General features: G+C 64.9%; 191 protein-coding genes, 2 pseudogenes and 3 riboswitches (1 of these 196 cut by a window edge). Of the genes and pseudogenes, 121 read left to right on the top strand and 72 right to left on the bottom strand.

Annotated elements, in window-relative coordinates; all coding sequences use genetic code 11:
• Positions 1-340: the beginning of a non-homologous end joining protein Ku gene (gene ku, locus ABIB90_RS21340; RefSeq protein ID WP_354164369.1), read on the bottom strand. Its footprint begins 644 nt before the window's first position; the window shows 340 of its 984 coding nt (coding positions 1-340); the start codon lies at positions 338-340; its stop codon lies beyond the left edge, outside the window.
• 234 nt (positions 341-574) lie between these two features.
• On the opposite strand from ku, the gene ABIB90_RS21335 reads away from it, so the two are divergent.
• The 13 genes from ABIB90_RS21335 to ABIB90_RS21275 all read left to right on the top strand — a co-directional run bounded on the left by ABIB90_RS21335 (position 575) and on the right by ABIB90_RS21275 (position 16,520).
• Positions 575-730, top strand: a complete 156-nt coding sequence (locus ABIB90_RS21335; protein ID WP_007593402.1) for a hypothetical protein — start codon at positions 575-577, stop codon at positions 728-730.
• Between the two features lie 230 nt (positions 731-960).
• Positions 961-1,632 (top strand): response regulator transcription factor, encoded by a 672-nt coding sequence (locus ABIB90_RS21330; protein WP_247349962.1) that lies wholly within the window; start codon positions 961-963, stop codon positions 1,630-1,632.
• A 121-nt stretch (positions 1,633-1,753) separates the two neighbouring features.
• Positions 1,754-3,130: an ATP-binding protein gene (locus tag ABIB90_RS21325; protein ID WP_354164372.1), complete on the top strand. Its 1,377-nt coding sequence runs from the start codon at positions 1,754-1,756 to the stop codon at positions 3,128-3,130.
• Positions 3,131-3,289: 159 nt separating this feature from the next.
• Positions 3,290-4,690 carry a hypothetical protein gene (locus ABIB90_RS21320; protein ID WP_354164375.1) on the top strand — a complete coding sequence of 467 codons (1,401 nt, stop codon included), beginning with the start codon at positions 3,290-3,292 and terminating at the stop codon, positions 4,688-4,690.
• 100 nt (positions 4,691-4,790) lie between these two features.
• The gene (locus ABIB90_RS21315) at positions 4,791-5,060 is read left to right on the top strand and encodes a hypothetical protein (protein ID WP_007593394.1); all 270 of its coding nucleotides are present in this window, start codon (positions 4,791-4,793) and stop codon (positions 5,058-5,060) included.
• A 131-nt stretch (positions 5,061-5,191) separates the two neighbouring features.
• Positions 5,192-6,307, top strand: a complete 1,116-nt coding sequence (gene ccmI, locus ABIB90_RS21310; protein ID WP_354164378.1) for a c-type cytochrome biogenesis protein CcmI — start codon at positions 5,192-5,194, stop codon at positions 6,305-6,307.
• A gap of 37 nt (positions 6,308-6,344) precedes the next feature.
• On the top strand, positions 6,345-6,854 hold the full coding sequence (ccmE, locus tag ABIB90_RS21305; protein WP_007593379.1) for a cytochrome c maturation protein CcmE: 510 nt from the start codon (positions 6,345-6,347) through the stop codon (positions 6,852-6,854).
• On the top strand, positions 6,851-8,833 hold the full coding sequence (locus ABIB90_RS21300; RefSeq protein WP_219680768.1) for a heme lyase CcmF/NrfE family subunit: 1,983 nt from the start codon (positions 6,851-6,853) through the stop codon (positions 8,831-8,833). The genes ccmE and ABIB90_RS21300 overlap by 4 nt, the downstream gene beginning before the upstream one ends.
• A gap of 4 nt (positions 8,834-8,837) precedes the next feature.
• Complete coding sequence (locus ABIB90_RS21295; protein ID WP_354164383.1) at positions 8,838-9,320, top strand: cytochrome c-type biogenesis protein; 483 nt, start codon at positions 8,838-8,840, stop codon at positions 9,318-9,320.
• A gap of 231 nt (positions 9,321-9,551) precedes the next feature.
• The gene (locus tag ABIB90_RS21290; protein ID WP_007593372.1) at positions 9,552-11,135 is read left to right on the top strand and encodes a Do family serine endopeptidase; all 1,584 of its coding nucleotides are present in this window, start codon (positions 9,552-9,554) and stop codon (positions 11,133-11,135) included.
• Positions 11,136-11,417: 282 nt separating this feature from the next.
• Positions 11,418-12,098 carry a response regulator transcription factor gene (locus ABIB90_RS21285; protein WP_035969420.1) on the top strand — a complete coding sequence of 227 codons (681 nt, stop codon included), beginning with the start codon at positions 11,418-11,420 and terminating at the stop codon, positions 12,096-12,098.
• Entirely contained in the window at positions 12,082-13,536 is a 1,455-nt protein-coding gene (locus tag ABIB90_RS21280) for a sensor histidine kinase (protein WP_007593370.1), read from the top strand. Before ABIB90_RS21285 ends, ABIB90_RS21280 begins: the two co-directional genes overlap by 17 nt.
• A complete protein-coding gene (locus ABIB90_RS21275) occupies positions 13,533-16,520 on the top strand; it encodes a bifunctional [glutamine synthetase] adenylyltransferase/[glutamine synthetase]-adenylyl-L-tyrosine phosphorylase (protein WP_354201304.1) in 2,988 nt (995 codons plus the stop codon). The genes ABIB90_RS21280 and ABIB90_RS21275 overlap by 4 nt, the downstream gene beginning before the upstream one ends.
• Here the strand turns inward: ABIB90_RS21275 and ABIB90_RS21270 are convergent.
• Genes ABIB90_RS21270 through ABIB90_RS21250 form a run of 5 tightly spaced genes read right to left on the bottom strand, consistent with a single transcriptional unit; the run spans position 16,477 to position 22,457 of the window.
• Positions 16,477-16,710 (bottom strand): formate dehydrogenase subunit delta, encoded by a 234-nt coding sequence (locus ABIB90_RS21270; protein WP_007593368.1) that lies wholly within the window; start codon positions 16,708-16,710, stop codon positions 16,477-16,479. The genes ABIB90_RS21275 and ABIB90_RS21270 overlap by 44 nt on opposite strands.
• The gene (gene fdhD, locus ABIB90_RS21265; protein WP_354164391.1) at positions 16,700-17,527 is read right to left on the bottom strand and encodes a formate dehydrogenase accessory sulfurtransferase FdhD; all 828 of its coding nucleotides are present in this window, start codon (positions 17,525-17,527) and stop codon (positions 16,700-16,702) included. The genes ABIB90_RS21270 and fdhD overlap by 11 nt, the downstream gene beginning before the upstream one ends.
• Before the next feature lie 4 nt (positions 17,528-17,531).
• Positions 17,532-20,417 carry a formate dehydrogenase subunit alpha gene (fdhF, locus tag ABIB90_RS21260; protein WP_354164394.1) on the bottom strand — a complete coding sequence of 962 codons (2,886 nt, stop codon included), beginning with the start codon at positions 20,415-20,417 and terminating at the stop codon, positions 17,532-17,534.
• A gap of 10 nt (positions 20,418-20,427) precedes the next feature.
• Positions 20,428-21,984 (bottom strand): formate dehydrogenase beta subunit, encoded by a 1,557-nt coding sequence (locus tag ABIB90_RS21255; RefSeq protein ID WP_354164397.1) that lies wholly within the window; start codon positions 21,982-21,984, stop codon positions 20,428-20,430.
• A complete protein-coding gene (locus tag ABIB90_RS21250; protein WP_219680869.1) occupies positions 21,981-22,457 on the bottom strand; it encodes a formate dehydrogenase subunit gamma in 477 nt (158 codons plus the stop codon). The genes ABIB90_RS21255 and ABIB90_RS21250 overlap by 4 nt, the downstream gene beginning before the upstream one ends.
• A 222-nt stretch (positions 22,458-22,679) precedes the next feature.
• On the opposite strand from ABIB90_RS21250, the gene ABIB90_RS21245 reads away from it, so the two are divergent.
• Complete coding sequence (locus ABIB90_RS21245; protein ID WP_007593359.1) at positions 22,680-23,573, top strand: LysR family transcriptional regulator; 894 nt, start codon at positions 22,680-22,682, stop codon at positions 23,571-23,573.
• 3 nt (positions 23,574-23,576) lie between these two features.
• On the opposite strand, the gene ABIB90_RS21240 is transcribed toward ABIB90_RS21245, so the two are convergent.
• From ABIB90_RS21240 to ABIB90_RS21175, 14 genes are all read right to left on the bottom strand, one after another.
• Entirely contained in the window at positions 23,577-25,907 is a 2,331-nt protein-coding gene (locus ABIB90_RS21240; protein WP_354164402.1) for a PAS domain-containing sensor histidine kinase, read from the bottom strand.
• A 227-nt stretch (positions 25,908-26,134) separates the two neighbouring features.
• Positions 26,135-27,508: a cation-efflux pump gene (locus ABIB90_RS21235; RefSeq protein WP_354164405.1), complete on the bottom strand. Its 1,374-nt coding sequence runs from the start codon at positions 27,506-27,508 to the stop codon at positions 26,135-26,137.
• A gap of 211 nt (positions 27,509-27,719) precedes the next feature.
• Entirely contained in the window at positions 27,720-28,691 is a 972-nt protein-coding gene (locus tag ABIB90_RS21230) for a quinone oxidoreductase family protein (RefSeq protein WP_354164408.1), read from the bottom strand.
• 25 nt (positions 28,692-28,716) lie between these two features.
• The gene (locus ABIB90_RS21225) at positions 28,717-29,712 is read right to left on the bottom strand and encodes an NAD(P)H-dependent flavin oxidoreductase (protein ID WP_354201303.1); all 996 of its coding nucleotides are present in this window, start codon (positions 29,710-29,712) and stop codon (positions 28,717-28,719) included.
• Between the two features lie 319 nt (positions 29,713-30,031).
• Positions 30,032-30,682, bottom strand: a complete 651-nt coding sequence (locus ABIB90_RS21220) for a hypothetical protein (protein WP_354164415.1) — start codon at positions 30,680-30,682, stop codon at positions 30,032-30,034.
• A 69-nt stretch (positions 30,683-30,751) separates the two neighbouring features.
• Positions 30,752-30,952, bottom strand: a complete 201-nt coding sequence (locus ABIB90_RS21215) for a hypothetical protein (RefSeq protein WP_007608336.1) — start codon at positions 30,950-30,952, stop codon at positions 30,752-30,754.
• Positions 30,953-31,124: 172 nt separating this feature from the next.
• Positions 31,125-31,841 (bottom strand): hypothetical protein, encoded by a 717-nt coding sequence (locus ABIB90_RS21210; RefSeq protein WP_354164715.1) that lies wholly within the window; start codon positions 31,839-31,841, stop codon positions 31,125-31,127.
• Positions 31,842-31,902: 61 nt separating this feature from the next.
• The gene (locus tag ABIB90_RS21205; RefSeq protein ID WP_354164418.1) at positions 31,903-33,309 is read right to left on the bottom strand and encodes a coiled-coil domain-containing protein; all 1,407 of its coding nucleotides are present in this window, start codon (positions 33,307-33,309) and stop codon (positions 31,903-31,905) included.
• Positions 33,310-33,612: 303 nt separating this feature from the next.
• The gene (locus tag ABIB90_RS21200; RefSeq protein WP_354164421.1) at positions 33,613-34,398 is read right to left on the bottom strand and encodes a fumarylacetoacetate hydrolase family protein; all 786 of its coding nucleotides are present in this window, start codon (positions 34,396-34,398) and stop codon (positions 33,613-33,615) included.
• The gene (locus tag ABIB90_RS21195; protein ID WP_354164424.1) at positions 34,398-35,417 is read right to left on the bottom strand and encodes a 2-dehydropantoate 2-reductase; all 1,020 of its coding nucleotides are present in this window, start codon (positions 35,415-35,417) and stop codon (positions 34,398-34,400) included. Before ABIB90_RS21195 ends, ABIB90_RS21200 begins: the two co-directional genes overlap by 1 nt.
• A gap of 104 nt (positions 35,418-35,521) precedes the next feature.
• Entirely contained in the window at positions 35,522-35,947 is a 426-nt protein-coding gene (locus ABIB90_RS21190) for a CBS domain-containing protein (protein ID WP_007593342.1), read from the bottom strand.
• Positions 35,948-36,123: 176 nt separating this feature from the next.
• On the bottom strand, positions 36,124-37,446 hold the full coding sequence (gene oxlT / locus ABIB90_RS21185) for an oxalate/formate MFS antiporter (protein WP_007593337.1): 1,323 nt from the start codon (positions 37,444-37,446) through the stop codon (positions 36,124-36,126).
• A 256-nt stretch (positions 37,447-37,702) separates the two neighbouring features.
• A complete protein-coding gene (gene oxlT, locus ABIB90_RS21180; RefSeq protein ID WP_007593335.1) occupies positions 37,703-38,989 on the bottom strand; it encodes an oxalate/formate MFS antiporter in 1,287 nt (428 codons plus the stop codon).
• A gap of 247 nt (positions 38,990-39,236) precedes the next feature.
• Entirely contained in the window at positions 39,237-39,374 is a 138-nt protein-coding gene (locus tag ABIB90_RS21175) for a hypothetical protein (RefSeq protein ID WP_007593333.1), read from the bottom strand.
• 280 nt (positions 39,375-39,654) lie between these two features.
• Between ABIB90_RS21175 and ABIB90_RS21170 the strand changes: the two genes are divergently transcribed.
• Positions 39,655-40,986: an Hsp70 family protein gene (locus ABIB90_RS21170; protein ID WP_035995042.1), complete on the top strand. Its 1,332-nt coding sequence runs from the start codon at positions 39,655-39,657 to the stop codon at positions 40,984-40,986.
• Positions 40,987-41,213: 227 nt separating this feature from the next.
• On the opposite strand, the gene ABIB90_RS21165 is transcribed toward ABIB90_RS21170, so the two are convergent.
• The 3 genes from ABIB90_RS21165 to pcaB form a co-directional block, all read right to left on the bottom strand.
• Positions 41,214-41,657 (bottom strand): SRPBCC family protein, encoded by a 444-nt coding sequence (locus tag ABIB90_RS21165; protein ID WP_007593330.1) that lies wholly within the window; start codon positions 41,655-41,657, stop codon positions 41,214-41,216.
• Positions 41,658-41,919: 262 nt separating this feature from the next.
• Positions 41,920-42,858 carry a tripartite tricarboxylate transporter substrate-binding protein gene (locus ABIB90_RS21160; RefSeq protein ID WP_354164432.1) on the bottom strand — a complete coding sequence of 313 codons (939 nt, stop codon included), beginning with the start codon at positions 42,856-42,858 and terminating at the stop codon, positions 41,920-41,922.
• 57 nt (positions 42,859-42,915) lie between these two features.
• Positions 42,916-44,319 (bottom strand): 3-carboxy-cis,cis-muconate cycloisomerase, encoded by a 1,404-nt coding sequence (pcaB, locus tag ABIB90_RS21155; RefSeq protein ID WP_354164435.1) that lies wholly within the window; start codon positions 44,317-44,319, stop codon positions 42,916-42,918.
• Positions 44,320-44,984: 665 nt separating this feature from the next.
• On the opposite strand from pcaB, the gene ABIB90_RS21150 reads away from it, so the two are divergent.
• The 3 genes from ABIB90_RS21150 (at position 44,985) to ABIB90_RS21140 (ending at position 45,814) form a co-directional block, all read left to right on the top strand.
• Positions 44,985-45,194 (top strand): cold-shock protein, encoded by a 210-nt coding sequence (locus ABIB90_RS21150; RefSeq protein ID WP_007593324.1) that lies wholly within the window; start codon positions 44,985-44,987, stop codon positions 45,192-45,194.
• A gap of 98 nt (positions 45,195-45,292) precedes the next feature.
• Entirely contained in the window at positions 45,293-45,535 is a 243-nt protein-coding gene (locus ABIB90_RS21145; protein WP_007593322.1) for a hypothetical protein, read from the top strand.
• Between the two features lie 54 nt (positions 45,536-45,589).
• On the top strand, positions 45,590-45,814 hold the full coding sequence (locus ABIB90_RS21140) for a hypothetical protein (protein ID WP_354164439.1): 225 nt from the start codon (positions 45,590-45,592) through the stop codon (positions 45,812-45,814).
• 64 nt (positions 45,815-45,878) lie between these two features.
• On the opposite strand, the gene ABIB90_RS21135 is transcribed toward ABIB90_RS21140, so the two are convergent.
• From ABIB90_RS21135 to ABIB90_RS21120, 4 genes are all read right to left on the bottom strand, one after another.
• Positions 45,879-46,061, bottom strand: coding sequence for a hypothetical protein (locus tag ABIB90_RS21135; protein ID WP_007608360.1), 183 nt, complete (start codon positions 46,059-46,061; stop codon positions 45,879-45,881).
• A gap of 375 nt (positions 46,062-46,436) precedes the next feature.
• On the bottom strand, positions 46,437-47,714 hold the full coding sequence (frc, locus tag ABIB90_RS21130; RefSeq protein ID WP_007593311.1) for a formyl-CoA transferase: 1,278 nt from the start codon (positions 47,712-47,714) through the stop codon (positions 46,437-46,439).
• Positions 47,715-47,868: 154 nt separating this feature from the next.
• Positions 47,869-49,602, bottom strand: a complete 1,734-nt coding sequence (gene oxc, locus ABIB90_RS21125; protein ID WP_219680904.1) for an oxalyl-CoA decarboxylase — start codon at positions 49,600-49,602, stop codon at positions 47,869-47,871.
• A gap of 78 nt (positions 49,603-49,680) precedes the next feature.
• Positions 49,681-50,373, bottom strand: a complete 693-nt coding sequence (locus ABIB90_RS21120; RefSeq protein WP_197031202.1) for a GntR family transcriptional regulator — start codon at positions 50,371-50,373, stop codon at positions 49,681-49,683.
• A gap of 348 nt (positions 50,374-50,721) precedes the next feature.
• Between ABIB90_RS21120 and ABIB90_RS21115 the strand changes: the two genes are divergently transcribed.
• The 8 genes from ABIB90_RS21115 to ABIB90_RS21080 all read left to right on the top strand — a co-directional run bounded on the left by ABIB90_RS21115 (position 50,722) and on the right by ABIB90_RS21080 (position 60,834).
• Positions 50,722-52,851 (top strand): acetate--CoA ligase family protein, encoded by a 2,130-nt coding sequence (locus tag ABIB90_RS21115; RefSeq protein WP_007593308.1) that lies wholly within the window; start codon positions 50,722-50,724, stop codon positions 52,849-52,851.
• Between the two features lie 196 nt (positions 52,852-53,047).
• Positions 53,048-53,896 carry an IclR family transcriptional regulator gene (locus tag ABIB90_RS21110; protein WP_007593306.1) on the top strand — a complete coding sequence of 283 codons (849 nt, stop codon included), beginning with the start codon at positions 53,048-53,050 and terminating at the stop codon, positions 53,894-53,896.
• A gap of 108 nt (positions 53,897-54,004) precedes the next feature.
• Complete coding sequence (locus ABIB90_RS21105; RefSeq protein ID WP_007593304.1) at positions 54,005-54,805, top strand: NYN domain-containing protein; 801 nt, start codon at positions 54,005-54,007, stop codon at positions 54,803-54,805.
• An 85-nt stretch (positions 54,806-54,890) separates the two neighbouring features.
• Complete coding sequence (locus ABIB90_RS21100) at positions 54,891-56,693, top strand: adenine deaminase (protein ID WP_354164446.1); 1,803 nt, start codon at positions 54,891-54,893, stop codon at positions 56,691-56,693.
• A gap of 153 nt (positions 56,694-56,846) precedes the next feature.
• Positions 56,847-58,637 (top strand): glyoxylate carboligase, encoded by a 1,791-nt coding sequence (gene gcl, locus ABIB90_RS21095; protein ID WP_354164449.1) that lies wholly within the window; start codon positions 56,847-56,849, stop codon positions 58,635-58,637.
• A gap of 11 nt (positions 58,638-58,648) precedes the next feature.
• Positions 58,649-59,434 carry a hydroxypyruvate isomerase gene (gene hyi, locus ABIB90_RS21090; RefSeq protein ID WP_354201302.1) on the top strand — a complete coding sequence of 262 codons (786 nt, stop codon included), beginning with the start codon at positions 58,649-58,651 and terminating at the stop codon, positions 59,432-59,434.
• 13 nt (positions 59,435-59,447) lie between these two features.
• Positions 59,448-60,335 carry a 2-hydroxy-3-oxopropionate reductase gene (locus ABIB90_RS21085; protein WP_354164454.1) on the top strand — a complete coding sequence of 296 codons (888 nt, stop codon included), beginning with the start codon at positions 59,448-59,450 and terminating at the stop codon, positions 60,333-60,335.
• Positions 60,336-60,450: 115 nt separating this feature from the next.
• The gene (locus tag ABIB90_RS21080) at positions 60,451-60,834 is read left to right on the top strand and encodes a DUF1236 domain-containing protein (RefSeq protein ID WP_007593296.1); all 384 of its coding nucleotides are present in this window, start codon (positions 60,451-60,453) and stop codon (positions 60,832-60,834) included.
• Positions 60,835-60,877: 43 nt separating this feature from the next.
• Here ABIB90_RS21080 and ABIB90_RS21075 read toward each other — a convergent pair whose 3' ends face one another.
• The 3 genes from ABIB90_RS21075 to ABIB90_RS21065 all read right to left on the bottom strand — a co-directional run bounded on the left by ABIB90_RS21075 (position 60,878) and on the right by ABIB90_RS21065 (position 62,511).
• On the bottom strand, positions 60,878-61,255 hold the full coding sequence (locus tag ABIB90_RS21075; protein WP_354127494.1) for a VanZ family protein: 378 nt from the start codon (positions 61,253-61,255) through the stop codon (positions 60,878-60,880).
• Positions 61,256-61,331: 76 nt separating this feature from the next.
• Positions 61,332-61,934 (bottom strand): thiamine pyrophosphate-dependent enzyme, encoded by a 603-nt coding sequence (locus tag ABIB90_RS21070; protein WP_354127495.1) that lies wholly within the window; start codon positions 61,932-61,934, stop codon positions 61,332-61,334.
• Between the two features lie 10 nt (positions 61,935-61,944).
• Positions 61,945-62,511 (bottom strand): decarboxylase, encoded by a 567-nt coding sequence (locus ABIB90_RS21065; protein ID WP_354201301.1) that lies wholly within the window; start codon positions 62,509-62,511, stop codon positions 61,945-61,947.
• Between the two features lie 267 nt (positions 62,512-62,778).
• Here ABIB90_RS21065 and ABIB90_RS21060 point away from each other — a divergent pair, with 267 nt between their 5' ends.
• Complete coding sequence (locus tag ABIB90_RS21060) at positions 62,779-63,828, top strand: hydroxyacid dehydrogenase (RefSeq protein WP_354164458.1); 1,050 nt, start codon at positions 62,779-62,781, stop codon at positions 63,826-63,828.
• A 34-nt stretch (positions 63,829-63,862) separates the two neighbouring features.
• On the opposite strand, the gene ABIB90_RS21055 is transcribed toward ABIB90_RS21060, so the two are convergent.
• Positions 63,863-64,096, bottom strand: coding sequence for a hypothetical protein (locus ABIB90_RS21055; RefSeq protein WP_354201310.1), 234 nt, complete (start codon positions 64,094-64,096; stop codon positions 63,863-63,865).
• Here ABIB90_RS21055 and ABIB90_RS21050 point away from each other — a divergent pair.
• Positions 63,996-64,394, top strand: coding sequence for a flagellar basal body rod protein FlgC (locus tag ABIB90_RS21050; protein ID WP_354201307.1), 399 nt, complete (start codon positions 63,996-63,998; stop codon positions 64,392-64,394). The genes ABIB90_RS21055 and ABIB90_RS21050 overlap by 101 nt on opposite strands.
• A gap of 193 nt (positions 64,395-64,587) precedes the next feature.
• Positions 64,588-64,800, top strand: a complete 213-nt coding sequence (locus ABIB90_RS21045; RefSeq protein ID WP_007593289.1) for a hypothetical protein — start codon at positions 64,588-64,590, stop codon at positions 64,798-64,800.
• 4 nt (positions 64,801-64,804) lie between these two features.
• Here the strand turns inward: ABIB90_RS21045 and ABIB90_RS21040 are convergent.
• From ABIB90_RS21040 to ABIB90_RS21015, 6 genes and pseudogenes are all read right to left on the bottom strand, one after another.
• Positions 64,805-65,381 (bottom strand): annotated as a pseudogene (locus ABIB90_RS21040) (GNAT family N-acetyltransferase).
• A gap of 6 nt (positions 65,382-65,387) precedes the next feature.
• Entirely contained in the window at positions 65,388-67,745 is a 2,358-nt protein-coding gene (locus ABIB90_RS21035) for an Orn/Lys/Arg family decarboxylase (protein ID WP_354164461.1), read from the bottom strand.
• 103 nt (positions 67,746-67,848) lie between these two features.
• Positions 67,849-70,053 (bottom strand): xanthine dehydrogenase family protein molybdopterin-binding subunit, encoded by a 2,205-nt coding sequence (locus tag ABIB90_RS21030; RefSeq protein ID WP_354164464.1) that lies wholly within the window; start codon positions 70,051-70,053, stop codon positions 67,849-67,851.
• A 7-nt stretch (positions 70,054-70,060) separates the two neighbouring features.
• Complete coding sequence (locus ABIB90_RS21025; protein ID WP_354164467.1) at positions 70,061-71,077, bottom strand: FAD binding domain-containing protein; 1,017 nt, start codon at positions 71,075-71,077, stop codon at positions 70,061-70,063.
• Entirely contained in the window at positions 71,074-71,565 is a 492-nt protein-coding gene (locus ABIB90_RS21020; RefSeq protein WP_354164470.1) for a (2Fe-2S)-binding protein, read from the bottom strand. Before ABIB90_RS21020 ends, ABIB90_RS21025 begins: the two co-directional genes overlap by 4 nt.
• 150 nt (positions 71,566-71,715) lie before the next feature.
• Entirely contained in the window at positions 71,716-72,195 is a 480-nt protein-coding gene (locus ABIB90_RS21015; RefSeq protein ID WP_007593271.1) for an Lrp/AsnC family transcriptional regulator, read from the bottom strand.
• A gap of 134 nt (positions 72,196-72,329) precedes the next feature.
• Here ABIB90_RS21015 and ald point away from each other — a divergent pair, with 134 nt between their 5' ends.
• The 3 genes from ald to ABIB90_RS21000 all read left to right on the top strand — a co-directional run bounded on the left by ald (position 72,330) and on the right by ABIB90_RS21000 (position 75,046).
• Positions 72,330-73,445 (top strand): alanine dehydrogenase, encoded by a 1,116-nt coding sequence (gene ald, locus ABIB90_RS21010; protein ID WP_354201300.1) that lies wholly within the window; start codon positions 72,330-72,332, stop codon positions 73,443-73,445.
• A gap of 175 nt (positions 73,446-73,620) precedes the next feature.
• Positions 73,621-73,839: a hypothetical protein gene (locus ABIB90_RS21005; RefSeq protein WP_007593267.1), complete on the top strand. Its 219-nt coding sequence runs from the start codon at positions 73,621-73,623 to the stop codon at positions 73,837-73,839.
• A 148-nt stretch (positions 73,840-73,987) separates the two neighbouring features.
• Complete coding sequence (locus ABIB90_RS21000; protein ID WP_354164478.1) at positions 73,988-75,046, top strand: YeiH family protein; 1,059 nt, start codon at positions 73,988-73,990, stop codon at positions 75,044-75,046.
• Positions 75,047-75,184: 138 nt separating this feature from the next.
• On the opposite strand, the gene ABIB90_RS20995 is transcribed toward ABIB90_RS21000, so the two are convergent.
• From ABIB90_RS20995 to ABIB90_RS20975, 5 genes are all read right to left on the bottom strand, one after another.
• A complete protein-coding gene (locus ABIB90_RS20995; RefSeq protein WP_007593264.1) occupies positions 75,185-76,057 on the bottom strand; it encodes an ABC transporter ATP-binding protein in 873 nt (290 codons plus the stop codon).
• Entirely contained in the window at positions 76,054-76,962 is a 909-nt protein-coding gene (locus ABIB90_RS20990) for an ABC transporter permease (RefSeq protein WP_088940900.1), read from the bottom strand. Before ABIB90_RS20990 ends, ABIB90_RS20995 begins: the two co-directional genes overlap by 4 nt.
• A complete protein-coding gene (locus ABIB90_RS20985; RefSeq protein WP_354164483.1) occupies positions 76,959-78,380 on the bottom strand; it encodes an ABC transporter substrate-binding protein in 1,422 nt (473 codons plus the stop codon). The genes ABIB90_RS20990 and ABIB90_RS20985 overlap by 4 nt, the downstream gene beginning before the upstream one ends.
• A 165-nt stretch (positions 78,381-78,545) precedes the next feature.
• Positions 78,546-79,322: a Crp/Fnr family transcriptional regulator gene (locus ABIB90_RS20980; protein WP_007593261.1), complete on the bottom strand. Its 777-nt coding sequence runs from the start codon at positions 79,320-79,322 to the stop codon at positions 78,546-78,548.
• Between the two features lie 196 nt (positions 79,323-79,518).
• Positions 79,519-79,815 carry a gamma-butyrobetaine hydroxylase-like domain-containing protein gene (locus ABIB90_RS20975; RefSeq protein ID WP_007593255.1) on the bottom strand — a complete coding sequence of 99 codons (297 nt, stop codon included), beginning with the start codon at positions 79,813-79,815 and terminating at the stop codon, positions 79,519-79,521.
• Between the two features lie 208 nt (positions 79,816-80,023).
• Between ABIB90_RS20975 and ABIB90_RS20970 the strand changes: the two genes are divergently transcribed.
• The 5 genes from ABIB90_RS20970 (at position 80,024) to ABIB90_RS20950 (ending at position 85,168) form a co-directional block, all read left to right on the top strand.
• Complete coding sequence (locus tag ABIB90_RS20970; RefSeq protein ID WP_007593254.1) at positions 80,024-80,797, top strand: ferredoxin--NADP reductase; 774 nt, start codon at positions 80,024-80,026, stop codon at positions 80,795-80,797.
• A gap of 104 nt (positions 80,798-80,901) precedes the next feature.
• The gene (locus ABIB90_RS20965) at positions 80,902-82,644 is read left to right on the top strand and encodes a fumarate reductase/succinate dehydrogenase flavoprotein subunit (RefSeq protein ID WP_354164487.1); all 1,743 of its coding nucleotides are present in this window, start codon (positions 80,902-80,904) and stop codon (positions 82,642-82,644) included.
• Positions 82,645-82,670: 26 nt separating this feature from the next.
• A complete protein-coding gene (locus ABIB90_RS20960; RefSeq protein ID WP_007593252.1) occupies positions 82,671-82,904 on the top strand; it encodes a 4Fe-4S dicluster domain-containing protein in 234 nt (77 codons plus the stop codon).
• A gap of 2 nt (positions 82,905-82,906) precedes the next feature.
• Complete coding sequence (locus ABIB90_RS20955; protein ID WP_007593251.1) at positions 82,907-83,884, top strand: HEAT repeat domain-containing protein; 978 nt, start codon at positions 82,907-82,909, stop codon at positions 83,882-83,884.
• Between the two features lie 111 nt (positions 83,885-83,995).
• Positions 83,996-85,168 carry a fumarylacetoacetate hydrolase family protein gene (locus tag ABIB90_RS20950; RefSeq protein ID WP_007593250.1) on the top strand — a complete coding sequence of 391 codons (1,173 nt, stop codon included), beginning with the start codon at positions 83,996-83,998 and terminating at the stop codon, positions 85,166-85,168.
• 46 nt (positions 85,169-85,214) lie between these two features.
• Here the strand turns inward: ABIB90_RS20950 and ABIB90_RS20945 are convergent, their stop codons facing one another.
• On the bottom strand, positions 85,215-85,388 hold the full coding sequence (locus ABIB90_RS20945; RefSeq protein WP_354164492.1) for a hypothetical protein: 174 nt from the start codon (positions 85,386-85,388) through the stop codon (positions 85,215-85,217).
• 162 nt (positions 85,389-85,550) lie between these two features.
• On the opposite strand from ABIB90_RS20945, the gene ytfQ reads away from it, so the two are divergent.
• The 11 genes from ytfQ to mmsB all read left to right on the top strand — a co-directional run bounded on the left by ytfQ (position 85,551) and on the right by mmsB (position 97,904).
• Positions 85,551-86,516, top strand: a complete 966-nt coding sequence (gene ytfQ / locus ABIB90_RS20940) for a galactofuranose ABC transporter, galactofuranose-binding protein YtfQ (RefSeq protein ID WP_354164495.1) — start codon at positions 85,551-85,553, stop codon at positions 86,514-86,516.
• Positions 86,517-86,637: 121 nt separating this feature from the next.
• Positions 86,638-88,182, top strand: coding sequence for a sugar ABC transporter ATP-binding protein (locus tag ABIB90_RS20935; RefSeq protein ID WP_354164498.1), 1,545 nt, complete (start codon positions 86,638-86,640; stop codon positions 88,180-88,182).
• Entirely contained in the window at positions 88,179-89,171 is a 993-nt protein-coding gene (locus ABIB90_RS20930) for an ABC transporter permease (RefSeq protein WP_007593247.1), read from the top strand. Before ABIB90_RS20935 ends, ABIB90_RS20930 begins: the two co-directional genes overlap by 4 nt.
• A complete protein-coding gene (gene yjfF / locus ABIB90_RS20925) occupies positions 89,168-90,148 on the top strand; it encodes a galactofuranose ABC transporter, permease protein YjfF (protein ID WP_007593246.1) in 981 nt (326 codons plus the stop codon). Before ABIB90_RS20930 ends, yjfF begins: the two co-directional genes overlap by 4 nt.
• Positions 90,145-90,924 carry a FadR/GntR family transcriptional regulator gene (locus ABIB90_RS20920; protein ID WP_219680947.1) on the top strand — a complete coding sequence of 260 codons (780 nt, stop codon included), beginning with the start codon at positions 90,145-90,147 and terminating at the stop codon, positions 90,922-90,924. The genes yjfF and ABIB90_RS20920 overlap by 4 nt, the downstream gene beginning before the upstream one ends.
• On the top strand, positions 90,921-91,847 hold the full coding sequence (locus ABIB90_RS20915) for a Gfo/Idh/MocA family protein (protein ID WP_219680948.1): 927 nt from the start codon (positions 90,921-90,923) through the stop codon (positions 91,845-91,847). Before ABIB90_RS20920 ends, ABIB90_RS20915 begins: the two co-directional genes overlap by 4 nt.
• Positions 91,848-91,849: 2 nt before the next feature.
• Positions 91,850-92,926, top strand: a complete 1,077-nt coding sequence (locus ABIB90_RS20910) for an aldose epimerase family protein (RefSeq protein WP_354164504.1) — start codon at positions 91,850-91,852, stop codon at positions 92,924-92,926.
• Positions 92,926-93,804 (top strand): SMP-30/gluconolactonase/LRE family protein, encoded by an 879-nt coding sequence (locus tag ABIB90_RS20905; RefSeq protein ID WP_354201299.1) that lies wholly within the window; start codon positions 92,926-92,928, stop codon positions 93,802-93,804. The genes ABIB90_RS20910 and ABIB90_RS20905 overlap by 1 nt, the downstream gene beginning before the upstream one ends.
• Before the next feature lie 73 nt (positions 93,805-93,877).
• On the top strand, positions 93,878-94,951 hold the full coding sequence (chvE, locus tag ABIB90_RS20900; protein ID WP_247370836.1) for a multiple monosaccharide ABC transporter substrate-binding protein: 1,074 nt from the start codon (positions 93,878-93,880) through the stop codon (positions 94,949-94,951).
• Positions 94,952-95,139: 188 nt separating this feature from the next.
• Positions 95,140-96,717 (top strand): multiple monosaccharide ABC transporter ATP-binding protein, encoded by a 1,578-nt coding sequence (gene mmsA, locus ABIB90_RS20895; RefSeq protein ID WP_354164508.1) that lies wholly within the window; start codon positions 95,140-95,142, stop codon positions 96,715-96,717.
• Positions 96,714-97,904 (top strand): multiple monosaccharide ABC transporter permease, encoded by a 1,191-nt coding sequence (gene mmsB / locus ABIB90_RS20890; protein WP_007608442.1) that lies wholly within the window; start codon positions 96,714-96,716, stop codon positions 97,902-97,904. Before mmsA ends, mmsB begins: the two co-directional genes overlap by 4 nt.
• Before the next feature lie 14 nt (positions 97,905-97,918).
• On the opposite strand, the gene ABIB90_RS20885 is transcribed toward mmsB, so the two are convergent.
• A complete protein-coding gene (locus ABIB90_RS20885) occupies positions 97,919-98,074 on the bottom strand; it encodes a hypothetical protein (RefSeq protein WP_211394234.1) in 156 nt (51 codons plus the stop codon).
• 172 nt (positions 98,075-98,246) lie between these two features.
• Between ABIB90_RS20885 and ABIB90_RS20880 the strand changes: the two genes are divergently transcribed.
• From ABIB90_RS20880 to ABIB90_RS20810, 15 genes are all read left to right on the top strand, one after another.
• On the top strand, positions 98,247-98,822 hold the full coding sequence (locus ABIB90_RS20880) for a cytochrome c oxidase subunit 3 family protein (RefSeq protein ID WP_007593229.1): 576 nt from the start codon (positions 98,247-98,249) through the stop codon (positions 98,820-98,822).
• Between the two features lie 2 nt (positions 98,823-98,824).
• Positions 98,825-99,085 (top strand): cytochrome C oxidase subunit IV family protein, encoded by a 261-nt coding sequence (locus ABIB90_RS20875; protein WP_007593227.1) that lies wholly within the window; start codon positions 98,825-98,827, stop codon positions 99,083-99,085.
• A 96-nt stretch (positions 99,086-99,181) separates the two neighbouring features.
• On the top strand, positions 99,182-99,634 hold the full coding sequence (locus tag ABIB90_RS20870; protein WP_354164514.1) for a c-type cytochrome: 453 nt from the start codon (positions 99,182-99,184) through the stop codon (positions 99,632-99,634).
• Positions 99,635-99,673: 39 nt separating this feature from the next.
• The gene (locus tag ABIB90_RS20865) at positions 99,674-101,020 is read left to right on the top strand and encodes a cbb3-type cytochrome c oxidase subunit I (RefSeq protein WP_007593223.1); all 1,347 of its coding nucleotides are present in this window, start codon (positions 99,674-99,676) and stop codon (positions 101,018-101,020) included.
• A 59-nt stretch (positions 101,021-101,079) separates the two neighbouring features.
• Positions 101,080-101,892 carry a CbbQ/NirQ/NorQ/GpvN family protein gene (locus ABIB90_RS20860; RefSeq protein WP_354164517.1) on the top strand — a complete coding sequence of 271 codons (813 nt, stop codon included), beginning with the start codon at positions 101,080-101,082 and terminating at the stop codon, positions 101,890-101,892.
• 10 nt (positions 101,893-101,902) lie between these two features.
• The gene (locus tag ABIB90_RS20855; RefSeq protein ID WP_354201298.1) at positions 101,903-103,819 is read left to right on the top strand and encodes a nitric oxide reductase activation protein NorD; all 1,917 of its coding nucleotides are present in this window, start codon (positions 101,903-101,905) and stop codon (positions 103,817-103,819) included.
• Between the two features lie 73 nt (positions 103,820-103,892).
• A complete protein-coding gene (locus tag ABIB90_RS20850) occupies positions 103,893-104,558 on the top strand; it encodes an HAD family hydrolase (RefSeq protein ID WP_354164524.1) in 666 nt (221 codons plus the stop codon).
• Between the two features lie 8 nt (positions 104,559-104,566).
• Positions 104,567-105,517 carry a sugar-binding transcriptional regulator gene (locus ABIB90_RS20845; protein WP_354164527.1) on the top strand — a complete coding sequence of 317 codons (951 nt, stop codon included), beginning with the start codon at positions 104,567-104,569 and terminating at the stop codon, positions 105,515-105,517.
• Positions 105,518-105,805: 288 nt separating this feature from the next.
• Positions 105,806-107,119, top strand: coding sequence for an ABC transporter substrate-binding protein (locus ABIB90_RS20840; protein WP_219680967.1), 1,314 nt, complete (start codon positions 105,806-105,808; stop codon positions 107,117-107,119).
• Between the two features lie 90 nt (positions 107,120-107,209).
• Complete coding sequence (locus ABIB90_RS20835; protein WP_219680968.1) at positions 107,210-108,082, top strand: carbohydrate ABC transporter permease; 873 nt, start codon at positions 107,210-107,212, stop codon at positions 108,080-108,082.
• Between the two features lie 3 nt (positions 108,083-108,085).
• Positions 108,086-108,916 carry a carbohydrate ABC transporter permease gene (locus ABIB90_RS20830; protein ID WP_354164532.1) on the top strand — a complete coding sequence of 277 codons (831 nt, stop codon included), beginning with the start codon at positions 108,086-108,088 and terminating at the stop codon, positions 108,914-108,916.
• A 16-nt stretch (positions 108,917-108,932) separates the two neighbouring features.
• Positions 108,933-109,940, top strand: a complete 1,008-nt coding sequence (locus ABIB90_RS20825) for an ABC transporter ATP-binding protein (protein WP_007593209.1) — start codon at positions 108,933-108,935, stop codon at positions 109,938-109,940.
• Positions 109,941-109,972: 32 nt separating this feature from the next.
• Complete coding sequence (locus tag ABIB90_RS20820) at positions 109,973-110,746, top strand: SDR family NAD(P)-dependent oxidoreductase (protein WP_354164535.1); 774 nt, start codon at positions 109,973-109,975, stop codon at positions 110,744-110,746.
• A 38-nt stretch (positions 110,747-110,784) separates the two neighbouring features.
• Positions 110,785-112,431, top strand: coding sequence for an FGGY-family carbohydrate kinase (locus tag ABIB90_RS20815; RefSeq protein WP_354164538.1), 1,647 nt, complete (start codon positions 110,785-110,787; stop codon positions 112,429-112,431).
• 5 nt (positions 112,432-112,436) lie between these two features.
• Complete coding sequence (locus ABIB90_RS20810) at positions 112,437-113,372, top strand: carbohydrate kinase family protein (RefSeq protein ID WP_354164541.1); 936 nt, start codon at positions 112,437-112,439, stop codon at positions 113,370-113,372.
• Between the two features lie 171 nt (positions 113,373-113,543).
• Here ABIB90_RS20810 and ABIB90_RS20805 read toward each other — a convergent pair whose 3' ends face one another.
• Positions 113,544-114,431, bottom strand: coding sequence for a LysR family transcriptional regulator (locus ABIB90_RS20805; RefSeq protein ID WP_354164544.1), 888 nt, complete (start codon positions 114,429-114,431; stop codon positions 113,544-113,546).
• 120 nt (positions 114,432-114,551) lie between these two features.
• Here ABIB90_RS20805 and ABIB90_RS20800 point away from each other — a divergent pair, with 120 nt between their 5' ends.
• The 7 genes from ABIB90_RS20800 to ABIB90_RS20770 all read left to right on the top strand — a co-directional run bounded on the left by ABIB90_RS20800 (position 114,552) and on the right by ABIB90_RS20770 (position 122,802).
• Complete coding sequence (locus ABIB90_RS20800; protein ID WP_354164547.1) at positions 114,552-115,973, top strand: amidase; 1,422 nt, start codon at positions 114,552-114,554, stop codon at positions 115,971-115,973.
• Between the two features lie 96 nt (positions 115,974-116,069).
• On the top strand, positions 116,070-117,020 hold the full coding sequence (locus tag ABIB90_RS20795) for an ABC transporter permease (RefSeq protein ID WP_354164550.1): 951 nt from the start codon (positions 116,070-116,072) through the stop codon (positions 117,018-117,020).
• Positions 117,017-117,910: an ABC transporter permease gene (locus ABIB90_RS20790; RefSeq protein WP_354164553.1), complete on the top strand. Its 894-nt coding sequence runs from the start codon at positions 117,017-117,019 to the stop codon at positions 117,908-117,910. Before ABIB90_RS20795 ends, ABIB90_RS20790 begins: the two co-directional genes overlap by 4 nt.
• A gap of 2 nt (positions 117,911-117,912) precedes the next feature.
• Entirely contained in the window at positions 117,913-118,926 is a 1,014-nt protein-coding gene (locus tag ABIB90_RS20785) for an ABC transporter ATP-binding protein (protein WP_354201297.1), read from the top strand.
• Entirely contained in the window at positions 118,923-119,927 is a 1,005-nt protein-coding gene (locus ABIB90_RS20780; protein ID WP_354201296.1) for an ABC transporter ATP-binding protein, read from the top strand. Before ABIB90_RS20785 ends, ABIB90_RS20780 begins: the two co-directional genes overlap by 4 nt.
• Before the next feature lie 54 nt (positions 119,928-119,981).
• Complete coding sequence (locus tag ABIB90_RS20775) at positions 119,982-121,475, top strand: ABC transporter substrate-binding protein (protein WP_354164562.1); 1,494 nt, start codon at positions 119,982-119,984, stop codon at positions 121,473-121,475.
• Positions 121,476-121,827: 352 nt separating this feature from the next.
• The gene (locus ABIB90_RS20770; protein WP_354164564.1) at positions 121,828-122,802 is read left to right on the top strand and encodes a magnesium transporter CorA family protein; all 975 of its coding nucleotides are present in this window, start codon (positions 121,828-121,830) and stop codon (positions 122,800-122,802) included.
• Positions 122,803-122,845: 43 nt separating this feature from the next.
• On the opposite strand, the gene ABIB90_RS20765 is transcribed toward ABIB90_RS20770, so the two are convergent.
• Together ABIB90_RS20765 and ABIB90_RS20760 are read right to left on the bottom strand one after the other, a co-directional pair.
• On the bottom strand, positions 122,846-123,472 hold the full coding sequence (locus ABIB90_RS20765) for an alpha/beta hydrolase (protein WP_354164567.1): 627 nt from the start codon (positions 123,470-123,472) through the stop codon (positions 122,846-122,848).
• Positions 123,469-124,407 (bottom strand): ring-cleaving dioxygenase, encoded by a 939-nt coding sequence (locus ABIB90_RS20760; protein WP_354164570.1) that lies wholly within the window; start codon positions 124,405-124,407, stop codon positions 123,469-123,471. The genes ABIB90_RS20765 and ABIB90_RS20760 overlap by 4 nt, the downstream gene beginning before the upstream one ends.
• A 129-nt stretch (positions 124,408-124,536) precedes the next feature.
• Here ABIB90_RS20760 and ABIB90_RS20755 point away from each other — a divergent pair.
• Positions 124,537-125,448, top strand: a pseudogene (locus ABIB90_RS20755) (LysR family transcriptional regulator).
• Positions 125,449-125,815: 367 nt separating this feature from the next.
• On the opposite strand, the gene ABIB90_RS20750 reads toward ABIB90_RS20755, so the two are convergent.
• A complete protein-coding gene (locus ABIB90_RS20750) occupies positions 125,816-128,509 on the bottom strand; it encodes a hybrid sensor histidine kinase/response regulator (RefSeq protein ID WP_354164574.1) in 2,694 nt (897 codons plus the stop codon).
• A complete protein-coding gene (locus tag ABIB90_RS20745; protein WP_354127529.1) occupies positions 128,506-129,537 on the bottom strand; it encodes an ABC transporter substrate-binding protein in 1,032 nt (343 codons plus the stop codon). The genes ABIB90_RS20750 and ABIB90_RS20745 overlap by 4 nt, the downstream gene beginning before the upstream one ends.
• Positions 129,538-129,831: 294 nt before the next feature.
• Here ABIB90_RS20745 and ABIB90_RS20740 point away from each other — a divergent pair, with 294 nt between their 5' ends.
• The 3 genes from ABIB90_RS20740 (at position 129,832) to ABIB90_RS20730 (ending at position 149,252) form a co-directional block, all read left to right on the top strand.
• Positions 129,832-130,602, top strand: coding sequence for a hypothetical protein (locus ABIB90_RS20740; protein ID WP_219681019.1), 771 nt, complete (start codon positions 129,832-129,834; stop codon positions 130,600-130,602).
• Positions 130,603-130,671: 69 nt separating this feature from the next.
• On the top strand, positions 130,672-147,546 hold the full coding sequence (locus ABIB90_RS20735) for a leukotoxin LktA family filamentous adhesin (RefSeq protein WP_354201295.1): 16,875 nt from the start codon (positions 130,672-130,674) through the stop codon (positions 147,544-147,546).
• An 11-nt stretch (positions 147,547-147,557) separates the two neighbouring features.
• The gene (locus ABIB90_RS20730; RefSeq protein WP_354164587.1) at positions 147,558-149,252 is read left to right on the top strand and encodes a ShlB/FhaC/HecB family hemolysin secretion/activation protein; all 1,695 of its coding nucleotides are present in this window, start codon (positions 147,558-147,560) and stop codon (positions 149,250-149,252) included.
• Between the two features lie 18 nt (positions 149,253-149,270).
• Here ABIB90_RS20730 and bluB read toward each other — a convergent pair whose 3' ends face one another.
• Genes bluB through cobU form a run of 3 tightly spaced genes read right to left on the bottom strand, consistent with a single transcriptional unit; the run spans position 149,271 to position 151,190 of the window.
• Positions 149,271-149,903 carry a 5,6-dimethylbenzimidazole synthase gene (gene bluB / locus ABIB90_RS20725; RefSeq protein ID WP_354164590.1) on the bottom strand — a complete coding sequence of 211 codons (633 nt, stop codon included), beginning with the start codon at positions 149,901-149,903 and terminating at the stop codon, positions 149,271-149,273.
• Between the two features lie 4 nt (positions 149,904-149,907).
• Entirely contained in the window at positions 149,908-150,690 is a 783-nt protein-coding gene (cobS, locus tag ABIB90_RS20720; RefSeq protein ID WP_354164592.1) for an adenosylcobinamide-GDP ribazoletransferase, read from the bottom strand.
• Positions 150,687-151,190, bottom strand: a complete 504-nt coding sequence (cobU, locus tag ABIB90_RS20715) for a bifunctional adenosylcobinamide kinase/adenosylcobinamide-phosphate guanylyltransferase (RefSeq protein ID WP_354164594.1) — start codon at positions 151,188-151,190, stop codon at positions 150,687-150,689. The genes cobS and cobU overlap by 4 nt, the downstream gene beginning before the upstream one ends.
• A 121-nt stretch (positions 151,191-151,311) precedes the next feature.
• Between cobU and cbiB the strand changes: the two genes are divergently transcribed.
• Together cbiB and cobD are read left to right on the top strand one after the other, a co-directional pair.
• Positions 151,312-152,250 carry an adenosylcobinamide-phosphate synthase CbiB gene (cbiB, locus tag ABIB90_RS20710; protein WP_354164597.1) on the top strand — a complete coding sequence of 313 codons (939 nt, stop codon included), beginning with the start codon at positions 151,312-151,314 and terminating at the stop codon, positions 152,248-152,250.
• Positions 152,251-152,261: 11 nt separating this feature from the next.
• Positions 152,262-153,224, top strand: a complete 963-nt coding sequence (gene cobD / locus ABIB90_RS20705; protein ID WP_354164600.1) for a threonine-phosphate decarboxylase CobD — start codon at positions 152,262-152,264, stop codon at positions 153,222-153,224.
• Here cobD and ABIB90_RS20700 read toward each other — a convergent pair.
• Positions 153,213-154,661 (bottom strand): cobyric acid synthase, encoded by a 1,449-nt coding sequence (locus ABIB90_RS20700; protein ID WP_354164603.1) that lies wholly within the window; start codon positions 154,659-154,661, stop codon positions 153,213-153,215. The genes cobD and ABIB90_RS20700 overlap by 12 nt on opposite strands.
• A gap of 10 nt (positions 154,662-154,671) precedes the next feature.
• Positions 154,672-155,307 carry a cob(I)yrinic acid a,c-diamide adenosyltransferase gene (cobO, locus tag ABIB90_RS20695; RefSeq protein ID WP_007593167.1) on the bottom strand — a complete coding sequence of 212 codons (636 nt, stop codon included), beginning with the start codon at positions 155,305-155,307 and terminating at the stop codon, positions 154,672-154,674.
• Between the two features lie 40 nt (positions 155,308-155,347).
• Positions 155,348-155,565: riboswitch (cobalamin riboswitch) on the top strand.
• 95 nt (positions 155,566-155,660) lie between these two features.
• On the opposite strand from cobO, the gene ABIB90_RS20690 reads away from it, so the two are divergent.
• Genes ABIB90_RS20690 through cobJ form a run of 7 tightly spaced genes read left to right on the top strand, consistent with a single transcriptional unit; the run spans position 155,661 to position 163,592 of the window.
• Positions 155,661-156,044, top strand: a complete 384-nt coding sequence (locus tag ABIB90_RS20690; RefSeq protein WP_354127539.1) for a DUF1636 family protein — start codon at positions 155,661-155,663, stop codon at positions 156,042-156,044.
• Positions 156,041-157,090, top strand: a complete 1,050-nt coding sequence (gene cobW, locus ABIB90_RS20685; protein WP_354164607.1) for a cobalamin biosynthesis protein CobW — start codon at positions 156,041-156,043, stop codon at positions 157,088-157,090. The genes ABIB90_RS20690 and cobW overlap by 4 nt, the downstream gene beginning before the upstream one ends.
• A complete protein-coding gene (gene cobN / locus ABIB90_RS20680; RefSeq protein ID WP_354164610.1) occupies positions 157,090-160,338 on the top strand; it encodes a cobaltochelatase subunit CobN in 3,249 nt (1,082 codons plus the stop codon). The genes cobW and cobN overlap by 1 nt, the downstream gene beginning before the upstream one ends.
• A complete protein-coding gene (gene cobG / locus ABIB90_RS20675; RefSeq protein WP_354164613.1) occupies positions 160,335-161,498 on the top strand; it encodes a precorrin-3B synthase in 1,164 nt (387 codons plus the stop codon). The genes cobN and cobG overlap by 4 nt, the downstream gene beginning before the upstream one ends.
• Complete coding sequence (locus ABIB90_RS20670; RefSeq protein WP_007593162.1) at positions 161,498-162,127, top strand: precorrin-8X methylmutase; 630 nt, start codon at positions 161,498-161,500, stop codon at positions 162,125-162,127. Before cobG ends, ABIB90_RS20670 begins: the two co-directional genes overlap by 1 nt.
• 2 nt (positions 162,128-162,129) lie before the next feature.
• Positions 162,130-162,861 (top strand): precorrin-2 C(20)-methyltransferase, encoded by a 732-nt coding sequence (locus ABIB90_RS20665; protein WP_354164616.1) that lies wholly within the window; start codon positions 162,130-162,132, stop codon positions 162,859-162,861.
• On the top strand, positions 162,858-163,592 hold the full coding sequence (cobJ, locus tag ABIB90_RS20660) for a precorrin-3B C(17)-methyltransferase (RefSeq protein WP_354164619.1): 735 nt from the start codon (positions 162,858-162,860) through the stop codon (positions 163,590-163,592). The genes ABIB90_RS20665 and cobJ overlap by 4 nt, the downstream gene beginning before the upstream one ends.
• Here the strand turns inward: cobJ and ABIB90_RS20655 are convergent.
• Positions 163,568-164,314 (bottom strand): cobalt-precorrin-6A reductase, encoded by a 747-nt coding sequence (locus ABIB90_RS20655; protein WP_354201294.1) that lies wholly within the window; start codon positions 164,312-164,314, stop codon positions 163,568-163,570. The genes cobJ and ABIB90_RS20655 overlap by 25 nt on opposite strands.
• Between ABIB90_RS20655 and ABIB90_RS20650 the strand changes: the two genes are divergently transcribed.
• From ABIB90_RS20650 to cobT, 8 genes are all read left to right on the top strand, one after another.
• Positions 164,313-165,494 carry a bifunctional cobalt-precorrin-7 (C(5))-methyltransferase/cobalt-precorrin-6B (C(15))-methyltransferase gene (locus tag ABIB90_RS20650; protein ID WP_007593154.1) on the top strand — a complete coding sequence of 394 codons (1,182 nt, stop codon included), beginning with the start codon at positions 164,313-164,315 and terminating at the stop codon, positions 165,492-165,494. The genes ABIB90_RS20655 and ABIB90_RS20650 overlap by 2 nt on opposite strands.
• Positions 165,491-165,859 (top strand): cobalamin biosynthesis protein, encoded by a 369-nt coding sequence (locus ABIB90_RS20645; RefSeq protein ID WP_007593152.1) that lies wholly within the window; start codon positions 165,491-165,493, stop codon positions 165,857-165,859. Before ABIB90_RS20650 ends, ABIB90_RS20645 begins: the two co-directional genes overlap by 4 nt.
• A complete protein-coding gene (gene cobM / locus ABIB90_RS20640) occupies positions 165,856-166,638 on the top strand; it encodes a precorrin-4 C(11)-methyltransferase (protein ID WP_007593150.1) in 783 nt (260 codons plus the stop codon). The genes ABIB90_RS20645 and cobM overlap by 4 nt, the downstream gene beginning before the upstream one ends.
• The gene (locus ABIB90_RS20635; RefSeq protein WP_007593148.1) at positions 166,638-167,948 is read left to right on the top strand and encodes a cobyrinic acid a,c-diamide synthase CobB; all 1,311 of its coding nucleotides are present in this window, start codon (positions 166,638-166,640) and stop codon (positions 167,946-167,948) included. The genes cobM and ABIB90_RS20635 overlap by 1 nt, the downstream gene beginning before the upstream one ends.
• Positions 167,945-168,676 carry a uroporphyrinogen-III C-methyltransferase gene (gene cobA, locus ABIB90_RS20630; RefSeq protein WP_007593145.1) on the top strand — a complete coding sequence of 244 codons (732 nt, stop codon included), beginning with the start codon at positions 167,945-167,947 and terminating at the stop codon, positions 168,674-168,676. The genes ABIB90_RS20635 and cobA overlap by 4 nt, the downstream gene beginning before the upstream one ends.
• A gap of 45 nt (positions 168,677-168,721) precedes the next feature.
• Positions 168,722-168,941, top strand: a riboswitch (cobalamin riboswitch).
• Positions 168,942-168,978: 37 nt separating this feature from the next.
• The gene (locus ABIB90_RS20625) at positions 168,979-169,656 is read left to right on the top strand and encodes an energy-coupling factor ABC transporter permease (protein ID WP_007593143.1); all 678 of its coding nucleotides are present in this window, start codon (positions 168,979-168,981) and stop codon (positions 169,654-169,656) included.
• 46 nt (positions 169,657-169,702) lie between these two features.
• Positions 169,703-170,452 carry a precorrin-6A synthase (deacetylating) gene (gene cobF / locus ABIB90_RS20620; protein ID WP_007593141.1) on the top strand — a complete coding sequence of 250 codons (750 nt, stop codon included), beginning with the start codon at positions 169,703-169,705 and terminating at the stop codon, positions 170,450-170,452.
• A 15-nt stretch (positions 170,453-170,467) separates the two neighbouring features.
• Positions 170,468-171,520: a nicotinate-nucleotide--dimethylbenzimidazole phosphoribosyltransferase gene (cobT, locus tag ABIB90_RS20615; RefSeq protein ID WP_007593139.1), complete on the top strand. Its 1,053-nt coding sequence runs from the start codon at positions 170,468-170,470 to the stop codon at positions 171,518-171,520.
• Here the strand turns inward: cobT and ABIB90_RS20610 are convergent, their stop codons facing one another.
• Positions 171,521-172,093 (bottom strand): histidine phosphatase family protein, encoded by a 573-nt coding sequence (locus ABIB90_RS20610; RefSeq protein WP_007593134.1) that lies wholly within the window; start codon positions 172,091-172,093, stop codon positions 171,521-171,523.
• A 71-nt stretch (positions 172,094-172,164) separates the two neighbouring features.
• Positions 172,165-172,366, top strand: a riboswitch (cobalamin riboswitch).
• A 117-nt stretch (positions 172,367-172,483) separates the two neighbouring features.
• Here ABIB90_RS20610 and ABIB90_RS20605 point away from each other — a divergent pair.
• The 7 genes from ABIB90_RS20605 to ABIB90_RS20575 all read left to right on the top strand — a co-directional run bounded on the left by ABIB90_RS20605 (position 172,484) and on the right by ABIB90_RS20575 (position 183,375).
• Positions 172,484-174,841, top strand: coding sequence for a TonB-dependent receptor (locus ABIB90_RS20605; protein WP_354164631.1), 2,358 nt, complete (start codon positions 172,484-172,486; stop codon positions 174,839-174,841).
• A gap of 11 nt (positions 174,842-174,852) precedes the next feature.
• The gene (locus tag ABIB90_RS20600; protein WP_354164634.1) at positions 174,853-176,280 is read left to right on the top strand and encodes a PepSY domain-containing protein; all 1,428 of its coding nucleotides are present in this window, start codon (positions 174,853-174,855) and stop codon (positions 176,278-176,280) included.
• Positions 176,281-176,741: 461 nt separating this feature from the next.
• Complete coding sequence (locus ABIB90_RS20595; RefSeq protein ID WP_354201293.1) at positions 176,742-178,751, top strand: hydantoinase/oxoprolinase family protein; 2,010 nt, start codon at positions 176,742-176,744, stop codon at positions 178,749-178,751.
• Entirely contained in the window at positions 178,748-180,328 is a 1,581-nt protein-coding gene (locus ABIB90_RS20590; protein ID WP_354127553.1) for a hydantoinase B/oxoprolinase family protein, read from the top strand. The genes ABIB90_RS20595 and ABIB90_RS20590 overlap by 4 nt, the downstream gene beginning before the upstream one ends.
• Before the next feature lie 10 nt (positions 180,329-180,338).
• On the top strand, positions 180,339-181,634 hold the full coding sequence (locus ABIB90_RS20585; RefSeq protein ID WP_354164641.1) for a class-III pyridoxal-phosphate-dependent aminotransferase: 1,296 nt from the start codon (positions 180,339-180,341) through the stop codon (positions 181,632-181,634).
• Between the two features lie 134 nt (positions 181,635-181,768).
• Positions 181,769-182,701 (top strand): N-carbamoyl-D-amino-acid hydrolase, encoded by a 933-nt coding sequence (locus tag ABIB90_RS20580; RefSeq protein WP_354164644.1) that lies wholly within the window; start codon positions 181,769-181,771, stop codon positions 182,699-182,701.
• A 5-nt stretch (positions 182,702-182,706) separates the two neighbouring features.
• Entirely contained in the window at positions 182,707-183,375 is a 669-nt protein-coding gene (locus ABIB90_RS20575) for a flavin reductase family protein (RefSeq protein WP_354164647.1), read from the top strand.
• On the opposite strand, the gene ABIB90_RS20570 is transcribed toward ABIB90_RS20575, so the two are convergent.
• Positions 183,372-184,034 (bottom strand): aspartate/glutamate racemase family protein, encoded by a 663-nt coding sequence (locus tag ABIB90_RS20570; protein WP_354164650.1) that lies wholly within the window; start codon positions 184,032-184,034, stop codon positions 183,372-183,374. The genes ABIB90_RS20575 and ABIB90_RS20570 overlap by 4 nt on opposite strands.
• A gap of 56 nt (positions 184,035-184,090) precedes the next feature.
• Here ABIB90_RS20570 and hydA point away from each other — a divergent pair, with 56 nt between their 5' ends.
• From hydA to ABIB90_RS20505, 13 genes are all read left to right on the top strand, one after another.
• Positions 184,091-185,560, top strand: a complete 1,470-nt coding sequence (gene hydA / locus ABIB90_RS20565; protein WP_354164653.1) for a dihydropyrimidinase — start codon at positions 184,091-184,093, stop codon at positions 185,558-185,560.
• Positions 185,561-185,576: 16 nt separating this feature from the next.
• A complete protein-coding gene (locus ABIB90_RS20560; protein ID WP_354164656.1) occupies positions 185,577-186,551 on the top strand; it encodes an NAD-dependent epimerase/dehydratase family protein in 975 nt (324 codons plus the stop codon).
• A complete protein-coding gene (locus tag ABIB90_RS20555) occupies positions 186,551-187,300 on the top strand; it encodes an SDR family oxidoreductase (RefSeq protein ID WP_007593107.1) in 750 nt (249 codons plus the stop codon). The genes ABIB90_RS20560 and ABIB90_RS20555 overlap by 1 nt, the downstream gene beginning before the upstream one ends.
• Positions 187,297-188,733: an NAD(P)-binding domain-containing protein gene (locus ABIB90_RS20550; RefSeq protein WP_354164659.1), complete on the top strand. Its 1,437-nt coding sequence runs from the start codon at positions 187,297-187,299 to the stop codon at positions 188,731-188,733. Before ABIB90_RS20555 ends, ABIB90_RS20550 begins: the two co-directional genes overlap by 4 nt.
• 119 nt (positions 188,734-188,852) lie before the next feature.
• Positions 188,853-190,472 carry an ABC transporter substrate-binding protein gene (locus ABIB90_RS20545; protein ID WP_007593103.1) on the top strand — a complete coding sequence of 540 codons (1,620 nt, stop codon included), beginning with the start codon at positions 188,853-188,855 and terminating at the stop codon, positions 190,470-190,472.
• Between the two features lie 29 nt (positions 190,473-190,501).
• Positions 190,502-191,536, top strand: a complete 1,035-nt coding sequence (locus tag ABIB90_RS20540) for an ABC transporter permease (protein ID WP_007593101.1) — start codon at positions 190,502-190,504, stop codon at positions 191,534-191,536.
• Positions 191,533-192,381, top strand: a complete 849-nt coding sequence (locus ABIB90_RS20535; RefSeq protein WP_007608569.1) for an ABC transporter permease — start codon at positions 191,533-191,535, stop codon at positions 192,379-192,381. Before ABIB90_RS20540 ends, ABIB90_RS20535 begins: the two co-directional genes overlap by 4 nt.
• Positions 192,378-194,048 (top strand): nickel ABC transporter ATP-binding protein NikE, encoded by a 1,671-nt coding sequence (gene nikE, locus ABIB90_RS20530; RefSeq protein WP_354164664.1) that lies wholly within the window; start codon positions 192,378-192,380, stop codon positions 194,046-194,048. The genes ABIB90_RS20535 and nikE overlap by 4 nt, the downstream gene beginning before the upstream one ends.
• Positions 194,049-194,189: 141 nt before the next feature.
• On the top strand, positions 194,190-195,791 hold the full coding sequence (locus ABIB90_RS20525) for an ABC transporter substrate-binding protein (RefSeq protein ID WP_219681063.1): 1,602 nt from the start codon (positions 194,190-194,192) through the stop codon (positions 195,789-195,791).
• Between the two features lie 17 nt (positions 195,792-195,808).
• Entirely contained in the window at positions 195,809-196,750 is a 942-nt protein-coding gene (locus tag ABIB90_RS20520) for an ABC transporter permease (RefSeq protein WP_007593093.1), read from the top strand.
• Complete coding sequence (locus ABIB90_RS20515) at positions 196,747-197,670, top strand: ABC transporter permease (protein ID WP_007593091.1); 924 nt, start codon at positions 196,747-196,749, stop codon at positions 197,668-197,670. The genes ABIB90_RS20520 and ABIB90_RS20515 overlap by 4 nt, the downstream gene beginning before the upstream one ends.
• Before the next feature lie 19 nt (positions 197,671-197,689).
• On the top strand, positions 197,690-198,679 hold the full coding sequence (locus tag ABIB90_RS20510; protein WP_007593086.1) for an ABC transporter ATP-binding protein: 990 nt from the start codon (positions 197,690-197,692) through the stop codon (positions 198,677-198,679).
• Positions 198,676-199,668 carry an ABC transporter ATP-binding protein gene (locus tag ABIB90_RS20505; RefSeq protein ID WP_007593084.1) on the top strand — a complete coding sequence of 331 codons (993 nt, stop codon included), beginning with the start codon at positions 198,676-198,678 and terminating at the stop codon, positions 199,666-199,668. The genes ABIB90_RS20510 and ABIB90_RS20505 overlap by 4 nt, the downstream gene beginning before the upstream one ends.
• Before the next feature lie 179 nt (positions 199,669-199,847).
• Here ABIB90_RS20505 and ABIB90_RS20500 read toward each other — a convergent pair whose 3' ends face one another.
• From ABIB90_RS20500 to ABIB90_RS20450, 11 genes are all read right to left on the bottom strand, one after another.
• Complete coding sequence (locus ABIB90_RS20500) at positions 199,848-200,135, bottom strand: YciI family protein (RefSeq protein ID WP_007593082.1); 288 nt, start codon at positions 200,133-200,135, stop codon at positions 199,848-199,850.
• Between the two features lie 80 nt (positions 200,136-200,215).
• A complete protein-coding gene (locus ABIB90_RS20495; RefSeq protein ID WP_354164671.1) occupies positions 200,216-201,190 on the bottom strand; it encodes a sugar ABC transporter substrate-binding protein in 975 nt (324 codons plus the stop codon).
• 42 nt (positions 201,191-201,232) lie between these two features.
• Complete coding sequence (locus ABIB90_RS20490) at positions 201,233-202,210, bottom strand: ABC transporter permease (protein ID WP_007593078.1); 978 nt, start codon at positions 202,208-202,210, stop codon at positions 201,233-201,235.
• The gene (locus tag ABIB90_RS20485; protein ID WP_007593077.1) at positions 202,207-203,157 is read right to left on the bottom strand and encodes an ABC transporter permease; all 951 of its coding nucleotides are present in this window, start codon (positions 203,155-203,157) and stop codon (positions 202,207-202,209) included. The genes ABIB90_RS20490 and ABIB90_RS20485 overlap by 4 nt, the downstream gene beginning before the upstream one ends.
• Positions 203,150-204,676 carry a sugar ABC transporter ATP-binding protein gene (locus tag ABIB90_RS20480; RefSeq protein ID WP_007593075.1) on the bottom strand — a complete coding sequence of 509 codons (1,527 nt, stop codon included), beginning with the start codon at positions 204,674-204,676 and terminating at the stop codon, positions 203,150-203,152. The genes ABIB90_RS20485 and ABIB90_RS20480 overlap by 8 nt, the downstream gene beginning before the upstream one ends.
• Entirely contained in the window at positions 204,673-206,067 is a 1,395-nt protein-coding gene (locus ABIB90_RS20475; protein ID WP_007593073.1) for an FAD-linked oxidase C-terminal domain-containing protein, read from the bottom strand. Before ABIB90_RS20475 ends, ABIB90_RS20480 begins: the two co-directional genes overlap by 4 nt.
• A 53-nt stretch (positions 206,068-206,120) precedes the next feature.
• On the bottom strand, positions 206,121-207,005 hold the full coding sequence (locus tag ABIB90_RS20470) for an intradiol ring-cleavage dioxygenase (protein ID WP_007593071.1): 885 nt from the start codon (positions 207,003-207,005) through the stop codon (positions 206,121-206,123).
• Positions 207,006-207,020: 15 nt separating this feature from the next.
• Positions 207,021-207,923: an NAD(P)-dependent oxidoreductase gene (locus ABIB90_RS20465; RefSeq protein ID WP_007593070.1), complete on the bottom strand. Its 903-nt coding sequence runs from the start codon at positions 207,921-207,923 to the stop codon at positions 207,021-207,023.
• Between the two features lie 20 nt (positions 207,924-207,943).
• A complete protein-coding gene (locus ABIB90_RS20460) occupies positions 207,944-209,317 on the bottom strand; it encodes an amidohydrolase family protein (protein WP_354164681.1) in 1,374 nt (457 codons plus the stop codon).
• Positions 209,318-209,321: 4 nt separating this feature from the next.
• Entirely contained in the window at positions 209,322-210,401 is a 1,080-nt protein-coding gene (locus ABIB90_RS20455; RefSeq protein WP_354201291.1) for a maleylacetate reductase, read from the bottom strand.
• On the bottom strand, positions 210,398-210,721 hold the full coding sequence (locus ABIB90_RS20450; protein ID WP_007593067.1) for a Dabb family protein: 324 nt from the start codon (positions 210,719-210,721) through the stop codon (positions 210,398-210,400). The genes ABIB90_RS20455 and ABIB90_RS20450 overlap by 4 nt, the downstream gene beginning before the upstream one ends.
• Before the next feature lie 108 nt (positions 210,722-210,829).
• Between ABIB90_RS20450 and ABIB90_RS20445 the strand changes: the two genes are divergently transcribed.
• The 6 genes from ABIB90_RS20445 to mdlC all read left to right on the top strand — a co-directional run bounded on the left by ABIB90_RS20445 (position 210,830) and on the right by mdlC (position 218,553).
• Entirely contained in the window at positions 210,830-211,753 is a 924-nt protein-coding gene (locus ABIB90_RS20445; protein WP_007593066.1) for a LysR family transcriptional regulator, read from the top strand.
• Between the two features lie 43 nt (positions 211,754-211,796).
• Positions 211,797-212,264, top strand: a complete 468-nt coding sequence (locus ABIB90_RS20440) for a MarR family winged helix-turn-helix transcriptional regulator (protein WP_219681073.1) — start codon at positions 211,797-211,799, stop codon at positions 212,262-212,264.
• 46 nt (positions 212,265-212,310) lie between these two features.
• Positions 212,311-214,020: an FAD-dependent oxidoreductase gene (locus ABIB90_RS20435; protein WP_354164689.1), complete on the top strand. Its 1,710-nt coding sequence runs from the start codon at positions 212,311-212,313 to the stop codon at positions 214,018-214,020.
• Between the two features lie 88 nt (positions 214,021-214,108).
• Positions 214,109-215,428, top strand: a complete 1,320-nt coding sequence (locus ABIB90_RS20430) for an MFS transporter (protein WP_354164692.1) — start codon at positions 214,109-214,111, stop codon at positions 215,426-215,428.
• Positions 215,429-215,461: 33 nt separating this feature from the next.
• Positions 215,462-216,910 (top strand): aldehyde dehydrogenase, encoded by a 1,449-nt coding sequence (locus tag ABIB90_RS20425; protein ID WP_007593060.1) that lies wholly within the window; start codon positions 215,462-215,464, stop codon positions 216,908-216,910.
• A gap of 35 nt (positions 216,911-216,945) precedes the next feature.
• On the top strand, positions 216,946-218,553 hold the full coding sequence (gene mdlC, locus ABIB90_RS20420; protein WP_007593059.1) for a benzoylformate decarboxylase: 1,608 nt from the start codon (positions 216,946-216,948) through the stop codon (positions 218,551-218,553).
• Here mdlC and ABIB90_RS20415 read toward each other — a convergent pair.
• Together ABIB90_RS20415 and ABIB90_RS20410 are read right to left on the bottom strand one after the other, a co-directional pair.
• Positions 218,550-220,082, bottom strand: a complete 1,533-nt coding sequence (locus ABIB90_RS20415; protein WP_007593058.1) for a glucosamine inositolphosphorylceramide transferase family protein — start codon at positions 220,080-220,082, stop codon at positions 218,550-218,552. The two genes, mdlC and ABIB90_RS20415, sit on opposite strands and share 4 nt — an antisense overlap.
• A 46-nt stretch (positions 220,083-220,128) precedes the next feature.
• Positions 220,129-221,304 (bottom strand): glycosyltransferase family 4 protein, encoded by a 1,176-nt coding sequence (locus tag ABIB90_RS20410; RefSeq protein WP_007593057.1) that lies wholly within the window; start codon positions 221,302-221,304, stop codon positions 220,129-220,131.
• 282 nt (positions 221,305-221,586) lie between these two features.
• On the opposite strand from ABIB90_RS20410, the gene ABIB90_RS20405 reads away from it, so the two are divergent.
• Positions 221,587-223,680 carry a GumC family protein gene (locus ABIB90_RS20405; RefSeq protein WP_007593056.1) on the top strand — a complete coding sequence of 698 codons (2,094 nt, stop codon included), beginning with the start codon at positions 221,587-221,589 and terminating at the stop codon, positions 223,678-223,680.
• A 58-nt stretch (positions 223,681-223,738) separates the two neighbouring features.
• On the opposite strand, the gene ABIB90_RS20400 is transcribed toward ABIB90_RS20405, so the two are convergent.
• Complete coding sequence (locus ABIB90_RS20400; protein ID WP_007593055.1) at positions 223,739-225,085, bottom strand: lipopolysaccharide biosynthesis protein; 1,347 nt, start codon at positions 225,083-225,085, stop codon at positions 223,739-223,741.
• A 431-nt stretch (positions 225,086-225,516) separates the two neighbouring features.
• On the opposite strand from ABIB90_RS20400, the gene ABIB90_RS20395 reads away from it, so the two are divergent.
• Entirely contained in the window at positions 225,517-226,740 is a 1,224-nt protein-coding gene (locus tag ABIB90_RS20395; RefSeq protein WP_007593054.1) for an FAD-dependent oxidoreductase, read from the top strand.
• Positions 226,741-226,769: 29 nt separating this feature from the next.
• Here ABIB90_RS20395 and ABIB90_RS20390 read toward each other — a convergent pair whose 3' ends face one another.
• Complete coding sequence (locus ABIB90_RS20390; protein ID WP_007593053.1) at positions 226,770-227,906, bottom strand: GNAT family N-acetyltransferase; 1,137 nt, start codon at positions 227,904-227,906, stop codon at positions 226,770-226,772.
• Positions 227,907-228,132: 226 nt separating this feature from the next.
• On the opposite strand from ABIB90_RS20390, the gene ABIB90_RS20385 reads away from it, so the two are divergent.
• Positions 228,133-229,443: an O-antigen ligase family protein gene (locus ABIB90_RS20385; RefSeq protein WP_354164700.1), complete on the top strand. Its 1,311-nt coding sequence runs from the start codon at positions 228,133-228,135 to the stop codon at positions 229,441-229,443.
• Positions 229,440-230,465 (top strand): glycoside hydrolase family 5 protein, encoded by a 1,026-nt coding sequence (locus ABIB90_RS20380; protein WP_354164703.1) that lies wholly within the window; start codon positions 229,440-229,442, stop codon positions 230,463-230,465. Before ABIB90_RS20385 ends, ABIB90_RS20380 begins: the two co-directional genes overlap by 4 nt.
• Positions 230,466-230,686: the final 221 nt, after the last annotated feature.

Below are 230,686 nucleotides of genomic sequence, written 5' to 3'. Positions count from 1 at the left end.
AATAGGGACGGATCAGATAGCGGCTGTCGATGTCGGTCTTCGGTACGAACTCGTCGATCTCGATCGTGTGGGTGGAGTCCAGCGCGATGTCGTCGAGCTCGTCCTTGGTGACCTCGATATAGGTGTCGGTGTCGACCTTGTAGCCCTTGACGATGTCCTCCGAAGTCACCTCGTCACCGGTCTCGGCGTCGACCTTGAGGTACTTGATCCGGTGGCCGGTCTTGCGGTTGATCTGGTTGAACGAGACCTTCTCGGTATCCGAAGTGGCCGGATAGAGAGCGACCGGGCAGGTCACGAGCGACAAACGCAGAAAACCCTTCCAATTGGCGCGGGGGGCCATGGGCTACTCCAAACGCAACGGGGACAGAAGACGAAGATACCATCGGGGAACACCGAATCATAGCAAGGCGGATCGCTGAATCTTGCATCTGCGTTAACCGGCCGCCCGGCGCGCGGTTGCAGCCTGATCCGGCTGCAAAGGCCGGAACATCATATCCGATCATGCGTTGCCACGGGACATTCCGCCGCGAGGAGTCGCAGCCATCCGACGCGACGGCCAGAAATTGAGGTCACCATGGCAACCACGCGAGACCAACGTCAGATCGTGGAAACTCCGACCGAGGCGCGCCAGGGCGAGCCCGGGCCGTCGGTGGCGGCGCTGCTCGCCATATCCACCGGGCTCGCGATCCTGATCCTCGCGGTCATCTGGTTCGTTTTCTTCCGGACCTGATCGGCAGATCGACCGGACGGTTCGCACCTTCCGACTCGCCGCGTAACGCGGCACATTGCGCCCGCCAGGCCGCCGGTTCGTCCGGTGGCCTGGCGGGCGCAGTGCGTTGATCGCGAACAGGTCGGATATGACCAAAAAGTAACGCGGCCGGTTCCCCGTGTTCATATTCAGTTCACGCCGGAATTGCTCATCTGTGCGGGTGTTCATGCGGCCTAATTCTGGAGAGAAGCGTGCGCCTGCTCGTCGTTGAGGACGACCCCGATCTCAATCGTCAGCTTACCAAGGCGCTGACCGACGCCGGCTATGTCGTCGATCGCGCCTTCGACGGGGAGGAGGGGCATTATCTCGGTGACAACGAGCCCTACGACGCCGTGGTGCTCGACATCGGCCTGCCGAAGAAGGACGGCATCTCGGTGCTGGAAGCCTGGCGGCGCAACGGCCGTACCATGCCGGTCCTGATCCTCACCGCGCGTGACCGCTGGAGCGACAAGGTCCAGGGCTTCGATGCCGGTGCCGACGACTATGTCGCAAAGCCGTTCCACCTGGAGGAGGTGCTGGCGCGCATCCGCGCGCTGCTGCGCCGCTCCACCGGCCACGCCCAGAGCGAGCTGAGCTGCGGCCCCGTCACGCTCGACACCAGGACCGGACGGGTCAGCGTGTCGGGTAATCCCATCAAGATGACGTCGCACGAATATCGGCTTCTGGCCTACCTGATGCATCATTCGGGGCGCGTCGTGTCCCGCACCGAGCTGGTCGAGCATCTCTACGACCAGGACTTCGACCGCGACTCCAACACCATCGAGGTCTTCGTCGGCCGCATCCGCAAGAAGCTCGACGTCGACATCATCCAGACTGTCCGTGGCCTCGGCTATCTCCTGACCCCGCCTGCCCCCGGCGCTTGAAGCGCGGTGTCTCGAAGTATCTTGTTTAGACGTATCTTGGCTTGACGGGCGGCCCGGCAGAGGCCTTGTTCGGGTCATGAGTTCCGACGCCATGCCACCCCGCGCCTCCGGGATCATTTCGATGCCCGCCAGCTCGCTCGCGAACCGCCTGTTCTTGTCGGCGACCGCCTGGCTCGTGGTGATCCTGGCCATCACCGGCGTGGTGCTGTCGTCGGTCTACAAGAATGCCACCGAGCGCGCCTTCGACCGCCGGCTCAATCTCTATCTCCGCACGCTGATCGCCGAGGTCGCCACCCCCGACGAGCCTCCGGACCGCCAGTTCCAGTCGCTCGGCGAGCCTCTGTTCGAGCTGCCGTTGTCCGGCTGGTACTGGCAGATCACGCGGACCGACACCGAAAAGCCGGAGGTGCGCTCCTCGCGCTCGCTCTGGGACAAGAAGCTGCCGAAGCTGGAAGAGCAGGGCACCGAGCTTACCGCCGCCGGCATCCGGATCGCTTATGTCGACGGTCCCGAGGGACAGAACCTGCGCATGGTGGAGCGGCCGGTCGATCTCGGCGCGGACGGCAAATTTCTCGTCAGTGTCGCCGGCGACGACACCGAGATTTTCGACGAGACGCGCAGTTTCGATTACTACCTCGGCGGCACGTTCACCGCGCTCGGCATTGTGTTGCTGCTGACCACCGTGTTTCAGGTCCGCTTCGGTCTCGCGCCGCTCAAGCGCATCTCCGAATCCATCGCCGACATTCGGTCCGGGCGGGCGGAGCGGCTCGAGGGCGAGTTCCCGGTCGAGATCGCACCGCTGGCGCGCGAGACCAACGCGCTGATCGATGCCAATCGCGAGATCGTCGAGCGCGCACGCACCCATGTCGGCAATCTCGCCCACGCCATCAAGACGCCGCTCTCGGTCATCGTGAACGAGGCCGGCGCGCATGCCACCGATCCGTTCGCGGCAAAGGTGATGGAGCAGGCCGACGTGATGCGTGACCAGGTCGCCCATCATCTCGAGCGCGCGCGTATCGCGGCGCGGGTCTCGGTCGTCGCGACGGTGACGGAGGTTGCACCGGCCATCGAGGCATTGCGGCGGACCATGGAGAAGATCCACCGCGGCCGCGGCATCGTGGTCGAGGCCGAGGCCGATCCGTCGGCGAAATTTCGTGGCGAGCGGCAGGATCTGGAGGAGATGGTCGGCAATCTCGTCGACAACGCCTGCAAATGGGCGGCCTCGCGGGTCTTCATCGAAGTTCTGGTGGAAGCGCCGCATCAGGCGAGCAGCGGTCCGCGGCTGCATATCATCGTCGACGACGACGGCCGCGGCCTGTCGGAGGCCGAGCGCACCCAGGTCTCACGGCGCGGCCAGCGGCTCGACGAATCCAAGCCCGGATCGGGGCTGGGGCTGTCGATCGTGACCGAGCTCGCTGCGCTCTATGGCGGCAGCCTCTGCCTCGGCCGCGCACCGACTGGGGGCCTGCGGGCGGAGCTGGTCCTCCCCGGAATATAATCCCTTGTTCCGACGCGACTATTCGGCCTGCGGCACACCGATCCGGACGAAACCAGGGGTATTCGGAGCGACTTCCTAAACGGCTTCTTAAGTGGCCCCACCTATGATCGAGCAGGACGGACCCCACGTCCGCCATTTTACCGTTCATTACCCGGGCGCATGAGCCAGACATCGATCGAGCGGCTGAGGGACTATCTCGCGCAGCTCCCGCCGCAGGCGCAGGCGCTGCTGATGCGGGAGTTCGAGCGTGCGCTCGAGCGCGGCCAGGACACGGCCGTGGCAACCCTCGTGCTCGACCAGCTGCGCAAGATTGTCCGCAAGACGGAAGCCGACGAGGCCCCACCGCCGCGTACGGACGATCTGTCGCGGCTGCTGTTCCAGGTGCTGGAACCATTCCTCGTCGAAGCAGGCGCCCCGATCCGGGCCGGGCAGATCCGCCGCTCTTCGCTGGCTCCGATCTGGCAATGGCTCGGCCGCGACGGTGCTCCGGCCAAGCTGAATGAATTCGAGGCGGCGCTGGCGCGCATGCCGGCCGACAGCGCAGGCCAGGTCGAAGCGCTGGCCTCGAAGCTCCAGGCGTTCGCTGCGGATGCCATCTTCGAGCTGACGGGGCCGGGTGGGGGTGACAAATCGCGTGCGCTCGCGCGCGTTGGTCCGCCCAACGTGATCGAGGACCTCTATTCGACCGGGGCGGTGCTTGCGGTCCGCGACGCCATCGCCACCTTGAACGAGAAGCTGCCGCGCTCTTTGCGCGCCTTCGGCGATGCCCAGATCGCCTCGGTGACTGCGGCGCTCAACATTCCCGTCCTCCAGACGCCGCAGATGCTGCCCTTCGCGCTCTCCATCGTCGTGCAGCGGATGACCGCGCCGTGGCAGATCATCCGCCTCGCCATCAAGATTGCCGCGTCCGACGACGAGATCCGTGTCGCGGCAACGCCCTATGGCGTCGCGGTCACGATGGCGCTGCATGACTTGTCCTGCGTGGCCGCCATCCTGCGCATGGACATCAAGCGCGGTCATTTCGACAATGTCGCCGGCAATCTCAAGACGCTGCACGACGGCGTCCGAGGCCTGCGTACCGAGCTCGACCTGCGCAACGACTCCGCCTGGGGCAAGCAGTTGACCTCGATCCGGGCCGACATCTCCAACGCGCTGCAATCCGAGATCGACAGTGTTCCCGGCCGCGTCCGCCGCATCCTGCGCCAGCGCGCCGAGAAGGACATTCCGCCGGGCGCGCGGATCGACAGCACCGAGGTCGAGGAAACCGTGGCGCTGATCGATTTCGTCGCGACCTGTCGCAATTATGCGAGCGAGCTTGCGATCAACGAGGTGACACTGCGCACCTATTCCGACCTGCAGCAATATGTCGAGCGTTCGACCGAGCAGCTGGTGCAGTCGCTGCGCGGCGCCGATCACAAGGTCCGCACCTATCGGCAGCAGCAGGTGCAGGCCGCGATCCGCTTCTGCCAGGTGCTGTTCGGGGATGATTATGCCTCGCTGATGAGCCGCGCCGCGGAGAACGCGGCCACGGGCGAGCGCAAATCGTCGCGCGCGAGCTGATCCAGGCGCATATTTCAGCAGTCACAATTTCAGGTTGACGGGGTCGGTGGCTGGCCCTACGGTCGCCGTGCAACTTTCTGATATTTCTATCTGTGGGCGCATGAAATCCGTTATCAGTTCCATCGAAATCGAAAATCGCGTCGTCGTTGCCAAATATCAAAGGCTGATGGTAGGCGCGAAGGTGGTGCTGGTCGAGAAGGCAAGCGGTCGGCAGCTTCCTGAGACCGTCACCAGGGTTGCATCGCCCGTTCCCGTCGGGGCGTTGCGCATCAGATTGCCCGACGCTATCGAGCCGGGAACATACTTCCTGAAGGCCTTCAACGGGCATGGCGAGGACGCCGCTCAAAGCGCGGACTTCGAGATCGGCTAAGCCGTTGGATTTTCACCGTTTCGGGACTGTGCGCGGTCGCGCCGAATTGACAATTGTCAATTGCCGCATCGTCCGGCCGTGGTGTAAAGCGACCTGTGGGCGCGGCTTGCGCGCTGCCGGAAGCTTGCCAGATGACGCTATGGTTCGTGTTCGCGCTGATGACGGTCGCGGCGATCTTCGCCGTGCTTTTGCCGCTCGGCCGTAGCGGACGCGCGCAAAATCAGGGCAGCGAAGTCGCGGTCTACAAGGACCAACTCGCCGAGATCGAGCGTGATCTTGCCGCAGGGCTGATCGCAGCGCCCGAAGCCGACGCCGCGCGCGTCGAGGTCAGCCGCAGGCTGCTCGCCGCGGCCGGAAGCGAGCCCGCAACGGCACCGAAATCCAGCCTCAAATGGCGCCGCGCGGCGGCCGTGTTGGCGCTTGCCGGCCTGCCGCTGGTTGCGATTGGCGTCTATGTGCCGCTCGGCTCGCCCAGGCTTCAGGACTTTCCGCTGGCGCAGCGGGAGCGCGGATCCGGGTCCGGCATGGCGCAGTCGCTCGAGAATCTGGTCGTACAGGTCGAGCAACATCTGGAAAAGAATCCAACCGACGGGCGCGGCTGGAACGTAATCGCGCCCGTGCTGGAGCGGCTCGGCCGCTTCGACGACGCCGTGCGCGCCTATCGCAACTCGCTCACCTACAATGGCGAGAGTGCGGAGCGCCGGTCCGACCTCGGCGAAGCGATCTCGGCCGCCGCCGGTGGCGTCGTGACCGCCGAAGCCAAGACCGAGTTCGAGCGCGCGCGCGCGCTCAGCGCCGACGATCCGAAGGCGAACTATTTCCTCGGCCTCGCCGCCGAGCAGGACGGCCGCAAGGACGATGCCGCCAATATCTGGCGCGCGCTCCTGGCGAAAGCGCCGGCGGATGCGCCGTGGCGGCCTCTGGTGCAGACCTCGCTCGCGCGGGTCGGCGGCGGTGGCGCTACGATGCCGGCGCTGTCGGATGGGACCCTCGCGGCTTCCAAGGACATGAAAGAGGACGATCGCAACGCCATGGTTCGCGGCATGGTCGAACGGCTCGCCACGCGCCTCAAGCAGAATGGCGACGACGTCGAGGGTTGGCTGCGCCTGGTGCGCGCCTATCTCGTCATGGGTGATCGCGACAAGGCGGTGGGGGCATCGACCGATGCCCGCCAGGCGGTTGCCAACGATGCAGCGCGGTTGCGCCAGCTCGATGAAGGCCTCAAGACACTCGGGCTCGACGGATGACGATGTCAGGACGAGACGGGCAGGGAATGGATACGCCATGACGCGCAAGCAGCGACGTATGACCATCATCGGCGGCTCGCTTGCCGTGCTCGCGCTCGCGGCCGCGCTGGTGCTCAACGCACTGCGCGACTCCATCGTGTTCTTCTCGACGCCGACCATGGTCGCCGAGAAGCACGTCGCCCCCGGCAAGCGGTTTCGCCTCGGCGGCCTGGTGCAGCCCGGCTCGCTCCAGCGCGGCGACAATCTCGCGGTGACCTTCGAGGTCGCCGACGGTGGCGCAAAGCTTCCGGTCGCCTTCAAGGGCATTTTGCCTGATCTGTTCCGCGAAGGGCAGGGCGTCGTCGCCGAAGGCGCGCTCGACGCCGATGGCGTGTTCAAGGCCGACACCGTGCTCGCCAAGCACGACGAAACCTACATGCCCAAGGACGTCGCCGATGCCCTGAAGAAGCAGGGGCACTGGAAGGATGATTACGGCGCCAAAGCTTCCGATGGCGTCAAGCCCGGGGCCACGACCGCACAGGGCAATCCGCAGGGAGCAATTCGGTGATCGCGGAGTCAGGACATTATGCGCTGGTGCTGGCGCTCGGACTGGCACTGATCCAGTCCATCGTGCCCCTGATCGGCGCGCGACTGCGTGATGACGCGCTGATGAATGTGGCGCGGTCCACCGCGCTGGTGCAGCTCCTGTTCGTCGGTGCGTCGTTCATAGCGCTGGTGACGCTGCACGTGGAATCTGATTTCTCGGTCGCCAACGTCTACGAGAATTCCCATTCCATGAAGCCGCTGCTCTACAAGATCACCGGCGTGTGGGGAAACCATGAAGGCTCGATGCTCTTGTGGGTGTCGATCCTTGCGCTGTTCGGCGGATTGGTGGCCGCCTTCGGCAACAATCTGCCGCTGTCGCTGCGCGCGCATGTGCTGGCCGTACAGGCGTGGATCGCCAGCGCATTCTATCTCTTCATCCTGGTGACCTCCAACCCATTCCTGCGCATCGCCAACCCGCCGATCGAGGGACGCGATCTCAATCCGGTGCTTCAGGACATCGGTCTCGCCGTGCATCCGCCAATGCTCTATCTCGGCTATGTCGGCTTCTCGATCTCGTTCTCCTTCGCGATCGCGGCGCTGCTGGAGGGTCGGATCGACGCAGCCTGGGCGCGCTGGGTGCGGCCGTGGACGCTGGTCGCCTGGATCTTCCTGACGCTCGGTATCGCCATGGGTTCGTACTGGGCCTATTACGAACTGGGTTGGGGCGGCTGGTGGTTCTGGGACCCGGTCGAGAACGCCTCGCTAATGCCGTGGCTTGCCGGCACCGCGCTGCTGCATTCGGCGCTGGTGATGGAGAAGCGCAACGCGCTGAAGGTCTGGACCATCCTCTTGTCAATCCTGACCTTCTCGCTATCGCTGCTCGGGACCTTCCTGGTGCGCTCGGGGGTCATCACCTCGGTGCATGCCTTCGCGACCGATCCAACCCGCGGGGTGTTCATTCTCCTGATTCTCTGCCTGTTCATCGGGGGCAGCCTGTCGCTGTTCGCCGGGCGCGCGACGTCGTTGAAGCAGGGCGGCCTGTTTGCGCCGATCTCGCGCGAGGGCGCGCTGGTGCTGAACAATTTGCTGCTCACGGTCGCCTGCGCGGTGGTGCTGTTCGGCACACTCTATCCGTTAGCGATGGAGATGCTCGCCGATTTCAAGATGTCGGTCGGCGCGCCGTTCTACAATCTCACCTTCGCGCCACTGTTCGCGCTGTTGCTGCTCGCCGTGCCGTTCGGGCCGATGCTGGCGTGGAAACGCGGCGATCTGCTCGGCGTCACCCAGCGTCTGCTCGCGGCAGGCGTAGCCGGGCTCGTCGCCGTCGCCATGGTCTGGGGCTGGGCGCGCGGCGGCAGCGCGCTCGCGCCATTGGCAATCGGACTTGGCGTCTTCGTCATTGCCGGCGCAGCGACGGATCTGGCCGAACGAACTGGTTTGTTTCGCCTGCCGTTCGCGACGACGCTGCATCGTGCCCGCGGTCTGCCGCGCTCGGCCTGGGGCTCGGTATTTGCGCATGCCGGCCTCGGCGTCGCCTTGATCGGGATCGTTTGTGAGACCACCTGGAATAGCGAATATATCGCGACCATGAAACAAAACGACGTCGCCCATGTCGCCGGCTATGACGTCAAGCTGGATGGCCTGTTTCAGCGTCAAGGGCCGAACTTCCACGAGATGATCGCCGAGTTCAACGTCAGCAGTGACGGCGAGAAGCTCAGCGTGATGACGCCGTCGAAGCGCAGCTTCACCACCCGCGGCTCCTCGACCACCGAGGCCGCGCTGCTGACGCGCGGCGCCAGCCAGCTCTACATCTCGCTCGGCGACGCCACTGCCGAGGGCGCCATTGCCGTGCGCATCTATCACAAGCCGCTGGTGCTGCTGATCTGGTGGGGGCCAGTGCTGATGGCATTCGGCGGCGTGCTGTCGCTGTCGGACCGGCGCCTGCGGGTGGGTGCGCCAAAACCGGCGCGGGCCAAGCAGCGCCTGCAGCCGGCGGAGTGATCCGATGCGCCGAATGATGGTCGCGTTCGTCGCGCTGATGCTGCTGGCCTTGCCTGCGGCGCATGCCGTGCAGCCCGACGAGATCATGTCGGACCCTGCGAAGGAGTCGCGTGCACGCGACTTGTCGCGCGAGCTGCGTTGCATGGTCTGCCAGAACCAGTCGATCGACGACTCCGATGCGCCGCTGGCGCGCGATTTGCGGCTCCTGGTGCGCGAGCGCATCGCGGCGGGCGACAGCAATTCGCAAGTGCTCGATTTCCTGGTCGCGCGCTACGGCGAGTTCGTGCTGCTCAAGCCGCGCTTCGAGCGCCAGAACATGCTGCTGTGGCTGCTCGCGCCGCTGCTGCTGATTGGCGGCGGCCTGGCGTTATGGCTGCAAATCCGCCGGCGCTCGCGAAATGGTGCAGACGTCCCGGCTCCGCCGCTCACGCCCGATGAAGAAGCGCGGCTCGCCGCATTGATGGCGGATGAAGCCAAGTCTCACTAGCTACGTTGCTGCGCGCAGAAGCCGGCACTGCGCGGGCGTTCCCGGAACTTCGTTAAGTTCCTATAGGTTCACTACTTTCGGCCGCGATAAACTGCCGCATCCGCATTCTCCGTTCATTACAAAAGTTTAACCCCGCCGCCAGCGCACGGTAAGGCGGCAGCCCCCATCTTCAGGTTCGTAAGGTGCCGCCGTCAGGTACCAAATGGATTTCAAGGCCCTGGAGATCTCTGCATGACCGACCGTTCCGACCTCTCGAACCTTCCGTCCTACCGGCAGCCCCGCCGGTCCGTTTTCTCGGCCCGCAAGTTCGCGCTGATGGCCTCGGTCGTCGCCGGCCTCGGTGCCGCCGTCTACGGCTTCGGCCCGTCGACCTCGCCGGCCGACCTGTTCTCAAGCCCGGCGCATGCGCAGGTCAACAACGAGGTGCGCAAGGTCGAGCGTCCGATCGGCTTCGCCGACATCGTCGAGCGCGTGAAGCCGTCAGTGATCTCGGTGAAGGTCAATATCAAGGAAAAGACCGCGAGCAATGATGACGGCGATGACGCGCAGTCGCCGTTCCAGCCGGGCTCTCCGATGGAGCGATTCTTCCGCCGCTTCGGCGGTCCGGACGGCATCCCGGGCCTGAAGGGTGGTGGCGGTCGCGGCCGCGTCGTGCAGGGCCAGGGCTCGGGCTTCTTCATCTCGGCTGATGGCTTTGCCGTGACCAACAACCACGTGGTCGACGGCGCCGACAAGGTCGAAGTCACCACCGACGACGGCAAGACCTACACAGCCAAGGTGATCGGCACCGACCAGCGCACCGACCTCGCCCTGATCAAGGTCGAGGGCAGCTCGAACTTCCCGTTCGCGAAGCTTGCCGACGGCAAGCCGCGGATCGGTGACTGGGTGCTCGCAGTCGGCAACCCGTTCGGCCTCGGCGGCACCGTGACTGCCGGCATCGTTTCGGCCAGCGGCCGCGACATCGGCAACGGCCCCTACGACGATTTCATCCAGATCGACGCGCCCGTGAACAAGGGCAATTCCGGTGGTCCGGCTTTCGACACCAATGGTGAGGTGATGGGCGTCAACACCGCGATCTACTCGCCCTCCGGCGGCAGCGTCGGCATCGCGTTCTCGATTCCCGCGAGCACCGTGAAGAGCGTGGTGGCGCAGCTCAAGGATAAGGGCTCGGTCAGCCGCGGCTGGATCGGCGTGCAGATTCAGCCTGTCACCTCCGACATCGCCGACAGCCTCGGCATGAAGAAGGCCGAAGGTGCGCTGGTGGCCGAGCCGCAGGCGAATGGTCCGGCGGCCAAGGCCGGCATCGAGTCCGGCGACGTGATCACGTCGGTCAACGGTGAAACCGTCAAGGATGCCCGCGAGCTCGCCCGTACAATTGGCGGCCTGGCGCCCGGCGCGACCGTGAAGCTCAACGTGCTGCACAAGGGCCAGGACAAGGTCGTGAACCTCACCCTCGGCCAGCTGCCGAACACGATCGAGGCCAAGGCCGACATCGACAAGGACAGCGGCAAGGGCGCGAGCCGTGGCACTGATGTGCCCAAGCTCGGGATGACCGTCGCGCCCGCCGATTCCGTGGCCGGCGCCGGCAAGGAAGGCGTCGTGATCACCGAAGTCGATCCGAAGAGCGCGGCTGCTGAACGCGGCTTCAAGGAAGGCGACGTGATTCTCGAAGTCGGCGGCAAGAGCGTGAGCACCGCCGGCGAAGTCCGCGACGCCATCAACACGGCGCGGACCGACAACAAGAACAGCGTCCTGATGCGGGTGAAGAGCGGCGGCCAGTCGCGCTTCGTCGCCGTGCCCATCGCCAAGGGGTAACCAAGGGCCAGGCCTCAGGAGGCCTCCGAGATGAAGGGTGTCGCCGGCATCAGTCGCCCCCGCCGACGGCGCCCTTCGGGGGAGCAGCGCAACGTTTGCTTCCCCTGTCTACCTTCCGGTGGAATACGCCCCCCTCCGTCGGAAGGCCTAGGGCGGTGAAGTCCCCCAGCTTCACCGCCCGCCTTTTTCTCGATGCCAGAGTCGTTCACTCGGCTTGCATGCGATTGCCGCTCGCGCCATGTTTAGAGAAGGTTCACTCCCTTGACCGTTGCCGAACGCACGATGCGCCTCCTCATCATCGAAGACGACCGCGAATCCGCCGACTACCTCGTGAAGGCGTTTCGCGAGGTCGGGCACATTGCCGACCACGCCGCCGACGGCGAGGAAGGCCTCGCCATGGCCGAGAACGGCGATTACGACGTGCTGGTGGTCGACCGCATGCTGCCCAAGCGTGACGGCCTGTCGGTGATCGGCGCGCTCCGCGACAAGGACGATTCGACGCCGGTGCTGATTCTCTCCGCGCTCGGCCAGGTCGACGACCGCATCAAGGGCTTGCGCGCCGGCGGCGACGACTACCTGCCGAAACCCTATTCCTTCGCCGAGCTGTTGGCCCGGGTCGAGGTGCTGTCGCGCCGCCGTGGCGGTCCGGCCGAGGACACGCTGTACCGCGTCGGCGATCTCGAGCTCGACCGGCTCTCCCATCGCGTCGCGCGCGGCAAGGACGAACTGACGCTCCAGCCGCGCGAATTCCGCCTGCTCGAATATCTCATGAAGCATGCGGGCCAGGTGGTGACCCGCACCATGCTACTGGAGAACGTCTGGGACTATCATTTCGATCCGCAGACCAACGTGATCGACGTGCACATTTCGCGGCTACGTTCCAAGATCGACAAGGGTTTTGAGCGGCCGCTGCTGCACACGATCCGCGGCGCGGGATACATGATCCGTGACGGCATTCGGTAAACTCGTCCGCACCACGGCATTCCGGCTGACGCTGGTCTATTTGCTGCTGTTCGCGATGTTCGCGGCCTCGCTGCTCGCCTATTTCGCCTGGAATACGCGGCGGCTGATCACCGAGGAAATCACGCAGACGGTCAATGCCGAGACCTCGGAGATCAACGAGATCTACGGCCGGCGCGGCTTGCGCGGTCTCGTGCTTGCGATCGAGTACCGGGCGCTGCGCCCGGGCGCCAATCTCTACCTCGTGACCACGCCGACCGGGCAGGCGATCGCCGGCAATGTCGGCTCGCTGGCGCCCGGTGTGATGGCGACGCGCGGCTGGTCGGAGACGGCATATCGGCGCATCGAGGATGCGGACGAGCGCGACCATCGCGCCCTGGTGCGCGTCACCGAGCTCGAGAATGGCTTCCGGCTTCTGATCGGCCGCGACCTCGCCGAGCGGCGGCGCCTGTTCGGCATCGTCGCCAAGGCCGCGCAATGGTCGGTGCTGATCGTCGTGGTGCTTGGCCTGGGCGGCGGGATCTTCGTCGCGCGCAGGGTGCTCAGGCGCATCGACGCCATGTCCGGGACGGCCCATCGCATCATGACCGGCGATCTCAGCGAGCGCCTGCCGGTGGGACGCAGCGGTGACGAGCTCGACCGCCTCGCCGAAAACCTCAATGCCATGCTGGAGCGCATCGAGGCGCTGATGGCGGGGCTGAAGGAGGTCTCCGACAACATCGCCCACGATCTCAAGACGCCGCTGACACGCTTGCGCAACCGCGCCGAGGAGGCGCTGGCGAAATCAGGCAGCGAGGCCGATTACCGCGCCGCGTTGGAGCGGACCATCGAGGAATCCGACGGCCTGATCCGTACCTTCAACGCGCTGCTGATGATCGCGCGCGCCGAGTCCGGTCAGGCGCGCGGCAACATGGACGATTTCGACGCTGCCGATGTCGCACACGGCATCCACGAGCTCTACGAGCCGCTGGCTGAAGATGACGGCATGACGCTGAAGGTCGAGGCCGATCCGACGCCGGTGCACGCCAACCGCGAACTGATCAGCCAGGCGCTCGCCAATCTGGTCGAGAATGCGATCAAATACGGCAAGCCGGTCGCGCTAACAGGTGGAACCGTGGTCAGCCTGGATTCAAGGCAGATCACGATCGAGGCGAAACGCGAGGGCGACCAAGTGCTGCTCAGCGTCACCGATCGCGGCCCCGGTATCCCCGAGGCCGACCGCAAGCATGCCGTCGAGCGATTCGTGCGGCTTGAAGCCAGCCGCACGCTGCCGGGCTCCGGCCTCGGCCTCAGTCTTGCGTCTGCGGTTGCAACGCTGCATGGCGGCGAATTGCGGCTGGGCGATGCCCATCCGGGCCTCGTCGCCACGCTGGTGCTGCCGGCGCTCGCGGGCGACAGGGTTGCTCCTCCAATACCGGATGTGCCACAGAAGGTGGCATGAACCACTCCGCGCCGGGAAACGCGGACAAGCATGGTGAGAGACTTGCCGCACGCTTCGCGGAGGCTCCCCATATTGCCGCTTCCGTCACCGACCAAGGACGTTTTGAAAGCTGGCTGGCCGAGCTCGAGCCCGCGCAATCCGCCCGTCTTGAAGCGCTGCTGACTCATCCCTTCGCGCGGAACGCCCTGGCCGGCATCGCGGAATTCTCGCCTTATCTGTTCGAACTGGTGCGCGCTGATTCGCAGCGCCTGATCCGGCTGCTGGAATGCGATCCGGATGCGCATCTCGCCACGCTAATCGCGGAGGCGAACGGCGCCGTGCTCGCGGCATCCGATGAAGCCGAGGTGATGCGGCTGCTTCGCCGCATGAAGGCGGAGGCCGCGCTCCTGATCGCACTGTGCGACATCGGCGGGGTCTGGCCGGTGACGCGGGTGACCGCAGCGCTCACCGATGTCGCGGTGTCCTCGGTGCGGGCGGCGCTTCAATACCTGCTGCGGCAGGAAGCCGCACGCGGCAAGCTCTCGTCGCCCAATCCCGAGGCGCCGGAGGAGGGCTGCGGGCTGATCGTGCTTGCGATGGGCAAGATGGGCGCAGGCGAGCTGAACTATTCCAGCGACATCGATCTCATCGTGTTTTTCGATCCCGACAATACGAGGCTCGCCGCCGATATCGAACCCCAGCCATTCTTCGTGAGGGTGACGCAGGGGATGGCACGCATTCTCCAGCAGCGCACCTATGACGGCTACGTCTTCCGCGTCGATCTGCGCCTGCGTCCCGATCCATCCTCGACGCAGGTGGCGATTTCGCGCGACGCCGCGCTGAACTATTACGAGCGTGAAGGGCGCACCTGGGAGCGCGCCGCGATGATCAAGGCGCGAGCCTGCGCCGGCGATCCCAGGGCGGGCGAGGCGCTGCTCGCGGAGATCGCGCCCTTCGTCTGGCGCAAGCATCTCGACTTCGCCGCGCTTGCCGACGTTCACGATATGAAGCGGCAGATGCAGACCTATCGCGGCCAGAGCGAGGTTGCGGTCGAAGGGCATAACGTGAAGGTCGGGCGCGGCGGAATCCGCGAGATCGAGTTCTTCGCCCAGACCCAGCAATTGATCGCCGGGGGGCGACATCCCGAACTGCGCGTACGGCCGACGCTCGCCGCGCTCGGCGTGCTTGCTTCCAGCAACTGGATCACGGTTGCGGCGCGCGACGAGCTGACCACGGCTTACCAATTCCTGCGTCGGGTCGAGCATCGCCTCCAGATGATCGCAGACGAGCAGACCCATACGCTGCCCGAGGACAAGGAGGTGGTCGAGCGTTTCGCCTGGTTCTTCGGCTATCCGGATCGCGAGGCCTTTGCCCGCGACCTCTTGCGCCAGCTCGAGATCGTCCAGGGCCACTACGAAAAACTGTTCGAGGGCGACGATCCGACCGGCACGGCCAAGCTGCCGGCGCTCGACTACAGTGCGGGTCCCGACGATCCGCGGCTGCTTCAGTACCTGGCGACACTCGGCTTCAAGAAGCCTGCCGCCGTCGCGCAGACCGTGCGCGACTGGATCACCGGCGACTACCGCGTGTTCCGCAATGAGGCGACGCGAAACGCATTCGTCGAATTCGTGCCGGCCCTGATCGACGGTCTCGCTCATGCCGAGGAGCCGGATCGGGCCGTCGTGGCGTTCGACCATTTCCTTGGAGCGCTTCAGCGCGGCGGCCGGCTGATCACGCTGCTCGGGCAGAACCGCGATCTCGTCGCGCTCGTGGCCCTGGTGCTGGGCGCGGCGCCTCGGCTCGGCGAGATGCTTGCGCGGCAGCCGCAACTGATGGACGGCCTGATTGATCCGCGCTTCTTCGGCGCCATGCCCGACAGGCAGGAATTGTCGGGGCGACTTGCGACGACGGTGCAGGATGCGGGCTCTTACGAAGAGTTCCTCGACCGCCTGCGTCTGTTCGGGCAGGAGAGCCTGTTCCTGATCGGCACGCGCATTCTCTCAGGCACGGTCTCGGCACAGCAGGCGAGCACGGCCTTTGCCGACGTCGCCGAGGGCATCGTCCATACCGTGCATGGCCTCGTCGCCGACCGTTTCGCCGCCCAGCATGGCCGGATCAAGGGGCAGGAGACCGCCATCATCGCGATGGGCCGGCTCGGCAGTCGCGAGATGACCGCGTCGTCCGATCTCGACCTGATCCTGCTTTACGATTTCGACAGCGACAATCCGGACTCCGACGGTGCGAAGTCACTGCAAGGTGCACATTACTTCGCCCGCTTCACCCAGCGCCTGATCAGCGCGTTCACGACGCGCACCAATTACGGGGTGCTTTACGAGATCGACATGCGGTTGCGCCCCTCGGGGCGCGCCGGCCCCGTGGCTTCGAGCCTCGTTTCGTTCGCGGACTACCAGGCCAACGAGGCCTGGACCTGGGAGCACATGGCGCTGACCCGTGCGCGCGTCGTGTCGGCTTCGCCCGAATTCCGGGAACGGATTGAACGCGTCATCCGCGCTGTCCTGACTCGTCGCCGCGATCCCGGAATCACCGCCAACGATGTTGCCGACATGCGGCGTGCGATCGCCCAGGAGAAGGGCGAGGCTGATTGCTGGGATCTCAAATATGCCGCCGGCGGCATGGTCGACATCGACTTCATCGCGCAATATCTCCAGCTCGTGCATGCGCACGAGAAGCCGGAGATTCTCGACGTTGGCACCACGCAGGTGCTGGAAAATGCATGCAGGCTGGGCGTGCTGTCGCAATCGGAGACCGAGATATTGCGGGCCGCAGCGCGGCTCTATCACGACCTGACGCAGATCCTGCGGCTCTGCGTCAGCGATCGGTTCAAGCCGGAGACTGCCGGCACCGACCTCTTGCGCGTGATGGCACGCGCCGGCGATGCGCCGCATTTCTCCTCGCTGGAGGCGCGCGTGAAGGAAACGCAGAGCGAGGTGCGCCGCGTGTTCAGGGCGCTGCTGGAAGGGACGTCGCCTGCTGCAGCGAGGTGAGCGCCTCCCGCACGTTCGGCTCCAGGCCCACGCCGCCGGCATCGAGATGGGCGAAGATCGCGCGCTTCATCCGCGGATCCCAGAACTTCTTGATGTGGTCGGCGATCCCCGGCACGGCCTTGTCGTGGCCCTGGCTCCGGAAGAACGTGCCGATCTGGTTGGCCATGTAGATCAGGCGGTCAGGCGACATCGGCAACCTCCGTGGCATGACGGGCGACAACCCGGCGGCCATGCGAAAACACTTCGAACCCGTCCTGGCGGGCAATGGCAATCAGCGTGATGCCGGCGGCCTCCGCGGTGCGCACCGCAAGGGCAGTCGGCGCAGAGACGGCGACCATCACCGGCGCGCCGATGGCGGCGGTCTTCTGCACCATCTCGACCGAGACGCGGCTCGTCAGCAGCACGATGCCGCCGCTTGCAGGCGTGCGGCTGCGCGCCAGCGAACCGGCGAGCTTGTCGAGCGCGTTGTGGCGGCCGACATCCTCGCGCAGCGCGACGATACCACCGGCAGGCGACCAGAACGCGGCGGCGTGAACGGCGCGGGTTTGCAGATTGATCGATTGCAGCGGTGCGATGGTCTGCATCGCCGCCATCACCTGTTCGGGCGCAAACGTCTGTCCCTGCGACACGACGGCCGCAGGCCGCACAGCTTCGGCAATCGAGTCGATGCCGCAGATGCCGCAGCCGGTCGGGCCGGCGATGTGGCGGCGGCGCTCGCTGATGCGCGCGACGTCTTCAGACGCCAGCCACATGCGGAGCTCGATGCCGTCGTCGAGGCGGACGATTTCGAGCGACTTGATGTCATCGACGGATTTGATCATGCCTTCGTCCAGGCTGAACCCGACCGCAAAATCTTCGAGGTTCTGCGGCGTTCCCATCATGACGGCGTAGGTGCCGCCATTGTAGGTCAACGCCAGCGGCGTCTCCTCCGGGATCAGCCGCGCTCCTTCGGTCGCGACACCGTCGCGCCAGATCTCGCGGTCGATGGCCTGGACCGGCACGTGCATGCCGCTACTCCGCAGCCTCGGCCGGCGCGATGCGGCGGGAATGCCGCGCCTGCGCGTCGTAGGCCTTCTGCCAGTCGGACGGGCCGTTCGAGGGCGAAATCTGCACCGCCGTGACCTTGTATTCGGGGCAGTTGGTCGCCCAATCCGAATAATCGGTCGTGATGACGTTGGCCTGCGTGTCCGGATGGTGGAACGTGGTGTAGACGACGCCCGGCGCGACGCGATCGGTGATCTCCGCACGCAGCGTGGTCTCGCCGGCGCGGCTCTTCAGCCGCACCCAGTCGCCGTCGCGCACGCCGCGCTGTTCGGCATCGTGTGGATGGATTTCCAGCCGATCCTCGGCATGCCAGACCACGTTCTCGGTGCGCCGGGTCTGCGCGCCGACATTGTACTGGCTGAGGATGCGGCCCGTCGTGAGCAGCAGCGGATAGCGCGGGCCGGTACGTTCGTCGGTCGCGACATATTCGGTGACGACGAACTTGCCCTTGCCGCGGACGAAGCCGTCGATATGCATCACCGGCGTGCCCTCGGGCGCCTTGTCGTTGCAGGGCCATTGCACTGAGCCGAGCTCGTCGAGCTTGGCATAGGAGACGCCGGCGAAGGTCGGGGTGAGCGCCGCGATCTCGTCCATGATCTCGGAAGGATGGCTGTAGCTCATCTCGAAGCCCATGGCCTTGGCGAGGCCGATGGTGACCTCCCAGTCGGCGAGGCCGTTCTTCGGCGTCATCACCTTGCGCACGCGCTGGACGCGGCGCTCGGCGTTAGTGAAAGTGCCGTCCTTCTCGAGGAAGCTGGAGCCAGGCAGGAACACATGGGCGTAGTTCGCGGTCTCGTTCAGGAAGAGGTCGTGGACGATGACGCATTCCATCGCCGATAGTGCCGCCACCACATGCTTGGTGTTGGGATCGGATTGCAGGATGTCTTCGCCCTGCACGTAGATCCCCATGAACGTGCCTTCGACCGCGGCGTCGAACATGTTGGGAATGCGCAGGCCCGGCTCGGGGTTGAGCTTGACGTTCCACAATGCCTCGAACTGGTCCCGCACGGCGTCGCCCGAGATGTGGCGGTAGCCGGGAAGCTCGTGCGGGAACGAGCCCATGTCACAGGAGCCCTGCACGTTGTTCTGGCCGCGCAGCGGGTTCACGCCGACACCGGGACGACCGATATTGCCCGTGGCCATCGCGAGGTTGGCGATCGCGATCACGGTGGTCGAGCCCTGGCTGTGCTCGGTGACGCCGAGACCGTAATAGATCGCGCCGTTGCCGCCGGTGGCGTAGAGGCGCGCTGCTTCGCGCACATCCTTCGGATCGACGCCGGTGAGGATGGCGGTGGCTTCCGGGCTGTTGTTCGCCTGGGCGACGAACGCCGCCCATTCCTCGAACTCGTTCCAGTCGCAGCGCTCGCGCACGAAGGCTTCGTTGGCGAGGCCTTGGGTGACGATCACATGCGCCAGTGCCGTCATCACCGCGACATTGGTGCCGGGCATCAGCGGCAGGTGCAGCGCCTTCACATGCGGCGATTCAACCATCTCGGTGCGGCGCGGATCGATCACGATCAGCTTGGCGCCCTGGCGCAGCCGCTTCTTCAGGCGGGAGGCGAACACCGGGTGGGCCGAAGCGGGATTGGCACCGATGACGACGACGACGTCGGTGTCCTCGACCGAATCGAAATCCTGCGTGCCGGCGGAGGTACCGAACGTGGTCGAGAGGCCATAGCCGGTCGGGGAGTGGCAGACCCGGGCGCAGGTGTCGACATTGTTGTTGCCGAAGCCGGCGCGGATCAGCTTCTGCACCAGATAGGTTTCTTCATTGGTGCAGCGGGACGACGTGATGCCGCCGATAGCGTCGCGGCCGTATTTCTTCTGGATGCCGCGCATCCTGTCGGCTGCAAACGAGAATGCCTCGTCCCACGACACTTCGCGCCAGGGATCCTCGATCCGCTCGCGGATCATCGGGTTGAGGATGCGTTCCCGGTGGTTGGTGTAACCCCAGGCGAAGCGGCCCTTGACGCAGGAATGACCGCGATTGGCCTTGCCGTCCTTGTACGGCACCATGCGGACGACTTCCTCGCCGCGCATCTCGGCCTTGAAGGCGCAGCCGACGCCGCAATAGGCGCAGGTGGTGACGACCGAGTGTTCGGGCTGGCCGATCTCGATCACGGATTTCTCGGTCAGCGTCGCGGTCGGGCAGGCCTGCACGCAGGCACCGCAGGAGACGCATTCGGAGCCGAGGAAGCTCTCGCTCATGCCCGGCGAGACGCGGCTGTCGAATCCGCGGCCGGAGATCGTCAGCGCGAAGGTGCCTTGCACCTCCTCGCAGGCGCGGACGCAGCGCGAGCAGACGATGCACTTGGAGGGATCGTAGGTGAAGTACGGGTTGGACTCGTCCTTCGGCATCCAGGCGGCGTTGATCTCGCCATTGGACTTGCCAGGCGTCTTGGCGAAAACATGATTCTCGCCTTCATAGCCGTAACGGACGTCGCGCAGGCCCACGGCGCCGGCCATGTCCTGCAACTCGCAATCACCGTTAGCACCGCAGGTGAGGCAGTCGAGCGGATGGTCAGAGATGTAGAGCTCCATCACGCCTTTGCGCAGCTTCTTCAGCCGTTCGCTCTGGGTATGCACGACGAGGCCGGGCATCACTGGCGTGGTGCACGAGGCCGGCGTTCCGGTGCGGCCCTCGATTTCGACGACGCAAAGGCGACACGAGCCGAACGCATCGACGATGTCGGTCGCGCAGAGTTTCGGGATCTGATGGCCGGCGTCCATCGCCGCTCGCATGATCGAGGTGCCCTCGGGCACCGTGACCTGGTTGCCGTCGATGGTCAGTGTCACCATCGTTTCCGATTTCGAGCGCGGCGTACCGAAGTCGATTTCTTCGATCAGAGACATTGTCGTTCTCCTATTCCGCGGCCTGAAGCGTGGTCGGGGCCGGGACGAAATCCTCCCGGAAGTGCTTCAATGCGCTGAGCACGGGGTAGGGTGTGAAGCCGCCGAGGGCGCAGAGTGAGCCGAATTTCATGGTGTTGCAGAGGTCTTCGACGAGTGCGAGGTTTTCGCTCACGCGCTCGCCGTTGATGATCTTCTCGATCGTCTCGACGCCGCGGGTCGAGCCGATCCGGCACGGCGTGCACTTGCCGCAGGATTCGATGGCGCAGAATTCCATGGCGAAACGCGCCTGCTTGCGCATGTCGACGCTATCGTCGAACACGACGATTCCGCCATGGCCGATCAGGCCATCGCGCGCGGCGAAGGCCTCGTAGTCGAACGGGGTGTCGAACAGCGCGCGCGGGAAGTAGGCGCCCAAGGGACCGCCGACCTGCACCGCGCGGATTGGGCGGCCCGTGAACGTGCCGCCGCCGATGTCGTCGACGAGCTCGCCGAGAGTGACGCCGAACGCCGTCTCGAACAGCCCGCCGTGGCGGATGTTGCCGGCGAGCTGGATCGGCATCGTACCGCGCGAGCGACCCATGCCGAAATCGGCATAGGCCTTGGCGCCTTCGGCCAGGATGAAGGGAATGGCGGCGAACGACAGCACGTTGTTGATGACGGTCGGCTTGCCGAACAAGCCGTGATGGGCGGGCAGTGGCGGCTTTGCGCGCACGAGGCCACGACGGCCTTCGAGGCTTTCCAGCAGCGAGGTCTCTTCACCGCAAACGTAAGCGCCGGCGCCGACGCGGACCTCGAGATCGAAGCTGTACGTGGAACCACCGATGTTCGCGCCGAGATAGCCGCCGCGCTTGGCAGCCTGGATGGCCGCATTCATCGCCTCGACGGCGTGCGGATATTCGCTGCGGATGTAGATGTAACCCTTGGTCGCGCCGACGGTGATGCCGGCGATCGTCATGCCCTCGATGACGAGGAAGGGATCGCCTTCCATGATCATGCGGTCGGCGAAGGTGCCGCTGTCGCCTTCGTCGGCGTTGCAGACGATGAATTTGCGATCCGCATTCGCCTGCGCGACCGTCTTCCATTTGATGCCGGTCGGGAAGCCCGCGCCGCCGCGGCCGCGCAGGCCCGATGCAGTGACCTCGGTGAGGATCGCATCCGAGCCGAGCGAGAGCGCGCGCTCCAGGCCCTTGTAGCCGCCATGGGCACGGTAGTCGTCGAGCGAGCGCGGGTCGATCACGCCGCAGCGCGCGAATGTCAGGCGGGTCTGGCGCTTGAGCCAGGGGATCTCGTCGGTGGCCCCAAGCCGCAGCAGATGCGGCGTGTTGCTCGCGAGTGCGTCGAGCAGGGAGGGCACATCGGTCTCGGTCACGGGGCCGAACGCGATCCGGCCCTGCGGCGTCGCGACCTCGACCAGTGGCTCGAGCCAGTACAGGCCGCGCGAGCCGGTCCTGACGATCTCGACGGCAATGCCACGCTTGGCTGCAGCCTGCTCCAGCGCCAGCGCGACCTCGTCGGCGCCGGCCGCAAGCGCACCGGCATCGCGAGAGACATATAGACGGATGCTCATCGCTGCGCCTCTGCAACGAGAGCATCGATACGCTTCTCGTCGAGCCGGCCAATCAGCCGACCGTCAAGCATCGCGGACGGCGCGGTTGCACACAGTCCGAGGCAGTAGATCGGCTCCAGCGTGACGCGATCATCGGCCGTGGTGTGGCCGAGCGACACGCCGAGCTTTGCCTCCGCACGCGCAGCCAGCGCGTCGCCGCCCGCCGCCTGACAGGCCTCCGCGCGGCAGAGTTTCAGCACATGGCGGCCGGCCGGCTTGTGGCGAAAATCATGGTAGAACGTGAACACGCCATGCACTTCGGCGCGCGACAGATTGAGCGCGTGCGCCACCATAGGAATGGCTGCCGCCGGCACGTAGCCGAACGCATCCTGGAGCGCGTGCAGCATCACGAGCGTCGCGCCTTCCTGCTTGCTGTGTTCGGCGATGATCTCGGCGCCGCGCGTTTCGTCCCAAGGCTCGTAAACCGCTGTCATTCTTCGTTCTCGACCGGAGCGTCTGCTGATCGCAAACTATTTGGAATCGTTCGAAGATCAATAAAGCTGTCTCATGCTGCGATTGCGGATTCCGATCGATTTGCGATGGCAATCACTCGATTTGAAATTGCGATTGGAGCCGTCCACCGGGCGGTTTTTGCGTGTTGGAAGGGGGAGGGCATGCTAGCTTGCATGCCGCCACACGATCGGAGGGGATGACGGTTGCTCGACAAGCTTGAACTGCTGCTGGCGCTGGCGAAGGAACGGCATTTCGGCCGGGCCGCCGAAATGTGCGGCGTGACGCAACCGACGATGTCGACCGGGCTGAAGCAGCTCGAGGAGATCCTCGGCGTGATGCTGGTCCAGCGCGGCTCCCGCTTCCAGGGTTTTACGCCGGAAGGCGAGCGGGCGCTGGATTGGGCGCGGCGCATCGTCGGCGATGCCCGCGCGATGCGTGACGAGATCAACGGGCTGAAGCATCAGCTCTCGGGCGAGATCCGTATTGCCGCAATCCCGACCGTGCTCGGTATGGTCGCTGCGCTGACGACGCCGTTCCGCGCCAGGCATCCCGAGGTGCGCTTCAGTATCCGCTCCACGACCTCGTCCGAGGTGCTGGGGTTGCTCGAGAATCTCGAGGTGGATGCGGGGCTGACCTATATCGAGAACGAGCCGATCGGCAAAGTGCGCACCATTCCGCTCTATAACGAGAGCTATCGCCTGCTCACCGCGCCGGATGGAATGTTCGGCGATCGCGAGACAGTGACGTGGAAGGAGGTCGGGCAGGTGCCGCTGTGCCTGCTGACACCCGACATGCAGAACCGCCGCATCATCGACCGCGCGTTGCGCTCCGTCGGCGCGGAGGCGACGCCGACCTTGACCTCGAATTCGCTGCTCGTGCTGTTTACCCATGTGAAGACGGGGCGCTGGGCCAGTGTGATGCCGGCCAAGCTGGCCGAGACGCTCGGCCTGTCCGACACCGTGCGCTCGATCCCGATCACCGATCCCGATGTCAATTACAGCATCGGCATGGTGATCCCGCAGCGTGATCCGATGACGCCGCTGATCGCTGCGCTGGTCAATGTCGCGCGGGAAGTCGCGCCGTCGCTGCAATCGTAGCCATCAGGCCGCAGCCGATATTCCTGACGCCGACTTCATCGCGTCGCGGGGCAGGGTGACGCGCACGACGGTGCCGACCTCCAGCTTTGAGCGCAGCCGCATCGAGCCGCCATGAAGCTGCGCCAGCGAGCGGGCGATCGCCAGCCCCAGTCCCGAGCCGTGATAGGTCTTGGTGAGCTGGCTCTCGACCTGCTCGAAGGGGCGGCCGAGCCGCGCCAGCGAATGCGGCGCGATGCCGATACCGGTGTCGGCGATCATCAGCACGATCCTGTCGTCGAGCTGCCGGCTGCGCACCACGATACGTCCGCCGTCGGGCGTGAACTTCACGGCGTTGGAGAGCAAATTGACGATGATCTGCTTGGTGGCGCGGCGGTCGGCGACGACGGAGATGGATTTCGCGATGTCGGCGTCGAGCGTCAGGTGCTTGTCCTGTGCCCGGCCGGTGACGACCCGCAGGGATTCCGCCAGCGTCTGCGCCAGGTCGAGCTCTTCCATGTCGAGCTTCATGCGGCCGGCCTCGATCTTGGACATGTCGAGGATGTCGTTGATGACTTCGAGCAGGTAATGCCCGCTGGTTAGGATGTCGTGGCAGTATTCCTGGTACTTCTCCGAGCCGAGCTCGCCGAACATGCCCGAGCCCATGATCTCGGAGAAGCCGATGATCGCGTTCAGCGGCGTGCGCAGCTCGTGGCTCATATTGGCGAGGAATTTCGACTTGGTCTGGTTGGCTTCCTCGGCGCGGGTCTTCTCGCGCTGATATTTCTCGGCGAGATCGGCCAGTTCGCCCGCCTGGCGCTCCAGGGCTGCCTGCGAGCGCTTGAGGTCGATGACGGTGGCGCGCAGGCGTAGATCGTTGTCGACCAGCTTCTGCTCGTGCTCCTTGATGCGGGTGATGTCGGTGCCGACCGAGACGTAGCCGCCGTCCTTGGTGCGGCGCTCGCTGATGTGCAGCCAGCTGCCGTCGTCGAGCTGCGCCTCGAAGGTACGCGCGCCCGGGCCCTGGCTCGCAGTCTCGTTGTGCCGGGTGCGGACTTCGGGCATGCGGCCGACCTCGAGCACCGTCTCGTAGGAGGTGCCGGGGATGACGGCGGAGTCGGGCAGCTTGTGCAGGCGCTGGAAGTGCGAATTGCAGAGCACCAGGCGGTCGCTCGCATCCCACAGCACGAAGGCTTCCGGAATGGTCTCGATCGCGTCGCGCAGGCGCAAATCGGCTTCCACGGTCCGCTCGGCGAGGCTCTTCTGCTCGGTGATGTCGACGGCGATCCCGATCAGGTGAACGCTGGAGTCGGTCGCGCCGCTGGTCTTTTCGCAGCGGACGCGCAGCCAGATCCAGTGGCCGTCGACATGCTGCATGCGGAAGGTCTGGTCGATGTGGTCGATCTTCTCGGAGATGAGCTGGTCGGCGATCTCGAACAGATCGATGTCGTCGGACTTCACCAGCGCGTTGACCTCGCCGAAGGTGAGGAGCTCGTTGCGGCCGTCGAGGCCGAGCATCGAAAACATTGACTGCGACCAGAAGATGCGGCCGCGCGACAGGTCCCAGTCCCACAGCCCGCAGCGGCCGCGGTTGAGCGCGGTGTCGATGCGGCCGCGCACGGCGTCGTTGATCAGGTCGCCCTCGCGCGCACGGGTGGACTGCCAGTGGAAGGCGAAGCCGAGGATCAGGACCACGAAGCCGGTGGTGGCCGACAGCGTCACCGACAGCGCGGCGTCCGAGCCCCAGATCGGCTCGTTGCGCTCCTGGATCACGGTGACGAAGCCGGGCAGCGACTTGATCTGCCGCGAGGTCGCCATTGCAGCGTTGCCGTTCGGCAGCGTCATGTCGGAGATGCTGCCGTCGCGCGGGGGCGCCGCCAGCAGTTGCGCCGTCGTGATTGCGTCGAGCAGGCGGTCGTTGCCCGAGGGATCGCTGTCGACCGGGATGCGGGCGAGGATGCGGCGGTCGAGTCCGGCCGAGGTGACGATGACGTGGCGGCCCGAGGCGGTGCCCCAGGATGGAATGAGATCGGGCAGCAGCGCCGGCAGGCTCTCGATGTTCTTCAGCCGCTCCTGTCGCGCGGAGGTCAGGCGGTCGATACGCTCGGCGAGCAGGTCGGCGAGCGCCGAGATGTCGTGGCGGATCACCAGCCGCTTCTGGCGTGTCTGGTCGACGACCTGCACGAATGCGCCAAGACAGATCGTGATCAGGAACGCGATGATGAGCGTCGGCACGGCGCGGCGCAGCGCAGGCTCCGCGATCAGGAGCCGATGATAGGCAGGTTTCGCGATCGATTGCGCCAATCCTTTGATCGAATCGGATTGGACGCACGCGTTCGCGGCGTCTGCACGCGACATGCCTAAAGCCCCCTGGAAACCTGCTTGCAACTTGAGTTCGGAAGCAGCCCCACATCGCTTCCGAATCATGGTCGATTTGAATCCAGATTTGGCGGGCTGTCGAGAGTCAACGAATCGTTAACGCGAATTTATTCTTATCCAACGCGCAGTTTGTGCGTCGCGCGTCCGCAAACTTACGTGCGCGGCGAGTCCGAAACGGGAACGTGTGACTCCTCGCACATTCTCTGTCACGCGCGCGGCGGTTCGGCGTGACTGATGACGCGCTTCACGCTCGGGAACGCGCGCCGCAACGCGCGCTCGATCGCATCGACATGCTCGTGCACCCTGATCACGCTCATCGACGGCTCGGCACGGCAGTGGAAGTTGACGATCTCGCCGGCTTCGGTGTTGCGGACGCGGACATTGTGGATGTCGTGGATCTCGCCGCCGGCGGCATATTCCGTCAGGGCGGCCGCAATGACCCGCACCCGTTCCGGTTCGGCGTCGACCCCGAACGGCAGTTCCGGTTCGAGCGGCTCGATGTGGACGTCGACCTCGACGTCCGCGCCGAACTCTTCCTGGATGTTGCGTTCCAGGGTGTTGGCTATGTCATGGGCGGCATCGAGCTGCATCCCGGCGTCGACCTCGAGGTCGATGCTGACGATCAGCTTGGCGCCGAGGTCGTGCACCGTGACGTGGTGGATGGCGAGGCCCGAATTGTGGGAGATGACCATGATGCGGTCGCGCACGGTCTCGTTGTCGCGCGCCACGGGGACTGCGGTGAAGGTGAGGTCGGTATCGCCGAACGCCTTCTCGACGGCTGCTTGCGCGCTGCGCTTGATGTCCTCGACCCGGTCGATGGGGTAAGTCCGCGGCACCTTTGCGATCGTGTCGATAAATGTGGTGGCCCCGACCATGCGCACGCGGAGCCGCTCGACGTCGATCACACCCGGTACGCTGCGGATCGCGGCCGTGGCCGTCTCATGCGCGCCTTCCGGAGCGCGGTCCACCAGCGTCTGCACGGTCGTGCCGGCCATGCGCAGGCCGAGCAGGGCGATCATGACGGCCACCGCGGCGGCGGCCGCCGCGTCGCCCCACCAGAAGCCGAGGCCGGCGAGGATCAGGCCCACGATCACGGCGAACGAGCCCATCACGTCGGAGGCGAAATGCAGCGCATCGGCGGCGAGCGCCTGGCTCCTGGTCTCCCGCGCGGCACGGTGCAGGGCGCGGGCGCGCCACAGATTGACGGCGATGTCGATCACCAGCACCACGAACGGCACGGCCGAAATGGTCGGCGGCGCGGTTCCCTCGCGCAGCCGGCTGTAGGACTCCACCAGGATGCCGCCGGCGAGCACATAGAGAAGGGCGGTGACGCCCAGCGCCGAGACGCTTTCGAGCTTGCCGTGGCCGTAATGATGCTCCTCATCCGCCGGCTTGTCGGATACCCGCACCACCGCCCAGGTGATGATGGTCGCGACCAGGTCGATCGACGAATGCAGCGCCTCCGAGATCAGCGCCAGCGAGCCGATCGCGATCCCGACCGCGAACTTGGCCGCCGCCATGCCGCCACTGGCGAAGATCGAGATCGCTGCGACCGAGGTCTTGTTATGTTGGGAGCTCATGGCGGGGGATTTAGCAGCCTGTGACTGAACATCAAGCGACGATCCACAGGCGTAGACGCTAGTGAGTTGCAGGAGCGATGCCCCCCCTGGTTTTGTAGGGTGGGCAAAGGCGCGGAGCGCCGTGCCCACCATCTTTCGGGGACGCTGACACATTGTGGGCACGCTTCGCTTTGCCCACCCTACGAGACCGAGGTCTTTGGCCCCTCGAATGTTAAGGCAGCGTCACGACGATCTTGCCGAGATGCTTGTTGGCCTCCATGTGCTCGAACGCCTTATCGATGTCGTCGAAAGCGAACACCTTGTCGATCGGCAGCTGCAGTTTTCGTGACTCGACCGCGCCCCAGATGTCCTTCTTGACCTCGTCGAAGATCTCACGGATCTCCGCGATGGTGCGGGTGCGGAAGGTGACGCCGACATAGTCGATGCGGCGCGCCGCGTGCAGGTCGAAGTTGAAATCGGCATGGGTGCCGCCGAGCCGGCCGACATTGACAATGCGGCCTTTTACCTTCGTCGCGGCGAGGTTCTGGCTCGCGACCTTGCCCGAGACCTGGTCCACGATGAGGTCGACACCTTCGCCGTTCGTCGCCTTCAGCACCTCGTCGACCCATGTGGGGTCGGAGGAATCGACCGCGAGGTCGGCGCCATACTCCTTCATTCGGCCGCGGCGAGCCGCATCGGTCGAGGAGCCAATCACCAGCCTGGCGCCCTTGAGTTTCGCGATCTGCATCGCCATCAGGCCGACGCCGGAGCTTGCGCCCTGGATCAGGACGGCTTGCCCGGGCTGCACGCCGCCGATGGTGACGACGGCGTTGTGCATGGTCGCGAGTGCGACGGGCAGGGTGGCGGCTTCCTCGAAGTTCATGTTCGAGGGCGCGCGGAACAGCCGGCCGTGATCGGCCAGCGTGTATTCGGCAAACGCCGCGCCGCCCGAACCCATGATGCGGTCGCCGACCTTGACGCCTTTGGCATCCGGTCCAAGCGCGGCGACCTCGCCGGCCCATTCCATGCCGAGCACGGTCCCAGCACCGCCGGCCGCGCCATGGGCGTGGCCCTTGCGCATGCCGGTGTCGGCGCGATTGAGGCCACAGGCGCGGACGCGGACCAGCACCTGCGTGCCTTCAGGCCTTGGTTGAGCGACGTCGGAAATCGTAGCGCCACCAGGGCCGTAGACATAAGCCTTCATGAATTGCTCTCGCTTCTTGCAGTGATTATTCCGCGGCCTGCGCTGTCGGATGAACGATCATGCCTTCGAGCCGGCTGCGGATGATCGCCTCCGCTTCGCGCACGATGCGGGAGATCAGTTCGGCGCAGGTCGGGATGTCCTGGATCAGGCCCTGGACCTGGCCCGCCGACCAGATGCCTTCGTCCGAGTTGCCGGTCGCGTAGACCATCTTGCCGCGGGCGCCCGCGACAAGCTCGCGGATGTCCTCGAACTTGGCGCCTTCCTTCTCCATCGCAACGACCTTGGTCGAGATCTCGTTCCTGGCGACGCGGGAGGTGTTGCGCATGGTGCGGAAGATCAGCTCGGTCTCGCGCTCGTCATTGGCGACGATCTTCTCCTTGATGAGCTGATGAATGGGGCTCTCTTTCGTCGCCATAAAGCGGGTGCCCATGTTGATGCCTTCCGCGCCCAGCGCCAGTGCGGCGACGAGGCCGCGGGCGTCGGCAAAGCCGCCGGAGGCGATCATCGGGATCTTGATCTTGTTGGCGGCGGCCGGGATCAGGATCAGGCCGGGGGTGTCGTCCTCGCCGGGATGGCCGGCGCATTCGAACCCGTCGATCGAGATGGCGTCGACGCCCATGCGCTCGGCCGAAAGCCCGTGACGGACGCTGGTGCATTTGTGCACGACCTTGACGCCGTGCTTCCTGAACTCGTCGACATGCTCCTGCGGCTTGTTGCCGGCGGTCTCGACCACCATGATGCCGCTCTCGATGATGGCGGCGCGATATTCGGCATAAGGCGGCGGCTTGATCGCGGGCAGGATGGTGAGGTTGACGCCAAACGGCTTGTCGGTGAGATCGCGGCAGCGGGCGATCTCCTTCCGGAGATCCTCCGGCGTGGGCTGGGTCAGCGCCGTGATGAAGCCGAGCGCTCCGGCATTGGCGACGGCGGCGACCAGCTCGGCGCGCCCGACCCATTGCATGCCGCCCTGGACGATCGGGTGCTCGACACCGATGAGCTTGGTGAACCGTGTCTGCAGCATGATGCGTTTCCCCCGCCTGCATGGCAGGCTCAGTTATCGGTTGATGGCGGCAGGATGCCGCCAGGGTCGGGAAATGTCTATTGCGCCGGCGTGCGATGGGGGCGGGGCGAGCATGCGGGAGGCGAGGGGATTCCGCGGGGCGGATAATTGGGACGAGCCGCGGCGTGACGGCGCAGGCTTTTCCCTCAAACGCCGTTGTCATGCCCCGGCTTGACCGGGGCATCCAGTACGCCGCGGCGTCCCGGCTCTAGCCTCGCTGTCTCTGGAATACTGGATTGCCTGCTTTCGCGGGCAATGACACTGAGTATGGAGCGAAGAACTACTCCGTCGACAGCCGCACCATCTGGCGGCCGCCGTTCATTTCCTTGAGGCTGTTGACGAAGTTTTCGGGGCGCTGCCAGCGGTAGGGGACCTTCAATCCCATGTACTCGGCGATGTCGCCGATGAAGCCGGTGCAATTGGTGGTCTCGGCGTTCCAGACCGGCGAACTCGCCTGCAATTTCTTGATATAGGCAAACACGCGCTTCGCGTCGGCTTCGTTCAGATAGACGCGGTAGTTCGCGGTCAAATAGTCCGGGTCGAGATCGCCGTAGCTCGCGCCGGTCTCCGCCGGCACCCAGGTGAGGTGACCGAGCACATAGGCCCAGGTGTCGCCGGCGGGCGTGAGCCCTGCCACCTCGACGGCGCGCTCGCTGGTCTTGCCGTACCAGACGAACGCGTGGCCCCAGCTCGCGGCCGTGCGGGCGCGGAAATCGACGTAGTACGGACCTTTCTCCGCGCGCGCGACTGCGCGCCGCGTCGTTTGCGGCGCCGGCCGTGATGCGGTCTCGGTCGTGGCAAGCGCGTTTGCCTCAGCAACGCGCTTGTTCGCTTCGTGGGCGGAGGCCGAGGGTGTCGTGCACGCGAGCATGGCCGCGAGCGCGAATCCCGCAAGGATGCAGGGTCCCGATCGATCAGGTTTGTTCGTCACGCTACGCCCCTCGACTGTCGGCCACTCACGCAGAGTCAACGCTTGCTTCTGCGCGTATTTCGCTGCGCGTCAGTAGCGCGCCGCGACGGGGCCGGGCGCCTTGCCGATCGGGGCCTTTCCAACCGGGCTCTTGCCAATCGGCATCTTGCCGATCGGCGCCTGCTCGGAATAGACGGGAACGGGCTGGCGGCGCGGCAGATCCGCAGCATTCGCAACCGTCACCAGAGCAAGCGTAGCACCCACGACAAATACAATCTTCTTCACAGTCATACCCCTAGAAGGTTTGGTCCAAACACGGCACCGCCGTGCCCCCAGACACGCCTCACAGAAGGGCGGCCGAATGCGACCACAGTGCGGCATCCGCGCGACATGTTGGCGGCATCTGCCGGGCGCGCCGAAATGTGATGTGTCTGAATGTTTCGCCCTCGCGCCGCTCGTTCGCTCAGTGATCGGCGCTGAGGCGGAAATGCATCTCGATCTTCGCCGGTGAGGGGTCGCCCGCCACGCGCCAGGGTGAAAAGCCAGGGGTGGGATCAGGATCGGAGGGGAGATCGATCGGCCAGCTCTGCGTCGGCGAACCCGGAAGCGTCAGGCTAACGGCGCGATGACGCGTTTTGTACGACAACGACGTGGAGGCAATGATCGCTTTGCGCTCGCCTTCATGCGCGCGCCAGTTCGGAGGCAAATCGGCATTGGCATTCCCGGTCGCTTCCTCGACCTCGATGTGCACATCCTCCGCCTTGTCCGGCAGCGTCATGCCAGCGGGAAGGCGAAACTCGATGTGGAGCGTCATGTAGCCGTGACTGAGATAGGGCGAGCGGATGAGTTCGTACCAGCCCCAATAGCCAAGGATTGCCGCGATGAGTAGAACAGTGAGAGCAAAGGGTGCGGAGAGCCGCGTGGTGCGGTGAGGCGTGGTGTCGGAGGTTTCCGCGGGCGGCTGTGGCGTTGCATTCCGGACCAGGCCGAAGCGCACGAACAGCCAGATGCCGGCGATCAGGCCAACCACACCGCCGATCGGACCGATGTCGAAGAAGGCGCCCATGGCGATGCCGCCATCGCGGTCTGGCCCGGCCAGCGCGATCACCAGTGCGGCAAGGGCGAACCAGCCGGCGAGCGCGCCGAGCAGGGCGGAGAGGAGGCCGAGGATCAAGCGCATGTCCGGATTGGTCGCGCGGATGGGGATCGCGGTTCGAACCATCCCGCGGGATTGATGGCCTTCACCCGATCCGGTTGAGGCTGTTCCGGATCGTCGAGAAGATGCCGCCGATGTCTTTTCGCAAGCCGTCGAGCGCGTTGAAATTGTCGAAGATGCGGGCGATGCGGTCTTCGACCTCGCGCTTGCTCTTGGTCAGCGCGTCGACGCGCGAGGCGAGGGTGACGTCGCCGCTCGCCTCAATCTCGCCGACGGTTTTGGCGAGGAGATCGCGCGTGGTACCGACGTCCGCGATCATGGCTTCGATTCCGAATACGGGCGCCTTCAGCGGGACGAGGTCAGCCTGCGACTTCGACAGCTCCGCCTTGAAGGCGTTCAGCGTCGCCAGCGTTTCCTGTAACGCGCCGAGGCGCTGGCGCGACTGGAGCACAAAATCGTTCAGCGCATTCTGGCGGTCGACAAGCGTCTTGCCCTCGGCGTCGGTCTCGACACCGGCGAGCGAGCGCTCGAGCTGGGCCTGGCGCTGGCCGAGCTCTTCGAAATCGAGCCCGATGCTTTTTAGGATGTGGAAGCTGTCGTCGATGCGGGCCAGGCGCTGCTCGATCTCGATCTTGTTCTTCGACAGGGTCTCGACGCGGGCGCCGAGAGGGGCTTCGCCGCCGGTTTCGAGCTCGTCGACGCTCTTGGCGAGGCGCTCATGACCGAGGCTCAGCTCGCCGATCAAGGCATTGAGGCCGGCGTCCGACGCGCGCAACGGCACCAGCTCGGCGTGGGACTTCGCCAGATCTTCCTTGTACTGGTTCAGGGTTGCAAAGGTGTCCTGGACCCTGCCGACCCGCGACAGCAGCGTCGATACATCGCGCGCGATATCCTTCAGCCGGTCGGCGAGGTTGTTCTTGCGGTCGTCGGTCTCGAGGTCGTGCAGCGAGCGTTCGAGCTGATTCTGGCGGTCGCGGATTTCGGTGAAAACCGGCTCGACCGCGCGGCGCTGCTCGGCGACCTTGCCGACCATGTCGCGCAGTTCCTGCTGGCGGCGGCGGATTTCGGCGAGCTGGTCGTGCATGTCGGTGGATTCGTTGCGGCCGCGCTGCAGCAGGGCCCGCTGCTCGGTCTCGCCCAGCTTGTCGTGCAGGGCGGAGACGGCCTCCCGGGGATCGCTCTCGATCAGGTGCTGGACGGTGGCATCGAGGTGGTTCTGCAGGGCGTGGGCGACGACGACATCCTCGCGGGTCTTCTTGAGGCGGTCGCGCAATGTGTCGAGGCGCCGGTCCTGGCGCGAGAGCCGCCAGGCGGAGGCGCCGATCAATGCCAGCGCCAGGGCCAGGATCGCGCCGGTCGCAATGCGCTGCGGGACAGGCAGGCCTCCGAACCAGGCAGGCAGGTGGCCGATATCGTAACCGAGCGCCTGCTGGGCGAAGATCGCAATGGCAGTGAGCAGAACAAACCAGGCAACCAGGAAAAACAGCCACATCGTGACTTCCTCACGCCGGCACACATTATCGCCATAATTGCTATTGGAGAGCGGAACCGAGATCAAGGGCGGCGGAGGCTTGCCGGACAGGTCCAGGCGCACGATCCACGGCTGAATGCGTCAGCCGATCGGTGGAGCGCGGGTGTGGAAGTTGCCGGGTTTTCCTCCGCGGGGGGCGCTGGCTCCCTCCGCCGTCATTCCGGGACCCGCGCAGCGCGAGCCCGGAATCCGTTGAACTGCAGTCTCTACCGCCCAATGGATTCCGGGCTCGGCGCTGCCCGCGCCCCGGAACGACAGAGTGCCCTACAGCCGAAACTCGTTGGTCAGCTCGCCGATGCCCTCGATCGCGACGGTTACCGTGTTCACCGGCTCTTTCATCACGCCGACGCCGACCGAGGTGCCGACGGCAATGAGGTCCCCGGGGAGCAGGGTCATGTCATGGGAGATCCTGCTGACCAGCTCCTGCGCGGTGAAGATCATGTCCGATATCGGATAGTTCTGCCGCTCCGCGCCGTTGAGGATGGTGCGCACCACCAGCTTTGCCGGATCGAGACCGGTGGCGATGACGGGGCCGAACGGGCCGTAATCGTCGATGCCCTTGGCCCGTGCCCATTGCGGGAAAGTGGGATCGCTGGTCAGGATGTCGTTGGCGGTGATGTCGTTGACGCAGGTGTAGCCGAAGATGAAGCCGTCCGCTTCCGCCGGCGACACCCGGGCGCAGGTCTTGCCGATGACGATGCCGAGCTCGCCTTCATAGGTGGTCTTGCCGTCGTAATAAGAGGGACGGCGGATCACTGCGCCTGGCGTCGTGATGCTGGTGGTGGCCTTCAGGAGGTAGAGCGGCTCCGGCGGCTCGGGCTGGTTGAGCTTGGCCGCGAGCGCGTGAAAATTGTTCCAGAGCGCGACGATCTTGCTGGGCACGCAGGGCGCGAGCAGTTCGACCTCCGACAGCGCCAGCGTTTTGCCGGTGGCTGCATGGCGGCCGAACATGTCGCCCTCATGCACGCTGATGCCCGACGAATTCAGCGTGCCGAAGCCGGTCGTACCGCTCTTGCGGAAGCGGAGCCAATGTTTGATCTCGCCAGCCATCACGCCACCGCCAGTGCGCGCGGATCCGATGGCGTCGAGATGCCGTCGTAGAGACCGGCGATGCGGGCGCGCTGGGTCACCATCGCCAGCACGGAATCGAGCGCGGGGGTGGCGACGCCGGTGAGGCGGCCCATCTCCTGCACGACGGTGACGAGCGGGTCGATCTCCATCGGGCGGCCCCGCTCGAGATCCTGGAGCATCGAGGTCTTGTGCGCGCCGACCTTGCGGGCGCCTTCGATGCGGCGCTCGACGTCGACGCGGAATTTGACGCCGAACGTCTCGGCGATGCCTTGCGTCTCCATCATGATCGCGCGCGACAGCGCGCGAGTGGCCGGATCGGTGCAGATCACGTCGAGTGTTGCATGGGTGAGTGCGCTGATCGGGTTGAAGCAGACATTGCCCCACAACTTGAGCCAGATCTCGTCGCGAATGCGGTCGAGCACCGGCGCTTTCAGCCCGGCTGCGACGAAGAGATCGGCGAGGCGTTGCACGTCCGGGGTGGTCTCGCCGGAGGGCTCCCCGAGCGGAAAGTTGTTGCCGTAGACGTGACGGATCACGCCGGGCGCCTCGATCTCGGTGGCGGGATAGACGATGCAGCCGATGGCGCGCTCGGCGCCGATTTCGCGCCACTGCCGTCCGCCGGGGTCGATGCTCTCCAGCGTCGAATTCTCGTATTGGCCGCCATGCTTGTAGAAGTACCAATAGGGGATGCCGTTGACGGCAGTGACGATGCGGGTGTGGGGGCCGAGCAGCGGCTGCATCGTCTCGATCACGCCGGTGATCGAGTGCGCCTTCAGCGTGATGATGATGTAGTCCTGCACGCCGAGCTCGGCCGGATCGTCGGTGCAGCGCGGATGCACGGTGTACTGCTCCTCGCCCGCGAGCAGCGTCAGGCCGTGCTCGCGCATCGCGGCAAGGTGCGCGCCGCGTGCGACCAGGCTGACGTCGGCGCCCGCGCGCGCGAGCTGAACGCCGAGGTATCCGCCGATTGCTCCGGCGCCGTAGATGCAGATCTTCATGGAATCCTCGCGAAGCAGCGGAAGCCGGATTTCGGGACGAAAGATCCGGTCCGGCTCGGAAGGCTCCGAGCCGGGTCCGGTAGTCGCAGGGGAAGTGAGGCGCTTTAAGCTGCTTGCGGCGTGCCGTTGATCGCTTCGTCCATGAAGGACGCGATGTCACGCATGCTGATGACCGAGACGAGGCTGTAATCGTCGATGACGGGCAGGTGCCGGATGTGATTCCGGTTCATGAGATGGCGGACGTGCTCGATCGTGTCGCTCGACGTGCAGGATACGAGCTGCTGCACCGAGACGAGCTGCGAGACCTTGACGTTGACGGCATTGGCGCCGTGCTCGGCGACGGCGCGCACGACGTCGCGCTCGGTGAACATGCCGACCGCGGTATTGCCCTCGGAGCGGACCACGTCCTTCACCACCAGTGCGCTGATATTGTTGGCGCGCATCAGCTTGGCGGCGATACCCACGGTTTCGTTCATTCGCACCGTGACAACGCGCGGTGTCTTCTTGCGCAGAATGTCTCCGACCAGCATTGCAACCTCCTTGGGTGAATGATGAAGCAAGTGTGGTATACATAATGCCAATCGTCAAGCACTCGATTTGGCTCATCCGAAAAATCTTGCGGCAGCAATGCTGACGTTTGCCGTAAGCCAAAAAGAAAGGGGCGCATCGCTGCGCCCCTGTCTCACCCGTGCAAGATGCGTGTTCGTTATGCCGTCTCGGTCTTGGCGTTCCCCGTCGCGGCGTTGGCGCTCTCGGCTTCCTTGCCGAGGATGAAGGAGCGGCGCATCGGCTTGATCACGAATAGCGCCATCAGCGCCGCCGTCGCGTTCAGTGCCACCGCGACCACGAACACGGCCTTCCAGCCATACGTGGCCGAGATCACGCTGGCGAGCGGAACGAGCAGGGACGCCGTTCCCTTCGCCGTGTAGAGCATGCCGTTATTGGTGGTTGCGAACTTCGAGCCGAAGGTGTCGCCGCAGGTCGCCGGGAATAACGAGTAGATCTCGCCGAACACGCCGAAATAGACCGCGGTGGCGAGCACGAAGACGACCGGCACGTGGCCATAGGCCGACAGCGTCAGCAGCATCAGCGCGGCGGTGCCGAAGGCGATGAACATAGTGTGCTCGCGGCCGATCGTGTCGGAGACGAAGCCGAAGAAGGGCCGTCCGAAACCGTCGAAGATGCGGTCGAGCGAGATCGCGAACGTCAATGCCGCCATCTGGAAGCCGGCGAGCGTGACCGGCGTGTCGGCGATCTTGAAGTCGTGCGCGATCGGGGCGATCTGCGCCGCGGTCATCAGGCCGCCGGAGGCGACCATGACGAAAACGAGATACATCACCCAGAAAATAGGGGCGCGCAGCACCTGGGGCGGGGTGAAGTCGATCTTGGTCTGCGGCAGATTGAGCTGCTTCTTCTTCGGCGGGATCGAAATCCGCGGCGGCTGGATGAAGAAGGCGAGCACGAAGACGATGACGCCCTGGCCGATGCCGAAGGTGAGGAAGGCGTGCTGATAACCGCTCGTTGCGATCATGGCGGCGATCGGCACGACGGTGAGTGCAGCGCCTGCGCCGAAACCGGCGGCAGTCGCACCGGCCGCAAGGCCCCGGCGATCGGGAAACCATTTCAGCGCGTTGCCGACGCAGGTGCCGTACACCGCGCCCGCGCCCATGCCGCCGATGATCGCGGCCGCGTAGAGCAAGGTGAGGCTATCGGCATAGGAGTTGAGAATCCACGACAGCGCGATCATGACGCCGCCGAACATGATGACGATGCGCGGGCCGTATTTGTCGACGAACCAGGCCTCGATCGGCACCAGCCAGGTTTCGGTGACGACGAAGATGGTGAAAGCGAGCTGGATCGCGGCGCGTCCCCAATGGTGCGCGTGATCGATCGGATCGACGAACAGCGTCCAGCCGTATTGCAGGTTGGCGATCATCGCCATGCAGACGATGCCCATGACCAGCTGGAGCCAACGGAAACCTGTGCGAAGAGGCGCGGCTGTGACAGCGCCATCGGTGCTGGAAATCATCAAAAACCTCCCGAGCGCCTGTCTGGTTCGGCACCGGTCACAAGATGACCTGATGTCGCAATATTGTGGCTTATCGTCGCAAGCGCGATCGCGAGCTTGGTATACCATATTCCAGATTGCAAGCCTTATCTTGGCGGGCCGGCGACAAAATGCGAGTTCCGTTTGCAGCACGGCGGGATCGCGGAAGCTTCGCGCAAAACGAAAACGCCCGGCCGCGAGGCCGGGTGTCTTGCGCGAGAAGGGCTTTTAGAGGGCGTCAGACGGTCGATTGCGCGACCACGACCTTGCGCCAGGGCTTGAGCACTGCGATCGCCAGCGCCGAGGCCAGGATGTTGGCGCCGGCCGCGATGATGAACACGTTGTCCCAACTGCCCGACGACTGCTGCATGTAATTGCCGATCGGGACCAGCAGCGCGGCCGTCCCCTTCGCGGTGTAGAGCAGGCCGGCATTGGTAGTCGCGAACTTGGCGCCGAACGTATCGGTACAGGTCGAGGGGAACAACGAGTAGATCTCACCCCAGGCGAAGAACACGAAGCCCGAGAGCAGCACGAACCAGAGCGGGTCGTGGCCCCAGAGGTAGAGCATCCAGATGCCGATACCTTCCATCCCGAAAGCGATGAACATCGTGTTCTCGCGGCCGATCATGTCGGAGATCCAGCCGAAGAACGGACGCGTCAGGCCGTTGAGCACGCGGTCGATCGTGGCCGCGAAGGTCACAGCGGTCATCGTCACCGCCATCAACGTGACCGGCACGTTGTCGATCTTCCAGTCGGCCGCGATCGGCTTCAGATTGGCCGTCACCATCAGGCCGCCGGCGCCGACGATCACGAACATGAAGTACATCAGCCAGAAGATCGGCTGACGCAGCACTTCGGTCGGCTGATAGTTGCGGCGGCTCTGTTGCAGATTGGCGTTCGCCACCACGCTGGGCACCTGGCCTGCCTTCGGCGCCAGCAGGAAGAAGGCGAGAATGCAGATGATGATGCCTTGTCCGAGGCCGAAATAGAGGAAGGTGGTCTGGAAACCGCTGTCCTTGATCATGGCCTGGATCGGCGCGACGGTCAGCGCGGAGCCTGCACCGAAGCCCGCGGCGGTGATGCCCGCGGCAAGACCGCGCTTGTCCGGAAACCACTTCAAGGCGTTGCCGACGCAGGTGCCGTAGACGCCGCCGGCGCCGATGCCTGCGATGATCATGCCGAGATAATAGCCGTTGAGCGTGGTCGCCTCCGCGTTGATCGCCCAGCCGGCGGCACAGAGCACGCCGCCGACCAGCACCACGATGCGCGGACCGTATTTGTCGACGAACCATCCTTCGATCGGCACGAGCCAGGTCTCGAACAGCACGAACAGTGTAAAGGCCCATTGGATCGACGCGCGATCCCAGCCGAATTTCTTCTGGATGTCGGGGACGAAGAACGTCCAGCCATATTGATAGTTGGCGATCATCACCATCGCCGCGACGCCAACCGCCAATTGCGTCCAGCGATACGTGTCGCTAACGCGCGCGGCTGTCGGGGCGGTTGCTTGCACCATGTCCGTCATAAAGCCTCCCGTGGCGCCTCTCATTTTTCTGCGAGCGCTGGAACGGCATTCTTGTATGCATTATGCCAAGCTTCAAGCGCTGGTCCGGTCACCGTGCGCAAATGCCGCAGCACCTTGCCCGGTGGCGGCTGTGACTCAGGACAGCACAAGTAGAAATGGCCCCGTCATCCGGGGCCATTCATCAAAAGTCGTATGCGAACCGATTTAAAACCGTGCCGCTGCGCGGCGGCGCGGGAGGCTGCCCGGCTTACAGGCCGAAGCGCGGCAGGTCGCCATTGTGATTCGAGATCTCGGCGCTCGCCATCAGGAGGCGGTCGATCGTGGCCATCAAGCGGGCGAACAGCGAGGATGAGGGCGCGAGAGCGACGGAAGCGGTCTTGGACATCGAAAATCCCTTTCTTGAGACGGTCAGTGCTGCTGTCTCATTTCGAAGGGCAATCTATGTATACCAGATGCCAATGTCTATGCATGCCATTGCATAGCAGCATTTAGCTCTTCGCATTGCAGCATAATAATCCGTTAAATGGGCCGATTTGAGCGGGGATATGCCCAAACCCCGCCGAAACTGAACCATTTGACCGTCGATGTCCAAAAACGGAGCCTTGGCAGCGGCACACGAAGCCGCTAGTGGTCTGCCCCCTTCCAATCATCTGTCAGAGTGGTTCATGTCGAGCGCCTCGCCCGCCGTCTCGATCGGCATCGATTTTGGGACCAGCAACACGGTCGTGGCCCTTGCGGCGGACGACCGCCGGGTCGAGGCCATCCGCTTCGACCATGGCGGACAGCGCCACAGTGTCTTCGTATCGGCGCTGTGTTTCTGGGAGGACCGGCCGGGAGCCGGCGCCCAGGCCGAAGGCGGCCCGTGGGCGATCGAGCAGTTCCTGGAAGGACGGCATGTCTACCGCTTCCTCCAGTCGTTCAAGACCTTCGCCGCGAGCTCCAGCTTCAACACCACCCAGGTGTTCCGGCAGCGCTACAAGTTCGAGGACATTTTGGCGGCGTTCCTGCGGACGCTGGCGCGCCATGGCGGCGATAAATTCGGCTTCGAGACGTCCACCATCACGGTCGGTCGCCCCGTCCGCTTCGCCGGCGGCAATCCTGACGAGGCGCTCGCGATGCAGCGCTACCGGGCCGCGTTCGAGCGCCTTGGCGCCGGCCACGCGCGCTATGTCTACGAACCCGTGGGCGCAGCGTTCTCCTTCGCTCGCCGCCTGGAGCGGGATGCGACCGTGCTGGTTGCGGATTTCGGGGGCGGTACCAGCGATTTCTCCGTGATGCGGTTCTCGCGTGCCGGCGGCGCCTTGCGCGCCGAGCCGCTCGGCCATGCCGGCATCGGGATTGCGGGCGACACGTTCGATTACCGCATCGTCGATCACGTCGTCTCGCCGCGGCTGGGCAAGGGCTCGAGCTTCCGCTCGTTCGACAAGGTGCTGCCGATCCCCACCGGCCACTACACCAATCTCGCGCGCTGGCATCAGCTTGCGATGATGAAGAGCAACGGCGACCTGCGCGAACTCCGGGAGCTTGCGCGCACCGCGGTGAAGCCGGCTCTGCTCGAGGATTTCATCACCATCGTCGATCTCGACCTCGGCTTTTCGTTGTACCGCGCGGTATCCGACGCCAAGGTCGCGCTGTCGGCGCAGGATCAGGTGGAGTTCCGCTTCAAAGGCGGCGGGGTCGACATTGGCTCGACCATCACGCGGAAGAATTTCGAAGCCTGGATTGCCGACGATATCGCGAGGCTCGGGGCCACCGTCGACAAGGTGCTTGGCGAAGCCGGCATCACCGCGCGCGAGATCGAAAAGGTATTTCTGACCGGCGGCACGTCCTTCGTGCCGGCCGTTCGAAAACTGTTCGCCGAGCGGTTCGGCAACGAACGGCTGATGTCGGGCGATCAGTTCGAGTCGATCGCCTACGGCCTTGCTTTGATCGGACACAGCCCGGACCCCGACCGCTGGACCGCAAGCGGCGGGATTGCGCCGAAGGCAGGGGCGTAGGCTCGCTGAGATGACACTCGATCGCTGGTCCCGTTCGTGAGCTGGCCATCGCATTTGGCGACCATTTCGGCGGCCCATCCTTCGAGACGCCCGCCTTTGGCGGGCCCTCAGGATGAGGTCGGAGTATGTGGCCGCAGTCTCGACGAGCACTGTTGCCGCTAGCCTCATTCTGAGGAGACCGCGGAGCGGTCGTCTCGAAGGACGAGGCGCTCGCTCTACCTCAGACGCTATTGCTTGATCTCAGGCTCGACGAGCTTCGCCAGATTGCGCAGCGATTCCTGCCAGCCGAGATAACAAGCCTCCGGCGGGATGACGTCGGGGATGCCGGCCTGCGTGATATCCAGCTCAGTGCCGACGGATACCTTCTTCAGGATCACGGTGACCTGGATTTCGCCGGGCAGATTGGGGTCGTCGAACCTGTCGGTGTAGCGGAGACGTTCGCCGGGAACGAGCTCGAGATATTCGCCGCCGAAGGCGTGGCTGTTGCCCGTCGTGAAGTTACGGAACGACATCTTGAACGTGCCCCCGACCTTCGGCTCGAAATGATGGACCGTGCAGGTGAAGCCGTTCGGCGGAAGCCATTTCGCCAGCGCATCCGCCTCCAGGAAGGCGCGATAGACTTTCTCCGGGCTGGTCGTCAAAACGCGGTGCAGGCGGACAGTGCTGGGCATGATCATCTTCCTCATGAATCGCCGGGCTCGACGTCAGCGTCTATTGCCCATTCATGTCTAGATGACGGATCAGATACCGCCGATCCGACAGGGCGTCTCGATTTTTTTGATGGATGATTGGCAGACTGCCGCCACGTCGTGCGGCGTCATGGTGAATGCGAGATTGTAGCCGGGGATCGTCGGATTGTTCCGCCCGCCTGCGGCTGATGCGCCGACGGCGAAAGCTGGCCGGCGATCACGCGCTCGACTGCATCGGTCGCACTTATTGATCGAGTCGAATCTGCGCGGTTTTGACGATGTCCTGCCAGCGCGCGATCTCTTCGGTCATCCGTCGCTTGAGCGGTTCGGGGCCTCGCTGGTCCGGCGGTGGCAGGATCAAGCCTACCAGTTCGAGCCGTCTCCGCACGCCGTCATCGTCGAGCGCTGCGCGAAGCGCATCCGAGAACCGGTCGCGAATGGCGTCAGGCGCGCCTTTCGGCAGGTAGAACGCGAACCAGCTCGATGCGACAAACTGTGGAAGCCCTGCTTCCCTGGCCGTCGGTGTCTCCGGCAATTGCGGAACCCGCGCTGCGGCCGAAACGGTCAGGAAACGCAGATTGTTGTCACCCAGGAAGGGAAGAACGTCGCCCAACAATCCACAACTGAAGTCGCTGCGGCCGGCGATCAGGTCGGTCATCGCCAGTGCTGATCCCCGATATGGCACCTCGACCGGCTTGAATCCGATCACGGAGGTGAACAGCAGACAGCTGATGTGGCTGATCGAACCGACACCCGCATGGGCCAAGGTGAGGTCCGGGCCGCGCGCCTTGGCGATCGCGATGAACGACGCCATGCTGTCCGCGCCAAGGTCGCGGCGAGCGACGACGAGGATCGGCGTTTCCGCGACCAGGCCAATCGGCGTGAAATCAACCAGCGGGTCGTAACGCAGATTCGGATACAGCGCGACCGATGCCGCATGCGTCCCGACGTGACCGCTGACGAGCGTATAACCGTCGGGCGCGCTTTTTGCGACGCGCGCTGAGCCGGTCGTGCCGCCCGCCCCGGCGATGTTCTCGACAATGATCGGCTGCCCGAGTTTTCGCGACATGTGTTCGGACACGATCCGGCTCATCACGTCATTCGGGCCGCCAGCCGCGAACGGGACGATCAACGTGATCGGCCGTGATGGGAAGGGCGACTCGGCATGTGCCGCATTCAACATTGACAGCATCGCAGCTGCGAGGAGGGCCGTATGCTTGCGTTTCAGAATCATATGGCCTCACTCCGCATCAGGGGCGTCGTCTTGCGCAGCACTGGCCGGTCGATCGGCACAGGCCGCGAGGACACGATCGACCTCACGGGCGGACAGGCCGATGTATCGAGCCGGGTCCGCAGCCGCCTCGATCTCATGCAGGGCGATGTGGGCCGTCACGGCCGGATCGCGCGAAAGGCTCTGGGCCAATGTCAGGCCCGAAGCGATCGCGTGCGTGCATGCCGCGCTCACCATCTCGTGCGCATGATGGCGCCCGACGTATGGAGCCAGCGCCATCATGACGGCCTCGGCGGCGATGAGACCCTGTGTCCGCCCGAGATTGGCCTGCATCGCATCGGGTCTGACGACCAGTCCGCCGCAGAGGCGAACAGCGTTGTCCAAGGCCCGGGAGACCAGTACGAATGCTTCCGGCAGCAGCGACCATTCGGCCTGCCACGGTCCCGTCGCCCGTTCATGGTCGTGGACCGAAGCGTCGAGCATGGCGCTCGCGAGCCGGCGCAACGACAGTCCGGTGCTGAGAATCTGCTCACAGATGATTGGGTTGCGCTTGTGCGGCATGGTGCTGGAGGCGCCGTGGCCCTGGCCGCCTGGCTCCAGCACTTCGCCGACCTCAGTCTGCGCCATCAACACGACATCGGTCGCGATCTTGCTCAAGGTCGCGGAGATCAGCCCAAGCAGGCAAACCGTCTCGGCCAAACTATCGCGCGCGGCGTGCCATGCCACCAGAGGTTCGCCGAGTTCGAGTTCGCTGGCCAACGCAGCGCGCACGCTGTCGCCATTGTCGCCGAGTGATGCGAAAGTGCCGACCGCACCGCCGAACTGGACCTGGAGGACTCTTGGTTTGAGTTCGGCGAGACGTTGCCTGTGGCGCAGCAGGCCCGACAGCCAGACGGAAACCTTGAATCCGAAGGTGATCGGAATCGCGTGTTGAAGTTTCGTCCTGCCGACCATGGGCGTATCGCGGTGGGTACGGGCCAGATCCGCAAGCGTCGATATCAGGCGCTCCAGATCGCGGTGGATGAGCTCGAGCGCGTCGCGGATCTGCACCACGAGCGCGGTGTCCATGATGTCCTGACTCGTGGCGCCCCAATGGACGAATTCGCCATGGGGGTTGCCGGTGAGTCGGATCAACTGCTCGACCAGATTCACGACCGGCAAACCAGCGCGCAAAGTTCCCGCCGCCAATTCGTCGAGGTCGAGTAGTTCAGCACGTGCAGCGGAGGCGATCGCAGCAGCAGCCTCGGCAGGAATCACACCGAGCTGCGCTTGAACCTTCGCCAGCGCGACCTCGACCAGAAGCATGGACTCAAGCGAATTGCGCTCACCGAAAATGGTGCGCATCGGGGCGGTGCTGAAAATATCGGCGAGGTGGCGGCTGCTGAAGACCGTTCCGGGCTCGAAACTCAGCATGGCCGTATCGCGATCATGGATGAGCGAACGCGCGCGCGTTCAAACCAGTCGGCAAGCCTCAATCCGAGCTCATGAATGCCGACTCTTACCTTGCGGGCGCATGGCGACGTCCGAGTAAAAAATAGCCGCATCGGTCGGTATCGGTCCCTCCGTCGTCGCGCTCCATTGCGCGCCGTACGGCTTGGCATCGATCAAGCCTAGATTACCCCCTCGTTTTGTAAAAATGCATTATTGCGATACATGCGTTCTGAATTGGAGAACGCGTCGAGCGCCCCCATGAATTCGGATATTGCAAACCGTGATCGGGTTGGGTTGCAGATCGTCGCCGAGAAAATCAGAGCCGCTACGAAAGCTTCATCGGGCGCGATCTGGTCTCCGTGCGGCGGAGCCGACGCATGTGGCGCTCGGCAGCCCTCCCAGAGCAGCTGGCGCCGAACGATGAGTGCTCGGCAGCGTGGCGTCATGTCCCTAGCCGGGCTCCCGAGGCGTTAAATTCGGTCAAGCCTTGCAAATGGTGAGGATGAGGTATACGTTGAGGCTGTTCGTTCAGCCGCTGTGCCTTGTTGAATGCGCCCGCGGGCTCCTTTTCCATAGACATCGACGAATAGAATTTGTTCTGCGTGACGATCACGCGGAACCTGCGCGTATGCGCTTTGGAGAAGAAAATGACGACAGGTACTGTGAAGTGGTTTAACGGCCAGAAGGGCTTTGGATTCATTCAGCCGAACGACGGCGGCAACGATGTGTTCGTTCACATCAGCGCGGTCGAGCGGGCTGGTCTTGCAGGTCTCGCTGAAGGCCAAAAGGTCAACTTCGAGCTCAAGACCGACAAGATGCGGGGCAAGGTCAGCGCTGAGAATCTCTCGCTGGCCTAAAGCCTTGGTGCCGTTTCACGGATGTACTGAAACGGCCATGCCACCCGCTCGATCCCAGGATTGAGCGGGTTTTTGTCCGTTGCAGAGCAGGGTGAATAATGAGCGCCAAGAGACCGGCCGAACCGTCACCCGAAAGCATCGCCCGTACTAACCGTCAGCGTTTGGCCGCTGAGGAAGGCGCTCGGGCGATGGTGGATGTTGGAAAGCAAGCCGTCGATGTTCGCAAGAACATGGCGCGGCTTCGAGAGCTGCGCGAAGCCAAGGAAGCGGCAGACGCCGCCCTTCAGGCATCGCTGCCCGCGGCCACCCCGACGAAGCGCAAGAAGAAGGTGACGCCATAGCTGCCTTCCATTGCGGCGACGACAATTCGGAGAGGGCCGATCACATGCCAAAGAGTGCGGGTCGTGCCTAGAATCAAGTCGGATGGCGGTGGCACCATCACCTTCTTTCTCGCGCTTGGCGCAGGACGACAGATGTGCCGTCTTGCGACGACGTTCCTGACGCAGAAGCAGGCTTTCAGTTATCTTCGCAAGAACCGGACAGAGTTAGAGCGCATGGCGCGGGCGCAGCTCGCTTCCGGAGCAGTCGAAGACGGAATCGTCGTGCTCTCGATGCTGTAGATCAGGCGGATTTCGGGGCCCCGGCTTCAGCGCAATCCGCGGTCGGAGTCTGGGACCGACGCTCTTATTCGGAGCCGCTTCCCGGCTTCGCCTCCCGGGCCAATCGCTCCGCTTTCAGCCGTTCGCGATTCTCGTTGAAGGAGTTCTGGTCCTTCGCATAGTCATTGATCGGCTTCTGCGTTGTCGCAGGCTTGAACGCCTTGTTGGCTTCACGCTTGGCGCGATCAGAGGATTGATCTTTCGACATTTAAGCCCTCAATTTGATCAAAGAGCGTGGTCCTGGCGAGTGCCGGACGCGACGCCACCCGTGCCCGAACTGAAAGGCCGACTTGCCATCCTCGGAAGCGAAGGCGACCAGTTCTTCAGCGTGGGGCAGGGTCTTTGCGAGGCGTGCTGCACTCGCTGTGGAGATGGCATGCTGGCATTTCCGGGCATGCTCTCATTCCCGGGAGCACGCCGGTCGAGGGAGCAACGGCCGGCCACCGCGTCTGTTCCTCGCGAACCAATCTTTAATCCAGCCTTCGCGGCGCGGCAAGCGTGCCGATCGTGCGATGCAGCCCCTTCCGCGTCAACAAAAAGGCCGCCGAAGCCGGCGGCCTTTCGCGTTGTAAGATGAGCCCGCTTACTCGGCGGCCTGCTTTTGCGGCGGATCGAGCGCGCCGGACTTGTGGATATCGGCCACCTGATGGTCCGAGAAGCCAAGCACGGTGCGCAGGATCTCGTCGGTGTGCTCGCCGAGCAGCGGGGAGCGCTCCACATCGCTGGGGGAGTCCGACAGCTTGATCGGGTTGCCGACCGAGATGTACTTGCCGCGGGTGGGGTGGTCGACCTCAACCACGGTGCCGGTCGCGCGCAGCGACTGGTCCTCGGCGATCTCCTTCATCGACAGGATCGGGCCGCAGGGGATGTCGTCCTTGTTGAGGATTTCCATCGCCTCGAACTTCGTCTTCGTCATCGTCCACTGTTCGATGCGGCCGAAGATCTCGTTCAGGCGCGGCAGGCGGACGGCCGGCTTGGCGTAGTTCGGATCGGTCTTCCAGGAGGGCTCACCGATCACGTCGCAGATCTTCTCCCAGACCGGGGCCTGGGTGATGAAGTAGATGTAGGCGTTGGGATCGGTCTCCCAGCCCTTGCACTTCAGGATGCGGCCGGGCTGGCCGCCGCCGGAATCGTTGCCTGCACGCGGCACGGCATCGCCGAACGGAATGCCTTCGCCGAACTGGCTGTATTCCTTGAGCGGGCCGTGGGCGAGGCGCTGCTGGTCGCGCAGCTTGACGCGCGCGAGGTTGAGCACGCCGTCTTGCATCGCAGCCGTCACCTTCTGGCCCTTGCCGGAATGGGTGCGGTGATAGAGTGCGGTGACGATGCCGAGCGCCAGATGCAGACCGGTGCCGCTGTCGCCGATCTGCGCGCCGGTGACCAGCGGCAGGCCGTCGCGGAAGCCGGTGGTGGAGGCGGCGCCGCCGGTGCACTGTGCGACGTTCTCATAAACCTTGCAGTCTTCGTACGGTCCGGGGCCAAAGCCCTTGATCGAGGCGACGATCATCTTCGGGTTGATCGCCTGGATCTTCTCCCAGGGGAAGCCCATGCGGTCGAGCACGCCGGGGCCGAAGTTCTCGACCAGCACGTCGCACTTCTTGATGAGCTCGGTGAGGACTTCCTTGCCCTTGGGGTTCTTGGTGTCGAGCGTGATCGAGCGCTTGTTGTGGTTGAGCATGGTGAAATACAGGCTGTCCACGTTCGGGATGTCCTGCAGCTGGCCGCGGGTGATGTCACCCACGCCCGGGCGCTCTACCTTGATCACGTCGGCGCCGAACCAAGCGAGCAACTGCGTGCAGGTCGGCCCGGACTGGACGTGGGTGAAGTCGAGAATGCGAACGCCCTCGAGCGCTTTTGTCATCGTGTTGCTCCTGTTACTCTTCTGTTTCCGTCATGCCCGCGAAGGCGGGCATCCATTATTCGCTGAAGGTTCAGTTGGGCCTCAGTGCTCGCCTCAAGGATGATCTGGCGATTACTGGATTCCCCGCCTGCGCGGGGAATGACCCGGCGGCTGGTTACTTCTTCTTCTGCAGAACGCTCTGCGGATTGAGGTTGCCGATGCGGCCGCTCTCGGAACCGGCGGCCGGATCGATCACGGCGTTGATGAGCGTCGGCTTGCCCGAGGCCATGGCTTCGTTGACGGCGCGCTTGAGCTCGTCCGGCGAGGTGGCGTTGACGCCGACACCGCCGAAGGCTTCCATCATCTTGTCGTAGCGGGCGCCCTTGACGAACACCGTCGTCGCCGGATCGGCATTGGCGCCGTTGACGTCGGTGCCGCGATAGATGCCGTCATTGTTGAAGATGACGACGCAGATCGGCAAATTGTAGCGGCAGATGGTCTCCACTTCCATGCCGGAGAAGCCGAAGGCCGAGTCGCCTTCCACCGCGAGCACGGGATGGCCGGTCTCGAGCGTAGCCGCGATCGCCTGGCCCATGCCGATGCCCATCACGCCCCAGGTGCCGACGTCGAGACGCTTGCGTGGGCGATACATGTCGATGACGCCGCGGGCGAGGTCGAGCGTGTTGGCGCCCTCGTTGACGAGGATCGCCTCGGGATGATCCTTGATGACGTTCTTCAGCACGCCGAGCGCGCCGTGATAGTCCATCGGCGATTTGTTGTTCATGAGCTTCGGCGCCATCTTGGCGACGTTCTCTTCGCGCTTGGTCGAAATCGCCTTGGTCCATTCGACCGGCGGCGCGGTCCAGCCCGACGCCATCGCCTGGTTGAAGGCGGAAACGACCGAGCCGATGTCGCCGACGACGGGCGCGACGATCTCGACGTTGGAGTCCATCTCGCGCGGTTCGATGTCGACCTGGATGAACTTCTTGGGCGCTTCGCCCCAGTTCTTGCCCTTACCGTGCGAGAGCAGCCAGTTCAGTCGGGCGCCGATCAGCAGCACGACGTCGGATTCCTTCAGCACCGTCGAACGGGCGGCGCCTGCGCACTGCGGATGCGTGTCGGAGAGGAGGCCCTTGGCCATGCTCATCGGCAGGAAGGGAATGCCGCTCTTCTCGACGAAGGTCTTGATCTCCTCGTCGGCCTGCGCGTAGGCCGCGCCCTTGCCGAGGATGATGAGCGGACGTTTTGCGCCCTTCAAAACATCAAGCGCGCGCTTGATCGAAGCGGGCGAGGGGATCTGCGCGGGAGCCGCGTCGATCACCTTGACCAGCGACTTCCGGCCGGCATCGGCGTTCATCACCTGGCCGAACAGCTTTGCCGGCAGGTCGAGATAGACGCCGCCCGGACGGCCGGAGACGGCGGCACGGATGGCACGGGCAAGACCGATGCCGATGTCCTGGGCGTGCAGCACGCGATAGGCTGCCTTGCACAGCGGCTTGGCGATCGCCAGCTGGTCCATTTCTTCGTAGTCGCCCTGCTGGAGGTCGACGATCTCGCGCTCGGAGGAGCCTGAGATCAGGATCATCGGGTAGCAGTTGGTGGTGGCGTGCGCGAGCGCGGTGAGACCGTTGAGGAAGCCGGGAGCGGAGACGGTGAGGCAGATGCCGGGCTTCTTGGTGAGGTAGCCGGCGATGCCCGCCGCATAGCCGGCGTTCTGCTCGTGGCGGAACGAGATCATGCGAATACCGGCCGCCTGGGCCATGCGGCCCAAATCCGTGATCGGGATGCCCGGCACATTGTAGATGGTGTTGATGCCGTTCAGCTTGAGCGCGTCGATGACGAGATGAAAGCCATCCGTCAATTCCTGCTCGGTGCCCGGTGCTTCGGACTTGGTCGCGGTATTCAGCATGGGCCTTGTCTCCCTGGTCTCAAGATGCCGTTTCAGGCTTTAGGGGCGATGCCTCGCCCTTCTGGTGAACGTTGCTGGCTAGAAGAGTTCCTGACCATGCGCTTCGACGTAAGCGGCAAGGCCAAGGGTGTGATCGCGGGCGCGCTTCTCGGCGAGCTCGGTATCGCGCGCCTCCAAGGCTTCGATCATGCCGAGATGCTCGGGGAGCGACGTCGCGGTACGGTCCTTGCGTCCGATGGTCAATTGCCGATAGCCACGCACGTGCAGCAGCAAGTCGTTGGTGAGATCGACCAGCACCGGTGATTCCGACAGCGAGATCAGCGCCTGGTGGAAGGCGATGTTGGCGCGCGAATATTCCTCGACGTGATCCTCGGGCAGGCGATCCTTGCCGAAATCCTTGAAGTAGTCGCGCAGCGCCGTGATGTCTTTCTTGCGCGCGGTGGCGGTGATGAGGCGGGCCGCCATGCTCTCCAGCGCCGCCCAGGCGCGGATCATGTCGACGATCTCGCTCTTGGTCCTTCGCACCACCATGATGCCGCGGCGCGGAACCGTCTTCACGAAACCGTCCTGCTCGAGCATCGCGATGGCTTCGCGGATCGGCGTGCGGCTCACGCCGAGGCGCTCGGACAACGCCCGCTCGTCGAGCATCACCGGCTCGGGTGTCGAGTAGATGTCCATCTTGAGGATGGCTTCCTTCAAGGCGTCATACGCCTTGTTCTTGAAGCTCGACTCCGGGGCAATACGAACGATTGCGATATCTGCCTCGGCCATGTTCGGCAACGCCTTGGTTGGTTTCCGCAGTGACACGACGAATCTCCTCCAGTGGGAGTCGTCTTTTACAGGATTATTAGCGGGAAAGTTTTTGGCATACCAAATACCAGAATGTCAAGCTGCCTATTTTTTGCAGCGTTCTAAGGTGCGCTGCAGCTTGACAAGTTGGCTTCTGGCATACCAAATGCCATCGCCAGCCATTTTTGATCCAAGCCGGCGGAGTAATCTCGGCTTTATGCCACTCCGTTCCGCGACATGGAACAGAGCGCGGCGAATGGAAAGCATCACGGGCAGCCGCAACACGCGCGCGCTTCGAGAACGCAAGAACCAAGGTCAAGGGAGAGCCACATGTCCAATTCCAAAGATGCCGTCCGCAAGGTGCTTGACCAGGTCAAGGCGGACAAGCGCACCAGCCTGACCGCGCCGGAAGGCAAGCTGGTCTGCGACGCCTACGGCATTCCAGTGCCGAAGGAGGGTGTGGCGAAATCGGCCGGCGAGGCCGGCAAAATGGCCGCCTCGATGGGCTTTCCGGTGGTGATGAAGATCGTCTCGCCGGACATTCTCCACAAGACCGAAGCCGGCGGCGTCATCGTCGGCCTCAAGACGGCCGAAGACGCCGAGAAGGCCTACGAGACGATCCTGTCCAACGCCAGGAAGTACAAGTCCGACGCCAAGATCGAGGGCGTCCAGGTGCAGCAGATGCTGGCCGGCGGCACCGAAGTGATCGTCGGGTCGATCACCGATGCCTCGTTCGGCAAGCTGGTTGCCTTCGGCCTCGGCGGCGTGCTGGTCGAAGTCCTGAAGGACATCACCTTCCGCCTCGCGCCCGCGACCAAACAAGACGCGCTGTCGATGCTCGACGGCATCCAGGCGCATGAAATTTTGAAGGGCGTTCGCGGCGGCGAGCCGGTGAACCGCACGGCGCTTGCGGATGTCATCGTCAAGGTCTCGCAGCTCGTCACCGATTTCCCGGAGATCGTCGAGCTCGATCTCAACCCGGTGTTCGCGACGGCCAAGGACGCGATCGCGGCCGACGTCCGCATCGTCGTCGACTTCGCTTACGTGCCCAAGCCGAAGCCGCGCCCGACCGAAGAGATCGTCGCGGCCATGAGCCGCATCATGCAGCCGAAGGCCGTTGCCGTGGTCGGCGCTTCGGCCGAGGACGGCAAGATCGGCAATTCCGTGATGAAAAACCTCATCAACGGCGGCTACAAGGGCGACATCTACCCGATCCATCCCAAGGCCGCCGAGATCCTCGGCTACAAGGCCTATAAGAGCGTCAAGGACGTGCCCGGCGTGATCGATACCGCGGTGTTCGCCATTCCCGCGAAGTTCGTCGCCGCGGCGCTCACCGAATGCGGCGAGAAGAAAATTCCCGGCGCGGTTCTGATCCCGTCCGGTTTCGCGGAAGCCGGCGCGCCGGAGCTGCAGGCCGAGATCGTCGAAGTCGGCAAGAAGTACGACATCCGCCTGATGGGCCCGAACATCTACGGCTTCTATTATACGCCTGCCAATCTCTGCGCGACCTTCTGCACCGCCTATGACGTCAAGGGCCACGCGGCGCTGTCCTCGCAGTCGGGCGGCATCGGCATGGCCATCATCGGCTTCTCGCGTTCGGCCAAGATGGGCGTGTCCGCGATCGTCGGCCTCGGCAACAAGTCCGATATCGACGAGGACGATCTGCTCGCCTTCTTCGAGCAGGATCCGAACACCAACCTGATCGCGCAGCACTGCGAAGACCTCAAGGACGGCCGCGCCTTTGCGGAAGCGGCAAAGCGCGTCTCCAAGAAAAAACCGGTCATCGTGCTCAAGGCCGGCCGCACCTCGGCCGGCGCGAAGGCGGCCTCGTCGCATACCGGCGCGCTCGCCGGCAACGACAAGATCTACGAGGACGTCCTGGCGCAGTCCGGCGTGATCCGCGCCCGTTCGCTGCGGCAGCTGCTCGAATTCGCGCGCGGCGTGCCGGTGCTGCCGACGCCGAAGGGCGAGAACGTGCTGATCATCACCGGCGCCGGCGGCTCGGGCGTGCTGCTGTCGGACTCCTGCGTCGACAACGGCCTGTCGCTGATGTCGATGCCGGCAGATCTCGATGCTGCCTTCCGCAAGTTCATCCCGCCGTTTGGCGCGGCCGGAAATCCCGTGGACATCACCGGCGGCGAGCCGCCGATCACCTACGTCAACACGGTGAAGCTCGGCCTGACGGACGAGCGCATTCATTCGCTCATCCTCGGCTACTGGCACACCATCGTCACGCCGCCGATGGTGTTCGCCCGCAACATGGTCGAGGTGAAGAAGGAGATGGAGGCCAAGGGCTTCGTGAAGCCGATCGTCGCCTCGCTCGCCGGCGACGTCGAGGTCGAGGAGGCCGCCGAATATCTCTACCAGAACGGCATCCCGGCCTATGCGTATTCGACCGAGCTGCCGGTCGAGGTCCTCGGCGCCAAGTACAAATGGGCGCGCGGAGCAGGGCTGCTCTGAGGCTGCCTTCGCCTCTCCCCGCCTGCGGGGAGAGGCCGGAATTTGCACAGCAAATTCCGGGTGAGGGGCACTCTCCGCGAGTCCGTCTCTCTCCGTCTTCGCGGAGATAGCCCCTCACCCCGACCCTCTCCCCGTAAGAACGGGGCGAGGGAGGGCAGGCGGCTCGCGTCTTGTCTGATTGGCAATGCAGGTCGCGATGAGCAAGAACGTGATCCGACGCAAATCGATCGAGCCCCGATCGTCATCGGAGCCTGACCACGACGCGCGCGACGGCGGCGTGCAATCCGTTGATCGCGCGCTGTCGATTCTCGAAACATTGTCCGAAGACGACGAAGGCTATCGCCTCAGCGATCTCGCCGTTCGCACCGGGCTCTCGGCCTCGACCGTACACCGCCTGCTGGCGACGCTGGAAAGCCGCCGCTTCGTGCAGTTCGACCGCGCCGAATCCAAATGGCATGTCGGCGTGCGCAGCTTCACGGTGGGCGCGAGCTTTGCCCGGCGGCGCAATTTCAGCGCCCAGGCTATTCCCTATTTGCGCAAGCTGCGTGATCTCACCCGCGAGACCGCCAATCTCGCCGTGGTCGACGACGAGTTCATCATCGTGCTGACCCGCATGGAGAGCCGTGAAATCATGCGTTCGCTGACCAAGGTCGGCGGCCGCGTTCCGATGGTAACATCGGGCGTCGGCAAGGCGGTGCTCGCGACCTATTCCGACGAGGACGTCGGTGCCGTCATCCGCCATCACGGCATGCCACGCCTGACCGAGAAATCGATCGTGCGACCAAGCGACCTGTTCAAGGAGCTCGCGACCATCCGCAAGCAGGGTTTTGCGATCGACGACGAGGAAGCCGAGATCGGCCTGCGCTGCGTTGCCGCCGTGGTCTACAACGCGCTTGCCGAGCCGTTGGCGGCGATCTCCGTTTCCGGCTTGACCAGCAGGGTCACCGATGCGCGGCTGCCGGAGATCGGCCGTGTGGTGCGCGAGGTTGCGGCGGAACTGACGGCCGCGCTCGGGGGTGTGACCCCGGTCGCGAAGCCAGCCTGACCCCGGTTCGCGGTCCGTCGTGGCCCGTTGAAGAAATCAGCTCTGGCGGCAGCTGCCCCGACATCGGTATATCCACGCACCGTTGTCGCCTCCTTTTTAGGAAAAGTCATGCCGTCAGAGCTCCGTTCGCCCCGTCTCGCTGTCCTGATCGATGCCGACAACGCTTCGGCAAAGATTGCCGATGGACTGTTCGAGGAGATTGCCAAGATCGGCGAGGCCAGCGTTCGCCGCATCTACGGCGACTTCTCCAATGCCAGGTCCAGGGGCTGGGCCGACATCCTTTCCAAACACGCCATCATCCCGCAGCAACAGTTTGCCTATACGACCGGAAAGAATGCCTCCGACATCACCCTGGTCATCGACGCGATGGACCTGCTTCACAGCGGCCGGTTCGACGGCTTTTGCCTGGTGTCGTCGGATAGCGATTTTACCCGTCTGGCCGCCCGGATCCGGGAGCAGGGCATCGATGTCTTTGGGTTCGGCGAACAGAAGACGCCGGAGAGCTTCCGGCAGGCCTGCCGAAGGTTCGTCTACACGGAGAACCTGCTTGCCGCGCCGGCGCACACCCAGGACGCCGCTTCGAGATCGAAATCGCTTCAGCCGCTCGATGCCGCGACCCCCATCATCAAGAAGGTCATCACCCAGATGGAGAGCGAGGACGGCTGGGTCACGCTCGGGGAAGTCGGCCGTCAACTTGCCAATCTCGCGTCCGATTTCGATCCGAGAACGTTCGGCTTCCGCAAGCTGAGCGACCTCGTGCGCAAGACCAATTCCTTCGAGATCGACGAGCAGAACGGGAGGTCAATGCGGATTCGGGTCAAGCCCACTGCCGCAGCGGCCCCGAGACGACGGAACTCGCGCAGGCCCGCGAGGTCAGGGGCGGCAGGCGCTTCGCCGCCTAAAGCGTAAGCAGGGCGTGCCGTTATATTTGCGCTTGCCCGGTCTGGCGCAGGGCGTAACCATCGCGGGACCGTAACGCCACGCGAGGGTCCCGATGACCAGACTTACCCGCTTCGCCGTCGCACCGTTGCATTCGATGACCCGGCGTCTCGCCGATGTGGCCTCGGCGCGGGTCGCGCCGGATCTCGTCGTCACCGGCGCGCGGGTGCTTTCGACCTATTCGGAGCGCATCCATCAGGGACGTGAGGTCTGGATCACCGGCGGCCGCATCGCGGCGGTGAAGCCGGCTGGAATAGCCAAGAAGGCCTGGAGCGGCGTCACGACCTACGATGCCGCGGGCGGCATTATCGCGCCGGGCCTGGTTGATCCGCACATCCACATTGAATCCTCGATGGTGACGGCCTGCGCCTATGCCGAGGCCGCCCTGCTCAACGGCACCACCACGATCTTCTGCGACAGCCACGAGATCGGCAACGTCATGGACGTCGCCGGCGTCGAGGCGATGCTGGAGGACGCGCGCGAGGCGCCGCTGTCGATCTTCTTGACAGTGCCGAGCACGGTGCCCGCGACTTCGGCCGCACTGGAGACTGCGGGCGGCGACCTCACGCCGGACAAGATCGCCGGCCTGTTCGACCGCTGGCCGGAGGCTGTCGGGCTCGGCGAGAAGATGGATTTCGTGCCCGTGACCATGGGCGATGAGCGCAGCCACGCCATCCTCGCCGCCGCCCTGAAGCGTGGGCGGCCGGTGTCCGGCCATGTCTATGGCCGCGAATTCGTTGCGGCTTATGCGGCATCCGGCGTCACGGATACCCATGAGGCGATCGACCGCGACATCGCCGACGATTTGCTCGATGCCGGGGTCTGGGTCTTCCTGCGCGGGGGACCGCCGACCACACCGTGGCACTCGCTGCCGCAGGCGATCCGCACTATCACCGAGCTCGGCGCTTCGCACAAGCGCACGGCCGCGTGCACCGACGATCGCGACGCCGATGATCTCCTGCTGTTCGGTCTCGACTGGGTGGTGCGGGAGGCGGTGAAGGCGGGAATGTCGCCCGAGCAGGCCTGGTCGATGGGCTCGCTGCATGGCGCGACGCGCTTCAACATGGACAGCGATATCGGCGGGCTCGGCGGGGGGCGCCGCGCCGATCTGGTGCTGATGGACGACAATCTGAAGCCGCAATGCACTTGGTATGGCGGCGAGCTGGTGGTCGAGAACCGCAAGATCACGCCGCGGCTCGATCAGGCATTGTCGCAGCGATATCAATACCCGAAGGCGGCCTACGCGACTGTGAAGCTGCCGGAGAAGCTGAAGCTGACGCCGGAGCTGCCGGCGAAGGCCTGCACCGTCAACGCCATCAAGACCGCGTTGCCCGGCATCACGCTGATCCATGAGAAGATCGAGATCGAGCCGGCCAAGGATTGGCCGGAATTGTTCGCGCGCTACAGCCTGTGCTTCGTCACGGTGGTCGAGCGCCACGGCAAATCGGCCGGCAATGTCGCCTATGGCCTCTTGAAGGACTTTGGCCTGAAGCGCGGCGCGGTCGCCTCCAGCGTCGGGCACGACAGCCACAACATCATCGTTGCCGGTACCAACGAGGCCGACATGCAGGTCGCGGTGGCCGCCATCAAGGAGCAACAGGGCGCCGTCTGCCTCGTCGCCGAGGGCAAGGTGAGGGCGCTGGTGCCGCTGCCGATCGCCGGTCTGCTGTCCGACAAGCGCGTTACCGAAGTGGCGGAAGAGGTCAAGGTGCTGAAGAAAGAATGGGCGGAAGCCGGCTGCACCATCCCCTACATGGGCTTCAATTTGATTCCTCTATCGGTCATTCCGGAAATTCGCATCACCGACAAGGGCCTCGTGCTGGTGCCGCAGATGGAGCTGGCGACGCTGTTCGAGTGAGCGCTTTCACGCGAGTCTCGACCTAACCGACTGAAGCCGCCGCGATTTTTTCGCGGCTGCCGCATCGTGGAAAATAAAATCGATCTCGTTGAGTGAAGCCCTCGCGGGCCCGATGATCTCGCTCGAGCCAATGCAACTCAAGCGAGGTCCGATATGGCGAAGATGCGAGCCATCGATGCTGCCGTGCGAATTCTGGAGAAGGAAGGCATCTCGACTGCCTTCGGCGTTCCCGGGGCCGCGATCAATCCGCTTTACTCGGCGCTGAAGAAGCGCGGCTCGATCCGCCATATCCTGGCGCGCCATGTCGAGGGGGCCTCGCACATGGCCGAGGGTTATACGCGGGCCAAGGCGGGCAATATCGGCGTCTGCATCGGAACCTCGGGGCCGGCGGGCACCGACATGATCACCGGGCTCTATTCGGCGATCGCCGATTCCATCCCGATCCTCTGCATCACCGGCCAGGCGCCGCGGGCGCGGCTCTACAAGGAGGATTTCCAGGCCGTCGACATCGAATCGATCGCAAAGCCCGTGACCAAATGGGCGGTGACCGTGCGCGAGCCCGGGCTGGTGCCTCGCGTGTTCAGCCAGGCCTTTCACATCATGCGCTCGGGAAGGCCTGGCCCGGTCCTGATCGATATGCCGCTCGACGTGCAGCTCGCCGAGATCGAGTTCGACGACGAGACCTATGAGCCGCTGCCGGTCTACAAGCCCACCGCGACGCGCAAGCAGGTGGAGAAGGCGCTGGAGATGCTCAACGCGTCCGAACGGCCGCTGATCGTCGCGGGCGGCGGCGTGATCAATGCCGACGCCTCGGATTTGCTGGTGGAATTCGCCGAGATCGCCAACGTGCCGGTCGTGCCGACGCTGATGGGGTGGGGGGCCATCCCCGATGACCACGTGCTGATGGCCGGCATGGTCGGTCTTCAGACCAGCCACCGTTACGGCAATGCCACCATGCTCGAATCCGATTTCGTGCTGGGCATCGGCAACCGCTGGGCCAACCGCCACACCGGCTCGGTCGAGACCTACACCAAGGGCCGCACCTTCGTGCATGTCGACATCGAGCCGACCCAGATCGGGCGCGTGTTCAACCCCGACCTCGGCATCGTCTCGGATGCCAAGGCCGCCCTTGAGCTTTTCGTCACCGTCGCCAGGGAGTGGCGCCGGTCAGGCAGGTTGCGCGAGCGCCAGGCGTGGCCCGCTTCCTGCCGCGACCGCAAGAAAACGATGTTGCGCAAGAGCCATTTCGACAACGTTCCGATCAAGCCGCAGCGCGTCTACGAGGAGATGACCAAGGCCTTTGGCCGTGACACCTGCTACGTCTCCGTGATTGGCCTGTCGCAGATTGCCGGGGCGCAGTTTCTGGGGGTATACAAGCCGCGCAACTGGATCAATGCCGGGCAGGCCGGGCCGCTCGGCTGGACGCTGCCCGCGGCGCTCGGCGTGCGCGCGGCGTGTCCGGATCGCGACATCGTCGCGCTCTCCGGCGACTACGACTTCCAGTTCCTGATCGAAGAGCTCGCGGTCGGGGCGCAATTCAATCTGCCCTACATCCACGTCGTCGTGAACAACTCCTATCTCGGCCTGATCCGCCAGGCCCAGCGTGGCTTCGACATGGACTATCACGTCCAGCTCTCCTTTGAGAACATCAACGCGCCCGAGCTCGGCGGCTATGGCGTCGACCATGTTGCGGTCGCCGAAGGCCTCGGCTGCAAGGCGATCCGCGTCACCGACCCGAAAGACTCGCAGGCGGCGTTCGCGACCGCGCGCGAATTGATGGCCAAGCATCGCGTGCCCGTGATGGTCGAGTTCATCCTCGAACGTGTCACCAACATCGCGATGGGCACCGAGATCGACAACATCGTCGAATTCGAGGAGGTGCTGGATCTGCCGCTCGACGAGGTCGCAACCGCGCGGTCCGGCGTGCTGCAGCCGGCGGAATAGGGAACAGCATCATGCCGAGATTCGCCGCCAACCTCACCATGCTCTTCAACGAAATGCCGTTCGTGGACCGCTTCGCCGCGGCCAAAGCGGCGGGCTTTTCCGGGGTCGAGTACCTCTTCCCCTATGATTTCGACAAGGCGCTTTTGCGCGAGCAGCTCGACCGCCATGGGCTGACGCAGGTGCTGCACAATCTGCCGGCCGGCAATTGGGCGGCAGGCGAGCGCGGCATCGCGATCCTGCCGGATCGTGTCAGCGAGTTCCGGGACGGCGTGTTTCGCGCCATCGACTATGCCAAGGCACTCGATTGCGAGCAGCTCAACTGTCTCGTCGGCATCGCGCCTGTCGATGCCGACCCGCGTGAGCTCAACGAAACGCTGGTCGGGAATCTGCGGTTTGCAGCTTCGACCCTGACGCGCGAGAACATCAAGCTCCTGGTCGAGCCGATCAACACGCTCGACATTCCCGGCTTCTTCCTGAACGGCACCGAGCAGGCCGTGCAGCTGATCTCCGAGGTGCGCTCCAACAATCTGTTCATCCAATACGACATCTATCACATGCAAATCATGGAGGGCGATCTCGCCCGCACCATGCAGGAATATCTGCCGCAGATTGCGCACATCCAGCTCGCCGACAATCCCGGCCGCAACGAGCCCGGCACCGGCGAGATCAACTATCCCTTCCTGTTCCGCCATCTCGACGCGATCGGCTATCGCGGCTGGATTGGTTGCGAATACAAGCCGCGCACCACGACGCTGGAAGGCTTGTCCTGGCACGCGGCGCAGACTTTCGAGACCTGAGGAAACCGTAGACATGATCGACATCGGCTTTATCGGACTTGGCACCATGGGGCGGCCGATGGCCGGCCATCTTCTGGCTGCAGGCCATCGCGTTCTCCTGCACGATGTCGGGCCGGTCGCACCCGAGCTGATCGCGGCCGGCGGCGTTGACTGCAAGTCAAGCAAGGAGGTCGCGGAGGAGGCGGATGCTGTCATCATCATGGTGCCGGATACCCCGCATGTGGAGGCCGTGCTGTTCGGCAAGGACGGCGTCGCGGGCGGCATTTCCAAGGGCAAGATCGTAGTCGACATGAGCTCGATCTCGCCGCTGGCGACCAAGGAATTTGCGAAGAAGATCGAGGCGCTCGGCGCGGATTATCTCGATGCACCGGTGTCAGGCGGGGAGGTCGGTGCCAAGGCGGCAAGCCTCACCATCATGGTCGGTGGCCCCGAGCGCGCCTTCAACACCATGAAGCCGATCTTCGACCGGATGGGAAAGAACGTCACCCGCGTCGGCGCCAATGGCGACGGCCAGACGACGAAGGTCGCCAACCAGATCATCGTCGCGTTGACGATCGAGGCGGTCAGCGAAGCGCTACTGTTCGCGTCGAAAGCCGGTGCGGATCCGGCGCTGGTGCGGCAGGCCCTGATGGGCGGCTTTGCGTCGTCCCGGATTCTCGAAGTGCATGGCGAGCGCATGGTGAAGCGCAATTTCGATCCCGGCTTCCGCATCGAGCTGCACCAGAAGGATCTCAACCTCGCGCTTGAAGGCGCCCGCGCGCTCGGCCTGTCGCTGCCGAGCACGGCAGTGGCGCAGCAACTATTCTCGTCCTGCGCCGCGCATGGCGGCAAGGGCTGGGATCACTCGGCGATGGTGCGCGCGCTGGAACTGATGGCGGGCCACGAGATCGCGGCGGCCTGAACTGTTACCGGGTAACAGTCTCCGGTTTTGGTGCCGTCTAGATCGGGCGGGGAACCGGAACAATGATCCGGCCCCGCGGTTGAAGGCGCACAACAATCACTGGAGACATAAGCACATGAAAACCCGTCTTGCGATTTCGTTGGCTGCCGCGTCGCTGCTGGCGTCGAGTGCGGCCTTTGCTCAGTCGACGACCGAAGAGGGCGCCAGGAACGGCGCACGCGCGGGCGGCGACATCGGCGGCCCGGTCGGAGCGATGGTCGGTGGTACCGTCGGGGCGGCGGTCGGCGCTGGTCTGGAAATCCCGAATGCGATCCTCGGCGGAATTCCGCGTGATGATTCGGTCGTGGTCCACGAGCGCGTCGTGGTCGGCGAGCCGCTGCCGCCGACCGTGGTGCTGCGGCCCGTGCCGAACTACACCGAATATCGCTATGCGGTCGTGAACGATCGCCGCGTGATCGTGGAGCCGCGCACGCGCCGCGTCGTCAAGATCATCGACTGATCGATCAGAGCGTGAGCTTTGAAGAGACGGGCCCTGCGGAGCGTCACTCCGCGGGGCCTTGACTCGAGAGGGCCGAATTTACGCGAAACCGCGTCATGGCCCAATCGGCGATGGCCGCCAGCGCGAAGCCGATGCAGGTGGTGCCGGCATCGACCAGAAAGTCCTCCAGCCGCGGATGTCGTCCCGGTGCCCAGAATTGCATCAGTTCGAGCAGGCCGATCAGCACCACGGCGATGGCTGTCGCCGACAGGCGGCGGCGCGGATAGGCGAAGCCGAAGGCTAGTCCCACCAGGACGAAGGCAAGGGCATGCTCGCCGTCCTGGCCAAGGTCGGAATGGGGCCGCAGGCCGGGCGGACCGAGGGTTGCAAAGGCGACGGCGGCGGCAAGCAGCCAGGCAGAGGAGCGAACCAAAATGGACATCCGGACCGCTTAGCACGGATTGCAGCAGCTTGCCGAGGCGCCGGGATCAGATCGCCGTGTAGTTAATGACGAAACGTTAAAGCGGCTCGCGCACGCCCAGGCCGTGCATGAAGCGTTCCCGGATTTGTACGGGATCGCGTCGGGTGGCGCCGACGCCGGGCTTGTCATCGATACGAACGGCGATCAGGCTGGGCTCGCCAGCCGACATGGCTTCCTCGACCAGACGCTCGAAATCCTCCTCGTCCGCGGCCCAGGCGCTATTGGCAAGCCCGGAGCCGGTCGCGATGGCGACGATGTCAGCTACGTTCGCGGCCGGTGTCGGCTGCGCGCCGGTGATCTGGTAGATGCCGTTGTCCATCACGATCATGATGAGGTTCTTCGGCTTCAACGCCGCGATCGTCGAGAGCGCGCCGAGCTGCATCAGGAGCGAACCATCGCCTTCGAGCGCAAAGACGCGCCGGTCCGGTTGCGCCAGCGCCACGCCCAGCGCGATCGGGAAGGCGAGGCCCATGCTGCCGAGCATGTAGAAATTCTGCGGACGGTGGCCGGCGGCCCAGAGGTCGAAATTGGTATTGCCGATGCCGCCGATCACGGCTTCCTCGTGCTCGAGTTTCGCGATCAGGCGCGAGGTGACGTCGAAGCGGTTCATCACTTTAGTGTTGCGCGCGTCTGTCTTCATTTGGCCGTCCTCACTTGTCGAACACCTTGCCGCCCGCGAGCAGCGGGTTGAGGATCAGCGCGACTGGCGCCTGCGTCGTGATGGCCTGCTTGATCGAACGGTCGGCAATGAATTCGAGCTCGTCGAGCCGGGTGATGGTGTGATGCTCCAGCGCCAGCGAATCCAGCACCGGACGCATGGTGCGGCAGACCAGTGACTGGCCGTAATTGAATTCGCCGAGCGTGCCGCGCTCAGACACGAACATGATCAGCGGAATCTGGTAGGGCACCGCAAGCGAGGCCAGCACGTTGGCGAGCGTCGCAAACCCCGAGGTCTGCATCAACACCGCGCCCCGTCGTCCGCCCATCCAGGCGCCCGAGACGATGCCGACGGCCTCCTCCTCGCGGGCGGTGGCAAAGGTGGTGAAGAACGGATCGGCGTGCAGGTTCTTGATCAGCGGCGTCAGCACGCGGTCGGGCACGTAAGGGACGAGGCTGATCTCGTTCCGCTTCAGCGTTTGCAGGACGATGCCGTGCCAGCTCTTGTCGCTGGAGGTCTGCGCCGCCTCGGACGAGGTCTGTTGCTCCGCAATCGGCATTGCGTTCTCCCTTCGGCCGCGCATGCTTCTTGGTCTTTTGCCTTTGTCGTGGCCATCGTCTTGGCCGTCGCGGCGGTCTGCCGAACTTGACGCAGGCAGCGGGATTGTCAACATGTCCGGGCTGCACCGTGATCTGCGCCAGACGGCCTGCCGCGGCCGGTGCCGCCGTGTCATAAGCGGCAATAACAAGAGAACGGAGGAACGTATGAAAGGATCGCGCGCCGCGCTGGCCCTGCGGATCTCCTGGAGAAAGCCGGAAGGGTCCTGATGTCCGTCAACAGCAAGCGCGTCTTCTACGTTAAATATCTGGCCAATCCGATCTATATCGACATTCTGAAGGCGCGGCCCGACGTCCGGCTCGATCGCATCGAGAACGAGAGCCCCGAGGAATATTTCGCGCCGATCATCGAAGCGGCTCATGTCTACCAGATCGGCGCCGCCCGTGACGAACTGGCCCCGCATTTCCATGTCGATGCTGCCTTCCTGAAGCGCGCGCCGAACCTGCTGCTCGTCTCCAGCAACGGCGCTGGATTCGATCCTGTTGACGTCGAGGCCTGCACCGATGCCGGCGTGCTGGTCGTCAACCAGTCCGGCGGCAACGCCCATTCCGTCGCCGAGCATGCGCTGGCGATGATGCTGACGCTGTCCAAGCGCATCATCCAGTCCGACCGCAAGCTCCGCAGGGAGTCCAACGTCAACCGCAACGAACTCGTCGGCAACGAGATCGAGCACAAGACCGTCGGCATTATCGGCCTCGGCAATGTCGGTCGCCGCATCGCCGCGCTGTGCAAGGGCCTGTTCGGCATGAAGGTGCTTGCCTACGATCCGTACCTGACGGCCGAAATGATGGCCGAGCGGGGCGGCGAGAAGGTCGAGCTCGACGAGCTCTTGCGCCGTGCCGACTTCGTCTCGATCTCCTGTCCGCTCGACAAGGGCAGCCGCAATATGATCAGCGTGCGCGAGTTTGGGTTGATGCAGCCGCATGCGTACTTTATCACCACGGCGCGTGGCTTCATCCACGATGAAGATGCGCTGCTCCAGGCGTTGCGTGACAAGCGCATTGCGGGCGCCGGTCTCGACGTCTGGTCGAAGGAGCCGCCGCCGCCGGAGCATCCGCTGCTCCAGCTCGACAACGTGCTGGCGAGCCCGCATACGGCCGGCGTCACGATCGAGGCGCGCCAGAACATGGGCCGCATCGCCGCCGAGCAGGTGCTGGATACGCTCGACGGCAAGCGCCCGCCGCGCATCATCAATCCCGAGGTCTGGCCGCGCTATGCGGAGCGGTTCAAGCAGGCGTTTGGTGTGATGCCGGCGTAGGGCGCGCGAAGTCTGATCGTGCTCCGATCGCTGGTTACGAGGATGAAAACAGAAAGCGGCGGATTTTACTGATGGCGTGAGTGAACACGTATGACTTGTCCTGTAGATCAGGGTTCATGAGCATATTTTCGATTGCGACATCCGGACTTTCCGCGGCGAGTTTGCGTGTGAACGTGGCCGCGAGCAATATCGCCAACATTCGCACGACAGGCCCGCTACCTGCGTCAGGCGGATCGAGCACATCGGCCAGTGCGGTCAGTTCGAGCATTAGTCCGACGTTTCCCGCGGCTTATGTGCCGTTGCGAGTCGATCAGGTCGACCAATCGAGCGGCTCGACGCCGGGCGGTACGTTCACGACCGTGTCGGCGGTTTCGCCGAGCTTTACCGCACAATCCGACCCAAGCGCCCCCTTCGCAAACCAGGACGGCCTGGTCGCCGCGCCGAATGTCGATCTCGCCAGCGAATTCGTTCAACTGGCGACCGCGAAGTACAGCTTCATTGCCAATGCGAAGGTCATTCAGGCCTATTCAGAAACGACAGAGTCGCTACTCGACATCACGACGTGATGTCGGCGCGGGCGCTCGTGTCGCGCGCGCCTTCCGCAGGCCCCTAGGCAGGGCGGGGGTGGTTGACGGATTGAGCCGACGACTGTCGGCGGGCGGGAACCGCGCCCCGACCTTGATCCGCATCAAAATCTCCCTCCCGCAATCCGGCTAAATGGGATTAGAGTGAGCGCCGCCGGGGCAGGCAGGAGGTCCCATGTCAACTTATGTGGTCAGGTTCATGAAGGACGTGCTCGGCCAGTACGGCCGGCAGATCGAGGTGTGCCAGGGCACGCTCGAGATCGACGCTTCCGACGAGAACGAAGCCAGAGAGCGGGCGAAGGCGAGGTTTTGCGAGGACCAGGCACTGCACCACTGGTCCTTGCATGCCGACCGCATCCAGGTCAGACCGGCTGACTTTCCGTCGTGAGGGCCTAGCGGCCGGGCGCCGTGACGGGCGGCGGCGCGGTGACGCCGGCACCGAGCGAGCGCTGTACCATGACGGTGTCGGACCAGTGACCGTTGCGATAGGCGACACCGCAGAGCAGGCCGGCGCGCGCGAAACCGAACTTCTCGTGCAGCGCCAGCGAGGGGGCATTGTCGGCATCGATATAGCCGATCATCTGGCGGAAGCCGGCCGCCGCACACGCGTCGATCAACTCCTGCAGCAATAGCCGTCCGACTCCGCGGCCGAGATGGTCGTGGTGCACATATCGAATGCTTGGCGGCGTAGCGATAAGCTGGACGCTTGCGGAACAGTACCGCATAGGCATATCCCACGACTTCACCACGAAAGGTCGCGACCAGATGCGGCAGGCGGGTCTGCTTCAGGTTCTTGCGCCGATCGCGCAGATCGTCCGGCTCGGGCGCACCGGTTCCCTCGACATCGCGCGGCACGCCGTTGCGGACGTGATGGCGGTAGATCGCCAGCATCGCATCGACGTCGCTCTCGCGTGAGGGCCGGACCACGACTGGCCCGTCATCCGGGCGCGCAATCGCAGTTTCGTTCATCGGCACCTACCCGGCAACGACGTAAGTATAGAGCCCGATGCGCCCCTGCGCATCGATCTCCTTGTAGACGCCCTGGATTTCCACATCGAAGCCCGGGAACGTGTTGAAGCAGGTCTCGAACATCTTGAGATAATCCAGCATGGGCTTGGCCCGTTCCGTCAGCCGCTCGCCGGGCACGATGGTTGCGATGCCGGGCGGATAGACCACGAAGGGCGTGGTGGCGATGCGGCCCGTGATCGCCTCGATCGGCAGATAGTCGACATCGTTGCGGAACAGGTAGCGCGCGGCATCGCGGGGCGACATCGCGATGTCAGGCATGTGCTCGGGCATGAACTGCCGGGCCTGGAGTGCGCTGACGTCGGCGGCACGGAAGAAACGGTGCATATCGCCGCAGAGATCGCGCAGCCGCACGCCGGCATAGCGCGCCTGCCGTCGCTGGCAGAACTCCGGGATGGCGTCGGCCAGCAGCGCATTGTCGTCGTGCAGCCGCTTGAATGCGACGAGACCGGAGATCAGCGTGCCCGCCTTGCTTGCTTCGACGCCCGGAGTGAGCAGGAAGAGCAGGGAGTTGAGGTCGTTCTTCTCGGGGACGATGCGGTTCTCGCGCAGATATTGCGCGACGACCGGCGCGGGGATGCCGTGCTCGACATAGGCGCCGGTGATGCGATCGAAGCCGGGCGTGAGCAGCGTCAGCTTGTTCGGATCGGTCATGGCAAAGCCCTCGCTGAGGCCAGGGAAGCCATGCCAGGCGCTGTCGGGGGAGAGCTGCCACAGCGCAGGGTTGGTGGCGAGTTCGTCGGTGGAGAGTGTTTCCCAGGCGACGTTGTGGGCGGCGCCGGCGCGGCTGACGTCGGGAATTGCGACGCGGTCGGGGACGAAGGGTTCGAAGAACCAGCGGCGGTCCGGAGTCTGCTCCTTCTCCTCGAACTCCCGGCGCATCGCGCGGATTTTCTTGCGCAACTCGATGCCGAGCCGGATCGTGTCGTCCCACAACACTTCGCCGGAGCGGCCCTTCATCATCTGTGCGCCGACGTCGAGCGAGGCGAACAGCGGGTAGAATGGCGACGTGGAAGCGTGCTGCATGAAACTTTCGTTGAAGCGGCGGTGCTCGACGCGCCGTTTCTGGCCGCGGATGTGACGATCCTTGATGTGGATCTGGGATGCCTGCGAGAAGCTCGCGAGCTGCTTGTGGGTCGACTGCGTCGCGATGATGCCGGGAGCCTCGGGGGGAAGGTTGGTCAGCCCCATGGCGAAGCGGCCGGCATAGAGCGGGTGGAATTTCATGAAGCCGGCCCAAGCCTCGTCGAACAGGATGTACTCGCAGAGATGGCCGATGCGCTTCAAGATCATCTCGGCGCTGTGAATGGTGCCGTCATAGGTGCACTGCTCGACCACGGCGACGCGGAACGGCCGCTCCTTGCGCCAGGCGTCCTTGTCCGTCACCAAGGGATGATTGCGGATCGTCTCGCGCAAGGTTTTCTCGTCGAGCATGTCCCAGCGCATCGGGCCAATCAGGCCCCAGGCGTTGCGGATGGTCGGCACGTAGACCGGAACGCCGCCATTGATCATCAGCGCGCCATGATGAGCGGCTTTGTGATTGTTGCGGTCGAACAGCACGAGATCGCCGTCGGTGACGAGAGCGCCGAGCGCGATCTTGTTCGATGTCGAGGTTCCGTTGAGCACGAAATAGGTCTTTTCCGCGCCAAAAATCTGGGCGGCTTCCTTCTGCGCCCTTAGCGCGGGACCTTCGTGGGTGAGGAGGTCGCCGAGGTCGAGCACGGAATTGTCGAGGTCGTCGCGGAACACGGACTCGCCGAGATGTTCGACGAACACCCGCCCGATCGGACTGCGGTTGTAGAACACGCCGCCATTGTGGCCTGGACAGGTCCAGAGCTGGTTGCCCTCTTCGGCATAATCGACCAGCGCGCCGAAGAAGGGCGTCTTCAGCGTCTCCGCATATTGCTTCAGACGGCTGATCAGGTTCTTGGCGATGAAGGTCGGTGTCTCCTCGGACAGGAAGACATAACCGTCGATGAAGTCGAGCACCTCGACCGGCAGATCCTCGAACCGCTTGCGCCGGATCAGGAGGATGATCGGGAAATCGAGGCCGCGCCGCCGCATCAAATTGATCAGCGCCGAGGTCTTGCCCTCTAGGCCCTTCTTGCCCCAGTCCACCACCATGCAGCCGATCGCGGCATCGGTCTGCACCGCCATCTCCGCGTCCTCCAGCTTGCGGGCGCGAACGACCTCGAAGCCGGAACGCTGGATCTCCTCGATGATCTGGTTGAAGCGGACACCTTCGAGGTCGTCGGCGTCGAACACAGGTGCGGCGAACAGGAAGTTGAAGCGCTTGAAATAGTCCATGTCATGTCCCGAATGTGCGAGACCGACAGGTCTCGACACATTTGATGACAGCTGGATGACAGGGAGCGCGATCCCGAGCGGGCCGGGTCGGATGACCATCGGCTCAGTCCAGCAGCTTGTCCAATGTGATCGGGAAGCGGCGGATGCGTTTGCCGGTGGCGTGATAGACGGCGTTTGCGATCGCCGCCGGGACGCCGACGATGCCAATCTCGCCAATGCCCTTGATGCCGAGCCCGTTGATGTGCGCGTCCGGCTCGTCGACGAAGATCACGTCGATGTCGTGAACATCCGCATTCACGGGAATGTGGTACTCGGCGATGTTCGCGTTCATGATCCGACCGAAGCGATGATCCATCACCGTCTCCTCATGGAGCGCCATCCCGATCCCCCAGACCACGCCGCCCATGATCTGGCTGCGGCCGGTCTTGGTGTTCAGAATCCGCCCGGCCGCAACGGCGCTCACGACCCGCGTCACGCGAATGACGTTTAGCTCTTCGTCCACCTTGACCTCGGCGAAGACGGCCGAATGGGTGTTGCGCGCGTGTTTCTTGTCCTCACCGAACTGGTTGAGCTTTTCCTTCTCGATACGTTCGACACCGCCATGGCGCATCGCGTCGGCGATCGAGACTGCGCGGCTGTTGTCGCTGGCGCTGGCAATGCTGCCGTCGGTCAGCACCGTATCGACAAGCTCGGCGCCGGCGACCGGCGAGCCTGGCATCTTCCCGGCCAGAGCTAACAGCTCCTTGCGCACTTCCTCGGCGGCTGCGAGCACCGCATGTGCGCTCGAGGCGGCCATCCAGGAGCCGCCCTCGACAGGCGCCTGCGGCAGACTGGAATCTGCGAGCCTGACGCTGATGTTCTCGATTGGCAGGCCGAGTGCGTCGGCTGCGACCTGAGCGACAATGGTGTAGGTGCCGGTGCCGATGTCCGATGCGGCACATGACACCTCGGCATGTCCGTTCGACGTCAGCGCGATACGGACGGCGACCGGCATCTGCAGTGCTTCCCACACACCCGTCGCCATGCCCCAGCCGACCAGCTCCTTGCCGTCGCGCATCGAGCGCGGCACAGGATTGCGTCTGCTCCAGCCGAAGGCGTCCGCGCCGCGCGCGTAGCATTCGCGCAACTGCTTGCTGGTGTAGGGCAGGTTTTCGCTCTGGTCGCGATCCGAGTAGCACTTCAGCCGCAGTTCGACCGGGTCGAGCTTGAGCGCGACGGCGAGCTCGTCCATGGCGCATTCGAGCGCGCAGACGCCCGACGCCGCGCCCGGTGCGCGCATATCGCAAGGCGTGGAGACGTCAAGGTGAACCAGCTTGTGCGCGAAGCGGCTGTTCGGACTCTTGTAGAGCTGTTCGGCCCAGCCGGTATCGTTGCGCGCAAAATCCTCGTAGCGCGAGGTGACGGCAATGGCCTCGTGCGTGACTGAATCGAGCGTACCATCCGATTTTGCGCCAAGCCCGACGCGCTCGATCGTCATCGGCCGGTAGCCGAGCCCGTACATCTGCTGGCGCGTCAGCACGACGCGAACGGATCGCTTCAGCGCGAGCGCGCCGAGCGTTGCCAACACCACCTGATATTGCGGCCGCAAGCCGGAGCCGAAGGCGCCGCCGACGTAGGGCGAGATCACGCGAATGTCATCCGGCTTCTTATCGAACACGCTGCATAGAAACTTGTGTACGTTCTGGACGCCTTGAGTCTTGTCGTAGATCGTGAGCTTGCCATTGCTGTCCCAGACCGCCGTAGTCGCATAGAGCTCCATCGGATTGTGATGCTCGGTCGGTATCACGTAGTCCGCCTCGTGGCGCACATAAGCTCCCGCAAGAGCCGCTACGGCGTCGCCCCGCGGCTTGTGCGGCTTGTCCTTCTCGGCAGCGTTGCTGCGCTCGCCTTCGAGGTCGGTCGCAAAACCATGCTGCTCATATTCGACCCGCACGAGAGTCGCGGCAAATTTCGCGGTTTCCCAGTCCTCCGCCACGACCAACGCAATCGGCTGGCCATTGAACTTGATCGTGTCATCATAAAGCGGACGGAAAGGCGAGCCTTCCTCGGGCGCTACTTCGTCCTTCCACGAATCGTCCTTGTCGGCCAGCGGCGGACGGTTCGCATGCGTGAGCACGTCGAGTACGCCTTCGACCTGGAGTGCCGTACTGGTGTCGAGGCGGGCAATGCGCCCGCATGGAACGGTGGCCTCGACCACGAAGCCATGGAGGAGCCCGTCCGCCGGAAATTCGCCGGCGTATCTGGCGGCCCCGGTGACCTTGGCCCGGCCATCGACACGCGACGTTGGCGTTCCGACATAAGCGTTCATCGGTCCCTCACGCGATCTTCTTGTGGGCCTGGGATTGCGGCGTGGCGTTCGCCGCCTGTGTCAGCGTCCGCACGATGGCGCGGCGGGCGAGCTCGACCTTGAAGCCGTTATGTGAGCGGGGCGTTGCTCCCTGAAGCAAGAGCTCCGCGGCGTGCGCGAAATGATCGGGCGTCGCGGCCTGGCCGCGCAACGCAGCTTCGGCTTCGAGGCTGCGCCAGGGCTTGTGAGCCACGCCGCCGAGCGCCACGCGTGCCCCGCTGATTGCGTTGCCCTCCAATTCGAGCGCGGCGGCAACCGAGACCAGAGCAAAAGCATAGGACATGCGGTCGCGAATTTTGAGGTAGCTGTAGTTTTGAGCAAAGCCGCGCTGCGGCAGCTCGATCGCCGTGATGATCTCGCCGGTGCCGAGATTGGTATCCACATGAGGCTTGTCGCCGGGCAGCCGATGGAAATCGGTCAGCGCGATGTTGCGTTCGCCGGAGGGACCCGCGATGTGCACGCGCGCATCGAGCGCGGCCAGCGCCACGCTCATGTCGGATGGATTGGTCGCGATGCAGGCGGCGCTCGTACCCAGGATCGCATGGTTGCGGTTCAGCCCGTCCATCGCCGAGCAGCCGCTGCCGGGATGTCGTTTGTTGCAGGGCGTGGCCGTGTCATAGAAATAGGCACAGCGCGTTCGCTGCATCAGATTGCCGCCGACGGAGGCCATGTTGCGCAATTGCGCCGATGCGCCGGCCAGAATGGCGCTGGCGAGCAGGGGATAGCGCTGCTCGATCAGTGGGTGGTAGGCGAGGTCCGAGTTCGGCACCAGCGCGCCGATGCGCAGGGACCCGTCGGACGTCTCCTCGACCTTGCGCAGCGGCAGGCGGGAAATGTCGATCAGCCGGGAGGGGCGCTCGACATTCTCTTTCATCAGGTCGATCAGATTTGTGCCGCCGGCAATGAGTTTTGCGCCGGGATCGGCGGCGAGCAGGCGAATCGCGTCGGCGACATCATTGGCTCGGGCGTATTGGAAGTTGTTCATGGCTGGCCCATTGCCTGCTGGATGGCGGCGACGATGTTCGGATAGGCGCCGCAGCGGCAGAGGTTTCCGCTCATCAACTCCCGGATCTCGTCGGTATCTTTGGCACGGCCTTCGACGAGCAGTCCGGCCGCCGAACATATCTGTCCCGGCGTGCAATAGCCGCACTGGAAGGCGTCATGGTCGATAAACGCCTGTTGCAGTGGATGCAGCGCGCCGTCGTTGGCAAGGCCTTCGATGGTCGTGATCTTCGCGCCGTCCTTCATGACGGCGAGCGTGAGGCAGGAATTGATTCGCCGGCCGTCCACCAGCACCGTGCAGGCGCCGCACTGACCATGGTCGCAGCCCTTCTTGGTGCCGCTCAGCGCAAGATGGTCGCGCAAGGCATCGAGCAGCGTGGTCCATGGCACGAGATCGAGCGTGTGACTGACGCCGTTGACGACAAGATGGATCGGAATGCGTTCGGAAATTTGATGCGTGACATCGCCCATGTCCTGCTCCCTGCGACGGCGACCGTGCCGGACGTCAGCCGTGTTGACGCGGGGGCACGCCTCCGCCGGCCAATAGCGCCCAACGGATCACCGACCGGTTGGTTCCTTTTGATTCCCTTGCCGGCAGTTCGCCTTTCCGAGAGGTTGCGATCAGCGCTTCGCTTCGCCGAACACCACATTCGGCACGGCGCGGTTGACGACCTCGCGCAGCGCGAAGCTCGATTGCACCCGCGCGACGCGCGGCAGGCGCGACAGCTCCATGCGGTGGATGCGCTCAAAATCCTGGATGTCGCGGGCGAGCACGATCAGGATGTAGTCGTCGGTCCCCGACATCAGGAAGCAGCGCACGACGGACGGGCATTTCACCACTTCCGCCTCGAACGCCTTCAACGCCTCGTCGCTTTGGCTTTCCAACGCGATGCGGACCAGCACCGTGGTGGTAAGGCCGAACTGCGCGAGGTCGAGCGTGGCCTGATAGTCCTGGATATAGCCGTCGTCTTCCAGCGCCTTCTGGCGCCGCGCGAGCGCGGTGCTTGATAGCCCAACCTTGTTGGCGAGCTCGGTGTGGCTGGCCCGCGCATTGGTCGTGAGTTCCGCGAGGATTGCGAGATCTTTCCGGTCGAGGGCCAAAGTTTCGTTTCCAGCGTGAAAGGGCGTTTGCGCGCCGGAAACCGGCGCAGGGATGTCAAAGCTAGCGGATATTTGCACGAAACCAAACCGGGCAGGTCGCTACGATCATGAGGTGAATCAAAAGGAGGCCAGGGATGCGCGTCGGTGTGCCCAAGGAAATCAAAGTGCAGGAATATCGCGTCGGGCTCACCCCGGGCGCAGTCCGCGAATATGTCGCGGCCGGGCACGAGGTGACCGTCGAGAGCGGCGCGGGTGGCGGCATCGGCGCATCCGACGAAGTCTATAGGCGGGTAGGGGCCACCATTGCCGAGAGCGCGCGCGACATCTTCGCCAAGTCGGAGATGATCGTGAAGGTGAAGGAGCCCCAGAAAAGCGAGTGGGCCCAGCTCCGCGAAAGCCAGATCCTGCTCACTTATCTCCATCTCGCGCCGGATCCCGAACAGGCCAGGGGTTTGCTCGCCTCCGGCTGTACTGCGATCGCCTATGAAACCGTCACCGACGCGGCCGGTCACCTCCCCCTGCTTGCGCCGATGAGCGAAGTCGCCGGCCGCCTCGCCATCGAGGCCGCCGGCGCCGCGCTCAAGCGATCGGCTGGCGGCCGCGGGCTTCTACTGGGCGGCGTTCCCGGCGTGCAGCCGGCGCGGGTCGTCGTGCTCGGCGGCGGCGTGGTGGGAACGCAAGCCGCGCGCATGGCCGCGGGCCTTGGCGCCGAGGTCACCGTGATCGACCGTTCGATTCCTCGGTTGCGGGAGCTCGATGATCTCTTTGCCGGGCGCGTGCGCACCCGCTTCTCCACCATCGAATCGGTTGAGGAGGAGGTGTTCGCTGCCGACGTCGTGATCGGCGCGGTGCTGGTGCCGGGTGCGAGTGCGCCCAAGCTTGTCACGCGTGCGATGCTGACATCGATGCGACCGGGCGCCGTGCTGGTCGACGTCGCGATCGATCAGGGCGGCTGCTTCGAGACTTCGCACCCGACCACGCATGCCGATCCGACCTATCTGGTCGACGGCATCGTGCATTATTGCGTGGCTAACATGCCCGGCGCGGTGCCGGTGACGTCGAGCCAGGCGCTGAACAACGCGACACTGCCGTTCGGCCTGATGCTCGCGAACAAGGGCTTCGCGGCGGTGCTGGAAAATCCACATCTGCACAACGGGCTGAATGTGCATCGCGGCCGCATCACCAACAAGGCGGTGGCGGAGAGCCTCGGGCTGGAGTTTGCTCCGGTGGGGAGCGGGCTGGCGGCGTAGAGCACGATCCGGAAAAGTGCGCAGCGGTTTTCCAGGCCGGAAGAAGAAAACTATTGTCCCGTGCCCGTCCTGCGGAAGGAGTTTCCCCGCCGGGAGGCAAAAAAGCCAATCGCTTCCATTGCTGTTTGGGGCCGAAACGACGACATTTCCATCAGAAATTGATGGATTGACTGCTATGGAACGCACCAGGTTTGAGCCTTTCGGCGAGCAATTGGTGTCCGCAACGGACACCCAACCGCGCTCGCGCGGGTCGAAGCTGCTGCTGCGGGTTGGCACCGGCCTGTTCTGGTCGCTGGTTGCCGGCATCGTGCTGGCGCGTGCGGCCTTCTTCGAGCCCGGCGTCTACGATGGCTTCAGCCGCGTCGCCTCGCTGGCCAAGAGCCTGATCTTCTAAGGCGCGCCTGATCTTCTAAAGGGCGCCTGACCTTCAGAGCCAGATTATTCCGGGCTGAGGATAGAACTTCCCTGAGCCCTGATATGTCGAAAACTTATTTCCCAATCGGATGGCGCTGCGTATAAATCCTTCTCCTTGGGAGAGATTTGTGTCGCAGAATCAAGCATCCAGCCCGGCCGACGCCAAGCCGACCACGGCCACTGGCCGCATCGTCGCGCTGATTCCCGGGATCCTCCTCTGCATCGCCGTGGCCGGCGTTTCGGCCCTGCTCGAACGGGCGGAATTGGGCGTCTTCGAACATCCCTATGTCGAGGCGCTGGTGATGGCGATCTTGCTCGGCATGGCCGTGCGCAGCTTTTGGAAGCCCGCGCCGCGCTGGCAGTCCGGCATCGCCTTCAGCGCCAAGCAACTGCTCGAAGTCGCCGTCATGCTGCTGGGGGCCTCGATCAGCTTTGCTGCTATCGCGGCGTCCGGGGTCGCGCTGTTGGCCTCGATCGCAGCGGTCGTCGTGATCGCGCTCTGCGTCTCCTTCGGCATCAGCCGCCTGCTTGGTCTCTCGACGCGGCTCTCGATCCTGATCGCCTGCGGCAACTCGATCTGCGGCAATTCGGCGATCGCCGCGGTGGCGCCGATCATCGGCGCCAACAATGACGAGATCGCATCCTCGATCTCCTTCACCGCGATCCTCGGCGTGATGATGGTGCTCGGCTTGCCGCTGCTGATTCCGCTGCTGCAGCTATCGGCCACCCAATACGGAATCCTTGCAGGCCTCACCGTCTATGCCGTGCCGCAGGTGCTGGCCGCGACGGTGCCGGCGGGACTCGTCTCGACGCAGATCGGCACGCTCGTCAAGCTGATGCGCGTGCTGATGCTCGGGCCGGTGGTCGTCGGCCTCTCGCTGACGGCCTCGCGCTGGCACAGCGACGCCAAGAAGAGCAATGTCGGCTTTTTCCGCCTGGTCCCGTGGTTCATCCTCGGCTTCCTTGCGCTGGCGACATTGCGCTCGCTGGAGATCGTGCCGGGCACGGTGGTTGCCCCGATCACGCGGATCACGGGTTTTCTCACGGTGGTGTCGATGGCTGCGCTAGGCCTGGGTGTCGATGTGAAGGTACTTGCCAATGTCGGGGGGCGGGTGACGGCGGCCGTAACGCTGTCGCTGCTGCTGCTGCTCGGCATCAGCATCGCGCTGGTGCACTGGTTCAAGTGAGCGGCGCGACACTGCCGTAGGGTGGGCAAAGGCGCGAAAGCGCCGTGCCCACCATTTCTCTCATGGAGAACGATGGTGGGCACGCTTCGCTTTGCCCACCCTACGAAACTGGCTTCCCGCAAGCGGGGCGAGGTAAGATCAAATCACGTCCGCGAGCGAATGCCCGTGCAGCTCGATGTTCAGCCCCTGCATGCCCATGTCGTTGAGCTCGCCGCCCATCGCTTTGATGCTCTCCTCGCGGATCAGCGACATCAGTCCGCGGCGCAATGCCAGGAATTCCGACGACATCATCATCGACTGCTGCCGCGGCCGCTCCAGCGGGATCGGAATCTCCGCCTTGATCGAGCCGGGGCGCGCGGTCATGCAGTAGACGCGGTCGGACAGGAAGATCGCCTCGTCGATGTCGTGGGTGACGAACAGCACCGAGATCTTCAGCCGCTGCCACATGTTGGTGAGGATCTGCTGCATGATGACGCGGGTCTGCGCATCGAGCGCGCCGAAGGGCTCGTCCAGCAGCAGCACTTTGGGTCCTGTCGCGAGCGCGCGCACGATGCCGACGCGCTGTTTCATGCCACCTGAGAGTTTCTCGGGGTAATGCTTTTCGAAGGCTTCGAGGCCCGCGAGGCCCAGCAGCGTGCGCGCGGCGCGCTCGCGCTGCGAGCGCGGCATGCCGCGCATCTTCAGGCCGAACTCGACATTCTCTCGCACCGTCTTCCAGGGAAACAGCGAATATTGCTGGAACACCATGCCACGCTCGGCGCTCGGACCGTTCACCCTCTCGCCGTCGACGGTGACGATGCCCGTGGTCGGCTTGAGGAAGCCGGCGACCGCGTTAAGCAGCGTCGACTTTCCGCAGCCGGAGGGCCCGACGATCGAGACGAACTCGCCAGGCTTCACATGAATCTGCGTATCGGTGACGGCCTGTACCGGTCCTTCGATGCTGTCGTAGCTGAGGGAGAAATTCCTGACCTCGATATGCCCCTGCGGTGCCTTGACGACGATCTCACTCATCTTGACCTCCACGGCATCACCAATTGTCCGGCCCCCCGGATCAGCATGCTCGATCCGAGGCCGAGCACGCCGATCGCGATCATGCCGAGCGCGATGTCGGCATACTGGACCAGCGAATAGGCCTCCCAGGTGAAATAGCCGATGCCGTACTGCCCCGAGATCATCTCGGCGGCGATCAGCGACACCCAGGCCACCCCCATGCCGACGGTGAGGCCGGTGAAGATGTGCGGGAGCGAGGCCGGGAAATACACGTCGCGGAAGATCGAGCGTTCCCGCGCGCCGAGACATTGCGCGGCGCGCACCAGCACGGGGTCGACAAGCGACATGCCGTGCAGCGTGTTGACCAGGATCGGGAAGAACGAGCCGAGGAAGGTGATGTAGACGATGCTCTGCTCGTTGGTAGGCCACAGCATGATCGCCATCGGCACCCAGGCGATCGCCGGGATCGGCCGCAGCACCTCCGCCACGGGGAAGATAATCTCGTGGACCAGCTTGAAGCGGCCCATGATCAGGCCGAGCGGCACCGCGACGATGGCCGCGAGCGAGAAGCCAAAGAAGATGCGCCGGCAGCTCAAGAGAACGTGCAGCAGGAATTTCGGATCGTGGATCGCCTTGGTGAAGCTCGCATAGACCGCGAGTGGCGAGGGCACGTTGGTGAAGCGCACGAAGAACACGACGCGGTAGGTCGTCAGCAGGTGCCAGACCAGCAGGAAGGCGAGCAGCGAGATGATGCCGATCGCGGTCGCGCGCAGCCCGCCCCGGTTGAGCCGGTACCAGCGCAACGCGAGCGTGCCGAAGGAAGGCGGTGATGCGGGTGGAGTGGAGGCGGGCATGGCGCTTGCCTCCGCGATGGCACTTGCCGGCATACTGTCCTCGGGATGTCTGAGGAGGGCGGGACTGCTCACGTCTTGCCCCCGCCGACCGCCGCCTTCACGGCCTCGTCGAAGCCGAGCACCTTGCCGCTGATCTTGGCGGCATAGGCTTCGGCGTCCTTCTTCAACAGGAACGGCACAACCTGGCCATTGCCGACCGCGAAGAAAGCCTGGTCGGCGAACAGCTTGATGCCGCGGGTGGTATCGAAGACGTAAGCGACGTTGATCTTCTTGCCCTTTGCCTTGTAGTCGGCATAGGCGGCGAGCGTGCAGCCGGTTGACGAGAAAGGCATGATGCCGGCTTCGTCGACCCAGACCTCGCCGGCTTTGCGCGGATCGGAGATCGGTTTCTTGCAGAAGGAATCTTCGCCGGAGATCTCGTAATTGCTGGTGCTGGCGAGCCGCGCGTCGTAGTCGAGCTTCATCTCGGAATAGGCTTTGCGGATGTAGCTGTCGTCGACCCATTTCTTCGGGTCGAACTCCTTCATCCGGCCGAGGTTCTGCAGCACCTTGACGTCGGCCGTCGCGGCGTCGATCAGCGCCGGCTTGATCGAGGGATCAGTGGTCATGTTGCCGCTGGGGCCGAGGAAGATGTAGACGACCTCCTTGTTGATGCCGGTCCATTCCTGGATTTTCTCGGCGGCGAGCTTGGGATCGTCGCGCAGCCACTGATTGGCGGCGATCAGCGCCTTGAAATATGCGACGACGACCTCGGGATATTTCTCGGCGAAATCGGTGCGGACCACGATGCCGTGGAAGGTCGGCAGATTAGTCTCGACGCCGTCAAAGATCTTTCGCGCGAAACCGCGGAACGGCAGCAACTCGGCGAACGGAACGAAGTCGGCATGCGCGTCGATCTTCTTCTCCTGGAGATTGGTCGAGCCGACCTCCGGGCTTTGGCTGACCAGCTGGAAGAAATCCGACGCGTAGCCGCGGTCCTGCATCGCCTTCAGCACCATGCCGTGCGCGGCGGAGCCGAACGGCACGCTCACGAGCTTCCCCTTGAGGTCTGCGAGATCGTAGTAGGGCGAATCCTTGTGAACGACGATGCCGTTGCCGGAGCCCGACAGGCTGTAGGCGGCGATGCCGATCAGTCGGCTCTTGCTCTCCGGATTGCTGTCGAAAGTGAAGCCGTTCACGATCAGCGGATAGTCGCCCATCATGCCGATCTGCAGCTTGTTCGCCATCATCGCATTGGTGACGGGCGGACCGGACGTGAAGTTCTGCCACTCCAGCTCGAACTTGATGTTGGCGTATTTGCCGTCCTTCGGCAGATATTTTTCGAGGAGATGGAGCTGGCGGATGACGACGCCGGCGGTCACCGTGTTGGTCGTGGTGTCCTGCGTTCCGATGCCGAGCGTAACGGTTTCCGCCGCGGCCGGCTGCGCGAGGAGAAGCGCCAGCGACGTCACCGACATCGCGATCGAGAGCGTGGGAAGATGGCGGACCATTCTCATCCTCATTCGGTTGGATGTGCTGTGGTTGCCATGATTGGGTGAGGGCGTGGGCAGGGCAAATCCGGAATGAGCGCCACAGTCGATTAGTTGCCGGGAAAAGTTGATTGCATAGTCCTTGGGCAGTCCTGCACTATAAAGCCGCTTGGGTGGGCACCGGCCCTAGTCCGACGCTTGCCCTCGCATCTCTTCCAGCACGTCGGGCCGGCAGACCACGATCTGGGAGCGCTTGGTCAGCACGATTCCCTTCTCCTGCATGCGCTTCAGGCTGATCGTGACCCATTGCCTGGTGGCGCCGACCATGTGGGCGATATCGGCATGGGTGAAGGCGGCCGCGATCACCCGGCCGTCGGCGTCATCGACGCCATAGAGGTCGACGAGATGCAGCAACAGATGCGCAAGGCGCTGTGTGATCGAGCGCGTTCCCAGCATCTGGGCCAGCGCCGAATAGCACTTGCCCTTGAAGGTCAGGCCTTCGATCAGGCCGATCGCGAGGTTCGGAATCTCGACCGCAAGCGATCGCAACTCCTTTCCGGGCAGATGCACCACGCTGCAATTGCTGGATGCAACGCCGGACCATTGATGCACGGTGCCTTCGAACACTTCCGGCCCGCCGACGAAATTGCCGACATGCCAATAGGCCAGCGTGATCTCGCGGCCGAGCGGCGAGGTGTAGAAGACCCGGATACGGCCGCTTTCGATCAGCCAGATACCGTCATGCTTGCCACCCTGGCTGAACAGCGTCTGGCCACGGTTGAGCACTTTTCGGCGGCCCTGCTTCAGCACCAGCTCCCGCTCGCGCTGGCTGAGCTTGTCCATCAACGGCGGCGGTCCGCCGATCCATTGCTGGTTCTCGGTGAGCAGCAGCGAGGAACCGCCGGCAGGCCGGACTGCCGGGGGACCGGCCCCCCGAACCGCATTCGCCGCCGCCTGCAACATTATCTGCCTCCGGAACGTTCAAACCGTTCTAAAGAGGAGCAATGTCCGTGCCAGATTCACTCCGCTGTCATCGCCCGGCTTGACCGGGCGATCCAGTATTCCAGAGACGTCAATGGGTTATCGAGAAGCCGCGGCGTACTGGATTCCCCGCCTTCGCGGGGAATGACAGCGGAGTTTGGAGGACGACCTGTTGCGTCTACCGTCCCGCCAGGCTCAGCAAATACGGCTTCGGGTAAATCCCCCGATTATGCCCATCCGAAAACGAGATGTTCAGCCCGTAACCGAGATCGCCGATTTCGGTGATCGCGATGCCTGGAAACCGCTCGGGGAAGCGGCCGTCGAAGCGGGCGCGGGTGCAGTGGGCGCATTTGCAGGAGAGGCGGAGCGTTTCCGCCGGCAAGTCCAGCGTGTCGTCCTGAGCGGTGCGAACGCGGAGCGTCGCGAGGTCGGCGCTTGCTTCGTAATCTGCCACGATCGGTGCCACCAAGGTCATGACGTGTCTCCGACCCTTCTCTACGTTGCCGCAGCGCTGCTGCGATAGCAACTAATTGCCAGGCTCAGGTGCGAGGCGCTGATCTTCGCTGCCTGCTGTTCGATCATCGCCCACGAAATGTGAAACTAATCGACCGGGAATTTCAGTTCGGCGTTGCCGGATTCCCGTCTCTCCGAAACCTTGTGCGCAATCGAGGTCAGGAGAGACAATGAGCGCATTTCAGAAGGAAACGGTCCTGTCGGTCAGGCACTGGACCGATAGCCTGTTCAGCTTCACCGCGACGCGCGATCCGGGCTTCCGCTTCCAGAACGGCCAGTTCGCGATGATCGGGCTGGAAGTCGAGGGCAAGCCGTTGCTGCGGGCCTACAGCATGGCGAGCGCCAATCACGAGGAGGCGCTCGAGTTCTTCTCGATCAAGGTGCAGGACGGTCCGCTGACCTCGCGCCTTCAGAAGATCAGGGAGGGAGACGTCATCCTGGTCGGCCGCAAGGCCACGGGCACGCTGATCACCGGCAACCTCCTTCCCGGCAAGCGCCTGTTGCTGCTCTCGACCGGCACGGGGCTCGCGCCGTTCGCCAGCCTGATCAAGGACCCCGACGTCTACGAGAATTACGAGACCATCGTGCTCGCCCATGGCTGCCGCCAGGTCTCCGAGCTCTCCTATGGCGAGCACCTGGTAGAAGGCCTGCGCGATCACGAGTTCTTCGGGCCGCTGATCCGGGACAAGCTCGTCTACTACCCGACCGTTACCCGCGAGCCGTTCAGGAATCGCGGCCGCATCTCCGACCTGATCGCGTCGAACCAGCTCTTCGACGACATCGGTCTATCAGGCCTCGATATCGAGACCGACCGCATCATGCTGTGCGGCAGCCCGGCGATGCTGGAGGAACTTCCCGCGATGTTGTCCGCACGCGACTTTGTCGAGGGCAATCACAGCCGGCCCGGTCATTTCGTGATCGAAAAGGCCTTTGTCGAGCGCTGAGGCGCAAATCGCAGCCCGGCGACAACTAATTGCTATCGCCGGGACGCCTGCTGAACAAATCTGATGCAAAGGCGCCGGACCTGCCGGCGAACCAGGAGCAAGCGATGTCACTAGATCAGATCGTCGATGGACTTTCGGAGGTTTCCTGCGACGTGCTGGTGATCGGCGGCGGCACGGCCGGCCCGATGGCGGCACTGAAGGCGAAGCTGAAGAATCCGAAGGCCAATGTCGTCCTGCTCGAAAAGGCCAACGTCAAGCGCTCCGGAGCGATCTCGATGGGCATGGACGGCTTGAACAACGCCGTCATTCCCGGATACGCAACGCCGGAGCAGTACACCAAGGAAATCACCATCGCCAATGACGGCATCGTCGATCAGAAGGCGGTCTACAAATACGCGCAGAACTGCTACTCGATCATCGAGGAACTCGACAGTTTCGGCATCCGCTTTCTGAAGAACGAGAACGGCGACTACGCCGTCAAGAAGGTGCACCACATCGGCACCTACGTGCTGCCGATGCCGAACGGCGAGACCGTGAAGAAGGCGCTGTATCGCCAGCTCCGTCGCGCCCGCATCCTGATCTCCAACCGCTACATGGCGACGCGGCTGCTCAAATCCGCCGACGGGCGCATTGCCGGCGCGATCAGCGTTAATACTCGTACCGCCGAGATGCTGGTGATCAAGGCCAAGGCCGTCATCCTGTGCATGGGCGCCGCCGGCCGGCTCGGTCTGCCGACCTCCGGCTACATGTTTGGTACCTACGAGAACGCAGCCAATTCCGGCGACGGCTATTCCATGGCCTATCATGCCGGTGCGGCTCTGGCGAACCTCGAATGCTATCAGATCAATCCGCTGATCAAGGACTATAACGGCCCGGCCTGCGCCTACGTCGCCGGTCCCTTCGGCGCCTTCACCGCCAACAACGAGGGATCGCGCTTCATCGAATGCGATTACTGGTCGGGTCAGATGATGCTGGAATTCTACAACGAGCTGCTGTCTGGCAAGGGCCCGGTGTTTCTCCAGCTCAAGCATCTTCACCCCGACACCATCTCGGAGATCGAATCGACGCTGCACAAGGTCGAGCGTCCCACACGCGGCCTGTTCCAGCAGGGGCGCGGGGTCGACTACCGCAGCGAGTCGATCGAGATGCATATCTCCGAGATCGGCTTCTGCTCCGGTCACAGTGCGTCGGGCGTGTTCGTCGACGACAACGCGCGCACCACCGTCCCGGGCCTCTATGCCGCCGGCGACATGGCCAGCGTGCCGCACAATTACATGCTCGGCGCCTTCACCAACGGTTCGGTCGCCGGCCTCGACGCGATGGAATTCGCTGACAATCACGACTTCGCGGAATTCGACGCGGCCGATGTCGCCAGCGAACGTGACCGCGTCATGGCGCCGACCAAACGCGAGGACGGCATTCCGCCGAACCAGATCGAGTACAAGACCAGGCGTCTCGTCAATGACTATCTCCAGCCGCCGAAAGTCACGCGCAAATACGAACTCGGCATGCGCCGGCTCGCTGACGCGAGGGAAGACATGCAGGAGCGCATGATCGCGCGCAATGCGCACGAGCTGCTCCGCGCGCTCGAAGTCCAGTCGATCATGGACTGCGCGGACATGGCTGTGCATGCCTCGCTCTACCGCGAGGAAAGCCGCTGGGGCCTTTATCACTGGCGCACGGATTTCCCGGAGAAGGACAATGAGAACTGGTTCTGCCACACGCTGCTCAGCAAGCAGGACGGCAAGATGACCAGCGAGAAGCGTGCCGTGGAGCCCTATATCGTGCCGATCGCCGACGATGAGAAGGATCTCTACGACAAGCAGCGCATCCGCGCGACAGCCTGACCCGCCAAAGTAACAGGAGACATACGATGCCTCTCGCTTCCTATCAGACATCGGTTCCGGTGGTCGTCGACGACGCCAAATGCATCGCGGACAAGGGCTGCACGGTGTGCGTCGACGTCTGTCCGCTGGACGTGCTGCGTATCAGCGATATGACCAACAAGGCCTATATGGCCTATGACGAATGCTGGTACTGCATGCCCTGCGAGGCGGATTGCCCGACCGGCGCTGTCACCGTCAACATTCCCTATCTGCTGAGGTAGTCATGTCGAGCCCGTTCGAATCCTACGACGATCTCGAAGATGCCGACGAGCGGCTCCAGGCCGCCGATCCAGGGGAGCGCCGCGTCGCCATCATCGCGCTCGGCCATTCCGGCGATCCCGCAGCAGTCGGCCATCTCGCCAAAATGGTCGCCGATCCCGATGCCGGCGTCCGCCAGCAGGTCGCGATGGCGCTTGGCGAGTTCGACGGGCCGGAGGCTGCCAGCGCGCTGGTGAAGCTGCTGGTCGATCCTGAGAGAATCGTTGCGTCCGCCGCGGCCGACAGCATGGCCGAGTTCAAGGATCCTGCCTGCGCCGAAATCATCCTGCCGCTGGTCAAGCACGCCCACGCCTTCGTCCGCATGGGCGCGTTGCGCGCGCTGAAGGAGCTGCGCTGCAAGGATACGCTGAAGCCGGCGCTGGAAGCGCTCCAGGATTCCGACGCCGCCGTGCGGGTGCAAGCGATCGGCGTGATCGGGTTCCTCAAGCTGGAGGAATCAATCCCGGCGCTGACCGCGCTGATCAACGATCCCGACGCGCATGTGCGCCGTGCCGCCGTCAGCGCGCTCGCCTTCTCGCAGATGAAGCCCGCGGCTGAGATGATCACGCGCGCGTTGAAGGATTCGGACTGGATGGTGCGGGAGATGGCCGCAGAAACGCTGGGCCTCAACGTCAACGGCTCGATCGCCGCCGACCAGCTCATCGCTTCGCTCAGTGACGAGTTCTGGCAGGTGCGGCTGAAGGCAATCCGCAGCCTTGGCCGGATGAAGATCGAGCACGCGGTTCGCCCGATCGGCAATTGCGTCAACCATGAGCAGGCGAATTTGCGGAAGGAAGCCGCTGCTGCGCTCGGCGAAATCGCCCACCACGACGGCGAGGCGTTCCTTGCCGTCATCGCCAACGATCCAGATCCCGAGGTGCGCAAGAACGCGCGCTGGGCGCTTCAGCAGATCGCGGCCCGGAAAGCGCGCGCGGGGGCATAGGAGCGCGGCGGGCTGCCGCGCTGGACTTCCCGTCCCAGACGTTTATTGGTCTTCGCCAATGTGATCGGCCTCCGCGAGCGCGGCCGATCCGAAAAGAGCGAGGATACGCCCATGACGACATTGACGGTAAAGGACCTTCTTCCCGAGGACGGCACGCGGGGAACGCTTGTCGGCCGCGTCTGGCTGCCGCAGGCGAATGGCCCGGCCGTGGTCGCCGTGCGCGGCGATGGTGTGTTCGACGTCACCGCAACGTTCCCGACCGTCAGCACGCTCTGCGAGGAGGACGATCCGGCGAAGGCGCTTGCCACGACCAAGGGCGAGCGCATCGGCGATATCGAGGCCATCGTCCGCAACACGCCGCCCGATCAGCGCGATCCGAAAAAGCCGTGGCTGCTCGCGCCGGTCGATCTCCAGACGCTGAAGGCGGCCGGTGTGACCTTCGCCATCTCGATGCTGGAGCGCGTGATCGAGGAGCGGGCGAAAGGCAATCCGGCCTCGGCCGAAGCGATCCGGCAAGAGGTGACGCGGCTGATCGGCGACGATCTGTCGAAGCTCAAGCCGGGCTCGGACCAGGCGATGCACCTGAAGCAGGTGCTGATCGACCAGAACGCCTGGAGCCAGTATCTCGAGGTCGGCATTGGCCCCGATGCCGAGGTCTTCACCAAGGCGCCGACCTTGTCGTCGGTCGGCACCGGCATGGATGCGGGGCTGCATCCGAAATCGACCTGGAACAACCCCGAGCCGGAGCTGGTGCTGTTCGTCTCGAGCCGCGGCAAGATCGTCGGCGGCGCGCTCGGCAACGACGTCAATCTGCGCGACTTTGAGGGCCGTTCGGCGCTGTTGTTGTCGAAAGCCAAAGACAACAACGCGTCGTGTTCGATCGGTCCGCTGCTGCGCCTGTTCGACGACAGCTTTACCCTCGATGACGCCCGCAAGCTCGACATCAGCCTGAACGTGAAGGGGCAGGACGGTTTCGTCCTCGACGGCCATTCCTCGATCAGCATGATCAGCCGCGATCCGACCGATCTGGTCGAGCAGACCATCGGCAAGGTGCATCAATATCCTGATGGCTTCGTGCTATTCCTCGGGACCATGTTCGCACCGGTTAAGGATCGCGACGCGCCGGGGCAGGGGTTCACCCACAAACGCGACGACATCGTCACGATCTCGGCGCCCCAGCTCGGCAAACTCGTCAACCGCATGCGGACCAGCGACGAGTGCGAGCCCTGGACCTTCGGCATCGGCGCGCTGATGAAGAATCTGGCGCAGCGGAAGCTGATCTAGCGGTCGGCATGTTGCCCGGCCGACAGCGGGCGATTGCACATCGAAATCAGAGAAGGTCGTCATGTTGTTCCGGGCATCCACGTTCTTTGTCCCGCATGGCAAGGACGTGGATAGCCGCGACAAGCCCGCCCATGACGATGTGGCGCTGGCCAAGCCGCATCATTTCTTTCATCTTCCCGTTGCATCCGCGGAACAAAATCGCGCTGGGCGTGTCGTACAATGACTCTCCTGCCGAATGTCACCTCCCGACCAAATAGTCAGATAATATGACTAGTCGGAACCAAGCTTCCGTGAAATAGTCCCTCCCGCCGCCTCAAAGGTCGGCCTGTGGGTGCGATGCTACCAATCGGCGCCCCGGATAACATTTTGGGAGATACGCCTGATGATCCTCAAAGCCCTCTTTGCGGCCAGCGCCACTGCCGCGTTGCTGCTCGCGCTGCCGGCGAATGCCGCCGAGCTCACCATCGGCTTCTCGCAGATCGGATCGGAATCCGGTTGGCGCGCGGCCGAGACCTCGGTCTCCAAGCAGGAAGCCACCAAGCGCAAGGTCAATCTCAAGATCGCCGACGCGCAGCAGAAGCAGGAGAACCAGATCAAGGCGATCCGCTCCTTCATCGCGCAGAATGTCGATGCGATCTTCCTCGCGCCCGTCGTCTCGACCGGCTGGGACTCGGTGCTGAAGGAAGCCAAGGAGGCCAAGATCCCGGTCGTGCTGCTCGACCGCGACATCGATCCCTCCGGCAAGGAGCTCTATCTCACCGCCGTGACCTCAGACAGCGTGCATGAAGGCGAGGTCGCCGGCGACTGGCTGGCGAAGACCGTCGGGGCCAAGGCCTGCAACATCGTCGAACTGCAGGGCACGGTCGGCGCCAGCGTCGCCGCCAACCGCAAGAAGGGTTTTGACACCGCCATCGCCAAACACGCGAACCTGAAGGTGGTGCGCAGCCAGACCGGCGACTTCACCCGCGCCAAGGGCAAGGAAGTGATGGAAAGCTTCATCAAGGCCGAAGGCGGCGGCAAGTCGATCTGCGCGATCTACGCGCATAATGACGACATGATGGTCGGCGCGATCCAGGCGATGAAGGAAGCTGGCCTCAAGCCGGGCAAGGAGATCCTCACTGTCTCGATCGATGCGGTCCCTGACATCTTCAAGGCCATGGCCGCCGGCGAAGCCAATGCCACGGTCGAACTGACGCCGAACATGGCGGGCCCCGCGCTCGATGCCATCGCGGCCTTCAAGGGCAAGGGCACGGTGCCGCCGAAATGGATCCAGACCGAGTCGAAGCTTTATACGGCCGCCGATGATCCGCAGAAGATCTACGACAGCAAGAAGGGCCTCGGTTACTGAGGCGAGGAAGTCGCCGGACGGCCGTGTTTCGGCAGTCCGGCGATCCCGCTCGAAACCGCTGCGCGAACGAACAGGCTCCGTGTCCGCATCGTCGGCGGGCGCCGCTGGGAGTGAATTTGTCATGGAGAACAGCCCGGATTCCGCGGCTTCCCTGCTGGAGGCGCGCGGGATCAGCAAGAGTTTTGGTGCGGTACGCGCGTTGCAGCAAGTCGACTTCACGCTGCGCGCTGGCGAGATTCATGCGTTGCTTGGCGAGAACGGCGCCGGCAAGTCCACGTTGATCAAGGTGATCACCGGCGTGTTCCCGCGCGATGCTGGCATCGTCAGGCTCGGCGGCGAAGAGGTCGCGCCGCGCTCGGCCAAGGCGGCGCTTCAGGCCGGCATCGCCACCGTCTACCAGGAGGTCAATCTGCTGCCGAACCTCTCGGTGGCGCAGAACCTGTTCCTCGACCGGCAGCCGATGCGTTTCGGCATGGTGCGCGAAGGCGAGATGCGCCGCCGCGCCAAGGCGCTGCTCGCGGATTTCGGCCTCGACATCGACGTATCAGCGCCGCTTGGCAATTATTCGGTGGCGATCCAGCATGTCACCGCAATCGCGCGCGCTGTCGATCTCTCGGCGCGTGTGCTGATCCTGGACGAGCCGACCGCGAGCCTCGACCGCCATGAGGTCGAGATCCTCTTTCGCATCATGCGTCAGCTTGCCAAGCGCGGCATTGGCATCGTCTTCGTCAGCCATTTCCTCGACCAGGTCTACGAGATCTCCGATCGCATCACGGTTTTGCGAAATGGTCGCCTGGTCGGCGAGCGCGAGACCGCGTCGCTGTCGCGACTCGAGCTGATCCGGATGATGCTCGGCCGCGAGCTGGCCGAGACCACCAGCGCGCGGGCCGCGACGCGCGAGCATCAGGCCCGCGAAGTCTGCGCGAGCTTCGAGAGCTATGGCAAATCAGGCTATGTCGCGCCGTTCAATCTCGAGCTGCGCCATGGCGAGGTGGTCGGTCTCGCCGGCCTGCTCGGCTCGGGCCGGACCGAGACGGCGCGGCTGGTGTTCGGCGCCGAGCGCGCCGATCGCGGGCAGGCGAGGGTGGAAGGCGCGCCTGTCCGGCTTCACTCGCCGCGCGACGGCGTGCGCCACGGCTTTGGCTATTGCCCTGAGGAGCGCAAGACTGACGGCATCGTCGCCGAGCTCACCGTGCGCGAGAACATCGTGCTCGCGCTCCAGGCCAAGCGCGGTCTGCATCGGCCGCTGTCGCGACGCGAGCAGGACGAGATCGCAAGCCGTTACGTCAAGATGCTCGACATTCGCCCGCCCGATCCGGAGCGTCCCGTCGGCCTGCTGTCCGGCGGCAATCAGCAGAAGGTCCTGCTGGCACGGTGGCTTGCGACCTTCCCGCGGCTCCTCGTGCTGGACGAGCCGACCCGCGGCATCGACGTCGGCGCGCATGCCGAGATCATCCGCCTGATACGCGAGCTCTGCGACGACGGGCTTGCGCTGCTCGTGATTTCCTCCGAGCTCGACGAGATCGTGACCTATTCCGATCGCGTGGTGGTGCTGCGCGACCGCGCTCATGTCGAGGAACTCGCGGGCGAGGCGATCGACGTCGGCAACATTCTCGCGGCCATTGCCGCCGATAGCGTCGCCGTTGCGCTTGAGGCTCACACATGACAGCGCTGCTGCCGCGCCGCGGCCTTGCCCAGATCCTCGCATTGATCGTCATCCTCGCGGTCGATCGTGTGGTGTCGCCGCAATTCTTCGATCTGCGCCTCCAGGATGGACGTCTGTTCGGCAGCCTGATCGACGTGCTCAATCGCGGCACGCCGGTGGCGCTGCTCTCGCTCGGCATGGTCCTGGTGATCGCGACGCGCGGCATCGATCTGTCGGTCGGCGCGGTCATGGCGATCTCGGGCGCGATCGCGGCGAGCCTCGCCGACAACCACAGTCTGGCCGTGGTGCTGGCGGCTGCGCTCGGCGCGGGCCTGATCTGCGGATTGTGGAACGGATTTCTCGTCGCGGTGCTCGGCATGCAGCCGATCGTGGCGACCCTGATCCTGATGGTGGCGGGACGCGGCATCGCTCAGCTCATTACCGAAGGCCGCATCGTGACCTTCTCCTCGCCCGATCTGGTCTGGCTCGGCAACGGCTCCATCCTCGGCGTGCCGGTGCCAGTCGCGATTGCGCTTGGCATGTTGATGCTCACCGGCGCGGTGGTGCGAGGCTCGGCACTTGGGTTACTGATCGAGGCAACCGGCGGCAATGCGCGGGCGAGCGAGCTTGCCGGCGTCGGCACGCGCGCGATGATTTTGGCGGTCTATGTCTGGTGCGGCGTTTGCGCTGCGCTTGCCGGTGTCATCGCGGCGGCCGACATCATGGGCGCGGATGCCAACAATGCCGGCCTCTGGCTCGAGCTCGACGCCATCCTCGCGGTGGTGATCGGCGGCACCTCGCTGTTCGGCGGCCGCTTCAGTCTCGTGCTGGCCGTACTCGGCGCGCTGATCATCCAGACCATGAACACCGGCATTCTGCTGTCGGGCTATCCGCCGGAGTTCAATTTGCTGGTCAAGGCGATGGTGGTGCTCGCCGTGCTGCTGCTGCAATCGCCGAAGCTGTCCGGCTTTGCCGGAATCGTGACGCGGCTGCGGGGGACCAAGGCATGAAAGGCCTGCCGCCCGTCCTCATCACGGCGATCGTGCTCGTCGCGGGATTCGCGCTTTGCGCGATGCAGTTTCCCAACATCGCCTCCACCCGCGTTGTCGGCAATCTCCTGACCGACAACGCCTTCCTCGGCATCGTCGCGACGGGCATGACCTTCGTCATCATTTCCGGCGGCATCGATCTCTCGGTCGGCTCGGTGATCGGCTTCACCACGGTGTTCGTCGCGCTGGCGATCGAGCGCTGGGGAATGCCGCCCCTGGTCGCCTTCGTCGCCATCCTCGCGCTCTCGGCCGCCTTCGGAGCGGCGATGGGCGCGGTGATCCATGTCTTCGATTTGCCGCCTTTCATCGTGACGCTCGCCGGCATGTTCTTGGCCCGGGGTGCCAGCTTCCTGCTCTCGACGGAATCGGTGCCGATCACAGCACCGGTCTATTCCACCGTGTCGGACTTCGCACTGCGAGTACCCGGCGGTGGACGGCTGACGGCGGTCGCGATCATCATGCTTACGATCGTGATCGGCGGCGCATTGCTGCTGCAGCTCACCCGGTTCGGCGCCAATGTTTATGCGCTCGGCGGCAGCCGGGCGACCGCGAGCCTGATGGGTGTCGCCGTCGGCAGGATGACGGTGAAGATCTACATGCTGTCGAGCCTGCTCGCCGGCATCGCCGGCATCGTCTTCTCCTTCTACACCAGCGCCGGCTACTCGCTGTCCGCGGTTGGCGTCGAGCTCGACAGCATAGCGGCCGTCGTGATCGGCGGCACGCTGCTCACGGGCGGGCAGGGCTCTGTGATCGGCACCTTCCTCGGGGTGCTGATCCAGGGCATGATCCAGACCTACATTAATTTCGACGGGACGCTGTCGAGCTGGTGGACCAAGATCGCGACCGGGGTGCTGCTGTTCGCCTTCATCGCCTTGCAGCAGGGGTTGGTCGCGCTCGCGCGCCGGCCCGTGGCAAAGCGCGCGGGAGCAGTCTCATGACCACCTCGCGCATCCTTGTCATCCCGACGCGCCGGGCGCACTCCAATCACGCGGAGGTGGCCCGCTCGATCGGCGTCGACATCATTGCCGGCCGCTACGCGGAGGGAACGCGCCTGCCTGGCGATGCCGAAATGATCGCGATGTTCGGAGTGTCGCGACCGGTGCTGCGCGAGAGCGTGAAGACGCTGGTGGCCAAGGGCCTGCTCACAACCAAGGCGCGGGTCGGCACCGTCGTGCGCGAGCGCGTCGCCTGGAACATGTTCGACGCCGACGTGCTGGCTTGGCACCTGGACGCCGGGATCGACAAGCGCTTCCTCAACGACCTCGCCGAAATCCGCCTCGCGGTTGAGCCGCGCGCGGCCGCGCTGGCGGCGGCGCAGCGGTCGGAGCAGGATCTCTCCGAGCTCCGTCGCTGCATGGAGCGGATGCGGCTTGAAGCCTCCGACTCCGTTGGCTTCGCCGATGCCGACCTCGCGCTCCATGTCGGTGTGGCGCGCGCCTCCGGAAATCTGTTCATGCGCTCGATCGGGCACGTCATCGAGGCTGCGTTGCGCGCCTCATTCCTGCTCAGCGCACCGGTCGAACCGGAGGACCGCGACACCGTTCTGCTCTGGCATCAGAAGATCGTCGATGCCATCGCGGACGGTGATGCCACGACTGCGTCGGAGGCGATGGTCTACGTCATTCACAACGGCATGCGCCGCCACGAGGGTACAGTGATCGAGACCGTACCGGCCGAAGCGCTGCCGTCCGCGGAAGCTGGAGAAAGATCGTGACTGAACTTCGCATCGCCATCGTCGGCTTCGGCAAGATCGCGCGGGACCAGCACGTCGGCGCCATCGCAGCGGTTCCCGGCGCGACGCTGGCGGCCGTCGCCAGCCGCAATGCCTCGTTGCCGGATCTGCCGCATTTCGCGACCATCGAGGAGCTGCTGGAAAAAGGTCCGCCGATCGACGCGGTGTCGCTCTGCACGCCGCCTCAAGTGCGCCGCGCCCAGGCCGTCGCAGCGCTCAGGGCCGGCAAGCATGTCATGCTGGAGAAGCCGCCCGGCGCCGGCGTTGCCGAGCTCGATCCGCTGATTGCGATGGCCGGTGAGGCCAAGCGAACGCTGTTTGCGACCTGGCATTCGCGCCATGCGCCGGCAGTCGAGCCGGCGCGCGAGTGGCTCGCCGCGCGCCGCATCCATTCCGTGCACATCAACTGGAAAGAGGACGTCCGCGTCTGGCATCCCGGGCAGGCGTGGATCTGGGAGCCGGGCGGGCTCGGGGTGTTCGATCCCGGCATCAATGCGCTGTCGATCCTGACCAGGATCCTGCCGAAACCTGTGTTCGTCACCGCGGCCGAGCTCGCCTTCCCTGCCAATTGCCAGGCGCCGATCGCCGCGAAGCTGACGCTGACCGACATCGACGGCCTGCCTGTGGCCGCCGAGTTTGATTTCCGCCAGACCGGGCCGCAGAGCTGGGATATCCTCGTCGAAACCGACCAGGGCCGGATGACGCTATCCCGCGGCGGCAGGATCATGGCGATCGACGGCAAGACCGTTGCCGAGGCGCCCGATGAGGAATATCGGGAGCTTTACCGGCGCTTCGTCACGCTCGCCGCGACAGGCGCGAGCGACGTCGATTTGGCGCCGCTTCGTCTCGTCGCGGACGCCTTCCTGCTCGGCAGGCGCACGATCGTCGAACCGTTTGTGGATTGATCATGGCTGGATCGAAAACAGAAAGAGACGTCTTCGGAACGCTGCCGGACGGCCGCAAGGTGGACCGCATCGTGCTGCGCGGAGAGGGCGGGTTCGAGGCGCGCATCATCACCCATGGTGCAGTCTTGCAGGCCTTGATCGCGCCGGACGCCAAGGGCGGCTACGACGACGTCGTGCTCGGCCATGACGCATTCGCCGGCTATCTCGCCGAGCGAAAGTTTTTCGGCGCCACCGTCGGCCGCTACGCCAATCGCATCGCCAACGGACAATTTTCGCTGGACGGCGAGACGGTGCAGCTTCCCGTCAACAACGGTCCGAATGCGCTGCATGGCGGCCTCGACGGCTTCGACCGCAAGCTCTGGGACATTGCGGAGATCGACGATGGCGCCGAGCCCGCAGTCACGCTGACCTACACGAGCCCGCATGGCGAGGAAAACTTTCCCGGTCGGCTCGATGTGCGCCTGACCTATCGCGTCACCGGCCCGGCCGAGCTATCCCTGACCATGGAGGCGCGGACCGACCGGCCGACCATCGTCAACCTGACCAACCACAGCTTCTTCAATCTGGAAGGCGCGACATCAGGCACGCCCATTCTCGATCACAAGCTGACGGTCGCCGCCGGGCATTTCCTCGCGATCGATCCCAACGCCATTCCGTTGCCGGAGCCGCCGCGCAGCGTTGCCGGCACGCCGTTCGACTTCCGCGAGCCGCGGGCCGTCGGCGAGCGCATCCGCGAGAGCGACCAGCAATTGCGCACCGGCAGGGGCTACGATCACACCTACAATCTCGCGCGTGATGGCAAACTTGCGCTCGCGGCGCGGCTGGAGGCACCGCGCTCGGGGCGCATCATGGAGCTGCTCACCAATCAGCCCGGTCTGCAGGTCTATTCGGGTAATTATCTCGACGGCACGATCTCGGGCAAGGGCGGCAAGCTCTACCGGCAGTCCGACGCGATGTGCCTGGAGCCGCATATCTGGCCGGACGCACCGAACCGGCCGGATTTCCCGAGCCCGCGCCTAGCGCCGGGCGAGGTCTACCGCCATCACACGGTCTATCGCTTTGCGGTGAGGAGGTCATGATGGAACAGGTGCCCACCTCGGTTCTTTCGGACGATCCTTGCCATCTCGGCGAGGGGCCGACCTATGACGTGACCACGGACACGGCCTGGTGGTTCGATATCCGCGAGGGGCGACTGTTCGAGGCGCAGCTCGCCAGCGGCAGCATTCGCGTTCATGCGCTGGGCCGGATGGCGAGCGCACTTGGGCGGATCGACGCCGAACGGCAGTTGATCGTCGCGGAAGACGGGCTCTATATCCGCAAAATCGCCGATGGCGCGATGACGCTGCTCTGTCCGCTCGAAGCCGATAATCCCGCGACCCGTTCCAACGATGCCCGCGTGCATCCCTCCGGCACGTTCTGGATCGGCACCATGGGCCGCAAGGCGGAAGCAGGGGCAGGCGCGATCTACGCGTTCCATCACGGCGAGATATCGATGCTGTTTCCGCGCGTCAGCATTCCCAACTCGATCTGCTTCTCGCCCGACGGCACCACCGGCTATTTCGCCGACACTGCGCGCGCGGTGCTCTACGCGGTGCCGCTCAATCCCACGACCGGCCTGCCGCGCGGCGAGCCGGAGGTGCTGCTGCGCCACACCGGTATCGGCGGCCTCGACGGTTCGGTGTGCGACGCGGACGGAAACATCTGGAACGCGGGCTGGGGCGCTGGCCGTATCGACGTCTACTCTCCGCAAGGCGAGCGCCTGCGCTCGATGAGCGTGCCGGCAAAGCAGGCGAGCTGCCCCGCTTTTGTCGGCCCTGATCTGTCGCGTCTCCTCGTCACCTCGGCCTGGCAGGACATGGACGCGGCGGCGCGTGCCGCCGATCCGCAAGCCGGCTACACCTTTCTGTTGGAGGCATCCGCGCGCGGTCGCGCGGAGCCTGACGTCAAGCTCGCATAGGAGGCTCGAAGCCGCACACCACCAAAGTTCGCGACGACACGAAAAAACAGTCTGACACCAAAGGGAGTGAAACATGCTGAAACTGAAGACGACCTTCCTCGCGCTGGCGCTGGCCGGCGCTGCGACGATGGCCGCGGGCGTCACCGCCTCGGCCCAGGACAAAGCAACGGTCGGCATCGCCATGCCGACCAAATCGTCGGCGCGCTGGATCGACGATGGCAACAACATGGTCAAGGTGCTGAAGGAGCGCGGCTACAACACCGACCTGCAATATGCCGAGGACGACATTCCGAACCAGCTCTCGCAGGTCGAGAACATGGTGACCAAGGGCGCGAAAGCGCTGGTGATCGCCGCGATCGACGGCACCACGCTCTCTGACGTGCTCAAGCAGGCGAAAGCAAAAGGCATCACCGTGATCGCCTATGACCGCCTGATCCGCGGCACGCCGAACGTCGACTATTACGCGACCTTCGACAATTTCCAGGTCGGCGTGCTCCAGGCCGAGTCGATCGTGCAGGGCCTCGGCCTCAAGGATGGCAAGGGTCCGTTCAACATCGAGCTGTTCGGCGGCTCGCCCGACGACAACAACGCCTACTTCTTCTACAACGGCGCGATGAGTGTGCTGAAGCCGTACATCGACAGCGGCAAGCTCGTCGTCGTCTCCGGCCAGATGGGCATGGACAAGGTCGCGACCTTGCGCTGGGACGGCGCCACCGCGCAGGCCCGCATGGACAATCTGCTCAGCGCCTACTACGGCAACAAGAAGGTCAACGCGGTGCTGTCGCCGTATGACGGTCTGTCGATCGGCATCATCTCCTCGCTGAAGGGCGTCGGTTATGGTAGCGCCGGCCAGCCGATGCCCATCATCTCGGGCCAGGATGCCGAGGTGCCCTCGATCAAGGCGATGCTGCGCGGCGATCAGTATTCGACCATCTTCAAGGACACCCGCGACCTCGCCAAGGTGACCGCCGACATGGTCGACGCTGCGCTGGCCGGCAAGCAGGTCACCGTCAACGACACCAAGACCTACGAGAACGGCGCCAAGACCGTGCCGTCCTATCTGCTCAAGCCGGTCGTGGTCTACAAGGACAATTGGGAGAAGGTCCTGGTCGAGAGCGGCTACTACAAGAAGTCGCAGTTCCAGTAGGAGGTCTACTCCCTCTCCCGACCTGCGGAGAGGGAGTTCTTTAGGGTTAGGGCGAAGCGCATGTTTATCAACTCGTCATGCCCGGGCTTGTCCCGGGCATCCACGTCCCTCTTCGCAAGCGGCTGCACGTGGATGGCCGGGACAAGCCCGGCCATGACGATTGTGGAAGCCCCCAGGAGAATGAACCGATGACCGCAATGCTGGAGATGCGCAACGTCAGCAAGAGCTTTTCCGGCGTGCAGGCGCTGCGCGACGTCAACTTCTCGGTTGAAGCCGGGCAGATCCACGCCCTGGTCGGCGAGAACGGTGCTGGCAAGTCCACGCTGATGAAGGTGCTCAGCGGCGTCTACCCGGCCGGCAGCTACGAGGGCACCATCATCTTTGATGGCGAGGAGCGCCGCTTCCGCGACATTAATGATTCCGAGGCGCTCGGTATCATCATCATCCATCAGGAGCTGGCGCTGATCCCGCTGATGTCGATTGCCGAAAACATTTTTCTGTCGCACCCACCGTCAAAGCTCGGCGTCATCGACCGCGACGAGGTGTATCGGCGCACGCGCGACCTGCTCGCGCAGGTCGGCCTCAAGGAATCGCCGGATACGCTGATCACCGATCTCGGCGTCGGCAAGCAGCAGCTTGTCGAGATCGCCAAGGCGCTGTCCAAGCGGGTGCGGATGCTGATCCTGGACGAGCCGACCGCGAGCCTCAACGAGGCCGACAGCGCCGCGCTGCTGGAGCGGCTGATGGCGTTCCGCGAGCAGGGGATCGGCTCGATCCTGATCTCGCACAAGCTGAACGAGGTCGCCAAGGTCGCCGACCACATCACCGTGCTGCGCGACGGCCGCACCGTCGACGGCATCGACTGCCGCGCCGAGCCGATCCAGGAAGACCGCATCATCCGCAGCATGGTCAACCGCGATCTCGCCCATCGCTTTCCGGAGCGCAGCGCAAAAATCGGCGAGCCCGTTCTCACCGTCGAGAACTGGTCGGTCTACCATCCCATCCATCCCGAGCGGCAGGTGATCAAGAACGTCGATTTCAGGGTGAAGCGCGGCGAGGTCGTCGGCATCGCCGGGTTGATGGGGGCGGGGCGCACCGAGTTCGCCATGAGCCTGTTCGGCCGCTCCTGGGGCACCACGATCAGCGGTCGCATCCGGCTCGAGGGCCATGAGATCGTGCTGCCCAACGTCGCGGCCGCGATCGACGCCGGCCTTGCCTATGTCACCGAAGACCGCAAGCAGCTCGGACTGATCCTCGCCGACGACGTCCGCAAGAACATCACACTGGCAAGCCTCGACCAGGTCGCCCCCAACCGGGTGATCGACGACATCGCCGAGCTGAAGGTCGCCAGCGATTACCGCAACCGGATGCGCATCCGCTGCTCCGACGTCTACCAGGAGACCGGCCAGCTCTCCGGCGGCAACCAGCAAAAGGTCGTGCTGTCGAAATGGCTGATGACCGACCCCAAGGTCTTGATCCTGGACGAGCCGACCCGGGGCATCGACGTCGGTGCCAAATACGAGATCTACTGTATCATCAACGAGCTTGCGGAAGCCGGCCGCGGCGTGGTGGTGATCTCCTCGGAGATGCCCGAGCTACTCGGCATCTGCGACCGCATCTGTGTCATGAACGACGGCGCCTTCGTCGGCGAGTTCCCCGGCGCCGAAGCGACGCAGGAAAAGATCATGCGCGCCATCATGCGCAACGACAGAAATTATGGAAGCAGCGCCCTCGCGGGTGCGGAGATGGGAGGATCGCAGCTATGACCGACAAGACGGTTTCGCTGCCCGAGGAGGGCCGGCACGGCAGCTTCATCAAGAACAATTTGCGCAATTACGGCATGCTGATGTCGCTGATCGCGATCATGCTGTTCTTCCAGGTCATGACCGGCGGCACGCTGCTGCAGCCGCTCAACCTGACCAATCTGGTACTGCAGAACAGCTACATCGTCATCATGGCACTGGGCATGCTGCTCGTCATTGTCACCGGCCATATCGACCTCTCGGTCGGCTCGGTCGCGGGCTTCGTCGGCGCGGTGGCCGCCGTGCTGATGGTGACATACAAGGTCGACTACACGCTCGCCTTCATCGCCTGCCTGCTGCTGGGCGCGGCAATCGGCGCCGCGCAGGGCTATTGGGTGGCCTATTTCAAGATTCCGTCCTTCATCGTGACGCTGGCCGGCATGCTGGTGTTCAAAGGACTTGCGCTCGCGGTGTTGCAGGGCCAGTCGCTCGGGCCGTTCCCGGCGACCTTCCAGAAATTGTCGTCGGGCTTCATTCCGGAGATGCTGCCCGAGGCCGGCACGCTGCATCCGACGTCGATGCTGGTCGGTGCGGTGCTCGCGCTCGGCCTCGTCTACGCCAGCGCCAAGGGGCGCTCGCGCGAGCAGTTGCACGGCATCGAGGTCGAGCCTTACGCGTTCTTCCTCGGCAAGAGCATTCTCCTGGCCTGCGCCGTGCTCTATTTCACCTATCTGATCGCCTCGCATCGCGGTCTGCCGAACGTGCTGGTCATCATGACCGCGCTGATCGCGCTCTACGGCTTCGTCACCCGCCGCACCGTCATCGGTCGGCAGGTCTACGCGGTCGGCGGCAATGCGAAAGCGGCAAGCCTGTCGGGCATCAAGACGGAACGGTTGACCTTCCTCACCTTCGTCAACATGGGCGTGCTCGCCGCGCTCGCCGGCCTCGTCTTCGCCGCGCGCCTCAACACCGCAACGCCGAAGGCGGGTCTCGGCTTCGAGCTCGACGTCATCGCCGCCTGCTTCATCGGCGGCGCCTCGGCCTATGGCGGTGTCGGCCGCGTCGGCGGCGCCGTGGTCGGTGCCATGATCATGGGTGTGATGAACAACGGCATGTCCATCCTCGGCATAGGCATCGACTATCAGCAGGTCATCAAGGGCCTGGTCCTGCTCGGGGCGGTGTGCATCGACGTGTATAATCAGCGGAGATGAGGCTGCGGCAGTCATTACTGCGTCGTGAACAGCACCGCCGCGATCGCGACGGAGAGGCTCACCGCGGAGACGGTGGCGACGGTCGATAGCACGCCCATTCGCCGGAGCGCGATGGCGAAGACGATGATGATGGGCGTTGCGGTCATCAGTCCGATTTGTGCATCGCTCATGTTATCGCTCGCAGCTCCACGGAACCCTGGGGCGTTTGGTACCGCGACCCGGCCGGCCGGACGTTGCGACGGCGCAAACAAATTGATCGGCATTCCCCAAGTTTGTCCGGCAACAAACTCGGATCGGCACGGCTGAGCTAAGTCTGGCTGGTGTCCTGATCCGGAAGAGCAGATGTCGGCAGCCGATTGCGAACCACGGGGAGCCGGCTGGGGAATTCTGGACGATCTTCCCGGCGATCCCATGATCTGGGTGCTGATCTTCAGCGAGCTCGCCGCCTTCGGTCTGTTTCTCGGTGCATTCGCGGTCGCCCGCGCGATCCATCCGGCCGTGTTCGCGGTGGGGCAGGCGGCGCTTGATCCGGGTCTCGCCGGATTGAACACTGTCGTGCTGGTGACGAGCGGTTGGGCCGCAGCCCGGGCTGCGAAGACCGCGCGGGCCAGCGAGAGCCGGGCGACACAATCCTGGCTCCTCACAGCCATGGGGCTTGGCGGCCTGTTCGTGGCGATCAAGCTCGGCGAATATGCCGAAGAGATCGGACGCGGCATCGGACTCGAGACCAGTCCGTTCTTCACACTCTACTTCCTCCTGACCGGCTTCCATCTTCTGCACGTCTGCCTCGGCATCATCATCCTCGCATTGGTCTGCCGCCGCGCTGAAGCGTTCGGCGTCGAGACGGGAACGGCCTTCTGGCACATGGTCGATCTGGTCTGGATCGTGATGTTCCCGATTCTTTATCTGGTGCGGTGACGATGCCGGATCGCCTGGACATCACATGGATCGCGCTGATCGGCCTCGCGCTCGCGACCATCCTGGTGCCACCGCTGGTGCCGCGGCCGCTGCTCGGCAACGCCCTGCTGCTGGCCTTGGCCGCCGTCAAGGGCCGCCGGATTGCGCTCGATTTCCTCGATCTTCGCGCGGCGCCTGCGCTCTGGCGCGGCCTCGTCAGCGCCTGGATCCTCATGGTGGTGCTGTTTGCCTGGCTCACATCTGCCGTCAGCGCCCTGATCTGACTCACTCCTTGCGCCCTGACAAAGAACAGGCCGTGCCGATCAGCGATAAATCGCATCACCGATTTTCTCGGCGGGACTCAATTGAAAGGATTGGCAATGGCTGAACGCCTGACCAAGTCGGCCGCTCGAAACGTCTTCTACGGCGGCTCGGCCTTTTTCTTCGCCATCTTCATCGGGCTGACGGCGCACAGCCACTACTACATGGTCACGACCTCGACGGACGCAGTGACGCTGACGTCGTCGGTCGCCCGCGGCAAGCACGTCTGGGAGAAGAACTCCTGCATCAATTGCCACACGTTGCTCGGCGAAGGCGCCTATTTCGCGCCCGAAGTCGGCAACGTCTGGGATCGATGGGGCGGCAAGGAGGATCCGGCCGGCGCGCGAGAGGCGTTGAAGGCCTGGATGCAGTCGCAGCCTTCAGGCGCGGAGGGCCGGCGACAGATGCCGCAGTTCAACCTCACCGATCAGGAGCTCAACGATCTCGCCGATTTCCTGCAATGGGTGAGCACGATCAAGCGCCAGGATTGGCCGCCGAACAAGGCCGGCTAAGCCCGCCGCTTTCCTCTTTCAAGACAGAGAGAATCCGAGATGAAATATCAAACCCAGAAAGTCGCGATGCTGTATTTCTACGGCGCGCTGACCCTGTTCCTGGCCCAGGTCCTGTTCGGCCTCCTCGCCGGGACGATCTACGTCCTGCCCAACACGCTGTCGGTTCTGCTGCCGTTCAACATCGTCAGGATGATCCACACCAACGCGCTGATCGTGTGGTCGTTGATCGGCTTCATGGGCGCGACCTACTTCCTGCTGCCTGAGGAAACCGAGACCGAGCTGTACAGCCCGCTACTCGCAAAGATCCAGTTCTGGATGTTTTTTGGCGCAGCAGGCGTCGCGGTCGTGGGCTATCTCTTCCACTACCACGAGGGCCGCGAGTTCCTTGAGCAGCCCTTCATCATCAAGGTCGGTATCGTCGTCGTCTGCCTGATGTTCCTGTTCAATGTGACCATGACCGCGCTCAAGGGACGCAAGACCACGGTCACCAACATCCTGCTGTTCGGCCTGTGGGGCGTTGCGATCTTCTTCCTGTTCGCCTTCTACAATCCGGCGAACCTCGCCGTCGACAAAATGTACTGGTGGTACGTCGTCCATCTCTGGGTCGAGGGCGTCTGGGAGCTGATCATGGCCTCCGTGCTCGCCTATCTCATGATCAAGCTCAATGGCATCGATCGCGAGGTGGTCGAGAAGTGGCTCTACGTCATCATCGGCCTCGCGCTGTTCTCGGGGATTCTCGGCACCGGCCACCATTTCTACTGGATCGGCGCGCCCGGCTACTGGCAGTGGATCGGCTCGCTGTTCTCGACGCTCGAGGTCGCGCCGTTCTTCACGATGGTGATCTTCACGGTGCAGATGACCTGGAAGGCCGGCCGCAAGCATCCGAACCGCGCCGCGCTGCTGTGGTCGGTCGGCTGTTCGGTGATGGCGTTCCTGGGAGCCGGCGTCTGGGGTTTCCTGCACACGCTATCCTCGGTGAACTACTACACCCACGGCACCCAGGTCACCGCTGCGCACGGCCATCTCGCCTTCTTTGGCGCCTATGTGATGCTCAACCTTGCCGTGATGGCTTACGCCATCCCGCAGATCAAGGGACGCGCGCCCTATAACCAGTGGCTCAGCATGACGAGCTTCTGGATCATGTGCACGGCCATGATGACCATGACGTTCGCGCTGACCTTTGCCGGCGTGGTCCAGGTCCATCTCCAGCGCGTGCTCGGCCAGGGCTACATGGATGTGCAGGACCAGCTCGCATTCTTCTACTGGGTGCGGCTCGGCTCCGGTGGGTTCGTCGCGATCTCCGCGCTGATGTTCGTCTGGGCGGTGCTGGTGCCCGGCCGCGAGAAGCTGGCGACCATTCCCGCCGTGCTGCAGCCGGCCGAGTAAGCGTGACGGCGGCCGCGTTTCGTCGCGGCCGCCGCTTCAGAAATCTACGGAGAAAGATCATGAAAGCAGCCCTTCACGCCTTGGCCGCTCCTGCACCCGCGCTACCGGCCTATGTCGCAAGCGGCAACGAATGCGCGCTGTTCGAGCATGCCTGGCGGCACCGGCTTCCGGTCCTGCTGAAGGGGCCGACCGGTTGCGGTAAGACGCGTTTCGTCGCGCATATGGCCGCGCGGCTGGGCTTGCCGCTCCACACCGTCGCCTGCCACGACGATCTCACCGCCGCCGATCTCACCGGCCGCTATCTGCTGAGAGGCGGCGACACTGTGTGGACCGACGGTCCGTTGACGCGCGCGGTCCGCGAGGGCGGCATCTGCTATCTCGACGAGGTAGTGGAAGCCCGCAAGGACGTCACCGTCGTGCTGCATCCGCTCACCGATGACCGCCGTATCCTGCCGCTGGAGCGAACCGGCGAGGAGCTCGTTGCTCCCGCGAGCTTCATGCTCGTCGTCTCCTACAATCCCGGTTACCAGACCCTGCTCAAGGCGTTGAAGCCGTCGACGCGGCAGCGCTTCGTCGCCATTGAGTTCGGCTTCCTGCCGACCGAGCAGGAGATTGCGGTGGTGTCGGCCGAGAGCGGGCTGCCGCCGGATCGCGTACGGCCGCTGGTCGCGCTTGCCGGACGTCTGCGGGCGCTGAAGGGGCATGATCTGGAGGAGGGCGTCTCGACCCGACTCGTGGTGTATTGCGCGACTTTGATTGCGGCGGGAGTCTCGATCGCCGATGCCGTGCTCGCCGGCATGATCGAGCCGCTGACCGACGATTGCGACGTCAAGGCAGCGCTGCGGGATGTCGCGCGCGCCGTGATCGGGTGAGGCAGATTCCATGCTCGACTTCCTCGAACTGGAGGAGACGGTCGGCCGTGCCTGGCACCGCATGGTCGGCGGCACCGCGAGCTATCCGGTTCACGATGATCACGCGGTCGCGCTTGCGGAGGTGAGAGGCCGGCTCGCGGTGATGTTTCGCGCGCTCGGAGGCGAGCCAGGCGTTCAGATCGCGAGCGCGGGTGCACGTAGCGCGGGCCATCGGCTCGGCTGGCGGCAGCGCATCGGCCTTGGAGACGAACGTCTCGAACAGCCGGGCCGCGACGCCACTACCATCTTCCTCCCCGACCGCATTGCGATATTTGCCGACCGTGACCTCAACGCATGCCTCTATCGCTGGCTTGCGGCGTGGTTCGCGGTCGCGCCGATCGAGACGATCACGGAGCATGATCCGCTGCGGCGGGACCTTCTGGTCTTGCGCCGGGCGAGCGAGACGGCGGTCTTCGTGCTCACGCAGTTTCCCGGGCTCGCCGCCGATTACGCGCGGCTCGCCGCAGCAATGGCCGAAGCCCGGCCGCAACGTCCGTTGCCGCGTCTTGAGCAGGAGATCGAGCGGATCGTGCTGGCCTTGCTCGGGACCGGAAAGGCGCCCGCAGGCCAGCTGTGGCCGGCGATGATGGGGACAGGTGCGCTGCCGGACAAGGCCCCGCCCGGCTATCGCTCGGTCCTGCCGTGTCCGCTCTGGGGCGATTGCTGGACGCGCGAGTTCTCGCCCGCGCATGCTGGCGACGACGCGTGCGCGCCGGGCGCGGGGGCCGCGACCCAGGACAATCGCAAGCGCTTTGCCGTGCGCGAGCGCGAGGACAACGCCAAACGCCGCGATCCCTTCGTGCTCAACCGCTTCGAAAAGATCCTCGCGATGGCCGAGATGGTCAATGTCGACCGTCCGGCCGATGACAGCGAGGACGAGGACGCGCAGAAGGCCGCCGACGATCTCGAGGAGATTACGCTGAGCCGCCGCAGCGGCAAGCCGGCGAGCCGGCTCAAATTCGATCTCGACCTGCCGCCGGAAGCTCTCGATGCCTCGCCATTGAACGCAGATCTCACCTATCCCGAATGGGACTACCGCAGCAGCTCCTACCTGCCCGATCACTGCCGCGTGCTGGCGGACGCCGCGTCCGAGACCGGAGAGACCTGGTCGCCCGACGAGACCATGCGCCGGCATATCCGTCAGGTACGGCAGCGCTTCGAGATCTTGCGGCCGCGCCGCGAATTGATGCGCGCCCAGGCCGATGGACACGACCTCGACCTCGACGCGCTCGTGCGCGCGCGGTGCGATCTTCGCGCCGGCAGCGGCGGCGGTCTCGATCGCATCCATGTCGCGATGCGCCCGCAGGGGCACGATCTCGCCGTCACACTGCTTGTCGACGTCTCGCTCTCGACGGACGCCTGGGCCGACGGCCATCGCGTGCTCGATGTCGAGAAGGAGGCGCTGCTCGTGCTCGCGCACGGCCTGTCGGCCTGCGGTGACCACCACAGCATCCTGACCTTCACGTCGCGCCGGCGGTCCTGGGTGCGGCTCGAAACGGTCAAAGCCTTCGGCGAGCCGATGAGCGCGGCAGTGGAGCGTCGTATCGGCGCGCTGAAGCCCGGCTATTACACGCGGATTGGCGCGGCGGTGCGCCACGCCTCGGCCGAGCTCGCCCGTCAGCCGCAGCGCAAAAAGCTGCTGCTCGTCCTCACCGACGGCAAGCCGAACGATGTCGATCATTACGAAGGCCGCTTCGCGGTCGAGGACACCCGCAAATCGGTGCAGGAGGCGCGCCGGCTCGGCATCGCCGCCTTCGGCGTCACGGTGGACGCAACCGCGCAATCCTATTTCCCGACGCTGTTCGGGCGCGGCGGCTACGCCATCGTCGGTAATATCCGCCGACTGCCCGCGGCGCTGCCGGCGATCTACCGGCAGGTGGCGCACTGATCCAGAAAGGGTGCGGCGTTCCGTTCTCTGGTGAGCTATTGCCCATGCTATGGGTATATGATCGAATGGCTGGATGGACCAGGGCCGGCCGAAACTCGATCTGATCATCTTCGACTGCGACGGCGTGCTGGTCGACAGTGAGCTGTTGAGCTGTCGGTGCCTGTCCGACGTGCTGGCCGAATGTGGCATCGCGCTGAGTCCGGAGCAGGCGTTCGAGCTCTTTCTCGGACGCAGCACCAAGGCGGTCGAGCAGCATTATCGGGATCTCGGGCAGGTCGTGCCGGACGGCTTTCTGCCGCGCTTGAAGTCGCATGTGTTGAGCACGTTCGCCGGATCACTCCAGCCGATCGCGGGTGTGGCCGCCGTGATATCGGAATTGCGGGCGCCATTCTGCGTGGCGTCGTCCAGCGACATCGACCGTGTCGCGCTCTCCCTTGACGTCACCGGCCTGCGGGCGCATTTCGGCGACCGGATCTACACGGCGCAGATGGTCAGGCACGGCAAGCCGGCGCCCGATCTCTTTCTCTACGCGGCCGAGCAGATGGGCGCGCAACCTGCGCGCACGCTGGTGATCGAGGACAGTGCGAGCGGCGTGCAGGCGGGCAAGGCGGCCGGCATGACAGTCTGGGGATTTGCCGGCGGCGGCCATTATCGCGGACGCGACGGGCAGGCTATACTGTCGGGTGCGGGGGCCGACCGGGTCTTCGCGCGCATGATCGATTTCTGGAAGGACGCCTGACGCCTGCCATGGCCGCCGAGAATGAAAAGTCCAGGCTCGATGACGCCGCGCGTGCCGGCTGGCTCTATTTCATTGCCGGTCACACCCAGGACGAGATTGCGAAGATGCTCCAGGTGTCGCGCGCGTCGGCGCAGCGGCTGGTGTCGCTGTGTCTCGCGGAACGGCTGATCACCTTCCGGCTCGAACATCCCATCGCCGCGTGCATGGAATTGGCGGCGCGTCTGAAGGAGCGTTTCGAGCTTAGCCATTGCGAGGTGGTGCCGGCGGATTCCGCCGCGCCGCAGGCCACGGCGGGCATTGCCGAACGCTGTGCCAACCTGCTCGATTCCACCCTGCGTTCGGAAACCCCCGTCATCGTCGCGCTCGGGACGGGACGCGCCGTGCGCGCCGCGGTCGAGCGCGTCACGCCGATCGACCGGCCCAACCACCAGATCGTCTCGCTGGTCGGCAATATCTCCGCCGACGGTTCGGCGAGCTTCTACGACACCGTCGGCCGGCTCGCCGACCGCACCGGTGCGCGGCACTATCCGATGCCGCTACCGTTCCTGATGTCGTCCGAGGATGAGCGCAACAAGATGGTCCGGATCGAGCCGATCGCGAAGGTCAAGGCGGTCGCGGCCAAGGCGGATTTGCGCCTCGTCGGCATCGGCCAGATGGACCAGAAGGCGCAGGTCCATGTCGACGGCTTCGTGACCCGCGACGAATTGTTCGAGATGATGCGGCAGGGGGCGATCGGCGAGATCACCGGCTGGGCCTATGATTCCAAGGGTCGGCTGCTGAAGGCCGGAACCAACAAGCGCCTGACCAGCATCCCGCCGGAGGTCCCGGCGAAGACCACCACGATCGGCGCCGCCGTCGGCGCCGCCAAGGTGCCGGCGATCGCGGCGGCGCTGAATGGGCGGCTGATCAATGGCCTGATCACGGACGAGGCGACCGCAAGGGCGATTCTGGAGCGGTAGGGCGGCGATAGCGCCTCTCGCACTGCTGTCATCATCCGCGAAGGCGGATGATCCAGTACGCCGCGGCCTCGCTTAGGGCAAATCAACAGGCGGCACGGAGTACTGGATGCCCCGCTTTCGCGGGGCATGACAGCTGAGTGCGAGGCGGCAGCTCTCATCACTCCCGCATCGCAGCACTCATAAGTTGCGCGAACATCTTTGTGCCTGCTTGACAACGGCGCGCCCTCAGTCGAACATACGCCCAACGCGTGGGCATATGCTCAAAAGCGCGAGCTTAGGGAGGTCACCGTGAAACACGTCCTCGGCGCCGTCTGTGGCGCGTCTTGCCTGTTGTTGGCCGTCCCCGCGATGGCCGAAACCACCCTGACGATCGCCACCGTGAATAACGGCGACATGATCCGCATGCAGGGGCTGACGGGTGAATTCACCAAGAAGAACCCCGATATATCGGTCAAATGGGTGACGCTGGAAGAGAACGTGCTGCGCCAGCGCGTCACCACCGACATCGCCACCAAGGGCGGCCAGTTCGACGTTCTCACCATCGGCACCTACGAGGTGCCGATCTGGGCCAAGAAGGGCTGGCTGGTGCCGCTCGCCAATCTTGGCGCCGACTACGACGTCGCCGACCTCCTGCCCAAGATCAAGGATGCGGTCTCCGTCGACGGCAAGCTCTACGCCGCGCCGTTCTACGGCGAGAGCTCGATGGTGATGTACCGCACCGACCTGTTCGACAAGGCCGGCCTCAAGATGCCTGAAAATCCGACCTGGGATTTCGTCATCGACGCTGCCAAGAAGCTCACCGACAAGAGCGCCGGCGTCTACGGCATCTGTCTTCGCGGCAAGGCTGGCTGGGGCGAGAACATGGCGTTCCTCTCGGCCATGGCCAATTCCTACGGCGCACGCTGGTTCGACGAGAAGTGGCAGCCGCAGTTCAATACGCCGGAATGGAAGGCGACGCTCACGACCTATGTCGACCTGATGAAGCAGGCCGGCCCTCCCGGTGCGAGCTCGAACGGCTTCAACGAGAACCTCGCGCTGTTCAATGCCGGCAAGTGCGCAATGTGGATCGATGCCACGGTCGCGGCGTCGTTCGTCACCAATCCGAAGGACTCCAAGGTCGCCGACAAGGTCGGCTTCGCGCTGGCGCCCAACACCGGGCTCGGCAAGAACGCCAACTGGCTGTGGGCCTGGAGTCTCGCAATCCCCGCCGGCTCGAAGAAAGCGGAAGCCGCCGAGAAGTTCATCGCCTGGGCCACCAGCAAGGACTACACCAAGGTCGTGGCTGCGAAGGAGGGTTGGGCCAACGTGCCGCCGGGCACCCGAACCTCGCTCTACCAAAACCCTGAATATCTGAAGGTCGCCCCGTTCGCGAAGCTGACGCTGGCCTCGATCGACGCCGCCGATCCGAACAAGCCGACGGTGAAGCCGGTGCCCTACGTCGGCGTGCAATATGCGGCGATCCCCGAATTCCAGGGCATCGGCACGCAGGTGGGCCAGCAATTCTCGGCCGCGCTTGCGGGATCGATGACGGTCGATGCCGCGCTCACCGCGGCGCAATCTTCAACCGAGCGCGAGATGAAGCGCGCGGGTTACATCAAGTGAGCTCGATCTCTCCCTCCTGAGCTCAGACTTGCGGCCATCCACCGCTAAGGATGGATGGCCGCCTTCTTCCCGCAAGCGGAGAGGCCAACAATGGCAACCCGGCAGACGCAGCTTCTCGCACGGACGCTCCTGACGCCGGCGGTCGGGCTGCTGTTCATCTGGATGATCGTCCCGCTCGCGTTGACGATCTATTTCTCGACGCTGCACTACAGTCTGCTCGATCCCGGCTCAGAATCGTTCGTCGGGCTGGAAAATTTCCGCTACTTCCTCACCGATCCCGCCTTCCTCGCCTCGCTCCAGAACACGCTGGTGCTGGTCGGCTCGGTGCTGGCGCTGACCGTCCTGCTCGGAATTCCGCTGGCGCTGTTGCTCGACCAGCCCGTGATCGGCCTCAACATCGTGCGGCTGATGGTGATCGCGCCGTTCTTCGTGATGCCGACGGTGAGCGCGCTGGTCTGGAAGAACCTGCTGATGCATCCAGTGTCCGGGCTGTTTGCCTGGATCGCCTCGCTGTTCGGCTTGACGCCGATCGACTGGTTCACCGACGCGCCGCTGCTCGCCGTGATCCTGATCGTGTCATGGCAATGGCTGCCGTTCGCGACGCTGATTTTGCTCACCGCGATGCAGTCGCTCGACGAGGAACAGAAGGAAGCCGCCGAAATGGACGGTGCCAGCGCGGTCTCGACCTTCATCTACATCACGCTGCCGCACCTCGCGCGCCCCATCACGGTGGTGATCCTGATCGAGACGATCTTCCTGCTCACCGTCTTTGCTGAAATCTACGTCACCACGGGCGGCGGCCCGGGACTGTCGACCACCAACATCGCCTTCCTGATCTATTCGCAGGCACTGATCCAGTACGATGTCGGCACCGCCTCGGCGGGCGGCCTCGTCGCTGTCGTGATCGCCAACATCGTTGCTTTTTTCCTCGTCCGTATCGTCGGTCGCAACCTGGAGGCATGAGACATGGCGCGGATGGCGACGAGGCAGCGGGTGGTGGTCTCGACCATCGGGGCGTGGTTCTTCGGCTTCCTGATCTTCTTCCCGATCCTCTGGATGGTATTGGCGAGCTTCAAGACCGAACTTGAGGCCTTCGCGATTCCGCCGTCCTTCGTGTTTTTCCACTGGACCACCGAGAACTACGCGACGGTGCAGGAGCGCAGCGACTATTTCCTCCACGCGATGAACTCGATCATCATCGCCGGCGGCTCGACGCTCATTGCGCTTTTGATCGCGATCCCCGCCGCCTGGTCGATGGCGTTCTCGCCGACCAAGCGCACCAAGGACATCCTGCTCTGGATGCTCTCGACCAAGATGATGCCGCCGGTCGGCGTGCTGGTGCCGATCTATCTGATCTACAAGTCCTTCGGCCTGCTCGATTCCCGCATCGGCCTCGTCCTCATCCTGTGCCTCGGAAACTTGCCGATCGTGATCTGGATGCTGTTCACCTATTTCAAGGAGATCCCGCGCGACATCCTCGAAGCCGCGCGCATGGACGGCGCTACCATCGGTCGGGAACTGATTTACGTACTGACGCCGATGGCGATCCCGGGGCTCGCATCGACCATGCTGCTGAACCTGATCCTGGCCTGGAACGAGGCGTTCTGGACGCTCAATCTGTCGACCTCGAACGCTGCGCCGCTCACCACGTTCATCGCGTCCTATTCGAGCCCGGAAGGGCTATTTTGGGCAAAGCTGTCGGCGGCTTCCACGTTGGCGATCGCGCCTATTCTCGTCCTCGGTTGGTTCAGCCAGAAGCAGCTCGTGCGCGGGCTCACCTTTGGCGCGGTAAAGTAGGAAGGGCTGCCGGATCATGGGTCAGATCACACTTCAGGATGTGCAGAAATCCTTTGGCCCCGTGCACATCATCAAGGGGGCGGACCTCGAGATCGCCGATGGGTCGTTCGTGGTGTTCGTGGGGCCATCGGGCTGCGGCAAGACCACGCTCTTGCGGCTGATCGCGGGGCTCGAGGACGTCTCCGGCGGCAAGATCCTGATCGACGGCAAGAACGTGGTCGACACGCCGCCGGCCAAGCGCGGGCTCTCGATGGTGTTCCAGTCCTATGCGCTCTATCCGCATATGAGCGTGCGCGGCAATATCGGCTTCGGCCTGAAGATGGCGGGGCTGGCCAAGGACGAGATCAACCGCAAGGTCGAGGCCGCCGCCGCAACGCTGAATCTCACGCCTTATCTCGATCGCAAGCCGCGCGAGCTCTCCGGCGGCCAGCGCCAGCGCGTCGCGATCGGGCGGGCCATCGTCCGCGAGCCCAAGGCGTTTTTGTTCGACGAGCCACTCTCCAATCTCGACGCGGCGCTGCGCGTGCAGATGCGGATCGAGGTGACGCGGCTTCAGAAGCAGCTCGGCACCACCGCGATCTATGTCACCCACGACCAGGTCGAGGCCATGACCATGGCCGACAAGATCGTGGTGCTCAACGGCGGCAAGATCGAGCAATACGGCTCGCCGCTGGATCTCTACGAGAAGCCGGCCAACCTCTTCGTGGCCGGCTTCATCGGTTCGCCCAAGATGAACTTCGTCACCGGCGAGCACGCCTTGCAGAAGGGCGCGGCAACGATCGGCGTACGGCCGGAGCATCTCAAGATCGAGCGCGACGGCGCCGGCGGCTGGCAGGGAACGATCGCGGTGGCCGAGCATCTCGGCAGCGACACCTTCCTTTATGTCGATGCCGGTCAGCTCGGCATGCTGACGGCGCGCTACATCGGTGAATTGAGCCTGCACGCCGGCGACCATGTATCGCTGGTGCCGGAGCCCGCGCGCATCCATCGCTTCGACGCGAGCGGTAACGCCATTCGGAACTGACAAGAAACGGCAAGAAAACCGGAAAGACCAAAATGTACCTGGAAAAATTCAAGCTGAACGGCAAGATCGCGTTCATCACCGGCGGCGGGCAGGGCATTGGGCTCGCCTGCGCCGAAGCGCTGGCTGAAGCCGGCGCCAGGGTCGTCATCGGCGATCGTGACAGCAAGGTCGCCGACGCTGCGAAGGCCAGCCTGAAGGCGAAGGGCTACGACGCCGAGACGGCGATCATGGACGTCACCGACACCAAGCGCGTGGCGGAAGTGGCCAACGACCTCGTTGCCCGCCACGGCAAGGTCGACATCCTCGTCAACAACGCCGGCATCGCCCGCAGCGAGACGCCGGCGGAGACCGTGACCGACGAGCACTGGCTCAACGTCATCGACGTCAATCTCAATGGCACCTTCTGGTGCTGCCGCGAGTTCGGCAAGCACATGCTCAACGCCAAGAGCGGCGCCATCGTCAATGTCGGATCGATGTCCGGATTCATCGTCAACAAGCCGCAGGAGCAGTGCTTCTACAACGCGTCCAAGGCCGGCGTGCACCATCTCACGAAATCGCTCGCCGCCGAATGGGGGGCGCGCGGCATCCGCGTGAACGCGGTCGCGCCGACCTATATCGAGACGCCGCTCAACGCCTTCGTGAAGAGCAATCCGAGAATGTACGATGCCTGGATCGGTGGAACCCCGATGGCACGGATGGGGCAGGTCGAGGAGATCGCCTCCGTCGTGCTGTTCCTGGCTTCTGAGGCCGCGAGCCTGATGACCGGCAGCATCGTGCTGGTGGATGGCGGCTACACTTGCTGGTAGGCTTGCGTCAAAATTGACGACAGCTTCCGGGGGCGACAATGCCGCGAGCGTATATCGGTGTCGATGTAGGGACCAATAGCACGCGGGCAGGGGTGTTCGACGAGGCGGGCACCTTGCTGGCGACGGCCAAACATCCGATCAGGATCTGGCATGAGGCCGGCGATGTCGTCGAGCAGTCGTCCCAGGATATCTGGGACGCTTGCACGGCGTCGGTACGGGCCGCGATGGCGGAAGCTGCAATCGCGCCCGACAGCGTCGGCGGTATCGGTTTCGATGCCACCTGCTCCCTCGTGGTGCTCGACCGGCAACGCGAGCCGCTCACCATCAGCGCCTCCGGCGACCGGCAGCGCAACGTCATCGTCTGGATGGATCACCGCGCCACGGCCGAGGCGCGGCTGATCAACGAAACCGGTGATGCCGTGCTGCGCTATGTTGGCGGCTCGATCTCGCCCGAGATGGAGATGCCGAAACTGCTGTGGCTGAAGCGGCATATGCGCGCGAGCTTCGACGCCGCAGGGCACTTCTTCGATCTGGCGGATTACCTGAGCTGGCGCGCCACCGGCTCGTTGCAACGCTCGACCTGCACGGTCACCTGCAAATGGAACTACCTTGCGCATGACGGTGGTGGCTGGAGCGCGCCATTCTTCAAGCGCATCGGCCTGTCGGACTTCGTCAACGAGAAATACGCCCGCATCGGCACCGAGATTGTCGCGCCCGGCACGCGGCTCGGCGCCGGTCTAACCGGTACGGCAGCTGCCGATCTTGGCTTGTCACCGGGCACGCCGGTCGGAGCGTCCCTGATCGATGCCCACGCCGGCGGCATCGGCGCAATCGGCGGCCGAGATGAGTCGGACGGCGCCACAGATGTCTCCGACCGCCTCGCCTACATCATGGGAACGTCGGCCTGCATCATGGCGACCACGAAAGAACCGTGCTTCGTGCCGGGCGTGTGGGGTCCTTATTACTCCGGCATGGTGCCGAATTTCTGGCTTAACGAGGGCGGGCAGTCCGCTGCGGGCGCTGCGATCGACCATCTTCTCAAATCGCATCCCGGCCACGCCGAAGCGAGCGCGGCTGCGCGCAGCGACGGTCTCGACCTCATCGAGTTTCTCGAGCGCCGCATCATCGCACGCGCAGGCGGCGCCAGCCGCGCCGCGCTGCTGGCCCGCGACGTCCATGTGCTTCCCGAGTTCATCGGCAACCGCTCGCCCTACGCCGATCCTGATACGCGCGCGGTGATCGCGGGCCTCGATCTCGACACCGACATCGCCTCGATGGAACGGCTGTTCGTCGCCGGTCTGTGCGGGCTCGCCTATGGGCTTGCCGAGGTGATCGAGGCCTTTGCCGCGCATGGCGTCCATTCCAGCATCATGATCATGGGCGGCGGCGCCAGCCGCAGTCCGCTGGTGCGGCAGATCATGGCCGATACGACTGGCCTCACCGTGGCGCTGCCGCAGACCACGGAGCCGGTGCTGCTCGGTGCCGCCATGCTTGGCGCCGTCGCCGGCGGCGCCTATGCCTCGATCGGGGAGACCATGGCAAAGATGTCGGCGCTGGGACGGAAGAGCGAGCCGACCACGCCCGACATCGCCGCCTTCCACGCCCGCAAACGCGAGGTCTACAGATTGCTGCGCGAGGTCGATCGCGGCAGCCGCGCCGCGATGCGTGGAATGGCCGGAGGTTGAAACGGATGTTGATTTCTTGCGGCGATGCGCTGATCGATTTCGTCCCGACGCGAAACATCGACGCGCGCGAAGCGGTGATGCCCGCCGTCGGCGGCTCCTGCCTCAACGTCGCGATCGGCATGGCGCGCCTGGACGCGCCGACCGGCTTTGTCGGCGGCATCTCGACCGACATGTTCGGGCGCATGATCGCCGACCACGCCGCTGCATCCAATGTCGAGCTCGCCCTCGCCACCCGCAGCGAACACCAGACCACGCTCGCCTTTGTTCGTATTCTCGCCGGCGAGTCGCATTACGCGTTCTATGATGCCGAGACCGCGACACGGAACTGGACCTACCGGCGCGGGTCCATTCCGTTCGATACTGTTGAAGCCCTCCATGTCGGTTCGACCACGCTCGTCAACGACCAGGGCGCGACCGAAACCAAGGCCCTGATCGCGGACGCACGGGCGTCCTCGACAATCTCTTTTGATCCGAACTGCCGGCCCAACCTCGTTAACGACAAGCCGGCTTATCTCGCGCGCATGGCCGAGTTTGCGGCCAGCGCCGATCTCATCAAGATGTCGGACGTCGATTTTACCTATCTGTTCGCCGAGGAGCCGTATCACCAGCGTGCGAGCACGCTGCTCGCACGCGGCGCGAGCCTCGTCGTCATCACCCGTGGCGACAACGGTGCGATCGCGTGGCATGCGGGGGCAGGGCAGATCGAGGTCGCCGCCCCCAAGGTCGTGGTCGCCGACACCATCGGCGCGGGTGACAGTTTTCAGGCGGCGTTGTTGTTCGCCCTGCACAAGCAGGGACGTCTCGCCCGACAGCAACTAAAGGATATCGGCGAGGACGAGCTCCGCCGCGCGCTGTCCTTTGCCGCCAATTGCGCTGGGCTGACCTGCACCCGTCCGGGCGCCGATCCGCCCTGGAGCCACGAGATCAGTTGGAGCTGGTAATTCGCTTTTTCCTTCTCCCCTTGTGGGAGAAGGTGGCGCGAAGCGCCGGATGAGGGGTTGCTTCCGCGAATTCACAAGCATGAGGTCACGCGCGGAGAGAACCCCTCACCCGTCTCGCCGCTACGCGGCGAGCCACCCTCTCCCACAAGAAGGGGAGAGGGGAAGCACGCCTCACAGCCGAGCGACAGCCTTCTCGGCGCATTTCAGAAAAGTGCGGATCAGCGGAGTCTGGGAGTCGCGCCGCCAGCAGACCGCGATGTCGATGGAATCGCTTGCGTCCCGCAGCGGCCGGAACACGACCCCGCGCGGCGCCCCGAGCTGGGCGCAGGCGGGCAGGATGGCGAGGCCTTCACCGGCGAGAACCAGGCTCATCGCCGAATGTACCGTCTCCACCCGGCTCGCAATCGGCATCACGATCTGATGCCGCCGCAGCAGGGCCGCGACCGCGGAGGAGGAGGGGTCCCGCTCCGGCGGCGGCAGCGCGATCAGCGGACGGCCCTGCAGTCGTGTCATTGGCACCGCGCTCAGGCGCGCAAGCGGCGAACGGTTTGGCACCGCCAGCATGAACGGCTGCGCGCCGATCCGGGCCACCTGGATCTCGGGGTGGTTGATGGCTGGCATGCAGATCGCGACGGTGACGCTGCGGTCGAGCAGCCGCGCCTCGCGCGTCGAGGCACTGAGCTCGGCGAAATCGAGATCGACGCCGGGAATGGATCGCCGGAGCTCGGGGATGAGACGCGGCAGCATCGCGTTCGCCAGCACGAACATGTAGCCGACGGACAGCCGACCACGGCTACCGGCCGCGACCGCGCGCGCGGCCTCGATGCCGTCAGCCGCCAGCGCCAGCGCCCCGCCGGCGCGCGCCAGCAGCGCCTGGCCCGCTTCGGTCAAATCCATGCCGCGCGTGCCGCGGCGGAACAGCGGCGCGCCGACCTCGGCCTCCAGCTTGCGGATCTGGACCGAGAGCGGCGGCTGCGCCATCCGCAGCCGCTCGGCGGCCTTGCCGACGCTGCGCGCCTCGGCGACGGCGACGAAATAGCGGAGCCGGCGAAGATCCATTGGCATACCGAAAACGTATGGGTTGGTGTTCAAAATCGTATTGGCGGCGAGTTAACAAAACTGTCATCCTGGCTGTCAATGCTATCGGCCACCGGCGGCCGGGTTCGGAGCGAAGTGACGATGAACGGTGATCCCTGCCTGCTGTCCGCAACCGTGCTGCGCGGCCTCATCGCGACAAAGCAGATCTCGCCCGTCGAGCTCACCCGCGCGGTGCTCGCCCGCGCCGAAGCGCTCCAGCCCGAGCTGAACTGCTTCATCACGATCTGCGGCGACGAGGCGCTTGCCGCCGCGCGCGAGGCAGAGCGCAAGCTGATGGCCGGCGGGCCGCTCGGCCTGCTGCACGGCATCCCCGTCACCGTCAAGGACATTGTCAACACCAAGGGCGTGAAGACCAGTTTCGGCGCCATTCCCTACAAGGACAATGTTCCGGACGAGGATGCCGTCGCGGTCGCGCGGCTCCGCGCGCAAGGCGCCATCCTGATCGGCAAGACCACGACGCCCGAATTCGGCAGCAAATGCCTGACCGACTCGCCGCTGTTCGGCCGCACCCGCAATGCGTGGAGTGCCGAGCGTTCCTCCGGCGGCTCCAGCGGCGGCGCGGCGGTGGCGGTGGCGAGCGGCATCTCGCCGCTGGCGATCGCGACCGATGGCGGCGGCTCGACGCGAATTCCCGCCGCCTGCAACGGCGTTGTCGGGCTGAAGCAGAGCAACGGCGTCATCCCGCATAGCCAGGCGCTGGACGTGTTCGGCAACCAGACCTATGTCACGCCGATGACGCGAACCGTCGCCGACACCGCGCTGATGATGCAGGCGATGGCCGGCGAGGATTCTTGCGATCCCTGGTCGATCGGCGTTCCCGTGTCCGATTTCATCGGCACGGCCGCCCCGCGCGGCGATCTGCGTGGGCAGAAAATCCTGTATTGCATGTCGCCGCCCGGACGCCCTGTCTCTGCCGACGTCGCAGCCGGCTTCAAGGTGAGCCTCGATCGGTTGGCAGGGCTCGGCGCCGAGCTCGAGGAATTCTCCGGCGAGGGGTTCGACATCGAGCCGATCTGGCGCGCCATCAATCACACCGTCTGGCGGACGCGCTTTGCAAAACTCGCGGCCGAGCATGGGGACGCGCTGAGCGAGGCCTTCCTCAAGCAGCTTGCGCTTGCCACCGACGTCAGCGGCGTCGCCTATCAGGAGGCGATGTTCGCCCGCACGGCGCTGTTCCGCCGGGTGCAATCCCTGCTTGCGCGCGGGCATTTGCTGGCGATGCCGACCATCACCCGCACCGCCCTGCCAATCGATCAGGATCTGTTCGGCACCATCGAGATCGACGGCAGGCAGTTTGACAGCGTCCGGCCGCACTGGTTCCCTTGGACCATGCCGTTCAACATGACCGGGCACCCCGCGATCAGTCTGCCCTGCGGCTTTGGCCGCGACGGCCTGCCGATCGGCTTGCAACTCGTGGGCCGCTTCCGCAGCGATGCCGACTTGCTGCGCGCGAGCGCGTTGTTCGAAGCCTCGCATGACCTCCTGTCCCGCTGGCCGGCTTGAGGAGAGGGACATGCAAAGGACTTGTTCGCAAAGCACTTGCCTCCGGTGCTCGGACATGTTGATCGTGCTGCGGATGAGCCCTGAATCCGAGCGCGCATGAGCGTATTTGTCCTCCGACGTGTGCTGACCTTGCTGGCGACGCTGGTCGGCGCGTCCGTGATCATTTTCCTGGTGCTGGATGCTCTTCCGGGCAACGCCGCGCAGATGCTGATGGGCGCCGACGCCTCGCCAGATGCGGTCCGTGCGCTCACCGTCAAGCTCGGGCTCGACCAGCCGCTGGCGCTTCGCTATCTGCAATGGATCAAGGGGCTGCTCGTCGGCGATCTCGGCAACTCCTATGTCTACGGCACGCCGGTCGCAAGCCTGATTGCGGAGCGGCTGGTGCTGACCGTTCCGCTCGCGATGATGTCCATGCTGATCACAGTGACGTTGGCGCTCTCGGCCGGCATCTACACCGCCGCCAACCACAACAAGCTCGGCGACGTCGGCGTGATGTCGCTGACCCAGGTGGGCATCGCGCTGCCGAATTTCTGGTTCGCGATCCTGCTGGTGCTGTTGTTTTCGGTGCGGCTGCAATGGCTGTCCGCGGGCGGCTTTCCCGGTTGGGAGGACGGCATCTGGATCGGGATCAAGTCGCTGCTGCTGCCGGCGGTATCGCTCGCGGTGGTGCAGGCCGCGATCCTCGCACGCGTCACGCGCTCGGCGGTGCTGGAAGTGCTGCGCGAGGATTTCGTCCGCACGGCGCGCGCAAAAGGGCTCGGCAAGCGCGAGGTGCTGTGGAAGCACGTGCTGCGCAATGCCATGATTCCCGTGATGACGGTGATGGGCCTGCAATTCGCCAATCTGCTCGCCGGCACCATCGTGATCGAGAACGTGTTCTATCTGCCGGGCCTCGGCCGCCTGATCTTCCAGTCGATCGCCAACCGCGACCTCATCGTGGTGCGCAACTGCGTGATGCTGCTCGCGACCATGGTCGTCATCGTCAATTTCGTGGTCGACGTGCTCTATGCCTTCGTCGATCCCCGCATCAAGGTCCACGATCTGTGAGCGCGCCGCTGACCACCCTCGTCGATGCGCCGGCCACAGCGCGCCCTCTGCCGGCCCGGACCTTCTGGCGCCGCGCGCTGCGTCATCGCAGCTTCGTGCTCGGCGGCGCGCTGAGCCTGCTGGTTCTCGCCTCGGCGCTGCTGTCGCTGCTGTGGACGCCTTGGTCGCCCTATGAGATCGACATCGCCGCAAAGCTCCAGCCGCCCTCGGCCGCGCACTGGCTCGGCACTGACGTCTTCGGCCGCGACATCGTCTCGCTGCTGCTGGCCGGCGCCCGCTCCACCATCATGGTCGGCATCATCGCGGTCAGCATCGGCCTCACCTTCGGCGTCTGTCTCGGTTTGATCGCGTCGGCCAGGCGGGGCTGGACCGAAGAGATCATCATGCGCTTCTCCGATTTCACCTTCGCCTTTCCGGCCGTGCTCTCCGCGATCATGCTCGCCGCGGTCGCGGGGCCGGGCATGGTGACCTCGATCGTCGCCATCGGCATCTTCCAGATCCCGACGCTGATCCGGCTGACGCGCGGCTCGGCCAACGCGATCTGGGCGCGCGAATTCGTGCTGGCCGCGCGCGCGGCAGGCAAGGGCAAGTTTCGCATCACCATCGAGCACGTGCTGCCCAACATCATGTCGATCCTGATCGTGCAGGCGACGATCCAGTTTGCGCTCGCGATTCTTGCCGAGGCCGCGTTGTCCTATCTCGGTCTCGGCACGCAGCCGCCGCAGCCGTCCTGGGGACGGATGCTGAACGACGCGCAGACGCTGCTGTTCCAGTCGCCGATGCTCGCGGTCTATCCGGGCGCTGCGATTGCAATCGCGGTGCTCGGCCTCAATCTGCTCGGCGACGGTCTACGCGATCTGCTCGACCCTCGACTGGCGCGGGAGCGATGACGATGAGCGAGCGCTCTACCATGCCGCTGATCGAGGTCGAAAATCTCGGCGTGCGCCTCAACACCAGCCGCGGGCCGGCACAGGCCGTGCGCGGCGTCAGCTTTGCCCTGAAGCGCGGCGAGACGCTCGGGCTGGTCGGCGAATCCGGCTGCGGCAAGTCGGTGACGGCGTTGTCGCTGATGGGGCTGCTGCCGGACAGCGCCGTCGTCACCGGCAGCATCAAGCTGGATGGTGGCGAACTCGCTGGTTTGTCGGACGCGGATTATTGTCGGCTGCGCGGCAATCGCATCAGCATGATCTTCCAGGAGCCGATGACCGCGCTCAACCCGATGCACACGATCGGCCACCAGGTCGCCGAGCCGCTGCGGCGTCACAAGAAATACTCGGCATCGCAGGCGCGGCGAGAAACGATCGCCTTGCTCGACCGCGTCGGGCTGCCCGATCCGGCCAGGCGCGTCGATGCCTATCCGCACCAGTTCTCCGGCGGCCAGCGTCAGCGCGTCACCATTGCGATGGCGCTCGCCTGCGAGCCGGACCTTCTGATCGCGGACGAGCCGACCACGGCGCTCGACGTCACCATTCAGGGCCAGATCCTCGACCTGATCGCCGATCTGGTCGAGGAGCGCGGCATGTCGATGATCCTGATCTCGCACGATCTCGGCGTCATCGCCGAGAACGTGCAACGCATGATGGTGATGTACGGCGGCACGATCATCGAGAGCGGACCGACCGACGAGGTGTTCCGCCGGATGGGACATCCCTACACGCAAGGCCTGTTCCGCGCCCGGCCGAAACTCGGCGCACGCAAGGGGACGCGGCTGATGACGATATCGGGCACGGTCCCGGAGCTCGCCGATCTGCCGTCCGGTTGCACCTTCGCCGATCGGTGTCCGCTCGTGATCGAGCAGTGCCGGGCCGCGCTTCCACCGATGGTGGACGTCGGACCCGGCCACTTCGTGCGCTGCATCCGGACCGACGTCTCCATGGCCGAACGCGTCGGAGCGCTGACCGCATGAGCACGGCGCCTCTTCTCGACGTCAAGGATATCGAGCAGCGCTACACGCTGCCGCGCGAAAGCGTGTTCCGCCCGCCGGGGCAGGTGCGCGCGCTCAACGGTGTCAGCGTGCGGGTCGACGCCGGCAAGAGCCTCGGCATCGTCGGCGAATCCGGCTCCGGCAAGTCGACCTTCGCGCGGGTGGTGATGGCGCTGGAGCGGCCGACATCGGGGCAGGTCGCGCTGCTCGGCCGCGACCTCAACCGCATCTCCGCCGACGAATTGCGCCGCGCCCGCCGCGATTTCCAGATGGTGTTCCAGGATCCCTACGGATCGCTCGACCCACGCCAGACCATCGCGCGTATCGTCGCCGAACCGCTCACCGTGTTGGAGGGGATTGATCGTACGACGCTACGTGCCCGCGTCTCCGCGGTGCTGCAGCAGGTGGGCCTGCGTAGTGCCGACATGGAGAAGTATCCGCACGAATTCTCCGGCGGCCAGCGCCAGCGCATCGCCATCGCGCGCGCGCTGATCACCCAGCCGAAGTTGATCGTCGCCGACGAGCCGGTCTCCGCGCTCGACGTCTCCGTGCAGGCGCAAGTCTTGAACCTGATGCAGGACCTCCAGGAGCAGTTCGGTCTCAGTTACGTCCTGATCAGCCACGATCTCGCCGTCGTCGACTATCTCTGCGACGAGGTCGCGGTGATGTATCTCGGCCGTGTCGTCGAGCAGGGGCGGCCGGAGGATTTGTTCGAGCGCTGCGCCCATCCCTATACACGGGCCCTGCTGGATGCCGTGCCGCGGGTGCGCGCCGGCGGCGGCCGGCGCCGGCGCGGGGCCCAGGCGATCGCCTCGCAATCGGCGGTCGCGACCGGGTGTCCCTATGTCTCGCGATGCGCGCTGGCCGATCAGCATTGCTGCGAGGTTCTGCCTGAGCTACGCAAGGTGGGCGAGACGCATCTGGCCGCCTGTCACAAGGCGGAAGCCGTGATGGCGTTGCCGCAATTGCCCGTCGAAGGTTAGCGTCCGCGCCGGGATTGGCGTAGGTTGGGACAACAGAAGGCCGGGGAGTTACGCATGTTCAGGAAATTATTCGTCGTTGCATGTGCCGCTGCGTTTGCTGCGGCACCGTTGCCGGTACTGGCGCAAGGCAAGAAGGACAGCGTCGTCATGGGCATGACGCTGGAGCCCCCCGGGCTCGATCCGACCAACGCCGCCGCAGCGGCGATCGCCGAAGTCACGCTCTACAACATCTACGAGACGCTGACCAAGATCAACGAAGACGGCTCGACCTCGCCATTGCTGGCGGAGAGCTGGACGGCCTCGCCCGATCTGAAGACCTATACGTTCAAGCTGCGCAAGGGCGTCAAATTCCACAATGGCGAGCCGTTCGATTCCGCCGCGGTGAAGTTCTCGTTCGAACGCAATGCTGGTGCCACCAGCACCAATAAGGACAAGAGCCTGTTCCAGAGCTTCGAGTCCGTTGCCGCGCCCGACGCCGACACGGTCGTGATCACCCTGAAAAACCCCGAGCCGAACTTCCCGTTCTTGATGGGGCAGGCAAGCGCCTCGATCGTCGAGCCGAAAAGCGCTGCCACCAATATCACGCAGCCGGTCGGGACCGGACCTTACCAGTTCGGCGCCTGGGCCAAGGGGTCGTCGATGACCCTGAACAAATGGGCCGACTATCGCAACGCATCGGCGATCAAGCTCTCCAAGGTGACGATCCGTTTCATTTCTGATCCCGCGGCTCAGGCCGCGGCGCTGCTCTCGGGCGACGTAGACGCTTTTCCGCGCATCGCGACTCGCGTCGTTGCCCAGTTCAAGGCCGACCCGCGCTTCACGGTGCTGATCGGCGGCTCCAAAGCCAAGACCATTGTCGCCATCAACCATCGGAAGAAGCCGCTCGACGACGTCCGCGTTCGCCGCGCGATTCTCGCTGCGATCGACCGCAAGGCGATCATCGAGGGTGCCGTCGAAGGATTCGGCACGCCGATCGGCAGCTTCTACACGCCGGGATCGCTCGGCTATGTCGATACCACCGGCATCAACCCTTACGATCCCGACAAGTCCAAGAAGCTGCTCGCCGAGGCTGGAATCACCGCGCCGCTCGAGCTGTCGCTGAAGCTGCCGCCGCCGCCCTATGCGCGGCAAGGCGGCGAGATTGTCGCGGCCCAGCTTGCCAAGGTCGGCATCATCGCCAAGATCGAGAACGTGGAATGGGCGCAATGGCTGTCGCAGGTGTTCGCCGGCAATGGCCCGCATAATTTTGACCTCACCATTGTCAGCCACGTCGAGCCATTCGACCTCGTCAAGGTCACCGAGCCCGACTATTACCTCGGCTACAACAACGACGCCTTCAACGCACTGTACAAGCAGATCGTGTCGACGCCGGACGACACGGCGCGTGCCAGGCTTCTCGGCGACGCCCAGCGGATGCTGGCAACCGACGCAGCCTCCGCCTACCTGTTCCAGCCGCAATGGCCCACCGTCGCCAGCAAGAAGCTGAAAGGCGTCTGGAAGGAAGTCCCGCAGTTTGAGAACGATTTCTCGATGTGGGCGTGGGAGTAGGGTCGCCCAGGTCGATTGCGCGATTTCGGTGACGATCTCTCCCAACGGAAGAGATCGTCACGAGACCGGTCCAAACAAAAACCTGAAAAACAACCCCATGCACAGTAGCCGGGGATAGTCATTTCAATGACTTGCGCGTCACGCGATTTGAATGGTTTGCGGCGATGCCGTTGACGCGTCGGGCAAAACACTGGCATGATGGCATCATCGAAGAAGGCCGCGGCCGCTTGGTTTGATTGCGCCGGCCCGATGCTCCCCCCGACTTTGAACGTTCGGAACCCTCATGCGTTAGCTCGAGGCAGGATGGCCGCAGGCCGTGCGATCCGGCGCGAGGGTATGCGGAGTTCGGTTCTTGCTCAAACTGTACAGGTGGCCATCTGACGACTGGCAGAAGATCGGCGCGCAGATGCCGTCCGAGATCATCTGGGCTGATCTTTTGGACGCGACCGCGGAGGAAAAGCAGTTCGTCGAACGATTGCTCGGGATACGCGTTCCGTCCGAGGATTCGCTCAGCGAGATCGAAGCGTCGAGCCGCCTGATCCTCGACAACGGCACGCTCTATCTCAGCTCGCCGGCGGTCCGGCTCAACGAGGACAACGAGCCCGAGATCACGCCGGTGGGATTCGTCATCGGCCCTCGCGTGCTGGTGACGGTGCGCTTCGCGCAGCTGCCGATCTTCGACGACATCGGCGAGCGTATCGGTTCCGACGACAGCCTGGAGAACGGCATGTGCGTGTTCACCAGCCTGGTCGAGGCCATGGTCGACCGCGGCGCCGATGTTCTGGAGCATCTCGGCGCGAAGGTCGACAGGCTCTCGCGGGGCGTCTTCAAAGGCGGGCTCGTTCGCACCAAGCGGCCGGTTCGCTCCAGCCGGCGGATGCGCGAGGCGCTGGAGAACATCGGGGAGTTGGCCGATCGGCTCGCCAAGGCGCGCGATGTCCTGCTTGGCGTCGGACGCGTCGCCTCGTTTGCCGGCGATGTCGGGAGTGAATGGATCACGGCCGCGTCGAAGAAGCGCCTCGAGGCCGTCTCGAAGGATGTCGCTTCGCTCGGCGATTACGAGACGCGATTGTCGGACAAGATCCAGCTTCTGCTCGATGCCGTGCTCGGCTTCATCAATATCCAGCAGAACGAGCTGTTCAAGATCCTGACCATCGTCTCGGTCGTCGGCGTGCCGCCCACGATTTTGGTCGGCATCTGGGGCATGAACTTCAAGCACATGCCGGAGCTGGACTGGACGTTCGGCTATCCGCTGGCCTGGCTTGCCATCATTGCCAGCGGCGTGCTGCCGCTGATCTGGTTCAAGCGACGCGGCTGGTTCGAATGAAATAGCGGCGCACCGTTCGACAACGATGCGCCGCTCTTCGGGATCAGACGACTTCGGCGGCGAATGTGCCGATCCAGTCGCGGGCGAGCGTCAAATCGGTTTGCGACAATTGATGGCCTGCCGGCAACACTTTGTGTTCGACCCGCGCTCCGGCTTCCGACAACAGCGAGGCAAGCTTCGCCGAATTGTTCGCCGGAACGATCGGATCAGCCTGCCCTGACAGAAGCAGGACGGGCTTGCCGCCGAGCTCGGCCTTCGGCGGATCCGACAGCGGCACCATGGCGCGGAGCAGAATCGCGCCTGCCAGCACGTCCGGCTTCAACAGCAGCAGCGCGGCTGCGATGTTGGCGCCGTTGGAGAAGCCGACCGCGACCGGCGCGGCGAGGCCATACCGCTTCCGTGCCTCCGCAACGAAGCCGCCGAGTTCGTGCGCGCGGCGGCGCACGTCGTCCTCGTCGAACACGCCTTCGGCAAGGCGGCGGAAGAAGCGCTGCATGCCGTGCTCGAGCACGCGTCCGCGCGGCGAGAGCAGGGCCGAACCGGGCGAGATCATCTTGCCAAGCCCGAGCAGATCGTTCTCGTCGCCACCGGTGCCGTGCAGTAGCAGGAGCGGAGGGGAGCCCGCGCCGGTCGCGGGCTCGAAGCGATGGATGAATGAATTCTCGGTCACGACACCCTCTCTTCCAAATTGGGCAGAACACCCTCGATCTGCTTGCGCTGCGCTTCGAGGAAGCTCGGCAGCTTCAGGTCGCGTCCCAGCGTCGCGACGGGCTCGTCGACGGCGAAGCCGGGGATATCGGTGGCGATCTCGAACAGCACGCCGCCAGGCTCGCGGAAGTAGATGGAGCGGAAGTAGTTGCGGTCCCTCTGCTCGGTCGGATGCAGGCCGTGATTGCTCACGAGCCTTTGCGCCATCTTGCCCTGCTCGGCATCGTCGGCCGCGCGGAAGGCGATGTGATGCACGGAGCCGCCACCTTGGTGCCCGCGCAAAAAGCCCTTGGCCTCGTAGATGTCGACCACGCTGCCTTCGACATCGCCCGGTGCCTTGAAGCGGATCACCGAGCCTTCGCGCGCCGTCTCCTTGAAGCCGAACACGTCGGTGAGGACGGCCGCCGTCTTCGCCGCGCTGTCGAGCAGCAAGGTCACGCCGTGGAAGCCGCGGATCGCATGTTCGGCGGGAACGTCGCCGTTGCTCCAGCCGCGCTCGCTCTCGGCGCCGGGGACACCGACGAGCGCGAGCGCCATGCCATCAGGGTCTGTGAATGGCAGCACGGACTCGCCAAAGCGCTTCTCCAGCGCCTCGTAAGCGATGCCCTTCTCGACGAAGCGCTGCGTCCAATAGCCGAGCGAGCTTTGCGGCACGCGGAAGGCGGTCTGGTGCGTCTCGCCGACGCCGCGGCGCCCGGCCGGCACGCCGGCCCAGGGAAAGAAGGTCAGGATGGTGCCGGGGCGGCCGGTCTCGTCGCCATAATAAAAATGATAGGTGCCGGGATCGTCGAAATTGACCGTCTTCTTGACGAAGCGCAGGCCGAGATCACGGGTGTAAAAGCCGAAATTCCTGATGGGGTCGCCCGCGATCGCGGTCACATGGTGCAGTCCAGACATGGTCGTCCTCCTGAATTCGGGGAGCGGTCTTGCTCTGACCGGAAATATCGTTCCGCTTTGGATTGGAGACAATCCATGCAAATATGACGTCTATGTCTACGATTTGGAAACAATTGCCGGCGCCGGCCCGTGGATAAGGTCGCCAGCCTCCGGGCCTTCGTAAAGGTGGTCGAAAGCGGCAGTTTTGCCGAGGCGGGCCGGCAGTTACGGCTGTCGCGCTCGGCGATCAGCAAATACATCGCCGACCTCGAAGAGAGCCTCGGCGTGCAGCTCCTGAACCGAACCACGCGCCATGCGAGCCCGACCGAGAACGGCCAGCGCTATTTCGAGCGCGCGGTCGTGATCCTGTCGGAGATCGAGGCGGCCGACCAGGCCGTGGCGCAAGCCCAGTCGGCGCCGCGCGGCCTGTTGCGCGTCAACGCGCCGATGTCGTTCGGCACCCTGCGGCTCGGGCCGGTGCTTGCCGATTTCATGTCGCGATATCCGGAGCTACAGCTCCAGCTCGTGCTCAGCGACGATCTGCTCGATCCCGTCCAGGACGGCTTTGACGTGACCTTGCGGATCGCGGAATTGGAATCGTCGAGCTTGATCGCGCGAAAGATCATGCCGGTAGCGCGCATGATCTGCGCTTCTCCGGATTATCTGGCGCGTCACGGCACCCCAAAACATCCGCAGGATCTGCGCGGGCACGCCTCGCTGACCTACGGCTTCCTGCTCACGGGCAATCAGTGGAAGCTCACCGGCATCGACGGCGATCACTGAATCCAGCCGGCCTGGTCGCTCTGCGTCAACAATGCCGAAGTGCTGCGTGATGTCGCGGTCAAGGGCAGGGGGCTCGCGCTGCTCCCGGAGTTCATCGCCGCGGATGCTTTGCGAAAGGGCGAACTGCGAACGGTGCTGGACGAGTATTCCGCGCCGCCGCTCGCGCTCTATGCGGTCTATCCGCCGACCCGGCATCTGTCGGTGAAGGTGCGGCTGTTCATCGATTTCCTGGTGGAGCGGTTTGGCCGGGATGACGAAGCGGGTGTGCGAACCCGCTAACGGGGCGCAGGGCTATGAGCGCACGACCAGATTTTCCCTAGTTTTCGATCTCGAACCGAACCGCGACATCCTCGCCAACGCGCGCAAGCCTACGCGCTCGTGTCCTCGCAATCGCAGATGAAAAGTCGTGGACCATCTCCTTGACTTCGGGCACCAATTTGGCCGTGTTCACGACTTTGATTACATAGGGAGGTTTGAGGGCGTTCATCCCGCCTCCAAAAATCGAGTCTAGAAAAGCTCCGATAATGTCGCCATGCCATTCCGGCGCCCCCTATCGCAATCTTAAGCGCCAGTCGAAAGTCCTGAACAGTTTTCCAGCTGCTGGCGTCGAGTTCTATTTCGCGCATCGTCATACCGAGGGGATCGTCTAGTTGACCGTACGATCTTCGGCAGGCCAGAGCAATTCATCCAGCGTACTCATCGAAGCGTTTCGAATCGCGGCGAGCTCGCGTGCGGCGCTCTGGGATTCCGGCGAGGACATCGAGGCTGCTGCCAGCTCGACCTCGCTGCAGCGCTCGAACAGGCGGACCAGGCCGAGCGCGCCGGCGGCGCTGCCGAGCTGGTGCGTGGACCGCGCGAGCTGCTTGCGATCGCCGGCCGCGGCGGCTTCGGTAATGTCCGTGATCAGCTTCTCGCTGGTCTCCCGCAGCAAATGATGGAGTTTTGCGATCTGCGCCGCGCCCAGCAGCTCCTTCTGGTCGGCAAGGAAATGCCGGTCGATCAATGCGCCTACCGCGAGCTGCGTCGCGGCCGGCTGGTTCTGGGCATCGTCCTCGATCGCCTCGCGCAGCGCATTGATCAGGATCGGCTTGCTGACGATCCTGGCAATGCCTGCGCCCGCGAGCCGCTCGCGGGCGCGGCGTGACATGTCGGCGGTTACCGCGATGATGCGCGGCATCGTGGGCAGACCGAGCTTTCGAATCCGCGATGCCGCCTCGACGCCGTCCATGTCGGGCATGTGCAGATCCATCAGGATGATATCGAACGCGTGATCGCGGGCGAGTGCGATGGCCGACGCGCCGTTCGTGGCGATGGTGGCGTGGTGGCCGAGCCTCTTCAACATCGCTTCGCCGATCTCGCAATTGACGGGGTCGTCGTCGACCAGCAGCACGCGAAGCTGCCGCGATGGCGGCTGGTCCGCGCCTTGCGCGATGCCGCTCGCGGCGAGGCCAAGCGGGACCTCAAGCATGAACGAGCTGCCCGCACCCGGCGTGCTCGCCACCGTCAGCTCGCCGCGCATCAGGTGGGTGAGGCGCCGCGCGATCGCCAGTCCAAGGCCGGTGCCGCCGAACCGCCGCGCGATGCTGTCGTCGGCCTGGACGAAATCCTCGAAAATCCGCTCGTGCATGTCGGGCGCGATGCCGATGCCGGTATCGCGAACGGTGATGCGCAGCAGGACATGATCGTCATGTCCGTCGGCCGCTGCGCTCAGGCCGATGCCGCCGCGCGGGGTGAACTTGATCGCGTTGCCGATCAGATTGAGCAGAATGCGATTGAGCCGCACCGGATCGCCGTGCACGGAGGTATTGATCGTCGCATCGCAGGCGAGATCGAAGGAGAGGCCCTTGTGAGAGGCCTGCGGACGCATCAGATCGGCCGCCGTTTCGATGAGCTGGTCGAGGCGGAAATCGCGGGTCTCCAGAGTCTCGGCGCTGGCCTCCAGGCGCGCATATTCGAGGATGCCGTCGACCAGCGCGATCAGCGTTTCGCCCGACGCGGCCGCCGTCGTGAGGTGACGCCGCGGCGCCTCGCCGAGGCTGCCATCGTCGAGCAGTTGCAGCACGCCCATGACGCCGTTCAGCGGCGTGCGCAGCTCGTGGCTGACGACCGCGAGAAAGCGCGATTTGGTCTCGTTGGCCGCCACCGCCGCGCTGCGCGCGCGCTCGGCGGCATCGTGCTCGGCAAGGGCCTGGTCGCGGGTCTTTTCCAGTTCGGAGGTGCGCTCGATCACCTTGCGCTCGAGCGTCGCATAGGATTCGCGCAAGTGAGCGGCCATCCGATTGAACTGATCGCCCAGCGCCTCCAGCTCGTCACCAGTCTTGATCGCGAGCCGCAGGCCGAGGTCGCCACTGCCGATCCGCCGCGCGCCTTGCGTCAGGATCTGGATCGGCACGGTCATGCGCCGGCTTAGAAACAGAGAGACCAGCACCGCACATGCCAGCAGGATGACCAGGAGAAAAGTCGAGCGTCCGATCGACGCATAGATCGGCGCGTAGGCTTCGGTGAGCGGCAGCTCGACGAACACCAGCCAGCCCAGCGAGGGGACCGTCGCGTAGGTCGACAGCACGCGTTGACCGGACGGATCTTCCTTGACCAGGCCGCCGGCGGGCGGCCCGACGCCATCGAGCGCGGCGCGCACGTCGGCATGGCCGGAGAGATCGCTGCGACGCAATGCCGGCCACAAATCGGGATGCGCGATCAACAACCCCATCCGATCGACGACATAGGCCTTGCCGGTGTTGCCGACCCTGATCCCGGCGACGAGGTCCCAGATGAAGCGAAGATTGACCTCGGCGACAATCACATCCGGCGTGAGGCCCGTTCCGCGCGTGGCGAGCGTCATGAACGGCTCGGTGTCGCCGAGGAAGTAGACCGGCCCGTAATAGGCGCGGCTTTCATTGGCGCCGCGGAAGGCCTGCGAGGCGGAGAGGTCGGCCTTGCTGCCGATCCTGTCCGCGACACGGCGCGACACGCGCACCTGCTCGCGGCCGCCGGCGTCGAGCTCGGCGATTTCCGCGATCGCGGGCGAGAGGCGCAGGAGGCGGATGGCGTTCAGACGCTGGTCCTCGTTCGTGGACAGCTCCGGGGGCAGGCGCGAGAGCCATCTGATCTGGTTTTCGATCTGGCCGATGAACTGGCCGATCTGGATGGCGGCGCTTGCTGCCTGCTCGCGCTGGGTCGCCGCCAGGAGCTGCTTCTGCTCGCGATAGGAGAACCAGACGTCGAAGCCGGTGTTGATGGCGAGCGCGGCAAAAGCGAGTGCGACGATCGAGTAGAGATATTTGCGGAACAGCCGGCCGGGAGGTGGCCGCAGATCTCCCTGGTCGATCGTCTCGTTCACTCGCGGATCTCGTCGGCGCGCGCGAGCAGCGTGAATGGGATCGTCAAATCCAGTGTGCGGGCGACCGTACGGTTGATCAGGAGCTCGTATTTCCGCGGCGATTGCACCGGCAGATCGCCGGCCTTGGTGCCGCGCAGGATGAGATCGACATAGTCAGCCGAGCGCACTTCGAGCGTCGGCCCGTAGCTCATCAGCCCGCCCGCATCCATGAAATAGTAGAACGGGTAAATCGTGGGCACGCGATATTTGGCCGCCGCGGCCACCGCAGCCTGCCGGTGGACCACCAGGAAGCTGTCGACCAGCGCAATCATCGCCGCCTTGGGCGCTTCGGAAAAGGGCCTGACGGCTTCGTCGATCTCCGATGGCGCGCTGACGGGGGCGGGGACCACGGACACGCCGGACAGTGCGGCCTCTTGCTCGATGGAGTCGAGGAAGAATCTGCCGCCGCGAGGTGTGGTCGCCGGGTTGTACAGGATACCGACGCGCGCAAGATCCGGCACGGCCTCCCGGATGAGCTGAAGCCATTTGCCACCCATCTCGGCGCTGCTGTTGGTGAAGCCGGTCACGTTGCCGCCGGGGTGGGCGAGGCTTTCGACGAAGCCGTTGCCGACGGGATCGTTGGCGGTCGCGAACACGATCGGGATGGTTTTCGTGGCTTCCAGGACGGCCGCGGTTTCGACCGTCGAGCCGGTCAGGATCACATCCGGCTTGAGCGCCAGCAATTCCTGAACTGCGGTTTTCAGTCTATCCGGCGCGCCGAAGGTCGAACGGAGCTCAAGGCGGAAATTGACCCCTTCGACCCAGCCTCGCTGCCTCAAGCCCACGATGAGGCCGCCCAGGCGGGAGGTCGGGCTGTCGATCATGCTCCTTCTGGTCAGTTCGTCGTCTAGCGGCAACGCCGTCAGCGATGCCACGACCCGCACGCGATCAGATGCTGCGCCGAGCGCCAGCCACCCCGCGGCGGTTGTGCCCGCCAGGCGAATGAACCCGCGGCGATCGACCGCGAGAGCGGAAGGCCGTTCGGTCATGACATTCTTTGCATGGTGGCTTGCCCCAACCCGATGCTTAGCGCGAACGGCCGGCATCCACAATTGATGAAAAAATGCGTTTGTGACTGCTCGTTCGCAGCGTTTGGCGGCCCGATACCGTATTCCTACGCCGCCAAAGAGTCGCCGTTTCGAGCCTCGTCTCCTCCGTGACACCTTGTAACGCACCGCGGCGTTGCAACATTTTCCGTCTCGGTCGTGATGACGGTTCGGGGAGGCCGATTTCGTAGCTGCTGATTTTTGAAGCGTTGTTTCATATTTTTTCGAAGGTTTTCGATGCGCAAAATCTATCTCGTTCCGGCCCTCGTCGGCCTGCTCACCACCGTTGCAGCGGGACCCCTTGCGGCCCAGGGCGCCGTACCGAAGCAGAAAGCTGCGCCGGCACCGAAAGCCGCCGGTGCCGCTCCCGCAGCCGCCGGGACGCCGGTCGCCGCCGGCGCGACGTCGGCAGCCGCGGCCGAGACCGCGGCCCCGGACGACAAGTCCAAGGCGACCGATTCCAAGGCGATCGACGGCTTCCGCTCCGCCAAGTTCGGGATGAACGAGGCCGACGTGCGCGCGGCGATAGCCAAGGACTTCGGCGCAAAGCCCGACGCCGTCAGGGCGCAGGACAATGCGTCCGAGCTGACGCACAGTCTGCTCTATTCGGCGCCCGAACTGCTGCCGAACGGCGGCACCGCCGAGCTTTCCTACGTGTTCGGCTACAAGTCCAAATCTCTGATCCAGGTCGGCGCGGTCTGGTCGAAAGGCACCGACGCGGCGATCACGCCGGAGAAGCTGTTCTCCAACGCCAACATCCTGCGCGCCCATTTCCTCAGCGAGGGCTTCAAGCCCGACTCCATCGCGGTCAACATGCCCGTCAACGGCGGCATCGTGATGTTCCGCGGCAGTGACGCCAAGGATCGCTCGGTCATCCTGCTTCTCCAGGGCACGTTCGAGAACAAGGACAACAACCAGCGAGTGCTGACGCCGACCAGCCTGCTGCTGTTCTACGTGGCCGACGCCAAGAGTCCCGACATCTTCAAGCTGCCGCCCGGCCAGTTCTGATGCCGCACTGCCACGACATTCTCCCACCCGGTTGTGGATCGGCCCCAGTGCCGATGAAGAGGATCTGAAATGCGCCGACCATCTGCAAGGCGAGACAATGACGAGCTGACGCTACGGGGGCTTGCGCGCTTCCGTTCGTTGTCACTGCTCTGCGCGATGCAGATGGTCTTCTTGCCGGTGTTCAGCGTCCGCCTGCAGGCGCAGCCGGCCAACGTGATCACGCCGGACGGCCGCACCGGAACCAGCCTGCAGACGTCCGGCAGCGTCACCAACGTCACCACGTCGACCGTCTCCGGCACCAGTGCCTTCAACTCGTTCTCGCAGTTCAGCGTCGGGCAGGGCAACACCGTCAATTTGCAACTGCCGACCGGCACACAAAATCTCGTCAACATCGTTCGCGACGCTCCGGTCTACGTCAACGGCACGCTGAACTCCTACATGAACGGCGCGATCGGCGGTAACGTCTATTTCGCCGATCCCAAGGGCTTCGTGGTCGGCCGCAGCGGCACGGTCAATGTCGGTAGCCTCAACGTCTCGACGCCGACGCGCGAGTTCACCGACAGTCTGATCGGCGCGCAGGGGCAGATCAACGGTTCGGCCGTCGCCAATCTGATGGCGGGGTCGTTCCCGGTCTCGCCGGACGGCAACATCCGGATCTACGGCCGGGTCAATGCCATCGACGGCGTGCGCCTGACCGGGCAGAACGTCCTTGTCGGTGGTGCCAGCCAGCGCGACATTGCCAATCTCGATCACGCCGCGAAGTTCGCAGCCTCGGTCAATTCCAAAGGGCTGCGCAGCGCCGCCGCGATTTCCGTGCGCAACGGCTCCATTCACATCGGCGCCGTCAACAACGCCAGCGTGAACGGACGGCTGACCGCGCGCAGCAAGACCACGACGCCGAGCAACATCACGATCGTGGCCGGCAACCAAGCCGAACTCGGCAAGAATGCGCGGTTGAGCACGGCGAGCAGGACTGCGGATGCCGGCGGCGTCCTTGTCAAGGCCGGCAACGACGTCACCGTGAAGAGCGGCGCGAAGATCAACGCCAGCTCGAAAACCGGCAATGCGGGCCTGGTCGAACTGAGCGGAAACGGCGTCATCGACGTCGGCAGCGGCGTTGCGATCAACCTCGCCGCCCCCAACGGCCGGGCCGGGACGCTGCTGATCGACCCGACCGATGTGGTGATCGGCGACGCCAGCCAGGGCGACGTCGGCGTAACCCTCGGGAACACGTCCGTCGCCAATGCCATCGCGGCGCTGAGCGCTGGTGGCACCTATCTGGTTCAGGCCGACAATTCGGTCACGCTGGCCGCACATGCGGTGATCGATGCCCGCAACCTCGACGCCACCAAGACTCATTCCGTCGGCAACGCCATCAACGTCGAAATCGACGCGCCGACCATCAGCGTCGTCAACGGAGCGCAGATCCTCGCCCAGGCGATCAATACTGGTGGAACGACCTACACCAGCGGCAGTGTCACGCTTGCAGCCACGGCGAGCCAGACCCTGATGTCTGGCCACGCCCATGCGACCACGGGCATCACCGTTGACGGCACGATCACCGGCGGCGCGATCTCGATTAGCGCGAGCTCCACGGCGGTGGCGAGCTTCACGAGTTCGCTCGCTTCGACGTTCGCGCTTGTCGGCGAATCGGTCCCCGGCATGATCCTGGGCCTCAACGGAGGCTATGTCGCGGCGAGCGCAACCGCGACCGTGAACATCAACGGCCATGCCAATATCTCCGGCAGCGGCAACGTCTCGATCAGCGCGTACGGGTCGGAGAGGGCCGAGGATCCCGTTATCGCCTCGTCGCTCCTCGGCGTATCGCCGGTCGGCGCTGCGGTCGTGGTCGGGAACATCGCCGGCAACGTCACCACCAACGTAGCAAGCAATGCGACGATCAGCGCAGGTGGTAGCCTCGGCATCAAGGCCACCAACGATGCCACGATGAATGTCACGGCCGTATCGCTGACCTCGAGCGCGGTTCTCGTGGCGACGGTGGCCTATTCGACGGCGTCGGTGACGACCACGGCAAACGTCGCGACCGGCGCCCACCTGAGCGTCGGCACCGCGAGCGGATCGACGGGCGGACTTTCGGTGCGCGCGTTGAACAACAACAGTTTCGCGACGGCGGCAACCTCGGTCGGGCTGGACAATCCGGCCCTGAACGGCGGCGTCGGCGGTGCCGTCGCGATCAGCAACGTCAACACCTCGGCGACCGCGACCCTCGGGTCGTCGCTGGGGTCCAGCACTTCGAACCGGATGAACGGCTCGGTGACGGTCGAGGCGACCTCGAACACGACATCGAACTCGACGACGTCCTCGACCATCACAGGTACGCCGGCTTTGATTGCCGGACTCCAGGGTGCCCTGGTCGTTGGCACGATGAATCCCAACCTGTTCTCCCAGCAGTTCAGCACGCTTTTCACCGCGGATCTGAACCTGAAGGCGGCGGCGGCCTTGACGATCGCGCGCAGCACGGAGAGCGCGACGGCGGCGATTGCGCAAAACCCCAGCGGCGGCGCGCCGTCGATCTATACGTCGGGCAACGTCGCCGTCATCAGCAACGTGATCGACGTGGGCGTGCGCAGCATTGCGACGGCCTCGGCGATCAGCTCGAGCCCGGTCGATGGTCAGTCGACGGCCGTTGCCGCAGCGGTCGCGTGGGGCGATTTCACGCACAATTCGAACGCCTATATCGGCGACGCGACCCTGATCAATGCGCCGGAGATCGGCGTCTCGGCAAACACCTATATGCCGATCACCAACACCTGGTTGCAATGGGCCTCGCTGACGGATGTGCTGAGGCATCTCAACGGCAATCTCGGCGTCGGCGGCAGCATCTTGACCAGCTACGCCAACTCGACCGCGGACGCCGGCGACACCGTCGGCATCGCAGGGTCGTTGAACAATTTCATGGTTCACAACAACACCACGGCCTGGGTCGCGACCGGTGCCAGCCTGACGTCGACCTGCACGGTTGCGAGTTGCGGCAGCGGCGCGTGGACGGCTGCGCTGGACAGCGGGACGACGCAGGGCTTCGACGCGACGCTCGCCATCGCGGCGACGGCCTATTCGGCCTCCATCGACGCTGCGGGCAATGTCGGCACGCTCGGCTTCCTTCCCGGCAACACCTCGGGCGGCTCGTCGCTGGGCGGCGCGCTCAATCTGGTCCAGTTCTGGAACAACACCATCGCCGGCGTGGCGTCCGGCGCTTCGCTCGGCGCGACCGACAACGTCTCCATCACGGCATCGACCACCGACCAGTTCTTCGGCGTCGCGCCGACCTCCGGCAAGGCGGCCGGCGCCCTGGCGCTGAACGGGATTACGTCGATCGCGCTCGTGAACAACACGACGCATGCCTCGATAGGCATCGGCGCCACGGTGTCGGCTCCGACGGTGAATGTGCTCGCGCAGCAGGATCTGTCGATGCTGTCGGTTGCCGGCGCGGTGTCAGCCGGCGGCAACTCCGCCGTCGGCCTCGCCGTCGCCTATCTCGGCGCGACCACCGACACCGCTGCCTACGTCGGTGACAATCACAGCGATATCCGGTCGGGCCCGTTCAGCTCGGACGATCCGTTCTCAGGGAACGGCGGCGGTAACGGGTCGGTCACGGCCGACCATCTGGCGATTTCCGCGACGACCGCGGGCCGGATCACCGCGGCGTCGATTGCAGCTGCGATCTCGGAACCTTCGGTTTCGGACTTCGGCACCAAGGCCGGTGCCGTCGGCGCAGCCGCGACCGGCGGAGCGGGCGGGATTTCAACCGCGCTGGCCAAGGTTGGCTCGTCGTCGGGCGCCTCCAGCAGCGGCTTCACGATCGATCTTGCCGGCAGCTCTTCCATCAGCGACGTGAGCCTTGGCACGACCGCCTCGATTACCGGCGCCACGATCAACCGCTACTCGCCACCCCCAACGGCCACCTTGTTGGTCCAGGCGCTCAACGACACCATCCTCAACAACGGCTCGGGCGGCGCCGCTGCCAATCTGGGAGGCAGCGCCGGCTCGACGAGCGTGGCCGTCGACGGCACCATCGCCGCGGCGATCTCGAACAATGTGACCAAAGCGTTCATCTCCAACTCCACGGTCAACAACCAGCAGTCCGTGACCGTGCAGGCATTGAGCGGCGGATCGGAAACCGTCGTGGCGATCGGCCTTGCCGCGTCAACGCGGTCCAACGCCGCCTCGATCGCGCTGTCCGTCGGCATCATCACCGACAGCGCGCAGGCCTACATCGAAAATTCGACGATCGCCGGCGGGAGCACAGGCGTCCAGCGGGCTCTCGAGGTCGATGCTTACCAGACCAGCAACATCGCGGTTGGCGGCGGTTCGCTCTATATTTCCGGCGGACAGGGCGGCTTCGGCGTCGCCATGACGTATGCTTCGATCGGCGATCCCTCCGGCGGCAACGCGACTGACGCGCACATCAAGTCCACGTCGATCAGCAATTACGACTCGCTTCTGGTGCTCGCCGACAATGCCAGCATCATCGCGGCCGGTGCCGCGTCGGCCGGGGCAGGGTCGAACGGCCTGTCGGGTTCCATCGTCGTCGACGAAATCACGTCCACGACCACGGCCTATATCAGCAGCAACTCGACGGTGAACATCAACGTCGGGCGCGTGACGGTGCTGGCGGACAGCGGCGCTGTGTCGGACCTCGATACGGCACTCGGCAATCTCGTCAAGAAGTCGAACAACAATCATCTCGCATCGGACACGTGCACGGCCGCCGCCGGCAACGGCACGGCGAATTGCATAGATTTTAGCGCGGCGGCGCTCAACGACGGCACGGCGAACGGTCCGGGCGCCAGCATCATCTCCGTTGCGGGCATTATCCAGGCCGGCAAGAACAATGTCGGCGCCTCCATGGTGTACGATACCATCGCGACGACGCATTCGGCCTATATCGCCAACGTCCGGATGTCCACGATCGGCAGCGTCAGTGTGAATGCGGTCGACACCACGAAGATCCAGTCGGTCACGATTGGCTTCGGCCTGGCGACCGGTCAGTTTGCCGGCGTCGGCGGCATGACAATCAGCTCGATCGCCAATAATGTTTCGGCGGCAATCGGCAACAACCAGTCCGACACGACGCAATCGACCGTGACGGCCTCCAACATCTCCGTCACCGCGACCGACAATTCCAGCATCACCGGCGCCGCCGCGGTCGCTGGCGCCTCGACGCAAGGCAGCGCCGCGGGCCTGGCACTCGTCTACAGCAGCATCGCCAACAATGTCAGTGCCGGCGTCACCGGCTCCAAGCTGACCGCCTCCGGCAATGTCGTCGTCAACGCGAACTCGAATGCCGATATCTCGACGGTTGCCGTCGGCATTGCGATTTCCTCGCAGATCGGCCTTGCCGGTTCGGTCGCCACCAATCTGATGGGAACCAACGTCACCGCCAGCATCGCCGGCGGAGCCGACATCACTGCGAACGACAACGTTGCCGTGATTGCTGGCAATAATGACAAAGCGGGCGTTTTCGCCGGCGCCGTGTCCATCAGCAAGGGCGCGGCAGGCGGCGCGGGCTCGATGGTCACGAACAAGATCACCGGCACCACCGCGGCCTATATCAGCGGGACGACAACCAAAGTGGATGCGCGCGGAACCAGCACGAGCGACGTGCTTTCCGTCAACAGCGGCACGCTCGCGCACGCGATCGATCTCGGCGGCTTCAGCGCGCCCACCGACACCACGCCCGATCTGAGCGAGACCCAGGAGAGTGTGCGCGGCCTCGCCGTCGTCGCCAGCTCGCACCAGGCCGTCGTCACCAACGTCGCCACCCTGTCCGCGGGCTCGGGCATCTCCATCATGATCAATCCGATCACCAATGTGATGAGCGGATCCACCAGGGCCTATATCGACGGCGCGGCGATCGACACTCGGCTGGCAAGTTCGACGCTAGACCCGCAGATCGATGTGGCCGCCAGCAGCTTCTCCTATTCGGGCGCGTTCGGCGCCGGCGTGGTGCCGCCAACCGGGAGCGGGGGCGGCGGTGCGACCATTCTCAGCACGACGATGTCGCGTGACACCGAGGCCTATATCACCAGTGCGACCGTTGGTGGCGTGCAGTCGGCGAGCGCAACGGTGGGCGCCGTCACCGTGAAGGCCAATGCCGAGCAGGACGCATCATCGATCGCGGTCGGTTTCGGCACCGGCTCGGTCGGGCTGAACGTCTTCGTCGCAACTACCGAGGCCTATGTCGACGGCGGCTCCCTCACGGCGTCGTCGCTCACGGTCAACGCCTACGACGCCACAGGTATCGCGTCGGCGAACGGCTCGGGCGCCTATGGCAGCCAAGCCGCGATCGGGGCGGCGTTCCTGGTTCAGGTCTCGGCGAACCGGACCGAAGCCTATGTCGGCGACGAGTTCCACTATCAGGGCAACGGCGCGGCACACACGACTGCGGTCAATCTGAGCGGCGCGCTCGACGTCGAGGCAACGACGAAGAACCGCTTCCAGGCCTATTCGATTGGCGGGGCACTCTCGACCGGCACGGCGGCAATCGCCGGCATGGCCAACATCGAGATTGCCAACAACACCACCATCGCTGGCGTCTACGACACCACGCTGCAGTCCCCCACTGGCGGTTCGGCTGGCGCGGTGACGATCAACGCCACCGAGGACGTGGCGATCAAGGAGATCGCCGGCGCGCTTTCGATTGCCGCCAGCGGGTCCGGCGTCGGCGTGGGCGCGGCGGCGAACGTGATCGTCTTCAAGAGCCAGACCATTGCGGAAAGCCGCAACAGCGACCTCAATTCGTCCGGCGCGATCAACGTCGGCGCGCTCAGCACCAAGGAAGTCCTGTCCTACGCGGTCACCGCCGGCATCGGCGGCAGCGTCGGCATCGGTGCGACCGTCGGCGTCATCATCATCGGCACCAACACCGCCGATCCGGATACGCAGGGCGAGCAGACCGGCCAGCTCAATCAGGGCAACAACGGCACCCTCGCATCAGTGAACGCGGGCACCAATTCCTCGCATGGCAGCGACGCGGTCGCGGGCGGCACCTCGGGCAATCCGAGCAACGCCAACGCAACCTCGACCTACGACGTCAGCACCGTCCTGACCGGCGGCAATGACGGCGTCACCGCCCAGATCGCGGGCGGCAATGTGACCGGCACGCAGGTCAACGTCGCCGCCACCAGCGCCAACGCGACCAAGATGTTCCTGCTCGGCGCGGGCTTTGCCAAGAACGTCGGCATCGGCGCCGGCATCGGTTACACCAGCGTCGACAGCAGCGTCCTCGCCAATCTGAGCGCGATCGTCTCCGCGCCGTCCGTCACGGTTGCGGCGCGGGTCAAGGACGCCGATACCGGACCTTATTCGGGCAAGACCGTCGACAGCGAGGCGATCGCCGGCGGTGCAGCGCTCTATTTCGGCGCGGATGCGGCGGTGGCGGTCGGCAACGTCGCCAATACCGTCACGGCTCAACTCGGCGGCTCCGTGACCGGAACGGGCGGCACCGGCGCCACTGGCGTCGCCGTGATGGCGATGGACAGCTCGACTCAGAGCGTGACCGCGGGCGGCGGCACCGGCGGCCTTGCAGCCATCGGGGTGTCGATCGCGACCACGGGACGATCGAGTTCGGTCGCGGCGAAGGTGCTGTCGAACGCGACGGTGAACAGCTCGATCCTTGCGGTTGGCGCCGCCGAGGCCGGCGCAATGTCCGCTTCCGCGACTGCGGTCGCCGGCGGTATCGTCGCCGGTGACGGCGCAGTTGCGACAGCGAAGGAAAATTCGACGGTCCTGGCAGAGATCGGTTCCAGCTCATCGATCACCACGTCGGCGACGGGCGCCGGCACGCTGGTGTCGGCATCGATCACGCCCAAGCTTTCGAGCAAGGCGATCGGTGTCGCGGTCGGCGGCGGCGCCATCGGCGTGTCCGTCGCGGAATCGATGGTGACGGCCACCGTCACGGCCGATGTCGGCGACAACACCACCTTCTCGGGCGGTGCGCTCGGTGTGACCGCCATGGCGCTGGTGCCGACGGGCGGCACGACGACTTACGCCTGGTCGCTCGCGGGCGGCGGCGGCTCGTTGATCGGTGCCCAAGGCAGCTATGCCAGGGCGTCCGAGAACGCGACGGTGAGTGCGTATGGCGGCATCGGGATCCATCTTCCCAATGCCGACGTGGTCATTGCCGCAGAGAACGACAGCAGCCAGTACGCCGAGTCGACTGGCCTCTCGACCGGGTTCCTCGCCATTGGCGCGACCGTCGCACAGGTCTCCTCGAGCGCCCACACCTACGCCTATCTCGGGGCCGGCGCGGTCACCGCCGCGTCCAACACGGGCGTTCTCCAGATCACCGCCACGGGCACGGATACCAACGTCGCCAGCGCGCTCGTCGGTGCGGGCGGCACCTATGCCGGCGCAGCAGCGGTTGCGACGACGGCCACCACTGCGGTCACCGACGCCATGCTCTATGGCGAGGCGACGGACAACACGCTTTATTTCGGCGGCCTCAACATCAAGGCCAAACATACGACGAATTATGCCGGCAGCGGTGATGCCTATCAGGCCTCTACGGCGGGCGCCTCCGGTGGCAGCGCGCAGAACGATGTCACGTCGGCGACCACCGCTGAAATCGGCACGCATCTGATCGTCAACTCGGCCGGCGGCGATATGGTTGTGATCGCCAACGACGTGGTCAACCAGGCTGGTGGCGGGGCGCGGTCTGGTTCCGGCGGCGTGTTTGCCGGCGCGGCGGCGCTCAGCAAGTCCAGGGTCACGCAGACCGTCACGACCAACATCGACGCCGGTACGATCCTGAGCCTTAATGCCGATCCGAGAACGACGACGGGCGCAATCAACATCGAGGCCTACAACACGCTGAGCACGACCGACACGGTCAATTTGAGCGCCGCGGGCCTGTTCGCCGGCGGCGGCGCCGAATCCGACATGACGGCAAATGCCACGCTCACGGTCAACATTCAGGCCAGAGAGCTGTTCAGCGCCGGCAACATCTATATCGGCTCGGCGTCGCGGATGGCGGCAAACAATTACGCCAACGCCAGCCTCTATGGTGCGGTCGGCGGAGTCGGTGCCAGCACGAACGCATGGGTGCATGCAACGCAGAACGTCAATGTCGGCAGCACCTCGACAGTGGAGGCCTGGGGCAAGATCAACATCGCCGCAGGCCTGGCCGGCGACGGCAGCGTCTACAGCAGCGTGGCCGCGAACGCGACGACGGTGGTCTACAACAACACGGTCGTTCCCATCTCGGGCCTCTATCGCGGCACCGCCAACGCCGACGACGACACCAGCCTGACGCTTGCCATCGGCTCGAAGGTGCTCGGCGCCAACGACGTCTCGCTCACCGCGACGCCGGGCCAGGTCACGGCCTCCGGCCTCGGCAGCAACTACAATCCGTACCTGGAGATCTTCAGCGCCAAGAACAGCGACAACCACAGCAACGACAACAGCGGCGGGACCGGCAATGTCGCGCTCAACGGCCTCGTGGTGGCCGGCATCCACAATGACGAAACGATCACGATCGCGCTTGGCGCGAGCACGCCGACCCTGTCTACGACGAGCCCCTACGATCCGCTCTCGCTCGAATACGTCTCCGACGTCGATCATTTCAATCGGGTGATGAGCTGGAACCACCAGACGATCCAGTACACCATCGTGGGCGGCTTCAATCCTTACCAGACGATCGTCGCTCAACTCGCATCTCTGAGTGGCCTGACGTCGACGCAGGTCCAGACGGCGCTTTCCGCCACGCAGCCCTCGATCACGTTTGGCGGCACCGATCCGACCGGCGAGATCCAGCGCCAGATCAATACCCTGATCCAGCAGGCGCCGTTCGCTGCCAATGCATCCGGCAACGCCTTCGCGTTCGGCGATATAATGGTGTCGGCCGGCAACGTTTCGATCCTGGCGCAGAGGCTGTCCGGGGCAGGTGGCGCAGGTCTTGCCGCTCCATCGGTGATCGCGCGCTCTTCGCCCATGATCAAGATTGAAAACCAGGGCCTCGATTTCGTCGCGCTGTCGAACCTCACGATCACCAACGTGACGGGGGGGCTGGTCACGCACCCGCAGGTCGACCCGGGGTCGTCGTCGAACGTGACTTTCACGTCGAACAACAGCGCGACGCCGATCATCGACATCTCGGCGGTCTATAACCGCAAGGATCCCAACACGGGTCTCGGTGTCGACCAGAACGGCAACACCCTGACGCGCACGCCCGACATCTACTTCGACGGCGTCGTCACCAACGAGAACGGCCTGCTCAAGATCACCAACAATCTCGGCAACGTCGTCGCATCGCAGACGTTCGATGCTGCGACAATCCAGATGGTGGTGCCGAACGGCTCCTTCACCTTCAACGGCGGCGTCGGCAGCATCTTCAGCTCCAACCACGACGTGGCCTCGCAATGGGCCAATACCGAGTACAAGCCGGCTGACAACGACACGCTGACGGCGGTGATGGCGGCGGCGACCTATCTCGGTGCCTATGGCGCCTACGACAGCGGCGTGCATATTGCTTCCGGCGGCAATCACCCGTACTCCTATTATTGCTGCGCCTCCGGCAGCGCGGGCGTCGCCGGTACGGCGAGCAACAGCACTGTCTTTACGGCGCGGCTGCTGGATCTCTATTACGACGGCCTTTCGCTCTATTCGGCGATCTTCCTGCCGATGGGTTCGGGTGCGCCGGGCAACGGCAACGAACATGCCGGCAGCACTCCCGACGCGTCAACGCTCGCGACGATCGAGGGGCCGACCAGGCAGACCATCAGCACCGCCCCATGGGAAGCAAGCACCTATGATGGCCAGGGCGTCTATAGCGGCTCCAGCCCGTTCAACTGCTCGCATTGCTCCGCCTACTTCCAGGTCATCAACATCCAGCCCGATGTGATCACGCCGAAGACGGCGAACACGGCGACCAACCCGCCGGCGAATGCGCCCTTCATCATCGGCAAGGCGATCATCCTGTCGGCATCGGTTCTCAACATCAACGGCACCATCCAAAGCGGCTCGAGCAGCAACTATTCGGTCAATATCGGCACCGGCGCGCTGAACGCCATCAACGCTCTGAAGGCCGACAGCTCGGCCTTTGCCCAGGCCCAGACCAACGCGCAGCACGGCAGCTATGTGGATTTGACGCAGTATCTGTCGAAGGTGAGTGGCAGCGACGTCCAGGTCGGCGCGAGGTACAATGCCGCCACCGACCAGATCCTCTTGAATGGCGTGGTGCAGGGGTCCGGCGGCTACGTCTACCTGAACGGCAAGATCATCTCGACCTCGACCGACGGCACGCCGCAGGGCAACATCATCGTCAACGGGGGCGCCGGCACGATCACGGTGAACAACACCACCGGCCTTCAACTCGTCACCAACACGATCAATACCGGCGTCAGCGCAGCCAGCGTGATCGAGATCGTCGATCAGCTCAAGGCGCAGACGACGTGGTACGTCTACAATCCTGCCGCCCCGGGCGGCCAGCAGGTGTCGACGTATCGAACCAACAGCGTCAATGCGAGCCAGTACGACGGCTCGATGCTTGCCGCGACAAGCGGCACGGCCGGCCTGCAATACGCGCCGCAAGCCAACATGTACTACCAGTGGGTCGACACCGCGCGGCTGGATCGTTCGACGACGAGCACGCAGTTTGACTATGGCTGGCAATACACCTCGCGGGATCCCAACAGCGGTAGCTCCTTCGTCCGCACCACCAGCCTGGTCTCGGACGTGCAGCAGGTCGCCAACGGCGCCACCACGGGACAATTGCAGAGCACGAATTACCAGGAGGTCGTCACCGCGACCGGTTCGGCTCACGGCGGCGGCGGCAACACCCATTCCGACAAGTGCTGCGGCGCGGATGGACAGTACGATTGGTTCCAGGAGATCTTCGATCACCTGACGCTGACGCTGACTAACACCGTCAAGGCATCGAACCCCATCAACATCCAGTTCAACGGCGGCGGCGCCAGCACGGTCGCGGTCACGTCGAACTCCGGCATCGTCATCAACGGCCCCATCAACAACCTTCAGGGTGCGACCTCGGTCGTGGCCACGGGCGCCAGTTCGGCCATCACGGTCGGCGCGAACGCCAACAACCCGGTGATATCGGGCACCAGTGTGTCGCTGTCGGCGGCGGGCGGCATCGGCAGCATCGGTTCCGGCGGGGCGCCGGTCTCCGTGCAGGTCTATGGCGGCAGCCTCACCGCCAATTCGATCGACCACGATATTGCGATCGCGGCCGTGGGCTCGCTGTCGATCAACCAGGTCAAGGTGAACTCGACCGTGGCCGGCGACGCGCCGCAGGGCAGCGTCTTCATCTCGGCGACCGGCGACATCAACTCGGCGTCCGCCTACAGCGTCGCCAACCCCGTCGTCGTCGGCAAGAACATCGAGATCAGGTCCACCGGCGGTGCGATTGGCGCGGTGACCGGCGTCAGCAACGGCGCGACCGTCCTCACCAACATCAATCCGCTCGTGATCCAGGCGACCGGCACGACGCTGGTCGACGGCAGCGTCGATGGCGGCATGCTCAACAGCTATTCGACGACCGGAACCTACATCGTGCAGTCCAAGGGCGATCTGCGGCTCGGCACGGTCGAGTCGAAGAGCGGCCCGGTGTTCCTCGAGGCCGCGGCCTCCGATGGGGCGCAAGCCAGGATATTGAACGGCCTGTCGTCCGGCGGCCTCACGGCCGAGCAGAGCGCGCATCTGGCGGATGTCTGGACCAGCCTGGACCTCCTCAGCGGCAACGGCGCGACCGCAGCCGTCAACAGTTACCAGACCATGGTCACGGCGGCCTACAACGACTACTTCCAGCTCAAGAACGTCGCCTTCGCGAACGGCAACACCTATAGCCCGACCTCGGTGGGCCTGACCGTGCTGCGGGCGCAGGTAGCCGCCAAGCTCGGCATCGATCCTTCCGCGGTCTCGACGACGGACATGCAGAATGAGGCCACGACGCGCTTGCTGAAGGACCAGTTCCTGCTCGGCATGATCGACACGGTTCAGGTCAAGGCCTCGCTGACCACATTGCTTGGCACCGCGCCTTCTGACCCGCTGGCGACGCTGTTCGGCAGCACGCTCTCGTCGAACCTGTTCACCAGATTGTTCGACGGCGTGGCAACTGGCCATCAGCTTATGCCGACCAACACGGCCCTGCAGACGGCGCTTGCGACCTACAGCTCGACCTATGCCTATACGCTCGCTCCGACCGAGAAGCTCTACGGAATGATCACAGCGGGCTCGCAATGGACCCAGAGCCAGCTCGCCTACACCGTCTCTTCCTCGGCCGTCGGAGCACCGCCACCGCCGATCAGCGAGGATGTCGCGGCCAACATCAAGGCCAGCCAGGTCATGCTGTACACACCGAACGGTTCGGTCGGCCAGCTCGCGGCGCCTCAGACGTTCACGTTCACGAGTGTCAATGCCTCGTCGCTGACGTCCGCCCAGAAGGGACTGCTCGCCTCGGCCGGTCCCGGACAGCTCGTCGTCAACTCCTCGACCGACCCGACGACCGGCGTCGTGACCTACAACGTCACGCTGTCGCAACAGAGCCTCGTCATTCTGGACAATCCAACCGCGGTCACCGCCAAGGCGCTGTCGGAGGTCTATCTCGGCAGCAAGAACAGCCTCGTGCTCGGCGGCATTGCGGCCGCGAGTTACGGTCCGATCGCTGCCGCGCAGGCCGGCGGCATCCAGGTGACCGGCAGGGGTGACGTCAAGCTCGATGCGGTGGGCAGCATCTCCGCGGGCGTGAGCGGGGTTCCTGTGATCTCCGGCGACATTCCCAACCTCTCCCTGATCGCCGAGCACGGCAACATCGGCAGCGCTGGCGCGGCCGGAGCCGACCCGGCGGCCAACGCGAACGCGATCCAGATCGCCTTCGCGAGCCCGACCAGCGATCATCTTGATCAGGTGTCGTCCGGACTGGGCGTCTATGTGAAGCAGACCACCGGCGACCTGGTCCTCGGCAACGTCTCAGCGACCGGCGCCATCCAGTTGGCCGCGACAGGCAGCATCTATGCCGAGGCTGGAACCAACTTCGCCGATCGCACGGCGGTGCATATCGTCGGCACGGATCTCGATCTGCGCGCCGGCGGCGATATCAGCTTCAACGGCGCGACGTTCCAGCCGCTTCAGGTGCAGCTCTCCGGCGCGCTCACAGGCTCCGCGGTCGGCGACCTCAGCATCCTGGTCGTGGCGCACGATCTCGCGGTGGGTGCGACCGGCACCTACGGCGCGCTGACTGCGGGCGGGACACTGACGCTGAACGTGCCGCACGGCGCGATCAGCATCAATGCCGATGTCACCAGCGTTGGCCTGATGCAGCTGCTCGCAAACGGCGCTGTGACTTTCGCCGATGGCACCAGCGCGGCGCCGGTGGTGGCCAGCAGCTCCTCGGGCGGGGTGACGCTGGCTTCCGCCTCACTGTCGATGGGCGCCTATTCGGCCATCAACGCGGCCGGCGTGATCTCAGTGATCACCACGGGCAACGCGACCATCGGCCAGCTCAACTCGTCGCTGTCCTATGCGGCGGCCTCGAACGCGCCGTCGATCGTCGTTACCGCTGGCGGCGTCGCTTCGCCCGGAGCGATCATCGACAACGGCGACGGTCAAACGAAGATCGTCGCGTCCGGCTCAGGGGCAGAAGTCTCGCTAGACGCATCGAACGGCATCGGCAGTGCGGCGGCCCGCCTCATCCTCAGCGCGGCTCGGCTTTCGGCGAGCACGAGCGCCGGTGGCATCTACCTGAAGGCTCTCACCGACACCGAGGCAAGCCTGTTGTCCGCAGTGAAGGGTGGAGTGGATCTGGTTGGTTCAGGCGGCTTGACGCTCGACCAAGTACTGGCGGGCACGGCCACGGGTGCGAGCGGCAGCTTCAGCGCCGTCGCGAACAATGGCAGCATTGTCATCGGCACGGCCGACAGCAGCGGCTCGCAAACGGTCCACGCCAGCCAGAACGTGACGTTCAAGTCGCTGGTTACGACCGGCTACAGCGGTGATGTCGGTAACATCAACGTCACGGCCGACAACGGCTTCATCCTGGCGCAGACGGTGATGTCGGGCGGCGTGACGACGCTCGGCTCGGTTTCGGCCCATGGCGGGGCGACACTGGTTGCAGCCTCGACCATCACCGGCAACACGCTCGCCGCCAGCACCGGAGCGGGCCTGTTGAGCGCCGGCGGGCCGATCAACTGGAACGTCCTCAACGTCGGCACGACGCTCAACGCGACCGCGGGCCAAGGCAGCATAGGCTTCAAGATCGCGCAGAGCGGCGGCACACAGACCATCCACGCCCACGACAACGTCAGCTTCGACGCGCTCACGTCCACCGGCTACAGCGGCGATGCCGGCAGCATCAACGTCAATGCAGACAACGGCTTCATCCTGGCGCAGACGGTGATGTCGGGCGGCGTGACGACGCTCGGCTCGGTCTCCGCCCATGGCGGGGCGACGCTGGTCGCAACCTCGACCATCACCGGCAACACGCTCGCCGCCACCACCGGAGCGGGCCTGCTGACCGCCGGCGGCGCGATCAACTGGAACGTTCTCAACGTCGGCACGACGCTCGACGCGACCGCGGGCCAGGGCAGCATCGGCTTCAAGACCGCGCAGAGCGGCGGCACACAGACCATCCGCGCCCACGACAACGTCAGCTTCAACGCGCTCACGTCCACCGGTATCAACGGCGACGCCGGCAGCATCAACGTCAATGCGGACAACGGCTTCATCCTGGCGCAGACGGTGATGTCGGGCGGTGTGACGACGCTCGGCTCGGTCTCCGCCAACGGCTCGGCCAGGCTGATCGCGGCGGGCACCAACACCGGTCATAACCTCACGGCCACGACCGGCAGCGCTGTCTTGAGCGGCACTGTCGTTCGTTGGGATAATCTCACGGCCGGCGGCACGCTCGACGTCACCGCGACTGTCGGGGGGATCACTCTCGGCACCGCGATCAGCGGCGGCACACAGACCCTGCATGCCGTCAACGACATCGCCTTCAGCCAGCTCACCACGACGGGTACGGGTATCCTGGGTGATGCCGGCGATATCGACCTGCGCTCCGATCTCGGTTCCATCCGGGGCGGATCGATCTCCGCCAACGGCGACACGCACTTCGCTTCGGCGGGCTCGATCTCGCTCGATCGGATCAGGGGCAACACGATCAAGCTGTCGTCGCCGGGTGACCTGACGATCGGCTTCGTCAGCGTGGTGAGGGAGCTCGACCTCGCCGCGGATACGATCAACGTCAATGGCGAGCAGATCCGCTCGACGCCGCAGGTCCCGCTGATCATGAACGTGACGGGCTACAACGGCGGCACCGCGACCTCGGCCAAGGTCTCGATCGACCCTGACAGCATCATCATCAACCAGTTCAGGGTGGTGGACGCCAACTTCTGGACCGATGCGCACGCGGTCGCGATCCTGAACGGCTATGTCCCGGGTCAGCTCATGCTGACCACGGCAACCCAGCAGGTACTGCTCGACAATCGTACGCCGGCTCCGTCCAACTGGCCGTCGCTCCAGCTCTACCAGCCGGGCGGCGTGTTCACGATGAGCCAGGTCGGCAATGCCAATGTCAGCAACGCCTATGTGGTGTTCTACACCGGCGACGTCTCCGCGACCGTTACCAATTACGGGCCGACCCACACCTGCTGCAACGACTTCACCGGCGCCAGCATGATCCGCAACATCTCCGTCGACGGCGAGGGCGCCGAGAACATCGAGACATGGCTCGCGAAGAAGGACGGGGGGACGTTCTACCTGCTCGGTCTCTCCGGCAAGGCGCGGCTCGATGCGCTGCTGACGCCGCGACCGATCGAAACGATCGGGGCCGGACCCGCCGTCAACATCGAGGGATTGAGCGACATGCGCAAGCTGCGCCGGCAGGGTCAGCGCATGGGACGCACCGGCTGGAAGGACGCGGCGATCGAGGCGGCGAAGCCGGCCATTGGCCGTCTCGCACAGGCATGGTAACGGGACCAGGGATGCGGATTTGGGGGGCAGCGTTAGGGCTTGGGCTGGCAGCGTCGTGCATCGCCCCCGCGCGGGCGCAGATTCCGTCGATCAATCCCGGCGTGATCCAGAACGACGTCGACCGGCAACGCCGGCAGCTCGAACAGCAGAGCGCGCCGCCCAAGCTCAACGGGCCGGCGGTGATTGGCGGCGAGCGGGAGAAGTCCCAGCTCCTGAAGCCGGGCGGGCCGAAATTCCGCCTGCACAAGGTCGAGTTCGACGCCTCCAAGTTCATTACGCCGGCCGAGCTCGACGAGATCGCGAAGAAGTACGTCGGCAAGAACGTCGACATCGCCTCGCTGTTGCAGCTCGTCGCCGACATCAACGCCCTCTATACCGAGCGCGGCATCGTCACGGGCATTGCGACGCTGCCCGAGCAGGATGCCAAGGGCGGCATCGTCCGCATCAAGCTGACCGAAGGCCGGCTCCAAAAGACGACCATCGAGGGTAACAAGCAGACCCGCCCCGACTACATCCTTCAGCGCGTGAAGGAGCCCGAAGGCGAGGTGCTCGACGTTCCGAAACTCAATCGCGACGTGATCTGGTTCAACCGGACCAACGACGTGCAGATCAAGGCGCTGCTGCAGCCCGGCACGAGCTTCGGCCTGACCGATCTCCAGTTCGCCGTGATCGAGCCGCCGGTCGACACCTTGCAGCTCTTCACCGACAACCAGGGCGCGGAAAACACCGGGCGTTGGGAGGGTGGGGCCTTCTACAAGCGCCACGGCCTGTTCGGCGTCGACGACCGCCTGACATTCTACGGCGTCCGTTCCGACGGCAATCTCAACGGCAACGTCGCCTACAGCATCCCGGTCAATCCCTGGGGCGGCCGCGCCGGTGTCAGCTATACCGAAGGCAAGATCAAGATCATTCAGGGACCGTTCGTCGCGCTCGACGTCACCGGACGCTCGAGCCAGGCCGCGGTCAATTTCAGCCAGCCGGTCTGGGTGACCCAGAACTGGCTGGTGCTGCTCAACGCCGCGGAGACCGAGGGCAAGACGGTCAGCCGCTTCGCAACGGTGGCCGTGACCCAGGACCATTACGACAAGGCCACGGCCGGCCTCTCGGTGACCAATTCCGGCAATACCTATTCGATCACGGTTTCGCCTGCGGTGAACTACATCGCATGGCAAGACCACGTGCTCGGCAACAACCGCGCGTTCAACACCTATACCGGCTCCATGTTCGCGACCAGCGCCGCGGGGCCTGCAAATTTCAGCACCAACGTGCTGGCGAGCTGGCAGTACACACAGGAAAAGCTGCTGCCGGGCGACCAGATCTTCTCGATCGGTGGTCCCACCACCGTGCGCGGTTATCCCTCCAACTCGGCGTCCGGCGACAGCGGCTATTATTTCAACGCCGAGCTGCACTACAACTGGTCGCAATGGCTCCGGGGTTTCGACACTTACATCTTCACCGACTGGGGGGCGGTGTACTCGACGTTTCCGGGAATCACCGAACTGGGCTCGGTCGGCGTCGGCTTCTCCTGGACCTACGCCTCGTTCATGACGTTCGAGGCGAATTACGCGACGCCGCTGAAGATGGCCGTCTCGACCCAGCACCACTACGAGGCCTATGGCCGCGTCGTTCTCCGGCCGTTGTTGATGTTCCAGAAGCAGGAAAGCCCCGCGCCGGTTGCGGCGGTTGCCGGCAGGAGCAAGTCGTAGGGCGTATGGGGCACGCGCTTAACGCCGCAGTGTGAATTCTTCCGCGCCGCGCCGCTGCTCCCACTTCGCCTGTTCCAGCTCGGGCCGGTCGCATTCGACTTCCGGATAACCGATGCAGAGATAGGCGATGAATTTCCAGGTGTCCGGCACGTCAAGAATGGCGTGGATGCGATCCGGATGGAGGATCGATACCCAGCCAAGCCCGATGCCCTCGGCGCGCGCGGCGAGCCACATCGCGGTGATCGCCGCGACCACCGAATATTCCGTCGTCTCCGGCATCGTCGCGCGGCCGAGGCCGTGACCGATGTCGCTGGCCTTGTCGGCGAACACGGCGAGGTGGCCGGGGGCCTGTTCGAGACCCGAGAGTTTCAGCGTGGCATAGCGCGCTGCGCGCTCACCGGCATAGGCATTCAACGCGTCGGCGTTGCACGCCTTGAAGTCGTCGATCACGGCGCGACGCCGCGCGGCGTCATCGACGATGACGAAACGCCAGGGCTGGCTGAGTCCGACCGAGGGGGAGAGACAGGCCGTCTCGATCAGGCGATCGATGGCGCCGTCAGGCAACTGATCGGCGCGAAAGCGGCGCACGTCGCGGCGCCACACGAACAGCTCGCGCAAGTGCTGGCGGAAGGCGTCGTCGAATTCGACCATCGCGTCACCCTCCGATCTGGAAAGCTGCGGCAACCAGGAGGATCAAAATCTCGCCGGTCTGCTCGAACGCGCCGAGGATGTCGCCGGTCTGCCCGCCAATCTGGCGGATGGCAAGTCGCGCCAGCATCAAGCCGGCGAGGGAGAGCAGGATCAGGCTCACCAACGCCTTGCCGGGCCCAAGCGCGAGCGTGAGCGTGAGGATTCCAACAGCGAATGCGATCGCAACGCTGCGGCCCGGCGGTGATCCGGCGCTCGCCGACAAGCCGTCAGGTCGTGCAGGTGCGACCTGCGACATGAAGGCCGGCAAGCCCGCGCGGGCCGCAGTATGCGCAGCGCACAGCGCGAGCGCGACCGCCCACGGATTGGCGATCGCCGCGAGCGCGCTCCAGCGCAGGCCGAACGACAGGATCAGCGCGCAGACGCCATAGGTGCCGATCCGGCTGTCGCGCATGATCTCGAGCTTGCGCTCGCGCGTGCGGCCGCCGCCGAGCCCGTCGGCAGTATCGGCAAGGCCGTCCTCGTGCAGCGCGCCGGTGATGAGGGCGGTCGCGGCCAGCGCGAGCAGGGCGGCAAGATTCGGTGTCAGACCGAACCGGCTCGCGACCTTGTAGACCAGGGCGCCGGCAAGGCCGACCAGCAGTCCCGCCACGGGCAGCGCCCAGGTCGCGCGCGCGACGGCGCCGTCAGCTGCGGGCTTCGACGATGCCACGGGGAGGATCGTCACGAACGATGCCGCCATCCTGAGATCGGCGATGACGTCCTGCAAGAATTCGGCGCGCGGCATCATTTCAGTTTCATCGGTAGGCCGGCGACGATAAATTCGACCTCGTCGGCGACGGCCGCGATGGCCTGGTTCATGAACCCGGCGGCGTCGCGGAAGCTGCGCGCCAGCGCATTGTCGGGGACGATGCCGAGGCCGACTTCGTTGGTGACGAGAACGACGGGGCTTTTCAGCCGGGGCAGGGCACCGGCAAGCTCCTTGATCTCGCGTTCCCAGTCGCGCTCCGCATGCATGAGGTTAGAGAGCCACAGCGTCAGGCAATCGACGAGCCGCGCGCCGCCGCCGTCGCTTGCGACCAGCGCGGGAACGAGATCGAGCGGCACTTCGCGTTCGATCCAGTCTGTTCCGCGGCGCGCGCGATGCCCGGCAATGCGCGCCTCCATTTCGGCATCGAGAGCCTCGGCCGTCGCGACATAGACCGGCTGCCCAGGAAAGGCGCGCGTGCGCATTTCCGCACGCTTGCTCTTGCCCGATCGCGCTCCGCCCGTGATCAAGATGATGGCCATAACGGTCTCCTGTGGGCCTGACTAATCACCAAACGCGGCCAAAAACAAAGCCGAAATCCGCCAATCAGGGGCTTGCGCTCCGGCCACCCTTTGCGCAACAGGGGCAGGACAGGAGACGGGTGTGGGTTTTGTGGGTGCGATGGCGGTGGCGATGGCGGTGGATGCCCTGTTGGGCTGGCCGTCGTGGTTGTTCGCGCGGATCGGCCATCCCGTCACCTGGCTGGGCCGGCTGATCTCTGCCATCGACACCGCCTGGAATCGATCGTCTGATCCGCCAGCGTTTCGCCGCGCCGCCGGTCTTGCCGGAACGCTCGCGGTGATCGGGCTCGCCGTTGCGCTCGGCTGGGCGCTTCAGTCCCTGCTTCCCTTGGAGATCCAGGTCGTGCTGGTCGGCGTCCTCGCCTGGCCGCTGGTCGCGCTGCGCTCGTTGCTCGACCACGTTGCTGCCGTCGCAAATCCCATGCGGGCCGGTGACATCGCCGCCGCGCGCGACGCGGTCTCGCGCATCGTCGGCCGCGATCCCCTGACGCTCGACGAGGCCGGCATCGCGCGCGCGGCGATCGAGAGCCTCGCCGAGAATGCGTCTGACGGCATCGTCGCACCGGTGTTCTGGGGCGCGCTGTTCGGTCTGCCCGGCATTTTGGGTTACAAAGCGATCAACACGCTGGACTCCATGATCGGCCATCGCTCCGAACGCCACGAAGCTTTCGGCTGGGCCGCGGCGCGCATCGACGACGTCGCCAATTTCGTTCCGGCGCGGCTGACCGGATTTCTGTTCGTTCTGTTGGCGCCACGGCGATCAGAGGCGCTGTCGTGCATGACGCGGGATGCACGCCGTCACCGTTCGCCCAATGCCGGCTGGCCGGAAGCAGCGATGGCGGGTGCGCTTGGTGTGCGGCTCAGCGGTCCGCGGATCTATCACGGCAGCACCACGAACGAGCCATGGCTGAATGAAGGTGCGCGCGATCCGCTTGCCGCCGACATCGATCGGGGATTGACGGTCTACCGCCGCGCCATGCTGCTGCTCGCCGGCATCCTTGCGATCCTGGCCTTCGCGTGAAAGAACAACGCATGCGCGAGCACGGTGGAAATCTCGATCAGGCCCAGCAGCGTTTCGGCGGTCGCGCGGAGGACTGGATCGATCTGTCGACCGGGATCAACCGCCTGCCTTATCCCGTGGGCGAGGTGAGCTCGCGCGCGTGGAGCGCGTTGCCGTCCCGCGGCGGAATCGAGGCGCTGCATCAGGCGGCGCGGCACGCTTATCGCACGAGCGCGGCGGTCGTTGCGCTTGGCGGCGCACAAGCTGCAATTCAACTGCTGCCGCAACTTGCGCCGCCCGGCCGCGCGCGCATCCTCGCGCCGACCTACAACGAATATGCGGGGGTCCTCTCGGCTGCGGGCTGGGAGGTCCAGGAGGTCGGGGAGCTCGACGCACTGGCGGGCGCGGACCTCGCCATTGTCGTCAATCCCAACAATCCCGACGGCCGATGCCACACACCAAGGGATTTGCTGTCACTGCTGCCGCGCGTCGGCCGTCTCGTCGTCGACGAGAGTTTTGCCGATGTGGCACCGCAGCTTTCGCTTGCATCCGAGGACCGGCCGGGGCTGCTGATTTTGCGCTCCTTTGGAAAGTTTTACGGCCTTGCCGGCCTGCGGCTCGGCTTCGCGCTCGGCAATTCCTCCGACATCGCCAGGCTCGCATCGATGTCGGGGCCTTGGCCGGTCTCGGGACCGGCGATCGCGATCGGTTGCCGCGCTCTGCATGACGATGCCTGGGCCGAGGCCACGTCCGCGCGGCTGGCGCGAGACTGCGTTCGCCTCGACGGCATGGTGCGGTCGCAAGGCTGGACGCTCGTTGGCGGCACGCAGCTGTTTCGTCTCTACGAGACGCCTGACGCGCTTGCGGCGCAGGAGAGACTGGCGCGTCGCCATATCTGGTCGCGCGTGTTCGCGCGAGAGCCGACATGGCTGCGCCTCGGGCTTCCGGGCGGCGACTCCGAATGGACCCGCCTGGCCGAGGCGCTAGCGCGCTAGCGCGAGCAGGCCGTCGACGTCGAGATGTTGCTCGATGTGATCGGCAAGCGCATCGAGCGCACTCTCGACCCTGGCGTGATAGGGCTCGTTGCCTGCGGGAATGTCGAGCTTCGCCAAGAACGCCTTGCGGAAATCATCCGACGTGAACAGGCCGTGCAGATAGCTGCCCTGCACGCGTCCGTCGCGTGAGATCGCGCCTTCCAGTTCGCCGTTCAGCCTTGCGAATGGCCGCGTGCGATCCGGCCCATCGGTGCGGCCGATGTGGATTTCGTAGGCCTCGATCGGCTGATCCGTCGCGGCATGCACGGCCGCGACACGCGTCAGCGTCTTCTGCGGGGTCATCACCGTCTCGACGTCCAGAAGTCCGAGACCCGGTGTATCGCCCGCGGGTCCCTCGATCCCCTCGGGATCAGTGACGCTTCGTCCGAGCATCTGATAGCCACCGCAGAGGCCGAGCACATGGCCGCCTCTGCGGTAATGAGCCAGGAGATCGATGTCCCAGCCCTGCGCGCGCAGAAAGGCGAGGTCGCCGCGGGTGGATTTCGAACCGGGAATGATGACGAGGCGCACATCGCCGGGAATTGCCTCGCCCGGCCGCACCATCACGAGATCGACGCCAGGCTCGAGCTTGAGCGGATCGAGATCGTCGAAATTGGCGATCCGCGACAGCGCGAGACAGGCGATCTTGCATTGGCCCGGCTTGCGCGCATCGCTCAGGCCCAGCGCATCCTCAGCCGGCAGCTCGCCGGCGCGCGCGAACCAGGGCAGCACGCCGAAGCCGCGCCATGCGGTCTTTTCTTCGATCAGCTTATAGCCGTCGTCGAACAGCGTGGGATCGCCGCGGAACTTGTTGATGACAAATCCCTGGATCATCGCGGCATCATCCGGGTCGATCACCGTCTTGATGCCGACGAGTTGCGCGATGACACCGCCGCGGTCGATGTCGCCGACCAGCACGACCGGCACGCCAGCCTTGCGCGCAAAACCCATATTGGCGATGTCGGCCTTGCGCAGGTTCACCTCGGCCGGACCGCCGGCGCCTTCCACTAGCACGAGATCGGCGCGCGCCTTCAGCCGTTCGAAGCTCTCCAGCACCGCACCCATCAATGACGGCTTCATCGCCGCATATTCACGCGCACGCGCGGTCGCGATGCGCTTTCCTTGCACGATCACCTGCGCGCCGACATCGGTCTCGGGCTTGAGCAGCACCGGGTTCATGTCGGTGTGCGGCTCGACGCCGGCGGCGAGCGCCTGGAGCGCCTGGGCGCGGCCGATCTCGCCGCCGTCGACCGTGACGGCAGCATTGTTCGACATGTTCTGCGGCTTGAACGGGAGCACGCGCAGGCCGCGTCGCACAAAGGCGCGCGCGAGGCCGGCGACGATGAGCGACTTGCCCACGTCCGAGCCGGCCCCCTGGATCATCAATGCGCGCGCCATCGCGAGTTTCTTAGAACTCGACGCCGGCTTGCGCCTTGATGCCGGAGCGGAAGGGATGCTTGATCAGCGTCATCTCGGTGACGAGATCGGCGATCTCGATCAGCTCGTCCTTGGCGTTGCGCCCGGTGAGCACGACATGCGTCATCGGTGGCTTCGAGGTCACCAGGAAATCGACAACTTCGGCGATGTCGAGATAATCGTAGCGCAGCGCGATGTTGATCTCGTCGAGCACGACCATGCGGAGATTCTGGTCGAGGATCAGTTCCTTGGCCTTTTCCCAGCCGGCGCGCGCGGCTGCGATATCGCGGGCGCGGTCCTGCGTCTCCCAGGTAAAACCCTCGCCCATGGCGTGGAATTGGCAGAGGTCGCCGAAATGACCGGTGAGCATGCGGCGCTCGCCGGTGTCCCAGGCGCCCTTGATGAACTGCACGACCGCGCAGGGGAAGCCATGGGCGACGCAGCGGACGATCATGCCGAAGGCCGAGGACGACTTGCCCTTGCCGGCGCCGGTGTGGACGATGATGAGGCCCTTTTCGCCGCTCTTGGTCGCCATGATCTTGTCGCGGGCGACCTTCTTCTTCGCCATTTTCGAGGCGTGACGGGCGTCGGTTTCGTCGGCCGTCTGGGTATCCGGTTCTGACGTCATCGGACGGGGTCCTTCGGCTTGACAAGAGGCGGTCGGGGGCAAATGGTGACCCGGCGTTGGTTCCTGTCCTACGACAGGCGAAGAGGGAATGCGATAGGGTCCGAATCGGCAAGATTTGGTTCCAAAATGCAGCCGCCCCCGCGACCGTGACCGGAGAGATGCCCGAAGCCACTGACCCCTAGGGGATCGGGAAGGCGGGGATCGAAGGGGAAACCCTGCTCCGGAAGCCGGGAGACCTGCCAGCGCGGACGATTTTGGACCGGCGGACGGGGTGTTCCGCGACGGGGAAACGGGCCTTCGCAAGAACGGTTCGTGGGCCTCATCGCTTCCCGCTGTTTATTCTGGAAGAAGCGATGACCGTCACACTTCATGTCTGCATCACCTGCCGCGCCGGCCAGACGCTTGGCGAGGGCGAGACGACGCCGGGCAAGCGCCTCCATGGTGCGATCCTCGAGGCCGGCGTGCCCGACGGCGTCAGCGTGGTTCCCGTCGAATGCCTGTCTGCGTGCAACCAGGGTTGCTCGGTCGCGCTCAGCGCGCCCGGCCGCTGGTCCTATGTTTATGGCCGTCTGTCGGATGCGAATGCGAGCGACGTGGTCGCGGGCGCCGCGGCCTATGCGGCCGCGCCCGACGGCCTCGTGCCCTGGCGCAGCCGCCCGGAGATCTTCCGCAAGCAATCGCTTGCCCGCATTCCCCCCATTCCCACCTTGGCCGTCGTACCGGAGGCCGCCGAATGAATTCGCTCGCAAAAGTCCCGGTCACGGTCGTCACGGGCTTTCTCGGCTCCGGCAAGACCACGCTGATCCAGCATCTGCTTGCCAATGCCAACGGCAAGAAGCTCGCGGTGCTCGTCAACGAGTTCGGCAGCGAGGGCGTCGATGGCGAGATTCTGAAATCCTGCGCCGATGCGAATTGCCCGGAAGAGAACATCATCGAGCTCGCCAATGGCTGCATCTGCTGCACCGTCGCCGACGATTTCATTCCGACCATGGAGAAGCTGCTGTCGCGCCCGGTGCGCCCCGATCATATCCTGATCGAGACCTCGGGCCTGGCGCTGCCCAAGCCGCTGCTGAAGGCGTTCGACTGGCCGGAGATCCGTTCGCGGATCACGGTCGATGGTGTGATCGCGCTCGCCGACGCCGAAGCTGTCGCCGCCGGCCGTTTCGCGCCCGATCCTGACGCCGTCGAGGCGCAGCGTGCGGCGGACGAGAATCTCGACCATGAGACGCCGCTGTCGGAAGTGTTCGAGGACCAGATCGCCTGCGCCGACATCGTGCTGCTGACCAAGGCGGATCTTGCGGGCGCGGCAGGGCTCGAAGCCGCCAAGGCGGCGATCACCGCCGAGATGTCGCGTCGTGTGCCGATGCTGGCGATCACCGACGGTGCGATCGATGTGCGCCTCATCCTCGGCCTCGGTGCTGCCGCCGAGAACGATCTCGCCGCGCGTCCCTCGCATCACGACGGCGAGGAGGATCATGAGCACGACGATTTTGCGTCGGTCGTGATCGATCTTCCCGAGGTCACCGATATCGACGCGCTGGTTGCATCCGTTCAGCGGCTGGCGCGCGAGCAGAATGTGCTGCGCGTCAAGGGTTACATCGCGATGGAAGGCAAGCCGATGCGCCTCTTGCTGCAAGCGGTCGGCGAGCGCGTGCGCCACCAGTTCGACAAGCCCTGGGGCGCGGGTGTGAGGCGATCAAAGCTCGTCGTGATCGGCGAGCACGGAAATATTGATGAAGCCGCGATCAAGGCGGGACTCGGTCTTTCAGGATCTGGTATCTGATGCACGTCGTCTTCCGCGAGAGCCGCGGTCTCGAGGAGACCGCGATACCAAGGGACATCGGCCAGGACCCGGCCGATCTCGTGGTGCTCTCGTATTCGGATTCCGATCTAGCGGCGTTCGCGGCCGGTTGGCGCCGTGGTCGCGACAGCCTGCCGTCGCTACGCCTCGTCAATCTCGCCGAACTGCGTCATCCGCTCTCGGTCGACACCTATATCGAGCGCACGCTGGCGCAGGCGCGCGGCATCCTCGTGCGTCTGATCGGTGGGGAATCCTATTGGTCATATGGGCTCGCGGCCCTGCAGCAACTGGCGAGGGAGCGCGGCATCGTGCTGGCCGTGCTGCCGGCTGACGGCCGCGACGACACGCGGCTGGATGCGTATTCGACCCTGCCGGTCTCGACGCTGCGGCGGCTCAAGGTGCTCTGCGACACCGGCGGGCCCGTCGCGGCGCAAGCCGCGATCGCGCAGCTTGCGTTGGCTTCGGGCCTCTATGCGGGGCCAGTTATCGGCGAGATGACCGTGCCCGAGATGGGCTTTTACGATCCCGCGCGCGGCGTCATTGCCGCGCCGGCGTCGGGTGAGGGCAGGCCGCGAGCGCTCGTGGCCTTCTATCGCTCCTATCTCACCGCTGCCGACACTGGCCCGGTCGATGCCCTGATCGCCGCACTGCGCGAGAAGGGGTTCGACGCGCTTGGTGTGTTCGTCACCTCGCTGAAGGCCCCGGGCGTTGCGGATTGGTTGCGCACGTATCTCGCGCAAAATCCTCCGGCCGCCATCGTCAATGCGACGGCGTTCTCGGCGATGGGCGACGACGGCACGATGCCGTTCGATGCCGCATCCTGCCCGGTGTTCCAGGTCGCGCTCTCCACGGCACGGCGCGAGGATTGGGCCGGCTCGCTCCGCGGCCTGTCGCCCGGCGACCTCGCGATGCATGTGGTGCTGCCCGAGGTCGACGGCCGCCTGTTTGCGGGCGTGGTGAGCTTCAAATCGGCCGCGATGCGCGATCCCGATCTGCAATTCTCGCATCTGGCACACAGGCCCGACGAGGAGCGCGTGAAGGCCGTCGCCGCGCGCGTTGCGGCCTGGCGGCGCCTTTCAGAGAAGCCAGCCGCCGACAAGCGGATGGCACTCGTGCTCTCCAACTATCCGGGCCGTCCGCATCAGATTGCGCATGCGGTGGGACTCGATGCGCTGGCCTCGGTCGAAGCCATGGTGTCCGACCTCGCGGAGGCTGGCTTCGATGTCGATCCGGTCCATGCGCTCGGTGAGACGCTGCTCAAGCGGACCTTGAGCTGGAGCGTTGTCGATTACCGCGCTGCGCTCCTGCACCTTCCGCAAGTCTTGCAGGATGATCTCGCGCAAGCCTGGGGCGCGCCGGAGACCGATCCGGGTTGTCGCGATGGCGCGTTCCATTTTGCCGCGATTCAGTGCGGCCGCTCGATCATCGCGGTTCAGCCGGAGCGTGGCGATGCGACGACGCGCGATGTCGACTATCACGATCTCGCCCGCACGCCGCGCCATGCCTATGTCGCGTTCTATCTCTGGCTCCGAGCGCAGGGCTGTGATGCCGTCGTGCACATGGGCGCGCACGGCACGCTGGAATGGCTGCCCGGAAAATCCGTGGCGCTATCGCAGGCGTGCTGGCCGGAAGCCCTGATTGGCGATTTGCCCGTCATCTATCCCTTCATCGTCAACGATCCCGGCGAAGCCGCGCAGGCCAAGCGGCGCCTGGGCGCCGTCACGATCGGCCATCTGCCGCCGCAGCTCGCAGCATCAGCGGTGCCGGACGGGCTGCGCAGGCTCGAACAGCTCCTCGACGAGTACTCGACGGCCGATGGCCTCGACCCCGCCCGCCGCCAGCGTCTGATCGCCGCGATCCGCGACGAGGCACGCGCGGCTGGCCTCGAAGACGATCTTGGCCTCGATGCAGCGGCCGCGCCGGCCGAAGCGATCCCCCGGATCGACCGCTTCGTCTGCGATCTCAAGGAAAGCCAGTTCGGCGACGGCCTGCACGTGTTCGGCCGCGGCGCCTGCGGTGAAGCGGAACGCGACGCGTTGGGGGCCGCGCTTGCAGGACGGCGCGTCGCGCCGGGGCCGTCAGGCTCACCGTATCGCGGCCGTCAGGACGTGCTGCCGACCGGGCGCAATCTCTTTGCCGTCGATCCGCGCGCGGTGCCGACGCCGTCCGCGCATGCGCAAGGCATCAAGCTCGCGGAAGAATTGCTCCGTCGTCATCTGCAGGATCATGGCGACTGGCCGAAGGGCCTTGTCGTCGATCTCTGGGGCTCGGCGACGATGCGCACCGCGGGCGAGGAGTTTGCCATGGCGCTGCATCTGGCCGGCCTCGCACCGCGCTGGGATCATGCTTCCGGCCGTGTGACCGGCTACGACATCATCGCGCCTGCCGAGCTTGGCCGGCCCCGCATCGACGTCACGCTGCGTGTCTCGGGCCTGTTTCGCGACGTCTTCTCAGGCCTCGCGCAATTGTTCGAGGCGGCAGCCGAGGCGCTGTCGGCGCGCGAGGACGAGGGCGATGACAATCCATATCGCCATCGCACATCGCGCGTGTTCGCGCCGCGTCCCGGACAATACGGCGTGGGTCTCTCGGCAATCCCGGACGCCTTCACGCCCGAGACGCGCGACGCCGCCGGCGAAGCGTGGCTCTCGGCATCGTCATGGGCGTTCTCGGCCGATGGCGAGATCAAGCCCGATCGTGCCGGCATCGAGAAGCGGCTCGCATCCGCCGATGCTTTCGTGCACGTGCAGGATCTGCCTGAAACCGATCTTCTGCTCGCGGCCGACTATGCTGCGCATGAGGCCGGCATTGCGGCCGCCGCAGCACATCTCGGTGCGGCAGGGCCATCGCTCTATCATCTCGACGCGACGCGCCCCGAGCAGCCGCACGCGCGTACGCTGACCGAGGAAATCTCCCGTGTCGTCCGCGCGCGCGCGGCCAACCCGGCCTGGATCGCGGGCATGATGCGCCACGGTTTTCGCGGGGCGGCCGAGATCACCGCAACGCTCGAGCACATGGCCGCCTTCGCGCATCTGGCCGGCGCCGTGCCGCCGCATCTGTTCGACCTCTATTACGATGCGACGCTCGGCAGTGAGGACGTCCGCGCTTTCATGGGCCGCGAGAATCCGGCGGCACTGGCGGCGATGGAGACGTGTTTCACGCGCCTGCATGAGGCCTCGCTCTGGCGTACGCGCCGCAATTCGATTGCGGCTGCGCTGCGGGAGGCGTCATGAGCGCTTCCGTGGTCAAGGGCTGGTGTCCCGGCGCGCTGCGCCCGATGCAATCCGGCGACGGGCTGGTGGTCCGCGTGCGTCCGTTCGGCGGCCGGCTCGAAGCTGCCCAGATCTCCGGACTGGCCCATCTCGCCGAACGCCATGGCAACGGCCTGATCGACGTGACCAGCCGCGCCAATCTCCAGATCAGGGGCGTCAACGAGACCAGCCACAGGCTGCTGCTCGACGGCCTTTCGCAACTGGCGCTGCTCGACCCGGATGCTGACACCGAATCCCGTCGCAACATCCTTGTGACGCCGTTCTGGCGTGCGGGGGACGCGACCCAATCGCTCGCCGCCGAGCTCGAGGAGGCGCTCGCTGACAGCAAGCTCGAACTTCCAACCAAGTTCGGCTTCGCCATCGATGACGGCACCTCACGCGTGCTTGCGGGCGATTCCGCCGACGTGCGGATCGAGCGCGATCGTTCCGGCGGCCTGCTGGTGCGGGCTGATGGCGACAAACTTGGCCGCTCCGTCGCGCGTGGCGAGGCCGTGACCACCGCGCTCGCATTCGCCGACTGGTTCGTGACCTCAGGCGGCGCCAGAGGGGGGCGAGGGCGGATGGCGGCGCATCTTTCAGCCGGTGCAATCTTGCCGGCGGCATTGCGCGGCGAGGCCGAGCCGGCGCCGATCATGGCCACGGCGCGTCCCGGCCTCTATGCGCAAGGTGCGATGGTCGGGGTCGCCTTCGGGCAGATGGCGCATGCGACGCTCAACCAGTTCGCCGGTTGCGGGCATGCGCTGCGCATGACGCCATGGCGGATGGTTTTGAGCGAAGGCAAGCGCGCCATGCCGAACGTGACCGGTCTTATCACCGAGGCCTACGATCCCGCACTGCGCGTCATCGCCTGCAGCGGCGCGCCACGCTGTCGCGAGGCGCATGCCGATACGCGTGGCCTTGCCGCGGCCCTGGCCCCGAACATCGGCGCGGCCGCACGGCTCCACGTCTCCGGCTGTGCCAAAGGCTGCGCCCATTCCGGTCCCGCCGCCATCACTCTGGTCGCGACCGGCGCCGGCTTCGACCTCGTGCGCGCCGGGTCGACACGCGATGAGCCCATCCTGCGTGGGCTGAACCGCGACGACATTGTCCGAGATCCCTCCATCCTGATGGGAGGGCACTGATGCCGCACTCGTACGAGACCGACGGCGCGGCGATCTACCGGCAATCCTTTGCGACCATCCGGGCTGAAGCCGATCTTGCGCGCTTCACGCCGGACGAGGAGCAGGTGGTGGTGCGGATGATCCATGCCGCCGGCATGGTCGGCCTCGAAGCGCATATCCGCTTCACATCAGGCATGGCGGTCGCGGCGCGCGCGGCCTTGCAGAAGGGCGCACCGATCCTGTGCGACGCGCGCATGGTCTCCGAAGGAATTACGCGCGCGCGGCTTCCCGCGGCCAACGCCGTCATCTGCACGCTGGGCGACGAGACCGTTCCCGCGCTCGCGCAGTCCATGCGCAACACTCGTTCGGCTGCTGCCCTGGAGCTATGGCGCCCACATCTCGACGGCGCGATCGTAGCGATCGGCAACGCGCCGACCGCGCTGTTTCACCTCCTCAACATGCTGGAGGACCGGGACTGCCCGCGGCCTGCGGCGATCATCGGCTGTCCCGTCGGCTTTGTCGGCGCGGCCGAATCCAAGGCTGCGCTGATGGCCGATCCGAAGGTCGCCGCGTTGACGGTCGAGGGCCGCCTCGGCGGTTCCGCGATCACGGTCGCCGCCGTGAACGCGCTGGCGAGCCGGAGCGAATAGCGATGGGACGCATCATCTGCTGCGGTCTCGGCCCCGGCGATCCCGATATGATGAGCGTGCGCGCCGATCGCACGGTGCGCGGCGCCAGGCATGTCGCCTATTTTCGCAAGAAGGGTCGGCCCGGCCAGGCGCGCCGCATCGTCGAGGGCATGTTGGCTACCGACGTCACCGAATATCCCATGGAATATCCTGTTACGACCGAGATCGCCTTCGACACGCCTGAATATGTCCAGCTGCTTGCCGGCTTCTACGACGAATGGTCGGAACGTCTGGCGCGGCTGGCGCGCGCAGTCGACTTGGTCGTGCTCTGCGAGGGCGATCCCTACTTCTACGGCTCTTTCATGCATCTGCACGCGCGCCTGCAGGGCCGCGTCAAGATCGAGGTGATCGCCGGCATTCCCGGCATGGTCGGCTGCTGGAATGGCGTGGGACAGCCGATCGCGCTCGGTGATGACGTGACGACGGTGCTCATGGGCACGCTCGCCGAGGCCGAGCTCGAACGCCGCATGCGCGATTCCGATGCGCTCGTGATCATGAAGACCGGGCGCAATCTCGCAAAGGTGCGCCGTGCGCTCGCGTCCGCCGGACGGCTGGACGACGCGTGGCTGGTCGAGCGCGGCACCATGCCGGGCGAACGCGTGGTGCGGCTCGCGGATATCGATGCTGCCGATTGTCCCTATTTCGCGATCGTGCTCGTGCACGGCAAGGGCCGGCATCCGGACGCCGCCGAATGACGGGCACGCTGACCATCGCGGGACTTGGGCCGGGCAGCGATGCGCTGGTGACGCCCGAAGTCTCCGCCGCGCTTGCCGCCGCGACCGACATTCTGGGCTACGCACCCTATGTCGCGCGTGTGCCGCCGCGACGGGGACTCAAGCTGCATCCCTCCGACAATCGCGAAGAATTACAGCGCGCGAGCGAGGCGTTGCGGCTCGCGGCCGAAGGCGGGCAAGTCGTCATCGTGTCCTCCGGCGACCCCGGTGTCTTCGCGATGGCCTCCGCCGTGTTCGAGGCGCTCGAACAGGCGCCGCAATGGCGGGAGCTGCCGATCCGTGTGCTGCCCGGCATCACCGCGATGCTGGCGGCCGCCGCGCGCGCCGGCGCGCCGCTCGGCCATGATTTCTGTGCGATCAATCTCTCCGACAATCTCAAGCCGTGGGCGGTGATCGAGAAGCGCCTGCGGCTCGCCGCGGAAGCCGATTTTGCCATTGCGATGTATAATCCGCGCTCGGCGAGCCGGCCGGAAGGATTTGGCCGTGCGCTCGCAGTGCTGAACGAGGCCGGCTGTGGCGAGCGCCTCGTGATCTTCGCGCGCGCGATCAGCGCCGCCGATGAAAGGATCGAGACCGTCAGGCTGAACGAAGCGACACCCGAAATGGCCGACATGCGCACGCTGGTGATCGTCGGCAACTCGCAGACACGCCGCGTCGGCCGCTGGGTCTATGCGCCGAGGCAGGTGCGATGACCGAGCCGCTGCATGATCTCGGCCACGCTCTCGACCCGCAATCGTTCCGGCAGTTGCGGTCGCGCGATCATGATCACGGGCAGGCCGAGCACCCGCGCAGCGTCGATCTTGGCGCGCGCGCCGTCGCCGCCCGAATTGCGGGCAACGATCCGGGTGATGCCTCGCGCCCGCATCATCTCCAGCTCGCCCTCAAGCGTGAACAGCCCGCGCGACACGATGACGTCCGCGGCAAAGGGGAGCGGCGCTTCGGGCGGATCGACGAATCTCAGCGTGTAGGCGTGCTGCGGCTTTGTCGCGAAAGGTGCGATGTGCTGGCGGCCGATGGCGAGGAACACATTTGCCGCCGCCTCCGGCAGTGCGGCGACCGCGGCGTTGACATCAAATATTTCGATCCAGTCGTCGCCGGGCGCTTTGGTCCAGGGCGCACGTTCGAGAGCGATCAGCGGCGTGCCAGTTTCCGCGCATGCCGCGACCGCATTGCGGCTCATCTCGGCGGCAAAGGGATGCGTCGCATCGACCACATGCGTGATGTCTTCGCGTCGGATGTAATCGGCAAGACCGCTGACGCCACCAAAACCGCCGATGCGGGTCGGCAGCGGCTGACCGGCGGGCGCACGTGTGCGGCCGCCGTAGGAATACACGGCGTCGATGCCGGCGCGCGCGATCTCCGTCGCGAGCAGGCTCGCGTCGGCCGTTCCGCCCAAAATGAGGGCGCGTGTCATGGCTGATCCCTGGCTGACCATCATCGGTATCGGCGAAGATGGCCTTGCCGGGCTGTCCGAAGCAAGCCGAAAGGCGCTCGATGATGCTGAAACTGTCTTTGGCGGTGAACGGCATCTTGCACTGGCCGGTGTAACCGGGTGCGGCCGTCCATGGCCGGTGCCATTCGATGCAGATGTCGTGCTGAGCTGCCGCGGCCGTCCGACTGCGGTGCTCGCCTCCGGCGATCCGTTCTGGTTTGGCGCCGGCGCGAGCCTTGCCGAGAAGCTCCATGGCGACGAATGGATCGCGCATCCGGCTCCCTCGACATTCTCGCTCGCCGCCGCGCGACTAGGCTGGCGCCTTGAAGCGATTGCCTGTCTTGGTCTCCATGCCGCGCCATTCGAGCGCCTCGTGCCACATCTGGCGCACGGTGCACGCATCATTTGCCTCGTGCGCGACGCGAAGGCGGCCGGCGATCTCGCGAAATGGCTGACGGCGCGCGGATGGGGTGCCTCGGCATTCTGGACGCTCACCGCGCTTGGCGGGCCGCGCGAAAGTATCGACGCGCATCGCGCCGATAGCTTCGCAGACCGTCTTGCCGGAACTCTGGTCGCGGTGGCCGTGGAGGCGAGAGGAGCGCAGGGCCTTCCCCGCAGCTCGGGACTATCGGACGAACTCTTCGTCCATGACGGCCAGATCACTAAGCGTCCGGTCCGTGCGCTTGCGCTCTCGGCGCTGGCGCCGCGTCCCGGTGAACGGCTGTGGGACATTGGTGCTGGCTCCGGCTCGATCTCGGTCGAGTGGGCGCTGAGCGGCGGGACGGCGATCGCCGTCGAGGCGCGCGAGGATCGCGCCGCGAACATTCGCAACAACGCAGCGGCGTTCGGGTTGGCGCATCGGATCACAGTCATCGCGGGAAAGGCGCCTGAAGCCCTTGCTGCGCTGGACGGGCCTGACGCCGTGTTTATCGGCGGCGGGCTCGACATCGCGATGTTCGACGCCGTCTGGTCGCGGCTCGCATCCGGAACGCGATTGGTTGCCCATGCAGTGACGCTGGAGACGGAAGCGCTGCTGGGTGAGCTGCACCAGCGCCACGGCGGCGACTTGATCCGGGTCGAGCTTGCGCATGCCACTCCGCTCGGCCGCTACCGGTCCTGGGAGGCGGTGCGGCCCGTGGTGCAATGGAGTGCGGTCCGATGAAGGTCGCCGGGCTCGGATTCAAAAAGGATGTCACGCTGGCCTCGCTGCATGAGGCGCTTCTGGCGGCCGGCGGTCCCGAGGGCCTCGCAGCATTGGCAACGGTCAGCGACAGGGCCGACGCGGAGGTGTTGAAGCAGCTCGCGCGCGAATGCGGCGTGCCGATCAAGGCGGTCGCCGCCGAAATGCTGGCCGGCATCGACACGCCGACCCAATCAAAACTCGTTGCCGAAAAATTCGGGACGGGATCGGTCGCCGAAGCGGCGGCTCTCGCGGTGGCTGGACCTCGCGCGCGATTGATTGCGACGCGGGTGGTCTCGCAGGATCGCACCGCGACCGCGGCGATCGCGGAGGGAGACGGCGCATGACGGTGCATTTCATCGGGGCAGGGCCGGGCGCCCCTGACTTGCTGACATTGCGCGGCCGCGACCTGATCGCCGTCTGTCCGGTTTGCCTCTATGCCGGCTCGCTGGTGCCCGAAGGCGTGCTGGCGCATTGCCCGCCCGGTGCGCGGATCGTCAACACCGCGCCGCTGTCGCTCGAGGAGATCGTCGCGGAGATCGCCGCCGCACATGCTGATGGCAAGGACGTTGCGCGGCTGCATTCCGGTGATCTCTCGATCTGGTCGGCGATGGGTGAGCAGCTTCGCCGCCTGCGCACGCTCGACATTCCCTACACGGTGACGCCTGGTGTTCCCTCCTTCTCGGCCGCCGCGGCTGCGCTGGAGGCCGAGCTGACGCTGCCCGGCCTTGCCCAGACGGTGATTTTGACGCGCACGCCGGGCCGCGCCAGCGCGATGCCGGAAGGCGAGAACCTCGCCGCCTTCGCCGCCACCGGCGCGGTGCTCGCCATCCATCTGTCGATCCATCTGCTCGACAAGGTCGTCGCCGAGCTGACGCCGCATTACGGCGCGGATTGCCCGGTCGCGATTGTCTGGCGTGCGAGCTGGCCCGACCAGCGCATCGTCCGCGCCACGCTCGCAACACTCGACGCTGCTGTCGGCAGCGAGATGGAGCGCACCGCATTGATCCTGGTGGGCAAGACGCTGGGCTCGGCGGATTTCTCCGAGAGCCGTCTCTATGCCGCCGATTACGACCGCCGCTACCGGCCGGTCGGCGCCGAGCCGCGCTTTCCGGAGGTGTCGTGATGGCAGCAGGGCTCGTCATCTCCGCCCCGGCCTCCGGCGTCGGCAAGACGACGCTGACGCTGGCGCTCGCCCGCGCCTGGCGCAACAGCGGATTGCGGGTGCAGTGCTTCAAGAGCGGCCCCGATTACATCGATCCCGCGTTTCATGCAGCCGCTACGGGACGCGCCTCGGTCAACGTCGACAGCTGGGCGATGGATCGCGGGACAATCTCGCATCTCGTCAGCCGCGGCATTGACGCCGATGTCGTGCTGGCCGAAGGCTCGATGGGTCTGTTCGACGGCGTCGCCGCGCGCGGCGTCTGCGGCACCGGAGCGACCGCCGACATTGCAGAGATGCTGGACTGGCCGGTGCTGCTGGTGATCGATCCCTCGGGACAGGCACAGACGGCGGCGGCGATCGCCGCAGGCCTTCGCGATTACCGCGCGGGTGTTCGCCTCGCAGGCGTCGTGCTCAATCGCGTTGCGAGTCCACGCCACGAAGCCCTCGTGCGCCGTGCGCTGCTGGATGTCGGCATCGCCGTGTTCGGTGCGCTGCCGCGACACGCCGAGATCAGCCTGCCGAAGCGACATCTCGGGCTGGTGCAGGCCGAGGAGCAGGCGGAAATCGGCAAGCTGATCGACGAGGCTGCGCGCTTTGTCGCCGAGCATGTCGATCTCGACGCAGTGCTGCGTTCGGCCGCCACCTGGTCCCCGCAACCTGCCGCGAGCGGCGTCAACGTGACGCCGCCCGGTCAGCGCATTGCGTTGGCCCGTGACGCCGCGTTCTCCTTCGTCTATCCGCATATGCTGGAAGCGTGGCGCGCGGCGGGTGCGGAGATATCGACATTCTCGCCGCTGGCTGATGAGGACCCTGATCCGGGCGCCGATGTGTGCTGGCTGCCGGGCGGCTATCCCGAGCTGCACGCCGGCAAGATCGCGGCCAATGCGCGCTTCCGCAGCGGATTGCGCGCATTCGCCGAAACGCGCCCGGTGCACGGGGAGTGCGGAGGCTATATGGTGCTGGGCACCGCTTTGACCGACGCCGACGGCATCAGCCACGAGATGACGGGCCTGCTCGGCCTGGAAACAAGCTTTGCCAAGCGCCGCATGCATCTGGGCTATCGCCTCGCCGAGCTCACAGCGCCGATGCCGGGGCATCGGGCGGGTGCACGCCTGCGTGGCCATGAATTCCACTATTCGACGATCCTCGCGCAGCCCGACACGCCGCTGGCGGTCGTGCACGACGCGACAGGCGCCGTCATCGCCGAGACCGGCTCGCGCCGGGGACAAGCCACCGGCGCGTTCTTCCATCTGATCGCGGAGGACCGGTGAGCGGTTTTGTCTCCTTCGTCTCCGCCGGCCCCGGCGATCCCGAGCTCCTCACGCTCAAGGGAGCCGCGCGCCTGCGCGAGGCCGACGTCGTGCTCTATGACGATCTTGCTTCGGGCGCGATCCTCGATCTGGCCCGGCCCGGCGCCAATCTCGTCGCGGTGGGGAAGCGGGCGGGACGGCCCTCGACCAAGCAGCACCATGTCAACCGCTTGCTGGTCGACTATGCCGTAACGGGCGCGCGCGTGGTGCGGTTGAAGTCGGGCGATGCTGGCATCTTTGGCCGGCTCGAGGAGGAGCTCGAGACGCTGCGCGAAGCGGGCATCGGCTTCGAGATCATTCCCGGCGTCACCTCGGCCTGTGTCGCCGCCGCGCAAGCCGGCATTCCGCTGACCCGGCGTCACACCTCCCGCCGCGTGCAGTTCGTGACCGGGGCGGACGTCACCGGCGAGCTGCCGCCAGATCTCAATTGGGTGGCGCTGGCCGATCCGGAGGCGACGACCGTGGTCTATATGGGCCGGCGGACGTTCCCGGCGCTTGTCGTCAAATTGATCGAGCACGGCCTCTCCCCAACCACTCCGGCGGTGTTTGCCGAATCGCTCGGCCGTCCCGATGAGCGGTTGGTCCGCACCACCATTTCGGAACTTGCCGAGCAACTTGCGCGGGGCGGGGCGGCCTCGACGGCGGCCGTGATCCTGTTCGGCGCGCTGGCGGGGGATTATCCGTCATGACCGCCTCGTCCGCCCTTCGCCCCTTGACGCCCGGCCGGCGAAAGGGGCACACAGGAGAGGCATGGTGCTCGACGCGGCGCAAAGCGCCGGAGCATAATCGGGAATGGGGATGGGCGGACCCAGTTGCGGCGCTCAAAACCCCAGCCGCCCCCGCGACTGTAAGCGGTGAGGGACTTCGATCAGCCACTGGGCCGCAAGGCCCGGGAAGGCCGGAGACTCCCAGTGAACCGCGAGCCAGGAGACCGGCCGTGCACGTTTTGAGGCCAAGGCCGTCGGGTGTGACGGCAAGAAGGATCTGAGCCATGCATATCGAACCCGGACTAGTCTCGGACGCCAAGCTCGTGCTGAGTTACGCAACCGGCATCGCCGTCGGCGGTGTTGCCTTGAAGCTCGCGGTCGAGACCGTGCGCGAGCAGGGCATCACGTCGTTCGCGGCGCGGACGCTCGCCACCACGGGACTCGTGTTTATCTTCTTCGAGATCCTGCCGCACTTCCCCGTCGGCGTCTCCGAGGTGCACTTCATCCTCGGCTCGACCTTGTTCCTGCTGTTTGGCGCTGCGCCTGCGGCCTTCGGCCTCGCGTTCGGCCTGCTGTTCCAGGGCATCTTCTTCGAGCCGCCCGACCTGCCGCAATATGGCATGAACGTCACCACGCTGCTGGTGCCGCTGTTCGGGATCCAGGCGATCGCCACGCGGATCATTGCGCGCAACACGGCCTATGTCGATCTGAAGTATCGCCAGGCGCTGGCGCTTTCGACGACCTATCAGGCGGGCGTCATCGCCTGGGTGGCGTTCTGGGCGGTCTATGGCGCCGGTTTTGGCGCGACCAACCTCGTCAACATCGCGACCTTCGCGGCGTCCTATGCGCTGGTCATCGTGATCGAGCCGCTCGCCGATCTCGGCGTGCTGGCGCTGGCGAAGTCGTTGCGCGGCGTCACCGCGCCCGGCCTCGTCACCCCGCGTTTGCACAACGCGGCTTAAGTGACAAGCGAACGGGCGGCCGTCATGGCCGCCCTTCGCAGGCACGATGCTCACGCTCTCCCTGATAGGCATCGGTTGCGGCGATCCCGAGCAGCTCACGCGCGCCGCGATTACTGCCATCAACGCGGCTGATCTCGTCCTGATCCCGCGCAAGGGGACGGCCAAGTCCGATCTCGCCGATCTCAGGCGGACGATCTGCGCCGATGTGCTCGCCAGCGACACGACGCGCATTGCCGAGTTCGATCTGCCCGTCCGCGACGCCGCTGAAGCGGACTATCGCAAGGGCGTGGACGATTGGCACGATGCCGTGGCCGCTGCCTGGTCGCAGACGATCGCAGATCATCTCGAAGGCGAGGGCAATGTCGCAATATTGATCTGGGGCGATCCCTCGCTTTATGATTCCTCGCTGCGCATCGCGCGGCGGCTCGATCCCTTGCCTGACATCAGGGTCGTTCCCGGCATCACCTCGATCCAGGCGCTGTGCGCGGCGCATGCGCTGCCGCTCAACGATATCGGCGAGCCATTTCTGGTCACGACCGGCCGTCGCTTGCGCGATGGCGGCTGGCCGCAAGGTGTCGATACAGTGGTGGTGATGCTCGACGGCGGCACGGCGTTCCAGTCGCTTGATCCGGAAGGCCTGCACATCTGGTGGGGCGCCTATCTCGGCATGGCCGATCAGATCGTCATGTCCGGCGCGCTGGCCGAGATCGGCCCGCGTATCGTCGCGGTGCGGCAAGAGGCGCGCGAACGGCACGGCTGGATCATGGACAGTTACATCCTCAAGCGCAGGCCGTGAGGCAAGCGAGGCAGCATGCTCCCCGAATGGATCACCCAACAATGCCCTGATATTTCGGCAGTCCATCGCGACGCGGCGGTGGCGCGACAGGCGCAACTGACGAAACCGACCGGCGCGCTCGGCCGGCTCGAGCAGCTCGCGATTGAGCTTGCGGGCCTGCAAGCAACCGAGCAACCGCGCGCGGCCCGGGTTCCGATCATCATCTTCGCCGGCGATCACGGCATCGTCGCGCAGGGCGTCTCGGCCTATCCGCAAGAAGTGACCATCGCGATGCTGGCGAATTTCGCCTCCGGCGGTGCCGCGATCTCGGTGCTGGCGCGTGAGCTGGGCTCCAGCCTGGAGGTCGTCGACGCCGGCACGCTGGCGCAGGAGGAGATGGCTGGAATCGTGACCGACAAGCCGCGCAGCGGCACGCGCGATTTCAGCGTCGAAGCTGCGCTCACCTCCACAGAGCTGGCATTCGCCTTCGAATCCGGCCGACGTGCGGTGACGCGCGCGCAGGCCGGGCAGCCCGATCTTCTGATCTTCGGCGAGATGGGCATCGGCAACACCACGACATCGGCGGCGATCGCGGCCGCCTTGCTCGGCGTGAGCGCGGAAGAGATCGCGGGCAGCGGCACCGGCATCGACGCGGCCGGCCGTGTGCACAAGGCGCGGGTGATCGACGCCGCGATCGCACGTCATGGCATTACGGGCGCGTCGCCCGAAAAGATCCTGTGCGCCGTCGGCGGCCTCGAGATTGCGGCCATCTGCGGTGCCATTATCGCGGCTGCACAGGGCCGCATCCCCGTGTTGATCGACGGCTTCATCGTATCGGTCGCGGCACTTGCTGCGGCGCGGTTGAATCCCTCGTGCCAGCCGTTCCTGCTGGCATCGCATCAGTCCGCCGAGCAGGGGCATCGGCTGGTGCTTCGCGCGCTGAATGTGCAGCCGCTGATCAGCCTCGATCTCAGGCTCGGCGAAGGATCGGGGGCGGCCATCGCGCTGCCGCTGGTGCGGTCGGCCTGTGCGCTCCACAACGGGATGGCGACCTTTGCGCAGGCCAATGTGCCTGATCGTCCGGCCTGATCAAATCGTCCGCTGATTGACCGAGACGATGCGCCAGCCGGTCGAGAGCCGGTCGATCCGAGTCAGCGACAGCGGATCGATCACAAAGCGCAGGGCCGCTTTTGGCGTCAGATCCAGCGCGATGCACAGCGCCGCACGGATCGTGCCGGAATGCACGACGAGCGTTGCGGCCCCGCTGCTGATCTTCGACAAACCCAGCCGCACCCGCGCGACCTGATCCTCAAAGCTTTCGCCGCCCGGCGGCCGTGCGCGCGCCGGATCGCTCCAGAACCGTGCATAGGCCTCGCCACCAGTCGCGGCGAGCTCGTCATGCCGACGACCGGTCCAGTCGCCAAAATTCTGCTCGCTGAATTCGTCCAGCTGCAGCGGCTCGAGCCCCAGCGCGTGGGCCGTTTCGACCGTGCGACGCGACGGGCTCGCATAGCTCGCGGCGTCCTGCGCCAGACGCTGCCGCAGCGCCCCCAGCTGCGCGCGATCGCCGAGATCGGCCGGTGCGTCGGCCGCATGGATCGTCCCCGTGACGCCATCGACGGGCGCGTGCCGTATCAGCCAGAGGAAGGTCTCGCCTTCCATGCTTATCTCCGAGGAAGTTGTCGTTGTGGCAATAACGCCGCAACTGGCACATTGACTCTGTCTTGATCGTAATCCTAGATGCTCGCGACGGTTTCCCCGAGAGGGGATGAAAAGGGAATGCGGTGCGGGGACATTGTCCCCAATGCCGTGGCTGCCCCCGCAACTGTAAGCGGCGAATCTTGCGTCACGAGCCACTGGGTATCTCGGTCCCGGGAAGGCGACGCAAGGTAGTGACCCGCGAGCCAGGAGACCTGCCGTCAGCCGTGGTCACACGCGAAGATGTCGGTCGGGGAGTACAGACATTCGGCTTCATCGGAAGGCTTATAAGCCGGAAGATGGGACCTTGGTTCGCTGTGACGTGCCACTGACGTCATACCGAGGTCCAAGACCGTGTCTCCTGTTCGCATTGTACGACCGCGTGCGTTCCTGCTCGCATCCGCCGCGCTCACATCCCTTGCCGCGCTTGATCCTCCCGGCGCACTGGCGCAGCAGGCCCGCGAACCTCTGCCGCCGGTCGAGGTGACGCCGGCCCAATCCCGCAAGCAGGCCAGGCCGGCCGGCCGAGAAGCGCAGGGCCCACGCCGCGCAGCTGCGCGCCGGCCGGCGGCTGCATCTGTAGCGCCCAAGCCCGTCGTGCCGACCGCGGCAGCACAGACGCCGCTCAACACCAATGCAGTCGCCGAAAGCGCCTCTCGCCTCGGCCTGACCGTGCGCGAAACGCCCGCGACCGTGGAGGTGATCTCGGCCGCAACCATGCGCGAGCAGGGCTACCGCACCGTGTCCGACGTCGCGCAGGGAGCGGTTGGCGTCACAGCCGGCGACAATCCGGCCGAGCCTTCGGCTTTCTCGATGCGCGGTTTCACCAACAGCCAAATCAACACGCTCTACAACGGCATCAAGATCGGTCCGCAGAACATGACCTCGCGGATCACCGACACGGCCAATCTGGAAGCTGTCGAATTCCTGAAGGGTCCGGCGTCACTGATGTCGGGCGAGGGCGCCGCCGGCGGCGCGATCAACTTCGTCACCAAGCAGCCGCACACCGGTCCGATCCGGAACGAGGCGGATTTCTCCTGGGATTCGCTGAACTCGTTCCGCGCGCATTACGGCTCGGGCGGCAGCACCAATGTGCAGGGGCTGGACTACCGTTTCGACGTCAGCCGTTCCTCGCTCAACGGCTTTGCCGACGACACCAACACGAAGACGCTCGATGTGTCGGGCCAGCTCAACTATCGCATCTCCGATAGCCTCAAGGTCTGGGGCGCGATCGAGTACCGCGAGGATCGCTCGAAAGCCTATTGGGGCGCGCCGCTGGTGCCGATTGCCTTCAGCGGCTCGCATGCGACGACGGGGATCGTGTCCGGCAATTACATCTCGAACTACAACAAAACCAATCTCGGTGCGGTCACGATCGATGACCGCACCTTCAACACCAACTACAACGTCCTCGACAACAGGAACGTCGCGCAGGAGGTCTGGTTGCGCGGCGGTTTCGAGCTGAAGCTCGCGCCAGACCTGACGCTGAAGAGTCAGGCCTATGGCTACGGCGCGGAGCGCACGTGGTTCAACAATGAGGTCGAGGCGTTCAATTCCGGTACCAACATGGTGGATCGCGAGCGTTTCTACGTCGCGCACAGCCAACGCTTGGTCGGCAACGTCACCGACTTGATCTGGGATGCGAATATCGCCGGCCTTGACAACCGTTTGGTCACGACGCTGTCCTCAAGCTACCTTGATTTCGTGAGGCCGGGCGCCGCAAATTTCCCTGGCGATTCCGTTCCGCTGGTCGATCCGCCTCGCGGCTACTACGGCCTGCTCACTATTCAGCAGCAGACTGCGCGCATCGATAATGAGGCGCTGTCATTCGAGGACCGGCTGAAGCTCACGCGCAGCTTCGCGCTGGTTGGCGGCCTGCGCGTCGAGCATATCGGGCTCGACCGTAATTCGACCGACAAGTTCGGTCTGGAGAAGGCGAACTTCCCGTTCTCGCAATCCTGGGCGCCGACCACGGGCCGTATCGGCTACACGTGGGAAGCGGTTCCGGGCCTGACCTTCTTCAGCCAATATGCGACCGGCGCCGACATCGCGGCCAACAACATCTTCCTGCTCAATCCGACCGATCCGCTCAACCTGACCACCGCGCGCACCTACGAGACTGGTGTCAAGCACCTGTTCTGGGACAACCGGGCGGAGTGGTCGTTCTCGGCCTACGACATCCTGCGCAAGAACGTCTATGCCGCGGCAGGCGGCATGCAGCTCAACCTGGCCGGACGGCAGGAGTCGAAGGGCGTCGAGCTGGCCGCCTCGGTGCGTCCGATCGAGCCTCTGCGTCTCTGGGGCAACATCGCCTATGTCGATGCGCGCTACGCCGACTACAATTTTGTCGGCGGCTCGTTCTCCGGCAACACGCCGCCGAACGTGCCACGCGTCGTCGCCAATGCCGGCGCGTCATACCGGTTCTTCACGCCCTGGGCGGTCGAGTTCGGTATCACCGGCCGCCATGTCGGCGACCGCTACAACACCGATGCCAACACCGTGACGCTGAAAGCCTACACTGTTGCGGACGTCTACGCTTTCGTCGACATCCCCAAGACCGTGTTCAACGCCGTCGAGCAGGCCCGCCTGACCTTCCGGGTGCGCAACATCGCCGACAAGCGTTACGCGATCTGGGGCGATCCATTCTATCCCGACCAGATCCTGCTGGGCGCGCCGCGCACCTACGAGATCTCGGCCGCGTTCAAATGGTAGGACGCTGATCGATGATGCGCGCGATCGTCCTGCTGCATCGATGGCTCGGGATCGCGTTCTGCCTGCTGTTCGCGATGTGGTTCGCGACGGGAATCGTGATGCACTTCGTTCCGTTTCCGTCCCTGACGGAAGCGGAACGCTTTGCCGGGCTCGTGCCGTTGGCTAGCGCGGAGACGGGGCTTGCGGTCGCCGATGCCGTTGCCGCGAGCGGGATTGCGGATGCGACGCGCGTTCGCCTGATCCAGCGCAGTGATGGACCGGTCTATGTCGTCGCGGGGCCGTCGCGCGCGGGCGCAGTCCGCGCCTCCGGCGGGGTCGGCGCCTCGGTCGCGTCTTCCGAGGTCGCGCTGGCCATCGCGCGAGACCACGCACGCAGCCGTGGGCTGGATGCCGCGCGTGCCGCGATCGTTGCGCGCTCGGACTATGACCAATGGAGCGTGCCGAACGGCTTTGACCGCCATCGGCCCCTGTTTCGGGTTGCCCTGGGCGACGCCGCCGGAACGGAGCTCTATGTCTCCTCGCTCACCGGCGAAATCGTTCTGGATACGACGCGCAGCGAGCGCGGATGGAATCTCGCCGGAAGTGTGCTGCACTGGATCTATCCGACAGTTCTGCGAAGCAACTGGTCGCTGTGGGATCGCGTGGTCTGGACCTTGTCGCTGCTGGCCCTGATCGCAGCTTTGCTTGGCGCTGTGCTCGGGCTTGCGCGGATCAAACCTCAAAGCGGTCTGATCGGGTCGCCCTATCGTGGCTGGCATGCGCTGCATCATCTCATCGGCCTCGCGGCGATGGTCTTCGTGCTGAGCTGGATTTTCAGTGGCTGGCTCTCCATGGATCACGGACGGCTGTTCTCGCGTGGGCAATTGACCTCGGCTGAATCCAGCGTGATGAACGCCCCACCGAACTGGACGGCGGCCCGATCGCTCGATCGCCAGCCCGTATCGCCGTCGGTCCGCGAGATCGAATGGTTTGCCTTCAACGGCACTCTCTATCGGCGGGATCGCACGGGCGTTGCCGCTCAGACCTTGATCAAGGCAGGGGATGCGCCGCGCGACGGACCAACGGGATCTCTGGATGTCCACGAGGTCCAGGGGCTGACCGCGCGCCTCGCAGCCGGCTGCGGCGCACCGTCGATACTTGCCGACAACGACAACTATCCCGCGCAGTCCACCGTCCCTGGTGCCCCGGTCTACCGCTCCTCCTGCGGCGACCTCTGGTTCGACATCGACGGCGCCGACGGCAATTTGCTGCAAAGGCTGGATTCGTCGCGGCGGGCTTATCGCTGGTTCTACGGCGCGCTGCACACGTTGGACTTTCCGGTCCTGGTCGCGCATCCGTTGCTGCGCGACGGCTTGGTCGTCGGGCTCTGCGCCCTCGGCTTTCTGTTCTCCATCACGGGCATCGTCATCGGCTCGCGTCGCCTGGTCGCGAGGCGTTGAGTGGGCAAAACGACCGCTTACTGATCGTACAATAAAGAGAGGCTGAGCCGACTGCCATGCATAGCTCATAAGCAATCGTATGGTCCGTAGCGCCGATCGATCGCCTGCAAATTAGACAGTGCGTCCGCGGCGAGTGGATTGCAGTGCAGCGGATGTGCCGTTTCGTCCGGGAAAACTCGTGGTGCGCTGCACTTAGCGCGCGTGGAACGATCCACACCGATGTGCACTCCCTGCGGGCAGCGCTGCACTAAAATGTGCCTCGGCGGGCAGCGCCGGTTGCGTGCTGGTCCTGTGCGTTGCGACAACGCTGGCCCTATCCGAAGCCCATCGCTCTGTCGCACGCTCGCAAGCAGTGGCATGACAGGGGATGACGATGAGCGCTCTCGGTTTGCGATTGAACCTCGCGAAGGACGGGAAGCACCCGGCGTCCGGTTCGAACGTCGTCCGCAGCTGACCCACGCATGAACACTGACGAAAATCACTGGGAGGTCGGCACCGATATCGGTGGCACCTTCACCGACATCATCGCGATCCGGCACTCCCCCGCGGAGGCGCGGATCGCGAAAGTGCCGTCGCGACCTCAAGCTCCGGTTCAGGCGATGCTGGAGGCAATCGAGGCGGTGGGCCTGCGCAAGAGCGAGGTCAAGCGCTTCGTCCACGGCACCACGCGCGTAACCAATGCCATCGTCGAAGGACGTTTGCCGAAAGTGGCGCTGGTGGCGACCGAAGGCTTTTCCGACGTGCTGGAGATCGCGCGCTACCGCCGCCGCGATCTCTACCGTCTCGACATTCCGCCGAAATCGTCGCCGCTCGTGCCGCCGGAACGATGTTTTGGGCTTGCCGAGCGCCTCGATCACGAGGGAAAGGTGCTGAAGGCGTTGGATGAAGCGGAGATCGAGCGCCTGGTGGCCTGGCTGAAGGGGACCGGCGTGCAGAGCGTCGCGGTCGCACTGCTTCACGCCTATGCCAATCCTGTCCACGAGAAAATGCTCGGCGAGCGGCTCAAGGGCGTCGTTGCCCACGTCTCGCTGTCGCACGAGGTCAATCCCGAGGCGCGCGAATACGAGCGGACCTCGGCGACCGTGTTCAACGCGGCCGCCATGCCGATCGCGGTGGAGTATCTCAGCGAACTGGAACTGCGACTGCCGATCGGTCCCGGCCTGCAGGTGTTTCATTCGGCCGGCGCCATGGTCCCGATCTCCGCCGTGAAGCGGCGGCCGCTGGTGATGGCGATGTCGGGCCCGGCGGCCGGCGTCTCCGCATCCGTCAGCATCGCGCGCCAGCTCGGCACATCGCGGATGCTGACGTTCGACATGGGCGGCACCACGACCGACGTGTGCCTGATCGTCGACGGCCAGGCCGAGATGACAGACGGCCGCATGCTCGGCGACAAGCCGCTGCGCCAGCCGATGCTTGCGGTTCACTCGATCGGCGCGGGCGGCGGCTCGATCGTGCGCAATGGTCCCGGCGGCCTGACCGTCGGACCGGAAAGCGCCGGCTCAGAGCCTGGACCGGCTTGCTACGGCCGCGGCGGTACCGAGCCGACCATCACCGACGCCAACGCCGTGCTCGGCTATCTCAATCCCGAAACCAAACTCGGCGACCGGATCGGAATCGACATCCGGGCAGCCAATGGTGTCATCGCGCCGATCGCGCGCGCTTTGGGGCTGAGCCTGACCGAAACCGCGCTCGGCATCATCAAGGTCGCGAACGCGACAATGGCGCGTGCGCTCCGCCGCGTCACGGTCGAGCGCGGCATCGACGGACGCGACTGCACGCTGCTCGCCTTTGGCGGTGGTGGCCCGATGCACGCCGCGGGGCTTGCCGATCTCTACGGAATTGCCGAGGTCGTCGTTCCCAGTGCATCAAGTGCTTTTTCGGCGCTGGGCTGTCTCACTGCCGATTTCAGCTTCCTCCAGCAGCAAACCTTGCGTGCTGCGCTTGACGGCATCGACCTCGCCCGCGTGTCGGAACGGATCGGGGTGCTGATTGACGATGCTTCGGCGCCGCTCGTCGCCAACGGCGTGGCCGCGACCGAGATTCAGGTCGAGCTGGTGGCCTTGATGCGCTACGCCGCGCAGAACGACGCCATTCCGGTTCCGTTTGCGCGACCGCTCGACGTCATCACGCTGAAGAAGGATTTTCTGGCCCGGCACCACGAGCTGTTCGGCTATGCGACCGGCGAGAGCTGCGTCATCGAATCCGTGCGGGTGCAGGCGCGCCGTCCGTCGCGCACCGTCGTGAGCCGGCCGTCCGTCGCGGTGAGGGCGGTCTCCACCGGCGAGCGCATCTGCTCGTTCGACGGCTTTCACGACATCGCAACAAGCATCATCGACCGCGCCTCGTTGACCGAGATTGTCAGCGGTCCGGCCATCATTGAAGACGCATGGTCGACCGTGGTGGTCCCGCCCGGCTGGCAGGCGCGGCCCGACGTTTCAGGCAATCTGTTCCTGACGCGGGTGGCCCCATGAAGATCGATCCGTTCGTCGTCGAGGTCATCAGGCACGGGCTCTCGGCCGCGGCCGAGGAGATGAGCCTGGTGATGACGCGCTCGGCGCGCTCGCCGCTGCTGCGCGAGGCCGGCGACCTGTCGTCGGCGATCACGGACGGCCGGGGCGACCTGGTCGGGCAGGGCCGCGACATCCCGATCCATCTCGGCGCGATGGCCTATACGGTTCTCGAATTGTTGAAGGTGGTGCCGCGGGACAGCCTGAACGAAGGCGATGCACTGATCTACAATGTCGGCCCGCTCGGCGGCAATCATCTCAACGACGTCAAGGTCGTGCGCCCCGTCTTCGTCGACGGCGAGATCGTGGCGTTCGCGGTCAGCCTCGCGCATTGGCCCGATATCGGCGGCACCTGGCCCGGCAGCTATTTTGCGAAAGCGATCGACACCTTCCAGGAGGCGATGCGCATTCCGCCGGTTCTGATCGCCACGGCAGCGGGCGTCAATACGCCGATCGTGCAGCTGCTCAAGGCCAATGTTCGCGATCCCGAATCCTGCGAGGGCGATCTTCTCGCCCAGATCGCCGCAACGAAAGCCGGCGAGAAGCGCATCTTCGAGCTTTGCCGCGAGCACGGCAAGGCAGTCTTCACGGCGGCGCAGGCGCGCCTGCACGATCTCTCCGAAATCGAGATGCGCGAGGCGTTGCGCGATCTGCCGGATGGCGTCTACGAGGGCGAGGATTATCTGGACGACGGCGGCGTCAACGCCGCGCCAGCGCGCATTCATGTCAAGATCACCATTGCAGGCGACGAAGCGACCTTCGATCTCTCGGGAAGCTGCGACCGCGTCTCGAATTTCTGCAACACCACGCCGTTCATGGCGCGCTCGGCGGTAGCCTATGCCGCGCGCATCATGAGCGGGCGCGACATGAACCAGAACGCGGGCGCGTTGCGGCCGCTGACCATCATCACGCGCCCGGGCTCGATCCTGGAGCCGGGGTGGAATGCCTCGGTTGCGGCCGGCAACCACGAGACCTCGATGCGCATCGTCGATGCGATCTTCCGCGCGATGCAGGATACCATTCCCGAGCGTCTGTCGGCCGGCGGGGCGACCACGGCGGGCGTCCTGTTTTTTGCCGAACCGCGGCAAAACGGTTCATGGAAGATGCTTTACGAGGTCCACGGCGGTGGCGAGGGCGCGCGGCATGATCGGGACGGCATCTCAGCGACGCGGGTGCATCTGTCCAACACCTCGAATACGCCGGTCGAGGTGATCGAGGCGAATTACGCGATCCAAGTCGAGCAGCAGGCCATTCGCAGGCATTCCGGCGGCGCGGGCGCCCATCGCGGCGGAGACGGAGTCGTGCGCACCTATCGTATCCTGGCGCCGTCGATGCATCTGACCACCTGCATCGAGCGCATGGTGATCGCGCCGTTCGGCATGCAGGGCGGCGAACCCGGCAAGCCCTGCCGCATCTCGCTGATCCGGCAGGGCGCGAACGTCGCGATCGACGGCAAGTCGAACCTGGTGCTGCAGCAAGGCGATCTCGTCAACATCGAGACCTGCGGCGGCGGTGGCTACGGCGCCGAGGCTGCGGAATGAAGGGATTGCAATGAGCAGATTGTTGCGAACCGGGCTGAATGCCGGCGACAGCGCGCCCATGGCCGTGGTCGGCGGCGAGGGCGTCTATTTTCATCTGTCGGATGGTCGCAAGCTCATCGACGGCAGCAACACCGGCGGCGGTCTCGGACATCGTCATCCCGCGATGGTGGAGGCGATCCGCCGCGCGGCGGATACGCCCGTCGTGAACGAGGGGTGGACCTGGGTCGGCCGCGAGCAGGCCGCTGACGATTTGATGGCCATCGCCTTCAAGGGCGAAGAGGATTGGGTCGGTGCGGTGCGCTTCTGCATCAGCGGCAGCGAGGCCAACGACATGGCGCTGTCACTTTGCCAGGCGCTGACGCAGCGGTCCGCGCTGGCAACGCGCGAACGCGCCTATCACGGCATTACAGGCCTGTCGCGCAGTATGACCGTGCAGCCGCAATGGCATGGCGGCCTCGCGGTGCACTCAGGCGGCTCGAAGCTGCCGGCGCCGATGGCGCCGGTGCGGATATTGCCGGCGCCGGATGGCGCGATCTATGGTGCGCCCGCCAACAATGTTCCCCCACGCGAATATCTGGCCGATGCCACGCGCCTGCTTTCGGACACCGCAGCGACGATCATCGACTACACGCAGGGCGGCATCTATTACGACGGCGCCTATCAGGACGAGGTGGCGCGTTGCGCGCGGCAGGCTGGCTCCTACTGGATCGCCGACGAAGTGGTGACCGGCACCGGCCGCGCTGGGCGCTGGTTCGCCTTCCAAGGCGCCGAGAGCCGTCCTGATATCGTGACGCTCGGAAAATCGCTCGGTGGCGGTGCGGCGGCGGTTGCCGCGGTCGTAGTGTCGAAAGATATCGTCGAAAGGCTCAAGGGCACGAGCTGGCAGAACTACGGCACGTTGCGTGGGCATCCCATCAGCATGGCCGCCGTCAGCGCCTATCTGAAGGTCGTCAGTGAAGAGAAGATTCTGGAGCACGTGAAGGGCGTCGAAAAGCTGTTCGCCCGCCGCCTGCTCGCCATCGCGCAGAAACATCCGAGCGTACAGCGCGTGGCCGGGCAGGGGCTGCACTGGACCGTGGAGCTGCACGGCCCGGACTGGCGCTCCTGGCACGCCGACACCACCGAGGTGCCGATCGCCTCGCGCGTCGCGGAGCGGGCCCTGGAGGCAGGCGCCGTGATCGGCACCAGCGGCGAGCAAACTTCGCTGTTCCTCGCGCCGCCACTCGTGATTTCCGAGCATGAGGTCGGGCAGCTTCTGGATGCACTGGACCACGGTCTCGATGTTGCGGATGCGGAACAAAAATGAGCGCGGATCGTGCAGCGCACACTATGATGATCGGCAGGCAGCGGCCGGAACGCCCCGGCGACGCTGCGTTATGCAGCCGCGTGCCGGCAAGTGATTGAAATTGTAGCTTCGAAGACATCACCAGGAAATCGCTGATGCGTATTGTCAATGTTGCCGCTGCCCAGATGGGCCCGATCCAGAAAGCCGACAGCCGCGAGGCCGTGGTCAAGCGCATGATCGCGCTGATGGATGAAGCCAAGAGCAAGGGCGCCGACCTGATCGTCTATCCGGAACTGGCGCTGACGACCTTCTTCCCGCGCTGGTATGTGGAGAACCGGGCCGAGTTCGACAATTGGTTCGAGCGCGAGATGCCGAACGCTGCGACGAGGCCGTTGTTCGAGCGCGCGGCGCAGCACCAGATGGCGATGAATTTCGGCTATGCGGAGCTGACGCCTGATGGACATCACTTCAACACCGCTGTTCTCACCGACAAGTCGGGCAAGATCGTCGGCAAATATCGCAAGATCCATTTGCCCGGCCATGTGGAATACGACACCAAACGCTCGCACCAGCATCTGGAAAAGCGCTATTTCGAGCCGGGCGATCTCGGCTTCAACGTCTGGCGCGAGCTCGGCGGCATCATCGGCATGGCCATCTGCAACGACCGCCGCTGGCCCGAGACCTATCGCGTGATGGGCTTGCAGGGCGTCGAGATGGTGCTGATCGGCTACAACACGCCGTCCGTGAATGCGGAGAGGAGCGATGAGGGCGTCGAGAAACGCCTGTTCCACAATCGCCTCTCGGCGCAGGCCGGCGCCTATCAGAACGCGACCTGGGTCGTCGCGGTGGCCAAAGCCGGTAACGAGGACGGACACCCGCTGTTCGGCGGCAGTCTGATCGTCGATCCCAATGGCGAAATCGTCGCCGAAGCGAAGACGGAGGAGGACGAGCTGCTGGTCCACGCCTGCGACCTCGATGCCACCACCTTCGGCAAGACCACGATCTTCAATTTCGCACAGCACCGCCGCATCGAGCACTACGGCCTGATCACCAGCCGAACCGGCGCGGTGCCGCCGCCGGAGAAGTAACGTCGATGACTGGCCAGACCACATCGGGCATATTGTTACGCGAGCTCGATCCGCGCGATCGCTACAAGCTGCTTTGCGGCGTGGTGGTGCCGCGGCCGATCGCGCTGGTGACGACGCTCGATGCGAACGGGGCGGTCAACGCTGCGCCGTTCAGCTTCTTCAACGTGTTCTCGGAGAGTCCGGCGCTGATCGTGCTCGGGCTTCAACACAAGCCGGATCACAGCCCGAAGGACACCACCCGCAACATCCATCGCGACGGCGAGTTCGTCGTTCACATGGTTGATGAGGCGCTCTCCGCAGCGATGAATGACTGCGCGGTCGATTTCCCGTCCGGTGACAGCGAGGTCGCTGCGGCAGGGCTCGCGACCCTTCCCTCAATCGACGTGAAGGTACCGCGCCTCGCCGCAGCGCCCTTCGCGCTCGAATGCCGGCGCCATGTCGCGCTGAGCTTCTCGCCCGATCGCGAACTGCTCGTCGGCGAAGTGCTCCGGGTTCACGCCCGCGAGGGCCTCGTCAACGAGGCCAACATGTATGTCGACCTCGACGCCTACCGCCCGATCGGCCGCATGTTCGGCAATCTCTATACGACGCAGCGGGACACGTTCACGCTTGTCCGCGAGAGCCACGCGCAATGGATCGCGCGGCAGGACGCCAAAGAGCTGAAGGACGCCTAGTGATTCGAGAATTGCACCGTACCCAGCGCCATCGTGACGGCCGCCTGCGTCGGGTCGATCACGGCAATGCCGAGCGCGTCTTCGAGGGGACGGCGATGGCGCGCCATGCCGGCGCAGCCCATCACGATGGCGCGGGCGCCGTCCTCGTCGCGCAGCGCGCGGCCGATTTCGATCATCCTGGCCAGCGTGCCTTCGCCCGAGGCGGTTTCGGCGACGCTCATGTTGAGAGGCTGCTCGCCGGCGAGGCGTTCGGTCAGTCCCATCTGCCTGAGATAGCGCATGTGACGCGGGATCGAGCGCTGGGCGATCGCGATGACGCCAAAGGTCTCGGCGCGGGCCAGCGCCGTCAGCACGCCGCACTCGGCGATGCCGAACACGGGCCGGTCGGTGCCTTCACGGCAGACCTGAAGCCCGGGATCGCTGTAACAGGCGATGACAAAGGCGGCCGAGCTGTTGTCGCTCTCGACCAGCCGGCGCAGCGGCATCGCGACGCCATCGACATCGGCCTGGCTTTCAATGCCGAACGGTCCCTCGGCCAGCGTCTGGCAGACCAGTTCGGGGCCGCCCTCGAAACCGAGCGGCTTCAGCGCGTCCTCCAGCCCCTGCGTGACCGCGGGGTTGGAATTCGGATTGATGACGAGAATGCGCGGCCGGGCCATGATGGTTTTCCTGCGGAATGGCGATCACTTGGCTTTAGGCTATCACGGAGTGCCTCATGACTGAACCAGTTTACGACCTGATCATCCGCGGCGGCCGCGTCGCCACCACGACCGACGTGTTCGAGGCCGACGTCGCGATCTCCGGCGAGACCATCGCCGCTATCGGCCGCGGGCTTCCGCCTGCGAAGCGCGAGATCGACGCGCGCGGCAAGCTGGTGCTGCCAGGCGGCGTCGACAGCCACGCCCATATCGAGCAATTGTCCGCTGCCGGCATCATGAACGCCGACACCTTCGAGAGCGCGACCGTCTCGGCCGCTTTTGGCGGTACGACCACGGTGATCCCGTTTGCCGCCCAGCATGTCGGCATGAAGCTGCCGCAGGTGGTGGAGGATTATCACGCGCTGGCCAAGAAGGGCGCCGTGATCGACTACGCCTTTCACATGATCATCGCCGATGCGACCAAAGAAACGGTCGAGGAGCATATCCCCGCGTTGGTGAAGCAGGGGCATGCGTCGATCAAGATCTTCATGACCTATGACCGGCTCAAGGTCGACGACGAGCCGCTGCTGGATATCCTTCTGGCCGCGCGCCAGTCCGGCGCGATGTTGTGCGCCCATGCCGAAAACCACGGCATCATCGCCTGGATGGTGAAGCGCCTGCTCGCGCGCGGCTACACGATGCCGAAATATCACGCCGTCAGCCACGCCCGCGTGTCCGAGGCGGAGGCCTTCACCCGGTTGATCGGCATGGCGGCGCTAATCGACCAGCCCATCATGATCTTCCATGTCTCGACTGCCGAAGGCGCCAAGGTGATCCGCGACTCCCGCGGGCAGGGGCTGAAGGTGTTTGCCGAGACCTGTCCGCAATATCTGTTCCTGACCGCCGCCGATCTCGACAAGCCCGGGGCGGAAGGCGCCAAGTGGATGTGCAGCCCGCCGCCGCGGACGCATTCGGACCAGGAGGCGCTGTGGCAGGCGCTATCGCTGGGCGATCTCCAGACCATCTCGTCGGATCACGCGCCGTATCGCTACGACGAGACCGGCAAGCTGCGTGCCGGTCCCAATCCCAACTTCAAGCAGGTCGCCAATGGCCTGCCGGGACTGGAACTGCGCTTGCCGTTGCTGTTCGACGCGATGGTGTCGAACGGGCGGCTGGGCCTGGAAAAATTCGTGGAGCTGACCGCGACCGCGCCAGCAAAAATCTACAATCTGCATCCGCGCAAGGGCTCGATCGCGGTCGGCGCCGATGCCGATATCGCGATCTGGGATCCCGATCGTGAGACCGTGATCGCCGACGAGATGATGCACGACCTCGCCGGCTATACGCCGTTTGCGGGACGGAAGTTGAAGGGCTGGCCGGTGTCGGTGCTGTCGCGCGGGCGGGTGATCATCGACGGCAACAGGTGCCTCGCGAGCGCTGGCAGCGGCCAGTTCCTGGCACGCAGCGGCGGCGAGGCGGCCAAGCCGACGGGACGGCTCGTCGCCGACATGGATCCGGAACGGAATTTCGGAGCGAAGCTACTGTGATGGTGGATCGCGCGCGATGAAGATCGTCATCTTCGGCGGTACCGGCTTTGTCGGCCTCAATGTTGCGGAGGCGCTACTCGCGCGCGGCCATGACGTCACGCTCTATGACCGTAAGCAATTGCCGGCGGGAGCGGAGCGATCGTTTGCCGACTATGGCGAGCGGTGCACGGTTGTTCAGGGTGAGATCACTGACGTCGAAAGGATCGACGCGCTTCTAAAGCAGAGGTTTGATACGATCGTCCTTGGCGCCGCCATAACCGCCGGGGATCAGCTCGAACGAACCACCACCTCGAGTATCTTTGAGATCAACGTGATGGCTCAGATCCCGATCTTGAGCGCGGCGGTCCGCCGTGGCATTCGGCGCGTGATTAATCTCTCATCCGCTTCCGCCTATGGCGCTGCGGGGCAGCGTCATGCGGTGCTGGACGAGGAGACGCCCTGCGATCCCGTCTCTTTCTACGCGATTAGCAAATTCGCCTCGGAACGATCGGTGGCTCGGCTCGCCGAGTTGTGGGATGGTGACTTTCTCAGTGTGCGTTTGAGCGCGGTGTTCGGTCCGTGGGAACGGATCGGCAAGGTACGGGATACGCCGAGCCTTCAGTTTCAAATCCTGGCCGAGTTCGCCCGCTGCGGGCTGGCGCTCATGCCGGGCGCGGGCGTCAAGGACTGGATTTACGCCCTCGATGCCGCTGAAGCCGTGGCCGTCTTGATCGAAGCTGAGCGGCCGCGCCATCGGCTCTACAACATCTCCGGCGGCGGAACGTGGTCCGCGCTGCAATGGGGCGAGACCTTTGCGGCGTTGCATCCCGGCCTGCAATGCCGGCTGGCGGCACCGGGAGAGAAGACCTTCATCAAGCTCCATGGGCCGGATCGTGCGCCGCTCTCGGTCGCGCGGATGGCGGAGGAATTCGGCTGGCGCGCGCGGTTCGGGTGTACCGAGTCCGCCGCAGCCATGAGCGCCTGGTGGACGCAGCACAAGGAGAGTCTCTGATGCGGCTGCAGGGGCGCACGGCCATCATTACGGGCGCAGGCTCCGGCATCGGCCGCGCCAGCGCGAAGCTGTTTGCCGACGAAGGCGCGCATCTCGCTCTGGTCGATCGCGATGCCGCGGGGCTTGAGGAGACGCTGATCCTGGTGGGCGAGGCAACGACCTATGTCGGTGACGCCGGCGATGCCAGTTTTGCCGAGACCGTAGTCGGCGATGTCGTGGCCCGGCACGGCCGGCTCGATATCCTGATGACCGCCGCGGGCTTTTCCTGCGGCGGCACGGTGCTGACCACCAGTCCCGAAGATTGGGATGCGGTGTTCCGCACCAATGTCGGTGGCACCTGGCTGTGGGCGCGGGCGGCCGTGCCGCAGATGCAGCGGCAGAAGGGCGGCTCGATCATCACGCTGGCATCGCAGCTTGCGATCGCCGGCGGCAAGGGCAACAGCGCCTATATCGCCGCCAAGGGCGCGATTATCGGCCTGACGCGGACGATGGCGGTGGACTTTGCGACCGACGGCATTCGCGTCAACGCCATTGCACCCGGTGCGATCGACACGCCGATGCTTCGCCGCAGCTTTGCCCGTCACGCCAATGCGGACGAGGTGCGCGAAACCTCCCGCAATCGACATGCCATGAAGCGGTTCGGTCAGGCCGAGGAGATCGCGCAAGCGGCGCTGCATCTCGCAAGCGATGCGTCCTCATTTACCACCGGCACCGTGATGGTGGTCGACGGAGGCTGGCTCGCGGCATGAGCGATACACTGACAGAGCTCGAAGCTGACGTTCGCGCCGATCTCGCGCGGATCGCGCATCCCGGTGCCGCCTGGCTCGAACCGAAGACGGGACCGGACGGCAAGCCGGCGCTGGATGTGCTCGTGATCGGCGCCGGCCAATCCGGCATCGCCATCGGCTTCGGCCTGATGCGCTCCCGTGTCAGCAACATTCTGCTGCTGGACAAGGCCGAGGAGGGGATAGAAGGCCCGTGGCTCACCTATGCCCGCATGCCGACGCTGCGCAGCCCAAAGGATTATACCGGTCCTGACCTCGATATCCCCAGCCTGACCTATCAGTCCTGGCATGAGGCCCGCTTCGGCAAGGAGAGCTGGCAGACACTCGACCTGATCCCGCGCGGGCACTGGGCTGAGTATCTGCTCTGGCTACGGCGCACGATCGGCCTGCCCGTGCGCAACGGCTGCGAGCTCCTGGAAATCCGGCCGGCCGCAGACGGGTTGCTGGCCGCACGCGTGAAGCGTGGCGATGGCGTCGAGACGCTCCATGCGCGCAAGATCGTGCTGGCGACGGGGCAGGAGGGAATGGGGAACTGGATGATCCCCGAGCCGCTGAGCCATCTGCCGATGAGCTCGGTCGCAACAGTCGCCGACGACATCGATTTCAAAAACCTGCGCGGCAAGCGCGTTGCTGTAATCGGCGCCGGAGCATCGGCCTTCGACAACGCGGCAACCGCGTTGGAAGCGGGCGCGACCGAGGTGCACCTGCTGTGCCGTCGTGCGCAGATCCAGGTAATCCAGCCCTATCGCTGGCTGACCTTCCGCGGCTTCCTGCGTCATCTCAGCGATCTCGACGATGCCTGGCGCTGGCGCTTCATGCGCACCATCCTCGACATGCGCGAAGGATTTCCGCAGCCGACCTATGATCGCTGCGCGCGCCACGCCAATTTCACATTGCACGAGGGCGCGCCGATCGAGGCGGCCCGCGAGACCGGCAAGGGCATCGAATTGCAGACGCCGCGCGCCGCCATCGCGGCGGATTTCGTCATCTGCGGCACCGGCATCGACATGAACTTTGCCGGGCGCGGCGAACTCGCCACATTCGCCGGCAATGTCGCAACCTGGGCGGACCGCTACCAGCCCCCGGAGACCGAGCGCAACGCGCGGCTCGGCCGCTTTCCCTATCTCGCCGACGATTACGCCTTCACCGAGCGCGTCGCGGGCGAGACGCCGTGGATCTCGAACATCCATCTCTTCGCCATCGCCTCCACCATGAGTTTTGGCCCGTCGGGATCGTCGATCAACGCGATGACGACCGCGGTGCCGAAGCTGGTGAATGGCCTGACGCGCGGCCTGTTCCGCGCCGATGTCGAACGGCACTGGGCCTCGCTTCGCGCCTATGACGTGCCGCAGGCCGTGGTCACGCGGCCAGCGCGAAAAATGGAAGAATCGCGATGATCGTCCATGCGCCGCCGCGACAAAGCGTCCACAACAGCGCATCATGAGACTGGCGCGCAACTTGCTTCTTTCTTAACCTGTCCTGTCGGCGTTCTTGTCGAGATCTTTGGGGAAAACCAATGCGTATTGTGTCTTTCAGGTCGGCATCCTCCGTGCTCGCCACCACCGCGTTGTTGCTCATCGCCACTGCGCCTTCGCAAGCGCAGACCAGGGCCGAGACGTTGCGCTATGTCACCGGCGCATCCGTCAACACGCTCGATCCCAACATCCCGGGCTCGACGCGCGAATCCTTCGCGCTGAGCATGAGCACCTACGACCGCCTGGTGGCGTTCGGCCGCAAGCAGCTCAACGGCAAATGGGTGTTCGATCTCGACAAGATCACCGGCGAACTCGCCGAATCCTACGACGTCAGCCCGGACGGACTGAAGCTGACGTTCCGTCTGCGCAAGGATGCCAAGTTCCAGGACGGCTCGCCCGTGACCGCCGAGGACGTGAAATGGTCGCTCGACCGCTGCGTCACCGCGCCGATCCTTGGCAAGGCACAGTTGCTGACGGGATCGCTGACGTCGGCCGACCAGTTCAAGGTGATCGATCCCCTCACGATCGAAGTGACGCTGCCGAAGCCCGACAAGCTCGCGCTGCCGAATCTCGCGACGGTCTACCCGCTGATCATCAACTCGAAGGTCGCCAAGGAGCACGCGACCCCAGAAGATCCCTGGGCCACCGCTTGGCTGAAGGAGCACACTGCCGGCAGCGGTGCCTATGTGATCGAGAGCTTCAAGCCCGGCGAGCAGGTGATCATCAAGCGCAACGAGGACTGGAACCGCGGCTCGCCCAACAAGCCGGCCTTCTTCAAGCGCGTGATCGTGCAGTCCGTGCCGGAGCCCGCGACCCGCGCCAATCTTGTCGAGCGCGGCGACGCCGACCTCGTCGTCGATCTCCAGGCCAGCGACGTGCAATCGCTCGAGGCCAAGGGCAAGCTCAAGGTGATCTCGACGCCGCAATACAATTCGATCACCTTCGTCTCGATGAACAACCAGATCCCGCCTTTCGACAACGTCAACGTCCGCCGCGCCATCGCTTTCGCGCTGCCTTATGAGGATATGTTCAAGGCTGCCCTGTTCGGTCGCGGCGCGCCGCTGTTCGGTGCGACATGGCCGGATGGCAAGCCCCTAAACGGGATCTATCCGTTCCAGGCGCCGGTGAAGACCGATCTCGACAAGGCGAGGGAATATCTGAAGGCCGCGGGACTCCCGGAGGGTTTTTCAACCACCTTCAGCTTCAACGTCGGCCAGGCCTCGACCGCGGAGCCGATGGCGGCCCTCGTGAAGGAATCGCTTGCCAAGATCGGGATCAAGGTCGACATCCAGAAGCTGCCGGATGCGCAGATGTCGACGCAGATCAACGAGAAGAAGCTGCCCCTGTTCACGGAAGGCATCGTCGCCTGGCTGCCCTCGACCGATTACTTCTACCGCAACTTCTACACCGGCAATCAGCGCTGGAACTACAGCTCGATCAACAATCCGGAACTGGCGACGATCGCGCAGGAAGCGCGCTTCGAGCCCGACAAGGCCAAGTACGAGGAGGATGGCCGCAAGCTCAACGCGATCCATTTCAGCGAGATGCCGCAGATCCCGCTGTGGCAGCCCAATCAGGACGCCGTAATGGCGGCCTCGATCGAGGGCTATACCTACGAGTTCCATCGTCAGGTCGACTATCGCGACGTCAGCCGCAAGTGACATCCGAAAAATTGGAGGAGCTCTGAAAGGTGATGACCGGTCTTGGTGCGACGGTGGCGCGGGCGGGGAGGCGGCTTTTGTCGTCGCTGCCGGCGTTGTTCGGCGTGCTGGTCTTCACCTTTCTCCTGATGCGGGTCCTCCCCGGAGATCCCGCGGTGTTCTTCGCCTCTGGGCCCAATGCCGGCAAGGAGGAGATCGAGCAGATCCGCAAGCAGATGGGGCTCGACAAGTCGGTGCCGGAGCAGCTGGTGTTCTATCTGTCCGATATCGGCCGCGGCAATCTAGGCCGCTCCATGATGACCGGTCAGCCCGTGCTCAAGGATTTGCGCGAACGATTGCCGGCGTCCCTGGAGTTGACCTTCACGGCGCTCCTGATCGCGCTGATCGCGGCGGTGCCGCTCGGCGTGGTCGCAGCCTTGAAGCCGGGATCGCTGGTCGATCACGGCGTGCGGCTGTTCTGCGCGCTCGGTGTCTGCGTGCCGACCTTCGTCTCGGGCCTGCTGCTGATCTATGTGTTCTACTATCTGCTCGGTCTTGCGCCTGATCCGACCGGGCGGATCGACGTCTTCACCTCGCTGCCGCCGCAGCGCACCGGATTCCTGTCGATCGATTTCCTGCTCGCGGGAGACATCGAGGGCTGGTGGGCGGCCTGCAAGCAGCTGATCCTGCCTGCGCTGAGCATGGCCCTGTTCGTGATCGCGCCGCTGGCGCGGATCACGCGTGCCTCGATGCTGGTCTCGCTCGGCAGCGATTTCGTGCGCACGGCGCGCTCGGTCGGATTGTCCTGGCAGAAGGTCGTCGTCACCTATGCGCTGCGTAATGCGATCCTGCCCGTCATCACCATTGCCGGCATCGTGTTCTCGACCATGCTTGGCGCCAATGTCCTGGTGGAGAAGGTGTTCTCCTGGCCGGGCGTTGCCTCCTACGCGCTCGACGCGCTGCTATCGTCCGACTATGCGCCGGTGCAGGGTTTCGTCCTGCTGATGGCTGGCATCTTCGTGCTGGTCAATCTCGTCGTCGACATCTGCTACGGTATCGCCGATCCCAGGGTGTCGATCGGATGACCAGCGCAACCCTCCGCCATTCGGTCTGGATTTTGCGCGGCAACCCGCTGACCGGTGTCGCCGCGGCGGGTGTCCTGCTGTTTGTCCTGGTCGCGATCTTCGGACCGTGGCTGGTGCCCTATGATCCCGTCGTCTCCAATGTCTCGGAGGCCCTGCAACCGCCGAGCGCGGCGCATCTTGCCGGCACCGACCAGCTCGGGCGCGACGTGTTCAGCCGCCTCGTCGTTGCGGCACGCCTCGACCTTGCCATCGCGGTCTCGGCGGTCGGCATCTCCTTCGTGATCGGCGCCGTCGTCGGCTCTTTCTGCGGCTATGCAGGCGGCAGGCTCGACCGTTCGGTCGGCCGCTTCGTCGACGTCATGATGGCCTTTCCGCTGTTCGTTCTGGCCATGGCGATGGTTGCGGCGCTCGGCAACCGGATCGAGAACATTGTGATTGCGACCGCGATCATCAATCTGCCGTTCTACATCCGCTTCGCGCGCGCCGAGGTCAACGTCCGGCGCAATGTCGGCTGGGTGGAGGCGGCGCGTTCCTGTGGCGAGAGCCATTTCTCGGTGGTGCTGCGCTTCCTGCTGCCGAACATCCTGCCGGCGATGGCGGTGCAGATCTCGCTCAACCTCGGCTGGGCGATCCTGAACGCCGCCGGCTTGTCCTTCATTGGCCTTGGCGTCAAGCCGCCGACACCGGAATGGGGCATCATGGTCGCGGAGGGCGCCCGCTTCATCTCGACGGGGCGGTGGTGGCTGGTGGCCTTTCCGGGCCTCGCGTTGATGATGGCCGTGCTGTGCTTCAACCTCCTCGGTGACGGGATGCGGGACATTCTCGATCCGCGCATGCGCACATGAGCGAGGACTTGCTCAGGATCGACGATCTCCACGTTTCGTTCTCGACGCGGCGCGGAATGGTCGAGGCCGTGCGCGGCGTGACGCTCAAGGTCGAGGCCGGCGAGATGCTTGGCCTCGTCGGCGAAAGCGGATCGGGCAAGTCGGTCACCGGTTTTGCCACGACGCGGCTCCTGGATCCGGCCGGGCGCGTCACCGGCGGAAAAATCCTGTTTCGCGGCCAGGACGTGACAAAACTCAGGGGCGACGATCTCCGTCAGCTCCAGGGCGCCGCGATGTCGATGATCTTCCAGAACCCGCGCGCGGCGCTCAACCCGATCCGCGCGATCGGCCTGCAGATCGCGGACGCGATCCTCACGCACAAGCGGATATCGAAGGACGCCGCCCGCGCCGAGGCGCTGGAGCTGTTGCGCGCCGTCCAGATCCGCGACCCCGAGACGCGGATGAACGCCTATCCGCACGAGCTCTCCGGCGGCATGTGCCAGCGCGTGATGATCGCGATCGCGATCTCCTGCAATCCCGCGCTCTTGATCGCCGATGAGCCGACGACCGGGCTCGACGTCACCACGCAGAAGGTGGTGATGGACCTTTTGGCGGAGATTGCCGCCGCGCGCGGCATGGCGACGATCCTGATCACGCACGATCTCGGGTTAGCGGCGCGATATTGTCGCCGTATCGCGGTGATGGAGCGCGGCCGTATCGTCGAAGAGGCTAGCCCCAGGACGCTGTTCGGCGCACCGCAGCACGCCTATACCCGGCGTCTGGTGGCGGCGTCGCCGACCTCGACCTCCGGGATCGCGGACCTCGTAACGGAAGAGGAGCGGGAAGGCTACGCGGCTGTCGTCAGCAGGCCCAGGCAGGAGCCCGTTCACGGGACTCCGCCGCTGCTGGAGGTGCGCAAGCTCGCAAAACGCTTCGACGAGGGCGCTGCGGCGGTGGCGGACTTCTCCATGACGATGGCCGGCGGCGAGAGCGTCGGCCTCGTCGGCGAATCCGGCTCCGGCAAGAGCACGACGTCGCGCATGATCTGCCGCCTGATCGATCCGAGCGAGGGCGAGATCGTGTTCGACGGGCAGTCGATCGGGCACGTGGCGTCGCGCGACTTTCATCGCTCGCGCTTCCGCAAAGACATCCAGATGGTGTTCCAGGACCCGAACGAGAGCCTCAATCCGCGCTTCACCGCCTTCGATTGCATCGCCCATCCGCTGATGCGGCTCGATCGTATGCGTGGGGGCGATGCGCTGCGCAAGCGGGTGGAGGATTGCGCCGAGCGTGTGGGGCTGCAGCTGGATCTGTTGCCGCGCTTTCCGCATCAGCTCTCCGGCGGCCAGAAGGCGCGCGTCGGCATCGCGCGCGCCATCGCCTGCCGGCCGCGGCTCCTGGTGCTGGACGAGCCGACCGCCGCGCTCGACGTATCCGTTCAGGCGGTGGTACTGCAACTGCTCGATCGTCTCAGGCGCGAGAACGACATCGCGCTGCTGTTCGTCAGCCACGATCTCAACGTGGTGCGCATGCTTTGCGATCGCACTATCGTGCTGCGCAATGGCGGCATCGTGGAGCAGGGCGAGAGCCGGGCGCTGTTCGACAATCCCAAGACCGACTACACGCGCAAGCTCGTCGAGGCGATTCCGCATATCGAGACCGGGCCAGTGCTGGCGGCTGCGCTTTGAGGTCTCGCCCGGCCCAAATGGTGCGGATATCCCGCTGGCGAAGGTCCGGTTAGTGGCATACCATTTGCACGCCAATGAGCTCTGGTTTCACCTGTTCTTGGCCAACGATGGCCGGCATCACGGCACTATTGGGAGGATTTCATGGATCGCAGGACCGTATTGAAGGGACTGGCCGGCGCGGGCGGTCTGGCATTGAGCGGCCTCTCGGCCCCGGCGATCGCACAAGGCGCCTCCGCGCGCACCCTGCGCTTCGTGCCGCAGGCAAACCTCGCCAATTTCGACCCGATCTGGGGCACGCAATATGTCGTGCGCAATGCCGCCGCGCTGGTCTGGGATACGCTCTACGGCGTCGATTCCGCGCTCCAGCCGCAGCGGCAGATGGTCGAGTCCGAGGAAGTGACCGACGACGGCACCACCTGGACGTTCAAATTGCGGCCGGGCCTCAAATTCCACGACGGCGAGCCGGTGCGGAGCAAGGACGTCGTTGCGAGTCTCACCCGCTGGGCGGCGCGCGATCCGATGGGGCTGATGCTCAAGGCACTGCAGCAGGAACTCACTGCTGTCGACGATCGCACTTTCAAATGGGTGCTGAAGCAGCCGTTCCCGAAGATGCTCTATGCGCTTGGCAAGAACAACTCGCCCTGCGCCTTCATCATGCCGGAGCGCATCGCGCAGACCGACCCGTTCAAGCAGATCGGCGATTATGTCGGCTCGGGGCCGATGAAGTTTGCCAAGGGCGAGTGGGTCCCCGGCGCGAAAGCCGTGTTCGAGAAGTTTGCCGACTATGTACCGCGGCAGGAGAAGGCGTCGTGGCTCGCCGGCGGCAAGCAGATGCTGCTCGACCGCGTCGAATGGATCGTGATGCCGGATCCGGCGACCGCCGCGGCCGCGTTGCAAAACGGCGAGATCGACTGGTGGGAGAACCCCATCGCCGATCTCGTCCCGGTCCTCAAGAACAACAAGAACATCAGCGTCGACATCGGCGATCCGCTCGGCAATGTCGGCTCGTTCCGCATGAACTTCCTGTATCCGCCCTTCAACGACGTGCGGGCGCGGCGCGCAGTGCTGATGGCGATGAGCCAGGAAGACTATATGCGCGCGCTCGTCGGTGACGACAATTCGCTGTGGAAGTCGCTGCCCGGCTTCTTCACACCGGATACGCCGCTCTACACCGAGGCGGGCGGCGAGGTCCTCAAGGGCAAGCGCGATCTTGACGCTGCCAAGAAGCTGCTCGCCGAGAGCGGTTATTCCGGCCAGCCGGTGACCTGCCTGGTGGCGCAGGACCAGCCGATCACCAAGGCGTTCGGCGATGTGACCGCCGATCTCTTGAAGAAGCTCGGCATGAATGTCGACTTCGTCGCGACCGATTGGGGCACGGTCGGCTCGCGTCGCGCGCAAAAGACGCCGCCCGGACAGGGCGGCTGGAACATGTTCCACACCTGGCATGCGGGTTCGGACTGCATCAATCCGGCGCCCTATACCGCCATTCGCGCCAACGGCGACAAGGCCTGGTTCGGCTGGCCGAACAGCCCCGGCACGGAAAAGGAGGTCACGTCCTGGTTCGAGGCCAAGGGCCTCGACGAGGAGAAGGCCGCGGTCGCTCGTCTCAACAAGGTCGCGCTCGAGGACGTCGTCTACGCGCCGACCGGCTTCTTCCTCAGCTACACGGCCTGGCGCAAGAACGTCTCCGGCATCACAAAGGGGCCGCTGCCGTTCTTCTGGGGCGTGTCGAAATCCGCATGACCTTGCGCTGAAGCCAGATGCTATCCTACATCCTCCGGCGTATCGCCTCGACCTTGCCAGTGATGGCCATCGTCGCGCTGTTCGTGTTCAGCCTGCTCTACATCGCGCCGGGAGATCCCGCCGTGGTGATCGCGGGCGATCAGGCAAGTCCGGAGGATGTGGAGCGCATCCGGCAGAGCCTCGGCCTCGACCGACCCTTCCTGATCCAGTTCGGCAGCTGGGTCTGGCGCATTCTGCACGGCGATCTCGGCACCTCGATCTTCACCAATTTGCCGGTCTCGACCATGATCGGGCAGCGTCTCGGGCCGACGCTGTCGCTGATGATGGTCACGCTCCTGCTCACGATCGTGGTCGCGGTGCCGCTCGGCGTGCTGGCGGCCTGGAAGGCGGGAAGCCTGATCGACCGGGCCATCATGGCCTTTGCCGTGTTCGGCTTCTCCCTGCCGGTCTTCGTCGTCGGCTATGTCCTCGCCTACGTCTTCGCGCTGGAGCTCGAATGGCTTCCGGTGCAAGGCTATACGCCGCTCGCCCAGGGCGTCTGGCCCTGGCTGCAAAACCTGATCCTGCCGGCGATCGCGCTCGGCTGTGTCTACATCGCGCTGATCGCCCGTATCACGCGCGCCACCATGCTCGAAGTATTGCAGCAGGATTATATCCGCACCGCGCGCGCCAAGGGCCTCGGACAGGGCGGCATCCTGTTCGTCCACGCGCTGAAGAACGCGGCGGTGCCGATCGTCACGGTGATCGGCATCGGCATCGCGCTGCTGATCGGCGGCGCGGTCGTCACGGAAAGCGTTTTCGCGATTCCCGGCCTCGGCCGGCTCACGATCGACGCGATCCTGCGCCGCGATTATCCCGTAATCCAGGGCATCGTGCTGCTGTTCAGCTTCGTCTACGTCCTCGTCAATCTGATGATCGACGTCATTTATACGCTCGTTGACCCGAGGATCCGCTATTGACCGATACGACCGTCAATCCGCAAGCGCTGCCGGCGGGCTTCGTCCTCGCGCCGCAACTGCCTGAGATCCTCCGGCCGGTTACGATCCGGCGCGGCTTCGTCGGGCTGCTGCGCGGCCATCCCACCGTTGCCATTGGCGGCACGTTGCTGCTGTTGCTCGTCCTGATCGCGATCTTTGCGCCTTATCTTGGAACGGTGGATCCGACCGCACTTGCGCCGGCCAAGCGGACCCGCGCACCGTCGGCGCTTTACTGGTTTGGCACCGACGTTCTCGGCCGTGACATCTATTCACGCGTGCTGTTCGGCGCGCGCGTCTCGCTCACGGTCGGCTTGTCCGTTGCGATCTTCGCCTCCGCGGCCGGTCTCGCCATCGGCATCGTCTCCGGCTTCATCCGCTGGGCCGACGGCATCTTGATGCGCTTCATGGACGGCCTGATGTCGATCCCGCCGATCCTGCTGGCGATCGCGCTGATGGCGCTGACACGCGGCAGCGTCGGCAACGTCATTCTCGCGATCACCGTCGCCGAAATCCCGCGCGTCTCCCGCCTCGTGCGCAGCGTCGTGCTCTCGCTGCGCGAGCAGCCCTACGTGGATGCGGCAGTGGCCTGCGGCACGCGCACACCGATGATCATCCTGCGCCATATCCTGCCCAACACGCTGGCGCCGATGCTGATCCAGGCGACTTACATTTGTGCCAGCGCGATGATCACCGAGGCGATCCTGTCCTTCATCGGCGCTGGTACGCCGCCGACCATTCCGTCCTGGGGCAACATCATGGCCGAGGGGCGGGCGCTGTGGCAGGTCAAACCCTACATCGTGTTCTTTCCGGCGGCCTTCCTGTCCGTCACCGTGCTTGCCGTGAACCTGCTCGGCGACGGCCTTCGCGATGCGCTCGATCCGCGCATGGCCAAGAGCCTCTGATGTCAAGGGGCTGATCACGATGGCGCTGCTCGAAGTTGAGAACCTCCAGACCCACTTCCGGACGCCCAGCGGCATCAACCGCGCGGTTGAAGGCGTGTCGTTCCATGTCAACGAGGGCGAGACGCTCGCGATCGTCGGTGAGTCCGGCTGCGGCAAGTCGGTGACCTCGATGTCGCTGATGCGGCTGATCCCGGAACCGCCGGGAAGGATCGCCGGCAGCATCCGCTTCGCGGGCAAGGACCTGCTGCAAATGTCCGACCGCGAGATGCGCGCGATCCGCGGCAACGACATCTCGATGATTTTTCAGGAGCCGATGACCAGCCTCAACCCGGTCCTGACCGTCGGGCGTCAAATCCGCGAGACGCTGATGATCCACCAGGGCCTGGACAAGCAGGCCGCAGAGGCGCACGCCATCGAGATGTTGATTCTGGTCGGCATTCCCGAGCCGAAGCGTCGCGTGCGCGAATATCCGCATCAGCTCTCCGGCGGCATGCGCCAGCGTGTCATGATCGCCATTGCACTCGCCTGCAATCCAAAGCTTCTCATTGCCGACGAGCCGACCACCGCGCTCGACGTGACGATCCAGGCGCAGATCCTGAAATTGATGCTGGACCTCAAGCACCGGGTTGGCGCAGCGATCATCCTGATCACCCACGATCTCGGCGTCGTCGCCGAGATCGCCGAGCGCGTCATGGTCATGTATGCCGGCCGCAAGGTCGAGGAGGCGCCGGTGGCGGAACTGTTCCGATCGCCGCGTCATCCCTATACGCAGGGCCTGCTCGGCGCAGTGCCGCGGCTCGGCTCGTCGCTGACCGGCACCGCGAGACGGCTGGCTGAAATTCCGGGGCAGGTGCCTGATCTGCGCAAGCCCATCGTCGGCTGCGTCTTCGCCGGACGTTGCGCGCTCGCGACCGATCTCTGCCGGCAGTACGCGCCGGGGCTCGAAGAGAAGGGGCCACGTCACGTCGCGGCCTGCCACTATGCGGCCAAGGGAGCGGTCGCGGCATGAGTCCCCCGCTGCTCCAGGTCAACGACCTCAAGAAGCACTTCCCGGTCAAAAAGGGCCTGTTCAGCCGCAAGTCCGAATGGGTCTATGCGGTGGACGGCGTGTCGTTCGAGATCGCGCGCGGCGAGACGCTCTCTCTGGTCGGCGAGTCCGGTTGCGGCAAATCGACGGTCGGCCGTGCGATCCTGCGACTGTTCGACATCACGTCGGGGCAGGTCATCCTCGACGGCCAGCGCATCGACGACGCCCATCCGAGCACGATGCGCCAGATGCGCCGCCGTGTGCAGGTGGTGTTCCAGGACCCGTTCTCGAGCCTCAATCCGCGCATGCGCGTGCGCGACATCCTGGCCGAGCCGATCCGCAATTTCGGGCTCGCCAAATCCGCAATCGACCTCGAGACCCGCGTGACCGCGCTGATGGACACCGTGCGCCTGCCGCGCGAGGCGTTGAACCGCAGGCCGCATGAATTTTCCGGCGGCCAGCGCCAACGCATCGGCATCGCGCGGGCGCTCGCCGCCGAGCCCGAGCTGATCGTCTGCGACGAGGCGGTCTCGGCGCTCGACGTCTCGGTCAAGGCCCAGATCGTCAATCTGCTGCAGGATCTCCAGCGCGAGTTCGGCCTGGCGCTGCTGTTCATCAGCCACGACCTCGCGATCGTCGAGCACATGACCCATCGCGTCGCGGTGATGTATCTCGGCAAGATCGTCGAGGTGGCGCCGCGCTACGAGATCTTCGCCGCGCCAAAGCATCCTTACACCAAGGCGCTGCTCTCGGCGGTCCCGCTGCCGGAGCCGGGGGCCCAGCGCAATCCGATCATCCTCAAGGGCGACGTGCCGAGTCCGATCAACCCGCCGAGCGGGTGCCGCTTCCACACCCGTTGCCCGCTCGTGTTCGATCGCTGCCGGACCGAGGAGCCGACATTGCGCGCGGCCGGCCCCGAGCAGTGGGTGGCCTGTCATCTCGAAGAAGGTGCCGCGGTGGCGAGCGGCTAGCCGTTGGGGCCGCGGCGAAGCTCTGGATCGAGGCGTAGGGGCGACAATCGGGCAAGGATGGCACTCCGCTCCTGTTCTGCCCGACGAGTCAAAGACGTTTGCGACGAAAATTCATGTGTAAAAACAACCCCGTTCTTACTGTGCATGGGGTTGTTTTCGCGTTTTTGTTGAGCCGCCTTTCAGCCTTGGCGGCGCAGGAAGCCCGTGATCGTGACCTTGTCCCAGATGTCGGCCGCCGCAAACGGATCGGCTCGGTTGAAAGCCTCGACCTCGCTGCGGCCAGGCGCCTCGATCAGGAACAGGCTGCCGATCATGGTCGCGCCGTCGTCGGAGACCAGCGGTCCCGACATCACGATCTCGACGCTGAAGCGCGAGGTGTCGCTCAGGAAAGCCTTGTGGGCGTCGTAATTGGCGAGCCGGGTCGGCAACGCCCCGGCGCGGTCGACGGCGTGAATGGCGAACAGCATGATGGTCTCCGTTTATGTCTCGTTTTCTTGGGACGGCCGCGGCTGCGGCCGTCCGGGCTTGTCGCGATGGGTGCGCCTGGTTACTTGCCGCCGAGCTTGCTGGCTTCCTCGAAAGTCGGGCAGCTCCGTTGCTCCAGCGGCACGTCGAACGGCTGGTAATTGTCCTTGGTGATCACGGTCGGCTTCAGCACGATCTCGGCAATGACGGGCTGGTTGCGCAGGGAGCGGATCGCCATCATGGTGCCAAGGCATCCCTGAAAAAATCCGTTGTAGTCGCCGCTCGCGAGCAGCTTGCCGGACTTGATCGCGTCGATCGCTTCCTTGGTGCCGTTGATGCCGATCACCTGCGCCTTGCGGTTGGCGCCGTCGAGCGCCTCGATCGCACCGACGGCCATGGCGTCGTTGGCGGCGAGCACGCCGTCGATCTGCGCGTTCGACTGCATCAGATTCTCCATCACCTGGAGCGCCTGGAGCCGCTGGTAGTTGCCGGGCTGCGAGGCCAGCAGTTTGGCACCGGCGTTTTCCTTCAGTGCGTCGTTGAAGCCGCGGACGCGGTCGACATTGGTCAGCGAGCCCTTGACGCCCTCGATGATGACGATGTTGCCCTTGCCGCCCAGCGTCTTGAGCAGGAAGCGCGCGGTCTCGAGCCCGAGGCTGTAATCGTCGGCGCCGACGAAGGACAGGAACTTGCCGCCGGCGGAGCGGTCGGTGATGTTGACGACGGGGATCTTGGCATCGTTGATCTTCTCGACACCCGGCACCATCGCCTTGTAGTCGACCGGCGTGAAGACGATGGCGCTCGGCTTCTTCACCACGACGTCCTCGATCTGGCTGAGCTGCTCGGGAATGCTGTCGGGCTTGGTCGGGATGTACTGCAGCGTCTTCGCGTTCAGCGTCTTCGCCATGTTGTCGGCGCCGACCCGCACGGTCTGGAAGAACGGGTTGGTCTGGTTCTTGGTGAAGACGGCGATGGTCTCGCCGTCGGCTCGCGCTTGCGTGGTGAGCGCGGGCGCCATCAGCAGCGGCAGCGCCAAATAACCCAGTGTCTGTTTCATGTTGCCTCCATCCCTCATTTTGCTTGTTGGTCGTTCAAGAACTCATTGCGCGCGGCGGCGGGTCTTCATGTCGAGCCAGACCGCGAGAATGACGATGATGCCGGTGACCAGCGGCTGCCAGTTGGCGCTGACCGACAAGAGGTTCATGCCGTTCAGCACCAGCGTCAGGATCAGTGCGCCGATGAAGGTGCCGAACACGGTGCCGACGCCGCCGAACAGCGAGGTGCCGCCGATCAGCACGGCGGCGATCGCGGGCAGCGTCAGGCTTTCGCCGATATCGGCCTCGGCCGAATTGAGCCGCGACAGGAAGATGATCGAGGCGAGCCCCGCCATGGTGCCGGAGACGGCGTAGACCAGCAGCAGGCGGCGCGCGACCGGAATGCCGGAGAGCCGCGCCGCAACCGGATTGGCGCCGATCGCATAGATCTCCTGGCCCCAGATCGTTCGCTGCGCAAACAGTGTTCCGATCCCGAGGAACACCAGCAGCAGGTAGACCGGGATCGGCAGGCCGAACAGATAGCCGCTGCCGATCTGGCGGAAGCCTGCCGGAAAGCCGTGAAGGGTTTCGCCCGCCATGTACCAGTAGGTGAGGCCGTTCAGCACCCAGAGCATGCCGTAGGTGGCGATGAAGGAGGGGATACGAAGCGCGGTGACCATGACGCCGTTGAGCAGGCCGACGATGCCGCCGCAGGCAAGCCCGGTGAGAATGCCAAGCGCCGGCGAGCCGGTCTTGTGGATCACGGTCCCGGCGATGCAGGCGGACAGCGCGACATTGGCGCCGACGGAGAGATCGAGGCCCGCGGTCAGCACCACCAGGGTCAGGCCGGAGGCGATGAAGAAGGTCAGGCTCGCCTGCCTGAGCACATTGAGGATGTTGCCGAGGCTCAGGAAGGAATCGCTGAGCACGGCAAGCACCGCACAGATCAGCAGCGCCGCAAGCAGGCGATAGAACAATTGGATCGCATCCTGCGACAGGAACGAGCGCGGCGGCGCGATGGCCTCTTTGCTGATGTCGGTCATGCGCGGCTCCTGAGCCCGTCGAGGAACAGCGCGACGATGACGAGCACGCCGACGCTTGCGACCTGCACCGAGGACGGCAGCGAGATCAGGTTCAGCCCGTTGCGCAGCACGCCCACCGAGAGCACGCCGAGCACGGTGCCGAGCAGCCAGCCATTGCCGCGCTCGAACGACGTGCCGCCGACGGCGACGGCCGCGATCGCATCGAATTCGAGACCGAGGCCGGCCGTCGGGTGACCGGAATTCATCCGCGCCGTCATCAGCAGGCCGGCAATGCCGGCCATCGCGCCACCGATCGCATAGACCATGATCAGCAGACGGTTGGGTGACAGGCCGGCATAGCGCAGCGCCTCCCGGTTGCCGCCGAGCGCGAAGATGTAGGTGCCGAAACGGGTGTGATAGAGCAGGCCGTGAAACGTTGCATAGGTCACCAGCGCCATCACGATCGGCACGGGAACGCCCAGCAGCGTCGCCGAATAGATGTCGCGTACGCTGTGGGGGATGCCGACCACGCTCTGGCCGTCGCTGACGATCAGTGACAGGCCTTGCGCCATGCCAAGCGTGCCCAAGGTCGCGACGAAAGGTGGGATGCCCACGATGGCGACCAGCCAGCCGTTGGCGAAGCCGAAGGCTGTGCCGACGAGAAGCCCGGCACCGAGGCCGAGCGACATCGAGTGGGTGGCGAGCGAGACGATGGCGACGCAGAGCGAGGTCAGGGTCAGCACCGCGCCCATCGACAGGTCCAGCCCCTCGGTCATGATGATCAAGGTCATCGGCAGCGCGAGCATGGTCAGGATCGTCGACTGCACCAGCACGTTGGAGAGGTTGGCGACCGACAGAAAACCGGGCGCGATCGTGCTGAACAGCGCGATCAGCAGCACCAGCACGATGGCAACGCCGGGAATGCGTTGCAATGGATTGGGTTGAGAGACGACTGCGGCCTCACGCATGATGCATCCCCAGTCGCACGATGTTCTCCTCCGTCAGCTCGTTGCGCGCGAGGTGCCCGGCGACACGCCCCTCGCGCATCACATAGGCGCGGTCGCAGACATGGCAGATCTCGACCTGTTCGGACGAGATCATCAGCGCGGCCGCGCCTTCAGCGACAAGTCGGTCGATCAGGGCGAAGATTTCGGCCTTGGCGCCGATGTCGATGCCCCGGGTCGGCTCGTCGAAGATGAAGAGCTTCGAGCCGGCAGCGAGCCACTTCCCGATCACGACCTTCTGCTGATTGCCGCCGGAGAGCAGACCGACGGTCTGGCGCGCGCTGGGCGTCGCAATGCGCAACTGCCGGATCAGGCCGTCGGCAGTGCGCTGCGCGCTGCGTTGATCGAACAGACCGCTCGGAAACAGCTTTCGCAGCGCCGACACCACCAGATTGTCCCCCACCGACCGCAACAGTGCGAGGCCCTCGCTCTTGCGGCTCTCCGGGATCAGCGCAATGCCGCAGCGGGCGGCAAGATCAGGCTCGCCGGAGATAGTCTTGCCGTCGAAGACGATCTCGCCTGATGTCACGGGATCGGCCCCGAAGATCGCGCGCGCGACCTCGCTACGACCGGAGCCGACCAGGCCACACAGGCCGACGATCTCGCCCCGCCGCACCTCGATGTTGATGTCCGAGATTCCGGTGGAGGCGCTCAGGCCCTTGACCTCGAGCAGCACTTCGCCGGGTTCGTCGGCAAAATTGCGCGGGTAGGTCATGTCGACATTGCGGCCGACCATCATGCGGACGAGCTGGTCCGGCGTGACGTCGGCCGGGCGAACGCCGTCGATGCGACGACCGTCGCGCAGCACGGTGATGCGGTCTCCGAGCGCGAACACCTCCGCCATGCGGTGCGAGATGTAGACGATGGAGACGCCGTCGGCCTTCAGCCGCGCGATTAGCGCGAACAGCAGCTCGGTCTCGCGATCGGACAGTGCTGCGGTCGGTTCGTCCATCACGAGGATGCGGGCGTTCTGGCTGATCGCTTTGGCGATCTCGACCATCTGCTGCTGCGCCACCCCTAACTTGTCGACGATGGTTGACGGGTCGATGTCAAAGCCGATCGTGCCAAGCACGCGCGCGGCGTCGGCCAAAATCTTGCGGCGGTCGATGGTGCCGGGGATGCGGCCCTTCGGCTCGCGGCCGAGAAAAATGTTCTGGGCGATATCGAGATGGGGGACCAGCGAGAATTCCTGGAAGATCACGGCGATGCCGAGCTTCTGCGCGTCTGCGGCCGAGTTGATCGCGACCGGCTCGCCCTTGAAGTAGAACTCGCCGGCATCGGCGCGATAGGCCCCGCACAGCACCTTCATCAGGCTCGACTTGCCGGCGCCGTTCTCGCCCAGCAGCATATGGACTTCGCCGGGGAAGACGGCAAAGGACACGTCATCCAGCGCCTTGACGCCAGGAAACTCCTTGCTGATGCCGCGCAGCTCGAGGAGCGGGACAGGCGAGGAGGGCTCGACGGCCAATGCGGCGGTGCTCATGCCTGCGCTCCGCTTGCAAAGATCTTTCCGGGATTCATCAGGCCCTTGGGGTCGAGCGCGGTCTTGATCGATCGCATCACATCGACGGCCTCGCCGAGTTCATCAGCGAGATAATCGATCTTGCCGAGCCCGATGCCGTGCTCGCCGGTGCAGGTGCCGTCCATGGCAATCGCGCGGGCGACCATGCGAGCCTGGAGCGCCTTGGCGCCTTCGACTTCCTCCGGCCTTGCCGGGTCAATCAGGATCAGCATGTGGAAATTGCCGTCGCCGACGTGGCCGACGATCGGCGCGATGAACCCGCGCCCGTCCGCGTCGCGCCGGGTCTCCGTGAGGCATTCCGCCAGTCGCGAGATCGGCACGCAGACATCGGTGATCACGGCACGCGCGCCGGGGCGGAGGCCCAGGCCGGCATAGAGCGTGTTGTCGCGGGCGTGCCAGAGACGGCTGCGATCCTCCGGTGCCTTCGCCCAGGCAAAGCCATGGCCGCCATGGTCGGCGGCAATGGCCTGTGCGGCCTCGGCCTGCTCGGCGACGGAAGTCTCAGAACCATGGAATTCGAAGAACAGGGTCGGGGCTTCGCGATAGCCGAGCTTCGCATAGGCGTTGATGCCGCGCATCATGACGTCGTCGAGCAGCTCGATGCGCGCCACGGGGATCGCGGACTGGATCACGGAGATCGCGGTGTCCACGGCGTCCTGCAGGGTGTCGAAGCTGCAGACCGCGGCCGAGATCGCCTGCGGCACGGGATGCACCTTGAGCGTGATCTCGGTGATGACACCGAGCGTGCCCTCGGCGCCGACGAACATGCGGGTCAGGTCGTAACCGGCGGCCGACTTGCGCGCACGCCGGGCGGTTCGGATCACGCGGCCGTCGGCCAGCACCACCTCCAGCGCCATGACGTTGTCCTTCATGGTGCCGTAGCGCACCGCCATGGTGCCGGAGGCCCGCGTGGACGTCATGCCGCCGATCGAGGCGTCGGCGCCGGGGTCGATCGGAAAGAAAAGCCCGGTGCCGCGCAGCGCCGCATTGAGCTGCTTTCGTGTGATGCCGGGCTGGACCACGACGTCCATGTCGCTCTCGTGCACCGTCAGCACCTTGTTCATGCGTGCGAAGTCGAAGCAGACTCCCCCCGCGACCGCGGCCGCATTGCCTTCGAGCGAGGTCCCGGCGCCGAACGGAACGATGGGCATGTTCGCGCCCGCGCATAGCTTGACGATCTCCGCGACCTCCTGCGTGGTTTCAGGGAATACGACGATGTCTGGCGGCAGGCTGCGATAATGTGACTCGCTCTGCCCATGCTGATCGAGCACGCCACGCGCGACGCTCGCGCGCGGGCCGATCAAGCCTGTGAGGCGATCGGCCAATATGCCCGTGCTGACCCGTGGTCCCATCCTTGCTCCCTGTCTTGCCCTGCCGGACTCTTGTTGGTCCGCCGTCGTTCAGCTTAGGCGGCTCTTGCGCTGCTTGCGACCTGCTTCAGGCCGAAATCATAGTTGAGATGAAAATACTCGCTGTCCACCATGCGACCATCGGGCGCACGACCTGGCGGGCACCGCACAAATTCGCGGATCAGGCTGTCCTTGACGCCGAACACCACGTCGCTGTCGAGATACTGGTCGCCGGCCACGAACACATGGGTCACGAGTTGCTCGAAGCCGGGCGCCGAGATCATGAAATGCACATGCGCCGGGCGCCAGGGATGGCGGCTCTGGACCGCCAGCATGTCGCCGACCGTGCCGTCATGCGGGATCGGATAGGCGGCCGGCTTGATCGACCAGAAATTGAATCGGCCATTCTGGTCGGTGTGGAAGCGCGCCCGCATCGCAAGATCGCCGATCTTGTCGAGCTGCTGCACGTCGTAATAGCCGTCGTCGTCGGAATGCCAGACGTCGACGACCGCGTCCGCGAGCGGCCGTCCGTCGACAGTCGACACCGAGCCGGTGACGAGCATCGGATCGCCCTCCATCGGGCCGGAGATGTCAGCGCCGTTGTCTTTCTCGGGCGAGGCCTGCACGAAGAACGGACCGAGCACCGTGGTTTCGGTCGCGCCTTCCGGCACCGGATGGTTGATGGCGTCGACCAGCATGGAGACGCCGAGCGCGTCCGACAGCAGGATGAACTCCTGGCGCTTGTCGTCGCACATCTGGCCGGTGCGGGTCAGGAAGTCGATGCCGTATTCCCATTCCTTCTGGGTCGGCCGCACCTCGCGGACAAAGGCATGAAGGTGGCGCACCAGCGCTTCGCTGACCTGCTTGATGCGCGGATCGGTTGCGCCCGCGATCCGCTCCAGCACGGCGTCGGTGATGGTGTTCTCGTTGAAATTGCGCATAGATGCCTCCGTAACTCAGAGTTTGGGCTCGCCGAGGCCGGACAGCCGCTCGATGTGTTTGACAGTCGCGATGAAGTCAGCGTCGCCGTCGCCTTGCGCGACCAGCGAGCCATAGGTCTCCCGCACTTGGGCGGCGAGCTGAAGCGGCACGCCGACCGCGTGGCCGGCGCCGAGGATCAGATCGAGATCCTTGGCCATCTGCCTGCAGGAAAAGGTCGAGTCGAAATCGCGGTTACGCAGCGGCGCGGTCTTGTACTTCACCATCGGTGAGGCCACCGCGCTGTCGTCGAGAACTTTCAGAATGTCCTGCCAGCCGATGCCGCCCTTGCGCGCCAGCGCCAGGCTTTCCGCCATCATGGCGGCCGAGACAGCGATCATCAAATTGACCGCAAGCTTCGCATATCGCGCTTCCTCGCCGGGCCCGAGATAGGTCTGGGCGCGGGTGAAGGCGGCGAGCAGCGGCTTTGCGTTTTCGTAGGCGTCCTTCGGGCCCGAGACGAAGCAGCTCAGCGCGCCAGTGTGGACGATGCTGGCATTGCCCGAGACCGGCGCACGCAGGTAGAGGACACCGCGCGCCTGTGCGGCGGCGTCGACCTCTGCGGACGCCTCGACGCTCACAGTGCTGGTCTCGACCAGGACAGATCCAGCCGCCATCGCGGCGATGAGGCCTGTTGGGCCGAGCAGTGCGCCGCGCAAGGCAGCGTCATCGGGTAAGGACGTGATGATCGCGACCTTGCCGCCCACGGCCTCCGCCGGCGAAGCGGCAATCGAAATGCCTTGCGCGCGCGCCTCGTCGAGCCGTGTCGTGCTCCGGTCGAACGCGGTCACGGCATAACCGGCCTTGGCGACGAGCACCGACATCGGCAGGCCCATCTTGCCGATCCCGATGAAAGCGACGTTCTTTGGCGTGTCAGTCATTGTTGTTGTCCTTGACGCCCTCAGGCGGCGTGTCCCTGTCGTTCGATGTCGTGCACCAGCCGCCGGCCGGATTGCGCGAGCAATTGCTTTTTCGCCTCCAGACCGTCGGCCAGCAACCGTCCATTCCGCTTCTTCCACACGCCGCCGATCATCACGGCCTCGATATTGGCGAGGCTCGTTTGCATCACCACGGTGGCAACGGGATCGTGCACTGGGACGAGGTTGAGATCGGAGCAATCGATGATGACGAGGTCGGCGAGCTTGCCCGGCGTCAGTGAGCCGATCTGGTGCTCGCGACCGAGCATGCGGGCGCCTTCCGTCGTAATCCAGCGCAGCGCCTCGCGGACGGGGATCGTGGTCGTCGCTGGAATGGTGCTGGTGACCTTGCGCGACTCGGCGTTGTCGAGCGCCCGCTGCATCGAGAGCGCAACGCGCGCGGCGGAGAAGAGGTCGCCGGCCAGCACGGATTCCAGATCGATGCCGATGGTCGGCCGCACGCCGCGCTTGAGCAGCCGTCCGGTGATCGGGAAGCCGTGGCCCTGGACCATCTCGTTCTCCGGCGTCACCGAGAAGGAGACGCCGAGGTCGACCATCCGGTCCAGGAGATCGTCAGGCAGGTCGTTGCCATGGACGATGTTGATTCCGGCGCCGACGAGGCCGGCCCCGATCAGCTTCTCCCAGCCACCAGGCGTCTTGGCGGGACCACCGCCCTGATGCATGGATGCGATCAGCTTGAACTCGCGCGCCATGCGGAAATCGTGCATGGCGACGTCGAGCGTCGAATAATGCGGGCCGAGGATCGCGAGCCCAAGTGTGACGAGGCCGTCGCGGTCGGCGAGGGGCCCCGCCAGCAGTCGCTCGACCTCACGGCGTGGATGCGGGATTTCCGAGAAATGCGGCTCGCCCGGTTTCGGTTCAGGTTTGGGCGAGCCGTGGAAGAAGGCCGCGCGGATACCGCTCTCGATCAGGCCGCGCACGGCGGCGTCGGTATGATCAGGCGTCGGATTGTTGTGGCACCAGTCGACCAGCGTGGTGGTACCTTGGTTGATCTGGTTCAGCGCGCCCACCAAGGTCGCGATATGGATGTCCTCGGGCCCGAACACCGTTGCGAGCCCGGCATGCATGCGGCGGAAATATTCCAGCAGCGTCCAGTTGGCGGCATAGCCGCGTAGACCCGTCTGCCAGGTGTGCATATGGGCGTTGATCAGGCCGGGGATGACGATGCGCCCGGTGCCGTCGATGATCTCGGCCTCAGTCGCGCCGCTGCCGAGATCGATCGATGGACGCAAATCAACGATGCGGTTCCCCTCGATCAGCACATCGCCGCCGGGTAAATCGCCGATCGCGTCATCCATGCTGATGATGACCGCGGATTTGATCAGCGTGCGCCGCATCGAATCAAACTGCCGCTCTGATGGCGCCGGGCGGCTCACCGGCCCAGGCGCGCGCGATCAGGTCGCGGATGGCGTCGCGTTCGAGCGGGCGCGGGTTCCAGTAGGCGTTGGTGACAGCAAGGTCCGCGGCCTTGTCGATGCCGCCTTCGGGCATGCCGATGTAGCGCAATGCGACCTTCGCACCCAGCCGCTTCGCGAGCTCGAAGAGTCCTTGCGATGCATCGGCGGCGCCGATTGCGCGTGAGATCCGCGCCATCGCGTCGGGCACGGCCGGCGCGTTGTAGGCCAGCGCATGCGGCAGCACGATGGTATGGGTCTCGGCGTGCGGCAGGTCGAAGGTGCCGCGGAGCGTGTGGCAGAGCTTGTGATGCAGCGCCATGCCGACGGTGCCGAGGCAGACGCCGCACAGCCAGGCGCCATAGAGCGCTTCGGTGCGGGCCTCGCGATCGTCGCTTTTCGTGGCAATCGCGGGCAGGGCGCGGGCGAGCGCGCGGATGCCTTCCTCCGCCATCAGCGACGTCACCGGATTGGCATCGCGCGCATAGAGCGCCTCCACCGCATGCGCAATCGCGTTGATGCCTGATGTCGCGGCCAGGCTCGCCGGCAGAGTCAAAGTGAGATCGACATCATAGATCACCGTCTCCGGCAGGATGGCGGCATCGCGCACCGTGGTCTTCAGGCCGTTCTCGGTCTGGCCGACAATCGGCGTCATCTCCGAGCCGGCATACGTCGTGGGAATGCAGAGCTGGTTGATTCCGGTGCGCAAGGCGAGCGCCTTGCCGAGCCCGGTCGTGGATCCGCCCCCGAGGGAAATGACGCAGTCGGCCTTGCACGCCTTCATCGCCGCGAGCGCCCGCTCCGTGACCTCGACCGGCGTGTGCATGGTCGCGCCGGGAAAGATGCCGGCGTAGAGCGGACCGAGCGCCGCGCCCAGCTTTTTGCCTTGCGCCTCCTGCTGCGGCGTCGTCAGTACCAGCGCGCGCTTGCCGCCGAGCCGCTCGACCTCGGCCTTGGCGCCAGCCAGCGTTCCGCTGCCGAACACGACGCGGCAGGGCAGGTTTTCAAAGGTGAACGAACCGATCATGTGCCGGTCTCTTTGATGGGATAATCGACCTGGAAGCGTCCGATCCGCAAGTCGCCCAGCGCCTCGCGCACGCGCAAATGTTCCGGGTGGGTGGCATAGGCCGCGAGCGCAGCGTGGTCGGTGAATTCGGAGAACAGCACGACGTCGCAGGCGTAATCGACATCACTGACATCGAGCCCGACTTCGATATGGGTGAGGCCGTCGATCCGTCCGCGCAAGCCCTCGAACAGGGTCTTGACCTTGACCCGGGCGGCGGAACGCTCCGCGGGCGTCTCCCCGCGCAGCCGCCACATCACGATGTGCCTGATCGGGCCCGACATTTCCCTGTTTCCTCGCCTGCTATCTTGCTTGTGTTTGGGCCATTTTGACTTGCGGGATACGGAAATAAAGGTCAATAATCGCAAGTCTCTTTTCCTGTTTGCGAAAAAATGGACCGCCTGCTGCAATTGGAAGTGTTCGCCAAGACGGCCGAGCTCGGCAGCCTGTCCAAAGCTGCCGAAGCGCTGCGCATGTCGAATGCGGCCGCGAGCCGCCATCTCAGCGCGCTCGAGGAGCGCCTTGCGGTCCGGCTGATCGAGCGCAACACTCGTCGGCTGTGGTTGACGGAGGCGGGGCAGGAGTTGCTGGAGCGCTCGAGCCGGGTTTTGAGCGAACTGGCGGAGGCCGAGGACATCGTCAGCGATCGCGCGCTGTCGCCGCAGGGCACGCTGCGGGTCACGAGCTCGCTGTCCTTTGCGGTGATCTATCTGGCGCCGATGCTGCCGGCCTTCCGCGCGCGCTATCCGAAGCTCAACATGCAGATCACCACCGCCAACCGGTATTCCGATTTCATCGAGGCCGGCATCGACGTGGCGATCAGGACGCGCGAGCAGGAGCCGGATTCGAACATCATCGTCCGCCGCATCGGCCAGATGAGGCGTGTGCTCGCGGCTGCGCCCTCATATCTCGCAAGCTGCGGCGAGCCGGAACAGCCCGTCGATCTCGCGCGCCATAACATGCTGGTCTACAATCTCGCCAACGATCCTTATTCGCTGCGCCTGCGCAGAGGCAACGGCGCGCAGACTGTCCGCGTCACGCCGACGCTCGACAGCAATGACGGCCAGGTCATCCGCGGCGCCGCGCTGGCGGGGCTCGGCATCCTCATCCAGCCGCTCTATATCGTGCAAAGCGATATCGCGGCGGGCCGTCTCGTCCAGGTTCTGATGGACTGGGAGCTGCCGCTGCTGACGATGAACATCGCCTACCAGAACCGTGCCGGACTGCCCGCCAAGATCAGGGTCTTTTCCGACTTCCTGGTCAGCCACATCCGCGAGCATTCGCAGCCGGGGATCTGGATCGACGCGGCGAAGTGAGCGACATTTTCGAATTCAGGCGGCTTTGCAGAAGGCACATCCATTGAAAGCCAGGACATCCGGCACCGCATGGCGGCATGCCAACATCGGTCGGCTGCTCAACAACGCAGTGCGGCGCTTCGAAGGTCGTGTGCTCGAACTGATGAGCGAGAAGGGGCATGGCGAAACGCGGATCGCGCATGTCGGCCTCACACGCAATCTCGACGTGGAGGGGACCAGACTGACGGAGCTCGCCCGCCGCGCCTCCATGAGCAAGCAGGCGATGGGCGAGCTGGTCGATCAATGCGCCGATCTCGGCCTGGTCGATCGCATCGCCGATCCCACCGATCGGCGCGCGCGCATCGTCATGTTCACGCCGGCCGGGCGCAAATGGCTCGATGCGTTCCGCGACGCGGTCGACGTCGCCGAGCAGGAAATGCGCGCCGAGCTCGGCAAGGCCACGATGGATGCGATCGTGAAGGGGCTGGCGGTCTATGGCGCGACGTTCGACACGCTCGACGACATCAGATAGTCAGGCTCCTTGACGATATCGTCAGGCGACCTTACCATGCAGAATAATGCTGGTAGGGAGAAGCGTCTTGGAAACATGTCTGAAGGCCTCGGTGCTCATCGTGGGCGGGGGGCCCTGCGGCCTGATGCTCGCCAACGAGCTCGGCCGGCGCGGCGTGTCCGCGATCCTGGTCGATGAAAAGCCGGGCACCGCATTCAATCCGCAAGCCAATGCGACGCAAGCGCGCTCGATGGAGCACTATCGGCGGCTGGGTTTTGCCGACGAGATCCGACGCGAAGGACTGCCTGCGGATTATCCGACGGACGTTGCATATTTCACGCGCTACACCGGATACGAGCTGGCCCGATTTCAATTGCCGTCATCGTCACGCGCGAGCGAGCTCGTCAAGGCCATGTCGGGCTCCTGGAGCGCGGCCGAGCTGCCGCATCGGGTCTCGCAAAAATATGTCGAGGCGGTGCTGCGCCGCCATGCCGAACGGCTTCCCGGAATACGGCTCAGCTACGGTCATCGTCTGATCAGCTACGTCGAGAGCGATGACGGCGTCGTCGCCCAGATCGAACGTCTCGATGACAACAGCCGCTTTGAGGTCCGGGCCGACTTCCTGGTCGGGGCCGACGGGCCGCGCTCCATGGTCCGGCAGTCGCTCGGCATTGTCTACGGCGGCGAAACCGGAACGCAGCGCGATTTCATGGGCGGCCGCATGCTGGCGGTCTATCTCCGTTCGCCCGGCTTCTACACGAGCATCCCGCACGCCAAGGCGTGGATGTACAATTGCTTCAACGGCGACCGCCGCGCCTTCATGGCATCGGTGAACGGTCGCGACGAGTTTGCGTTTCACACGCAGCTTCGGCCCGATGAGAACGAAAATGCGATCACGATCGACGAAGCCAAAGCGGCGTTCCAGCGCGCTTGCGGCGCACCGATCGACTGCGAAGTGCTGTCGTTCCTGACCTGGACCGCCGGTCATGCGCTGGTCGCGAATGGGATGCAGCGGGGCAGGGTGTTCCTTGGCGGCGACGCGGCGCATCTGTTCACGCCAACCGGCGGGCTTGGCTACAACACGGCGATCGAGGATGCGGTCAATCTCGGCTGGAAGCTCGCAAGCGTCGTCAAGGGTGTGAGCCCGGCGGGGCTGCTCGACAGCTATGAGGTCGAGCGGCGTCCGGTGGCGCTGCGCAACACCGATTATGCGCGTCGCTTTGCCGACTCGCTCGGTCTGTTCGCTCCCGCGCCTGAGATCGAGGACCCCACCGAGGCCGGCGACGAGGCGCGGCGGATCGCTGGCGTCTATCTCGAACAGCACGCCCGCGCCGAATTCAACATCCCCGGCATAACCTTCGGCGGGCGTTACGACGGCTCGCCGATCATCGTCTCCGATGGTAGCCAGCCGCCGCCGGACGCCGCGAACGTCTACGTTCCGAGCGCCTGTCCCGGCGGGCGCGCCCCGCATGCGTGGTTGGACGACGGCGTCTCCTTGTACGATCTGTTCGGGTTCGAGTGGACGCTGCTCCAGTTCGGCGAGGTCATGTCCGCGCATGCGTCATTCGCCGAGACCATCCGCGCGATCGGGGTTGATGTGAAACTCGTCACGCTGCCGAAATCGCTGCGGGATCTCTACGACGCCGATCTCGCCTTGATACGCCCCGACCAGATCGTGGCCTGGCGCGGCAGCGCGTCACAGGCTGGCAGGACTGGGCGCGTCCTTGCCCGCGCACTCGGACACAATGCGAGCGACAGCGCACGGCTGGCAAGCTGATCGACTCTCGCCGTCGCATCCGATCAGCGGCGGCGCGGCCAATAACAACAAGACAACAAAACGACAAATGACATCGGAGGAGGAAGCCGTGACGATAAGAGCATTGGAGGACTACGACGTTGCGACCGTCGCCACTGCCGAGCAGACGGCGAGCAGCCGCCGGCGTATCCTGATCGCCGGCACCATCGGCACCGCGATCGAATGGTACGACTTCTTCATCTACGGCCTGATCGCGCCGCTGGTATTCGATCAGCTGTTCTTTCCGAAGTTCGACCAGCTCACGGCGACCATTGCGGTGTTCGCGACGTTTGCTGTCGGATTTTTGGCGCGTCCGCTCGGCGGACTGGTGTTCGGTCATTTCGGCGACCGCCTCGGCCGAAAGTCCGTCTTGCTGTGTACGCTGCTCATGATGGGACTTGCGACCATGTCGATCGGATTGTTGCCGACCTACGCCAGTGCAGGCGTGGCCGCGACCGTCGCGCTTGTGGCGTTGCGCTTCGTCCAGGGGTTTGCGCTCGGCGGCGAGTCGACCGCGGCGATCCTTATGGCGATCGAGACGGCGCCCGGCCACCGCCGCGGCTTCTCGGCCGCGGTGATCCAGGCCGCAGGACCCGTCGGCGTCGTGCTCGCCTCGTTTGCGGCGCTCACGATCTCGCGGTTGCCGGAGGCGGATTTGCTGTCATGGGGCTGGCGCGTCCCGTTCCTGATCAGCGCGGTGCTGGTTGCGCTCGGCGTCTATATGCGCCTGCGCATCGAAGAGAGCGCGACATTCCGAAAGGCGAAGGTGACTGAAGCAGCGCCTGTGGTCGAAGCGCTGCGGGAGCATTGGCGGCCGATCCTCATCGTGTTCTTCGCCGAAATGGCGCAGACATCATATTTCTATTTGACGGCGATCTTCACCATCTCCTTCGCGACCCGTCAGCTCGGCGTCCCGAAGGACGTCATCACGCAGGCCGTGCTGTTCGCCAATCTCGTCGGCCTCGTTGCGATGCCGCTCATCGGCGCCTGGTCCGACCGCATCGGACGAAAGCGTCTGTTCCTGGCCGGCGTGGTGCTCGCAGCCATCTCGATGTTTGCATTCTACGATGTGGTCGCGAGCCGTGACACGATGCTGGTGACATGCGCGGTGATCCTCGCCGCGGGGGTGATCCATCCGCTGATGTTCGGCAGCGAAGGGAGCTATTTCCCGGAACTGTTTCCGACCCGTATTCGCTTCACCGGCGTGTCGATCGGAAAGCAGCTCGGGACGGTGCTCGGCGGCGGCATCGCGCCGCTGGTCGCCACCAGCCTGTTTGCGCAAACGGGCTCCACCTACGCGATCACGGGATACTACGTCGCGCTCGCGCTCGCAGCGATGATCGCGCTCGGCTTCGCGCATGAAACCGGCAAGTCGCGGCTGCTCGGCTGAGCAGGCGCCATCACCAACATCAGGGAGGTTTTCATGGACGTCAGTCTTCTCATCAACGGGCAGGACCAGGCCGCTTCCGGCGGCAAGGTGTTCGAGCGCCGCAATCCGCTGTCGCAGGAGGTGGCAAGCCGCGCGGCCGCCGCGACGGCGTTCGATGCCGACGCCGCGGTGGCGGCAGCTTCCGCCGCATTGCCAGGATGGTCGGCACTTGGCCCGAATGCGAGGCGCGCTCTGTTGCTGAAGGCCGCAGATGCGCTTGAGGCGAAGCGCGATGCCTTCATCCGGATCATGATGGCCGAGATCGGCACGACGGAGATCTGGTCCGCCTTCAACGTGAAGCTCGCGACCGGCATGCTGCGCGAAGCGGCGTCGCTCACCACGCAGATCGCCGGCGAGGTGATCCCGTCGGACAAGCCGGGATGTCTCGCGATGTCCGTTCGCCAGCCGGCCGGCGTGTGCCTCGGTATCGCGCCGTGGAATGCGCCGATCATTCTCGGCGTTCGCGCCGTGGCGACGGCGCTTGCCTGCGGCAATACGGTCGTGCTCAAGGCGTCCGAGATTTGCCCGGGAACGCACCGGCTGATCGGCGAGGTCTTCAAGGATGCAGGCTTTCCGCCCGGTGTCGTAAATGTTCTGACCAACGCACCGGCCGATGCGCCTGCTCTGGTCGAGCGCCTGATCGCCAATCCGGCCGTGCGGCGGATCAACTTCACCGGCTCAACCCGGGTCGGCCGCGTCATCGCCGAACTCGCCGGGCGGCACCTCAAGCCGGTGCTGCTCGAGCTTGGCGGCAAGGCGCCTCTGGTCGTGCTCGACGATGCCGACCTCGATGCCGCCGTCGCCGCCGTGGCCTTCGGCGCCTTCATCAACCAGGGCCAGGTCTGCATGTCTACTGAGCGCGTAATCGTGGACGAGGCCGTCGCCGATCAGTTCGTCGCGAAGCTTGCCAAGAAGACAGGCGCGCTTCCGGCCGGCGACCCGCGCCGCGGTCCGGTGGTGGTCGGCTCGATGATCGACGAGGCGCCGGCCAAGCATGTCGTTGCCCTGATCGACGACGCGATCGCGAAAGGCGCCGTCAAGCTCGCGGGGGGCGACCGGGTTGGCACGGTCGTCCCAGCCACCGTGCTCGACCGCGTGGTGCCGGGCATGCGCATCTACACCGAGGAGAGCTTTGGTCCCGTCGTCTCGGTGGTCCGCGCGCGTGGCGTGGACGATGCCGTTCGGCTCGCCAACGATACCGAGTACGGCCTCTCGGCCGCCGTGTTCGGCCGCGACGTCGCGCGTGCCCTGACGGTGGCGCAGCGGATCGAAAGCGGTATCTGCCACGTCAACGGCCCGACCGTGCATGACGAGGCGCAGATGCCGTTCGGCGGCGTCAAGGGATCGGGCTACGGCCGCTTCGGCGGCCAGGCCGGGATCGCCGAGTTCACCGATCTGCGCTGGATCACCATCGAGACCCAGCCGCAGCACTATCCTTTCTGATCGCGCAGCAAGCGAAGCCACCAGGACGTCCATTCATGAATTCGAAAATTCTCACGGTTCGGGAAGCGACCCTCGGTGTGCTTCGCTCCTTTGGCGTCGATCGCGTTTTCGGCAATCCCGGCTCGACCGAGCTTGCCTTCCTCGGCGACTGGCCCGATGACATCGACTACGTGCTCGGTTTGCAGGAAGCCTGCGTCGTCGGCATGGCGGACGGCTACGCGCAGGCGACGGGGCGTCCGGCTTTCGTCAATTTGCACTCGGCGGCCGGGCTCGGTCATGCGCTCGGCAATCTCTTCACCGCGTTCCGCAACAAGACGCCGATGGTCGTGACAGCCGGGCAGCAGGCGCGCAGCCTGTTGCGGATGCGACCCTATCTCTTCGCCGAGGACGCCGCACAGTTTCCAAAGCCCTATGTGAAATGGAGCGCCGAACCGGCGCGGGCCGAAGATGTTCCAGCGGCGATCGCGCAGGCCTTCCTCACCGCCATGCAGCATCCGCGCGGTCCGACATTCGTGTCGGTCCCGTCGGATGATTGGGCGCGGCCCGCAATCGCACCGCCGGTCCGCCACATCGCGACGGAGTTTGCGCCCGATCCGGCGGCGATCGTTCGGCTCGGCGCGGCGATCCGGGCCGCCAAAAAACCTATCTTCGTTGTCGGACCCGAGATCGATCGCAGCGGCTGCGTCGACGCGATGGTCGCTGTGGCCGAGCAGGCGAGCGCGGCCGTTTGGGCAAGCCCGATGTCGAGCCGTTCGAGCTTTCCGGAATTGCATCGGCTGTTTGCCGGCTTCCTTCCGGCAGCACCAGGAGGGCTCGCCCGCGCCCTGCGCGGCGCCGATCTGATCGTCGTGGTCGGCGCGCCGGTGTTTACTTTCCATGTCGAAGGACAATGCGAATTGCTCGACGACGGAACGCTGGTCTGGCAGATCACGGATGATCCGACGGAAGCCGCAGCCGCTTCTGTCGGCGACACCATCATCAGCACGCTCCCGAAGGCGCTGGCTGGACTGCTGTCGGCGATGCCTGACATCGCGGAGCGCGAAGTGCCGGCCGCGCGGATGCGGCCTGCCGCTCCTGCCGCGCAACATCCGATTCCGCCGGGCTATGCGCTCGCCCGGCTCTCGGCGTTGATGCCGGGCGATGCGATCGTGGTCGAGGAAGCGCCGTCGCATCGTCCCGCCATTCAACAATTCCTGCCGCGGCCGGGTGCGGACAGCTTCTATACGATGGCGAGCGGCGGACTTGGTTACAGCCTGCCGGCCTCCGTCGGCGTGGCGCTGGCGCGGCCCGGCCGCCGCATCGTCGCCCTGATCGGTGACGGATCGGCGATGTATTGCATCCAGGCGATCTGGACCGCGGTGCAACGCCGCTTGCCGATCACCTTCGTGATCATGAACAATTCAGGCTATGGCGCGATGCGCGCCTTCAGCCAGCTGATGCAGGCGCATCGCCCGCCCGGGATCGACCTGCCCGGGCTCGACTTCGTGGCGCTCGCAAGGGGAATGGGTTGTCCGGGGCGGCGCGTGACCGATGCCAGTGACGTCGATCCTATCTTGACCGAAGCGTTGGCATCGAGCGGTCCCGCGCTGGTCGATATCGCCGTCGACGACGCCACGACGGACTTGTTCAGCCATCCGCGCTAGCTGGCGGTAGAGGGACTGGTTCGCGGCGACAAAACGGCCGATGGAAATTTGCCTCCGAAGGCGCGGGTCTTGGGTTGGACACGCGATCCGTCGATCACCTCGAGCCGGCCGTAGCGGTTCAAGGTGTGCAACTTCCTGCCGGGCCATGCCGATCCGGGCCGCAGAGAGTGGCGGACAATCTGCTTGAACGTCGTCGGCGACAGTTCGACGATTTCCGCCAGGGCGAGCGCTGCGCCGTATCCGCCGGCACAATCCTGGACCGGCCGCCACAATTTGCCATTGATGGTGACGAAATTCCCCGCAGGCCGCGTGCTCGCGCGGTCGATGAGGACGGGGTTGCTGGCATGCGGCAACCACGGGCCCATGAGGTGCTCGGCGTAATAGATCGCCAGCGAATCCGAATATCCGCCGGTGCCGTCGCGCCAAGCTCCGAACAGATAGTTCAGGCCGTTGTGCCGCGTGATCGTCACATCGGCGAGTTCAAGTCCCGAAAGCAGCGTCTCGTGCCGCTCCCATTTGTCTGGAAACCGAACGCATTTGTAAATGGCGACGTCCCCATTGGTCGAGCTCTCCGGGATCATCCACAACGCGCCATCGTCCTCGATCAGGAAGGGATAGGAGAGGTGCCAGGGCTCGTCCAGTACGGGCACGACCGCTCGGACCGGGCCCGTATCGTCGAACTCGATCGCGGAAATGATTCCTTTCCCAACCCGGTGATCGAGATCTTCAAAGAAGACGAATGTTCTTCCCTGCCATGTGATGGGGAAAGGATCGGCGTAGAAGTGATTTCCGGGGTCGGAAAGGACATTCCAGCGGGGCCCTGACAGATCTCCGGTCTGCCAGACGCCGGCACCATCATTGAAGCGCCACCCGACATGCCAATGCGGGGCATAGCAGCAGAGGCGATAGATCTCCTTGGCGATCGATGTCGCTAGGCCGCGCGCGACGTACGCCGCCGGCAGGCCGTTACCAATTCGGGCCGGTCGCGCCAGCTGCGGCAGGATGCGCGGCCGTCCCGACAGGATGGCCGCCACCATGGTCAGGGTTCGCGCCATGACCGTTTCTAGTCCGCCGCTCAGACCGGCCGCGATTTCGGCAGAGGGGTGGCCGCGATCGAGGACTGCACCGTCGACCTCGTCGACGATTTCGATCACCGGCAGATCGCCGGCGAGAATGGCGGCAAGGGCTGCGTTTTCGCCTGCGGCTCCATTGAACAGCGGACGGAGATACTGCCGGGCGGAGCAGTTCGGATCCCGCGCGGCACCGGTGAAATCGACAATGACGTCCGCTGTGCCGGTGCGAGCCTGCATCCGTTCGGGACTGATCTTCAGCCTGTCGGCGCCGCTGTGTTTGCCCTTGTGCAACACCAAACGTTCGAGCTCGAACAGCATGTCGAGACCCGTCGGCCGCGGCTCCGCCGTTGCCGTCCATGCAATCTGGACCGGTACATCCCGGTCATCGATCGGCAGCGTCTCGCGGCCCATCCATCGCCGCGCATGCTCAATTTCACAGCGAAACTCGATGATCATGTCGAGCCGATCCGTTTCCGAGTCGATCCGTTTAAATGCGCCCCGATCAAATGACCTGGCCGAGAATTCGAACGTATTCCTCCACCATGGCGTCCACTGAATAGCGCAGCTTCAGGCCTTTGGCGTTTTGTCGCAGTTCGTCGCTCAGTTTTTGGTCCGTCAGGAGCCTGGAGACGGCGGCCGACAGCTTGGTATGATCGGAGGCATCGACGAACAGCGCTGTCGGTTTTCCTTCGACGGACAGCACCTCGCGCAAGACCGGGAGATCGGTGACGACCGAGGGAACGCCGGCGTTTGCGGCCTCCACAGCGGCCAAGCCGAAGGTCTCCGCCTGCGTCGGAAATACGAATACGTCGAGAGCGGCGAGAAACTCCGCCATCTGGCGCGGGGTGATTTCGCCGAGCAGATGCAGCCTGTCCGATACTCTCAGCTCATCCGCCAACTGCCGCAGCCGGGCCTCGTCGGCTCCCTGGCCGGCCAGCGCGAGGTGCCAGGATGGTTGATCCGGCAACAGACGTATCGCCGCGTCGAGCCGCTTGTGCGGGTGCAATCTTGCTGCGCAGCCGAGCAGGGTGCGATCCGGCGGCAGATTGAACTTCTGTCGCGCAGCTTGCTTCGTCAGGGTGAGCGCCTTGTCGTCGAAGCCGTGCGGGACATGCACCATGCGCGCGCGATAAGCCTTGGGGTAGCGCGAATACTCGCGTTGCATGTCCAGCGAGTTGAGCGTGATGCGGTCGAAGAAGCCGAGGCTTCCCATGGCGATGTCGGCCATACGGACCGGCCAGCTCATCGACAGCGCGGATGAAACCTGATTGGCGATGACAGGCGCGCGGCAGATGAGGCGCGCCACGCCGGCGCCGATGACATTGCCGAAGTGCTGAAACGTCAGAACGGCGTCGGGCCTGGTGGCCCTGATATGGCCGCCGAGCGTCCACAGCATTTGCAGCAGCGCCAGCGGATTTCCCGGCCGGCTCGACGCGCAATAGATCGTGTCGGGGGGCTCATCGAACGAATCCGACTTGCGGAAGAAGAACAGATTGGTGACCCGATAGCCGCGGGCGGTCAGCCTGGCGCCAAGCAGGCGCGAGATCTCCTGCGCGCCCGCGTTCTCGGCCTGGGTCTGTACGAGAAGCACGTGCGGCTTTCGTCCGCCACCGTTGGGCGGCGGGAGTGCTGTCGCAGTCGTCTCGCCCAACGCCTTGTTTGGCTGGTAATGGAGCACGGATCCCGACCCACTAGAGAAACGAATTTTTCACATTCTTAACCCCGTGCTTACCATGGAGGCCTCGCGCGGACACCGACTAGCAATAAACGGAGTTAATGCGCGCCCTGTCGCAAGGGCATCGTTCGCGAGGGAATTCCGCTGGTTCCCGACGAAATGAAGCGCGCGCGTTAACCAATTGGTCACGGCCGCGCCAGGCGCGGGTAACCGCGGATTAACCATAGATATTTACGTTGGAGCAGGCACTGAACAGTGTTCGCCAGTTGAATCCGAGTAAAATCCATGACGTTCGGTCGCCGCGCAGACCCGACAAGTTCCGGATCGACCGCTGCCGCCGCGTCGTGGCAGACGCGACATGCGTCAAACGGCGAGTCGCGCGAATCCGCCGCGCGCTTGGGCGGTGCGCTCACGGCCGCGGGTGCGCTCTCTTTCATGCGGAACAACGCTCGCCGCATCCTGACGCTTGCTCTGGCGATTTTTTCCCTTGGCGTCATCGTTCTCTTGGTGATCCCGGTGCGATTTGCGGCGACCGCGCTGGTGGTGGTCGATCCACGCGAGCAACGCGTGACCTCGGAGCAGGACGTTCTGCCGGGCATCGGGCAGGATAGCGCTGCGCTGCAAAGCCTGGTCGAAGTGGCGAAGTCCGACGGCTTTCTCAAGCCGCTGATCGAGCAGCTCAAGATTCGGGACGACGAGGACATTTCCGGGGGACATACCGACCCCGCGCGCCTGCTCGAGAGATTCCGCAACCGCCTCGACATTTCCCGGCGCGGGCTGACCTATGTCATCGCCATCCGCTTCACGTCGAACCGGCCGGAGCGGGCCGCTTACTACGCCAATGCCATCGCCGAGGCGTTCGTCGCCAGCCAGGGCCGCAGCCGCACCGATGCGACCGACGAGGCCGCCGACTGGCTCAGTGGCCGGCTCAAATCATTGAGCGAACGGTTGAAGGCGTCAGAGGACGCCGTGGCCACGTTCAAGCTCGAGCACAGGATCGTCAACGCGGGCAAGGATTCCACCACCCAGCAATTGCGGGTCACCGAACTGTCGCAGCAGGTTGCCGCTGCGCGCGCCAGGACCGAAGAGGCGAAGGCCCGCCACGAGCAGGCACAGCGCGACGTGAAGGCGAATGTCGACAGTCCCGTCAAGCAGGATCTGCTGAGCGCCCTGCGCGCGCAGCGGTCGGCGCTCAATGACCAGATTGCGCAGAAGCGGGCGGTGTTCGGCGATCGCCATCCCGACCTCGTCATGTCGTACAGCCAGTTGACCGATCTCAACAGGCAGATCGAGGTTGAGCGGACGAAGGGCATCGACACCGCAAAATCGGAATACGAGGCCCAGCGCGAACAGCAGAAGGCGCTGGAAGGCCAGATGAAGGCGGCGGAATCGCAGCTTCTGGTCGATGGTCAGGCACTGGTCCGGCTCCAGGAGCTGCAGCGCGACGCCGAGGCCAACAGAAACATCTACGAGCAGTTCCTCTCGCGCTCCAAGACGACGAACGAGCAGCGCCTCTTGCAGAGCTCCCAGACCAAGATTGCGTCGTCCGCCATTCCGCCGCTGCGCTCGACCCTTCCACCGCTGTCCTTGCTGCTCGCCGCTCTCGCGATCGGTTCGCTGCTGACATCGACGGCGGTCGTTGCCGCCACGGGACGCGGATCGGACAAATCCGCTCCCGATGTCCGCGACCCCGAACCGGCTCCGCGCCAGCCCGCGACGTGGTCGCGTCCGCCCATTTGGGCCCGCATTCCCGACTTGGCGCCAGGCGAAGCCCCCAGAAACATCTGGCAAGCTCCGGTGTCCGCGACGACCGAACTCGATCTCGGTCTCCACCTGCGTCCGCTGCTGGAGCGGCTGGAGAAGGTGCCGGGACCTCGTGGCAAGGTCGTCCTCGTGATGTCGGTCGGGAAGCGCGCCGGCGGCAACACCGTCGCGCGGTCGCTGAATCGATGGGCGTTGAACACGGGGAAGCTGAGCGTGTTGATCCGGGTCGAGCCGGACCTCGGCGGTGCCGGGGCAGGGCTCACCAAGGGCCAAGCCGACGGCATGATCATTGCGGACTTTCGCAGCGTCGATGAGCTCCTGAGCGCCAGCAAGAAGCCCCAGCCACAGCCCGCGGACGATATTCGTTCGGAGTTCGATCTGATTGTCGTCCACGCCACCTCCCTGGCCTTGCAGCCGGAGGCGGCGGCGCTGGCTGCTCACGCCGATCTTGTCATGCTGGTCGCGCGCGAAGACGCAGTCGACTCGGCCGCAATGCGCAGGGCGATCGCTGCGCTCTCCCGGTTTGCCGGCGTGCCGACGGGCATCGTCGTCAATCGTGTGCCGGCCGGCCCGTCGGCGTCGCGTCGCGGCGAAGTGCTGGGGCTGGCTGGTTGACGCCACCGGCAACGGATTGCCGAGCCGAGCCGTGCCATTGCCTCGGCTGACCAGAGGTCTATTCGCCGGAGTCCGCGCCACGGACCGCGTAGGCGCTGGGCTTCGATGCCGAGAAGCGCAAAAGCCCCAAAATCGAAGGATCGACCCCGGTTCGCCGGCGACAGAGGATGTTGAGCGCAATGGTCGCCAGCGCCAGCGACACAGTGGCCGAGATCGCTGCACCAAGAACGCCGAGCCAGGGAATGAGGACGAGAAATCCGACTAGCCGCAGCGCTACGTTCCCGGCGATCACGGGGACGTACTCGCGCTCATAGCCGGTCAGCTGCAAGATCGCCGCAGAAGGACCGCCCGCCGCCTGGAACGCTGTTCCGATCGCGAGCACGATCAGGACCCAGTGCTGCGCAGCAAAATGCGGCCCGAACAGGTTGAGCAGATGGGGACCTCCAACCCAGATCAGGAGAAGTCCGCTGACCACGCACACCGCGGTTACTTCCGCCATGAGCCGCAACGTTCGCTCGAATTCCTGATGGTTCTTGCTGAAGTACAGCGAGGGGAGCCGACGTGCGCCAAAACTGTACAGTGCGGCCGACAGCATGGCGAAGATGTTGGCCAGCCGCGAAGCGGCAAAGTAAATTCCGGCGGTTGTGGGGTCCAGCATCCAATAGACCAGAATGACGTCGAAATACTGGTTCGCGGCTTCGAGGATGGATGCGACCCAGAAATGAAGCGCGCTCGATCTCCAGCGCGACGTCTCGGACCCCACCGCCGTGCCGCGGAAATCCGGCAGGGTTCGCGCAATCGCGATGATCTGTGCAATCAGTCCGACCGACATGGCAATCGTCATCACGGCGATCAATTCGGCGGGATCGAGCTGGCGATGGCCGAACATGATTGCGAGCAGGAACAGCACGACGCTGACGCGCCAGAAGAACTCCCTGTTTCCTTCTCCCATGAGAATGCTGACCAGGGAGCGTGCGATCTGGCTGCCAAGCATCAGTCCCGCATTCACGGCCGTGTAGGCCGACACCGCGAGAACCAGCAGCCACGAGGCGCCTTTGATGTTCGCGCCGATCGCCATTGTGCCGATCGCGATCAGCATCGCGACGGAGGAAATTTTGAGGCTCGATAGCAGCACGCCTTTGGTGAGATCGGGCTGATTTCCCACCCGATACTCGTTCAGAAATCGCACCAGCAGCGATTCCTGGCCCACCAGTCCGACGACCGCTGCCATCTGGGCGACCGAAAGCCAGGTCGCAAAGATACCAAACCCATCGGGCGACATCGTTCGTGCCGCAAGCGAGAACAACGCGAACGCAAGCGCGCCGCTACCAACCTTGAGAAGGATGGTTCCGGCAACACCGCGCGTCACGTCGCGCCGCATGAATTGGACGATGGATTCGATCATGGAGATTTAAGGGGCAACTTCCCCTGAAGAGACATTTCAGATTACCTGCAAAAGCCTAGCATGCCGAAAAACCGCGAGTGTTAATGGACGGCCTCCATGATCCTGCCGACCGCGGCGATGTCGCGGCATGCCTGTTGCTTCACTATGGAACATTGCTGATCCCATTGTCCCAGATAGAGCAAAGTGCGGCCTGATCGCGTGGCGGCATAGCGCCGCATCGACGGCCAATGAGGCGAGATGAGCCGCTGGAATGCGGACCGGCTCGCCGGGATTGGTCATCCCGAGCAAGCCGCGTGCCGGATCTCGTCGGGCCGGGCCGGTCTCCGCTGCATTAACCGAGATATCGAGAAATGATCGCGTTTGGTCCTGCGATGCGACATCAGGCGAGAGAATTGCACGGGCAATCATCGTTGACCGTGGGAGCCTGGACCATGACGGCGGATAGCAACGCGCCCGAGCCGATTGCCGCAGCCGGCCCTTCGACGATCGTCGCCGACATTGCGATCGTTGGCGGCGGCCTCGCGGGCTCGCTCGCGGCGGCCGTGCTCGCGCGGTCAGGGCATCGTGTCGCGCTCGTCGACAAGCGCGCGGTCTATCCGGACGAGTTCCGGGTCGAGAAAATTGGCGGCCATCAGCTGGAGATGTTGCGCAAGCTGGGCTTCCTCGACGCGCTCGACAGCGTCGCCTGCCGATATGATCAGGTGCTCAATATCAGGGAAGGCAAGGTGGTCGATATCAGCGTCGGCCGGGCTTACGGACTTCCGTATGCCGATCTCGTCGCCATGGCGCGCAGTCAACTGCCTGATCCGTCCAGCCTGATCGTCGACGAGGTCACTGCCGTCAACTGTAGCGACGATATCCAGCATATCGAGCTCGCGTCCGGGAGACGCATGACAGCGCGCCTCGTCGTGTTGGCCACGGGCATGGCGGGCGTTCTCGGTTACAAGCTCGGTATCAAGCGGCGGGTGCTGGCCGAGCGTCATTCGGTCACGTTCGGATTCACGATCGCGCGCCGAGACGATGCGCCGTTCGATTTCGAGGCGCTGACCTGTTACGGCGAGCGCACGGCGGACGGCATCGATTATCTCAGCCTGTTTCCCGTGCGTGCCGGCATGCGGGCAAATCTCTTCATGTTCCGCGACGCGGCCGATCCGATCATGCGCGAGCTGCGCCGCGAACCGGAAGCGACGGTGTTGCGCCTGCTGCCGGGTTTGCGGCCTTACCTCGGCGATTTCCACGTGATCGACCGGGTGCAGAATTGGGTGATGGACCTGTCCGTCGTGGAAGGACATCTGCAGCCCGGCGTCGTGCTCATCGGCGATGCGTTCCAGACCAATTGCCCTGCCGCCGGCACCGGCGTTGCCCGCCTGCTGGTCGATGTCGACCGCCTCTGCACCGAATATGCGCCGCGTTGGCTCGTGACCGAAGGCATGAGCCAGGACAAGATTTCGGAATTCTATTCCGATGTCGACAAGGTCGCGGCGGACCAGCAGTCGCTGAAGATGGCGCACTTCCGGCAGGCGCTGACGTCCCGCAACGATATCGGCTGGGACGTGCGACGGCGCCTGCACTTCCTGCGACGCAGGATCACCCACCGGGTCGATCAAATGCGGCCGGGCTGGCTCGCGCATGTTCGAGGCGCGCTACGCGCCTGAGAGCCGCACTCATCGGGGCCTCGCGCCGGTCAGCGCGTGGGCGTTGAGGTCCGGGTCGGCAGGAGCCGGAACTCCGACATTCGCTTGGCGGCCAGTTTGAGCCAGGGCGCCTGCTTCAGTGCGAACAAGGAAATGGCGCCCACGGTGCTGCCGGCCTGCGTGACCACCCACATCGGCGCGGGCTGTGCGCCGAACTGCTTCTTGTAGGGCTCGTCACCGATGGTGAAATCGAGCATCTGATCCCCGCGCTCAATGCAGTCCTTCGCGACTTGCTCGAACATCAGCGCGCCCAGGGACTGGCTCTTGTATCCGGCAATGTCGAAGGCGCTCATGATAACGAGGAAGCTGCCTCGATGGCAGAGCCCGAGCACGGCGGCAATCACCTCGCCATCCATCTTCATGGCATAGAGCCGGACAAAGGAGCCGAGGCCGCGCTGCGCCATCTCGGAATAGAAGCCGTAATATTCGGAGCGCTGGAGCAGATCTCCGTCGCCTTGCGCCTGAAAGCGCGGACCGCGGAATTTTCGCATCACGTCCAGCGCCTCGATCACGGAGGCGCTGTCGCCGCAGCATGAAAAACTCAGATCGCCCTTCTTCTGGAGCTGCCGGGATTTTTTTGCGAGCTCCTTCTGGTAGGAACGGTCCATCGCGCTGGCGCGCCATTGCTCGAACGGCGCGACGAGAACGGTCGCGTAGGCGTTGGAGTCCATCGCGGCGCGGCGGGGCGTAGCCAGGAGGTTCTCGATCGGAAGCCGTCCATCCGGGAGCTTGGTCATTCGGAGCAGATCGAACGGGCGGACAAGGTACCTGATTTCTGCGCACGCGCTCTCGTCCTTGAGCAGCTCGGAAAAGACCTGCGGACTGCACACCGGAGCCAGATAGTCGGAGACGCGAAGGTCGGCGAATTCGACGGTCCGTATCGGGCCGCGCCGGATCCGCAGCAAGGGCAGCACCATCGCAAGGGCGCCCGTCGCGCGGTGGCGGACCACGACAACCAGAGGCGTTGCGCCTGCATGAGACGCGAGCCTGGTATAGAGGGTGTCGAGCCAGAGCGGATGCTGGAACGCGGTGGCGGCCGAGTTGTCGAACAGCTCCGCGTAATCAGGCGACAGGAAGTCGAATCCCTGCTCGATGGCGATGTCGAATGTGTTGCTAGGTCTGTTCATGATAACCAGGGAAGCCGGATAGCTCGGGACCGTCGATCGAACCGGATCTGCGCTTTATAGCAGGGTCATTACAGGCGAGACACCGGCGGCGTGTGATTTGCGCTAATGCTTCAAGCAGGGCTCGTATCGTTACCAAACCGTTAATTTCTCGCAACGGCGCCGCCTCGCGGCGTGAAGCTCGACCTGCGCTAGCGAATTATTAACCGCGCTTAAGGAAGGTCATCTCATGGCCAGCCTGCAGACCGAGGTGGATTCCGGGGCACCCGGGCGCGCGATCTGGACGACGCGCAGCGTTGGCGTCGAGAGGATAGCCAGGATCGCGATCAGCTGTTCGATCACCATCAACGTGGTCGCATCGATGGGCATCTTCAACGCTGCGCTAGTGCCGACGGAGCTGAGCTTTCTGCAACAGGCCATAGCCCTTCTGATGTGGGCTATCCTGATCTACGCAAGTGCATTCGTGCAGCCGCGCCTGCGGTTGCAGGTCAATCCCGATCTGGTGGCGCTGGTCGCATTCTATGCCTTCGCTATTCTCTCGGTGTTCTGGTCCAGCCTGAGCGTCGCGGCGATCATGAAGAGCGCGGCGCTTGCGATGACGACGTTCGGCGCATTTTGCCTCGTCACGCGCGTCGACGTGGACGACATCGTGAGAGCCACGGCCCTTGGGCTCTTCATATTGGTCGCCGCGTCGGCTGTCTGTGCGTTGGCCGTGCCCGACATCGGGATCGACCACAGCTGGATGCACAACGGTCAATGGCAGGGCGTCTACGAATCCAAGCAGACGCTCGGCTTCGTCGGCGCGTATCTGATGTTCTTGGCCTGCTATCAAAAGATGACGGGGCAGGGGTGGCTGGCCTTCCTCGCCGTGTTCCTGTTGGCGTCGACATGTGTGCTCGCGTCGGAATCGCGCGGCGCCGGCGCTGTCGCCCTGGCCGCCTGCGCCATGCTCGTGACCTCGATGTGGTCGGTCGGCTGCATGAGGCTCTATGCGCTCCTGCCGTCGGTCATGTGCGTTCTGGCCGGACTTCTGATCCTGTATTTCTACGTGACGGGATACGACGCGATCCATATCGGCGATGCCAGTATCGATTTCACCGAACGAACCTTCATCTGGCATTACGCGATAAGCCATTTCAACGATGCGCCGCTGCTCGGCTTCGGCATCAACGGCTTCTGGACCATCCCGTCGATCTACGATTATTTCGAACAGAATCACGGCTGGGTGCTCGACAATTATCACAGCGGCTACATCGCGATCCTGATGGAAACCGGCTTCCTGGGGTACATGCTCTTTGCTGCGAGCGTCCTCCTGTTTTCGCACAAGATCCTTCATCTGATTTCCGCTCGCACGATCGACCGATCGCATTGTGCCCTCATCATCGGATTTGTCGTCCTCAGCTTTCAGACCAATTTTACGGAGACGACGTTCCTTCGCTCGACGATGTTCACATCGGTGCTCCTGGTGGGATTTTTCTTCGCGACGTGCAGGCCGGTGCGACCGACGGAATTCCAGGCTCTAGGAATGGAAGCGGTATGACCGCCACGCGCGCTCGCTGGTCGAGAAGCTTCAATCTCGCGGTAGCGGCGTTCTTCCTTGCATCGCTGTTCTTCCACGCCCACGGGGCCGAGCAGACCGCCGCCCGTGACATGCCAAAACTGGGTCGCGGTATCAACATTCTCGGCTACGATGGTATCTGGGAAGGCGGCCAAAACGCGCCATTTCGCCTGGACAATCTGACCGCCATCAAGAAAGCCGGGTTCGCGCATGTCAGGATCAATTTCTTCGGCTTCAAGTTCATGGGGCCGGGGAATGTCATGGACGAAATCGTCCTGAGGCGGCTCGACGCCGTCATCGAGGAGGTTCTCGCGAGGAAGCTCGTTCCCATCGTCGACGAGCACGATACTCATCTTTGCCAGCGCGACGTTTCCGAATGCGCCGAGAAGCTCAAGGCGTTCTGGCGGCAGATCGCCGAGCGCTATGCCGGAAAATATCCGGCACTCGTCTTCGAGGTGTTGAACGAGCCTGGTGGGGAAATGACGTCCGCCGGCTGGAATTCGCTCCTCAATGAATGTCTCGGCATTATCCGCCGCACCAATCCCGAACGGCTGGTCATCGCCGCCGTTCTCAACACCGACGAGATCCCTGTCGACGCGCTGGTTCTGCCGCCAGAGGACAGGCATCTCATCGTCACGTTTCATTATTACGCGCCGATACGGTTCACCCATCAGGGCGCGCCGTGGTCTCCGACGTTTTCGCGGATCGGGCCCCTGGACTGGGGCAGCCCGGAGGATGAAGCGAAGGCTGCCGCGGACTTCAGGAAGATGAGCCTCTGGGCGGAGAAAGAGCAGCGCCCGGTTTATGTCGGCGAGTTCGGAGTGTACGAGCGTGCGCCATCCGACAGCCGGCAGCGATATTTGTCATTCGTGGCGAGAAGCGCCGATAGGCTCGGCTGGTCATGGGCCTACTGGCAGTTCGATCACGACTTTGCCGCCTTCGACAGCGCGCGTCAGGCCTGGAAGCCAGGTATCCTGCGTGCGCTGATGCCGCCGACGCGTTGAAGTCGGGTCCCAAGCCCGCTCATGTAACGGAAGGAGTGTCGGGCCTTGACCCGTCGGGCAAAACACCCGCCACCGCGTCAACCCCTCTCCGCAAAAATATTCCACTTTACCGAAATTCGGTTTTGACGTATGTGTCGCTCATCCCGGCTCATCCTTGAGGGGCGATCTTGTGGTCGTCACGTTCGCGAGCCGGGCTTGCGGTGGACGCGGCAGCGTTCGGG

The organism is Bradyrhizobium sp. JR4.1 (genome assembly GCF_040548605.1).
In the GTDB taxonomy this organism is placed as follows: Bacteria; Pseudomonadota; Alphaproteobacteria; order Rhizobiales; family Xanthobacteraceae; genus Bradyrhizobium; species Bradyrhizobium canariense.
This window is presented reverse-complemented; position numbering and strand designations above follow the sequence as displayed.

What these genes read in the sequence shown, in the direction of transcription:
- ABIB90_RS21335 (WP_007593402.1), top strand. Translation starts at nt 575, where the DNA reads ATGGCAACCACGCGAGACCAACGTCAGATCGTGGAAACTCCGACCGAG.
- ABIB90_RS21325 (WP_354164372.1), top strand. Translation starts at nt 1,754, where the DNA reads ATGCCCGCCAGCTCGCTCGCGAACCGCCTGTTCTTGTCGGCGACCGCC.
- ABIB90_RS21320 (WP_354164375.1), top strand. Translation starts at nt 3,290, where the DNA reads ATGAGCCAGACATCGATCGAGCGGCTGAGGGACTATCTCGCGCAGCTC.
- ABIB90_RS21315 (WP_007593394.1), top strand. Translation starts at nt 4,791, where the DNA reads ATGAAATCCGTTATCAGTTCCATCGAAATCGAAAATCGCGTCGTCGTT.
- ccmI (WP_354164378.1), top strand. Translation starts at nt 5,192, where the DNA reads ATGACGCTATGGTTCGTGTTCGCGCTGATGACGGTCGCGGCGATCTTC.
- ccmE (WP_007593379.1), top strand. Translation starts at nt 6,345, where the DNA reads ATGACGCGCAAGCAGCGACGTATGACCATCATCGGCGGCTCGCTTGCC.
- ABIB90_RS21295 (WP_354164383.1), top strand. Translation starts at nt 8,838, where the DNA reads ATGCGCCGAATGATGGTCGCGTTCGTCGCGCTGATGCTGCTGGCCTTG.
- ABIB90_RS21290 (WP_007593372.1), top strand. Translation starts at nt 9,552, where the DNA reads ATGACCGACCGTTCCGACCTCTCGAACCTTCCGTCCTACCGGCAGCCC.
- ABIB90_RS21285 (WP_035969420.1), top strand. Translation starts at nt 11,418, where the DNA reads ATGCGCCTCCTCATCATCGAAGACGACCGCGAATCCGCCGACTACCTC.
- ABIB90_RS21275 (WP_354201304.1), top strand. Translation starts at nt 13,533, where the DNA reads ATGAACCACTCCGCGCCGGGAAACGCGGACAAGCATGGTGAGAGACTT.
- ABIB90_RS21270 (WP_007593368.1), bottom strand. Translation starts at nt 16,710, where the DNA reads ATGTCGCCTGACCGCCTGATCTACATGGCCAACCAGATCGGCACGTTC.
- fdhD (WP_354164391.1), bottom strand. Translation starts at nt 17,527, where the DNA reads ATGCACGTGCCGGTCCAGGCCATCGACCGCGAGATCTGGCGCGACGGT.
- fdhF (WP_354164394.1), bottom strand. Translation starts at nt 20,417, where the DNA reads ATGTCTCTGATCGAAGAAATCGACTTCGGTACGCCGCGCTCGAAATCG.
- ABIB90_RS21255 (WP_354164397.1), bottom strand. Translation starts at nt 21,984, where the DNA reads ATGAGCATCCGTCTATATGTCTCTCGCGATGCCGGTGCGCTTGCGGCC.
- ABIB90_RS21250 (WP_219680869.1), bottom strand. Translation starts at nt 22,457, where the DNA reads ATGACAGCGGTTTACGAGCCTTGGGACGAAACGCGCGGCGCCGAGATC.
- ABIB90_RS21240 (WP_354164402.1), bottom strand. Translation starts at nt 25,907, where the DNA reads ATGTCGCGTGCAGACGCCGCGAACGCGTGCGTCCAATCCGATTCGATC.
- ABIB90_RS21235 (WP_354164405.1), bottom strand. Translation starts at nt 27,508, where the DNA reads ATGAGCTCCCAACATAACAAGACCTCGGTCGCAGCGATCTCGATCTTC.
- ABIB90_RS21230 (WP_354164408.1), bottom strand. Translation starts at nt 28,691, where the DNA reads ATGAAGGCTTATGTCTACGGCCCTGGTGGCGCTACGATTTCCGACGTC.
- ABIB90_RS21225 (WP_354201303.1), bottom strand. Translation starts at nt 29,712, where the DNA reads ATGCTGCAGACACGGTTCACCAAGCTCATCGGTGTCGAGCACCCGATC.
- ABIB90_RS21215 (WP_007608336.1), bottom strand. Translation starts at nt 30,952, where the DNA reads ATGACTGTGAAGAAGATTGTATTTGTCGTGGGTGCTACGCTTGCTCTG.
- ABIB90_RS21210 (WP_354164715.1), bottom strand. Translation starts at nt 31,841, where the DNA reads ATGCGCTTGATCCTCGGCCTCCTCTCCGCCCTGCTCGGCGCGCTCGCC.
- ABIB90_RS21205 (WP_354164418.1), bottom strand. Translation starts at nt 33,309, where the DNA reads ATGTGGCTGTTTTTCCTGGTTGCCTGGTTTGTTCTGCTCACTGCCATT.
- ABIB90_RS21200 (WP_354164421.1), bottom strand. Translation starts at nt 34,398, where the DNA reads ATGGCTGGCGAGATCAAACATTGGCTCCGCTTCCGCAAGAGCGGTACG.
- ABIB90_RS21195 (WP_354164424.1), bottom strand. Translation starts at nt 35,417, where the DNA reads ATGAAGATCTGCATCTACGGCGCCGGAGCAATCGGCGGATACCTCGGC.
- ABIB90_RS21190 (WP_007593342.1), bottom strand. Translation starts at nt 35,947, where the DNA reads ATGCTGGTCGGAGACATTCTGCGCAAGAAGACACCGCGCGTTGTCACG.
- oxlT (WP_007593337.1), bottom strand. Translation starts at nt 37,446, where the DNA reads ATGATTTCCAGCACCGATGGCGCTGTCACAGCCGCGCCTCTTCGCACA.
- oxlT (WP_007593335.1), bottom strand. Translation starts at nt 38,989, where the DNA reads ATGACGGACATGGTGCAAGCAACCGCCCCGACAGCCGCGCGCGTTAGC.
- ABIB90_RS21175 (WP_007593333.1), bottom strand. Translation starts at nt 39,374, where the DNA reads ATGTCCAAGACCGCTTCCGTCGCTCTCGCGCCCTCATCCTCGCTGTTC.
- ABIB90_RS21170 (WP_035995042.1), top strand. Translation starts at nt 39,655, where the DNA reads ATGTCGAGCGCCTCGCCCGCCGTCTCGATCGGCATCGATTTTGGGACC.
- ABIB90_RS21165 (WP_007593330.1), bottom strand. Translation starts at nt 41,657, where the DNA reads ATGCCCAGCACTGTCCGCCTGCACCGCGTTTTGACGACCAGCCCGGAG.
- ABIB90_RS21160 (WP_354164432.1), bottom strand. Translation starts at nt 42,858, where the DNA reads ATGTTGAATGCGGCACATGCCGAGTCGCCCTTCCCATCACGGCCGATC.
- pcaB (WP_354164435.1), bottom strand. Translation starts at nt 44,319, where the DNA reads ATGCTGAGTTTCGAGCCCGGAACGGTCTTCAGCAGCCGCCACCTCGCC.
- ABIB90_RS21150 (WP_007593324.1), top strand. Translation starts at nt 44,985, where the DNA reads ATGACGACAGGTACTGTGAAGTGGTTTAACGGCCAGAAGGGCTTTGGA.
- ABIB90_RS21145 (WP_007593322.1), top strand. Translation starts at nt 45,293, where the DNA reads ATGAGCGCCAAGAGACCGGCCGAACCGTCACCCGAAAGCATCGCCCGT.
- ABIB90_RS21135 (WP_007608360.1), bottom strand. Translation starts at nt 46,061, where the DNA reads ATGTCGAAAGATCAATCCTCTGATCGCGCCAAGCGTGAAGCCAACAAG.
- frc (WP_007593311.1), bottom strand. Translation starts at nt 47,714, where the DNA reads ATGACAAAAGCGCTCGAGGGCGTTCGCATTCTCGACTTCACCCACGTC.
- oxc (WP_219680904.1), bottom strand. Translation starts at nt 49,602, where the DNA reads ATGCTGAATACCGCGACCAAGTCCGAAGCACCGGGCACCGAGCAGGAA.
- ABIB90_RS21120 (WP_197031202.1), bottom strand. Translation starts at nt 50,373, where the DNA reads ATGGCCGAGGCAGATATCGCAATCGTTCGTATTGCCCCGGAGTCGAGC.
- ABIB90_RS21115 (WP_007593308.1), top strand. Translation starts at nt 50,722, where the DNA reads ATGTCCAATTCCAAAGATGCCGTCCGCAAGGTGCTTGACCAGGTCAAG.
- ABIB90_RS21110 (WP_007593306.1), top strand. Translation starts at nt 53,048, where the DNA reads ATGAGCAAGAACGTGATCCGACGCAAATCGATCGAGCCCCGATCGTCA.
- ABIB90_RS21105 (WP_007593304.1), top strand. Translation starts at nt 54,005, where the DNA reads ATGCCGTCAGAGCTCCGTTCGCCCCGTCTCGCTGTCCTGATCGATGCC.
- ABIB90_RS21100 (WP_354164446.1), top strand. Translation starts at nt 54,891, where the DNA reads ATGACCAGACTTACCCGCTTCGCCGTCGCACCGTTGCATTCGATGACC.
- gcl (WP_354164449.1), top strand. Translation starts at nt 56,847, where the DNA reads ATGGCGAAGATGCGAGCCATCGATGCTGCCGTGCGAATTCTGGAGAAG.
- hyi (WP_354201302.1), top strand. Translation starts at nt 58,649, where the DNA reads ATGCCGAGATTCGCCGCCAACCTCACCATGCTCTTCAACGAAATGCCG.
- ABIB90_RS21085 (WP_354164454.1), top strand. Translation starts at nt 59,448, where the DNA reads ATGATCGACATCGGCTTTATCGGACTTGGCACCATGGGGCGGCCGATG.
- ABIB90_RS21080 (WP_007593296.1), top strand. Translation starts at nt 60,451, where the DNA reads ATGAAAACCCGTCTTGCGATTTCGTTGGCTGCCGCGTCGCTGCTGGCG.
- ABIB90_RS21075 (WP_354127494.1), bottom strand. Translation starts at nt 61,255, where the DNA reads ATGTCCATTTTGGTTCGCTCCTCTGCCTGGCTGCTTGCCGCCGCCGTC.
- ABIB90_RS21070 (WP_354127495.1), bottom strand. Translation starts at nt 61,934, where the DNA reads ATGAAGACAGACGCGCGCAACACTAAAGTGATGAACCGCTTCGACGTC.
- ABIB90_RS21065 (WP_354201301.1), bottom strand. Translation starts at nt 62,511, where the DNA reads ATGCCGATTGCGGAGCAACAGACCTCGTCCGAGGCGGCGCAGACCTCC.
- ABIB90_RS21060 (WP_354164458.1), top strand. Translation starts at nt 62,779, where the DNA reads ATGTCCGTCAACAGCAAGCGCGTCTTCTACGTTAAATATCTGGCCAAT.
- ABIB90_RS21055 (WP_354201310.1), bottom strand. Translation starts at nt 64,096, where the DNA reads ATGCTCGAACTGACCGCACTGGCCGATGTGCTCGATCCGCCTGACGCA.
- ABIB90_RS21045 (WP_007593289.1), top strand. Translation starts at nt 64,588, where the DNA reads ATGTCAACTTATGTGGTCAGGTTCATGAAGGACGTGCTCGGCCAGTAC.
- ABIB90_RS21035 (WP_354164461.1), bottom strand. Translation starts at nt 67,745, where the DNA reads ATGGACTATTTCAAGCGCTTCAACTTCCTGTTCGCCGCACCTGTGTTC.
- ABIB90_RS21030 (WP_354164464.1), bottom strand. Translation starts at nt 70,053, where the DNA reads ATGAACGCTTATGTCGGAACGCCAACGTCGCGTGTCGATGGCCGGGCC.
- ABIB90_RS21025 (WP_354164467.1), bottom strand. Translation starts at nt 71,077, where the DNA reads ATGAACAACTTCCAATACGCCCGAGCCAATGATGTCGCCGACGCGATT.
- ABIB90_RS21020 (WP_354164470.1), bottom strand. Translation starts at nt 71,565, where the DNA reads ATGGGCGATGTCACGCATCAAATTTCCGAACGCATTCCGATCCATCTT.
- ald (WP_354201300.1), top strand. Translation starts at nt 72,330, where the DNA reads ATGCGCGTCGGTGTGCCCAAGGAAATCAAAGTGCAGGAATATCGCGTC.
- ABIB90_RS21005 (WP_007593267.1), top strand. Translation starts at nt 73,621, where the DNA reads ATGGAACGCACCAGGTTTGAGCCTTTCGGCGAGCAATTGGTGTCCGCA.
- ABIB90_RS20995 (WP_007593264.1), bottom strand. Translation starts at nt 76,057, where the DNA reads ATGAGTGAGATCGTCGTCAAGGCACCGCAGGGGCATATCGAGGTCAGG.
- ABIB90_RS20985 (WP_354164483.1), bottom strand. Translation starts at nt 78,380, where the DNA reads ATGGTCCGCCATCTTCCCACGCTCTCGATCGCGATGTCGGTGACGTCG.
- ABIB90_RS20980 (WP_007593261.1), bottom strand. Translation starts at nt 79,322, where the DNA reads ATGTTGCAGGCGGCGGCGAATGCGGTTCGGGGGGCCGGTCCCCCGGCA.
- ABIB90_RS20975 (WP_007593255.1), bottom strand. Translation starts at nt 79,815, where the DNA reads ATGACCTTGGTGGCACCGATCGTGGCAGATTACGAAGCAAGCGCCGAC.
- ABIB90_RS20970 (WP_007593254.1), top strand. Translation starts at nt 80,024, where the DNA reads ATGAGCGCATTTCAGAAGGAAACGGTCCTGTCGGTCAGGCACTGGACC.
- ABIB90_RS20965 (WP_354164487.1), top strand. Translation starts at nt 80,902, where the DNA reads ATGTCACTAGATCAGATCGTCGATGGACTTTCGGAGGTTTCCTGCGAC.
- ABIB90_RS20960 (WP_007593252.1), top strand. Translation starts at nt 82,671, where the DNA reads ATGCCTCTCGCTTCCTATCAGACATCGGTTCCGGTGGTCGTCGACGAC.
- ABIB90_RS20955 (WP_007593251.1), top strand. Translation starts at nt 82,907, where the DNA reads ATGTCGAGCCCGTTCGAATCCTACGACGATCTCGAAGATGCCGACGAG.
- ABIB90_RS20950 (WP_007593250.1), top strand. Translation starts at nt 83,996, where the DNA reads ATGACGACATTGACGGTAAAGGACCTTCTTCCCGAGGACGGCACGCGG.
- ytfQ (WP_354164495.1), top strand. Translation starts at nt 85,551, where the DNA reads ATGATCCTCAAAGCCCTCTTTGCGGCCAGCGCCACTGCCGCGTTGCTG.
- ABIB90_RS20935 (WP_354164498.1), top strand. Translation starts at nt 86,638, where the DNA reads ATGGAGAACAGCCCGGATTCCGCGGCTTCCCTGCTGGAGGCGCGCGGG.
- ABIB90_RS20930 (WP_007593247.1), top strand. Translation starts at nt 88,179, where the DNA reads ATGACAGCGCTGCTGCCGCGCCGCGGCCTTGCCCAGATCCTCGCATTG.
- yjfF (WP_007593246.1), top strand. Translation starts at nt 89,168, where the DNA reads ATGAAAGGCCTGCCGCCCGTCCTCATCACGGCGATCGTGCTCGTCGCG.
- ABIB90_RS20920 (WP_219680947.1), top strand. Translation starts at nt 90,145, where the DNA reads ATGACCACCTCGCGCATCCTTGTCATCCCGACGCGCCGGGCGCACTCC.
- ABIB90_RS20910 (WP_354164504.1), top strand. Translation starts at nt 91,850, where the DNA reads ATGGCTGGATCGAAAACAGAAAGAGACGTCTTCGGAACGCTGCCGGAC.
- ABIB90_RS20905 (WP_354201299.1), top strand. Translation starts at nt 92,926, where the DNA reads ATGGAACAGGTGCCCACCTCGGTTCTTTCGGACGATCCTTGCCATCTC.
- chvE (WP_247370836.1), top strand. Translation starts at nt 93,878, where the DNA reads ATGCTGAAACTGAAGACGACCTTCCTCGCGCTGGCGCTGGCCGGCGCT.
- mmsA (WP_354164508.1), top strand. Translation starts at nt 95,140, where the DNA reads ATGACCGCAATGCTGGAGATGCGCAACGTCAGCAAGAGCTTTTCCGGC.
- mmsB (WP_007608442.1), top strand. Translation starts at nt 96,714, where the DNA reads ATGACCGACAAGACGGTTTCGCTGCCCGAGGAGGGCCGGCACGGCAGC.
- ABIB90_RS20885 (WP_211394234.1), bottom strand. Translation starts at nt 98,074, where the DNA reads ATGAGCGATGCACAAATCGGACTGATGACCGCAACGCCCATCATCATC.
- ABIB90_RS20880 (WP_007593229.1), top strand. Translation starts at nt 98,247, where the DNA reads ATGTCGGCAGCCGATTGCGAACCACGGGGAGCCGGCTGGGGAATTCTG.
- ABIB90_RS20875 (WP_007593227.1), top strand. Translation starts at nt 98,825, where the DNA reads ATGCCGGATCGCCTGGACATCACATGGATCGCGCTGATCGGCCTCGCG.
- ABIB90_RS20870 (WP_354164514.1), top strand. Translation starts at nt 99,182, where the DNA reads ATGGCTGAACGCCTGACCAAGTCGGCCGCTCGAAACGTCTTCTACGGC.
- ABIB90_RS20865 (WP_007593223.1), top strand. Translation starts at nt 99,674, where the DNA reads ATGAAATATCAAACCCAGAAAGTCGCGATGCTGTATTTCTACGGCGCG.
- ABIB90_RS20860 (WP_354164517.1), top strand. Translation starts at nt 101,080, where the DNA reads ATGAAAGCAGCCCTTCACGCCTTGGCCGCTCCTGCACCCGCGCTACCG.
- ABIB90_RS20855 (WP_354201298.1), top strand. Translation starts at nt 101,903, where the DNA reads ATGCTCGACTTCCTCGAACTGGAGGAGACGGTCGGCCGTGCCTGGCAC.
- ABIB90_RS20850 (WP_354164524.1), top strand. Translation starts at nt 103,893, where the DNA reads ATGGACCAGGGCCGGCCGAAACTCGATCTGATCATCTTCGACTGCGAC.
- ABIB90_RS20845 (WP_354164527.1), top strand. Translation starts at nt 104,567, where the DNA reads ATGGCCGCCGAGAATGAAAAGTCCAGGCTCGATGACGCCGCGCGTGCC.
- ABIB90_RS20835 (WP_219680968.1), top strand. Translation starts at nt 107,210, where the DNA reads ATGGCAACCCGGCAGACGCAGCTTCTCGCACGGACGCTCCTGACGCCG.
- ABIB90_RS20830 (WP_354164532.1), top strand. Translation starts at nt 108,086, where the DNA reads ATGGCGCGGATGGCGACGAGGCAGCGGGTGGTGGTCTCGACCATCGGG.
- ABIB90_RS20825 (WP_007593209.1), top strand. Translation starts at nt 108,933, where the DNA reads ATGGGTCAGATCACACTTCAGGATGTGCAGAAATCCTTTGGCCCCGTG.
- ABIB90_RS20820 (WP_354164535.1), top strand. Translation starts at nt 109,973, where the DNA reads ATGTACCTGGAAAAATTCAAGCTGAACGGCAAGATCGCGTTCATCACC.
- ABIB90_RS20815 (WP_354164538.1), top strand. Translation starts at nt 110,785, where the DNA reads ATGCCGCGAGCGTATATCGGTGTCGATGTAGGGACCAATAGCACGCGG.
- ABIB90_RS20810 (WP_354164541.1), top strand. Translation starts at nt 112,437, where the DNA reads ATGTTGATTTCTTGCGGCGATGCGCTGATCGATTTCGTCCCGACGCGA.
- ABIB90_RS20805 (WP_354164544.1), bottom strand. Translation starts at nt 114,431, where the DNA reads ATGGATCTTCGCCGGCTCCGCTATTTCGTCGCCGTCGCCGAGGCGCGC.
- ABIB90_RS20800 (WP_354164547.1), top strand. Translation starts at nt 114,552, where the DNA reads ATGAACGGTGATCCCTGCCTGCTGTCCGCAACCGTGCTGCGCGGCCTC.
- ABIB90_RS20795 (WP_354164550.1), top strand. Translation starts at nt 116,070, where the DNA reads ATGAGCGTATTTGTCCTCCGACGTGTGCTGACCTTGCTGGCGACGCTG.
- ABIB90_RS20785 (WP_354201297.1), top strand. Translation starts at nt 117,913, where the DNA reads ATGAGCGAGCGCTCTACCATGCCGCTGATCGAGGTCGAAAATCTCGGC.
- ABIB90_RS20780 (WP_354201296.1), top strand. Translation starts at nt 118,923, where the DNA reads ATGAGCACGGCGCCTCTTCTCGACGTCAAGGATATCGAGCAGCGCTAC.
- ABIB90_RS20775 (WP_354164562.1), top strand. Translation starts at nt 119,982, where the DNA reads ATGTTCAGGAAATTATTCGTCGTTGCATGTGCCGCTGCGTTTGCTGCG.
- ABIB90_RS20760 (WP_354164570.1), bottom strand. Translation starts at nt 124,407, where the DNA reads ATGTCTGGACTGCACCATGTGACCGCGATCGCGGGCGACCCCATCAGG.
- ABIB90_RS20745 (WP_354127529.1), bottom strand. Translation starts at nt 129,537, where the DNA reads ATGACCGAACGGCCTTCCGCTCTCGCGGTCGATCGCCGCGGGTTCATT.
- ABIB90_RS20740 (WP_219681019.1), top strand. Translation starts at nt 129,832, where the DNA reads ATGCGCAAAATCTATCTCGTTCCGGCCCTCGTCGGCCTGCTCACCACC.
- ABIB90_RS20735 (WP_354201295.1), top strand. Translation starts at nt 130,672, where the DNA reads ATGCGCCGACCATCTGCAAGGCGAGACAATGACGAGCTGACGCTACGG.
- ABIB90_RS20730 (WP_354164587.1), top strand. Translation starts at nt 147,558, where the DNA reads ATGCGGATTTGGGGGGCAGCGTTAGGGCTTGGGCTGGCAGCGTCGTGC.
- bluB (WP_354164590.1), bottom strand. Translation starts at nt 149,903, where the DNA reads ATGGTCGAATTCGACGACGCCTTCCGCCAGCACTTGCGCGAGCTGTTC.
- cobS (WP_354164592.1), bottom strand. Translation starts at nt 150,690, where the DNA reads ATGATGCCGCGCGCCGAATTCTTGCAGGACGTCATCGCCGATCTCAGG.
- cobU (WP_354164594.1), bottom strand. Translation starts at nt 151,190, where the DNA reads ATGGCCATCATCTTGATCACGGGCGGAGCGCGATCGGGCAAGAGCAAG.
- cobD (WP_354164600.1), top strand. Translation starts at nt 152,262, where the DNA reads ATGCGCGAGCACGGTGGAAATCTCGATCAGGCCCAGCAGCGTTTCGGC.
- ABIB90_RS20700 (WP_354164603.1), bottom strand. Translation starts at nt 154,661, where the DNA reads ATGGCGCGCGCATTGATGATCCAGGGGGCCGGCTCGGACGTGGGCAAG.
- cobO (WP_007593167.1), bottom strand. Translation starts at nt 155,307, where the DNA reads ATGACGTCAGAACCGGATACCCAGACGGCCGACGAAACCGACGCCCGT.
- ABIB90_RS20690 (WP_354127539.1), top strand. Translation starts at nt 155,661, where the DNA reads ATGACCGTCACACTTCATGTCTGCATCACCTGCCGCGCCGGCCAGACG.
- cobW (WP_354164607.1), top strand. Translation starts at nt 156,041, where the DNA reads ATGAATTCGCTCGCAAAAGTCCCGGTCACGGTCGTCACGGGCTTTCTC.
- cobN (WP_354164610.1), top strand. Translation starts at nt 157,090, where the DNA reads ATGCACGTCGTCTTCCGCGAGAGCCGCGGTCTCGAGGAGACCGCGATA.
- cobG (WP_354164613.1), top strand. Translation starts at nt 160,335, where the DNA reads ATGAGCGCTTCCGTGGTCAAGGGCTGGTGTCCCGGCGCGCTGCGCCCG.
- ABIB90_RS20670 (WP_007593162.1), top strand. Translation starts at nt 161,498, where the DNA reads ATGCCGCACTCGTACGAGACCGACGGCGCGGCGATCTACCGGCAATCC.
- ABIB90_RS20665 (WP_354164616.1), top strand. Translation starts at nt 162,130, where the DNA reads ATGGGACGCATCATCTGCTGCGGTCTCGGCCCCGGCGATCCCGATATG.
- cobJ (WP_354164619.1), top strand. Translation starts at nt 162,858, where the DNA reads ATGACGGGCACGCTGACCATCGCGGGACTTGGGCCGGGCAGCGATGCG.
- ABIB90_RS20650 (WP_007593154.1), top strand. Translation starts at nt 164,313, where the DNA reads ATGGCTGATCCCTGGCTGACCATCATCGGTATCGGCGAAGATGGCCTT.
- ABIB90_RS20655 (WP_354201294.1), bottom strand. Translation starts at nt 164,314, where the DNA reads ATGACACGCGCCCTCATTTTGGGCGGAACGGCCGACGCGAGCCTGCTC.
- ABIB90_RS20645 (WP_007593152.1), top strand. Translation starts at nt 165,491, where the DNA reads ATGAAGGTCGCCGGGCTCGGATTCAAAAAGGATGTCACGCTGGCCTCG.
- cobM (WP_007593150.1), top strand. Translation starts at nt 165,856, where the DNA reads ATGACGGTGCATTTCATCGGGGCAGGGCCGGGCGCCCCTGACTTGCTG.
- ABIB90_RS20635 (WP_007593148.1), top strand. Translation starts at nt 166,638, where the DNA reads ATGGCAGCAGGGCTCGTCATCTCCGCCCCGGCCTCCGGCGTCGGCAAG.
- ABIB90_RS20625 (WP_007593143.1), top strand. Translation starts at nt 168,979, where the DNA reads ATGCATATCGAACCCGGACTAGTCTCGGACGCCAAGCTCGTGCTGAGT.
- cobF (WP_007593141.1), top strand. Translation starts at nt 169,703, where the DNA reads ATGCTCACGCTCTCCCTGATAGGCATCGGTTGCGGCGATCCCGAGCAG.
- cobT (WP_007593139.1), top strand. Translation starts at nt 170,468, where the DNA reads ATGCTCCCCGAATGGATCACCCAACAATGCCCTGATATTTCGGCAGTC.
- ABIB90_RS20610 (WP_007593134.1), bottom strand. Translation starts at nt 172,093, where the DNA reads ATGGAAGGCGAGACCTTCCTCTGGCTGATACGGCACGCGCCCGTCGAT.
- ABIB90_RS20600 (WP_354164634.1), top strand. Translation starts at nt 174,853, where the DNA reads ATGATGCGCGCGATCGTCCTGCTGCATCGATGGCTCGGGATCGCGTTC.
- ABIB90_RS20595 (WP_354201293.1), top strand. Translation starts at nt 176,742, where the DNA reads ATGAACACTGACGAAAATCACTGGGAGGTCGGCACCGATATCGGTGGC.
- ABIB90_RS20590 (WP_354127553.1), top strand. Translation starts at nt 178,748, where the DNA reads ATGAAGATCGATCCGTTCGTCGTCGAGGTCATCAGGCACGGGCTCTCG.
- ABIB90_RS20585 (WP_354164641.1), top strand. Translation starts at nt 180,339, where the DNA reads ATGAGCAGATTGTTGCGAACCGGGCTGAATGCCGGCGACAGCGCGCCC.
- ABIB90_RS20580 (WP_354164644.1), top strand. Translation starts at nt 181,769, where the DNA reads ATGCGTATTGTCAATGTTGCCGCTGCCCAGATGGGCCCGATCCAGAAA.
- ABIB90_RS20575 (WP_354164647.1), top strand. Translation starts at nt 182,707, where the DNA reads ATGACTGGCCAGACCACATCGGGCATATTGTTACGCGAGCTCGATCCG.
- ABIB90_RS20570 (WP_354164650.1), bottom strand. Translation starts at nt 184,034, where the DNA reads ATGGCCCGGCCGCGCATTCTCGTCATCAATCCGAATTCCAACCCCGCG.
- hydA (WP_354164653.1), top strand. Translation starts at nt 184,091, where the DNA reads ATGACTGAACCAGTTTACGACCTGATCATCCGCGGCGGCCGCGTCGCC.
- ABIB90_RS20560 (WP_354164656.1), top strand. Translation starts at nt 185,577, where the DNA reads ATGAAGATCGTCATCTTCGGCGGTACCGGCTTTGTCGGCCTCAATGTT.
- ABIB90_RS20555 (WP_007593107.1), top strand. Translation starts at nt 186,551, where the DNA reads ATGCGGCTGCAGGGGCGCACGGCCATCATTACGGGCGCAGGCTCCGGC.
- ABIB90_RS20550 (WP_354164659.1), top strand. Translation starts at nt 187,297, where the DNA reads ATGAGCGATACACTGACAGAGCTCGAAGCTGACGTTCGCGCCGATCTC.
- ABIB90_RS20545 (WP_007593103.1), top strand. Translation starts at nt 188,853, where the DNA reads ATGCGTATTGTGTCTTTCAGGTCGGCATCCTCCGTGCTCGCCACCACC.
- ABIB90_RS20535 (WP_007608569.1), top strand. Translation starts at nt 191,533, where the DNA reads ATGACCAGCGCAACCCTCCGCCATTCGGTCTGGATTTTGCGCGGCAAC.
- nikE (WP_354164664.1), top strand. Translation starts at nt 192,378, where the DNA reads ATGAGCGAGGACTTGCTCAGGATCGACGATCTCCACGTTTCGTTCTCG.
- ABIB90_RS20525 (WP_219681063.1), top strand. Translation starts at nt 194,190, where the DNA reads ATGGATCGCAGGACCGTATTGAAGGGACTGGCCGGCGCGGGCGGTCTG.
- ABIB90_RS20520 (WP_007593093.1), top strand. Translation starts at nt 195,809, where the DNA reads ATGCTATCCTACATCCTCCGGCGTATCGCCTCGACCTTGCCAGTGATG.
- ABIB90_RS20510 (WP_007593086.1), top strand. Translation starts at nt 197,690, where the DNA reads ATGGCGCTGCTCGAAGTTGAGAACCTCCAGACCCACTTCCGGACGCCC.
- ABIB90_RS20505 (WP_007593084.1), top strand. Translation starts at nt 198,676, where the DNA reads ATGAGTCCCCCGCTGCTCCAGGTCAACGACCTCAAGAAGCACTTCCCG.
- ABIB90_RS20500 (WP_007593082.1), bottom strand. Translation starts at nt 200,135, where the DNA reads ATGCTGTTCGCCATTCACGCCGTCGACCGCGCCGGGGCGTTGCCGACC.
- ABIB90_RS20495 (WP_354164671.1), bottom strand. Translation starts at nt 201,190, where the DNA reads ATGAAACAGACACTGGGTTATTTGGCGCTGCCGCTGCTGATGGCGCCC.
- ABIB90_RS20490 (WP_007593078.1), bottom strand. Translation starts at nt 202,210, where the DNA reads ATGACCGACATCAGCAAAGAGGCCATCGCGCCGCCGCGCTCGTTCCTG.
- ABIB90_RS20485 (WP_007593077.1), bottom strand. Translation starts at nt 203,157, where the DNA reads ATGCGTGAGGCCGCAGTCGTCTCTCAACCCAATCCATTGCAACGCATT.
- ABIB90_RS20480 (WP_007593075.1), bottom strand. Translation starts at nt 204,676, where the DNA reads ATGAGCACCGCCGCATTGGCCGTCGAGCCCTCCTCGCCTGTCCCGCTC.
- ABIB90_RS20475 (WP_007593073.1), bottom strand. Translation starts at nt 206,067, where the DNA reads ATGGGACCACGGGTCAGCACGGGCATATTGGCCGATCGCCTCACAGGC.
- ABIB90_RS20470 (WP_007593071.1), bottom strand. Translation starts at nt 207,005, where the DNA reads ATGCGCAATTTCAACGAGAACACCATCACCGACGCCGTGCTGGAGCGG.
- ABIB90_RS20465 (WP_007593070.1), bottom strand. Translation starts at nt 207,923, where the DNA reads ATGACTGACACGCCAAAGAACGTCGCTTTCATCGGGATCGGCAAGATG.
- ABIB90_RS20460 (WP_354164681.1), bottom strand. Translation starts at nt 209,317, where the DNA reads ATGCGGCGCACGCTGATCAAATCCGCGGTCATCATCAGCATGGATGAC.
- ABIB90_RS20455 (WP_354201291.1), bottom strand. Translation starts at nt 210,401, where the DNA reads ATGATCGGTTCGTTCACCTTTGAAAACCTGCCCTGCCGCGTCGTGTTC.
- ABIB90_RS20450 (WP_007593067.1), bottom strand. Translation starts at nt 210,721, where the DNA reads ATGTCGGGCCCGATCAGGCACATCGTGATGTGGCGGCTGCGCGGGGAG.
- ABIB90_RS20445 (WP_007593066.1), top strand. Translation starts at nt 210,830, where the DNA reads ATGGACCGCCTGCTGCAATTGGAAGTGTTCGCCAAGACGGCCGAGCTC.
- ABIB90_RS20435 (WP_354164689.1), top strand. Translation starts at nt 212,311, where the DNA reads ATGCTGGTAGGGAGAAGCGTCTTGGAAACATGTCTGAAGGCCTCGGTG.
- ABIB90_RS20425 (WP_007593060.1), top strand. Translation starts at nt 215,462, where the DNA reads ATGGACGTCAGTCTTCTCATCAACGGGCAGGACCAGGCCGCTTCCGGC.
- mdlC (WP_007593059.1), top strand. Translation starts at nt 216,946, where the DNA reads ATGAATTCGAAAATTCTCACGGTTCGGGAAGCGACCCTCGGTGTGCTT.
- ABIB90_RS20415 (WP_007593058.1), bottom strand. Translation starts at nt 220,082, where the DNA reads ATGATCATCGAGTTTCGCTGTGAAATTGAGCATGCGCGGCGATGGATG.
- ABIB90_RS20405 (WP_007593056.1), top strand. Translation starts at nt 221,587, where the DNA reads ATGACGTTCGGTCGCCGCGCAGACCCGACAAGTTCCGGATCGACCGCT.
- ABIB90_RS20400 (WP_007593055.1), bottom strand. Translation starts at nt 225,085, where the DNA reads ATGATCGAATCCATCGTCCAATTCATGCGGCGCGACGTGACGCGCGGT.
- ABIB90_RS20395 (WP_007593054.1), top strand. Translation starts at nt 225,517, where the DNA reads ATGACGGCGGATAGCAACGCGCCCGAGCCGATTGCCGCAGCCGGCCCT.
- ABIB90_RS20390 (WP_007593053.1), bottom strand. Translation starts at nt 227,906, where the DNA reads ATGAACAGACCTAGCAACACATTCGACATCGCCATCGAGCAGGGATTC.
- ABIB90_RS20385 (WP_354164700.1), top strand. Translation starts at nt 228,133, where the DNA reads ATGGCCAGCCTGCAGACCGAGGTGGATTCCGGGGCACCCGGGCGCGCG.
- ABIB90_RS20380 (WP_354164703.1), top strand. Translation starts at nt 229,440, where the DNA reads ATGACCGCCACGCGCGCTCGCTGGTCGAGAAGCTTCAATCTCGCGGTA.